The sequence below is a fragment of the Streptomyces sp. NBC_00029 genome (assembly GCF_045160505.1).
In the GTDB taxonomy this organism is placed as follows: domain Bacteria; phylum Actinomycetota; class Actinomycetes; order Streptomycetales; family Streptomycetaceae; genus Streptomyces.
On the sequence record NZ_CP108292.1, the window covers coordinates 6,255,242 to 6,422,500 of the forward strand.

General features: G+C 71.5%; 148 protein-coding genes, 5 tRNA genes, 1 pseudogene and 1 riboswitch (2 of these 155 only partly in view). Of the genes and pseudogenes, 111 read left to right on the plus strand and 43 right to left on the minus strand.

Annotated elements, in window-relative coordinates:
• A protein-coding gene (locus OG753_RS29345) for a nitrate- and nitrite sensing domain-containing protein (protein ID WP_405790770.1) crosses the window boundary here: on the minus strand, nucleotides 1-335 show its start. It extends 3,253 nt beyond the left edge of the window; the window shows 335 of its 3,588 coding nt (coding positions 1-335); its start codon is at nucleotides 333-335; its stop codon lies beyond the left edge, outside the window.
• Between the two features lie 579 nt (nucleotides 336-914).
• Here OG753_RS29345 and OG753_RS29350 point away from each other — a divergent pair.
• The 9 genes from OG753_RS29350 (at nucleotide 915) to OG753_RS29390 (ending at nucleotide 5,740) form a co-directional block, all read left to right on the plus strand.
• On the plus strand, nucleotides 915-1,103 hold the full coding sequence (locus OG753_RS29350) for a hypothetical protein (RefSeq protein ID WP_030009260.1): 189 nt from the start codon (nucleotides 915-917) through the stop codon (nucleotides 1,101-1,103).
• Between the two features lie 96 nt (nucleotides 1,104-1,199).
• Nucleotides 1,200-1,988 carry a fumarylacetoacetate hydrolase family protein gene (locus tag OG753_RS29355; RefSeq protein WP_327264625.1) on the plus strand — a complete coding sequence of 263 codons (789 nt, stop codon included), beginning with the start codon at nucleotides 1,200-1,202 and terminating at the stop codon, nucleotides 1,986-1,988.
• Nucleotides 1,981-3,456: a glutamate--tRNA ligase gene (gene gltX / locus OG753_RS29360; RefSeq protein WP_327264626.1), complete on the plus strand. Its 1,476-nt coding sequence runs from the start codon at nucleotides 1,981-1,983 to the stop codon at nucleotides 3,454-3,456. Before OG753_RS29355 ends, gltX begins: the two co-directional genes overlap by 8 nt.
• A 971-nt stretch (nucleotides 3,457-4,427) precedes the next feature.
• Nucleotides 4,428-5,156: an HAD family hydrolase gene (locus tag OG753_RS29365; RefSeq protein ID WP_405790773.1), complete on the plus strand. Its 729-nt coding sequence runs from the start codon at nucleotides 4,428-4,430 to the stop codon at nucleotides 5,154-5,156.
• An 86-nt stretch (nucleotides 5,157-5,242) separates the two neighbouring features.
• Nucleotides 5,243-5,314, plus strand: a tRNA-Gln gene (locus tag OG753_RS29370).
• A gap of 27 nt (nucleotides 5,315-5,341) precedes the next feature.
• Nucleotides 5,342-5,414, plus strand: a tRNA-Glu gene (locus OG753_RS29375).
• A 61-nt stretch (nucleotides 5,415-5,475) separates the two neighbouring features.
• Nucleotides 5,476-5,548, plus strand: a tRNA-Glu gene (locus tag OG753_RS29380).
• A 24-nt stretch (nucleotides 5,549-5,572) separates the two neighbouring features.
• Nucleotides 5,573-5,644 (plus strand) — tRNA-Gln (locus tag OG753_RS29385).
• A 23-nt stretch (nucleotides 5,645-5,667) separates the two neighbouring features.
• A tRNA-Glu gene (locus OG753_RS29390) sits at nucleotides 5,668-5,740 on the plus strand.
• Nucleotides 5,741-5,900: 160 nt separating this feature from the next.
• Here OG753_RS29390 and ndgR read toward each other — a convergent pair.
• Nucleotides 5,901-6,617 carry an IclR family transcriptional regulator NdgR gene (gene ndgR, locus OG753_RS29395; RefSeq protein ID WP_007266782.1) on the minus strand — a complete coding sequence of 239 codons (717 nt, stop codon included), beginning with the start codon at nucleotides 6,615-6,617 and terminating at the stop codon, nucleotides 5,901-5,903.
• Between the two features lie 184 nt (nucleotides 6,618-6,801).
• Between ndgR and leuC the strand changes: the two genes are divergently transcribed.
• From leuC to OG753_RS29415, 4 genes are all read left to right on the plus strand, one after another.
• Nucleotides 6,802-8,226, plus strand: coding sequence for a 3-isopropylmalate dehydratase large subunit (leuC, locus tag OG753_RS29400; protein ID WP_327264628.1), 1,425 nt, complete (start codon nucleotides 6,802-6,804; stop codon nucleotides 8,224-8,226).
• Nucleotides 8,227-8,229: 3 nt separating this feature from the next.
• Complete coding sequence (leuD, locus tag OG753_RS29405; protein ID WP_383199106.1) at nucleotides 8,230-8,823, plus strand: 3-isopropylmalate dehydratase small subunit; 594 nt, start codon at nucleotides 8,230-8,232, stop codon at nucleotides 8,821-8,823.
• Nucleotides 8,824-8,960: 137 nt separating this feature from the next.
• Nucleotides 8,961-9,188, plus strand: a complete 228-nt coding sequence (locus OG753_RS29410) for a hypothetical protein (RefSeq protein WP_030009267.1) — start codon at nucleotides 8,961-8,963, stop codon at nucleotides 9,186-9,188.
• 144 nt (nucleotides 9,189-9,332) lie between these two features.
• Nucleotides 9,333-10,013: an HU family DNA-binding protein gene (locus OG753_RS29415; RefSeq protein WP_327264630.1), complete on the plus strand. Its 681-nt coding sequence runs from the start codon at nucleotides 9,333-9,335 to the stop codon at nucleotides 10,011-10,013.
• A 290-nt stretch (nucleotides 10,014-10,303) separates the two neighbouring features.
• On the opposite strand, the pseudogene cofC reads toward OG753_RS29415, so the two are convergent.
• Nucleotides 10,304-10,978 (minus strand): annotated as a pseudogene (gene cofC / locus OG753_RS29420) (2-phospho-L-lactate guanylyltransferase); the annotation flags it as partial.
• A 166-nt stretch (nucleotides 10,979-11,144) separates the two neighbouring features.
• Here cofC and OG753_RS29425 point away from each other — a divergent pair.
• The 3 genes from OG753_RS29425 to OG753_RS29435 are packed head-to-tail and all read left to right on the plus strand — an operon-like array spanning nucleotide 11,145 to nucleotide 14,101.
• Nucleotides 11,145-11,897 (plus strand): lysophospholipid acyltransferase family protein, encoded by a 753-nt coding sequence (locus OG753_RS29425; protein WP_327264631.1) that lies wholly within the window; start codon nucleotides 11,145-11,147, stop codon nucleotides 11,895-11,897.
• The gene (locus OG753_RS29430) at nucleotides 11,894-12,904 is read left to right on the plus strand and encodes an NAD(P)H-dependent glycerol-3-phosphate dehydrogenase (protein ID WP_327264632.1); all 1,011 of its coding nucleotides are present in this window, start codon (nucleotides 11,894-11,896) and stop codon (nucleotides 12,902-12,904) included. Before OG753_RS29425 ends, OG753_RS29430 begins: the two co-directional genes overlap by 4 nt.
• A gap of 39 nt (nucleotides 12,905-12,943) precedes the next feature.
• A complete protein-coding gene (locus tag OG753_RS29435; RefSeq protein WP_383199100.1) occupies nucleotides 12,944-14,101 on the plus strand; it encodes a D-alanine--D-alanine ligase family protein in 1,158 nt (385 codons plus the stop codon).
• An 88-nt stretch (nucleotides 14,102-14,189) separates the two neighbouring features.
• Here the strand turns inward: OG753_RS29435 and OG753_RS29440 are convergent, their stop codons facing one another.
• Nucleotides 14,190-14,699 (minus strand): DUF3515 domain-containing protein, encoded by a 510-nt coding sequence (locus OG753_RS29440; RefSeq protein ID WP_327266949.1) that lies wholly within the window; start codon nucleotides 14,697-14,699, stop codon nucleotides 14,190-14,192.
• Between the two features lie 23 nt (nucleotides 14,700-14,722).
• Entirely contained in the window at nucleotides 14,723-14,956 is a 234-nt protein-coding gene (locus tag OG753_RS29445; RefSeq protein ID WP_030028650.1) for an Lrp/AsnC family transcriptional regulator, read from the minus strand.
• A 245-nt stretch (nucleotides 14,957-15,201) separates the two neighbouring features.
• Here OG753_RS29445 and OG753_RS29450 point away from each other — a divergent pair, with 245 nt between their 5' ends.
• Both OG753_RS29450 and thiD read left to right on the plus strand, forming a co-directional pair.
• Nucleotides 15,202-16,185 carry a thiamine-phosphate kinase gene (locus tag OG753_RS29450; protein WP_327264634.1) on the plus strand — a complete coding sequence of 328 codons (984 nt, stop codon included), beginning with the start codon at nucleotides 15,202-15,204 and terminating at the stop codon, nucleotides 16,183-16,185.
• Nucleotides 16,182-16,982, plus strand: coding sequence for a bifunctional hydroxymethylpyrimidine kinase/phosphomethylpyrimidine kinase (thiD, locus tag OG753_RS29455; RefSeq protein WP_405790777.1), 801 nt, complete (start codon nucleotides 16,182-16,184; stop codon nucleotides 16,980-16,982). The genes OG753_RS29450 and thiD overlap by 4 nt, the downstream gene beginning before the upstream one ends.
• 88 nt (nucleotides 16,983-17,070) lie before the next feature.
• Here thiD and rpmB read toward each other — a convergent pair whose 3' ends face one another.
• Nucleotides 17,071-17,256 carry a 50S ribosomal protein L28 gene (gene rpmB, locus OG753_RS29460; RefSeq protein WP_007266795.1) on the minus strand — a complete coding sequence of 62 codons (186 nt, stop codon included), beginning with the start codon at nucleotides 17,254-17,256 and terminating at the stop codon, nucleotides 17,071-17,073.
• 156 nt (nucleotides 17,257-17,412) lie between these two features.
• Between rpmB and OG753_RS29465 the strand changes: the two genes are divergently transcribed.
• From OG753_RS29465 to mutM, 9 genes are all read left to right on the plus strand, one after another.
• Nucleotides 17,413-19,149, plus strand: coding sequence for a DAK2 domain-containing protein (locus OG753_RS29465; RefSeq protein ID WP_327264636.1), 1,737 nt, complete (start codon nucleotides 17,413-17,415; stop codon nucleotides 19,147-19,149).
• A gap of 26 nt (nucleotides 19,150-19,175) precedes the next feature.
• Nucleotides 19,176-21,368, plus strand: a complete 2,193-nt coding sequence (gene recG, locus OG753_RS29470; protein WP_327264637.1) for an ATP-dependent DNA helicase RecG — start codon at nucleotides 19,176-19,178, stop codon at nucleotides 21,366-21,368.
• 74 nt (nucleotides 21,369-21,442) lie between these two features.
• The gene (rsmD, locus tag OG753_RS29475) at nucleotides 21,443-22,021 is read left to right on the plus strand and encodes a 16S rRNA (guanine(966)-N(2))-methyltransferase RsmD (protein WP_383199089.1); all 579 of its coding nucleotides are present in this window, start codon (nucleotides 21,443-21,445) and stop codon (nucleotides 22,019-22,021) included.
• Between the two features lie 14 nt (nucleotides 22,022-22,035).
• Nucleotides 22,036-22,515, plus strand: a complete 480-nt coding sequence (coaD, locus tag OG753_RS29480; protein WP_327266950.1) for a pantetheine-phosphate adenylyltransferase — start codon at nucleotides 22,036-22,038, stop codon at nucleotides 22,513-22,515.
• A 102-nt stretch (nucleotides 22,516-22,617) separates the two neighbouring features.
• Nucleotides 22,618-23,670 carry an ATP synthase F0 subunit B gene (locus OG753_RS29485; RefSeq protein WP_327264639.1) on the plus strand — a complete coding sequence of 351 codons (1,053 nt, stop codon included), beginning with the start codon at nucleotides 22,618-22,620 and terminating at the stop codon, nucleotides 23,668-23,670.
• 69 nt (nucleotides 23,671-23,739) lie between these two features.
• Nucleotides 23,740-24,450 carry a YceD family protein gene (locus OG753_RS29490; protein WP_405790778.1) on the plus strand — a complete coding sequence of 237 codons (711 nt, stop codon included), beginning with the start codon at nucleotides 23,740-23,742 and terminating at the stop codon, nucleotides 24,448-24,450.
• 2 nt (nucleotides 24,451-24,452) lie between these two features.
• Nucleotides 24,453-24,626 (plus strand): 50S ribosomal protein L32, encoded by a 174-nt coding sequence (gene rpmF, locus OG753_RS29495; RefSeq protein WP_003965982.1) that lies wholly within the window; start codon nucleotides 24,453-24,455, stop codon nucleotides 24,624-24,626.
• Nucleotides 24,627-24,645: 19 nt separating this feature from the next.
• On the plus strand, nucleotides 24,646-25,491 hold the full coding sequence (gene rnc / locus OG753_RS29500) for a ribonuclease III (RefSeq protein WP_327264641.1): 846 nt from the start codon (nucleotides 24,646-24,648) through the stop codon (nucleotides 25,489-25,491).
• A gap of 115 nt (nucleotides 25,492-25,606) precedes the next feature.
• Nucleotides 25,607-26,491: a bifunctional DNA-formamidopyrimidine glycosylase/DNA-(apurinic or apyrimidinic site) lyase gene (gene mutM / locus OG753_RS29505; protein WP_405790780.1), complete on the plus strand. Its 885-nt coding sequence runs from the start codon at nucleotides 25,607-25,609 to the stop codon at nucleotides 26,489-26,491.
• Here mutM and OG753_RS29510 read toward each other — a convergent pair.
• Nucleotides 26,464-26,868 carry a helix-turn-helix domain-containing protein gene (locus OG753_RS29510; RefSeq protein WP_327264643.1) on the minus strand — a complete coding sequence of 135 codons (405 nt, stop codon included), beginning with the start codon at nucleotides 26,866-26,868 and terminating at the stop codon, nucleotides 26,464-26,466. The genes mutM and OG753_RS29510 overlap by 28 nt on opposite strands.
• A 127-nt stretch (nucleotides 26,869-26,995) precedes the next feature.
• Between OG753_RS29510 and OG753_RS29515 the strand changes: the two genes are divergently transcribed.
• On the plus strand, nucleotides 26,996-27,607 hold the full coding sequence (locus tag OG753_RS29515) for a flavodoxin family protein (RefSeq protein WP_327264644.1): 612 nt from the start codon (nucleotides 26,996-26,998) through the stop codon (nucleotides 27,605-27,607).
• 61 nt (nucleotides 27,608-27,668) lie between these two features.
• Here the strand turns inward: OG753_RS29515 and OG753_RS29520 are convergent, their stop codons facing one another.
• Entirely contained in the window at nucleotides 27,669-28,634 is a 966-nt protein-coding gene (locus OG753_RS29520) for a CAP domain-containing protein (protein WP_405790781.1), read from the minus strand.
• A gap of 136 nt (nucleotides 28,635-28,770) precedes the next feature.
• Here OG753_RS29520 and OG753_RS29525 point away from each other — a divergent pair, with 136 nt between their 5' ends.
• The 4 genes from OG753_RS29525 to OG753_RS29540 all read left to right on the plus strand — a co-directional run bounded on the left by OG753_RS29525 (nucleotide 28,771) and on the right by OG753_RS29540 (nucleotide 35,222).
• The gene (locus OG753_RS29525) at nucleotides 28,771-29,052 is read left to right on the plus strand and encodes an acylphosphatase (RefSeq protein WP_150259703.1); all 282 of its coding nucleotides are present in this window, start codon (nucleotides 28,771-28,773) and stop codon (nucleotides 29,050-29,052) included.
• 348 nt (nucleotides 29,053-29,400) lie between these two features.
• Nucleotides 29,401-29,619 carry a hypothetical protein gene (locus OG753_RS29530; RefSeq protein WP_030012524.1) on the plus strand — a complete coding sequence of 73 codons (219 nt, stop codon included), beginning with the start codon at nucleotides 29,401-29,403 and terminating at the stop codon, nucleotides 29,617-29,619.
• Nucleotides 29,620-29,820: 201 nt separating this feature from the next.
• On the plus strand, nucleotides 29,821-33,603 hold the full coding sequence (locus tag OG753_RS29535; RefSeq protein WP_405790783.1) for an AAA family ATPase: 3,783 nt from the start codon (nucleotides 29,821-29,823) through the stop codon (nucleotides 33,601-33,603).
• Between the two features lie 185 nt (nucleotides 33,604-33,788).
• Nucleotides 33,789-35,222, plus strand: a complete 1,434-nt coding sequence (locus OG753_RS29540) for a sugar porter family MFS transporter (RefSeq protein WP_327264647.1) — start codon at nucleotides 33,789-33,791, stop codon at nucleotides 35,220-35,222.
• 41 nt (nucleotides 35,223-35,263) lie between these two features.
• On the opposite strand, the gene OG753_RS29545 is transcribed toward OG753_RS29540, so the two are convergent.
• Together OG753_RS29545 and OG753_RS29550 are read right to left on the minus strand one after the other, a co-directional pair.
• Nucleotides 35,264-36,250: an LLM class flavin-dependent oxidoreductase gene (locus tag OG753_RS29545; RefSeq protein WP_327264648.1), complete on the minus strand. Its 987-nt coding sequence runs from the start codon at nucleotides 36,248-36,250 to the stop codon at nucleotides 35,264-35,266.
• Between the two features lie 62 nt (nucleotides 36,251-36,312).
• On the minus strand, nucleotides 36,313-37,803 hold the full coding sequence (locus OG753_RS29550) for a purine-cytosine permease family protein (RefSeq protein WP_405790785.1): 1,491 nt from the start codon (nucleotides 37,801-37,803) through the stop codon (nucleotides 36,313-36,315).
• 142 nt (nucleotides 37,804-37,945) lie between these two features.
• On the opposite strand from OG753_RS29550, the gene ftsY reads away from it, so the two are divergent.
• Nucleotides 37,946-39,163 (plus strand): signal recognition particle-docking protein FtsY, encoded by a 1,218-nt coding sequence (gene ftsY / locus OG753_RS29555; RefSeq protein ID WP_327264650.1) that lies wholly within the window; start codon nucleotides 37,946-37,948, stop codon nucleotides 39,161-39,163.
• A 117-nt stretch (nucleotides 39,164-39,280) separates the two neighbouring features.
• On the opposite strand, the gene OG753_RS29560 is transcribed toward ftsY, so the two are convergent.
• Nucleotides 39,281-39,949 carry a bifunctional DNA primase/polymerase gene (locus OG753_RS29560; protein WP_405790787.1) on the minus strand — a complete coding sequence of 223 codons (669 nt, stop codon included), beginning with the start codon at nucleotides 39,947-39,949 and terminating at the stop codon, nucleotides 39,281-39,283.
• Between the two features lie 419 nt (nucleotides 39,950-40,368).
• Between OG753_RS29560 and OG753_RS29565 the strand changes: the two genes are divergently transcribed.
• The 6 genes from OG753_RS29565 (at nucleotide 40,369) to ftsH (ending at nucleotide 50,112) form a co-directional block, all read left to right on the plus strand.
• A complete protein-coding gene (locus tag OG753_RS29565; protein WP_383204502.1) occupies nucleotides 40,369-41,859 on the plus strand; it encodes a hypothetical protein in 1,491 nt (496 codons plus the stop codon).
• 311 nt (nucleotides 41,860-42,170) lie between these two features.
• Nucleotides 42,171-43,514 (plus strand): ammonium transporter, encoded by a 1,344-nt coding sequence (locus tag OG753_RS29570; RefSeq protein WP_327264652.1) that lies wholly within the window; start codon nucleotides 42,171-42,173, stop codon nucleotides 43,512-43,514.
• Nucleotides 43,511-43,849, plus strand: a complete 339-nt coding sequence (locus tag OG753_RS29575) for a P-II family nitrogen regulator (RefSeq protein ID WP_030009357.1) — start codon at nucleotides 43,511-43,513, stop codon at nucleotides 43,847-43,849. The genes OG753_RS29570 and OG753_RS29575 overlap by 4 nt, the downstream gene beginning before the upstream one ends.
• Nucleotides 43,850-43,866: 17 nt before the next feature.
• On the plus strand, nucleotides 43,867-46,293 hold the full coding sequence (locus tag OG753_RS29580; protein ID WP_405790789.1) for a [protein-PII] uridylyltransferase: 2,427 nt from the start codon (nucleotides 43,867-43,869) through the stop codon (nucleotides 46,291-46,293).
• A gap of 176 nt (nucleotides 46,294-46,469) precedes the next feature.
• Entirely contained in the window at nucleotides 46,470-48,041 is a 1,572-nt protein-coding gene (ffh, locus tag OG753_RS29585) for a signal recognition particle protein (protein WP_327264654.1), read from the plus strand.
• Between the two features lie 133 nt (nucleotides 48,042-48,174).
• Nucleotides 48,175-50,112 (plus strand): ATP-dependent zinc metalloprotease FtsH, encoded by a 1,938-nt coding sequence (ftsH, locus tag OG753_RS29590; RefSeq protein WP_405790790.1) that lies wholly within the window; start codon nucleotides 48,175-48,177, stop codon nucleotides 50,110-50,112.
• 22 nt (nucleotides 50,113-50,134) lie between these two features.
• Here ftsH and OG753_RS29595 read toward each other — a convergent pair whose 3' ends face one another.
• Nucleotides 50,135-50,821 (minus strand): methyltransferase type 11, encoded by a 687-nt coding sequence (locus OG753_RS29595; RefSeq protein ID WP_405790791.1) that lies wholly within the window; start codon nucleotides 50,819-50,821, stop codon nucleotides 50,135-50,137.
• Between the two features lie 131 nt (nucleotides 50,822-50,952).
• Here OG753_RS29595 and proS point away from each other — a divergent pair, with 131 nt between their 5' ends.
• From proS to OG753_RS29685, 18 genes are all read left to right on the plus strand, one after another.
• A complete protein-coding gene (gene proS / locus OG753_RS29600; protein WP_327264657.1) occupies nucleotides 50,953-52,365 on the plus strand; it encodes a proline--tRNA ligase in 1,413 nt (470 codons plus the stop codon).
• A 208-nt stretch (nucleotides 52,366-52,573) separates the two neighbouring features.
• Nucleotides 52,574-53,170 (plus strand): hypothetical protein, encoded by a 597-nt coding sequence (locus OG753_RS29605; protein WP_327264658.1) that lies wholly within the window; start codon nucleotides 52,574-52,576, stop codon nucleotides 53,168-53,170.
• Nucleotides 53,171-53,553: 383 nt separating this feature from the next.
• Nucleotides 53,554-53,994: a 30S ribosomal protein S16 gene (rpsP, locus tag OG753_RS29610; protein ID WP_030386406.1), complete on the plus strand. Its 441-nt coding sequence runs from the start codon at nucleotides 53,554-53,556 to the stop codon at nucleotides 53,992-53,994.
• 2 nt (nucleotides 53,995-53,996) lie between these two features.
• Complete coding sequence (locus tag OG753_RS29615; protein ID WP_030011889.1) at nucleotides 53,997-54,236, plus strand: RNA-binding protein; 240 nt, start codon at nucleotides 53,997-53,999, stop codon at nucleotides 54,234-54,236.
• A gap of 150 nt (nucleotides 54,237-54,386) precedes the next feature.
• Complete coding sequence (rimM, locus tag OG753_RS29620) at nucleotides 54,387-55,001, plus strand: ribosome maturation factor RimM (protein ID WP_327264659.1); 615 nt, start codon at nucleotides 54,387-54,389, stop codon at nucleotides 54,999-55,001.
• On the plus strand, nucleotides 55,001-55,822 hold the full coding sequence (trmD, locus tag OG753_RS29625) for a tRNA (guanosine(37)-N1)-methyltransferase TrmD (protein WP_327264660.1): 822 nt from the start codon (nucleotides 55,001-55,003) through the stop codon (nucleotides 55,820-55,822). The genes rimM and trmD overlap by 1 nt, the downstream gene beginning before the upstream one ends.
• A gap of 133 nt (nucleotides 55,823-55,955) precedes the next feature.
• Nucleotides 55,956-56,306 (plus strand): 50S ribosomal protein L19, encoded by a 351-nt coding sequence (gene rplS, locus OG753_RS29630; protein ID WP_030386403.1) that lies wholly within the window; start codon nucleotides 55,956-55,958, stop codon nucleotides 56,304-56,306.
• Between the two features lie 44 nt (nucleotides 56,307-56,350).
• Entirely contained in the window at nucleotides 56,351-57,088 is a 738-nt protein-coding gene (gene lepB, locus OG753_RS29635; protein WP_327264661.1) for a signal peptidase I, read from the plus strand.
• Nucleotides 57,081-57,965 (plus strand): signal peptidase I, encoded by an 885-nt coding sequence (gene lepB / locus OG753_RS29640; protein ID WP_327266952.1) that lies wholly within the window; start codon nucleotides 57,081-57,083, stop codon nucleotides 57,963-57,965. The genes lepB (OG753_RS29635) and lepB (OG753_RS29640) overlap by 8 nt, the downstream gene beginning before the upstream one ends.
• Nucleotides 57,966-58,076: 111 nt before the next feature.
• Nucleotides 58,077-58,976, plus strand: a complete 900-nt coding sequence (gene lepB, locus OG753_RS29645; RefSeq protein WP_327264662.1) for a signal peptidase I — start codon at nucleotides 58,077-58,079, stop codon at nucleotides 58,974-58,976.
• Between the two features lie 45 nt (nucleotides 58,977-59,021).
• Nucleotides 59,022-59,801: a signal peptidase I gene (lepB, locus tag OG753_RS29650; protein ID WP_405790796.1), complete on the plus strand. Its 780-nt coding sequence runs from the start codon at nucleotides 59,022-59,024 to the stop codon at nucleotides 59,799-59,801.
• Entirely contained in the window at nucleotides 59,791-60,297 is a 507-nt protein-coding gene (locus tag OG753_RS29655) for an NUDIX hydrolase (RefSeq protein ID WP_327264664.1), read from the plus strand. Before lepB (OG753_RS29650) ends, OG753_RS29655 begins: the two co-directional genes overlap by 11 nt.
• Nucleotides 60,298-60,352: 55 nt before the next feature.
• The gene (locus OG753_RS29660) at nucleotides 60,353-60,661 is read left to right on the plus strand and encodes a DUF2469 domain-containing protein (RefSeq protein ID WP_005311352.1); all 309 of its coding nucleotides are present in this window, start codon (nucleotides 60,353-60,355) and stop codon (nucleotides 60,659-60,661) included.
• A 126-nt stretch (nucleotides 60,662-60,787) separates the two neighbouring features.
• Nucleotides 60,788-61,159 carry a YraN family protein gene (locus OG753_RS29665; RefSeq protein ID WP_327264665.1) on the plus strand — a complete coding sequence of 124 codons (372 nt, stop codon included), beginning with the start codon at nucleotides 60,788-60,790 and terminating at the stop codon, nucleotides 61,157-61,159.
• Nucleotides 61,159-62,793, plus strand: a complete 1,635-nt coding sequence (locus tag OG753_RS29670; RefSeq protein ID WP_405790797.1) for a YifB family Mg chelatase-like AAA ATPase — start codon at nucleotides 61,159-61,161, stop codon at nucleotides 62,791-62,793. Before OG753_RS29665 ends, OG753_RS29670 begins: the two co-directional genes overlap by 1 nt.
• Nucleotides 62,790-63,965 (plus strand): DNA-processing protein DprA, encoded by a 1,176-nt coding sequence (dprA, locus tag OG753_RS29675; protein ID WP_327264667.1) that lies wholly within the window; start codon nucleotides 62,790-62,792, stop codon nucleotides 63,963-63,965. The genes OG753_RS29670 and dprA overlap by 4 nt, the downstream gene beginning before the upstream one ends.
• Nucleotides 63,966-64,174: 209 nt before the next feature.
• Nucleotides 64,175-65,011, plus strand: a complete 837-nt coding sequence (whiG, locus tag OG753_RS29680) for an RNA polymerase sigma factor WhiG (protein ID WP_327264668.1) — start codon at nucleotides 64,175-64,177, stop codon at nucleotides 65,009-65,011.
• A gap of 52 nt (nucleotides 65,012-65,063) precedes the next feature.
• Nucleotides 65,064-65,621, plus strand: a complete 558-nt coding sequence (locus OG753_RS29685; protein ID WP_327266953.1) for a helix-turn-helix domain-containing protein — start codon at nucleotides 65,064-65,066, stop codon at nucleotides 65,619-65,621.
• Between the two features lie 39 nt (nucleotides 65,622-65,660).
• Here OG753_RS29685 and OG753_RS29690 read toward each other — a convergent pair whose 3' ends face one another.
• A complete protein-coding gene (locus OG753_RS29690; RefSeq protein WP_327264669.1) occupies nucleotides 65,661-66,146 on the minus strand; it encodes a M23 family metallopeptidase in 486 nt (161 codons plus the stop codon).
• Nucleotides 66,147-66,396: 250 nt separating this feature from the next.
• Here OG753_RS29690 and rpsB point away from each other — a divergent pair, with 250 nt between their 5' ends.
• The 9 genes from rpsB to OG753_RS29735 all read left to right on the plus strand — a co-directional run bounded on the left by rpsB (nucleotide 66,397) and on the right by OG753_RS29735 (nucleotide 76,234).
• Nucleotides 66,397-67,287, plus strand: a complete 891-nt coding sequence (rpsB, locus tag OG753_RS29695; RefSeq protein WP_327264670.1) for a 30S ribosomal protein S2 — start codon at nucleotides 66,397-66,399, stop codon at nucleotides 67,285-67,287.
• Between the two features lie 135 nt (nucleotides 67,288-67,422).
• On the plus strand, nucleotides 67,423-68,259 hold the full coding sequence (gene tsf / locus OG753_RS29700) for a translation elongation factor Ts (protein ID WP_327264671.1): 837 nt from the start codon (nucleotides 67,423-67,425) through the stop codon (nucleotides 68,257-68,259).
• 162 nt (nucleotides 68,260-68,421) lie between these two features.
• The gene (gene pyrH, locus OG753_RS29705; protein WP_327264672.1) at nucleotides 68,422-69,201 is read left to right on the plus strand and encodes a UMP kinase; all 780 of its coding nucleotides are present in this window, start codon (nucleotides 68,422-68,424) and stop codon (nucleotides 69,199-69,201) included.
• A gap of 93 nt (nucleotides 69,202-69,294) precedes the next feature.
• Nucleotides 69,295-69,852 (plus strand): ribosome recycling factor, encoded by a 558-nt coding sequence (gene frr / locus OG753_RS29710; protein ID WP_030016386.1) that lies wholly within the window; start codon nucleotides 69,295-69,297, stop codon nucleotides 69,850-69,852.
• Nucleotides 69,852-70,928 carry a phosphatidate cytidylyltransferase gene (locus tag OG753_RS29715; protein ID WP_405790800.1) on the plus strand — a complete coding sequence of 359 codons (1,077 nt, stop codon included), beginning with the start codon at nucleotides 69,852-69,854 and terminating at the stop codon, nucleotides 70,926-70,928. The genes frr and OG753_RS29715 overlap by 1 nt, the downstream gene beginning before the upstream one ends.
• A gap of 93 nt (nucleotides 70,929-71,021) precedes the next feature.
• Complete coding sequence (gene rlmN / locus OG753_RS29720) at nucleotides 71,022-72,134, plus strand: 23S rRNA (adenine(2503)-C(2))-methyltransferase RlmN (protein WP_073911009.1); 1,113 nt, start codon at nucleotides 71,022-71,024, stop codon at nucleotides 72,132-72,134.
• Between the two features lie 58 nt (nucleotides 72,135-72,192).
• Nucleotides 72,193-72,302, plus strand: a riboswitch (TPP riboswitch).
• Nucleotides 72,303-72,387: 85 nt separating this feature from the next.
• Nucleotides 72,388-73,485 carry a thiamine ABC transporter substrate-binding protein gene (locus OG753_RS29725; RefSeq protein ID WP_327264674.1) on the plus strand — a complete coding sequence of 366 codons (1,098 nt, stop codon included), beginning with the start codon at nucleotides 72,388-72,390 and terminating at the stop codon, nucleotides 73,483-73,485.
• Between the two features lie 95 nt (nucleotides 73,486-73,580).
• Entirely contained in the window at nucleotides 73,581-75,197 is a 1,617-nt protein-coding gene (locus OG753_RS29730) for an iron ABC transporter permease (RefSeq protein WP_327266954.1), read from the plus strand.
• Complete coding sequence (locus OG753_RS29735) at nucleotides 75,197-76,234, plus strand: ABC transporter ATP-binding protein (protein WP_405790802.1); 1,038 nt, start codon at nucleotides 75,197-75,199, stop codon at nucleotides 76,232-76,234. The genes OG753_RS29730 and OG753_RS29735 overlap by 1 nt, the downstream gene beginning before the upstream one ends.
• On the opposite strand, the gene OG753_RS29740 is transcribed toward OG753_RS29735, so the two are convergent.
• The 10 genes from OG753_RS29740 to OG753_RS29785 form a co-directional block, all read right to left on the minus strand.
• Nucleotides 76,231-77,475 (minus strand): cytochrome P450, encoded by a 1,245-nt coding sequence (locus OG753_RS29740; protein ID WP_327264676.1) that lies wholly within the window; start codon nucleotides 77,473-77,475, stop codon nucleotides 76,231-76,233. The two genes, OG753_RS29735 and OG753_RS29740, sit on opposite strands and share 4 nt — an antisense overlap.
• A 67-nt stretch (nucleotides 77,476-77,542) precedes the next feature.
• Nucleotides 77,543-78,946: an NAD(P)/FAD-dependent oxidoreductase gene (locus tag OG753_RS29745; RefSeq protein WP_405790804.1), complete on the minus strand. Its 1,404-nt coding sequence runs from the start codon at nucleotides 78,944-78,946 to the stop codon at nucleotides 77,543-77,545.
• Nucleotides 78,943-79,206: a ferredoxin gene (locus tag OG753_RS29750; protein WP_405790806.1), complete on the minus strand. Its 264-nt coding sequence runs from the start codon at nucleotides 79,204-79,206 to the stop codon at nucleotides 78,943-78,945. The genes OG753_RS29745 and OG753_RS29750 overlap by 4 nt, the downstream gene beginning before the upstream one ends.
• A gap of 121 nt (nucleotides 79,207-79,327) precedes the next feature.
• Complete coding sequence (locus OG753_RS29755) at nucleotides 79,328-79,972, minus strand: hypothetical protein (protein ID WP_327264679.1); 645 nt, start codon at nucleotides 79,970-79,972, stop codon at nucleotides 79,328-79,330.
• Nucleotides 79,973-80,071: 99 nt separating this feature from the next.
• On the minus strand, nucleotides 80,072-80,977 hold the full coding sequence (locus OG753_RS29760) for a hypothetical protein (RefSeq protein WP_401273454.1): 906 nt from the start codon (nucleotides 80,975-80,977) through the stop codon (nucleotides 80,072-80,074).
• Between the two features lie 80 nt (nucleotides 80,978-81,057).
• Nucleotides 81,058-82,149, minus strand: coding sequence for an LOG family protein (locus tag OG753_RS29765; RefSeq protein WP_327264681.1), 1,092 nt, complete (start codon nucleotides 82,147-82,149; stop codon nucleotides 81,058-81,060).
• A gap of 26 nt (nucleotides 82,150-82,175) precedes the next feature.
• Nucleotides 82,176-83,249 carry a hypothetical protein gene (locus OG753_RS29770; protein ID WP_327264682.1) on the minus strand — a complete coding sequence of 358 codons (1,074 nt, stop codon included), beginning with the start codon at nucleotides 83,247-83,249 and terminating at the stop codon, nucleotides 82,176-82,178.
• Nucleotides 83,231-83,989 (minus strand): ATP-binding cassette domain-containing protein, encoded by a 759-nt coding sequence (locus OG753_RS29775; protein WP_327264683.1) that lies wholly within the window; start codon nucleotides 83,987-83,989, stop codon nucleotides 83,231-83,233. The genes OG753_RS29770 and OG753_RS29775 overlap by 19 nt, the downstream gene beginning before the upstream one ends.
• 185 nt (nucleotides 83,990-84,174) lie before the next feature.
• A complete protein-coding gene (locus tag OG753_RS29780; RefSeq protein ID WP_327264684.1) occupies nucleotides 84,175-85,554 on the minus strand; it encodes an aspartate aminotransferase family protein in 1,380 nt (459 codons plus the stop codon).
• On the minus strand, nucleotides 85,539-86,042 hold the full coding sequence (locus OG753_RS29785; RefSeq protein WP_327264685.1) for an Lrp/AsnC family transcriptional regulator: 504 nt from the start codon (nucleotides 86,040-86,042) through the stop codon (nucleotides 85,539-85,541). Before OG753_RS29785 ends, OG753_RS29780 begins: the two co-directional genes overlap by 16 nt.
• Before the next feature lie 168 nt (nucleotides 86,043-86,210).
• Between OG753_RS29785 and OG753_RS29790 the strand changes: the two genes are divergently transcribed.
• From OG753_RS29790 to OG753_RS29800, 3 genes are all read left to right on the plus strand, one after another.
• Nucleotides 86,211-87,650 (plus strand): gamma-aminobutyraldehyde dehydrogenase, encoded by a 1,440-nt coding sequence (locus OG753_RS29790; RefSeq protein WP_405790809.1) that lies wholly within the window; start codon nucleotides 86,211-86,213, stop codon nucleotides 87,648-87,650.
• A 92-nt stretch (nucleotides 87,651-87,742) separates the two neighbouring features.
• Nucleotides 87,743-88,921 (plus strand): spermidine/putrescine ABC transporter substrate-binding protein, encoded by a 1,179-nt coding sequence (locus OG753_RS29795; RefSeq protein ID WP_327264687.1) that lies wholly within the window; start codon nucleotides 87,743-87,745, stop codon nucleotides 88,919-88,921.
• A gap of 76 nt (nucleotides 88,922-88,997) precedes the next feature.
• Nucleotides 88,998-89,462 carry a hypothetical protein gene (locus OG753_RS29800; RefSeq protein WP_327264689.1) on the plus strand — a complete coding sequence of 155 codons (465 nt, stop codon included), beginning with the start codon at nucleotides 88,998-89,000 and terminating at the stop codon, nucleotides 89,460-89,462.
• Nucleotides 89,463-89,479: 17 nt separating this feature from the next.
• Here OG753_RS29800 and OG753_RS29805 read toward each other — a convergent pair whose 3' ends face one another.
• The 5 genes from OG753_RS29805 to OG753_RS29825 all read right to left on the minus strand — a co-directional run bounded on the left by OG753_RS29805 (nucleotide 89,480) and on the right by OG753_RS29825 (nucleotide 94,411).
• Nucleotides 89,480-90,667 (minus strand): serine hydrolase domain-containing protein, encoded by a 1,188-nt coding sequence (locus tag OG753_RS29805; protein ID WP_405790812.1) that lies wholly within the window; start codon nucleotides 90,665-90,667, stop codon nucleotides 89,480-89,482.
• A 145-nt stretch (nucleotides 90,668-90,812) separates the two neighbouring features.
• Nucleotides 90,813-91,487, minus strand: a complete 675-nt coding sequence (locus OG753_RS29810) for a response regulator (protein ID WP_405790813.1) — start codon at nucleotides 91,485-91,487, stop codon at nucleotides 90,813-90,815.
• A complete protein-coding gene (locus OG753_RS29815; RefSeq protein WP_405790814.1) occupies nucleotides 91,484-92,641 on the minus strand; it encodes a sensor histidine kinase in 1,158 nt (385 codons plus the stop codon). The genes OG753_RS29810 and OG753_RS29815 overlap by 4 nt, the downstream gene beginning before the upstream one ends.
• Nucleotides 92,642-92,661: 20 nt before the next feature.
• Entirely contained in the window at nucleotides 92,662-93,351 is a 690-nt protein-coding gene (locus tag OG753_RS29820; RefSeq protein WP_327264694.1) for a glycerophosphodiester phosphodiesterase, read from the minus strand.
• 34 nt (nucleotides 93,352-93,385) lie between these two features.
• A complete protein-coding gene (locus OG753_RS29825; protein WP_327264695.1) occupies nucleotides 93,386-94,411 on the minus strand; it encodes an adenosine deaminase in 1,026 nt (341 codons plus the stop codon).
• 111 nt (nucleotides 94,412-94,522) lie between these two features.
• Between OG753_RS29825 and OG753_RS29830 the strand changes: the two genes are divergently transcribed.
• Entirely contained in the window at nucleotides 94,523-95,227 is a 705-nt protein-coding gene (locus tag OG753_RS29830; RefSeq protein ID WP_405790815.1) for a DUF4190 domain-containing protein, read from the plus strand.
• 10 nt (nucleotides 95,228-95,237) lie between these two features.
• On the opposite strand, the gene OG753_RS29835 is transcribed toward OG753_RS29830, so the two are convergent.
• Entirely contained in the window at nucleotides 95,238-96,824 is a 1,587-nt protein-coding gene (locus OG753_RS29835; protein WP_405790817.1) for a TROVE domain-containing protein, read from the minus strand.
• Nucleotides 96,825-97,412: 588 nt separating this feature from the next.
• Nucleotides 97,413-97,967 carry an NADAR family protein gene (locus tag OG753_RS29840; RefSeq protein WP_327264698.1) on the minus strand — a complete coding sequence of 185 codons (555 nt, stop codon included), beginning with the start codon at nucleotides 97,965-97,967 and terminating at the stop codon, nucleotides 97,413-97,415.
• A gap of 194 nt (nucleotides 97,968-98,161) precedes the next feature.
• Between OG753_RS29840 and OG753_RS29845 the strand changes: the two genes are divergently transcribed.
• The 8 genes from OG753_RS29845 to OG753_RS29880 all read left to right on the plus strand — a co-directional run bounded on the left by OG753_RS29845 (nucleotide 98,162) and on the right by OG753_RS29880 (nucleotide 107,969).
• Nucleotides 98,162-99,679 carry a gamma-aminobutyraldehyde dehydrogenase gene (locus tag OG753_RS29845; protein WP_405792855.1) on the plus strand — a complete coding sequence of 506 codons (1,518 nt, stop codon included), beginning with the start codon at nucleotides 98,162-98,164 and terminating at the stop codon, nucleotides 99,677-99,679.
• A gap of 69 nt (nucleotides 99,680-99,748) precedes the next feature.
• Nucleotides 99,749-100,999 carry a spermidine/putrescine ABC transporter substrate-binding protein gene (locus OG753_RS29850; protein ID WP_405790819.1) on the plus strand — a complete coding sequence of 417 codons (1,251 nt, stop codon included), beginning with the start codon at nucleotides 99,749-99,751 and terminating at the stop codon, nucleotides 100,997-100,999.
• Nucleotides 101,000-101,123: 124 nt separating this feature from the next.
• Complete coding sequence (locus OG753_RS29855) at nucleotides 101,124-102,272, plus strand: ABC transporter ATP-binding protein (RefSeq protein ID WP_327264700.1); 1,149 nt, start codon at nucleotides 101,124-101,126, stop codon at nucleotides 102,270-102,272.
• Entirely contained in the window at nucleotides 102,269-103,198 is a 930-nt protein-coding gene (locus OG753_RS29860; RefSeq protein WP_405790820.1) for an ABC transporter permease, read from the plus strand. The genes OG753_RS29855 and OG753_RS29860 overlap by 4 nt, the downstream gene beginning before the upstream one ends.
• Nucleotides 103,198-104,004: an ABC transporter permease gene (locus tag OG753_RS29865; protein WP_030718627.1), complete on the plus strand. Its 807-nt coding sequence runs from the start codon at nucleotides 103,198-103,200 to the stop codon at nucleotides 104,002-104,004. Before OG753_RS29860 ends, OG753_RS29865 begins: the two co-directional genes overlap by 1 nt.
• Before the next feature lie 42 nt (nucleotides 104,005-104,046).
• Complete coding sequence (locus tag OG753_RS29870) at nucleotides 104,047-105,465, plus strand: FAD-dependent oxidoreductase (RefSeq protein WP_327264703.1); 1,419 nt, start codon at nucleotides 104,047-104,049, stop codon at nucleotides 105,463-105,465.
• Between the two features lie 162 nt (nucleotides 105,466-105,627).
• A complete protein-coding gene (locus OG753_RS29875; RefSeq protein ID WP_405790823.1) occupies nucleotides 105,628-106,092 on the plus strand; it encodes a hypothetical protein in 465 nt (154 codons plus the stop codon).
• A gap of 113 nt (nucleotides 106,093-106,205) precedes the next feature.
• The gene (locus OG753_RS29880; protein ID WP_405792857.1) at nucleotides 106,206-107,969 is read left to right on the plus strand and encodes a chitinase; all 1,764 of its coding nucleotides are present in this window, start codon (nucleotides 106,206-106,208) and stop codon (nucleotides 107,967-107,969) included.
• On the opposite strand, the gene OG753_RS29885 is transcribed toward OG753_RS29880, so the two are convergent.
• Nucleotides 107,935-108,741, minus strand: a complete 807-nt coding sequence (locus OG753_RS29885) for a phosphatase PAP2 family protein (RefSeq protein WP_405790825.1) — start codon at nucleotides 108,739-108,741, stop codon at nucleotides 107,935-107,937. The genes OG753_RS29880 and OG753_RS29885 overlap by 35 nt on opposite strands.
• 142 nt (nucleotides 108,742-108,883) lie before the next feature.
• Complete coding sequence (gene gabT, locus OG753_RS29890) at nucleotides 108,884-110,230, minus strand: 4-aminobutyrate--2-oxoglutarate transaminase (protein WP_327264706.1); 1,347 nt, start codon at nucleotides 110,228-110,230, stop codon at nucleotides 108,884-108,886.
• Nucleotides 110,231-110,482: 252 nt separating this feature from the next.
• Here gabT and OG753_RS29895 point away from each other — a divergent pair, with 252 nt between their 5' ends.
• The 11 genes from OG753_RS29895 to OG753_RS29945 all read left to right on the plus strand — a co-directional run bounded on the left by OG753_RS29895 (nucleotide 110,483) and on the right by OG753_RS29945 (nucleotide 126,843).
• Nucleotides 110,483-112,588, plus strand: coding sequence for an ATP-binding protein (locus OG753_RS29895; protein WP_405790827.1), 2,106 nt, complete (start codon nucleotides 110,483-110,485; stop codon nucleotides 112,586-112,588).
• A gap of 170 nt (nucleotides 112,589-112,758) precedes the next feature.
• On the plus strand, nucleotides 112,759-114,339 hold the full coding sequence (locus OG753_RS29900) for a PucR family transcriptional regulator (RefSeq protein ID WP_327264708.1): 1,581 nt from the start codon (nucleotides 112,759-112,761) through the stop codon (nucleotides 114,337-114,339).
• 165 nt (nucleotides 114,340-114,504) lie between these two features.
• Complete coding sequence (locus OG753_RS29905) at nucleotides 114,505-115,950, plus strand: aldehyde dehydrogenase family protein (RefSeq protein ID WP_327264709.1); 1,446 nt, start codon at nucleotides 114,505-114,507, stop codon at nucleotides 115,948-115,950.
• Nucleotides 115,951-116,169: 219 nt separating this feature from the next.
• Nucleotides 116,170-118,134: an acyl-CoA dehydrogenase family protein gene (locus tag OG753_RS29910; protein ID WP_405790829.1), complete on the plus strand. Its 1,965-nt coding sequence runs from the start codon at nucleotides 116,170-116,172 to the stop codon at nucleotides 118,132-118,134.
• Nucleotides 118,135-118,225: 91 nt separating this feature from the next.
• Complete coding sequence (locus tag OG753_RS29915; RefSeq protein WP_405790831.1) at nucleotides 118,226-119,554, plus strand: hypothetical protein; 1,329 nt, start codon at nucleotides 118,226-118,228, stop codon at nucleotides 119,552-119,554.
• Between the two features lie 21 nt (nucleotides 119,555-119,575).
• Complete coding sequence (dxr, locus tag OG753_RS29920) at nucleotides 119,576-120,829, plus strand: 1-deoxy-D-xylulose-5-phosphate reductoisomerase (protein WP_327264712.1); 1,254 nt, start codon at nucleotides 119,576-119,578, stop codon at nucleotides 120,827-120,829.
• The gene (locus tag OG753_RS29925) at nucleotides 120,826-122,127 is read left to right on the plus strand and encodes a site-2 protease family protein (protein ID WP_327264713.1); all 1,302 of its coding nucleotides are present in this window, start codon (nucleotides 120,826-120,828) and stop codon (nucleotides 122,125-122,127) included. Before dxr ends, OG753_RS29925 begins: the two co-directional genes overlap by 4 nt.
• Before the next feature lie 174 nt (nucleotides 122,128-122,301).
• Nucleotides 122,302-123,459, plus strand: coding sequence for a flavodoxin-dependent (E)-4-hydroxy-3-methylbut-2-enyl-diphosphate synthase (ispG, locus tag OG753_RS29930; protein ID WP_030386345.1), 1,158 nt, complete (start codon nucleotides 122,302-122,304; stop codon nucleotides 123,457-123,459).
• 160 nt (nucleotides 123,460-123,619) lie between these two features.
• Nucleotides 123,620-124,462: a GNAT family N-acetyltransferase gene (locus OG753_RS29935; protein ID WP_327264714.1), complete on the plus strand. Its 843-nt coding sequence runs from the start codon at nucleotides 123,620-123,622 to the stop codon at nucleotides 124,460-124,462.
• A 101-nt stretch (nucleotides 124,463-124,563) separates the two neighbouring features.
• Nucleotides 124,564-125,106: a GNAT family N-acetyltransferase gene (locus OG753_RS29940; RefSeq protein WP_327264715.1), complete on the plus strand. Its 543-nt coding sequence runs from the start codon at nucleotides 124,564-124,566 to the stop codon at nucleotides 125,104-125,106.
• Nucleotides 125,107-125,148: 42 nt separating this feature from the next.
• The gene (locus OG753_RS29945) at nucleotides 125,149-126,843 is read left to right on the plus strand and encodes a proline--tRNA ligase (RefSeq protein ID WP_327264716.1); all 1,695 of its coding nucleotides are present in this window, start codon (nucleotides 125,149-125,151) and stop codon (nucleotides 126,841-126,843) included.
• A 44-nt stretch (nucleotides 126,844-126,887) separates the two neighbouring features.
• On the opposite strand, the gene OG753_RS29950 is transcribed toward OG753_RS29945, so the two are convergent.
• The 4 genes from OG753_RS29950 to OG753_RS29965 all read right to left on the minus strand — a co-directional run bounded on the left by OG753_RS29950 (nucleotide 126,888) and on the right by OG753_RS29965 (nucleotide 129,954).
• Nucleotides 126,888-127,853: an SPFH domain-containing protein gene (locus OG753_RS29950; protein ID WP_327264717.1), complete on the minus strand. Its 966-nt coding sequence runs from the start codon at nucleotides 127,851-127,853 to the stop codon at nucleotides 126,888-126,890.
• A gap of 175 nt (nucleotides 127,854-128,028) precedes the next feature.
• Nucleotides 128,029-128,931 carry an aminoglycoside phosphotransferase family protein gene (locus OG753_RS29955; RefSeq protein WP_327264718.1) on the minus strand — a complete coding sequence of 301 codons (903 nt, stop codon included), beginning with the start codon at nucleotides 128,929-128,931 and terminating at the stop codon, nucleotides 128,029-128,031.
• Nucleotides 128,932-128,947: 16 nt separating this feature from the next.
• Nucleotides 128,948-129,415, minus strand: a complete 468-nt coding sequence (locus OG753_RS29960; RefSeq protein ID WP_327264719.1) for a ferritin-like domain-containing protein — start codon at nucleotides 129,413-129,415, stop codon at nucleotides 128,948-128,950.
• Nucleotides 129,412-129,954, minus strand: a complete 543-nt coding sequence (locus tag OG753_RS29965; protein WP_327264720.1) for a hypothetical protein — start codon at nucleotides 129,952-129,954, stop codon at nucleotides 129,412-129,414. Before OG753_RS29965 ends, OG753_RS29960 begins: the two co-directional genes overlap by 4 nt.
• A gap of 178 nt (nucleotides 129,955-130,132) precedes the next feature.
• Between OG753_RS29965 and rimP the strand changes: the two genes are divergently transcribed.
• The 9 genes from rimP (at nucleotide 130,133) to OG753_RS30010 (ending at nucleotide 142,316) form a co-directional block, all read left to right on the plus strand.
• Nucleotides 130,133-130,630: a ribosome maturation factor RimP gene (gene rimP / locus OG753_RS29970; RefSeq protein WP_405790834.1), complete on the plus strand. Its 498-nt coding sequence runs from the start codon at nucleotides 130,133-130,135 to the stop codon at nucleotides 130,628-130,630.
• A 2-nt stretch (nucleotides 130,631-130,632) separates the two neighbouring features.
• Complete coding sequence (gene nusA, locus OG753_RS29975) at nucleotides 130,633-131,691, plus strand: transcription termination factor NusA (RefSeq protein WP_405790836.1); 1,059 nt, start codon at nucleotides 130,633-130,635, stop codon at nucleotides 131,689-131,691.
• Nucleotides 131,692-131,837: 146 nt separating this feature from the next.
• Entirely contained in the window at nucleotides 131,838-132,131 is a 294-nt protein-coding gene (locus OG753_RS29980; protein WP_327264723.1) for a YlxR family protein, read from the plus strand.
• A 140-nt stretch (nucleotides 132,132-132,271) separates the two neighbouring features.
• Nucleotides 132,272-135,406: a translation initiation factor IF-2 gene (gene infB / locus OG753_RS29985; RefSeq protein WP_327264724.1), complete on the plus strand. Its 3,135-nt coding sequence runs from the start codon at nucleotides 132,272-132,274 to the stop codon at nucleotides 135,404-135,406.
• A 184-nt stretch (nucleotides 135,407-135,590) separates the two neighbouring features.
• Nucleotides 135,591-135,884 carry a DUF503 domain-containing protein gene (locus OG753_RS29990; protein ID WP_030651158.1) on the plus strand — a complete coding sequence of 98 codons (294 nt, stop codon included), beginning with the start codon at nucleotides 135,591-135,593 and terminating at the stop codon, nucleotides 135,882-135,884.
• 40 nt (nucleotides 135,885-135,924) lie between these two features.
• Nucleotides 135,925-136,377 carry a 30S ribosome-binding factor RbfA gene (rbfA, locus tag OG753_RS29995; protein ID WP_405790838.1) on the plus strand — a complete coding sequence of 151 codons (453 nt, stop codon included), beginning with the start codon at nucleotides 135,925-135,927 and terminating at the stop codon, nucleotides 136,375-136,377.
• Nucleotides 136,374-137,312: a tRNA pseudouridine(55) synthase TruB gene (truB, locus tag OG753_RS30000; protein ID WP_405790840.1), complete on the plus strand. Its 939-nt coding sequence runs from the start codon at nucleotides 136,374-136,376 to the stop codon at nucleotides 137,310-137,312. Before rbfA ends, truB begins: the two co-directional genes overlap by 4 nt.
• A 243-nt stretch (nucleotides 137,313-137,555) precedes the next feature.
• A complete protein-coding gene (locus OG753_RS30005) occupies nucleotides 137,556-141,233 on the plus strand; it encodes a serine protease (RefSeq protein WP_405790842.1) in 3,678 nt (1,225 codons plus the stop codon).
• A 126-nt stretch (nucleotides 141,234-141,359) separates the two neighbouring features.
• Nucleotides 141,360-142,316, plus strand: coding sequence for a bifunctional riboflavin kinase/FAD synthetase (locus OG753_RS30010; protein WP_401273532.1), 957 nt, complete (start codon nucleotides 141,360-141,362; stop codon nucleotides 142,314-142,316).
• Nucleotides 142,317-142,470: 154 nt separating this feature from the next.
• Here OG753_RS30010 and OG753_RS30015 read toward each other — a convergent pair whose 3' ends face one another.
• The 3 genes from OG753_RS30015 to eccE all read right to left on the minus strand — a co-directional run bounded on the left by OG753_RS30015 (nucleotide 142,471) and on the right by eccE (nucleotide 146,797).
• A complete protein-coding gene (locus OG753_RS30015) occupies nucleotides 142,471-144,717 on the minus strand; it encodes an SCO5717 family growth-regulating ATPase (protein ID WP_405790843.1) in 2,247 nt (748 codons plus the stop codon).
• 110 nt (nucleotides 144,718-144,827) lie between these two features.
• Entirely contained in the window at nucleotides 144,828-145,526 is a 699-nt protein-coding gene (locus OG753_RS30020; RefSeq protein WP_327264730.1) for a hypothetical protein, read from the minus strand.
• Nucleotides 145,523-146,797, minus strand: a complete 1,275-nt coding sequence (eccE, locus tag OG753_RS30025) for a type VII secretion protein EccE (RefSeq protein WP_327264731.1) — start codon at nucleotides 146,795-146,797, stop codon at nucleotides 145,523-145,525. The genes OG753_RS30020 and eccE overlap by 4 nt, the downstream gene beginning before the upstream one ends.
• A gap of 259 nt (nucleotides 146,798-147,056) precedes the next feature.
• On the opposite strand from eccE, the gene eccB reads away from it, so the two are divergent.
• From eccB to OG753_RS30045, 4 genes are all read left to right on the plus strand, one after another.
• Entirely contained in the window at nucleotides 147,057-148,634 is a 1,578-nt protein-coding gene (gene eccB / locus OG753_RS30030) for a type VII secretion protein EccB (RefSeq protein ID WP_327264732.1), read from the plus strand.
• Between the two features lie 11 nt (nucleotides 148,635-148,645).
• Nucleotides 148,646-149,938, plus strand: a complete 1,293-nt coding sequence (mycP, locus tag OG753_RS30035) for a type VII secretion-associated serine protease mycosin (RefSeq protein WP_405790846.1) — start codon at nucleotides 148,646-148,648, stop codon at nucleotides 149,936-149,938.
• A gap of 216 nt (nucleotides 149,939-150,154) precedes the next feature.
• On the plus strand, nucleotides 150,155-150,502 hold the full coding sequence (locus tag OG753_RS30040; protein ID WP_327264734.1) for a hypothetical protein: 348 nt from the start codon (nucleotides 150,155-150,157) through the stop codon (nucleotides 150,500-150,502).
• A 45-nt stretch (nucleotides 150,503-150,547) separates the two neighbouring features.
• Nucleotides 150,548-150,859: a WXG100 family type VII secretion target gene (locus OG753_RS30045; protein ID WP_401691688.1), complete on the plus strand. Its 312-nt coding sequence runs from the start codon at nucleotides 150,548-150,550 to the stop codon at nucleotides 150,857-150,859.
• Nucleotides 150,860-150,943: 84 nt separating this feature from the next.
• On the opposite strand, the gene OG753_RS30050 is transcribed toward OG753_RS30045, so the two are convergent.
• Nucleotides 150,944-151,189, minus strand: coding sequence for a DUF397 domain-containing protein (locus OG753_RS30050; RefSeq protein WP_327264736.1), 246 nt, complete (start codon nucleotides 151,187-151,189; stop codon nucleotides 150,944-150,946).
• Between the two features lie 123 nt (nucleotides 151,190-151,312).
• The gene (eccCa, locus tag OG753_RS30055; protein WP_405790848.1) at nucleotides 151,313-155,269 is read right to left on the minus strand and encodes a type VII secretion protein EccCa; all 3,957 of its coding nucleotides are present in this window, start codon (nucleotides 155,267-155,269) and stop codon (nucleotides 151,313-151,315) included.
• Nucleotides 155,270-155,465: 196 nt separating this feature from the next.
• Between eccCa and eccD the strand changes: the two genes are divergently transcribed.
• The 6 genes from eccD (at nucleotide 155,466) to OG753_RS30085 (ending at nucleotide 162,612) form a co-directional block, all read left to right on the plus strand.
• On the plus strand, nucleotides 155,466-156,986 hold the full coding sequence (gene eccD, locus OG753_RS30060; protein ID WP_405790849.1) for a type VII secretion integral membrane protein EccD: 1,521 nt from the start codon (nucleotides 155,466-155,468) through the stop codon (nucleotides 156,984-156,986).
• Between the two features lie 185 nt (nucleotides 156,987-157,171).
• Complete coding sequence (gene rpsO, locus OG753_RS30065; protein WP_030011220.1) at nucleotides 157,172-157,459, plus strand: 30S ribosomal protein S15; 288 nt, start codon at nucleotides 157,172-157,174, stop codon at nucleotides 157,457-157,459.
• Nucleotides 157,460-157,765: 306 nt separating this feature from the next.
• On the plus strand, nucleotides 157,766-159,988 hold the full coding sequence (locus OG753_RS30070) for a polyribonucleotide nucleotidyltransferase (RefSeq protein ID WP_033223039.1): 2,223 nt from the start codon (nucleotides 157,766-157,768) through the stop codon (nucleotides 159,986-159,988).
• Nucleotides 159,985-161,364: a pitrilysin family protein gene (locus tag OG753_RS30075; protein WP_327264739.1), complete on the plus strand. Its 1,380-nt coding sequence runs from the start codon at nucleotides 159,985-159,987 to the stop codon at nucleotides 161,362-161,364. The genes OG753_RS30070 and OG753_RS30075 overlap by 4 nt, the downstream gene beginning before the upstream one ends.
• 26 nt (nucleotides 161,365-161,390) lie before the next feature.
• Nucleotides 161,391-162,143 carry a 4-hydroxy-tetrahydrodipicolinate reductase gene (gene dapB, locus OG753_RS30080; RefSeq protein ID WP_405790851.1) on the plus strand — a complete coding sequence of 251 codons (753 nt, stop codon included), beginning with the start codon at nucleotides 161,391-161,393 and terminating at the stop codon, nucleotides 162,141-162,143.
• Between the two features lie 16 nt (nucleotides 162,144-162,159).
• On the plus strand, nucleotides 162,160-162,612 hold the full coding sequence (locus tag OG753_RS30085; RefSeq protein ID WP_327264741.1) for a hypothetical protein: 453 nt from the start codon (nucleotides 162,160-162,162) through the stop codon (nucleotides 162,610-162,612).
• A gap of 35 nt (nucleotides 162,613-162,647) precedes the next feature.
• Here the strand turns inward: OG753_RS30085 and OG753_RS30090 are convergent, their stop codons facing one another.
• Both OG753_RS30090 and OG753_RS30095 read right to left on the minus strand, forming a co-directional pair.
• Entirely contained in the window at nucleotides 162,648-163,208 is a 561-nt protein-coding gene (locus OG753_RS30090) for a hypothetical protein (protein ID WP_327264742.1), read from the minus strand.
• Between the two features lie 48 nt (nucleotides 163,209-163,256).
• Nucleotides 163,257-163,496, minus strand: a complete 240-nt coding sequence (locus OG753_RS30095) for a hypothetical protein (protein WP_327264743.1) — start codon at nucleotides 163,494-163,496, stop codon at nucleotides 163,257-163,259.
• Between the two features lie 223 nt (nucleotides 163,497-163,719).
• Here OG753_RS30095 and thyX point away from each other — a divergent pair, with 223 nt between their 5' ends.
• From thyX to OG753_RS30110, 3 genes are all read left to right on the plus strand, one after another.
• The gene (gene thyX, locus OG753_RS30100; protein WP_401691681.1) at nucleotides 163,720-164,460 is read left to right on the plus strand and encodes an FAD-dependent thymidylate synthase; all 741 of its coding nucleotides are present in this window, start codon (nucleotides 163,720-163,722) and stop codon (nucleotides 164,458-164,460) included.
• A 200-nt stretch (nucleotides 164,461-164,660) separates the two neighbouring features.
• Entirely contained in the window at nucleotides 164,661-165,560 is a 900-nt protein-coding gene (gene dapA, locus OG753_RS30105) for a 4-hydroxy-tetrahydrodipicolinate synthase (RefSeq protein ID WP_327264744.1), read from the plus strand.
• Between the two features lie 124 nt (nucleotides 165,561-165,684).
• Nucleotides 165,685-167,259, plus strand: the 5' portion of a protein-coding gene (locus tag OG753_RS30110) for a ribonuclease J (RefSeq protein ID WP_327264745.1). 111 nt of this gene lie beyond the right edge of the window; 1,575 of the gene's 1,686 nt are visible here — the first part of the coding sequence; its start codon is at nucleotides 165,685-165,687; its stop codon lies off the right edge, out of view.

The following is a 167,259-nucleotide window of genomic DNA, read 5'->3' on the forward strand; positions in this document are numbered from 1 at the left end:
GCGACGACCGGCAGGGTCAGCAGCGACACCAGTCGCGTGCTGATGCGCCAGTTCTGCATGGCGAGGCGAGAACCGGGCCCGTTGGGGGCCTTCGGTATCGCCACGTCCTGCTCAGCCGGTCCGGCAAGCGCGGCAGGTCCGGCTTTCGCCTTGACCCTGGCCTTGACGGACTTCCCACGGCCCTTCGCCTTCACCGCGGCGGAGGTGTCGGGGCCTGCGCCTTCGACAGCCGGCCCGCGGTTCTGGGCGTGCTGGGGCGAGGAGCCACGGTCGGTCCCGCCGCGCGGCTCCTGCTCCGCCGCAGCGCTGCCATCCCTCTTGAATCGTCCCTGCACTAGCGTCGCAACCTCTGGACCAGGCGTCCCGCCGGGCGACCGGTGGGACGGTGTCGAGTCGTGGGGCACTTGCCGCCCCATGGTGGTCGTCGGTGACCGGCGCGTCTTCCTCTCTTGGCCACCGCGCTCGGCGCTGAGTCGCGCCACCTGCGCGCCGGCTGATTCCCGCGGCGGTCCCGCGAATTCCAGCACAGTGGAGGATCTCCAACAAGGTGCGAGTACCGGCCCGGAGAGTCGGTTACTTCTCGTGATTGAAGCGCTACTCGATGTGCGACTGCATTCGGTAGAAACCGGACTTACGCCATCCAAACAACGCGGCTGCCAAGGTGTCCCAGTCGAGATGATCAGGAGCGGAATGGCGCATTCAGTGGCGCAATGTCCGTTTCGGGGGGTGGAGTTGCCTGTCCACTTTGACGGGAATGTCTGGTCACGGGTGAGCAAACTCACACAGCCATGGCCATTACTTCCTGGTTCGCCGGGGGATTCAGATGTTTAGCCTTGCCCCTTAAAGGGTTGGCGCCAGGGTTGGTGCATGCGACAGCCGACACTCACAGATCGAACCGAGGACCCCGAACTCCGATGAAGACGACGACGATGTTCCGCAACATAGCCAACCCCCGCCGCACGACCCTGGCGCACCTCAAGGACGCCGAGGACCTGCAGGCGGCCCCGGCCACCCCGGAGCACGCCGTCGAGCTGCCGACGCAGACCGCGAACCCGCGCCGCACCGTCCTGATGAACGTGCCGGTCGCCGCCGCCGCGGAGTAGCCACCCCGCAAAGGAACGTGAAGCGCCGCTGCCCGCCGCGTTAGCCTGGGGTCGCAGACTCCGGCAGGCGGAAATACAGAGGGGCAGACGCAACACGTGCGCATCGCCAGGTTCTCGATCGACGGCAACGTCGCGTTCGGCGCGGTCGAGGGCGACGGCGCCCCCGGCGACGATTCGACGCTCGTGCTCGACATCATCAAGGGCATCCCTTTCACGGACTTCGAGCTCTCGGGCACGAAGGTCCCGCTGAGCAAGGTCCGGCTGCTGCCGCCCGTGCTCCCGAACAAGGTCGTGGCCATCGGCCGCAACTACGCGGAGCACGCGGCGGAGCTGGGCAACGAGGTCCCGGACGCCCCGATCACCTTCTTCAAGCCCTCCACCTCCGTGGTGGGCCCGGGCGATCCGATCACCTACCCCTCCTTCTCCCAGGACCTCCACCACGAGGCGGAGCTCGCCGTGGTCATCGGCCGTATGTGCCGCGAGGTCCCCAAGGAGCGCGTCAAGGACGTCATCCTCGGCTACACCTGCGCCAACGACGTCACCGCCCGAGACGTCCAGCAGCGCGAGAAGCAGTGGGCCCGGGCCAAGGGCTTCGACAGCGCCTGCCCCCTCGGCCCCTGGATCGAGACCGACCTGGACCCGAGCGACCTGACCATCCAGTGCACGGTCAACGGCGAACAGCGCCAGCTCGGCCGCACCAGTGACATGGTCCGCTCCATCGAGGACCTGATCGTCCACATCTCCGAGGCCATGACGCTGCTGCCCGGCGACGTCATCCTCACGGGGACCCCGGCCGGAGTCGGCCCCCTCAACGTCGGCGACGAGGTCGCCGTCACCATCGAAGGCATCGGCACTCTCACCAACAAGGTGATCAAGCGTGGCTAACGCGAACGTCCGCGTACGTTTCTGTCCCTCCCCGACCGGCAACCCCCACGTGGGCCTGGTCAGGACCGCCCTCTTCAACTGGGCGTTCGCCCGCCACCACGGCGGTACGTTCGTCTTCCGCATCGAGGACACCGACGCGGCCCGCGACTCCGAGGAGTCGTACGACCAGCTGCTCGACTCGCTGCGCTGGCTCGGCTTCACCTGGGACGAGGGCCCCGAGGTCGGCGGCCCGCACGCCCCGTACCGGCAGTCCGAGCGCATGGACATCTACGCGGACGTCGCCCAGCGGCTGCGCGACGGCGGCTACGCGTACGACTGCTACTGCTCGACCGAGGAGCTGGACGCCCGCCGCGCCGCCGCCCGCGCCGCCGGCAAGCCCTCCGGCTACGACGGCCACTGCCGCGACCTGACCCAGGTCCAGCTGGAGGCGTTCCAGGGCGAGCACCGCCCCTCGATCGTGCGCTTCCGGATGCCCGACGAGCCGATCACCTTCACCGACCTGGTCCGCGGCGAGCTGACCTTCACCCCGGAGAACGTGCCGGACTTCGGCATCCTGCGGGCGAACGGCGCGCCGCTCTACACCCTGGTCAACCCGGTCGACGACGCGCTGATGCAGATCACGCACGTGCTGCGCGGCGAGGACCTGCTGTCCTCCACGCCCCGGCAGATCGCGCTCTACAAGGCGCTGATGGAGATCGGCGTCGCCACCGACATCCCCCGCTTCGGCCACCTGCCGTACGTGATGGGCGAGGGCAACAAGAAGCTCTCCAAGCGCGACCCCGAGTCCTCGCTCAACCTGTACCGCGAGCGCGGCTTCCTCCCCGAGGGCCTGCTGAACTACCTCTCGCTCCTCGGCTGGTCCTTCTCCAAGGACCAGGACGTCTTCTCGATCGAGGAGATGGTGTCGAAGTTCGACATCGACGGCGTGAACGCCAACCCGGCCCGCTTCGACCTGAAGAAGGCCGAGTCCATCAACGGCGACCACATCCGCCTGCTGGACCCGAAGGCCTTCGCGGACGCCTGCGCCCCGTGGCTGCAGGCCCCGCACGCCAACTGGGCCGCCGAGGACTTCGACGCCGAGGCCTGGGCGCGGATCGCCCCGTACGCCCAGACCCGCGTGACCGTCCTGTCGGACATCACGGCCAACGTCGACTTCCTGTTCCTCAAGGAGCCGGTGGAGGACCAGGCCTCGTGGGACAAGGCGATGAAGGGCGAGCCGGCCGCGCTGCTCACCACGGCGCGCGCCAACCTGGAGTCCGCGGACTGGTCGGACCCCGAGTCCCTCAAGCAGGCCGTCCTGACCGCCGGTGAGGCCCACGGCCTCAAGCTCGGCAAGGCCCAGGCGCCCGTCCGCGTGGCCGTCACCGGCCGCACCGTCGGCCTGCCGCTCTTCGAGTCCCTGGAGATCCTGGGCAAGGAGCGCTCGCTGGCCCGCATCGACGCCGCGCTGGCCAGGCTCGCCGCCTAGCCGCTCCCGTACGAGGACCAGGCCCGGACCCCGAGGCAGTCGCCAGGGGGTCCGGGCCTGAGTTCTGTGGCGGCGAGGACGAGGCGAGGGGGATCGGCCCTCCGTGAGGACGGCCCGGGCCGCGGCGATCCTCTTCCGGGGCAGCTCGCGCAGCTCATCGAGCACCGTGGCCTCCGCCGTGATCATCGACTGCCGGAAACACCGCCCGGTCCTGACAGCTCTGGGGAAATCAAGAATCGACCGGCCGAGGCGGCCTACTTTGGGGATCGACTCTCCGTCGTATTCGAGCGGCCCGTTTTTCCTTCCGATCCCCGCCTGCCGTACAGCACGGAAATCTCTTCCTTGCCGAGCTGCGCCTGTGCCGAGGCTGCGAAGGCGGGAGGCGATATCCGGAGGCGAGGCCGGAGTCCTGCTCCGGCGGTCGACCCTGGGGCCCGCGGCGGCGCGCTCGGGCGGCCGGTGGGCGAGCGAACAGCCGGCCGTGCACTTCTTCGCCAGCACGTGCTCGGCGGCCCGGGGCGGCCTCGCGCCGGCGCCGGCAGGTCGCGCTGCGGCGTCCCCGGGCGCTCCCTGCGCCGAGCATCCGGCCGGAACGAACGTGGCAAGCACGGCAGTTGCCACTCGTCTCGTCGTCATTCCTCCCGTGCGGGCCCCGCGCGCGGGGCTGTGGTGCGCTGGGGGAGTGACGGCTCGCGTCACAGGCACCGGAGAAGCCGCTGCTGAAGAAGGCCGTGGCTCTCTGCATGCTGCCGTTGCAGAAGGAGGCGGCGTTGTTCATGACCGGCTGGTCGTATCCGGCCTTACCGGGTTCCGGATACCTGTAGCCGGCGAGGCTGGCTATTCTCGCCCTCCCGGCCGTTCGTGCCGGTGAAGCCGGTGGCTGTTGCGCCGGATGCCATGGCAATGGAGCCTTGAATTCCGTTTTCCCTGTCCGGGGGACATGTTCCGCAGGCGTTTTGCATACTTGGGGCATGGTCATCCGAGCGGTTCTCTGGGACATCGACGACACCCTCTTCGACTACACAGGGGCCGATGCCGCCGGGCTGGCGCGGCAGCTGGAGGCCGAGCGTCTCGTCGACCGGTACGGGACCCCCGCGCAGGCGCTCGCGCTGTGGAGGCAGATCACCGACCGGCACTGGGCCCGCTTCGCGGCGGGCGAGGGCACCTTCCAGGGGCAGCGCCAGGAGCGGGTGCGGGAGTTCCTGGAGCGGCCCGGGATGACCGCGGACGAGGCGGACGCCTGGTTCGACAGTTACGTGGACCACTACAAGGCGGCCTGGACCGTCTTCCCCGACGTGGTGCCCGCCCTCGACGCCCTCGCGGCCGGCTACCGGCACGGGGTGCTCACCAACTCCTCCACCGCCAACCAGGACCCGAAGCTGCGCCACCTCGGGCTGCGCGACCGCTTCGAGGTGCTGGTCTGCGCCGTGGAGCTCGGGTTCAGCAAGCCCGCAGCGGAGGCCTTCCTCGCCGCGTGCGCGGCGATGGGGCTCGCCCCCGCCGAGGTGGCGTACGTGGGTGACCAGCCGGAGATCGACGCACGGGGAGCCCGCGACGCCGGGCTGCTGGCCGTCTGGCTCGACCGCGACGGAGACCGTGGCCCCGGTCCCGACGGCATACACCGCATCGAGGGCCTTGACCAGCTCCCCGAGCTGTTGGCGGGGGATACCCGTTTTGGAGCACGGTCAGGCATCCGGTAATGTTCTTTCTGCGCCGCCGGAGCGGGCCGAAAGGCCGGACGGAGGCGCCACCCGAAGAAAAGACCCCGTAAGGGGTTGACTTTTGGTGGGGTATAGTGTAATTGGCAACACGAGGGTTTCTGGTTCCCTTATTCTAGGTTCGAGTCCTGGTACCCCAGCGCAGTGCAGCAGTAACGCAGTGCTTTGCCCCCGTTGTGTAGCGGCCTAGCACGCCGCCCTCTCAAGGCGGTAGCGCCGGTTCGAATCCGGTCGGGGGTACAGATCCTTCCCGCGAGATCTCCAGGGTCGCACCCGGACGTCTTGATGCAGGATCGCTAGGGCCCCCGTTGTGTAGCGGCCTAGCACGCCGCCCTCTCAAGGCGGTAGCGCCGGTTCGAATCCGGTCGGGGGTACTGCTGGTCTGGTCTAGACCACTTTGGGCTATAGTGTAATTGGCAACACGAGGGTTTCTGGTTCCCTTATTCTAGGTTCGAGTCCTGGTAGCCCAGCGCAGTAACAGCAGCACCAGCTAGCCCCCGTTGTGTAGCGGCCTAGCACGCCGCCCTCTCAAGGCGGTAGCGCCGGTTCGAATCCGGTCGGGGGTACGCATCGAAGAGGCCCTCCGCGTTCATCGCGGAGGGCCTCTTCGCGTTGTACCGGCGTCGCGCCGGCGCGGAGACAAGTACGGGCCCGGAGGCGCGTGTTAGGACGTGTGCGGCGTCGTACGCGCCCCCGGACCCGGGGGTGAACAGATGGAGTGGGGCGTCAGCCAGAGCGGCGCAGCGCCTCCGTGAGCCGTGCGGCCGCGTCGATGACGGCCTGGGCGTGCATCCGCCCGGGGTGGCGGGTCAGCCGCTCGATCGGTCCGGAGACCGATACGGAGGCCACCACGCGGTTCGAGGGCCCGCGCACCGGCGCCGAGACGGAGGCCACACCGGGCTCCCGCTCGCCGATCGACTGCGCCCAGCCGCGGCGCCGTACGCCCGAGAGGGCCGTCGCCGTGAAGCGCGCGCCCTGAAGACCGCGGTGGAGCCGCTCGGGCTCCTCCCAGGCCATCAGGATCTGCGCTGCCGAACCGGCCTTCATCGGGAGCGTCGAGCCCACCGGGACGGTGTCCCGAAGACCCGACAGCCGCTCCGCGGCCGCCACGCAGATGCGCATGTCTCCCTGACGGCGGTAGAGCTGCGCGCTCTCTCCCGTCACGTCACGGAGGTGGGTGAGTACCGGTCCCGCCGTGGCCAGCAGACGGTCCTCGCCGGCCGCGGCGGCGAGCTCCGCCAGCCGCGGTCCGAGTATGAACCGGCCCTGCATGTCCCTCGCCACCATCCGGTGGTGTTCCAGTGCCACGGCAAGGCGATGTGCCGTGGGTCGTGCGAGCCCTGTCGCCGCGACCAGCCCGGCGAGGGTGGCCGGACCGGACTCCAGTGCGCTCAGTACCAGAGCTGCCTTGTCGAGAACGCCGACGCCGCTAGAGTTGTCCATGAAACGATATTCGCGTCTCACACTGTGAAACGCAAGTTCAATTTTTCCAAGAACCAGCGAGTCTGTATGTGCGGGTCCACGAACCACTGGGTCCGAGCCGTCGTCCGGGACGTGGGGTACGGACGATGCGGCGCACGAGATCTCTATGAAGCGCCGGCACAACCGGCCGGCCGGAGGGAAAGCGATGGGTAGGACACTCGCGGAGAAGGTCTGGGACGACCATGTCGTCCGGCGCGCCGAAGGCGAGCCCGACCTCCTCTTCATCGATCTGCACCTGCTGCACGAGGTGACCAGCCCGCAGGCCTTCGAAGGTCTGCGTCAGGCCGGCCGCAAGGTCCGACGCCTCGACCTCACCATCGCGACCGAGGACCACAACACCCCCACCCTCGACATCGACAAGCCGATCGCCGACCCGGTCTCCCGCGCCCAGCTGGAGACGCTGCGGGCGAACTGCGCCGAGTTCGGCGTCCGCCTGCACTCGCTGGGCGACGTCGAGCAGGGCGTCGTCCACGTCGTGGGACCGCAGCTGGGCCTGACCCAGCCCGGCACCACCGTGGTCTGCGGCGACTCGCACACCTCCACGCACGGCGCCTTCGGCGCGCTGGCCTTCGGCATCGGCACGAGCCAGGTCGAGCACGTACTGGCCACCCAGACCCTGCCGCTGGCCCGCCCGAAGACGATGGCCATCACCGTCACCGGCGAGCTGGCCGAGGGCGTCACGGCCAAGGACCTGATCCTGGCCATCATCGCCAAGATCGGCACCGGCGGCGGCCAGGGCTACATCCTGGAGTACCGGGGCGAGGCCGTCGAGAAGCTGTCGATGGAAGCCCGCATGACCATCTGCAACATGTCGATCGAGGCCGGTGCCCGTGCGGGCATGATCGCCCCCGACCGGACCACCTTCGACTACCTGCAGGGACGCGACCACGCCCCCACGGGCGAGGACTGGGACGCCGCGGTCGCCTACTGGCAGACCCTGCGCACCGACGACGACGCGGTCTTCGACGCCGAGGTCGTCATCGACGCCACCACGCTGTCCCCGTTCGTCACCTGGGGCACCAACCCGGGCCAGGGCGCGCCGCTGTCGGCCAACGTCCCCGACCCGGCTTCGTACGAGGACGCTTCGGAGCGCCACGCCGCCGAAAAGGCCCTGGAGTACATGGGGTTGACCGCCGGGCAGCCGCTGCGCGACATCAAGGTCGACACCGTCTTCGTAGGTTCCTGCACCAACGGCCGCATCGAGGACCTGCGCGCCGTCGCCGGCATCATCGAGGGCCGCAAAGTCGCCGACGGCGTACGGATGCTGGTCGTCCCGGGTTCGGTCCGCGTCGCCCTGCAGGCCGTGGAAGAGGGCCTGGACAAGGTCTTCAAGGAAGCCGGCGCCGAATGGCGGCACGCGGGCTGTTCGATGTGCCTGGGCATGAACCCCGACCAACTGGCGCCCGGTGAACGCTCCGCGTCCACCTCCAACCGCAACTTCGAGGGCCGGCAGGGCAAGGGCGGACGCACCCACCTGGTCTCCCCGCAGGTGGCCGCCGCCACCGCGGTACTGGGCCATCTGGCCTCGCCCGCCGACCTGTCCGACGCCCACGCGACCGCCGGAGTCTGAACCATGGAAGCCTTCACCACCCACACCGGCCGGGCCGTCCCGCTGCGCCGCAGCAACGTCGACACCGACCAGATCATCCCGGCCCACTGGCTGAAGAAGATCACCCGCGACGGGTTCGAGGACGGGCTCTTCGAGGCCTGGCGCAAGGACCCGGAGTTCGTCACGAACCGTCCGGAGCGCGCCGGCGCGACCGTCCTGGTCGCCGGCCCCGACTTCGGTACCGGCTCCTCGCGCGAGCACGCCGTCTGGGCCCTGCAGAACTTCGGCTTCAAGACGGTCATCTCCTCCCGCTTTGCCGACATCTTCCGCGGAAACTCCCTGAAGAACGGTCTGCTGACCGTCGTCCTCCCGCAGGAGACCGTCGAGCGACTGTGGAAGCTGACCGAGGCCGACCCGACCGCCGAGATCACGGTCGACCTGGTCGACCGCCAGGTGCGAGCGGAAGGCGTCGTCGCGGAGTTCGAACTCGACGACAACGCCCGCTGGCGTCTGCTGGAGGGCCTGGACGACATCTCGCTCACCCTTCAGAACGAAGCGGACATCGCTACGTACGAAAGCACCCGCCCGGCCTTCAAGCCGCGCACGATTCAGGTCTGATTCCAGCCTGATCAGCGCTTATTCACCCTCGGGTGATCACATCGACAACACTGTGCCCCCCGCCCTCCGGCGGGGGGCACAGCCGTTTGTTGAGGCCCCGTGAGGCGACAACTCGCCCCAGATGGCACAATCTGTGCATGGAACGCGACAGTCAACTCGAGCTCTACGAACTCGTCGCGGACCGGCTGAAAGAAGCACACACACGGGTGCGCTCACTGCAAGTCCCGGAGGGCGTAAGGATGGCGCTGTCCCGGAAGCTGTTGGTCGTCACGGCCGCGGCGAAGCATGATCTCGCCGATGCGGCAAGGCGCCTGGACAGGTTGATGAAGGACCTCGACGAGGGTCGATTCCCTGAAGGCGACTGATGCGAAGGAACTCCGTAACGGACTACAGCGTTGCGGCACTAGGGTGATTAGCCCGTTTCGTGTTTGATTTGCGGTATATATCCGCCTAACGTGCGAAATAAGCTTGAACACATTCGTTCTGGCGAAGTCTCCGAAGGGGAAGACGTGAACAAGGCGCAGCTCGTAGAAGCGATTGCCGACAAGCTGGGCGGCCGCCAGCAGGCCGCGGATGCTGTCGACGCGGTACTGGACGCGATCGTCCGCGCTACCGTCGCGGGCGACCGGGTCTCGGTCACGGGCTTCGGCTCGTTCGAGAAGGTCGACCGTCCGGCCCGTTACGCCCGCAACCCGCAGACGGGAGAGCGCGTCCGGGTCAAGAAGACCTCTGTCCCCCGTTTCCGCGCCGGTCAGGGCTTCAAGGACCTGGTCAGCGGCACCAAGAAGCTGCCCAAGGGCGGTGAGGTGTCCGTGAAGAAGGCGCCCAAGGGCAGCCTCACGGGTGGCGCCTCCGCGACGGTCAAGAAGGCCGTGGCGAAGAAGGCCACCACCGCCAAGAAGGCCGCGGCAAAGACCGCGGTCGCAAAGAAGGTCACGGCCAAGAAGACCACCGCGACCGCCAAGAAGGCCGCGGTCAAGAGCACCGCCACGGCGAAGAAGGCCACGGCCACCGCCAAGAAGGCCACCACGGCGGCCAAGAAGACCACCGCCGCCGCGAAGAAGGCCACCCCCGCGGCGAAGAAGACCGCGCCGGCGGCCAAGAAGGTCACCGCAGCGACGAAGGCGCCCGCCAAGAAGACGGCGACGCGCAAGGCCACCGCGAAGAAGACCACCGCCCGCAAGAAGTAGGGGCACGCGTCACACAGGCCGGGCCGGCTTTCCCCGTGCGGGGGAGCCGGCCCGCGGTGCGTCCGGCCGCCGCCGGCCGTTCCTCAGAAGGTCTGCAGCGTCACCAGGGTGATCCGCAGGCTCGCGCCCGCGCCGTCCGTCTCGATCCGCACCCGCTGCCCGGGGCGCAGCAGCCGCAGGCCGCCCGCGTCGAAGGCCGGGGCCTCGAAGGGCACCGGAGTGCCGTCGTCCAGCAGCACACTGCCGCTGCGGGTCTCGGAGTCGTACGTGTACGCGGTCGCCTGCATACGGGCACTGTATCGGGCGGTGTGACGCCCCACTCCGAGGGTGAGCGCGGTCCGCAGATCCGCCGCCGTGTCCACGTCCCGGCGCACGCTGTCGACGCCCGCGAGAACGATTTCCACCGCTCCGGAGGCCGAATGCCTGGCCCGTGACCGACCGCCGAAGGAGGGGGTCAATTCCACGTCCGGCGCGGCGGAAAGCAGGGTCGTCCCGATTCCGGCCGCATCCGCCAGAAATGCCCGCGGAAATACCGACGCGTTTTCGAGCACGCGTTGCAATTCCGGAGGCCGCAACGCGGGCAGGTCCGCGTTCAGCGCCGCCACCGGTGCGCCGGGCCGCCCCCGCCGCACCGCCCGCGCCCCGTGGGCCAGGGCCGCGTTGAGCCCGGCCGCCGGGGCGTCCGGGACGATCCGCGCCCCGAGCCGCGCCAGTTCCGCACCGGCCATGGCGTCGTCCGTGACGACCACCACATCCTCGACCGCGGCGCAGGCCAGGGCGCCTGCGACGGTGTCCTGCGCGAAGGCCAGGGCGAGGCCCGGACGAGAGGCGCCCACGGCCCTCGCGAGGCGGCTCTTCGCCACCGCCAGAGGCTTCAGCGGGACCACCAGACTCCAGACGGCTTTCGTGACGGACCCCTTCCCTCCGGTGCGCTCCGGCGCGTCCCCGGGCCATGGTCGGGTCATGGCCGGGTCATGTGTCGGCCCATTGTCGCCCCCGCCCAGGCGGCCCGGGAGTCCGGTGGCGTGAGCGGGGCGTACGGTGTTCTCGACAGAGACCGGGCGTGGGGTGACACTTGTCCGGCCCACGAGGTGCCCAAGCCGCGCACCGGTCCTAGAGGAAGGTGTCCGAGTGTCCCGCCGCAGAATCGGCTTCTGGTACCGCCTGGCGGCGGTCATCGCAAAACCGCCGCTGGTAGTGCTCTTCAAGCGGGACTGGCGGGGAATCGAGCACATTCCGGCCGAGGGCGGCTTTATCACCGCCGTCAATCACAACTCCTATCTGGACCCGCTCTCGTACGCGCACTTCCAGTACAACACCGGCCGGGTGCCGCGATTGCTCGCCAAGGCCGCCCTCTTCAAGGTCCCCATTGTCGGGTCGATCCTGCGCGGATCCGGGCAGATCCCCGTCTACCGGGAGAGCACCAACGCCCTGGACGCATTCCGGGCCGCGGTGGACGCCATCGAGAGCGGCGAATGCGTGGCCTTTTACCCGGAGGGCACCCTCACCCGCGACCCCGACATGTGGCCGATGGCCGGCAAGACCGGCGCCGCCCGCGTGGCGCTGATGACGCGGGCGCCCGTCATTCCGGTGGCCCAGTGGGGCGCGAACCTCGCGATGCCGCCCTACGCCAAGGAGAACAAGGTCCGGCTCTTCCCGCGCAAGACCCTCCAGGTGCTCGCCGGACCGCCGGTGGACCTCTCCGCCTTCTACGACCGGGAACCCACCCCGGAGATCCTGCGGGAGGTCACCGAGGTCATCATGGCGGCCATCACCGCGCTGCTGGAGGAGGTGCGCGGCGAGACCGCGCCCGAGCAGCCGTACGACCATCGCAACGCCAGGGCGGAACAGCGGCGCAAGGCCGCAGGGGAGGGCAACAAGTGACACGTCCCGTGAAGGCGACCGTCTTCGGAACAGGCTCCTGGGGCACGGCCTTCGCCATCGTGCTCGCCGACGCCGGCTGCGAGGTGACGCTGTGGGGCCGCCGCCAGGAGGTGGTCGACGCCATCAACACCGGCCGGACCAACCCGGACTACTTCCCCGGCGTCGAACTCCCCGGGAACCTGCGGGCCACCACCGACCCGGCCGAGGCCGCGGCCGGCGCCGACTTCACGGTCCTCGCCGTCCCGTCCCAGACCCTGCGCGACAACCTCGCCGCGTGGTCGCCCCTGCTGGCCCCCGACACCGTGCTCGTGTCCCTGATGAAGGGCATCGAACTCGGCACCGCCAAGCGGATGAGCGAGGTCATCGAGGAGGTGGCCAAGGTCCCCGCCGAGCGGATCGCCGTGGTCACGGGCCCCAACCTGGCCGCCGAGATCGCCGCGCGCCAGCCCGCCGCCTCCGTCGTCGCCTGCGTGGACGAGGGCGTGGCCCAGCGCCTCCAGGCCGCCTGCCACACCCCGTACTTCCGCCCGTACACGAGCACCGACGTCATCGGCTGCGAGCTCGGCGGCGCCGTCAAGAACGTCATCGGCCTCGCCGTCGGCATCGCGGACGGCATGGGCCTGGGCGACAACACCAAGGGCTCGCTCATCACCCGCGGCCTCGCCGAAGCCACCCGCCTCGGCGTGGCGATGGGGGCCGACCCGCTCACCTTCTCCGGACTCGCCGGCCTCGGCGACCTGGTCGCCACCTGCTCCTCGCCGCTCTCCCGGAACCACACCTTCGGCACCAACCTGGGCCGCGGGATGACCCTCGAGGAGACCATCGCGGTCACCAGGCAGACCGCCGAGGGAGTCAAGTCCTGCCAGTCGGTGGCCGATCTGGCCCGCCGCCACGGGGTGGACATGCCCATCACCGACACCGTGGTCGACATCGTCCACCACGGCAAGCCGACCCTGGTCGCGCTCAAGGAACTGATGGGACGCAGCGCCAAACCGGAACGTCGCTGACTCCATTCCGCACGTCTGAGCGGGTACTCTCGTGGCGATATGAGCAGCGAGAACCTCCCCCAGACCCCTGAGCAGCAGGGCCGCAAGCCCCGCGTGGCCGTCGTGTTCGGCGGCCGCAGCTCGGAACACGCCATCTCGGTCGTCACGGCGGGCGCCGTGCTGCGCTCCATCGACCGCTCCAAGTACGAGGTGCTGCCCATCGGCATCACCACGGACGGCCGATGGGCGCTGACCGCCGACGAGCCCGAGCGGATGGCCATTGCCGACCGCAAGCTCCCCAGCGTCGAGGAGCTCGCCGACTCCGAGGACGGCGCCGTCGTGCTCTCGGTCGACCCGGCCAGCCGCCAGGTCGTCTACACCGAACCGGGCGCCGTCCCCAAGGCCCTGGGCGAGGTGGACGTCGTCTTCCCCGTCCTGCACGGCCCCTACGGCGAGGACGGCACCCTCCAGGGCCTCCTGGAGCTCTCCGGCATCCCGTACGTCGGTTCCGGCGTCCTCGCCTCGGCCGTCGGCCAGGACAAGGACTACATGAAGCGGGTGTTCACGTCCTTCGGGCTGAGCGTCGGCCCGTACGTGACCATCCGCCCCCGCGAGTGGGAGGCCGACCGGGACGCCGCCCGCGGCCGGATCCTGGACTTCGCGGCCGAACACGGCTGGCCGCTGTTCGTGAAGCCCGCCCGGGCCGGCTCCTCCATCGGCATCACCAAGGTCGACGACGCCTCGGGCCTGGACGCCGCCGTCAAGGAGGCCCGGCGCCACGACCCGAAGATCATCGTGGAGGCGCTGCTGCGCGGCCGCGAGATCGAGTGCGGAGTCCTGGAGTTCGAGGACGGGCCGCGCGCGAGCGTCCCCGCCGAGATCCCGCCGGTCTCCAGCCACGACTTCTACGACTTCGAGGCGAAGTACATCGACTCCGCCTCCGGGATCGTGCCCGCCCCGCTCACCCCCGAGCAGACCGCAGAGGTGCAGCGGCTCGCGATCGAGGCCTTCGACGCCGCGTCCTGCGAGGGCCTGGTGCGCGCCGACTTCTTCCTCACCGAGGACGGCACCTTCGTCATCAACGAGATCAACACGATGCCGGGCTTCACGCCGATCTCCATGTACCCGCTGATGTGGCAGAAGACGGGCATCGAGTACCCGGAGCTGGTGGACCGACTGATCCAGGCGGCCCTGCGCCGCTCCACCGGCCTGCGCTGAGCGTCGTCCGCAACGCCCACCGCCCGCCGCCCGCCCCCGAGGGCGTGGCCGGCGGGCGGCGGTGTGCCCGGTACCCCGCGAGGGGTGCTCAGTAGGAGGCGATGCCCTCGGGCACGGTCGCGGAGACCGCCGTGGACAGGCCGACGAGCATCCCCGCGTCCGTGGCATGCTCCTTGTCGACCTGGACCTCCGTGTACGCCAGCCGCAGCCCGGAGGTGAACCGGAATCCCCCGCCGGACGCGGCGTCGCGTTCCTCCAGCAGCCAGGCCACTCCGTTCACATGGACGCCGTCCTGCTTCGGATCGGCCATCTTGGGGGGCTTGGGGATACCGCACCGCAGTACGATCGCCGAGCCGCCCCACGCGGCGGTCAGGTCGGACTCCGGTTCGGTTCTGGTCCGCGCCAGGCCGGCCACCGTCTCCGGAAGCTTCTCGTGCAGTGCCGCACAGAGCTTCGCGACGGCGGCGGGCGGCGTGGGCGGAGGGTCCACCCGGGCCTCGGATCCGCCCGGGGTACACGCCGCGACGGCCATGACGGCCATCGAGGCGGGCAGCGCGGACAGTGCGCGGACAGGGAGGGGCCGGCGGTGGAGTGACATCACCGGCCAAGAGTAGACGGGGGCTACAGATGGACCACCGGGCAGGTCAAGGTGCGGGTGATCCCCTCCACCTGCTGGACCTTGGCGACGACCATGCGGCCGAGCTCGTCCACGGTGTCGGCCTGGGCGCGCACGATCACGTCGTACGGGCCCGTCACGTCCTCGGCCTGGATCACCCCCGGGATCTGGCCGATGGACTCGGCGACGAACGACGCCTTGCCCACTTCGGTCTGGATAAGGATGTACGCCTGTACCACGGAACCTCCAGGGCGGCCACGAGGATCATTTCCCCTAATCTTCGGGTGGACCCCACACGATGGACAGGGCCGGGGGAAGAAGGGACGCCACGGTACCGCGTCGCCGTGCGCCGCGGGGAGACCTGCGGGCCCGGCGCCACGCACAGCGGGGCGTACGGAGAGCAGAAGTTGACGTATCTGTTGACGGTACCCAGAGCTGAGACGGCTCGCGACCGCAAGCGGACTGGGCAAGAAGGGGCACAGCGATGAAGGGCACTGTCGGCGAGCTGGGGGAGTTCGGGCTGATCAGGGAGCTCACCTCACGGCTCACCACCACCCCGGCCGTCCGGCTCGGACCGGGCGACGACGCCGCGGTGGTGTCCGCCCCCGACCGGCGGGTCGTGGCGAGCACCGACATCCTGCTGGAGGGACGGCACTTCCGGCGCGACTGGTCCACGGCCTACGACGTCGGCCGCAAGGCCGCCGCGCAGAACCTCGCCGACATCGCCGCCATGGGCGCGGTGCCGACCGCGCTGCTGCTCGGCCTCGTCGTCCCCGCCGAACTCCCGGTCACCTGGCCCACCGAGCTCATGGACGGGATCCGCGACGAGTGCCAGGTCGCCGGCGCGGCCGTGGTCGGCGGGGACGTCGTCCGCGGTGACGTCATCACCGTCGCCATCACCGCCCTCGGCGACCTGCGCAACCACGAACCGGTCCTGCGCTCCGGCGCCCAGCCCGGCGACGTCGTCGCCGTCACCGGCTGGCTCGGCTGGTCCGCGGCCGGCTTCGCCGTGCTCTCGCGCGGCTTCCGCTCCCCGCGTGCCTTCGTCGAGGCGCACCGGCGACCCGAACCGCCGTACCACGCGGGCCCCGCGGCCGCCGGACTCGGTGCCACCGCCATGACCGACGTCAGCGACGGCCTGATCGCCGACCTCGGGCACATCGCCGATGCCAGCAAGGTACGGATCGACCTGCGCTCGGCGGCCGTCGACATCCCGACCCAGATGCACGACATCGGGCAGGCCGTCGGCGTGGACCCGCTGCAGTGGGTGCTCACCGGGGGAGAGGACCACGCCATCGTGGCGACCTTCCCGCCCGACGTGAAGCTGCCCGCCCGCTGGAAGGTCATCGGCGAGGTGCTCAACCGCTCCGCGCTGCCCCAGGTGACCGTGGACGGCGCGCCCTGGACCAGTACCGGCGGCTGGGACCACTTCGGGGCCGACCCGGCCCCCCAGGACGGCACGCTGTGAGCGCCGCCCCGCCGCTGTGCCTGACCGTCGCCGGATCCGACTCCGGCGGCGGTGCGGGCATCCAGGCCGACCTCAAGACCATGCTGGCGCTCGGTGTGCACGGCATGAGCGTGGTGACCGCCGTGACGGCACAGAACTCGCTCGGGGTACGGGGAGCCTGGGAGCTGCCCGCCGAGGCCGTCACGGCCCAGTACCGGGCCGTCGTGGACGACATCGGCGTCCGGGCCGTGAAGACCGGGATGCTCTCGTCCGCCGTCCTGGTGGAGACCGTCGCCGCGCTGCTGGCCGACACCCGGGCCCCGGCCGTCGTGGACCCCGTCGGGGTCTCCAAGCACGGGGACGCGCTGCTCGCCGACTCGGCGCTGGACGCCGTACGCAAGGAGCTGCTGCCGCGGGCCACCGTGGCCACCCCCAACCTGGACGAGGTGGCCCGGCTCACGGGCGTGGTGGTGGAGAGCGAGGACGACATGCGGCGGGCCGCCGACGCGATCCTCGGTCACGGGCCCCGGTGGGCGCTGATCAAGGGCGGCCACCTCGCGGCGCACGCCCACGAGGCGGTGGACCTGCTCACCGACGGCACCGAGGAACGGTGGCTGCGCGCCCCCCGGTACGACAACCGGCACACCCACGGCACCGGCTGCACCCTCGCCAGCGCGATCGCGGCGGGCCTGGCCAAGGGACTGCCCGTCCCGGAGGCCGTCACCGCCGCCAAGGAGTACGTCACGGGCGCCATCGCCGCCGGCTTCGCGCTCGGCGGGGGCATCGGCCCGGTGGATCACGCCTGGCAGTGGCGCTGAGCCGCACCGGACAAGGCAAAAGGCCGGTTCACCAGAGGTGAACCGGCCTTTTTGGCAACCGGAAAGGGCTGCGCTACGACGGGAGGCGTCAGCGCGAGACCTTGCCGGCCTTGATGCACGAGGTGCAGGCGTTGAGGCGCTTCGGCGTCCCATTGACCACGGCACGGACGCGCTGGATGTTCGGGTTCCAGCGACGCGAGGTGCGGCGGTGCGAGTGGGAGATGTTGTTGCCGAAGCTCGGCCCCTTGGCGCAAACGTCGCAGTTGGCAGCCACAGGTCACTCCAAGACTTCAGATGCAATTACAGTGAAACCGGCGCACCGGATTCAGAGGTCTGAAGTGGTTTGCCGGGGGAATGGCCCGACTCTCGCCGGGCAACCGGAGCAGCATACAACGACTGCGTCCGTCCAAGAAAACTACCATGGCTGCCGATGCCCCCGCCCCGCGGTCCGGACGTCCGGGCAGTCCTTCGTTACCCTGCGGTGAACCCTGGCCCGCACAAGGAGGAACGCCCGGTGCCGCACGAGCAGCAGCCGCAGTCACCTGACGTGCTCGACGCCGAAGCGGTGCGCACCTGGAGCTCGCTTTCCCTGGCCGCACTGGGCCGGGCCCGCGAGGACATCGACGCGATCAACGTCTACCCGGTCGCCGACGCGGACACCGGAACCAACCTGTACCTCACCGCCGAATCGGCCGACCTCGCGCTGGCCGAGACCTTCGCGAAGGTGACCGAGGGCACAGCACGGACCTCCGTCGACCAGGCCGTACGGGCCTGGGCGCACGGTGCGCTCGTCGGCGCCCGCGGGAACTCCGGGACGATCCTGGCGCAGCTGCTGCGCGGAGTGGCCGACGTACTCGGAGCGCAGCCCGGGGAACCGGTGTCCGGCGGGCTGCTGGCCCGGGCGCTCACCCGGGCCGCGGAGGAGGCGTACGAGGCCGTCGCGCACCCGGTGGAGGGCACCATGCTCACCGTCGCCGGAGCCGCCGCCCGGGCCGGCGAGGCGGTCGCAGCCGCCGCCGGGACCGCGGTCGAGGTGGCCCGCGCCGCCTACGACGGGGCGCGCGCCGCCCTCGCCGAGACCCCCGGGCAGCTCGCCGCGCTGGGCCGGGCCGGGGTGGTCGACGCCGGGGGCTGCGGGCTGGTCGTCGTCTTCGGGGCCCTGTGGCAGGCACTGTCCGGCCAGGAGCCGGCCGCCGAACCGGTACGCGGCCGGGCCGTGCCCGTGCCGCAGACGCCCGAACCCTGTGCCCAGGAGGACGACGGACCCGCGTACGAGGTGATCTACCTGCTGGAGGCCTCCGAGGCGGCGGTCGGCGAACTGCGCGAACGGCTCGACGGGCTCGGCGACTCACTGGTCGTGGTCGGCGGCGACGGGCTGTGGAACGTCCACGTCCACGTCGACGATCCCGGCGCGGCCGTGGAGGCCGGAGTCGTGGCCGGGCGGCCGTACCGCATACGGATCACGCACTTCGGGGACGAACGGCGCCGGGCACGGGGCGAGCGCGCCCAGCGCGCCGTGGTCGCCGTCGTCCCCGGTGAGGGGCTGGCCGGACTGTGCGGGGAGGCGGGCGCGACCACCGTGCTCGTGCGCCCCGGGCAGGCACCCGCCGTCGCCGAACTCCTCGACGCCGTCCGCCGTGCGCACGCCCGCGAGGTGGTGCTCCTGCAGGGCGGCGCCGAGCTGCGCGCCGCCTCGGCCGCGGCGGCCGAACAGGCCCGCGCCGAGGGCGTGCGGGTGGCCGTGATCCCCACCCGCTCCGCTGTGCAGGGCCTGGCCGCCCTCGCCGTGCACGACCCGGAGGGCACCTTCGACGAGGACGTGGTCGCCATGACGGCGGCCGCGGGCGCCACCCGGTACGGGGAACTGGCCGTCGCCGAACGGCAGTCCTTCACCTCGGCCGGCATCTGCCAGGCCGGCGACGTGCTCGGCCTCATCGACGGGGACGTCGCGGTCATCGGCTCGGACCTGACCGAGACCGCCGAGGCCGTCCTGGACCGGATGCTGGGCTCCGGCGGCGAACTCGTCACCCTGGTCCTGGGACCCGACGTGCCGGACGCCGTGGCCGAGCGCCTGGAGGCGTACGTCCAGCACGGCCACCTCGCCGTGGACACCGTCACCTACCACGGCGGCCGGTACTCGGCGCCGCTCCTCATCGGGGTGGAATAGCGGGCTTGTCAGCGCCATGGTGTGCAATGGAACACGTGCCCGCGCTCGACGAAGACCTCAAGAAGACGCTCGGACCCGCCACCGCCAAGGTGCTGGCCGAGCAGCTCGGCCTGCACACGGCCCTGGACCTCCTCCACCACTACCCGAGAAGGTACGCGGAGCGCGGTGAACTGACCTCGCTGGCCGAGCTCGCCGATCAGATCGACGAGCACGTGACCGTCGTCGCGCAGGTCGCCGACGCCCGGATCCTGACCTTCAACGGGGGCCGCGGCAAGCGTCTGGAAGTGACCATCACCGACGGCAGCGGCCGGCTCCAGCTGGTCTTCTTCGGCGCCGGGGTCCACAAGCCGCACAAGGACCTGCTGCCGGGGACGCGCGCCATGTTCGCGGGCAAGGTCGGCATGTTCAACCGCAAGCTCCAGCTCTCCCACCCCGCCTACGAGCCGCTCGGCGCCGACGCCTCCGACCGGGACGCCGCGACCGCCTTCGCCCATCAGCTCATCCCGATCTACCCGGCCTGCGCGAAGCTGGAGTCCTGGAAGATCGCCAAGTGCGTGGACGCGGTGCTGCCCAGCGCCCAGGAGGCCGTGGACCCGCTGCCGCCCGCCCTGCGCGAGGGCCGCGGGCTGGTCCCGCTCACCGAGGCCCTCCTGAAGATCCACCGGCCGGGCACCAAGGCCGACATCGAGGACGCCCGCCAGCGCCTGAAGTGGGACGAGGCCTTCGTCCTCCAGGTCGCCCTGGCCCGCCGCCGCCACGCCGACTCCCAGCTCCCGGCCGTCCCCCGCCGCCCGGTCCCCGGCGGCCTGCTCGACTCGTTCGACGCCAAGCTGCCCTTCACCCTCACCGACGGCCAGCAGAAGGTCTCGAAGGAGATCTTCGACGACCTGGCCACCAGCCACCCCATGCACCGCCTCCTGCAGGGCGAAGTCGGAAGCGGGAAGACGATGGTGGCCCTGCGGGCCATGCTCGCCGTCGTCGACAGCGGCGGGCAGGCGGCCATGCTCGCGCCCACCGAGGTGCTCGCGCAGCAGCACCACCGCTCCATCACCGAGATGATGGGCGAGCTCGCCGAGGGGGGCATGCTCGGCGGCTCCGACCAGGGCACCAAGGTGGTGCTGCTCACCGGCTCCATGGGCGTGCCCGCCCGCCGCAGGGCACTGCTCGACCTGGTCACCGGTGAGGCCGGGATCGTGATCGGCACGCACGCGTTGATCGAGGACAAGGTGCAGTTCCACGACCTCGGCCTGGTGGTCGTGGACGAACAGCACCGCTTCGGGGTGGAGCAGCGCGACGCGCTGCGGTCCAAGGGGAAGCAGCCCCCGCACCTGCTGGTCATGACCGCGACCCCGATCCCGCGCACGGTCGCCATGACCGTCTTCGGCGACCTGGAGACCTCCGTCCTCGACCAGCTGCCGGCCGGACGCTCCCCGATCGCGACGCACGTGGTGCCCTCGAAGGACAAGCCGCACTTCCTCGCACGGGCCTGGGAACGGGTCCGCGAGGAGGTCGAGAAGGGGCACCAGGCGTATGTGGTCTGCCCCCGCATCGGCGACGGGGAGGACGACCCGAAGAAGAAGGCCGCCGAGGACGACGGCGACAGGCGGCCGCCGCTCGCGGTCGTGGAGATCGCCGAGCAGCTCACGCGCGGACCCCTGGCCGGGATGAGCGTCGAGGTGCTGCACGGCCGGATGGACCCCGCCGACAAGGACGACGTCATGCGCCGGTTCGCCGCCGGCGAGGTCAAGGTGCTGGTCGCCACCACCGTCATCGAGGTCGGGGTGAACGTCCCCAACTCCACCGCCATGGTCATCATGGACGCGGACCGGTTCGGCGTCTCCCAGCTCCACCAGCTGCGCGGCCGCGTCGGCCGCGGCTCCGCGCCCGGCCTGTGCCTGCTGGTCAGCGAGATGCACGAGGCCAGCCCCGCCCGGGCCCGGCTGGCCGCCGTCGCCGCCACCCTGGACGGCTTCGAGCTCTCCCGGATCGACCTGGAGCAGCGCCGCGAGGGAGACGTCCTCGGCCAGGCCCAGTCCGGGGTGCGCTCCTCGCTGCGCATGCTCGCCGTCATCGAGGACGAGGAGGTCATCGCCGAGGCACGGGAGGAGGCCACCCGCGTCGTCGCCGAGGACCCCGCCCTGGAGGGCCTGCCGGGCCTGCGGACCGCGCTGGACGCCCTGCTGGACACCGAGCGCGAGCAGTACCTGGAGAAGGGCTGAGCTGCACGACCTATCGTTGGAGTGCCGCGGCAGCGCCGGGGCACTCCACCCACCGCCGCACCGAAGGACCCCAGATGACCCGCGTGATCGCCGGCAGTGCCCGCGGGCGACGGCTGGCCGTGCCCCCCGGCACCGGCACCCGGCCGACCTCGGACCGGATGCGCGAAGGCCTCTTCTCGACCTGGGAGTCGCTGCACGGCGTCGAAGGGGCCCGGGTTCTCGACCTGTACGGCGGCTCCGGCGCCGTCGGCCTGGAATCCCTCTCCCGGGGCGCGGCCCACACCCTGCTCGTCGAGGCCGACGCCAAGGCCGCCAAGGCGATCCGGGACAACATCCGGACCCTGGGCCTGCCCGGTGCGGAGTTCCGCGCCGGCAAGGCCGAGCAGATCGTGGCGGCCCGGGCCGCCGGGGACCCGTACGACATCGTCTTCCTGGACCCGCCGTACGCCGCGGACAGCGCGGACCTGCAGGAGATCCTCCTCACACTCCGGTCCAATGGCTGGATCACGGACGATGCGCTCGTCACCGTGGAGCGCAGCACCAGGAGCGGTGCCTTCCCGTGGCCCGAGGGCTTCGAGCCGCTCCGGTCGCGCAAGTACGGTGAGGGCACCCTGTGGTACGGCCGCGCCGCTTTCACCGGCGAAGACTCATGAACGAGGGAGTTCAGTTGCGCCGCGCCGTCTGTCCGGGGTCCTTCGACCCCATCCACAACGGACACCTCGACATCATCGGACGCGCCTCGAGGCTCTACGACGTCGTCCACGTCGCCGTGGGGATCAACGAGACGAAGCAGGGCCTGTTCACCGTCGAGGAGCGGATGGAGCTGATCCGCGAGGCGACGGCCGACTACGGAAACATCCAGGTCGAGGCCTTCCGGGGCCTGCTCGTCGACTTCTGCAAGCAGCGGGACATCCCGGCCATCGTCAAGGGCCTGCGCGCGGTCAGCGATTTCGACTACGAGCTGCAGATGGCCCAGATGAACATGGGCCTGTCGGGCGTCGACACACTGTTCGTCCCGACCATTCCCACCTACAGCTTCCTGTCCTCCTCGCTGGTCAAGGAGGTCGCGACCTGGGGCGGCGACGTCGCCCACCTGCTGCCGGCGCACGTCCACGCGGCGCTCCTGGAGCGGCTGCGCAACCGCTGAGCAACTGACGGGCTGTCAGGCAGTGTCGGGGGCCCGCCCGGTGGCCTTACAGTCGTCCCGTCCGTCTCAGGAACCGCCTGAGGCCGAGAGAGTGCGAGCCCCATGGACGTGCAGAAGAAGCTCGACGAGATCGTCGCGGCCGTCGGCGGCGCCCGGTCCATGCCCATGTCGGCCTCCTGCGTGATCAACCGCGCCGAGCTGCTCGCGCAGCTCGAGGAGGTGCGCGAGGCGCTGCCCGGCTCGCTCGCGCAGGCCCAGGAGCTCATCGGCGGCCGCGAGCAGATGGTCGAGGAGGCCCGCCGGGAGGCGGAGCGGATCATCGACGCGGCCCACAACCAGCGCGGTTCGCTGATCTCCGACACCGAGATCGCGCGGCGCTCCCAGGCCGAGGCGGACCGGATCCTGGACGAGGCCCGCCGGGAGGCCGAGGAGATCAGGGCCGAGGCCGACGACTACGTCGACAGCAAGCTCGCGAACTTCGAGGTCGTGCTGAGCAAGACCATCGGGTCGGTGGACCGGGGCCGCGAGAAGCTCCTGGGCCGCGGCCCGGGCCTGGACGAGCACGGCTATCCGGACATGGACGCGCCCGAGCGCAGCGATGATCCGCAGACGCAGCGGCAGCAGGCCGACGCCTACGTGGACACCAAACTGGCGACCTTCGAGGCGGTGCTCTCCAAGACCCTGGAGGCCGTGGGCCGCGGCCGGCAGAAGCTCCTGGGCCGGGTCCCCTCGGACGACCTGGGCGTGCACATGGCCGCGCAGGACGCCGCGGGCGGACCGTCCTCCCGCTCGGCGAGCGACTCGGACTTCCTGGCGGGCCTGGCGGAGCCGGAGCCGCTGCACGTGCAGGCGCCCATCCCGGCGCAGCCGGAGCCCGTGTACGACACGTACGCCTACCAGCAGCCGGCGCAGCCCGCCGCCCAGCAGCAGGACGCGTACGCCTACCAGGACCCGTACGGCGGCTACCAGCAGCAGCCGGACCCGTACGCGGCCTACCAGCAGCAGCCCGACCCCTACGCGGCCTACCAGCAGCAGGGCCACCAGCAGGGCCAGCAGCAGGCACAGGCCGGGCAGCCCTCGCTCGACGAGACCAGCCTGTTCGACACCAGCATGATCAACCTGGACCAGCTGCGTCAGTACGAACAGGGGCGCTAGGCCCGGATTGGGCACTGGGCGCCGCTGCGGGTATCCTGGCTCTTCGGTCGCGCGTATGCACCGCGATCCATGCTGCCCTGGGGCGGCGGAATTTTTGATCTTCAGCGATCTGTGAAAGCAGGAACGGCCCTGAATACCCGCCTCGACCACCGCAACCCCCTCGTGTTCGACACGCACGAGCTGGGCCGGCGTCCTGGTGCCATGCAGCGGCTGTCCCGTGAGATCGCGGCACCGGCGGACTTCGGTCTCGTCGGCGTCATCGGAGTGCCGGAAGGCGCCCCGGTGAAGCTCAGGCTCCGCCTGGAGTCGGTCATGGAAGGGGTGCTTGTCACAGGCACCGCCCGTGCGTCGGCCGTAGGGGAGTGCGTAAGGTGTCTGGAGTCCGTCGAGCGCGAGCTCAAGGCGGACTTCCAGGAGATGTTCTCGTACCCTGACGCCGACGACCGGAGCCGCTCCAAGGCGGAACCGGCCGACGACGCCGAGGACGACGAGGACACGCTCTACCTCGAGGACGGCTTGTTCGACCTCGAACCCGTGCTGCGGGATGTGGTGGTGCTTGCACTGCCCATGCAGCCGGTGTGCCGGGAGGACTGTCTCGGACTGTGCCCCGATTGCGGGCTCAGCCTGAACGACGACCCGGACCACCACCATGACGCCGTCGACATCCGTTGGGCGGCATTGCAGGGACTCGTCGTGACCGATCAGGACGACGAGAAGGACAACATGAGCGGCACTGCCTCTGACGGAGTTCAGGGCGCCGCCGAGAAGCAGGAGAAGTAGCCGTGGCTGTTCCGAAGCGGAAGATGTCGCGCAGCAACACGCGCCACCGCCGGTCGCAGTGGAAGGCTGCGGTCCCCACCCTGGTTTCGTGCGAGCGTTGCCAGGAGCCGAAGCTCCAGCACATTGCGTGCCCGAGCTGCGGCACCTACAACAAGCGCCAGGTCCTCGAGGTCTGAGCGGCTGGTGAGAGGCGCAATGTCTGAGCTGTCCAACGCTGAGAAGCAGGCAGACAGTAACAACGCGGCCTCGTCCCACACGCTTCTGGAAGGGCGGCTCGGGTATCAACTCGAGTCCGCCCTTCTGGTGCGTGCACTGACCCACCGCTCGTACGCGTACGAGAACGGCGGTCTGCCCACCAACGAACGCCTGGAGTTCCTCGGGGACTCCGTGCTGGGACTGGTGGTCACGGACACGCTGTACACGACCCACCCGGATCTCCCCGAAGGCCAGCTGGCCAAGCTTCGGGCCGCGGTGGTCAACTCGCGCGCACTGGCGGAGGTCGGGCGCGGCCTCGAACTCGGCTCCTTCATCCGGCTCGGCCGGGGCGAAGAGGGCACGGGCGGCCGGGACAAGGCCTCCATCCTCGCCGACACCCTTGAAGCGGTGATCGGCGCGGTTTACCTCGATCAGGGCCTCGACGCGGCCTCGGAGCTGGTTCACCGGCTCTTCGACCCGCTCATCGAGAAGTCCTCGAACCTCGGGGCCGGCCTGGACTGGAAGACCAGTCTCCAGGAACTCACGGCGGCCGAAGGCCTTGGCGTGCCCGAGTACCTGGTCTCCGAGACAGGTCCGGACCACGAGAAGACCTTCACTGCTGCCGCTCGCGTCGGTGGTGTCTCGTACGGCACCGGCACCGGCCGCAGCAAGAAGGAAGCGGAACAGCAGGCTGCGGAGTCCGCATGGCGCGGAATCCGTGCCGCCGCGGACGAGCGGACCGCGGCGGCAGCCGTCGCCGCCGCCGCTCCGGCCGAGGTATCGGCTTCGGCCGAGGCCGTGGACGGCGGGGTGCCGACGCCCGCCGACTCGGCGCCGGACGCCTGACCCTTCCTTCGGGATCCACCCGCCCGCCCCTGCCTCGCAGGGGCGGGCGGTTCCGTTTTCCGGCGGCCGGTACGCTCGCCGGGAGCGTCAGATCCACTCCCACCGGAGGTGCCCCGTGCCCGAGTTGCCCGAAGTCGAAGTCGTGCGGCGGGGGCTCGAGCGCTGGGTGGCCGGACGGACCGTCGAGGCCGTCGAGGTCCTGCACCCGCGGGCGGTGCGGCGTCATCCGGGCGGCGGCGCCGACTTCGCGGCGCGGCTGCGCGGGGAGACCGTCGGAGTGCCGCAGCGGCGCGGGAAGTACCTGTGGCTGCCGCTGGAGGGCCGGGACCTGTCCGTGCTCGGGCATCTCGGGATGAGCGGGCAGCTGCTGGTGCAGCCCGAGGGCGCCCCCGACGAGAAGCACCTGCGGATCAGGGTGCGCTTCACTGATTCCGGCAGCGGCTCCGCCACGGGCGCCGCGGGGACGGAGCTGCGCTTCGTGGACCAGCGGACCTTCGGCGGGCTCTCCCTGCACGAGAACACGGCCGACGGGCTGCCCGACGTGATCGCGCACATCGCGCGGGACCCCCTGGACCCGCTGTTCGACGAGGTGGCCTACCACCTCGCACTGCGCGCCAGACGGACCACCGTCAAGCGGGCGCTGCTGGACCAGTCCCTGATCAGCGGGGTCGGCAACATCTACGCGGACGAGGCGCTGTGGCGCGCCCGGCTGCACTACGAGCGCCCCACCGCCAACCTCACGCGCCCCCGGAGCACGGAACTCCTCGGGCATGTCCGCGACGTCATGAACGCCGCGCTCGACGTCGGCGGCACCAGCTTCGACAGCCTCTACGTCAACGTGAACGGCGAGTCGGGCTACTTCGACCGTTCGCTCGACGCCTACGGGCGCGAGGACGAACCCTGCCGGCGCTGCGGCACCCCCATGCGCCGCCGCCCGTGGATGAACAGGTCGAGCTACTTCTGTCCGCGCTGTCAGCGGCCGCCGCGCGTGGCGTCGTAGGACTCCCGGGCGGTCAGCACCGCCGGCATGCTCCCCTCCAGGCAGTGGATGAGTGCGAGCAGCCGGTCCGCGACCTCGGCGCCGAGCGGGGTCAGTTCGTAGTCGACGCGCGGCGGGTTGGTCGGCTGCGCCTCGCGGTTGACTATGCCGTCGCGCTCCAGCGCGTGCAGGGTCTGCGAGAGCATCTTCTCGCTCACGCCCTCCACCCGGCGGCGCAGCTCGTTGAAGCGGCACGGGCCCTCGCGCAGGGCTCCCACAGTGAGGCTGCCCCAGCGGCCGGTGACGTGCTCCAGGGTTTCCCGGGACGGGCAGGCGCGCGCGAAGACGTCGAACGGTTGCCCGGTCTCCAGGGCATCGGTGCAGGCGGGGGTCTCCATGCGGACCAGCGTACGCCCCTACAGCGCTAACTCGTGGGTTGCGCTTTCTAAAAGTTAGTGATTCTCTTTCTCTCGTCGCACCACACCCCGTGCTGCGGCGAGAGTTCCCCCGAGGGAGAGATCAGCCTTGTCCGCAATCACGCACACCCCCGTCGTCTCGATCGCCTACCACTCCGGTTACGGCCACACCGCCGTCGTCGCCGAGGCAGTCCGCGCCGGCGCCGTGGACGCCGGGGCGACCGTCCACCTGATCAAGGTCGACGAGATCGACGACGCGCAGTGGGAGCTGCTCGACGCGTCCGACGCGATCGTCTTCGGCTCCCCGACCTACATGGGTACCGCCTCCGGCGCCTTCCACGTCTTCGCCGAGGCCAGCTCGAAGCGCTGGTTCGGTGACGCCTGGCAGGACAAGGTGGCGGCCGGCTTCACGAACTCGGCGTCCAAGAGCGGCGACAAGCTGCACACCCTGCAGTTCTTCCAGATCCTGGCCGCGCAGCACGGCATGAGCTGGGTCAACCTGGGCCTGAAGCCGGGCTGGAACTCCAGCACGGCCTCCGAGAACGACCTGAACCGTCTCGGCTTCTTCGCCGGCGCCGCCGCCCAGTCCAACTCCGACGAAGGTGCGGACGCCGTTCACAAGGCCGACATCGCGACCGCCGAGCACCTGGGCCGGCGCGTTGCCGAGCAGACCCGCATCGTCATCGCGGGCCGCGCGGCCCTGGCCGACGCGGCGGTCTGAGCCGCCGCGGTCTGAGCCGCAGCGGTCCGGGCCCTGTGCCCGGTCCCGACCGGGCTCGCCGTCAGAAGCCGAAGTCCTGCGTCCACCAGGGGCCGCCGGCGGCGAAGTGGGCGCCGACGCCCAGCGTGCGGAACTCGCAGTTGAGGATGTTCGCCTTATGGCCCGGGCTGTTCATCCAGGCCTTCATCACGGCCTCGGCGTCACCCTGGCCGCGGGCTATGTTCTCGCCGCCGAGGCCCGAGAGGCCGGCCTTGGCGGCTCGGTCCCAGGGCGTGTTGCCGTCGGGGTCGTCGTGGCCGAAGAAGCCGCGGTTCGCCATGTCCAGGCTGAAGGCCCCGGCCAGCGTCGCCAGCGGCGGATTGGCCCGCACCGGGCCGCAGCCGGCCAGTGCGCGCTCCTGGTTCACCAGCTCGACGACGGCGGCCTCCTCCGCGGAGTGGCCGTCCAGCGGCGGCCGGGGCGCCGGGGTGGCGGACACCGAAGGCGCCGGGCTCTTGGAGGGCGGCGCCGGGACGACCGGCGCGACCGGGGTGGCCGGCGCGGGCGGAGCGGCAGGGCGCGTGCGCGGGGCCTTGGTGGAAGGGGCCGGCGTGGGGGAGGCGCTCGGCGCGGCGGACGGGGAGGCCGCGGGGGAGCTGCTCGGGCTCGGGGAGGAGCTCGGCGAAGAGCTGGGCGAAGAGCTCGGGGACGCCGAAGGGGAGGCGGACGCGGAGGCGGGAGCGGACGGCTTCGGGGAGGCACTGCCCGCGCCGGTGCCCGCGGAGGCGCGGCCGGAGAGGTTCGCGAGACCGCCCTGCTGCTCCATTGCCGCATCGGGATCGGGCGAGGCCTTGGCCGCCGCGGTGGGGTCGTCCGTGGCGCTGACACCCACATAGGGGAAGGAGCCGCCGACCGGAACCATGCCGGTGGTGACGGCCGCCGTGCCGAGGGCCACGGCCACCGAGACGCCCAGCAGGCCGGTGCGCAGAACGGTGCCGCGCTTGCCGCCGCCGCCGTGCGGCGGGGCGGGGAGTCGGTGACGTCCCATCGGAGCGAGCCTTCCTTGCCGGATCAAGATCATCCCTTACCCACCCAAATGGGTGAGTTCATTGGTGCGCGACTGTACGCCATGGGGCCAGGGGGGCGATGTGTCCCGAAAGTGCCCGCCCGGTTAGCGTTCACGCATGAATGAAGATGTCCGCCTGATCGCCTGGGTGCGCGGTCGTGTGCAGGGAGTGGGCTTCCGCTGGTTCACCAGGGAGAACGCTCTGGAGATCGGCGGGGTCGTCGGCTTCGCGCTCAACCTCGACGACGGGCGGGTGCAGGTGGTCGCCGAAGGTCAACGTGAGAATTGCCACCGGCTGCTCGACTGGCTGCGGTCCTCCGACACGCCCGGCCGGGTGGACGGAGTGACAGAGATCTGGGGCACACCGCGCGGTGGCTACGACGGATTCGGGATGCGGTGACCGATCGCCTGATCATGCACTCATCACATCTCCGAGCGGCCGCACACGGTCGGAACTGGGCATTCGTCGTCGACGCGTTGCCGACGGGGGCGATCCGTGGAAGGCTCGGAGATGAGGATGATCTCCACATCCCTTGCGGGGGCCGGGGTGCCCGCCGATACGGGGCGTGATCGTGTTGACCGTCAAACTTTTTGGTGAGACGCTGGAAGCCCCGCGCACCTGAGCTGTTTGGCAGTGTTGGCAGTAGTAAGCGCAGTGACTGTCAGTCGCTGCCGGACATCCGCGGGTGCGATTCCCTCACGACCCACACCGCTTCGGTCGGTCACTCAGTGTGGAGGACCATCCATCATGGCAAAGGCGCTTCTCGGTTACGTCGGCGGTTCCGACCCGCGACTCCTCGCCGAGATGCGACGGCTTCAGCAGCGCGTCCAGGACCTCGAGTCCGAGCTCGTACGGATTCAGTCCGAAAATGACGCGCTGAACGCGGCCGCCGCTCAGCACGACGGAGACTCGCTGCTCGGCAGCATCGACATCGACGTACCCCAGGCGGAGCCTGCGCTCACCTGACCCGCGCTCACTCGTCGCTTGACTCCAGCCCCGCATGATCTGCAAGGGACGCTTCGGCGTCCCTTCTTTCTTTCCCGGGCCCCTCCCCTCCCCGTCACGCGATGGACCACAGGGCCAGGTGGGGGGCCTGATCCCATTGGCGTCAGTTGTGCCCAGCACCTTCATGGGTGAAACCGAACGCGAAAGGTAGAGTCCGGCGGCGTGCACCTCAAGTCCCTGACCCTGCGTGGCTTCAAATCCTTCGCGTCGGCCACCACCCTGCGCTTCGAGCCCGGTATCACCTGTGTCGTGGGCCCGAACGGCTCCGGCAAGTCCAATGTGGTGGACGCGCTGTCCTGGGTCATGGGGGAACAGGGGGCCAAGTCCCTGCGCGGCGGCAAGATGGAGGACGTCATCTTCGCCGGGACCACCGGGCGTCCGCCGCTCGGGCGCGCCGAAGTGTCGCTGACGATCGACAACTCCGACGGCGCGCTGCCCATCGACTACGCCGAAGTCACCATCACCCGGATCATGTTCCGCGGAGGCAGCAGCGAGTACCAGATCAACGGGGACACCTGCCGCCTGCTCGACATCCAGGAACTGCTCTCCGACTCCGGCATCGGCCGCGAGATGCACGTCATCGTCGGACAGGGCCAGCTGGACTCCGTACTGCACGCCGATCCCATGGGCCGGCGCGCCTTCATCGAGGAAGCGGCAGGCGTACTCAAGCACCGCAAGCGCAAGGAGAAGGCGCTGCGGAAGCTGGACGCGATGCAGGCCAACCTCGCGCGCGTCCAGGACCTGGGCGACGAGCTGCGACGCCAGCTCAAGCCCCTGGGACGGCAGGCGGCGGTCGCGCGGCGGGCGGCCGTGATCCAGGCGGACCTGCGCGACGCGCGGCTGCGGCTCCTCGCCGACGACCTGGTCACGCTGCGGCGCACGCTCGACGCGGAGATCGCGGACGAGGCGGCGCTCAAGGAACGCAAGGAGGCCGCCGAGGCCCAGCTCGCGGGTGCGCTGCGGCGCGAGGCGGAGCTGGAGGAGGCGGTACGGGAACTGGCGCCGCGGCTCACGAGGGCGCAGCAGACCTGGTACGAGCTGTCGCAGCTCGCCGAACGCGTCCGGGGGACCGCGTCCCTGGCCGACGCGCGGGTCAGGAGCGCGACGGCGCCGGCGGAGGAGGAGCGGCGCGGCGCGGATTCGAGGGACCCCGAGAGCATGGAGCGGGAGGCGGCGCGGATCCGCGAGCAGGAGGCGGAACTGACGGCCGCCCTGGAGGCGGCCTCGCGGGCGCTGGAGGACACCTCCGAGCACCGGGCCGAGCTGGAGCAGGCACTGGCCGAGGAGGAACGGCGCCTTCGGGACGCCGCGCGGGCCATCGCCGACCGGCGCGAGGGGCTGGCCCGGCTGACCGGCCGGCTCGGCGCGGCCCGCTCCCGCGCGGGGGCGGCGCAGGCCGAGATCGACCGGCTCGTCGCGGCGCGGGACGCGGCGCAGTCCCGGGCCGCCGCCGCGCAGGAGGAGTACGAGGCGCTCGCGGAGGAGGTCGGGGGGCTCGAGGACCCGTCGGCCGACACGGACCACGAGGCCGCGCGGGCGGAGCTGGCGGCGGCGGAGGCGGGCCTGTCGGCCGCGCGGGACGCCCTCTCCGGGGCGGAACGCTCACGGGCGGCCGTCTCGGCGCGGCGGGACGCGCTCGCGCTGGGGCTGCGCCGCAAGGACGGTACGGGCGCGCTGCTCGCAGCGCGGGAGCGGCTGGCCGGGCTGCTGGGACCGGCGGCCGAGCGGCTTTCGGTGACCCCCGGGTACGAGGTCGCGGTGGCCGCGGCGCTGGGCTCGGCCGCGGACGCGCTGGCGGTGGCCTCCCCGGGGGCGGCGGCCGGAGCGATCCGCCATCTGCGCGAGGCGGACGCGGGCCGCGCCACCCTGCTGATCGCCCCGGCGGCGCCCGCCCTCCCGGGCCAGGCCTCGGCCGGCCCCGGGAGCGGGGACGGCGGCGGTGACGGAGCCGAGGCCGGTTCCAAATCCGCGACCGGGACCGCGACCGGGCCCGCGACCGGGGGAGCCGTCCCCCGTCCGGCCCCCTCCCGGGACGGAGATCTGCCCGCCTTCGCGGCGCACCTGTCGGCGGGCCCGGGCGGGTCCGCCTCCGCTGCCCAGGTTCCTGCCCCTGCCCCGGCGCCCGGCAACGGGCCCGCGGGTGCGCCCGTACCTGCCGCCGGCCTGGTCGGCGGGGACGCGGAGCTGCTGCGGGCCGTCGGGTGGGTCCTGCGCGACCACGTCGTGGTCGCCTCACTGGACGAGGCCGAGGCACTCGTCGCGGAGCGGCCCGACGCGGTGGCCGTGACCCTCGACGGTGACGTGCTCGGGGCGCACCTCGCGCACGGCGGTTCCGCCGGGGCGCCCAGCCTGATCGAGGTACAGGCCGCCGTCGACGAGGCCGCGGCCGAACTGACGCTGCTGGGCGTGCGCTGCGAGGAGCTCGGCGAGGCGCAGGCCGCCGCCCGGGCCCGCGGCCAGGACGCGGCCGCCCTGGTCGACGAGCTCGCCGACCGGCGGCGCGCCGCGGAACAGGCCCGGGCCGGGGTCGCCCAGCAGCTCGGGCGGCTCGCCGGGCAGGCGAAGGGCGCCGCGGGCGAGGCAGAGCGCAGCGCCGCCGCCGCGGCGAAGGCACAGGACGCGCTGGAGCAGGCACTGGCCGAGGTGGCGGAGTGCGCGGAGCGGCTCGCCACCGCCGAGGAGATGCCCGTGGACGAGGAGCCGGACGGCTCCCGGCGGGACCGGCTCGCGGCCGACGGGGCCAATGCCCGGCAGACCGAGATGGAGGCCCGGCTCCAGCTGAGGACCCATGAGGAGCGGGTGAGGGCGCTGGCCGGACGGGCGGATTCGCTCGACCGCGGGGCCCGGGCGGAACGCGAGGCCCGGGCCCGTGCCGAGCGCCGCCGGGCGCGGCTGCGCCACGAGGCGGAAGTGGCCGGGGCGGTGGCCGACGGCTCCCGGCAGCTCCTCGCGCACGTGGAGGTCTCGCTCCGCCGGGCCGACGAGGAGCGCGAGCGGGCCGAACGGGCGAAGGGCCTCGCGGAGCGGGAGCTCGGCGAAGCGCGCAACCGCGGCCGGGAGCTGAAGGGGGAGCTGGACAAGCTCACCGACTCCGTCCACCGCGGCGAGGTCCTCGGGGCCGAGCAGCGGCTGCGCATCGAGGCACTGGAGGCCAAGGCGCTGGAGGAGTTCGGCACGGCGGCCGCCGCCCTGGTCGCCGAATACGGCCCCGACCAGCCGGTGCCCCCGTCCCCGGCCGCCGAGGGCGAGGCGCTGCCGGAGGATCCGGAGCACCCGCGCAACCGTCCCGGTCCCTTCGTCCGGGCCCAGCAGGAGAAGCGGCTCAAGGCGGCCGAGCGCGCCTACCAGCAGCTCGGCAAGGTCAACCCGCTCGCGCTGGAGGAGTTCGCGGCGCTGGAGGAGCGCCACCAGTTCCTCAGCGAGCAGCTGGAGGATCTCCGTAAGACGAGAGCCGATCTCCTTCAAGTGGTGAAGGAGGTCGACCAGCGCGTCGAGCAGGTGTTCACCGAGGCGTACCGGGACACGGCCCGGCAGTTCGAGGGGGTGTTCTCGCGCCTGTTCCCGGGCGGCGAGGGCCGGCTGATCCTGACCGATCCGGACAACATGCTCGCCACCGGCGTGGACGTGGAGGCCCGCCCGCCGGGCAAGAGGGTCAAGCGGCTGTCGCTGCTCTCCGGCGGCGAACGCTCGCTGACCGCCGTGGCGCTGCTGGTGTCCATCTTCAAGGCGCGCCCCAGCCCGTTCTACGTGATGGACGAGGTCGAGGCCGCGCTCGACGACACCAACCTGCAGCGGCTGATCCGGATCATGGAGGAGCTGCAGGAGAGCTCACAGCTGATCGTCATCACGCACCAGAAGCGGACGATGGAGGTCGCGGACGCGCTCTACGGCGTCTCGATGCAGGGGGACGGGGTGTCCAAGGTCATCAGTCAGCGGCTCCGTTGACTCGATTCACTTCAATAAGTGAATCCAATGTCCCGTATCTCCGGGGAACACGTGAACTTTACGCCAGGTATTGACTTCAGAAACTGAACGCATAGGCTCGCTCCGCTGTCTCCCGCCTTCGAGTGGTGCCCGATCTTGAACTGTGCGCCACTGTGAGGACGGACCAAACCCCCACGGAGCACACCTTGACCAGCAGCACATCGCGGGCCTCGGCACCGGGCGGCGGATCCTCCCCCCACCCCGAGCACCTCGGCCACGTCATCTTCATCGCCGCGGCCGCGGCCATGGGCGGCTTCCTCTTCGGGTACGACAGCTCCGTCATCAACGGAGCCGTCGTCGCGATCCGCGAACGGTTCGACGTCGGCTCGGCGGCGCTCGCCCAGGTGATCGCCGCGGCGCTGATCGGCTGCGCCATCGGCGCCGCCACCGCGGGCCGCCTCGCCGACCGGATCGGCCGCATCCGCTGCATGCAGATCGCGTCCGTCCTGTTCACCGCGAGCGCCATCGGTTCGGCCCTGCCGTTCGCCCTCTGGGACCTCGCCATGTGGCGTGTGATCGGCGGCTTCGGCATCGGCATGGCCTCCGTCATCGGCCCCGCCTACATCGCCGAGGTCTCCCCGCCCGCCTACCGCGGCCGGCTCGCCTCCTTCCAGCAGGCAGCCATCGTCATCGGCATCGCCGTCTCGCAGTTGGTCAACTGGGCCATCCTCAACCTCGCGGGCGGCGACCAGCGCGGTGAGATCGGCGGACTCGAGGCCTGGCAGTGGATGCTCGGTGTGATGGTCGTGCCGGCCGTGATCTACGGCCTGCTGTCCTTCGTCATCCCCGAGTCCCCGCGCTTCCTCGTCTCGGTCGGCCGCACGGAGAAGGCCAAGAAGGTCCTGAGCGAGGTCGAGGGCTCCGGCATCGACGTCGACGCCCGCATCCGCGAGATCGACCACTCCATGCGCTCCGAGGTGAAGTCCACCTTCAAGGACCTGCTCGGCGGCCGCTTCGGCTTCCTGCCCATCGTATGGATCGGCATCGGCCTCTCGGTCTTCCAGCAGCTGGTCGGCATCAACGTGATCTTCTACTACAGCTCCTCGCTGTGGCAGTCGGTCGGCATCGACGCGAGCTCCTCGTTCCTGTACTCCTTCGAGACCTCGGTCGTGAACATCATCGGTACGGTCATCGCGATGATCTTCGTGGACCGGCTGGGCCGCAAGCCCCTCGCCCTCATCGGCTCCGTGGGCATGGCGCTGTCGCTGGGCACGGCGGCCTGGGCCTTCTCGTTCAAGACCGGAACCGGCGACGACATCTCGCTGCCGCACGCGCAGGGCATCACCGCCCTGGTCGCGGCCAACCTCTTCGTCCTCTTCTTCGCCCTCTCCTGGGGCGTGGTGGTCTGGGTGCTGCTGGGTGAGATGTTCCCCGGCCGCATCCGCGCCGCCGCCCTCGGTGTGGCCGCCGCCGCCCAGTGGATCGCCAACTGGGTCATCACCGTCACGTTCCCGTCGCTCTCCGACTGGAACCTCTCGGGCGCCTACATGATCTACACGTTCTTCGCCCTGCTCTCGATCCCGTTCATCCTCAAGTGGGTGCCGGAGACCAAGGGCAAGGCGCTGGAGGAGATGGGGTAACCACCCCCGCCAATACCCCTTCTCCTCGCTACTGCCCCGGCTCAGTCCTTGAGCCGGGGCAGTACCTGTTCGCAGAGCAGGTGCAGGCTGCGCCAGCCCTCGTCCAGCGGCATCCCGCCGCACAGCGGGTGCAGGACCAGGTTCCCCGCCTCGCCCGCGGCCCGGCCGTACGCGACCGCCTCGTCCGGGGTGAGGATCCTGTACACGCCCTCCGCGCGCAGCTCCGCCACCGAGCGCGCGGCCGACCGTACGGCGCTGCGGATGTCCTTGGACTGCCAGGACGCGTACATGCCCGCCTCGTGCAGGAAGCGCTCACCGTGCTCCGCCCAGACCCGGTCCGGGTCCTCGGCGATGTGCAGCAGCGGGGTCTCGGCCGCCGGCATCATGCAGAAGCCCTCCGTGCCGTACTCCGCCAGCCGCGCGGTGTAGTACGCCTCCAGCTCCGGCAGGTGCGCGCTGGGGAAGAACGGCAGCCCCAGCCGGGCCGCGCGCCGGGCCGCCGCCTCGGAGCTGCCGCCCACCAGCAGCAGCGGATGCGGCCGGGTGAACGGCGTCGGGGTGACCCGTACCGTGCGGCCGCGGAACTCGAAGGGCTCGCCGGTCCACGCCTTGAGCAGGGTCTCCAGCAGCTCGTCCTGGAGCCGGCCGCGCCGGCCCCACTCCACGCCGTGCTGCTCGTACTCCTCGGGCCGGTAGCCGATGCCCGCGACCGTGACGAGGCGGCCGCCGCTCAGCAGGTCGAGGACGGCGATGTCCTCGGCCACCTTCAGCGGGTCGTACAGCGGGCCGATGATCGCCGAGACGGTGACGGCGATCCGGCGGGTGGCGCCGAAGACCGCCCCCGCGAAGGCGAAGGGGGACGGCAGCCAGTTGTTGTCGGTGCCGTGGTGCTCCTCGGTCTGGATGGTGTCGATCCCGCGGTCGTCCGCGTACCGGGCCATCTCCAGCGCCGCCCTGTAGCGGGCGGAGAGGGACTCGGGGGTGCCGTTCGGGTCGACGAGATTGAACCGGGCCACGGTGATGGGCATGGAGAAGTCCCCCTTCGCCGGATGTGGTGGGCGGGCGAAGGGGGACGTTAGCTGACGTGGCGTCAGTTGGACAGGGATCCGGCGGGCTCGGACTCGGGCTCGGGCCGGTGCCCGGCCGCCGGCTGCGGCGCCGCGGACGGGGCCGGGCCGGTGGCCGCCGTGCGCGGCAGGACGGCGTACAGCACGCCCGAGGTCACGATGCCCGCCACCCAGCCCAGACCGTTGCGGCCGATCCACGTGCCGGCGAGCGGCCCGCCGAACCAGTCCACCTCGGTGAACAGCAGCCCCATCAGCAGGGCCAGCGCCCACGCGGTCATGGCCTGCCAGGCGAAGCCGCCCTTGTACCAGTAGGCGCTGGTCCGTGTGGTGTCCAGCAGCGCGGGCCCGTCGTAGGCCGTGCGGCGCAGCATGTCCACGCCGAAGACTCCGATCCACGCGGAGAAGGCCACCGCCAGCAGCGTCAGGAAGGAGATGAACGAGCCGAAGAAGCTCGTCGCGACCACCATCAGCAGGAAACCGAAGACCAGGCTGATGATCGCGTTGACGCCGACCGCCCAGGCGCGCGGGACCTTGATCCCCAGGGTCTGTGCGGTGAAGCCGGCCGAGTACATGGACATCGAGTTGATCAGCAGCATGCCGATGAGCGCGATCAGCAGGTACGGGACGGCGATCCAGGTGGGGAGCAGCTCGCCGATGAAGGACACCGGGTCCTGCGCTCCGGCCAGGTCCGGGGTGCCGACCGCCATCACCGCACCCATCAGGACCATCGGGAGCACGACCACGCCGGCTCCGCCGATCGTCGCGCCGACCATGGCCCCGGAGGAGGCGGTGCGCGGCAGGTAACGGGTGAAGTCGGGGCCCGAGGGCACCCAGCTGATGCCGCCGGCCGCGATCGTGCCGATGCCCGCGATCATCATCGCGCTGGAGCCGGCCGGCTTGCCGAAGACGGCGGACCAGTCGGTGGTGAAGAGGAGGTACCCGAGGACGAGCACGCTGAAGGCGCCGAAGAGGTACGTCGACCACTTCGAGCAGACCCGCAGCGCGCTGATGCCCAGACCCGAGACCACGAAGGTGCAGCCCACGAAGAACAGCAGGGTGACGACGATGAGCGGGGTGCTGCTGCGGACCCCGAACAGCAGGTCGAGCACGGTCAGTACGGCGTAGGCGCCGCTGACCGCGTTGATCGTCTCCCAGCCCCACCGGGCCACCCAGATCAGGGCGCCCGGGAAGAGGTTGCCGCGCTGCCCGAACACCGCCCGCGACAGGGCCATGCCGGGAGCGCCGCCGCGCTTGCCCGCGATCGATATGAGGCCGACGAGCCCGTACGAGACGACCGGCGCCGCGACCGCGACGACGAGCACCTGCCAGATGTTCAGCTTGTTGAAGATCACCAGTCCCGCGCCCATGGTCAGCAGCAGCACGCTGATGTTGGCGGCGACCCAGGTGGGGACGAGCTCGCGGACCCGGCCGCCGCGCTCGCCGTCCGGGACGGGTTCCAGGCCGCGGGTCTCGATCGCGGTGTCGGCTGCGCCGTCGGCGTGCTCGGCAGGCATGCGGTTGCTCCGTGGGGAGGTTATGGGGGAAGTTGCCCATCATCATGGATTTGCCGCTAAAACCATAAACGGCGGCTTACCTCCTGGCCGGAACGCCCGGCTTCCCGGCTCCGGGGTGGCCGTGGCCGATACTGGTGGGGTTATGGACATCCTCATCCTTGCTGTAGTCATCGCCCTGGTCGCGGTCGGCGTGATCAGCGGGCTCGTGGTCAGCAGCCGCAAGAAGAAGCAGCTGCCGCCCCCGGCACCGCCGAGCACGCCGACCATCACTGCCCCGCCTGCCGAGCCGCAGGTGGGGGAGGACGCCGTAGAGACGGCGGAAGAGCCGCGCCGCACGATCGAGGAGGTCGGACTCCCGGAGGCCGCGGCTCCCGCCCCGGCGCCGGTAGCCGAACCCGAGCCCGAGGTCCCGGCCGCGCCCGCGATCGAGGTGCCCGAGCCCACCGCCGGTCGCCTGGTGCGGCTGCGCGCCCGTCTCGCCCGGTCGCAGAACTCGCTCGGCAAGGGGCTGCTCACGCTGCTCTCCCGCGAGCACCTCGACGAGGACACCTGGGAGGAGATCGAGGAGACCCTTCTCGTCGCCGACGTCGGTGTCGTACCGACCCAGGAGCTCGTGGACCGGCTCCGCGAGCGGGTCAAGGTGCTCGGCACCCGCACCCCGGCGGATCTGCGCGCCCTGCTCAAGGAGGAGCTGCTGACCCTGGTCGGCACCGACTTCGACCGCGTCGTGAAGACGGAGAGCGGCGAGGACACCCCCGGTGTGATCATGGTCGTCGGCGTCAACGGCACCGGCAAGACCACCACCACCGGCAAGCTGGCCCGGGTGCTCGTCGCCGACGGCCGCAGCGTCGTGCTCGGCGCGGCGGACACCTTCCGCGCCGCCGCCGCCGACCAGCTCCAGACCTGGGGCGAGCGCGTCGGCGCCCGTACCGTGCGCGGCCCCGAGGGCGGCGACCCGGCATCGATCGCCTACGACGCGGTCAAGGAGGGCATTGCCGAGGGCGCCGACGTGGTGCTCATCGACACCGCCGGCCGCCTGCACACCAAGACCGGCCTCATGGACGAGCTCGGCAAGGTCAAGCGCGTCGTGGAGAAGCACGGTCCGCTGGACGAGATCCTGCTGGTCCTGGACGCCACCACCGGTCAGAACGGCCTGACCCAGGCCCGGGTCTTCGCCGAGGTCGTGGACATCACCGGCATCGTGCTGACCAAGCTCGACGGCACGGCCAAGGGCGGCATCGTCGTCGCCGTCCAGCGCGAGCTGGGCGTCCCCGTCAAGCTCATCGGGCTCGGCGAGGGTCCGGACGACCTGGCGCCCTTCGAGCCCGAGGCGTTCGTCGACGCCCTGATCGGCGACTGAGCGAGGTCCTACGGGCACCTGCGCCCCCGGGTTCCGGCCGGAACCCGGGGGCGCCGTCATGTGCGGTGGGCCCGGGCCCGGGGCTCTGGGCCCGGGCCCGGGCCGCGACCGCCGCGACTACCGGCGGAAGCGGTGGCAGAGGTAGGCGAGGGTCCCCAGCAGCAGCCTGGCCTGCGGCGGCCCCCCGGCGGAGTCGAGCGCGGGCGGACGCAGCCAGCCGACCTGGCCCAGCCCGGCCCGGTCGGAGGGCGGGGCGGTCACGAAGGCACCCCGGCCCAAAGCCCGCAGATCGAGGTCGGCGTCGTCCCAGCCCATCCGGTACAGCAGCTGCGGCAGTTCGGCCGCGGCGCCCGGGGCCACGAAGAACTGCGCGCGGCCGTCGGCGGTGACGATGACCGGGCCGAGCGGCAGGCCCATCCGCTCCAGCCGTACCAGCGCACGCCGCCCGGCCTCCTCGGAGACCTCGATGACGTCGAAGACGCGGCCCACGGGGAGCAGGACGGCGGCGCCCGGGTACCCGCTCCAGGCCTCGGTCACCTCGTCCAGGGTGGCGCCGGCCGGGACCGTGGGAGCGAAGGCCAGAGGATGTGCCCCTGGCGCGGCGCACCGGGCGTCCCCGCAGGAGCAGTCGCGGGCGGGCGCCGCGGCCCGCGCGCCGGGGACCACGTCCCAGCCCCACAGCCCGGTGTACTCCGCCACCGCCGTGCACTCCGAGGTCCGGCCGCGGCGCCGGGTGCCGGAGCGGAACTCCTTGGTGCCGCGGCTGCTGCCGATCGTGAAGCCCATGCCCATGCCCCCTCCAACGGGTCGGACGTGCCGGTGGTTACGAAGCCGGTGGGGACGACCTCGGCGGGACCTCTGCCGGCAGTCCCGCCGCGGGTGCCTCCGATGCTGCCCGGCGCACTCCTCGCCGCGCGCGCCCCGAGCGCACTCCAGTCCAACCGATCCGCTTTCACCTCGGTGTCAAGTGAATCGCGCCTGGCGGGTGGCGGGTTCATTCGAAGGGGTGGCGAATGGTGGCGTTTCTGGAATCGACCTCGCCGCAGGGGTGATCGTAGGATTACTTTCGGTGCACGAAACCGAAGGTGACCCGTCCGTGGGTATGCCGGAGGCAATACGTGAAGGACCTGTGAAGGTCCGTGGTGGCGCACGGCGCCCACGCCAGGGTTTCGTGTGGAAGATGCTGAGCGGATGGGGGCGTTCCAGTGAGCGGCAACGGCGCAAGCGGAACGATCGAGGATGCTGCTGCGCGCAATGACCAGCTGACCTCGTGGTTCGTCCGCAGCGGCTGGTCCAAGGGCGAACTCGCCCGGCAGGTCAACCGCCGGGCCCGTCAGATGGGCGCCCACCACATCAGCACGGACACCTCCCGGGTGCGCCGCTGGCTCGACGGTGAACAGCCCCGCGAGCCCGTGCCGCGCATCCTGTCCGAGCTGTTCTCCGAGCGCTTCGGCTCCGTCGTCGCCATCGAACAGCTCGGCCTGCGCACCGCCCACCAGACCCCCTCCGTCTCCGGGGTCGACCTGCCCTGGGCCGGCCCGCAGACCGTCGAACTGCTCGGCGAGTTCTCCCGCAGCGACCTGATGCTCGCGCGCCGCGGCTTCCTCGGGACCTCGCTCGCGCTCTCCGCCGGCCCCGCCCTCATCGAGCCCATGCAGCGCTGGCTCGTACCGGTACCGGCCGCCGACCCGGGACCGCGCGGGGCGGGGCCGACGGGGGCCCTCGGCGGCCACCGGCCGCCGCGGCTCTCCGAACCGGAGCTGGACCTCCTCGACGCCACCACCGTCATGTTCCGCCAGTGGGACGCCCAGTGCGGCGGCGGACTGCGCCGCAAGGCCGTCGTGGGCCAGCTGCACGAGGTCACCGACCTGCTCCAGGAGAACCACCCGGCCCCGGTCATGAAGCGACTCTTCAAGGTCGCCGCCGAACTGGCCGAACTGGCCGGGTGGATGAGCTACGACATCGGCCTGCACCCCACCGCGCAGAAGTACTTCGTCCTTGCCCTGCACGCCGCGAAGGAGGCCGGGGACAAGCCGCTCGGCTCGTACATCCTCTCCGGGATGAGCCGCCAGATGATCCACCTGGGCCGCCCCGAGGACGCCCTGGAACTCGTCCACCTCGCGCAGTACGGCAGCCGCGACTGCGCCGGCCCGCGCACCCAGGCCATGCTGTATGCGATGGAGGCCCGCGCGTACGCCAACATGGGCCAGCCCAGCCGCTGCAAGCGGGCCGTGCGGATGGCCGAGGACACCTTCTCCGACGTCGGCTTCGCGGGCGAGCCCGAGCCCGACTGGATCCGCTTCTTCTCCGAGGCCGAGCTGAACGGCGAGAACTCCCACTCGTACCGGGACCTGGCCTACGTGGCCGGCCGCAGCCCCATGTACGCCTCCCTCGCCGAACCCGTCATGGAACGGGCCGTCGAGCTCTTCGAGAAGGACGAGGAGCACCAGCGCTCATACGCCCTCAACCTCATCGGCATGGCCACCGTCCACCTGCTGCAGCGCGAGCCCGAGCAGGCCGCGGCCCTCGTGGACCGCGCCCTCGACGTGGCGGGAAAGGTGCGGTCCGAACGGGTGAACACCCGACTGCGCAAGACCGTGGACACGGCCGCCCGTGAGTACGGCGACGTCGCCGAGGTGGTCCGGCTCACCGACCACCTCGCCTCCCGGCTGCCCGAAGCCGCGGAGGCCGTCTGACGGCCCACGCGGCCGCCCCCGAGGCCCCGGCCGCGGCAGTCACCCCGTGAAGCCCGATCAGGCTCCCCCAGCCAGGACATCCGGGTACTGCCGCGGCCGGCTCTTGTGATCCACCTGTTCATTGACGCGTAACACGCCCGCCCTCTTCGTCACGGGCGCGAAACACCGAGCGGCGCCGCCGGAAACCGGCCTGCGCGAATCTCGGGGTCATTAACCGGCCAGCCTCCCCAGCCCGGCCGGACACCCCTTTTACGCCGCTCAGGTTTTCACGATCGCCCGCACGCGAACGTACCGACGACGAGGAGACGCCGATGGCATCAGCCATCACGACCCTCGCGGCAGACGCCCCGACGCTGTCTGCCGCGAACACCGGGTTCATGCTCATCTGCTCCGCCCTGGTCATGCTGATGACCCCGGGACTCGCCTTCTTCTACGGAGGCATGGTCCGCGTCAAGAGCAGCCTCAACATGCTGATGATGAGCTTCATCAGCCTCGGGATCGTCACGATCCTGTGGGTCCTCTACGGCTTCAGCCTCGCCTTCGGCACCGACTCCGGCTCCCTCATCGGCTGGAACTCCGACTACGTCGGCCTCAGCGGCATCGGGATCACCGAGCTGTGGGACGGCTACACCATCCCGGTCTACGTCTTCGCCGTCTTCCAGCTGATGTTCGCCGTCATCACCCCCGCCCTGATCAGCGGTGCGCTGGCCGACCGCGTGAAGTTCGGCGCCTGGGTCCTGTTCACCGCCCTGTGGGTCACCGTCGTCTACTTCCCCGTCGCCCACTGGGTCTGGGGCGCCGGCGGCTGGCTCTTCGAGCTCGGCGTCATCGACTTCGCGGGCGGCACCGCCGTCCACATCAACGCCGGCGCCGCCGCCCTCGGCGTGATCCTGGTCATCGGCAAGCGCGTCGGCTTCAAGAAGGACCCGATGCGCCCGCACAGCCTCCCCCTGGTGATGCTCGGCGCCGGTCTCCTGTGGTTCGGCTGGTTCGGCTTCAACGCGGGCTCCTGGCTCGGCAACGACGACGGCGTCGGCGCGGTCATGTTCGTCAACACCCAGGTCGCCACCGCCGCCGCCATGCTCGCCTGGCTCGCCTACGAGAAGCTGCGCCACGGCTCCTTCACCACCCTCGGCGCGGCCTCCGGCGCGGTCGCCGGCCTCGTCGCCATCACCCCCGCGGGCGGTGCGGTCAGCCCGCTCGGCGCGATCGCCGTCGGCGCCATCGCCGGTCTGCTGTGCGCCATGGCCGTGGGCCTCAAGTACAAGTTCGGCTACGACGACTCCCTCGACGTGATCGGCGTCCACCTCGTCGGCGGTGTCGTCGGCTCCCTGCTCGTCGGCCTCTTCGCCACCGGCGGGGTCCAGTCCGACGTGGCCGGCCTCTTCTACGGCGGCGGCCTGGAACAGCTCGGCAAGCAGGCCATCGGCGTCTTCGCGGTCCTGGCCTACTCTCTGGTGGCGTCGGCGCTGCTCGCCTTCCTCCTCGACAAGACGATCGGGATGCGGGTGTCCGAGGACGACGAGGTCGCCGGTATCGACCAGGTCGAACACGCCGAAACGGCCTACGACTTCAGCGGAGCCGGCGGCGGAGCCGCCTCGCGGAGCACCGCCGCACCCACCCCCTCCGCCGCGAGCAAGAAGGTTGACGCATGAAGCTGATCACCGCGATCGTCAAGCCGCACAAGCTGGACGAGATCAAGGAAGCCCTCCAGGCCTTCGGAGTACAGGGACTCACCGTCACCGAGGCCAGCGGCTACGGCCGCCAGCGCGGCCACACCGAGGTCTACCGCGGTGCCGAGTACCAGGTCGACCTCGTACCCAAGATCCGCATCGAGGTACTGGTCGACGACTCCGACGCCGAGGAACTGATCCGGGTGATCGTGAGCGCCGCGGCCACCGGCAAGATCGGTGACGGCAAGGTGTGGAGCGTCCCCGTGGACTCGGTCGTACGGGTCCGCACCGGCGAGCGCGGCGCTGACGCGCTCTAGCTGACGGGAGCTTCTGGGTGACGAGCGTCGAAGAGAACACGGACCACACGGCCGACTCGGGACCCAGCGGATACGCCGCGGCCCGGCTGCGACTCCTCCAGGAGGAGTCGCAGTCCGGGCCTTCGCGCCGTTCCGCCCTGGCCGGGCTGACCGACGAATGGCTGAACGGCCTGTTCACGACCGCAGTACGGGAGACCGGCGTCCGCGGCGCCACCCTGGTGGCCGTCGGCGGCTACGGGCGGGCCGAACTCTCCCCGCGCAGCGACCTCGACCTGGTGCTGCTGCACGACGGCAAGGCGGAGCCGCAGGCGCTGAGCGCGCTGGCCGACCGCCTCTGGTACCCCGTGTGGGACCTCGGCCTCGCCCTCGACCACTCGGTACGGACCCCCGCCGAGGCGCGGAAGACCGCCGCCGAGGACCTGAAGGTGCACCTCGGCCTGCTGGACGCCCGTACCGTCGCCGGCGACGCCGGACTCCTCGCCGGCCTGCGCACCTCCGTACTGGCCGACTGGCGCAACCAGGCCGCCAAGCGGCTCCCGCAACTGCACTCCCTGTGCCGGGAACGGGCCGAGCGGGCCGGGGAACTGCGCTTCCTGCTCGAACCCGACCTCAAGGAGGCCCGCGGGGGCCTGCGCGACGCCACCGCGCTGCGGGCGGTCGCCGCGTCCTGGCTGGCCGACGCCCCGCGCGAGGGCCTCGCCGAGGCCCGGCGGCGGCTCCTGGACGCCCGGGACGCCCTGCACCTGGTGACCGGCCGGGCCACCGACCGGCTCTCGCTCCAGGAACAGGACCAGGTCGCTGACCGGCTCGGACTGCTCGACGCGGACGCGCTGCTGCGCGAGGTGTACGAGGCCGCGCGGGTCGTCGCGTACGCAGCGGACGTGACCTGGCGGGAGGTCGGGCGCGTCCTGCGGGCCCGCGCCGCCCGGCCCAGGCTCCGCGGGCTGCTGTCCGTCCGCGGCGACCGGGCGGCCGCGCGGGCACCCCTGGCCGAGGGCGTGGTGGAGTCCGACGGCGAGGCCGTACTGGCCCTGGCCGCGCGCCCGGACCGCGACCCCGTACTCGCCCTGCGGTTCGCCGCGGCCGCCGCGCAGGCGGGTCTGCCCGTCTCCCTGCACGCCGTGCGCCGGCTCGCGGCGCAGGGCAAACCGCTCCCCGTGCCCTGGCCGGCCGAGGCGCGGGAGCAGCTGCTGACCCTGCTGGGCGCGGGGGAGCCGACGGTGGTCGTGTGGGAGGCCCTGGAGGCGGAGGGCCTGATCACGCGGCTGCTCCCGGACTGGGAGCGGGTGCGCTGCCGCCCGCAGCGCAATCCCGTCCACACCTGGACGGTGGACCGGCACCTGATCGAGACGGCCGTGCGGGCCTCGGCACTGACCCGCCGGGTCGGCCGCCCCGACCTGCTGCTGATGGCCGCGCTCCTGCACGACATCGGCAAGGGCTGGCCCGGGGACCACTCGGTGGCCGGCGAGACCATCGCACGCGACGTCGCCGCCCGGATCGGTTTCGACGCCCAGGACGTCGACGTGCTGGGCGTGCTCGTACGGCACCACCTGTTGCTGATCGACACCGCGACCCGGCGCGACCTGGACGACCCGGCCACCGTCCGCGCGGTCGCCGACGCCGTGGGCTCGGTGGGCACGCTGGAGATACTGCACGCCCTGACCGAGGCGGACGCCCTGGCCACCGGGCCGGCCGCGTGGAGCGCGTGGCGGGGATCGCTCGTGGCGGACCTCGTCGTGCGGGTCGCCGCCGTACTGCGCGGCACGGCCCCCGCGGCCGGTGAACCGGAGATCCCGACCACCGAACAGGAACGCCTGGCGGTGGAGGCCCTGCGCACCGGGGAGCCGGTCCTCGCGCTCCAGGCCCGCCAGGAGGAGGACGCGGTCGGTGTGGAGCTTGTCGTCGCCGTCCCCGACCAGCCGGGGGTCCTCCCGGCGGCGGCCGGGGTGCTCGCCCTGCACCGGCTCACCGTACGGGCGGCCGACCTGCGTTCCATGGAGCTCCCGGACCGGCTGGGGGAGGTCCTGGTGCTGCGCTGGCGGGTGGCGGCGGAGTACGGCGCGCTGCCGCAGGCCGCCCGGCTCCGTACCGACCTGGTCCGCGCCCTGGACGGCTCGCTGGACGTCCCGGCGAAGCTGGCGGACCGCGAGGCGGCCTACCCGCGCCGCCGCGGGGTGGTCCCGCCGCCGCCCCGGGTCACGGTGGTCCCGGACGTGTCCTTGCTGGCCACCGTCCTGGAGGTGCGGGCCCCGGACGCGGTGGGACTGCTGCACCGGATCGGCCGGGCCCTGGAGTCGGCGGGCGTCAGGGTGCGCAGCGCCCACGTCTCCACGCTGGGCGCGAACGCCGTCGACACCCTGTACGTCACCACCCCCGAGGGCAAGCCGCTGGACCCCGCCGAGGCGGCGGACCTGGCCGCCTCGGTGACGGCCGCGCTGTCCTAGGTCGCGGCGCCGTTTCCGGGGGCCGGGCCCCCGGAAACGGCGAAAGGGCCGGGCGGGGAGGGAGCCCCGGACAGCGGCGGACCCGCACCGGGAGCGGGCAGGTCCCCGGATGGGGGAAGGGCCCGATACCCTGGGGGACGACCACACGCCCCCGAACCCGAGGAATCGCGACCACCGTGTTCGATACGCTCTCCGACCGCTTGGCGAATACCTTCAAGGGCCTGCGCGGCAAAGGCCGGCTGTCCGAGGCTGACATCGACGCAGCGGCCCGGGAAATCCGTATCGCGCTCCTCGAGGCCGACGTCGCCCTCCCGGTCGTCCGCTCCTTCATCGCGAACGTCAAGGAACGCGCGCGCGGTGAGGAGGTCAGCAAGGCCCTGAACCCGGGCCAGCAGGTCCTGAAGATCGTCAACGACGAGCTCGTCACCATCCTCGGCGGCGAGACCCGGCGGCTGCGCTTCGCCAAGACCGCCCCCACCGTGATCATGCTGGCCGGTCTCCAGGGTGCCGGTAAGACCACCCTCGCCGGAAAGCTCGGCCTGTGGCTGAAGGGGCAGGGTCACGCCCCGCTGCTGGTCGCGTGCGACCTCCAGCGCCCCAACGCCGTCAACCAGCTGAGCGTCGTCGCCGAGCGCGCGGGCGTCGCCGTGTACGCGCCCCAGCCCGGCAACGGCGTCGGCGACCCGGTCCAGGTCGCGAAGGACTCCGTCGAGTACGCGCGGACCAAGCAGTACGACATCGTCATCGTCGACACCGCCGGCCGCCTCGGCATCGACTCCGAGCTGATGCAGCAGGCCGCGGACATCCGCGATGCCGTCAGCCCCGACGAGATCCTCTTCGTCGTCGACGCGATGATCGGCCAGGACGCGGTCAACACCGCCGAGGCCTTCCGCGACGGCGTCGGCTTCGACGGCGTCGTGCTCTCCAAGCTCGACGGCGACGCCCGGGGCGGTGCCGCGCTCTCCATCGCGCACGTCACCGGCAAGCAGATCATGTTCGCCTCGAACGGCGAGAAGCTCGACGAGTTCGACGCGTTCCACCCCGACCGCATGGCGGGCCGGATCCTCGACATGGGTGACATGCTCACCCTCATCGAGCAGGCCGAGAAGACCTTCTCGCAGGCCGAGGCCGAGAAGATGGCGGCCAAGCTCGCCAAGGGCCCCAAGGAGTTCACGCTCGACGACTTCCTGGCCCAGATGGAGCAGGTCCGCAAGATGGGCTCCATCTCCAAGCTGCTCGGCATGCTGCCCGGCATGGGGCAGATCAAGGACCAGATCAACAACATCGACGAGCGCGACGTCGACCGCACCGCCGCGATCATCAAGTCGATGACCCCGGCCGAGCGCCAGGACCCGACGATCATCAACGGCTCGCGCCGTGCCCGTATCGCCAAGGGTTCCGGCAGCGAGGTCAGCGCCGTCAAGTCGCTGGTCGAGCGGTTCTTCGAGGCCCGCAAGATGATGTCCCGCATGGCCCAGGGCGGCGGAATGCCGGGCATGCCCGGCATCCCCGGGATGGGCGGCGGCCCCGGCCGGCAGAAGAAGCAGGTCAAGCAGGCCAAGGGCAAGCGCAAGAGCGGCAACCCGATGAAGCGCAAGGAAGAGGAGGCCGCAGCCGCGGCCCGCCGCGAGCAGGGCCCGCAGGCGATCGAGCCCGCGGCCGCCGGCAACCCCTTCGGTCTTCCGGCGGGCGGCCAGGACGGTCAGGACTTCGACCTTCCGGACGAGTTCAAGAAGTTCATGAAGTAGCACCCCCGCAGGTGCGCGAGGAGGGCCCCCACCGTGTGTGCACGGTGGGGGCCCTCCTGCTTCTTTCCCGCTGGGGCGACGGCCCGTTCTATCCCTTATGGTCGGCCGGGAGGATGGCAGAAGGAGGCGCCCCGTGCCCAGCCCCACCCCCGTACCTCCCCGAGACAGGGCCGACACGCCCTGGCGCTCGGAAGGCGCACCGCCCACCCCCGCGCCGAAGAAGAGAATGCCGGGCGGCTGGCGGGGGCTCATCCTGGCCGCTCTGATCGTCTACCTGGTGACCAACCTGGTGCTGTCCTTCTTCAACGAGGGCGACGAGCCGACGATCTCGTACACCGAGTTCAGCAAGCAGGTCGCCGCCGGAAACGTCTCCAAGATCTACTCCAAGGGCGACGCCATCCAGGGCCAGCTGAAGGCCGCGCAGCCCCTGCCCGGCGGGGACAAGGGCGACTACACCAAATTCGTCACCCAGCGCCCGGCCTTCGCCGACGACGCGCTGTGGGCCGACCTCACCCAGCAGAACGTGACCGTGACAGCCTCCCCGGTCGTCGTGCAGCGCAGCTTCCTCGCCAACCTGCTGATCTCGCTCGCCCCGATGCTCCTCCTGGTCCTGCTGTGGGTGGTCATCGCCCGCCGGATGGGCTCCGGAGCGGGAGGGATGGGCGCACTGGGCCGCAAGGCCCCGCCCAGGCCGGTGGAGCTGGAGACGGGCGACAGGCGCACCACCTTCGAGGACGTGGCCGGCATCGACGAGGTCGAGGGCGAGCTCAACGACGTCGTCGACTTCCTCAAGAACCCGCAGGAGTACCGGAAGATGGGCGCCCGGATGCCCGGCGGGGTCCTGCTCTCCGGCCCGCCCGGCACGGGCAAGACCCTGCTGGCGAGGGCGGTCGCGGGCGAGGCGGGGGTGCCCTTCTTCTCCGCCTCTGCCTCCGAGTTCATCGAGATGATCGTCGGAGTCGGCGCCTCCCGCGTGCGCGAACTGTTCACCGAGGCGCGCAAGGTGGCCCCCGCCATCATCTTCATCGACGAGATCGACACCATCGGCCGGGCCCGCGGCGGGGGCAGCGCCATGGGCGGGCACGACGAACGCGAACAGACCCTCAACCAGATCCTCACCGAGATGGACGGCTTCTCCGGCTCGGAGGGCGTGATCGTCCTCGCGGCCACCAACCGCGCCGACGTGCTGGACCCGGCGCTGACCCGCCCCGGCCGCTTCGACCGCATGGTGGTCGTCTCCCCGCCCGACCGGGCCGGCCGCGAGGCCATCCTGCGCATCCACACCCGGGACATCCCGCTCGCCGAGGGCGTGGACCTCGCGCAGGTGGCCCGCATCACGCCCGGCATGACCGGAGCGGACCTGGCCAACCTGGCCAACGAGGCCGCCCTGCTGGCCGTCAAGCGCCAGCAGACCCAGGTCACCCAGTCGGACCTGTCGGACGCCCTGGAGAAGGTCCAGCTGGGCGCCGAGCGACCGCTGGTCATGCCGGAGGAGGAGCGCCGGCGCACCGCCTACCACGAGAGCGGCCACGCACTGCTGGGCATGCTCCAGCCGGGCGCCGACCCGGTCCGCAAGATCACGATCGTTCCCCGCGGCCGCGCACTCGGCGTCACCCTCTCGACCCCGGACGCGGACCGGTACGCCTACACCGAGGAGTACCTGCGCGGCCGCATCATCGGCGCCCTCGGCGGCATGGCGGCCGAGCACGTCGTCTACGACCTCATCACCACCGGAGCCGAGAACGACCTGGAGCAGGTGACCAACATCGTCCGCGGCATGGTCGGCCGCTGGGGCATGAGCGAGCGGATCGGCCGCCTCACCGCGATCCCCTCCGACGGACAGAGCCCCTACGGCCTGTCCGCCGCCCCCGCCACCCTCGACGCCGTCGACCACGAGATGCGGCGCATCGTGGACGAGTGCTACATCGAGGCCTGCCGGCTGCTGCGCGAGCACCGCCCGCAGCTGGACGCCTTGGCGCAGGCCCTCCTCGCCAGCGAGACCCTGGACGAACCGGCCGCCTACGCCGCCGCGGGCATCACCCGGATGACGAAGGCGTACGGCGCCGACTGAGGTGCGGCCTCAGGTCCCGCCGTCAGTCCACCCTGGCGATCACATACCGGAAGATGTTCGGCAGCCACACGGCGCCGTCGGACCGCTCGAACGGGTGAAGCGCCTCGGCCAGTTCCTTCTCCGCCAGCACGGGATCGGCCGTGCGGTCGTAGAGCCCGGTCGACAGCAGTCCGCGTACCGCGCTGTCCACGTCCGCGTACCCGAACGGGCAGAACACCCGCCCGGAACCGTCCGGTCTCAGCCCGGCCCGCTCCACCAGGGCGTCCAGATCCCGCGGCGCGGGCCCGCCGCCCAGGACCGAGGGCACCGTGCAGCGCTCCGCGGGCCCCCAGTCGGCCAGCACCACCGCCCCGCCGCGGCGGACCGCGGGCAGGGCCGCCGCCAGGGCCGCGGGGGCCGGGGAGAAGGCGAGCAGGGCGTCGTACGGCCGGGGCGGCGAAGCAGGCTCCGGCGGGGCCGCCAGTACCTCCAGCAGCCGCTCACGGGCCAGTGCCCGCCGGGCCGGATCCGCCTCCACGCCCGTGGCCGCGGCTCCCCGCCCGGCCGCCAGCAGCAGGGCCAGGCCCGCCCCGCACTCCAGGCCGAGCAGCCGGTCACCCGGCCCGACCTCCAGCCGGTCGTAGACCGCCTCGTACAGCGGTACAAGCATCCGTTCCTGGATCTCCGCCCAGTCCCGGGCGACGAGCGTCGCCGTCGGCGTCGGTGTCATCGAAAGAGCGCTCCTGATTCCGTGTCGCCCCCGTGCCCCCGTTGCCAGAGAACTCCCCATTCGCGCCCGCGTCCAGAGGAGCGCGCCACCCGATTCACGTATCGCGTGCCGGGCGCCGTACGATTCGCGGCATGGCAAAGGCACCCGTTCTCACCCCGCAGGCGGAGGATTTCCCCCGCTGGTACCAGGATCTGATCAACAAGGCCGAGCTGGCCGACAATGGTCCGGTCCGCGGCACCATGGTCATCCGACCGTACGGCTACGGCCTGTGGGAGCGGATGCAGCAGGAGATGGACGCGCGCATCAAGGACGCTGGCGCCCAGAACGCGTACTTCCCGCTGTTCATCCCGCAGTCGTACCTGACGAAGGAAGCGGAGCACGTCGAGGGCTTCGCCCCCGAGCTCGCGGTCGTCACGCACGGCGGCGGCAAGGAGCTGGAAGAGCCGGTCGTCGTCCGGCCCACCTCCGAGACGATCATCAACGACTACTTCTCCAAGTGGGTCCAGAGCTACCGTGACCTGCCCCTGCTGATCAACCAGTGGGCCAACGTGGTCCGCTGGGAGATGCGCCCGCGCGTGTTCCTCCGTACGAGCGAGTTCCTCTGGCAGGAAGGCCACACGGCCCACGCCACCTACGAGGACGCCCGCGACTACGCGGCCCGCATCCACACGGACGTCTACGGCGACTTCATGACGAACGTGCTCGGCATCGACGTCGTGCTCGGCCGCAAGACCGCCAAGGAGCGCTTCGCCGGCGCCATCAACACCCTCACCCTCGAGGGCATGATGGGCGACGGCAAGGCCCTGCAGCTGGGCACGAGCCACGAGCTCGGCACCAACTTCGCCAAGGCCTTCAACACGCAGTACCTGTCGAAGGAAGGCAAGCAGGAGCTCGTCTGGCAGACCTCGTGGGGCGTCTCGACCCGCATGGTCGGCGGCCTGATCATGTCGCACGGCGACGACAACGGCCTGCGCGTCCCGCCGCGCCTCGCGCACGTCCAGGTCGTCGTCATGGCGATCAAGGGCGACGAGGCCGTGGCCAAGGTCCGCGAGCTGGGTGCCCAGCTCAAGGCGGCCGGCCTGCGCGTGTTCGTCGACGACCGCGTCGACACCCCCTTCGGCCGCCGCGCCGTGGACTGGGAGCTCAAGGGCGTACCGGTCCGCATCGAGATCGGCCCCCGCGACCTGGAGGCCGGCACCGCGATGCTGGCCCGCCGGATCCCGGGCGGGAAGACCCCGGTGCAGATCGACGCCCTCGCCGACCTGCTGCCCAAGGTGCTGGACGAGGACCAGGCGCAGCTGCTGCGCGAGTCCCGCGAGCGCCGCGAGGCCCGTACGTCCGACGTCGCGACCATCGGGGAGGCCGCCGAGGCCGCCATCGCCGGCGGCTGGGCGCGGATCCCGTGGGCCGACCTCGGTCCCGAGGGCGAGGCGAAGCTGGCGGAGCAGGCCGTCTCCGTGCGCTGCCTGATCGCCGAGGACGGGTCGGTCCCGGAGGCGGACGACGCCCCCGGTACGCTCGCGATCGTCGCGCGCTCGTACTGACCGGGCCGACAGGCTTCCCGGCCCCGGCGTGCGGCACGTGCCGCACGCCGGGGCCGGTTCACTTTGGTCGACGTTACGTACCGACTCCTCCTGAGATCGGCGCACCCGTCCTCGTCAGGACGCATGAGACTGAACTGACTGGTACGTGCAAAAAATTTGGAATGGCCCGGAATCGGAACACCCGGGCACCTCGGCTCGTTGTCACGACGTGAGCACGACACCACCTGTTCTCGCCGCAGAGCTGGCGCAGGCGTGGGCCGATATTCAGCGGTACCACCCCGAGCTGCCTGACCTTGCCGCGCCCGAGTCCCTGATCGGAGAGTCCTCGTCCGCCTGCGGCGGCGAGCTCTCCTTCGAGCGACTGCTGCACGAGGCAGTCCACGGCATCGCCGCAGCGCGCGGTGTCCGTGACACCTCGCGCGCCGGCCGCTACCACAACCGCAGATTCCTCGCGATCGCCGAGGAGATGGGGCTGGACCACTCCGAAGAACCGCACGCGAGCAGCGGCTTCTCGCTGGTCACCCTCAACCCGGAGGCGAAGCGCCGCTACCGGCCCACCATCGAGCGGCTTCAGCGCGCGCTGAAGGCCCACACGGCGGCCACGGCAGCCGACACCAAGCGCAGCTTCCGCGGACCGGCGGCCCGGCACGGGTCGTCCGGCGGCGGTGTGCGCGTCAAGGCGGTCTGCGACTGCGGGCGCAACGTGCGGGTGGTCCCCTCCGTGCTGGCTCAGGCGCCGATCGTCTGCGGTGGCTGCATGAAGCCCTTCCGCATCCCCGACGTGGCCATCGCGGCGGCCTCCTGACCGCCCTGTCGGCCGCCGCCGGGGCCACCGCCCCACGGCGAACCGGCCGCCGGGCTCCCGCCCCCACCGGGGCGGCCGCCGACGGCGCACACGCGGGCAGCCCGTACCGCCGAACCACCGGTGGGCCGCGCCCCGCGCCCCGTACGGCCGTCCCCGTGGAAGGCCGCGCCCGCACCGAGGCGGGAACGGGCCGCCGGCGGGAGCCGGTCCTGCCCGCCCGGCGGAGCGCGGCGCAGGCGTATGGCACAATGGCTAGCTGTACTCGACAGTCGCATAGGACCCCTCTCTCCTCCGGCTGACGCGTCCATCGGGCACCCGAGTACCGCAACCCCACGTGGCATCTCATGTGCCCAACCACGTCAAGTTCAGGAGACACCACTCCAGTGGCAGTCAAGATCAAGCTCAAGCGCCTCGGCAAGATTCGCCAGCCGCACTACCGCATCGTCGTCGCCGACGCCCGTACCCGTCGGGACGGTCGCGCGATCGAAGAGATCGGTATCTACCACCCGACCTACAACCCGTCGCGCATCGAGGTCAACGCCGAGCGTGCGCAGTACTGGCTGTCCGTCGGCGCCCAGCCCACCGAGGCTGTGCTCGCCATCCTGAAGCTGACCGGTGACTGGCAGGCCCACAAGGGTCTCCCCGCCCCCGCGCCGCTCCTGCAGCCGGAGACGAAGGAGAGCAAGCGTCGCTCCTTCGACGAGTTCGCCAAGGCCCTCGAGGGCATCGGCGAGGGCAAGGGCGAGGCCATCACGCAGAAGGCGAAGAAGGCCGACAAGAAGGCGGACGAGGCTGAGGCCGCCGCCGAGTCGACCGAGGCCTGATCATGCTCGAGGAGGCTCTTGAGCACCTCGTAAAGGGCATTGTGGACAACCCCGACGAAGTGCAGGTCGCCTCGCGCAACCTGCGTCGCGGGCAGGTGCTCGAGGTCCGGGTCCACCCCGACGACCTCGGCAAGGTGATCGGCCGCAACGGCCGCACCGCACGTGCTCTGCGCACCGTCGTGGGCGCCATCGGCGGCCGGGGGATCCGCGTCGACCTCGTCGACGTGGACCAGGTCCGCTGAGCAGTTGATTCACCGGCACGGGCCGGGGAGGGCGTATGTTGCCCGCCCCGGCCCGTGCTGTTTCTGCCCCCGGGCAGGAGCGATGTTTCTGCCCCCGGGCAGGAGCGACCAATGATGTGAGCAACCACGCCGCAGTAAGGGAAGAGCACAGTGGAGTTGGTAGTCGCGCGGATCGGCCGCGCCCACGGCATCAAGGGTGAGGTCACCGTCGAGGTGCGCACCGACGAGCCGGAACTGCGGCTCGGTCCCGGCGCCGTGCTCAGGACGGACCCCGCGACGGCGGGACCTCTGACGATCGAGACGGGCCGCGTGCACAGCGGGCGGCTGCTGCTCCGTTTCGCGGGGGTCAAGGACCGCACCGGCGCCGAGGCGCTGCGCAACATCCTCCTGATCGCCGAGGTCGACCCGGCAGAGCTGCCGGAGGAGCCCGACGAGTACTACGACCACCAGCTGATGGACCTGGACGTGGTGCTGGAGGACGGCACCGAGATCGGCCGGATCACCGAGATCTCCCACCTGCCCTCGCAGGACCTCTTCATCGTCGAGCGGCCGGACGGCACCGAGGTGATGATCCCCTTCGTGGAGGAGATCGTCGCCGAGATCGACCTGGACGAGCAGCGCTGTGTCATCACCCCGCCGCCCGGGCTGATCGACGAGCGCGACGCCATCGTCGTATCGACCCGTGACGAGGAAGCGGCGGACGCCGACAACTCCGAGGACGCCCCGGGTTCCAAGGGTTCCAAGGGCTCCGGGGACGACGCCTGATGCGTCTCGACGTCGTCACGATCTTCCCCGAGTACCTGGAGCCGCTGAACGTCTCCCTCGTCGGCAAGGCCCGCGCCCGCGGGCAGCTCGACGTGCACGTGCACGACCTGCGCGACTGGACGTACGACCGGCACAACACCGTGGACGACACGCCGTACGGCGGCGGTCCCGGCATGGTCATGAAGACCGAGCCGTGGGGCGAGGCGCTGGACTCCGCGCTGGCCGACGGCTACGAGGCCGGCGCGCACGGGCCCGTCGTCGTCGTTCCCACGCCCAGCGGCCGGCCCTTCACCCAGGAACTGGCCGTCGAGCTCTCCGAGCGGCCCTGGCTGATCTTCACGCCGGCCCGGTACGAGGGCATCGACCGCCGGGTCATGGACGAGTACGCCACCCGCATGCCGGTGTACGAGGTCTCCATCGGCGACTACGTCCTGGCGGGCGGCGAGGCCGCCGTACTGGTGGTCACCGAGGCCGTGGCCCGGCTGCTGCCCGGGGTGCTCGGCAACGCCGAATCGCACCGCGACGACTCCTTCGCGCCCGGCGAGATGGCGAACCTGCTGGAGGGGCCCGTCTACACCAAGCCCCCCGTGTGGCGGGGCCGGGACATCCCCGAGGTGCTGCTCAGCGGCCACCACGGGAAAATCGCCCGGTGGCGCCGGGACGAGGCCTTCCGCCGCACCGCGCAGAACCGGCCGGACCTGATCGAGCGCTGCGAGGCCGCGGGCTTCGACAAGAAGGACCGCGAGATCCTCTCCGTCCTGGGCTGGCAGCCGTCCGCAGACGGCCGATTTTGGCGCAGGCCGCAGGCCGTGGAAGAATAGGCGGCTGCTGTGTGCTCGCGGGCGCCCCTGCCACAGGGGGACCGTCGTCCGCCGGGTCCCACAGCTCCCGAATTCTCTACGGAAACCCGCACTGGCGACCTGTGGCGTCATGCGAAGAAAGCAGACGAAGAACATGTCTCACCTGCTCGATGGCGTCAACGCCGCCGCGCTCCGCTCGGACGTCCCGGCCTTCCGCCCGGGTGACACGATCAACGTGCACGTCCGCGTGATCGAGGGCAACCGCTCCCGTATCCAGCAGTTCAAGGGCGTAGTCATCCGCCGCCAGGGTGCCGGTGTCTCCGAGACCTTCACCGTGCGCAAGGTGTCCTTCAGCGTCGGCGTGGAGCGTACCTTCCCGGTCCACTCCCCGATCTTCGAGAAGATCGAGCTCGTCACCCGCGGTGACGTTCGCCGTGCGAAGCTGTACTACCTCCGTGAGCTCCGCGGCAAGGCCGCGAAGATCAAGGAGAAGCGCGACCGCTGAGGCCGCACCCGGAGTCCGGGGGCGGCCGGATAGGCTCGCCCCCGATGGACACCGAAGCACCTCACACGCAGCGCGGCCACTCTTCCCCCCGCGAGGGGGACGAGCGGCCGCGTTTTGCGTTGTCCCAGACGCGGCGGACCGCCGGCGGGCGGCCCCTGACCTGGCGCCGCGCCGGAGCGCTCGGTGTGATCTGCACCGTCCTCCTGCTGCTGTTCAGCAACTTCGTGATCCAGCCCTTCCTGATCCCGAGCCGCTCGATGGAGCCGACGCTGCAGGTCGGGGACCGGGTGCTGGTCAACAAGCTGGCGTACCGTTTCGGCGAGCAGCCGCGCCGCGGCGACCTCGTGGTCTTCGACGGCACGGGCTCCTTCGTACGGGAACGCCCGGCCGGCAATCCGGTCGGCGGCCTGCTGCACGGCGCGGCTTCGGCGCTCGGGCTGGCGGAGCCGTCGGACACCGACTTCGTGAAGCGGGTCGTGGGCGTCGGCGGCGACGACGTGGTGTGCTGTGACGCCGGCGGGCGGGTGGCCGTGAACGGTGTGCCGCTGGACGAGCCGTACCTGTACCCCGGTGACGCCCCCTCGGTGGTGCCGTTCCGGATCGTCGTACCGCTCGGGACCCTCTGGGTCATGGGCGATCATCGTTCCCAGTCCCGGGACTCCCGGGATCACCTGGGCGAGCCGGGTGGGGGGATGGTGCCGGTGGAGAAGGTGATCGGGCGGGCCGACTGGATCGGCTGGCCCCTGTCGCGCTGGGATTCCGTGGGCGGTGGCCATGGGTAGCCGCGGACGGTCGCGGGGCGGACGGCAGTGGGAACCCGAGCCGGAACCCGAGCCGGAGCCGGAGCCCGTACCGCCCCCGGTGGTCAAGAACGGCCGGGTGGAGGGCGGCCGGGCCGAACGGCGCCGGACGGCCCGCAAGGTGCGCCGCAGGCGCCGCACGCGCCGGGCCGGCGAGCTGCCGCTGCTGGTCGTCGTGGCGCTGTGCATAGCCCTGCTCCTGAAGACCTTCCTGGTGCAGGCCTTCTTCATTCCGTCGGGCTCCATGGAGCAGACCATCCGGATCGGCGACCGGGTCCTCGTGGACAAGCTGACCCCGTGGTTCGGCTCCAAGATCGAGCGCGGCGACGTCGTCGTGTTCAAGGACCCCGGCGGCTGGCTCAGGGGCGAGGCGGCCCGTCCGGCCAAGGACCCGATCGTGGTCAAGCAGATCAAGGAGGCGCTGACCTTCATCGGCCTGCTGCCCTCGGCCGACGAACAGGACCTGATCAAGCGGGTCATCGGGGTCGGCGGGGACACCGTCAAGTGCTGCGACGGCAGGGGCCGGGTCACCGTCAACGGCTCGCCGCTCGATGAGCCGTACGTGAACCCGGGCAACACCCCTTCGGACATTCCGTTCGACATCGTGGTGCCGGAGGGCCGGCTCTTCGTGATGGGTGACCACCGCGCGAATTCGGCCGATTCCCGTTTCCATCTCGACGAGGGCTTTCAGGGCACCATCGCCGAGAGCGGAGTGGTGGGGGAGGCCGTCGTGATCGCCTGGCCGTTCGGCCACTGGACCCGGCTGGAGCAGCCGGAGACCTTCCGCATGGTGCCCGATCAGGCACGGCGCGAGGGACGCGGCCGTCGGCGTGGCCGTCGGGGCGTGCCGTTCGCATAGTGTGTCCTCGGTCTCCCGAGCCTTAGGGAACTCCCGCTCGTTAAGGGAGGGGAGGGCCCGTGCGGTTTCGACGCGGGCGGCAATCGCGAGTGAGGAGTGGATGTGGGGGACGTGGCGGTAGGCGCACGGTCCGGGCGCGACGAGGGCGAGGAGCGGCCGGACGACGCCGTCGAGCGTGAGGCCGAGGAGGACGGCGACGCCAAGGAACATGCGCACCGGTCCTTCTGGAAGGAGCTCCCGCTCCTCATCGGCATCGCCCTGCTGCTTGCCCTGCTGATCAAGACCTTCCTGGTCCAGGCGTTCTCCATCCCGTCCGACTCGATGCAGAACACCCTGCAGCGCGGCGACCGGGTACTGGTGGACAAGCTGACCCCCTGGTTCGGATCCGAGCCCGAGCGGGGCGAGGTCGTGGTCTTCCACGACCCGGCGGACTGGCTGTCCGGAGAGCCCACCCCCGAGCCGAACCTCTTCCAGCAGGTGCTCAGCAAGATCGGCCTGATGCCGGACGCCGCCGAGAAGGACCTGATCAAGCGGACCATCGCCATCGGCGGGGACACGGTCGAGTGCAAGAAGGGGGGACCGGTCGTCGTCAACGGCAAGGCGCTGGACGAGCCGTACATCTTCCCCGGCAACACCGCGTGCGACGACGCCCCGTTCGGCCCGATCACCGTGCCCAAGGGCAAGATCTGGGTCATGGGCGACCACCGGCAGAACTCCCAGGACTCCCGCTACCACATGCAGGACTCCACCCAGGGCTTCGTGCCGGTCGACAAGGTCGTCGGCCGGGCCGTGGTGGTCGCGTGGCCGCTCACCCGCTGGTCGACCCTGCCGGTCCCGGACACCTTCGACCAGCCGGGCATCGGCAACCAGGCCGCGGCGACCGCGCTCGGCCTCGGGGCCGCAGGACTGGCCCCGGTCGGGCTCGGACCGGCCGCGCTGGGGCTCACGGGAGCCGTTCCGCTCGTCATGTGGCGCAGGCGGAAGCTGACCAGCGGCCGTACCGACGGGTAGGGTGCCGCCCAGGTCGACGATCCCGAAGTGTGTGGGGGCGCTGGAATGGGCGGAACACAAGCGATACGCAGTGGCAAGGATGGCCGCGGCGGTCTCGGCAACGTGCTGTCGGGACTCGCCGTGGCCATCGGCTTTGCGCTCTTCCTGGGCGGCTTCGTGTGGGGGGCGGTCGTCTACCGGCCCTACACGGTGCCCACCGACTCGATGATGCCCACCGTGCGGCCCGGGGACCGGGTGCTGGCGCAGCGCATCGACGGCGGCGAGGTGCGCCGCGGGGACGTGGTCATCTTCACTGATTCCATGTGGAGCGACTCGCCCATGGTCAAGCGGGTCGTCGGCATCGGCGGCGACACCGTCAAGTGCTGCGGCCCGGCCGGCGGGCTGACGGTGAACGGCGCCCCGCTGGACGAGCCCTACGCCGACACCAAGGGCCCCGATACCGGCCTGGCCATGCCGCCCGGACAGACCGCGCCCACCGGGACCCCCTTCGAGGTGACGGTCCCCGAGGGGAACCTCTTCCTGCTGGGCGACCGGCGGGCCGCCTCCCTGGACTCCCGTGCCCACCTGCAGGAGGCCGGACAGGGCACGGTGCCCCGGTCCGCCGTCAGCGCCCGCGTCGACGCCCTGGCCTGGCCCACCATGACGATGCTGGAGCGGCCGGCGTACGTCGCCCTGCCGGGCGGGGCCTCGCAGCCCGGGCCGCTGCTGCTCCAGGTGGCGGCGGTGCTGGCCGGGGCCGCCCTGGTGGTGCTGGGGGCCGCGTACGGGCCGCTCGCGCGGGTCCTGGGGCGCGGGCGGCGCAAGGAGCGGGCCGGTGTCAGCTGACCCGGCCGGGGAGCACGGCCACCGGAAGGTGTCGCGGGTGATCCTGCTGGACCCGGCGGACCGCATCCTGCTGCTGCACGGCTTCGAACCGGCCGACCCCTCGGACGACTGGTGGTTCACCCCCGGCGGCGGGCTGGAGGGGGCGGAGAGCCGGGAACAGGCCGCACTGCGGGAGCTGGCGGAGGAGACCGGGATCACCGAGGTGGAGCTGGGTCCGGTGCTGTGGCACCGGTACTGCTCCTTCCCCTTCGACGGACGGCGCTGGGACCAGGACGAGTGGTACTTCCTGGCCCGTACCACCCAGACCGCGACCGAGATGGGCGGCCTCACCGAACTCGAGCGGCGTAGTGTCACCGGAGCCAGGTGGTGGACCTCCGAGGAACTTCTGGCGGCCCGTGAGACGGTGTACCCGACCAGACTCGCCGAGCTGCTCCGTACGCTGCTCGACGACGGTCCTCCGGGTGAGCCGGTGGTCCTGGCCCCGGAAATCGTTTAGGGGCACATGGGCCTGGCGCACAATAGGGGGACGCACGGCTGAAGGGGAACATGCCATGAGTGCCGAGGACCTCGAAAAGTACGAGACCGAGATGGAGCTGAAGCTCTATCGGGAGTACCGCGACGTCGTCGGGCTGTTCAAGTATGTGATCGAGACGGAACGCCGTTTCTACCTCACGAACGACTACGAGATGCAGGTGCACTCGGTCCAGGGGGAGGTGTTCTTCGAGGTCTCGATGGCCGACGCCTGGGTCTGGGACATGTACAGGCCGGCCCGCTTCGTGAAGCAGGTGCGGGTGCTGACCTTCAAGGACGTGAACATCGAGGAGCTCAACAAGAGCGATCTCGAACTGCCCGGCAGCTGAGGGCAGGTGCCGGCAGCGCCGCCTCACCCGCAAGGGTGAGGCGGTTGTCCACAACGGCCGGTTTGTCCACCAAGATCCACACGGTGGGCGGGGGCGCGGGACCGTCGGTGCCGGAGGTGGTGCCGGATGAACGCGAAGGGCGTGGCACAGCAGGCATTGGGGCGGTACGGCGAGGACCTCGCGGCACGGCGGCTCACCGAAGCCGGGATGACCGTGATCGCACGGAACTGGCGGTGCCGCGGCGGGGAGATCGACATCGTCGCCCGGGACGGGGACGCCCTGGTCGTGTGCGAGGTCAAGACCCGCAGAACGGGCGGCTTCGAGCATCCGATGGCCGCGGTGCGGCCCGCGAAGGCCGAGCGCCTGCGCGGACTCGCCGGACGCTGGCTCGCCGACCACGGCGGACCACCACCGGGCGGGGTGCGCATCGACCTCGTCGGGGTGCTGCTGCCGCGGCGCGGGGCTCCCCTGGTGGAACACGTCAGGGGGGTGGCCTGATGGGGTTCGCGCGGGCCTGCTCGGTGGCCCTGGTGGGCGTCGACGGCGTGGTGGTCGAGGTACAGGCCGACCTGGAGCCCGGGGTCGCGGCCTTCACCCTGGTGGGACTGCCGGACAAGACCCTGGTCGAGAGCCGGGACCGGGTGCGGGCGGCCGTGGTCAACTCGGGAGCGGCCTGGCCGCAGAAGAAGCTCACCGTCGGGCTGAGCCCGGCCTCCGTACCGAAATCGGGCGCGGGATTCGATCTCGCCGTCGCGGCAGCTGTCCTCGGGGCCGCCGAGCTGGTCGACCCGGGCGCGATCGCGGACCTCGTCCTCATCGGGGAACTGGGACTGGACGGCCGGGTGCGCCCGGTCCGGGGGATCCTGCCCGCGGTCCTCGCCGCGGCCGAGGCCGGATACCGGCAGGTGGTGGTGCCGCAGCAGTGCGCGGCCGAGGCCGCGCTCGTCCCGGACGTCTCGGTCCTCGGCGTACGGAGCCTGCGCCAGCTCATCGCGGTCCTGACCGGTGGTGAGGTCCCGCAGGAGGAGCCCTGCGAACCGCCGGGCCGGCCGGACCCGATGCTGGCCGGACTGCTCGTCCCGGGGGCGGGACTGGGGACGGGCCTCGCCCGGGGCCGCCCCGGCGGGGAGGACACCGAGGGTTTCCCCGACCTCGCCGACGTGGCCGGGCAGCACACGGCGCGCCGCGCGCTGGAGGTGGCGGCCGCCGGAGGGCACCACCTCTTCCTCAGCGGGCCGCCCGGAGCGGGCAAGACCATGCTGGCCGAGCGGCTGCCCTGGCTCCTGCCGCCGCTCACCCGGCAGGACTCCGTGGAGGTCACGGCCGTCCACTCGGTCGCGGGAATCCTGCCGCCAGGCGAACCGCTGGTCGCGAGGCCCCCGTACTGCGCACCGCACCATTCGGCGACCATGCAGTCCCTGGTGGGCGGCGGAAACGGGATCCCGAGGCCCGGGGCGGTCTCCCTGGCGCACCGGGGCGTCCTCTTTCTGGACGAGGCCGCGGAGTTCCAGAGCAAAACGCTGGACGCGCTGCGACAGCCCCTCGAATCGGGGTACGTGGTCGTCGCCCGAGCCGCCGGGGTGGTGCGGCTGCCGGCGAGGTTCCTGATGGTGCTCGCCGCGAACCCGTGTCCGTGCGGACGCCACACCTTGCACGGGGCCGGGTGCGAATGCCCGCCCTCGGTGATCCGGCGTTACCAGGCACGGCTGTCAGGGCCGTTGCTCGACCGGGTCGACCTGCGGGTGGAGGCCGAGCCCGTGACCCGCTGCGACCTGCTGGGGCGGGGCGGCCGCGGGGAGTCCACCGCGGTCGTGGCCGAGCGGGTCAAGGAGGCCCGGGAGCGCGCCGCGGCCCGGCTCGCCGACACGCCGTGGCGGCTCAACTCGGAGGTGCCCGGGCCGGAATTGCGCACCCGGTGGCAGGCGGGGCCGGGCGCGCTGGCCTGCGCCGAACGCGACCTGGAGCGGGGGCTTCTCACCGCGCGCGGACTGGACCGGGTGCTGCGGGTCGCCTGGACCGTGGCAGACCTGCGCGGGCGGGACCGGCCCGAGGCGCTGGACGTGGCCGTGGCCCTGGAGCTGCGGACCGGGATCGCCCGCGGGGCGATGCCATTGCCGGGGGCCGGGACATGACCGGCGCCCGGGACGGGGAACTGGTGGCGCGGGCGGCGCTGACCCGTGTGCTGGAGCCCGGGGACGCGCACGGCGGGCGCTGGCTGCGGGAGTTCGGCGCGGTGGGGCTGATACGGCTGCTGACCGACCCGGGCGCGGAGCCGGACACGCCGTCCGGGGTGGGGCCGGAGCGACTCGCCGGGTACCGCAGACGGGCGGCGCTGGCCGACCCCGGGCGGGACCTCGCCCTGGCCGCCGAGTCGGGGGGCCGGTTCGTGTTCCCGGGATCGCCGGAGTGGCCGACCCAGCTCGACGACCTCGGCGACGAGAGGCCCGTCGGGCTGTGGCTGCGGGGGCGGCCGAACCTCCGTACCTGGGCGCTGCGTTCGGTATCCGTGGTCGGGGCCCGCGCCTGCACCCCGTACGGCGCGCACATGGCCCAGACCCTGGCCGCCGGGCTCGCCGAGCGGGGCTGGGTCGTGGTGTCCGGCGCCGCGTTCGGGATCGACGGCGCCGCCCACCGGGGGGCCCTCGCCTCGGGCGGAGCGACCGCGGCGGTGCTGGCCTGCGGCGCGGACGTCGCCTATCCGCGCGGACACGCCGGGCTGCTCGGCCGGATCGCGGGGCAGGGGCTGATCCTCGGGGAGCTGCCACCGGGCAGCCATCCGACTCCCAGCCGCTTCGTCCTGCGCAACCGGGTCATCGCGGCCCTGACCCGGGGCACGGTCGTCGTGGAGGCCGCGCACCGCAGCGGCTCCCTGGTCACGGCCCGGCGGGCGCAGCGTCTTGGGCGGTTCACGATGGGCGTCCCCGGTCCCGCGACCAGCACCCTCTCCGCCGGGGTGCACGAGCTGCTGCGGGGCGAGGCCGCGCTCGTCACCGATGCGGACGAGGTGATCGAGCTGGTCGGGGCCATGGGCGAGCTCGCTCCCGAGCGGCGCGGCCCGGTGCTCGCCCGGGACCTGCTGGACCGCGACACCGCGCGCGTTCTCGAGGCGCTGCCGGCCGGCCGGCCCGCGGACGTGGCCGAGCTGGCACTTGCCTCCGGCACCGGCGCCGATGAAGTCATCGGCAGACTGTACGAACTTCACTCTCTGGGGTTCGTCGAACGGCAGGGCGACGGCTGGCAGTTGAGCAGACAAACGGCTGGAGGAGGCACACAAACCGCAGCCCCCCGGCGAGGCGGTCGTTGACCTGGGGTGTTCCGGTGAAAGAGTGAAACCGATGAGAGACACGGTCTTGCCGGTGGCGGTCGCCGGGACCGAGCGCGAGGCGCCGGTCCCGGGTCGTCCGCGCGAGTCGGGGCGCCGCTGGGTCCCCGCGCCATCCCGTACTCTTCGCGCACCGCGACAATCTCGTCACGCTACGCTCCCAAGGAATCCGGCTCCGGCAAAGGCGAAGCATGCCCCAGCACACCTCAGGGTCCGACCGCGCTGCGGTGCCCCCCGCTGCCCGTGGCGGCGTGCGGTCCACCGCGCCCACGTCCCTGGAGGTGCTGTGGCGCTCGTACAAGGAATCGGGTGACGAGCGGTTGCGGGAGCAGCTGATCCTGCACTACTCGCCCCTGGTGAAGTACGTCGCCGGACGCGTCAGCGTGGGTCTGCCGCCCAATGTGGAGCAGGCCGACTTCGTCTCCTCCGGAGTCTTCGGGCTGATCGACGCCATCGAGAAGTTCGACATCGACCGGTCGATCAAGTTCGAGACGTACGCGATCACCCGGATCCGCGGCGCGATGATCGACGAGCTGCGGGCCCTGGACTGGATCCCCCGCTCGGTCCGGCAGAAGGCGCGCGCCGTGGAGCGGGCCTACGCCACGCTGGAGGCCCAGCTGCGGCGCACCCCGACGGAGATCGAGGTCGCCGGGGAGATGGGGATCGGTGTGGACGACCTCCACACCGTCTTCAGCCAGTTGTCGCTGGCGAACGTGGTCGCCCTGGAGGAGCTGCTGCACGTCGGCGGCGAGGGCGGCGACCGCCTCTCGCTGATGGACACCCTGGAGGACACCGCCGCCGACAACCCGGTGGCGGTGGCGGAGGACCGCGAGCTGCGGCGCCTGCTGGCGCGGGCCATCAACACGCTGCCCGAGCGGGAGAAGACCGTGGTGACCCTCTACTACTACGAGGGCCTCACCCTCGCCGAGATCGGCAACGTCCTGGGCGTCACCGAGAGCCGGGTCAGCCAGATCCACACCAAGTCCGTCCTGCAACTGCGCGCGAAGTTGGCCGATGTGGGGAGGTGAGCTTGCGGTACCTCCGTAGAGTGGATGCGTGCCCAGGATTCGAGCGGCCTCCGTGGCCGAGCACCGGTCGATGCAGCGCGGCGCCCTCTTGGACGCCGCGCGTTCCCTGCTGTCCGAAGGCGGGACGGAGGCGCTGACCTTCCCCGCCCTCGCGGAGCGGACCGGCCTCGCCCGGTCCTCCGTGTACGAGTACTTCCGCTCCCGCGCCGCAGTGGTCGAGGAACTGTGCGCCGTGGACTTCCCCGTGTGGGCCGCCGAGATCGAGGCGGCGATGGAGGAGGCCCCGTCGCCGGAGGAGAAGATCGAGGCCTACGTGCGCAGCCAGTTGGGGCTGGTGGGCGACCGGCGGCACCGGGCCGTGGTGGCCATCTCCGCCAGCGAGCTGGACGCGGGGGCCCGCGAGAAGATCCGCGCGGCCCACGGCGGGCTCGTGGCGATGATCGTCGAGGCGCTGAGCGCCCTGGGACAGGCCGAGCCGAGGCTGGCCGCCATGCTGCTGCAGGGTGTCGTGGACGCGGCGGTGCGGCGGATCGAGCTCGGCGCGGCGGAGGATCCCGCCGTCGTGACGGAGGCGGCCGTGGCCATGGCCCTGCGGGGCGTCCGGGGCTGAGGCCCTTCAGCAGCCGCCCAGGACGCCGGGTCCCGTGCCTCAGCCGCCGGCGGGTTGTGATCCGGCGGGCAGGAGGCGCGGCGTCGGGCGCGGGAGGAGGGCCAGGGGGTTGAGGTAGGTCTCGCCCGCCAGTAGGCCCCAGTGCAGACACGGCTCCGGGCAGTGCGAGCCCTCCGTCAGGACCGCCACCACCTGGCCCGCCGTGACCGGCTCGCCCTCCACGACCAGCGGCCGCACCGGCTCGTAGGTCGTGCGCAGCCCGTTCGGCAGGGCGATGGAGAGCACCCCGCGGCCGGCGACCGGGCCGGCGTGGTGGACCCGGCCGGCCGCGACCGCCCGGAGCTCCGCGCCCACCGGGGCGGACAGGTCCACGCCGCGGTGCCCGGCTGCGTACGGCGTGGGCGGCGGGTCCCACCAGCGGGCCACCGTCAGTGGGCCGGGCAGCGGGCGGACCCCGGGAAGGGCCGGCTGGGACAGGGCCGGCTGGGACAGGGCCAGGAGCAGGCTGAGCAGCAAGGTCGTCATGGACCACAGCGTCCCGCGCCCGCCGGAACGGACGTGCGGGCCTGTGGACGACCGCGGCACTGTGGACAACGGCGTCACCCGGCATACCGCCGGGTCCCGTACACTTCTTGTGGCGATCCGGGTCACCGGGTCGACTTCGCACGCCCCGGCGCCAGGCTGAAACAGCCAGGTGACAGCGTCTCTCGGTCCCTCATGGGGGCAGGGCGCGGTGGGGCGTCAGGAACCAAACCGAGAAACCAAGGAGATGGCCATGGCCGTCGTCACGATGCGGGAGCTGCTGGAAAGCGGCGTCCACTTCGGTCACCAGACCCGCCGTTGGAACCCGAAGATGAAGCGCTTCATCTTCACGGAGCGCAACGGCATCTACATCATCGACCTGCTGCAGTCGCTGTCGTACATCGACCGCGCCTACGAGTTCGTGAAGGAGACCGTCGCGCACGGTGGCTCCATCATGTTCGTCGGTACCAAGAAGCAGGCCCAGGAGGCCATCGCCGAGCAGGCGACGCGCGTTGGTATGCCGTACGTCAACCAGCGGTGGCTGGGTGGCATGCTCACCAACTTCTCCACCGTCTACAAGCGCCTTCAGCGTCTGAAGGAGCTTGAGGCGATCGACTTCGAGGACGTCGCCGCCTCGGGTCTCACCAAGAAGGAGCTCCTGGTCCTCTCCCGCGAGAAGACCAAGCTGGAGAAGACCCTCGGTGGTATCCGCGAGATGTCGAAGGTTCCCAGCGCCGTCTGGATCGTCGACACCAAGAAGGAGCACATCGCCGTCGGTGAGGCGCGCAAGCTCCACATCCCGGTCGTCGCGATCCTCGACACCAACTGCGACCCCGACGAGGTCGACTACAAGATCCCGGGCAACGACGACGCGATCCGTTCCGTCACCCTGCTCACCCGCGTGATCGCCGACGCCGTCGCCGAGGGCCTCATCGCCCGCTCCGGCGCTGCGACCGGTGACTCGAAGCCGGGCGAGAAGGCCGCCGCCGAGCCGCTCGCCGAGTGGGAGCGCGACCTGCTCGAGGGCGACAAGAAGGCCGACGAGCCCGCCGAGGCCGCTCCGGCCGAGGCTGCTGCCGAGGCCCCGGCCGCCGAGGCCCCCGCCGCCGAGGCCGCTCCGGCCGCGGACGCCGAGCAGGCCTGACCCACTGAGAGCGCCCGGCGTTCACTCGCCGGGCACTCCCAGCACGGACGATGACGGCGGGGGAGCCGCGCCAAAAGCGCGGCGCCTCCGCCGTTCACCCGTAGATCTACGACTTCGAGAGAGAATCCCAGACTCATGGCGAACTACACCGCCGCTGACGTCAAGAAGCTCCGCGAGCTCACCGGCGTCGGCATGATGGACTGCAAGAACGCGCTGGTCGAGTCCGACGGCGACGTCGACAAGGCCATCGAGGCCCTCCGCATCAAGGGTCAGAAGGGCGTCGCCAAGCGCGAGGGCCGTTCTGCCGAGAACGGTGCCGTCGCCTCCCTCATCTCCGACGACAACACCTCCGGTGTCCTCGTCGAGCTGAAGTGCGAGACGGACTTCGTCGCCAAGGGTGACAAGTTCCAGGCCGTCACCAACGAGATCGCCGCGCACATCGCCGCGACCTCCCCGGCCGACATCGAGGCGCTGCTCGCGTCCGAGATCGCGCCCGGCAAGACCGTCCAGGCGTTCGTGGACGAGGCCAACGCCAACCTCGGCGAGAAGATCGTCCTGGACCGCTTCGCGCAGTTCACCGGCGGTTACGTCTCGGCGTACATGCACCGCACCATGCCCGACCTGCCGTTCCAGATCGGCGTCCTGGTCGAGCTGGACAAGGAGAACGCCGAGGTCGCCCGCGGCATCGCGCAGCACATCGCCGCGTTCTCCCCGCAGTGGCTGTCCGCCGAGGACGTCCCGGCCGAGAAGGTCGAGTCCGAGCGTCGTGTGGCCGAAGAGGTCACCCGCGCCGAGGGCAAGCCCGAGGCCGCGATCGCGAAGATCGTCGAGGGTCGCGTCAACGGCTTCTTCAAGGAGAACACCCTCCTTGGCCAGGCCTACGCGCTGGACAACAAGAAGTCCGTCCAGAAGGTTCTGGACGAGGCCGGTGTCACCCTGGTGCGCTTCTCGCGCATCAAGGTCGGCATCTGAGTCCGTCCGTACGCGACGGACACCGGACCCCGGTAGGGTCTGAGGCAGTCGTCCGCGCTCGCGCGAGGCGACCGCAGATCTGACGAGGAGGCCATTGCCGTAGAGGGAACCGCAAGGACCCACCGGCAATGGCCTTCTTCGTATGTGCACGAGGAGATCTCCATGAATCAGGGCGTGGACCCCCACACCGCATCCGACGACAAGAGCGACCAGGACGAGAAGGGCCGCCGCTTCATGCTGAAGCTGTCGGGCGAGGCCTTCTCCGGTGGCGGAGGACTGGGCGTCGACCCCGACGTCGTCCACGCCATCGCGCGTGAGATCGCCGCGGTGGTCCGCGACGGCGCGGAGATCGCCGTCGTGATCGGCGGCGGCAACTTCTTCCGCGGCGCCGAACTCCAGCAGCGCGGCATGGACCGGGCCCGGTCCGACTACATGGGCATGCTCGGTACCGTCATGAACTGCCTCGCACTCCAGGACTTCCTGGAGAAGGAGGGCATCGACTCCCGCGTGCAGACCGCCATCACCATGGGCCAGGTCGCGGAGCCGTACATCCCGCTGCGTGCCGTGCGGCACCTGGAGAAGGGCCGCGTCGTCATCTTCGGCGCCGGCATGGGCATGCCCTACTTCTCCACCGACACCACGGCCGCCCAGCGCGCCCTGGAGATCGACGCCGAGGCCCTGCTCATGGGCAAGAACGGCGTCGACGGGGTCTACGACTCCGACCCGAAGAAGAACCCGGACGCGGTGAAGTTCGACGCGCTGGAGTACAGCGAGGTCCTCTCACGCGACCTCAAGGTCGCCGATGCCACCGCGATCACGCTCTGCCGCGACAACAAGCTGCCGATCCTCGTGTTCGAGCTGCTCGCCGAGGGCAATATCGCCCGGGCCGTCAAGGGTGAGAAGATCGGCACGCTCGTGAGCGACCAGGAAACCCGGGTCTGAGCCGTCCGCTGCCGGACCGAGCGGGCCCGGACCGGGCCCGCCAGACCCGCCCGCCCGCCTGAACCATCCATATCTGACATGCAGGAGCACGTGGTGACCGAAGAGATCCTCCTCGAGGCCGAGGAGAAGATGGAAAAGGCCGTCGTCGTCGCCAAGGAAGACTTCGCCGCGATTCGCACCGGCCGTGCGCACCCGGCGATGTTCAACAAGATCGTGGCGGAGTACTACGGCGCCATCACGCCCATCAACCAGCTCGCCTCCTTCTCGGTGCCCGAGCCGCGCATGGCGATCGTGACCCCGTTCGACAAGAGCGCCCTGCGCAACATCGAGCAGGCCATCCGCGACTCCGACCTCGGTGTCAACCCGAGCAACGACGGCAGCATCATCCGGGTGACCTTCCCCGAGCTGACGCAGGACCGCCGCAAGGAGTACATCAAGGTCGCGCGCACCAAGGCCGAGGACTCGAAGATCTCGCTGCGCGCCGTCCGCCGCAAGGCCAAGGACGCCCTTGACAAGCTGGTCAAGGACAAGGAGGCCGGCGAGGACGAGGTGCGCCGCGCGGAGAAGGAGCTCGACGACACCACCGCGAAGTACGTCGCGCAGGTGGACGAGCTCCTCAAGCACAAGGAAGCCGAGCTCCTCGAAGTCTGATGAACGACACTTCCTGGCAGCCGGAGCCGGTTCCGGCGGGTCCCGCATACGATGCGCAGGTGGGCCCGCACACTCGGCCCATGCCCATCGTGCCCGATGCCGCCGGCCGTGACTTCGACGACCGGGAAGCACGCGATCGGGGGGTCGTCGCCGACGGCGGCCCCCTCTTCCGCGCCGATACGCCGCCGCAGGAGCCCATGCCCAGCCCCCCGCCTCCGCATGCCCAGCAGCCGCAGGACTCCTCGCCCCCGCCGCAGAAGAAGCGCGCCGGGCGGGACCTGCGTGCGGCCATAGGGGTAGGCGTCGGTCTCGGCGCGGTGATCTTCGCCTCGCTGCTGATCGTCAAGGCCGTCTTCGTCGGCGTCATCGTCGTCGCGGTCGTCGTCGGCCTGTGGGAGCTCACCTCCCGGCTGCAGGAGAAGAAGGGCATCAAGGCCCCGCTCGTCCCGCTCGCGGTCGGCGGCGCAGCCATGGTCATCGCCGGATACGTCCGGGGGGCCGAGGGCGCCTGGGTCGCCATGGCCCTGACCGTGCTGGCGGTCCTGGTGTGGCGGATGACCGAACCGCCCGAGGACTACCTCAAGGACGTCACGGCGGGCGCCTTCGCGGCCTTCTACGTCCCCTTCCTGGCCACCTTCGTCGCGATGCTGCTCACCGCCGACGACGGTCCCCAGCGCGTGATCACCTTCCTGCTCCTGACGGTGGTCAGTGACACAGGGGCCTACGCGGTCGGCTGGCGCTTCGGCAAGACCAAGCTCGCGCCGCGCATCAGCCCCGGCAAGACCCGCGAGGGACTGTTCGGCGCGGTGGCCTTCGCCATGGCGGCCGGCGCGCTGTGCATGGAGTTCCTGATCGACGGCGGCGCCTGGTGGCAGGGCCTGCTGCTCGGCCTCGCGGTCGCGGTCAGCGCGACCCTGGGCGATCTGGGCGAGTCGATGATCAAGAGGGACCTCGGCATCAAGGACATGGGCACCCTGCTGCCGGGACACGGCGGCATCATGGACCGCCTCGACTCCCTGCTCCCGACGGCCCCCGTGGTGTGGCTGCTGCTGGCGGCCTTCGTAGGCACCGGCTGACCTGCGAAAAGGCGTCGCAGGACGCCGGGCGGTTACTCTTGGAAGGCGCGCTGCTTCTGCGGCGCGCCTTTCGTCTTACAAGGAGTACCTGCCATGGCCCGCCCCGTTCCGGGAGAGCTCACCTTCGTCGCCCCTCGCGGGGCCAAGAAGCCGCCCCGGCACCTCGCCGACATGACCCCGGCCGAGCGCCGTGAGGCGGTCGCCGCGATCGGCGAGAAGCCGTTCCGGGCCAAGCAGCTCTCCCAGCACTACTTCGCGCGGTACGCGCACGACCCGGCCGAGTGGACCGACATCCCGGCGGGCTCGCGGGAGAAGCTCCAGCAGGAGCTGCTGCCGGACCTGATGAACGTCATCCGGCACATCTCGTGCGACGACGACACCACCCGCAAGACCCTGTGGAAGCTGCACGACGGCACGCTCGTCGAGTCCGTGCTCATGCGCTACCCCGACCGGGTCACCATGTGCATCTCCTCGCAGGCCGGCTGCGGCATGAACTGCCCGTTCTGCGCGACCGGCCAGGCGGGCCTCGACCGCAACCTCTCCACCGCCGAGATCGTGCACCAGATCGTCGACGGCATGCGCGCGCTGCGCGACGGCGAGGTCCCCGGCGGCCCGGCGCGGCTGTCGAACATCGTCTTCATGGGCATGGGCGAGCCGCTGGCCAACTACAACCGCGTGGTGGGCGCCATCCGCCGGCTCACCGACCCGGAGCCCGACGGCCTGGGCCTGTCGCAGCGCGGTATCACCGTCTCCACCGTCGGTCTGGTTCCGGCCATGCTGCGCTTCGCCGACGAGGGCTTCAAGTGCCGTCTGGCCGTCTCGCTGCACGCGCCCGACGACGAGCTGCGCGACACCCTCGTCCCGGTCAACACCCGCTGGAACGTCCGCGAGGTGCTCGGTGCGGCCTGGGAGTACGCCGAGAAGTCCGGCCGCCGGATCTCGATCGAGTATGCCCTGATCCGCGACATCAACGACCAGGCCTGGCGCGGTGACCTCCTGGGCAAGCTGCTCAAGGGCAAGCGCGTGCACGTCAACCTGATCCCGCTGAACCCGACGCCGGGCTCCAAGTGGACCGCCTCGCGGCCGGAGGACGAGAAGGCCTTCGTGGAGGCCATCGCCCGGCACGGCGTGCCCGTGACCGTACGGGACACCCGCGGCCAGGAGATCGACGGCGCGTGCGGCCAGCTGGCCGCCTCGGAGCGCTAGATTCCGCTTCTGTTCGACGCGATTCGGCCACGGGGTACCCTGTGGCCGAACCAATTTCATATTCCGACAGGGGAGCGCCACAGCGCTGAGAGTGCGGTATCCGTCATCCGCAGACCCTCTGAACCTCGCCCCGGTCATTCGGGGTAGGAAGTTCGGTCACCACTCTTGCTGTTGCGCCCTGCCCGGCGTCCGCTCGCGAAGAGCGCCGGTCGGGGCCGCGTCTTCTCCTGGACATCCCAGGAGGAATTCACCAATGAGCACCACCAAGAAGATCGCGGGTGCCGCGCTCGCGGCCGCGCTCGGCGTCACCACGCTCAGCGCATGCGGCGGCGACGCCAAGGACAAGACCGCGGGCGCGAGCGACGCCCCGAAGTCCACAACCGTCACGCTGGTCTCCCACGACTCCTTCAACGTGACCGACGCGGTCCTCAAGGAGTTCGAGCAGCAGAGCGGCTACACCGTCAAGACGCTGAAGGCCGGGGACGCGGGCGCCGCGCTCAACCAGGAGATCCTCACCAAGGGCTCCCCGCGCGGTGACGTCTTCTTCGGCGTGGACAACACCCTCCTCTCGCGCGCCCTCGACAACGGCATCTTCACGCCGTACGAGGCCAAGGGCCTCGCCGGGGTGAAGCCCGAGTACGTGCTCGACAAGGAGCACCGGGTCACCCCGATCGACTCCGGTGACATCTGTGTCAACTACGACAAGGCCTACTTCGCCGAGAAGAAGATCGCCCCGCCGCAGACGCTGGACGACCTGGTCAAGCCGGAGTACAAGAACCTGCTGGTCACCGAGAACGCCGCGACCTCCTCGCCCGGCCTCGGCTTCCTGCTCGCCTCCGTCGGCAAGTACGGCGAGGAGGGCTGGAAGGACTACTGGAGCAAGCTGAAGGCCAACGGCGTCGAGGTCGTCGACGGCTGGGAGCAGGCCTACAACGAGCGCTTCTCCGGCTCCGCCGGCGGCAAGAAGGCCAAGGGCGACCGCCCGCTGGTCGTCTCCTACGCCTCCAGCCCTCCGGTCGAGGTGCTGTACGGCGAGCCGCAGCCGGCCGAGGCCCCCACGGGCGTCTCCACCGGCACCTGCTTCCGGCAGATCGAGTTCGCGGGCCTGCTCAAGGGCGCCAAGAACGAGGAGGGCGGCAAGGCCCTCGTGGACTTCCTGATCAGCAAGAAGTTCCAGGAGGACATGCCTCTCCAGATGTTCGTGAACCCCGTGACGAAGGACGCCGCCCTGCCGGAGCTGTTCACCAAGCACGGTGTGGTGATCGAGAAGCCCGAGAACGTGGCTCCCGAGACCATCGCCAAGAACCGTGAGCAGTGGGTCAAGGCATGGACCTCGCTCGTCGTGAAGTAGGCGGTACCAAGGAGCCGGGCGCGGCGTCGGGGGGCGCCGCGCCGGGCCCCGGCCCCCGCGAGGGGGCGCGGGCGACCGCCGTGCGGCTCGCCCTGATGGCCGTGCCGCTCGCGTTCTTCGGGCTGTTCTTCGCCTATCCGGTCGTCGCGATCGTCGGGCGCGGGCTCAAGACCGACGAGGGGTGGCAGTTCGGCCGGTTCGCCGAGGTGCTGGCCCGGCCCGACATCGCCGACGTGCTGTGGTTCACCACCTGGCAGGCGCTCGCCTCCACCGTGCTCACCCTGCTGATCGCGCTGCCGGCCGCCTACGTCTTCGCGCGCTTCGAGTTCCCCGGCAAACAACTGCTGCGGGCCGTGGTGACGGTTCCCTTCGTGCTGCCGACCGTGGTGGTCGGCACCGCCTTCCTCGCCCTGCTGGGGCGCGGCGGGCTCACCGACGAACTGCTCGGCGTCCGGCTCGACACCACCGTCTGGGCGATCCTGCTCGCGCACGTCTTCTTCAACTACGCCGTGGTCGTCCGCACGGTCGGCGGGCTGTGGGCCCAGCTCGATCCGCGCCAGGAGGAGGCCGCCCGGGTGCTGGGAGCCGGGCGGTTCACCGCCTGGCGGCGGGTGACCCTGCCCGCGCTGGCCCCTGCGGTGGCGGCCGCCTCGCTGATGGTGTTCCTGTTCACCTTCAGCTCCTTCGGCGTCGTCCTGATCCTCGGCGGGCCGTCGTACTCCACCCTGGAGGTGGAGGTCTACCGGCAGACCGCGCAGCTCCTGGACCTGCCGACGGCCGCCGTCCTGACGATGGTGCAGTTCGCCGCGATCGGCGGGATCCTCGCCGTGCACGCCCGGACCGTGCGCAAGCGCGAAACCGCGTTGCGGCTGGTGGACCCGGGCCGCACCACGCACCGGCCGCGCGGTTGGGCCCAGCGCACGCTGCTGGGCGGGGTGCTGCTGACCGTCGCGCTGCTGATCGTGCTGCCGCTGGGCGTACTGGTCGAGCGGTCCTTCGACGCCCCCGGCGGCTACGGTCTCGGCTACTACCGGGCCCTGCAGGACGCGGGCGCCGGCGGCGGGACCTTCCTGGTGGCGCCGCTGGAGGCGATCTGGAACTCCCTGCAGTACGCGCTCGCCGCCACCGCGATCGCGCTGGTCATCGGGGGACTCGCGGCCGCGGCCCTGACCCGGCGCGGAGGCCGCTTCGTACGCGGCTTCGACGCGCTCTTGATGCTCCCGCTCGGAGTGTCCGCCGTGACGGTGGGCTTCGGCTTCCTGATCACCCTGGACGAGCCGCCGCTCGACCTGCGGACCTCGTGGATCCTGGTGCCGCTGGCCCAGGCGCTGGTCGGCGTGCCCTTCGTCGTACGGACCATGCTGCCGGTGCTGCGCGCCGTGGACGGCCGGCTGCGGGAGGCAGCGGCGGTGCTCGGCGCCTCGCCGCTGCGGGCCTGGCGGGAGGTGGACCTGCCGCTGGTGCGGCGGGCGCTGCTGATCGCGGCCGGGTTCGCCTTCGCGGTGTCGCTGGGGGAGTTCGGCGCGACCGTGTTCATCGCGCGGGCGGACCGGCCGACGCTGCCGGTGGCCGTGGCGCGGCTGCTGGGGCGGGCCGGGGAGCTGAACTACGGCCAGGCGATGGCCCTGAGCACGATTCTGATGCTGGTGTGCGCGGTGTCCCTGCTGCTGCTGGAGCGACTGCGGCCCGACAAGACCTCCGGAGAGTTCTGATGACACTGCTTCAGCTGGAAGGGGTGTCGGTCCGCTTCGGTGAGCGCGCGGCCCAGCACGCCCTCGACCGCGTGGACCTCGCGGTCGCCGAGCACGAGGTCGTGTGTGTCCTCGGCCCGAGCGGAAGCGGCAAGTCCACGCTGCTGCGGGTCGTCGCCGGGCTCCAGCAGGTGTCCGGGGGCAGGGTGCTGCTGGGCGGGGCCGACCAGGCCGGGGTACCCGTGCACCGACGGGGCGTGGGCCTGATGTTCCAGGACCACCAGCTCTTCCCGCACCGCGACGTCGGCGCGAACGTCTCCTTCGGCCTGCGGATGCGGGGCGACGGGCGCGCCTCGTGCGCGGACCGGGTCACGCAGCTGCTGGACCTGGTCGGGCTGCCCGGTGCCCAGGGCCGGGCGGTGGCCTCCCTGTCGGGGGGCGAGCAGCAGCGGGTGGCGCTGGCCCGGGCGCTGGCGCCGTCGCCGCGGCTGCTGATGCTGGACGAACCGCTGGGGCAACTGGACCGCGGGCTGCGGGAGCGGCTCGTGGTGGAGCTGAGGGGTCTGTTCTCCCGCCTGGGCACGACCGTACTGGCCGTCACGCACGACCAGGGCGAGGCCTTCGCCCTGGCCGACCGGGTGGTGGTGATGCGGGACGGCCGGATCGCGCAGGCCGGCACCCCGCTGGAGGTGTGGCAGCGGCCCGCGTCGGAATTCGTGGCCCGCTTCCTCGGCTTCGAGAACGTGGTCCCGGCCGTGGTCTCGGGCACGGAGGCCGCCACCGCATGGGGCGGCGTCCCGGTACCGGCCGGATCCCCCGAAGGGGAGCAGCGGCTGCTGATCCGCCCGGCGGGGGTCGTGCTCTGCGCGGCGGGCCTGCGGTGCGAGGTGGTGTCCCGCACCTTCCGCGGCACGCACGTCGCGCTGCAGCTGCGGCCGGAGGCGGGACCGCTGCTGGAGGCCGAGTGCGAGCTGGCGGGGGCGCCGGCCGTGGGGGACCGGGTCGCGGTGACCTTCACCCCCGCCGAGGTGGTCGTACTTCCGCAGGACACGCCTTAGGGACGGATGCCGTCGCAGGCGATCTGCAGGTGGCGCGGGCCGCGCAGGACCGCGTTCTGGCGGTAGGGCGGCGGGTCCTCCAGCAGCCGCGGGTTCTCCAGCCGCCGGGCCAGCTCGCTCAGCGCCAGCTGGGCCTCCTGCCGGGCCAGCGGCGCCCCGAAGCAGCTGTGGATCCCGCTGCCGAGGCCGAGGTGCTGGATGTCCTTGCGGTCGGGGTCGAAGCGGTCGGGGTCCTCGAAGCGCTTCGGGTCGCGGTTCCCGGAGGCCAGCATCAGCCACAGGGAAGCGCCCTTGGGGATGGTGACACCGGCGACCTCGATGTCGGAGAGGGTGGTGCGCTGGGGCAGCAGCTGCACGGGCGGCTCGTACCGCAGGAGTTCCTCGACGATCGGGACCGCCAGGTCCGGGTCGTCGCGCAGCCGCCCGAGGGCCTCCGGGTGGCGCAGCAGGGTCAGCATGCCGTTGGTGATGAGGTTGACCGTGGTCTCGTGGCCCGCGATCAGCAGCAGCGCGGAGGTGCTGAGCGCCTCCATGGTGGTCATCGCACCGTCCGGGCCGTCCGCCGTCGCCAGCTGGGACAGCATGTCGTCGCCCGGCTTCTTGCGGCGCTCCTCGATCAGCCCGGCCAGGTACATGCCCAGTTCCATCCGGGCGTCCATGGAGCCCTTCCCGTGCTGCGTGGGGTCCGCGTCCGGGTCGGGGTCCAGGCTGGCGGCCAGGGTCTCCGCCCACACGTGGAAACGGGGCTCGTCCTCGCGGGGGATGCCGAGGAGCCGGCAGATGACGGTGACCGGGAAGGGGTACGCGAACTGGTCGACGAGGTCGATCCGGTCCAGCCGGCCCGTCTCCACGATGCCGTCGATGAGCCCGGAGACGAGGCCGCCGAGTTCGTCCCGCATGTCGTGCACCCGGTGCGGGGCGTGCGGCGGTCCGAACGGCCGGTTCGTCATCCGCCGCAGCCGGTCGTGGTCGGGCGGGTCGAGCTTGAGGAAGGAGGGCGGCAGGGTCGTCCCCTCCTCCTCGTCCTGGCCCAGCGGATCGTCCCCGGTGGCCTTGAGGTTCTTGGCGTCGGAGCTGATCCGCGGGTCGTGCAGAAGGCTGTGGATCTCGTAGTACGTGCTGATGACGTACGGTCCGTCCCCGTCGTGGGACACCGGGGTCTTGCGCAGTTCCTCGTACAGCGGGTACGGATTCGCGCGGTTCGCGTAGTCGATGATCTCCCGCAGCAGGGCTTGTGTCATGACAGGTCCTCGTGATCCTCGGGGGACGGCGCGGTGCCGCGCGGCCGGTGGTGCGCGGGGGCGAAGGTCATCTTCCGGGGGTGAAGGTCATCTTCCGGTCGGCCGGCGAATAGCCGCTCAGCGTGATGGTCGGCCCGTGGGTGGGGACCGAGGGGTCCGGGAAGTCGGCCGGCAGCGGCTTGATCCCGTCGGACCTGCGGTCCACCGTCGAGAACGGCGGCGGGAACGGCTCGGTGCCCTCGATCTGCTGCTCGTAGAACGGCAGCCACCGGCAGTTGTCGAAGGTGACGGCGGCGATCGTCCGCCCCTGGTAGCCGTACACGGCCGCGAAGCGGCGCTCGGCGAGCGAGCCCTGGGTGATGAGGATCTCGGTGCCCATCGGAGGTACCCCGACCGACTTGATGTTCACACCGAACTGCGAGGACCAGAACGCCGGAACCCACAGGTGGGGGCGGCGGTCGGCACTCTCGCTGAGCATGTTGTGCGCGGCGGTGTCCGCCTGGGCGACCGCGTTGCCCCAGTGCTCCAGCGACAGGAACTGGTAGCCGAACAGGGCGTGCGGGGAGCGGGCCACGTCACCCGCCACGTAGATGTCATCGGTGACGATGCCCCGCACGTCGAAGGCCCGGCAGCCCGCGTCGCAGGCGATGCCCCGCGGGCCCGCGCCCAGCCCGGAACCGGCGAGCCACTCGGTGTTGCGCTGCGCGCCCAGCGAGACGACCACGACGTCCGCCTCCACGGTGGAACCGTCGGAGAGGTGGGCGGCGCGGACCCGCCCGGAGGGGTCGCCCTCCAGTGAGGTCACCATGACACCGGTGCGCAGGTCGACGCCGTGCTCCCGGTGCATCTCGGCCGCCACCTCGCCGATGACGCCTCCCAGCGCACCGACCAGCGGCGCCGCGCCCCGTTCGGCGACGGTGACGTCCAGGCCGCGCTCCCGGCAGGCGGAGGCGATCTCCGACCCGGTGAACCCGGCGCCGATGACCAGGACCCGGCGGGGACCGGCGGCCAGCGCCCGTTGCAGCCCTTCGCCGTCGTCGCGGGTGCGCAGCACGAAGACACCCTGGAGGGCGCCTTCCTCGGCGTTGGGCCAGGGCCGGGCGCGCACTCCGGTGGCGATGAGCAGCCGGTCGTACTCGACCTCGTCGCCGTTGCCGAGCCGGACCCGGCGGCCGGCCATGTCCAGGCCCGTGGCCGGGACACCCAGGCGCCAGTCGGCGTCGATCGCCCGGCGGCGGGGGAGCGCCGTGTGGTCGGCGACCGCGTTGCCCAGCAGGACCTGCTTGGACAGCGGGGGCCGGTCGTACGGCTCGTACGGTTCGTCGCCGATCATCGTGAGCGAACCGGCGAAGCCCTTCTCGCGCATGGTCTCGGCTGCTCGCAGACCGGCCAGCGAAGCGCCGACGACGACGATGCGGCCCTCGCGCTTGAGGTGCTCCAGGGATCCGTCGCGTGTTCCTGCACCGGTCACCGTGCGCCTCCGGAACGAGATCCGGATCCGGCCACGGCGTCCGGGGCGGCCATCTTCGCCATGTCCTCGTCCGTGATCTCCAGGAGGATGGCCTGGACCGGACAGGCGGCCACGGCACGCAGGACGTTCTCGCGCTGCTCGGGATCGGCGTCCGGGTTGTACAGGAGCGACTCGTCGCCGTGCATGGCGAAGACGTCGGGAGCGAGGAATGCGCACTGGGCGTATCCCTGGCAGCGGTTGAGGTCGACGACAAGCCTCATGACGGTTCTGCCTTTCCCTCGGCCGTTCATCCCCGTCGCCCCCGGAACCCCCCGGTCCGCCCCTTCCCACCAGAATGCACGCGGCGCCCACAGGCCGCCTGCCGGAGTAAGGATCCCCAGGTCAGGGCGGGTCGGTGCGGTCCGGAGGGGTGCGCCTGGCGGTGCCGCGGCGGACCCGCAGGATGTACAGGCTGAGGACCAGCGCCCAGGCCGGGAACAGCAGCTCGGACCAGGGGACGCCGGAACCGATGACGAGCAGGAGCAGGCCGACGACGGTGCCCAGCATGGCCAGCGGCCGCGGGAAGACGCCGAGCATCCGCCCGATGGTCGAGGTCGCGAGGACGAAGACGGCCGCCATGCGCATCGCGTACGTCGCGAGGAGGGTGTAGGCGTAGTGGCGGCCGAAGTCGGAGGGCGTGCCCTCGGCCAGCACCGTGCCGGCCGCCGCGGCAGCGGCGAACAGGGTGGCCACGAAGACGAATCCGCTGCCGAGGAACACGGTGGCGATGAACCTGTCCTCGGCATCACCCGTGTGGGTGCGCAGGGCGCCCATGAACCAGAGGAAGAAGATGCCCGCGAAGGGCACGATCTCCAGCGCCGCCTGGACGGCCCAGCGCCGGTCCGGGTCGATGGGCACGTCGGCCGCGTCGCCCGACGGGATGGCGATCCGCATCAGGACGATCGCCGCCGCGAGCAGCAGGGCGAAGGCGACCCCGGCCATGCCGGCCGCGCGCGGAGTGTCGAGCCGATCGGTCGTGGGCGTCATGGACCCTCACTCTCTCCCCCGGTCCAGCAAGCGACAGCCGCTGCGGCGCCACCACCGGGGGGCGGCCGACCGGGTGAGGGCACCCGGCCGGCCGGAGGGTCAGCCGACCGGCTGCGGCACCGGGTCCCCGGCCTCCTCCTCGGCCCCCTCGTGCTTGCCGTACCAGGCCACGGCCACCGCTCCGGCGACGGCCAGGACGAAGCCGAGGACCGCCAGCCAGGCGAGGCCGGGGCGGGAGGCGTCGCCCAGCCACAGGACGCCGATCGCGCCCGGGAGGACCGTCTCGCCGACGACCAGGGCCGCCGTGGCGCCGTTCACGGAGCCGATCTGCAGGGCGACCGTGTGCAGGTACATGCCGCCGATGCCCGCCACCAGGATCGCGTAGAGGGCCGGGTCGGTCAGGAAGGTGCCCAGGTCGAACGGGTCCACGCCGTTCAGGATCCGGACGCCGACGCCGAGCGCGCCGAAGCCCAGGCCCGACAGCAGGCCCGCCAGGATCGCGGCGCCGCCGCCCATCAGGCGCACGACCACCGTGCCGCCCACCATCAGCACCAGGGTGATCCCCAGCAGCCACCAGTGCGTCGACATCGGCGCGTGGTGGCCGCCCTCGTGGCCCGCGGCCGTCGCCAGCAGCACGAGCGCGGTGCAGACCACACCGATCGAGGTCCATTCCTTGCGGCTCAGCCGGATGCCCAGCATCTTCACGCTCAGCACGGCCGTGATCACCAGGTTGGCGCTGATCACCGTCTGGGACAGGAAGAGGGGAAGGAGGCGGGCGGCCAGGGCCCCCAGCCCGAAGCCCACGAAGTCCAGGATCGTGCCGACGATGAATTCCCAGGTCATCGCCGCCTTTGCGGTGGACGACAGATTGGGGCCGCCGTGGGCGGTCACCCCGGCGGCGGTGGGGGACATCCGTGCGGCGCGGCGCGATCCGACGGCTTGCAGCACGGATCCCGTGCCGTAGCAGATGGACGCCGCGACAGCGGTCAGCAGGCCTATGAGCACCAAGGGCTCCGTTCACGTCTGGCAGGTTTTGCGGTACCTCTACCAGACGTGAGAACGGGCCGGGAAGTTGCTTCCGGGGCTCAGCTCATTGACGCGAGAACGTCCGGGACCTCGTCCACGGAGTCGACGAGAGCGATCCGGGACTCCATCGCGCGGCCGCGCGCCAGGGCCTGGAGCAGCGGCCAGGCCGGCAGGTGTTCGGTCCAGTGGGTGCGACCGACCAGGATCATCGGCACCGGCTCGCCCCGGGACTCGTAGTAGTTCGGCGTCCCGCTGTCGAATATCTCCTGGACCGTGCCCGCCGCGCCCGGCAGGAAGACCACGCCCGCGGTGGAGCGGGCCAGCAGCCCGTCCTCACGGGTGGCGTTCGCGAAGTACTTCGCGATGTGCCCGGCGAAGGCGTTCGGCGGCTCGTGCCCGTAGAACCAGGTGGGGATGCCCACCGAGTCCCCGCCGGCGGGGAAGCGCTCGCGCACGGCGAAGGCCGCGCGCGCCCACTCGGACACCGACGGCGTGAAGGAAGGGGCCTTGGCCAGCAGCTCCAGGGCCTCCGCGAGGGCGTCGTCCGGGGCCGGGGCCAGGTAGGCGCCCAGGTTGGCGGCCTCCATCGCGCCGGGGCCGCCGCCGGTGGCCACCGTCAGCCCGGACCGGGTCAGCGCCCGGCCGAGCTCCGCCGCACCGCGGTAGTCCGTACCGCCGCGGGCCAGGGCGTGGCCGCCCATCACGCCCACGACCGGGACGCCGGCGAGGTGCTCGTCGAGGGCGTCGGAGACGGCGTCGTCGTGGATGGAGCGGAGCATCGAGGAGAAGACGTCGCCGTCGGACTTCGTCTCCTGGAACCAGGCGTACGCCTCGGCGTCCGGGGTGACCTCGTACCCGTCGCGCAGCCCGGTGAAGAGCTCCTCCGGCGTGTAGAGCAGGCCCCGGTACGGGTTGAACGGCAGGTCCGGTACGGGCGGGAAGACCAGCGCGCCGTCGGCGCGGACCTTCACCGCCGCATCGGGCTCCATCGCGCAGCCCAGGAACACGGCCGTCGAGGTGTCGGCCGCCAGCAGCGCGAAGGTGCGCTCCAGCAGGTTGACCGACTGGATCCGGTAGCCGCTGAGCGAGCCGCGTGCCGCGACCCGGTCGAATTCGGCGAGCGTCTCGATCTCGATGTCTGGGTTGACCATTCGGCCCACCCTAAGGGCTGCTCGGCTCAGCGGGTCAGTGCCAGTGACGTCAGCTGCGCCACACCCCAGCACAGGGGTACGCACACTGCGAGGAGCGCGGTGGCCCGCAGACTCGCGGCGCTGCGAAGGACGTTGGAGGGGGCGCCGAGGTCGAGCAGGGCCGTGCGTCCGGGTTCCCGGCTCCGGCGGGCCTCCACCACCGATGTGAGAAGGGTCGCGGCGGCGCACAGGGTCACCAGGGCGGCGGCCGGCCCGGTCAGCGGGCCCAGCGGTACGGGCAGCCCGCCCCGGTCGCGCAGGGCGAGGGCGGTCAGTCCCCCTGCGGTCACCGAGCACAGCACCCCGAGCGAGGGGCCGATCCGGGAGGCTTCCTGCTGGAGGATCCGCCCGGCCAGCAGCCGCAGTGCGCCGGGGCGCACGGCCTGGACCAGGCTCCCGCAGGCGTAGGCGAGCCCCGGTCCGGCGAGGGCGAGCCCGATCGCGGTCAGCGACCAGCCGACGAGCATCCCGGAGCCGCTGCGGCCCGCGTAGGCCAGGGCCGCCAGGCCGCAGGCGGTCAGCGCGATGCCCCAGGGCAGTCCGCTCTGCGGGGCCAGCGGCGGGTGCGGGCGCAGCGCGAGGGCGGTGGCGGCCGAAGCGGTCACCGGGATCAGGCACAGCAGGGTGAGGGCGCCCGCCACCGGCACAGGCTGGTCGGCGTGGAGCAGTTTCGCCCCGGCCCCGTCGAACGGCAGCCCGGCCAGCTCCCCGCGCAGGTGGAGGAAGACGGCCAGGGCCAGGGCGCTGCCCAGGGCGCAGGCGACGGCGGTGGAGATGGCGGCGGCGAGCATGAGCCGTACGGGGCCCAGTCCCGCGGCGTCCATTCCCTCGCGGGGCTGGGTCGCGGGGTCGGCCCGGGCCACGACGACGGCGAAGTGGACGGTGACGGCCAGCGGGATCAGGGCCCACAGCAGGCGAGGGAACGATCCGGCAGGCTGGGCCACGGCCCCGGCGAGTACGTAGAGCAGCAGGAAGCCGGTGCCGGCCGAGGCGGCGGCGACGAGGAGCCGCCGCAGCTGGACGAGCGGCCGGGAACCGCGGGCTAGGCGGAGAGCGAGCACGCGGCCTGGTCCTCCGTGGTGTCGGCGACGGGGGAGGCGGCGGCCGCGGCCCCCGCGAGGCGGCCGTCGAGCAGCGCGATCCGGCGGTCCGCGACGGCGGCGGTGGCCTCGTCGTGGGTGGCCAGCAGGACGGTGATGTCGTGGGAGCGGGCCGCGGTGGTCAGCGTACGGAGCAGCAGGGCCCGCTCGGTCCGGTGCAGCGGGGCCGTGGGCTCGTCGGCGAAGATCACCGCGGGCTCGTTGACCAGGGCACGGGCCAGGGCGACCCGCTGGCACTCGGCGCGGCTGAGGGCCCCGGGGCGCTTGCGGGCGAAGCCGCCGATGTCGAGGCGGTCCAGCCATTCGCAGGCGGCGTTGCGGGCGCTGCGGTGGGAGGCCCCGGCGAGCAGCAGCGGCAGCGCCGCGTTCTCCCAGACCTTCAGCTCGGGCAGCAGCTGGGGCTCGTGGCCGATCCAGCCGAACCGGTCGCGGCGCAGGCGTTCGCGGATGAGCGTGCCCATGGTGTGAACGGGGACGCTGTTGAACCAGACCTCGCCCTGCTGGGGCCGCAGCTGCCCGGACAGGCAGCGGAGCAGGGTGGTCTTGCCGCTTCCGCGGGGGCCGGTAAGGGCGAGGATCTCGCCCTGGCGGACTCCGACGGAGACCTCGACGAGGGCGGGGGCCCCGTCGTGGGAGTAGTGAAGGGACCGAGCCCACAGGACGTCATTGTCAGGCGGGGCATTGTCCGGTGGAGCCACCATGGCGTACACCTCCGTCCGAGGGAACGAAGCGGAGCCGCTCGAAGTCACTGGCGCCGCAATGAGATGTAAAGAGATGAACCTCTTGGATGGTGACAGCACACGGCCCGGACCCCCGCGTTCTCACTCGAACGGAGGATCCGGGCCGTGTGGTTGGACTGTCGCGGCTCGGACGATCTACGGTCCGGCTACAGCTTGGTCCATGCCTCGGTGAGCACCGAGCGCAGGATGCCTTCGATCTCGTCGAAGGTGCCCTGGTCCGCGATCAGCGGCGGCGCGAGCTGGATGACCGGGTCACCGCGGTCGTCGGCCCGGCAGTACAGGCCGTTCTCGAAGAGCGCCTTGGAGAGGAAGCCGTAGAGCACGCGCTCCGTCTCCTCGTCCGTGAAGGACTCCTTGGTGCTCTTGTCCTTGACGAGCTCGATGCCGTAGAAGAAGCCGTTGCCGCGGACGTCGCCGACGATGGGCAGGTCGTGCAGCTTCTTCAGGGTCGAGAAGAAGGCGTCCTCGTGGTCCAGCACGTGCTGGTTGAGGCCTTCCTTGTCGAAGATGTCGAGGTTGGCCAGCGCCACCGCCGAGGAGACCGGGTGGCCGCCGAAGGTGTAGCCGTGCAGGAAGGTGTTGTCGCCCTTGTAGAAGGGCTCCGCGAGGCGGTCGGAGATGATGCAGGCGCCGATCGGGGAGTAGCCCGAGGTCATGCCCTTGGCGCAGGTGATCATGTCCGGCACGTAGTCGAACTTGTCGCAGGCGAACATCGTGCCGAGGCGGCCGAACGCGCAGATCGTCTCGTCGGAGACGAGCAGGACGTCGTACTCGTCGCAGATCTCGCGGACCCGCTGGAAGTACCCGGGCGGCGGCGGGAAGCAGCCGCCGGCGTTCTGCACCGGCTCCAGGAAGACGGCGGCGACGGTGTCGGCGCCCTCGAAGAGGATCTCCTGCTCGATCTGGTCGGCGCACCAGCGGCCGTAGGCCTCGGGGTCGTCGCCGTAGATCGGGGCACGGTAGATGTTGGTGTTCGGCACCTTGTGCGCACCGGGTACCAGCGGCTCGAAGGGGGCCTTCAGGGCCGGCAGGCCGGTGATCGACAGGGCGCCCTGCGGGGTGCCGTGGTAGGCGACCGCACGCGAGATGACCTTGTACTTGGTGTGCTTGCCCTGGAGCTTGAAGTACTGCTTGGCGAGCTTCCAGGCGGTCTCGACGGCCTCGCCGCCACCCGTGGTGAAGAAGACCTTGTTCAGGTCACCGGGGGCGTAGTGGGCGAGGCGCTCGGCGAGCTCGACGGCCTTGGGGTGCGCGTACGACCAGATGGGGAAGAACGCGAGTTCCTGAGCCTGCTTGTAAGCGACCTCGGCCAGCTCCTTGCGGCCGTGACCGGCGTTGACCACGAACAGGCCGGCGAGACCGTCGAGGTAGCGCTTGCCCTTGTCGTCCCAGATGTAGGTGCCCTCGCCCCGGACGATGGTGGGGACGGGGGAGTTCTCGTAGGACGACATGCGGGTGAAGTGCATCCACAGGTGGTCGTACGCGGTCTTGGAGAGGTCCTGGCTCACGGTTATCGGGTTCCCCACATGTAGGTCTGCTTCTTCAGCTTCAGGTAAACGAAGCTTTCGGTTGATCGCACGCCGGGGAGCGTGCGGATCTTCTTGTTGATCGTTTCGAGCAGATGGTCGTCGTCCTCGCAGACGATCTCCACCATCAGGTCGAACGAACCTGCGGTCATGACCACGTACTCGCACTCGGCCATGGCGGTCAGCGCATCGGCCACCGGGTCGAGGTCGCCCTCGACGTTGATGCCGACCATGGCCTGGCGTCGCAGGCCCACGGTGAGCGGGTCTGTGACGGCGACGATCTGCATGACGCCCTGGTCGAGCAGCTTCTGCACCCGCTGGCGCACCGCCGCTTCGGAAAGGCCCACGGCCTTGCCGATCGAGGCGTAGGGACGGCGACCGTCCTCCTGCAGTTGCTCGATGATCGCCAGGGACACAGCATCGACCGAAGGGGACGGTTGTCTGTTCCTGGAATCTGCGCTTCGACTGACCACGGCCTCACTCTGCACGAGGGTCGTCTGTTCCGCAAGGTGGAATCAATGAAATCCGTTGTTTGACGACCTGGATCTCACTGATTTCGTAGTTGGTGGCCTCCGGGTCTGTCGAAAGCCTCCGCCAAGAGGCTAGGCTTGGCTTTTGTCTCAATCGTTGGACATGTGATCAGGAGTGTGGCTGTAGTGACCACCGAACTGCGTCGTCTGCGCAACTACATCGGCGGGGAGTTCAAGGACGCCGCTGACGGGCGGACCACCGAGGTGGTCAACCCGGCCACCGGCGAGGCGTACGCCACCGCCCCGCTCTCGGGCCAGGCCGATGTCGACGCCGCCATGGCCGCCGCCGCGGCCGCCTTCCCGGGCTGGCGCGACACCACCCCCGCGGAGCGCCAGAAGGCACTGCTGAAGATCGCGGACGCCTTCGAGGCGCGCGCGGACGAGCTCGTCGCCGCCGAGTCGGAGAACACCGGCAAGCCGCTGGGCCTCACGGCCAGCGAGGAGCTGCCGCCGATGGTGGACCAGATCCGCTTCTTCGCGGGTGCCGCGCGACTCCTGGAGGGCCGCTCGGCCGGCGAGTACATGGAGGGGATGACCTCGATCATCCGCCGTGAGCCGGTCGGCGTCTGTGCCCAGGTCGCGCCGTGGAACTACCCGATGATGATGGCCGTGTGGAAGTTCGCCCCGGCCATCGCGGCGGGCAACACCGTCGTGCTCAAGCCCTCGGATACCACCCCGGCCTCCACCGTGCTGATGGCGGAGATCATCGACTCGGTGCTGCCCAAGGGCGTCTTCAACGTCATCTGCGGTGACCGCGAGACCGGCAAGGCCATGGTCGAGCACTCCACCCCGGCGATGGCCTCCATCACCGGCTCGGTGCGCGCGGGCATGCAGGTCGCCGAGAGCGCCTCCAAGGACGTCAAGCGCGTCCACCTGGAGCTCGGCGGCAAGGCCCCGGTCGTGGTCTTCGAGGACGCCGACATCGCCAAGGCCGTCGAGGACATCGCGGTCGCCGGCTACTTCAACGCCGGCCAGGACTGCACCGCCGCCACCCGCGTGCTCGTGCACGAGTCGATCCACGACGAGTTCGTGTCCGCGCTCGCCAAGGCGGCCGCGGACACCAAGACCGGTCAGCCGGACGACGAGGACGTGCTGTACGGCCCGCTGAACAACCCGAACCAGCTCAAGCAGGTCGCGGGCTTCATCGAGCGCCTCCCCGCCCACGCCAAGGTCGAGGCGGGCGGCCACCAGGTCGGCGAGAAGGGCTACTTCTACGCCCCGACCGTGGTCTCCGGCCTCAAGCAGGACGACGAGATCATCCAGAACGAGGTCTTCGGCCCCGTCATCACCGTCCAGTCCTTCGCGAGCGAGGGTCAGGCCCTGGAGTACGCGAACGGCGTCGAGTTCGCCCTCGCCTCCTCGGTGTGGACCAAGGACCACGGCCGCGCGATGCGGATGTCCAAGAACCTCGACTTCGGCTGCGTGTGGATCAACACCCACATCCCGCTCGTCGCCGAGATGCCGCACGGCGGCTTCAAGAAGTCCGGCTACGGCAAGGACCTCTCCGCCTACGGCTTCGAGGACTACACGCGCATCAAGCACGTGATGACCTCCCTCGACGGCTGATCGGCCGCATCGATCACAGCACAGCGTTGACGGGGCGGGCAGTAGACAACATGTCTATTGCCCGCCCCCTCGCGTTCGCCGAGGCTGAGCCCATGCCTGAACTCGCCTTCTCCCGCCGTTCTGCGCTGTACGGCCTCGGTGCCGCGGGCCTGACGGCCGCCCTCGCCGGCTGCGGCGTGCCCGCCGCCTACGTTCCCGAGGAGGGGCGCGGGGGTCCGGACCGTTCCGAGCGCGACCGCAGCGTCGTCTTCTCCAACTGGCCGCTCTACATCGACACCGACGAGGAGGACGAGGAGCGCCGCCCGACGCTGGAGGCCTTCTCGGAGCAGACCGGCATCGAGGTCCGGTACACCGAGGAGATCAACGACAACGACGAGTTCTTCGGCAAGGTCAGCCCGGCCCTGATGAACCGCCAGGAGACCGGCCACGACCTGATCGTGGTCAGCGACTGGATGGCCGCCCGCTTCGTCCACCTGGGCTGGGCCCAGAAGCTGGACCGGTCGGCGCAGCCCAACGTGACCCGCCACCTCGACCCGCAGCTGCGTTCCCCCGCCTTCGACGCGGGCCGGCTGCACACCGTCCCCTGGCAGTCGGGGATCACCGGGATCGCCTACAACCGCAAGGCCCTGGGCCGGGAGATCAAGTCGGTGAAGGACCTGTGGCAGCCGGACCTGGCGGGCAAGGTCACCCTTTTCTCCGGCCTCGACGAGTCCTTCGCCCTGCTGATGCAGGGCAACGGTGTGGATGTCACCCGCTGGACCGAGTCCGACTTCCACCGGATGTGCGACCAGGTCGAGAACATGGTGAAGAAGAAGCACATCCGCCGCTTCACCGGCAACGACTACACCTCCGATCTGAGCAAGGGGGATGTCCTGGCCTGTCAGGCCTACTCCGGTGACGCCATCCAGCTCCAGGCCGACAACCCGGACATCGAGTTCGTCGTCCCGGAGGAAGGGGCCGAACTCTGGGCGGAGAGCCTGCTCGTCCCCAACCTGGCCCGGCACAAGGCCAACGCCGAGGCCCTCATCGACCACTACTACGCCCCGGAGGTCGCCGCCTCGCTCGCGGCCTCCGTCAACTACGTCTGCCCCGTCCCAGCCGCCCGCGAGGTCCTGGCCGCCTCCGACGACCGGGAGACCGCCGAACTGGCCGAGAACCCGCTGATCTTCCCGGACGAGGACATGCGCAAGAGGCTGGTCGTGGCGCGGGACATCTCCTCGGCCGAACGCCGCTCCCTCGCCAAGCGCTGGAACGCGATCGTCGGGCTCTGACCAGCAGTCGGAGGCGAACTGAACACGTTCAGCAATCTGGCTGAACGTGTTCAGAAATAGGCGTAGGCTTCCTTCCATGAGCGAGAGAAGCGCCCTTCAGCGGCGGATCCGTGCCTGGTTGACCCTGTTCCTGATGTGCCTGGTGCTCAGCGGCCTCACGGCCTTCCCACTCGTCAGCGAGCTCCGCTGGGCCAATGCCCTGATCGACAACGAGTGGTTGCGACGCGTGGGCGACGGGCTGAACCAGGCCGACGCGGAGTACCCCTTCCTGCTCTACGGCACGGACTGGCTCGCCTTCGCCCACCTCGTCATCGCCGTCTTCTTCTACGGGGTCCACCGCGACCCGGTCCGCAACATCTGGATCATCGAAGCCGGGATGATCGCATGCGCCGGAGTGATACCCCTGGCCCTGATATGCGGCCCGATCCGCGGGATCCCCTTCTGGTGGAGCGTCATAGACATGTCGTTCGGCGTCTTCGGAGTGATACCCCTGCTGGTGCTCCACCGCATGATCAAGCGCCTTGAGGCGATGCCCGCCTAGTGCTGTGACCGCACTGGCTACTTGGCGAAGGCGGCCATCACGATGCCGAGCGCCACCGGGTTCGTGTCCTCTCCCTTCGCGTTGGTCGAGTTGACCGAGTAGACCAGCGTGCGGGAGAGGTCGCGCGTCGCGCCTATCGCGGTGTTGTAGCCATGCCGGCCACCCGTCTTGCCCCACGCCACCGTGCCGTCCGGCAGCACGAGCCTGGCCAGGCCTGCCGTCAGCGTCGCATCCTTCCCGTTGACGAAGTTCTTCACCGCGGGCACCGTGAACATCTCCTCCAGCTGTGCCCTCGGCACGATCCGGCCGCTGAACAGGGCCACGGTGAACCGCTCCAGATCAGCCGTGGTGGAGATGATGTCTCCCGCCGCCCACCGGTCCGAGGAGTTCCACTCGGTCACATCGCGCAGCTCGCGCGACCCGTCCGCCTTCGGTATCGCCTGGTAGCCCCGGTTGTGCGGTCCGTGGATCCTCGTCTGGGTCCGCTCGGGGAAGGAGGTCTGACGCAGACCCAGCGGCCGGAGGATCCGGCGGGCGACCGCCTCCTCGTACGGAATGCCCGTCACCTTCTCGATGAGCACCCCCAGCACCGTGTAGTTGATGTTCAGGTAGTGCTGGGCCGAGCCCGGGGCGAACTCGGGCTTCTTCGCGAAGGCGTCGGCCAGCTGATCGTGCGGGTCGGTCACATCGAAGCGGTGCTCCCACTGCGCCTCGAACGAGTCCCCCGGACCGTCCGCGGCCGGTATGCCGCTGGTGTAGTTGAGCAACTGCCGGACCGTGACCGTGCCGTAGGCGTCGGGAACCGTCCCGGGCAGGTACCGCCGGACCGGCCGGTCCAGGTCCACCCGGCCCTCGGCCGCCAGCTGGAGCACCACGGCGGAGGTGAAGGCCTTGGTCACCGATCCGGCCCGGAACCGCCCCTGCTCGACGGCTTCCCGCTCGGTGACGACGTCCGCGACACCGGAACTGCCGTGCCAGCCACCGCTCGTACCGCCCACCCGGACCAGCGCGGCCGTCGCGTCCCTGTGCTCCGCGCCGAGGCCGGCGATCGCCCGCTCCAGAGCCGCCGTGTTCGGCGGGGCCGAGACGACCCGCGTGGCGGCGCCCACCGGGCCGGGAGCCGGAGCAGCGTGGGCGACGACCGGTCCCGAAGCGATACCCAGGACCAGGGCGGTGGCGATCAGCATGCGCGTACGAGTGTTCATGGCGAAATCCCCCGTGAGTTCACCGGGCCACCGTGGCCCGATGACTCAATGCTCCTGCTCGCAGGGGTAGTTGCGGATCACCAGCGAGAGGGGTCTTCACCGGTACGACAACTCACCGGCGCGAGGGATGCGACACGCCGTCCTCTCACTCCCCGGAGGGAGTACCCGCCGTGATGAGGCCCGTCTCGTACGCGCAGATCACCGCCTGGATCCGGTCCCGCAGCCCCAGCTTCGCCAGCACGTTCCCCACATGCGACTTCACCGTGTGCTCGCTCACCACCAGCGCCGCCGCGATCTCCGCGTTCGACAGCCCCCGCCCCAGATGCAGCAGGGTCTCCCGCTCCCGCGCCGTCAGCCCCGCCAGCCGGTCCGCCGGGAGGACGGCCCGCGCCGCGCCCGTCACCGCCGTGTACTCCTCGATCAGCCGCCGTGCCACCGAGGGTGCCAGCAGGGAATCGCCCGCCGCCACCACCCGTACCGCGTGCACCAGATCGTCCCGCCGCACGTCCTTCAGCAGGAACCCGCTCGCCCCCGCGTGCAGCGCCTCGTACACGTACTCGTCCGAGTCGAAGGTCGTCAGCATCACCGTTCGGCACGCGCTCCCGGCGGAGATCTTCCGGCACGCCTCGATCCCGTCCAGCACCGGCATCCGGATGTCCAGCAGCGCCACGTCCGGCGCGAGCCGGGCCACGGCGTCGACCGCCGCCGCGCCGTCCCCGGCCTCCGCAACGACCTCGATGTCCTCCCGGGCGTCCAGGATCATCGCGAACCCGCTGCGCACCAGCTCCTGGTCGTCGGCCACCACCACACGGATCGTCAATTCCCCACCTCCAGCGGCGAGGTTACAAGGACCACCCGCACCGCGTACCCCCGTCCCTCCGGGCCCGGACCGGTCCACGCCGTCCCGCCGTGCGCCGCCGCCCGCTCGCGGATCCCGATCAGGCCGTGCCCGCCCGGAGCCCCGCCGGGCACCCCGCCGCCGGGACCCCGCCCGTCGTCCGTCACCTCCACCGTGAGCGATTCCGGTCCGTACGCGAGCATCACCCGGACCGTCGAAGCCCCCGCGTGCCTGACCACATTGGTCAGCGCCTCCTGCACCACCCGGTGCACCGTCGTACCCACCGCGGCCGGCAGTTCGCGCACCGTGCCGGTCCGCTCGTACGACACCCGAAGACCGCCGGCCCGGACCCGGTCCACCAGCTCCGGCAGCCCGGCGATCCCCGGCTGCGGGCTCCTGGGCGCCGTTTCGTCGGTGCGCAGGACGCCCAGCATCGCGCGCAGCTGCCCCATCGCGTCCCGGCCCGTCTCCGCGATCGCCTCGAAGGCCGCCTCGGCGCGCTCCGGGGCCCTGCGCACGGCCACCGGACCGGCCTCCGCCTGCACGATCATGATGCTGACGGCGTGCGAGAGGATGTCGTGCATCTCCCGCGCGATCCTGGCCCGTTCGCGCGCGGCCGCCTGCTCGGCCTCGATCCGGTTGGCCCGCTCCAGCTCGGCTGCGCGGGCCAGGAGGGCCTCGGTGTAGGCCTGCCGCGTGTGCTGGAGCCGCCCCAGGGCGTAGGCCGCCGCCGAGACGAAGAGGGTGAACAGCAGCTCCCGCGCCGTCCCCGTCTCCCAGCCCACCGACAGCGCGAGCGCCACCACCGTGGCCAGTCCCACGGCCGCGCGCACCCGAGGGGTGCACTGCAGGGCCACGGTGTAGAAGGCGATGAGGCCCGCGTACGGCAGCGGCTGGCCGGGACCGTCGAAGGCAACCTTGTAAACCCCTCCGAGGGTCACGATCGCGGCGAGCACGGTGACCGGCGCCCGGCGCCGCCAGACCAGCGGCAGCACGGCGGCCGTGGTCATGGCGTACGAGGACCAGGTCGCGGCCGGGAGCTCCGGGGCCCGGGGCACGACGAACGGCATCGTGACGGCCAGCTGCACCAGCAGGGTCAGGCCCAGGTCCTGCCACCGCGGATCCGCGCCGCGCATTCCTTCCCGGAAGGCCCGTATCACCGTCCGAGGCCGGCCCGCACGGCCGCCAGTGCGTCCAGCCGGTTCGTGGTGATCGAATCGACCCCCGCCGTGAGGAGGCCCTTCATCGTCCGCCTGGTGTCCGCGGTCCACGCCGACACCAGCAGGCCGTCCCGGTGGAGCGCGTCCACCAGCTCCCGGCTCACCAGCCCGAAGCGGTAGTTGAGCCAGCGCGGCGCCACGGCGTCGATCAGCACCCGCCGCGGCGGCGACAGCGTGGTCCAGGTCAGCGCGATCTCCGCGGCCGGGTCGGCGGCGCGGACCGCCAGCATCGTGTTCGGGCCCGCGCAGTAGAACGTCCGCTCGCGCGCCCCGCATTCGCGGACCTGGTCCACGACCGTGCGCACCGATTCGAAGGTGGCGCCAGGGAGATCGAGCATCAGCCGGCCCGGCCCGGCGGCCAGCAGGGCGTCGTGCAGCGTGGGAACCCCGCCCTGCGTGAGCTCCTTCAGCTGCGGGGCCGTCACGTCGCCGAGGCGTACGTCGTGGCCCCACAGCCGCAGGAGCGTTTCGTCGTGGAGCAGGACCGGCACTCCGTCACGGGTGAGCCGTACGTCGATCTCGACGGCGTCCGCCCCGCGCGCGAACGCGGAGCGGATCGAAGCCAGGGTGTTCTCACGGACACGGTAGGGATCGCCGCGGTGGCCGACGGCAGTCAGAGTGCTCATGTCCCCATTGTCGGGGGCGCGTTGCCGGCAGACGTCAGCGCGCGAGCCATTCGGCCGTGTACGTGTCGATCTCGGCGGTCAGCTTCGCCTTGCCGGCCGGGTCCAGGAAGGAGGCCTCGACGGCGTTCTTGGCGAGCTGCGCGAGCCCGCGCTCGTCGAGATCGAGGAGGCGTGCGGCCACCGCGTACTCGTTGTTGAGGTCGGAGCCGAACATCGGCGGGTCGTCGCTGTTGATGGTGACGAGCACGCCCGCCGCGACCATCTCCTTGACCGGGTGCTGGTCGAGGTCGGTCACCGCACGGGTGGCGATGTTGGAGGTCGGGCAGACCTCCAGCGCGATCCGGTGCTCGGCGAGGTACGCGAGCAGCTCCGGGTCCTGGGTGGCGCTGGTGCCGTGGCCGATGCGCTCGGCCCCCAGCTCGCGGATGGCGTCCCAGATCGTCTCCGGGCCGGTGGTCTCGCCGGCGTGCGGGACGCTGTGCAGGCCGGCGGCGCGGGCCGCGTCGAAGTACGGCTTGAACTGCGGGCGCGGCACGCCGATCTCGGGGCCGCCGAGACCGAAGGAGACCAGGCCCTCGGGGCGGTGGTCGACGGCGAGCCGGGCGGTCTCGGCGGCGGCCTCCAGGCCGGCCTCGCCGGGGATGTCGAAGCACCAGCGCAGGATGACGCCGAGTTCGGCCTCGGCGGCCCTGCGGGCGTCCTCGATGGCCTCCATGAAGGCCTTCTCGTCGATGCCGCGGCGGGTGGAGGAGTACGGGGTGATGGTCAGCTCGGCGTAGCGGATGTTCTGCCGGGCCATGTCGCGGGCGACTTCGAAGGTCAGGGTGCGGACGTCGTCCGGAGTGCGGACCAGGTCGACCACCGACAGGTAGACCTCGATGAAGTGGGCGAAGTCGGTGAAGGTGAAGTAGTCGGCAATGGCCTCGGGGTCGGTGGGGACCTTCGAGTCGGGGTGCCGCGAGGCGAGCTCGGCCACGATGCGAGGGGATGCCGAGCCGACGTGGTGGACGTGCAGTTCGGCCTTGGGCAGCCCCGCGATGAAGGGGTGCAGGTCGGTCATGGGGAGTGCCTCCGGGAGGACGCGGGTGCGTGCGGTTGGGGATTCATCGTAGGCACGCCCGTGACTGTCGGTGGCAGCGCTTAGCATGGCTGTACGAGAGGGGGGCTCCGTATGAACGACAGCAGTCCCGAGCCGCGCGATCCGTGGGCGCCGCCGGAGCGGCCGGCGGTCGAGCTGGGCAAGGCGCAGGGTCCGCAGGGCACACCGGGCGTGTCGGGCCCGCCGTCCGTGCACGACCAGCCGACGCTCGCCGGAATGCCGGGCGACCGGATCCCGCCGTCCGCACCGCCCCAGAACCCGATACCGACGCAGAATCCGATGCCGACGACGGCCCCGATACCGACGACGCCGACGACCGGGCAGCCCGCGTCGGCGGTGTACGGGTATCCGGCCCAGCCCGGCTACGGATACCCCGGCGACGCGGGATACCCCGGTCCTCCCGGCTATCCCGGGTACCAGGCATACCCCGGCCAGGGCGCCTACCCGCCCTACGGGGCCCGGCGCAGCAACGGCCAGGGCACCACCGCACTCGTCCTCGGGATCCTTTCGGTCGTCGGCTGCTTCACCAGCTTCTTCGCCATCGCCCTCGGCATAGCCGCGGTCGTCTTCGGCACCCTGGGCCGCGGCAAGGCGAGCCGCGGCGAGGCCGACAACGGCGGGATGGCGCTCGCCGGCATCATCCTGGGCTCGATCGGCATCGTGCTGGGCGCCCTGCTCCTCGTGGTCATGTTCGCCGGCCTCATGGACGAGGGGCCGGGCGAGGACTCGCGCTACGACAGCCCGTACGACAACTCGCAGGTGCGCGAGAAGGTCTGACGGGGCCGCCTCAGGAGGCCCACGGCCAGTCGGCGTCCAGGCCCGCCTCGATCAGGGACACCATCCGGAAGGCTCCGTCCGTGAGCCCGCCGAAGGTGTGCCGGTTCGCGGTGCCCGAGGGCGCGTGCCCCACCCGGTAGCCGGCCAGGTTCCAGGTGTAGACCGGGACCGTGGACGGCACCTCGGCCGTCGGGTCGCCGCCGTGACCGTAGGCGGCCTGCTCGTCGGTGACGATCAGCACCCGGTCGTGGCCCCGGTAGTGCTTCTTCACGGCCTCGGCCGTGTAGGTCCCGCCGAGATGCCCGAACCGCTCCAGCACCTTCAGCACGGACTCGCCCCGGCGGCACCGGACGGCCTCGCTGGTCGTGCCGAACTGCACCAGGTCGGCCTGCTCGGCCCGCAGTGCCAGAGCCGCGCCGAAGACGGCCGCGGCGTCCGCACGGTTGAGCTTGGAACGGTCCGACAGCGGAGTCCACATCGACCCGGACCGGTCGACGAGGACCAGTGTCCGCCCGGGCAGCGCCGGTACGTTGGCCAGTGAGTGGCCGAGCGCCTGCTCCAGGGGATACGCCCAGCGCAGCGAGGGCGTGTGCTGATAGGCCGCCAGGTAGCGGAAGGGGAACTGCCGGGACCGGGCGACGGCCTCCGGGGCGGAGATCTTCGCCGCGACCCGGGCGGCGACCGCGTCCGATACCCCGGCCTGGTCGAAGTTGCGCAGGTTGCGCAGCAGAGCCATCGCGCCCATGGACGGGATGACCGCCTCCCAGGCGGCCGCGTCCATCGGCCCCTGCAGCCAGCCGGCCAGCGCCTCCCAGGTCATGCCCGCCTCCGCGAGCCGCTCGGCGGAGTCCGGTGCGGTGACCACGGCGCGCCGCTGCTCCACCGGCAGCTCCATCAGCGCCCGGTGCGCGGCGAGGGTCCGGTTGCCCGCGGGGACCTCCGCGCTGTCCGGGTTGTGCCTGCGGTCGAGGGCGTGGCGGAACAACTCGCCCTGCCACGGCTTGGCCGGGTCGGGGGAGGCGTGCACGAGGTTGAGGACGTCGCCGAAGCGGTAGGCCTTGGAGTCGGTGTCGTACTTCAGCAGCGAGGTGCCGGAGTAGAGGCGGCGCACGGCGTCGGCGATGCCGCGCTTGACGGGCTTGGGCACGTTCCGCCCGTACGTCGCCGTCCAGTAGGCCAGCAGCTCACCGGGCTCGTCCGCGCGCCGCAGCACCGAGTCCACGACCCCGCGGTTCGAAGGCCCGTCGGTGGCGCCCGCGTCGAGCCGTGCCTTCACGTACTCGGCGGCGCCGACGAGCGAGGCGGTCCGCATGTTCGCGTCGCCGCGGAGCCAGCCCAGCAGACCGGCCGTCCACACGGGATCCTCGACGGCGAGGGTGCGTACGAGCGCCGCGAAGCGGTCGTCGCGCGCCTCGCCGCTCTCGTACGCGCTCTGCTGCGTCACGAAGTTGGCGACGGCGAGCAGGAAGAGCTCGGAGCGCGGGTCGCGCAGGTGGCCGGGGCCGCCCTGAGCGGTGCGGGCGCGCCCGGCCGAGCGGACGGGCGAGGTGGGCGCGACGGGCGCCGGCCTGGACGCGCGCAGGTTGAAACGAGCCATGTGAATCCCCCCGAATTCAAAGCGAACGGGGGAGGCGTGACGTGCGGGATGCCCGAGATCGGAAGTCGGCGACGGACTTGTGTCAGCTGCTCTGATCCATTGAGCTACCGGCCGTGGCCGGGCGGGACTTGAACCCGCAACCAGCTGATCCGAAGAAGTAACCGTTGCCTGCGCACCGGGCATCCCGCACGCGTGCCTCCCGAGGTCAAGGTGGCGGCGGCCTGGATTCTCTGAAAGGGAAGGAGCCGCAGCCCGCGCACCGGGAGGTGCGTGACGTCAAGTGTCCAGAGAACAAGGCCGGCGAAACCACAAGGTGCTCTACCAGCTGAGCTACACCGGCCCGAAGCCGGTGACGGGACTCGAACCCGCGGCCGCCCGATTATGAGTCGAAGTAGGTCTCGCCTTCGCACCTGGACGAGGAACACGTTAGGCGGCGGGCCCGGGATCCACCACGCAATTACTCAGCAGCGCGGGCACCATCACCGAGGCGCCGTCCGTACCGCGCGAGAGGGGATCCCGGACGAGTCCGACCGCCGTCCGGGGCAGCCGCACTCCGGACGACGACCGCGGCGACCCGGCGCCGCTCTGTCACGCGGCGTCCTCGCGCAGCCGCTCGCGGGCCTCCATCAGGGCGAAGCCCAGCAGGTTCAGCCCGCGCCAGCGCACCGGGTTCAGGGCGCGGTCGTCGTCGGCGGCCAGTCCGATGCCCCAGATCCGGTCCATCGGGCTCGCCTCCACCAGCACCCGGCTCCCCGTGCCCAGCAGGTACGCGCGCAGCGCCGGGTCGGAGCCGAACTTGTGCACGCTGCCCTCGACCACCAGGGCGAAGCGCTCCCGCTCCCATATCGCGTCGTCGAAGCCGCGCACGAGCCGGCCGACCTTCTTCGCGGCCGCCGGGCTCTTCGCGGCCACCGCGGCGCGCTCCGCCTCGGCGTCCCCGAACAGCCGGGCCTTGCCGGCCATCATCCAGTGTTCCGCGGTCGCATAACGGACGTCACCGACAGTGAAGGCAGAGGGCCACCACTGGCTCAGGCAGCTCGGGCCGAGCCTGCCGTCCGGCTGCGGCCGGTGCCCCCAGAACGGCAGGTACTTCACCCGCTCACCACGGCTGACCTGCTTGATCAGATTGTCGATCATCTCCATGCACGCGAGTCTGGCACCCGCCACTGACACTTCGTACGGGATTTCCGGCGTGCCTCGACACATGGTCGACCGATTCCGTCGCGTAATCAAAAGGCAACAACGGAATCACTTGGCCGAGGGCACCACCTCTGTCAGGATCGGCACTCAATTCGAGCTGTAGCTCGAACTGTAGCTACGGAGAGCGTGAGAGCGTGATGGGCAACCGCTTCCAGGTCAAAGACCGCTTCGCAGACGGCGCGCAGTACATCGACGGGCAGCTGAGGGCCGGCACCTCCGGTCGGTCACACACGGTGGTCGATCCGGCCACCGGCGACGAGGTCCTCACCTACGAGCTCGCGAGCACCGCGGACGTCGACGAAGCCGTCGCCGCCGCCAGGAGGGCCTTCCCGGGCTGGTCCGGCGCCACTCCCGGCGAGCGTTCGGACGCCCTGCACCGGCTGGCCGCCGTACTGGCCGAACAGGCGGAGGACTTCGCGTACGCCGAGTCCCTGCAGTGCGGCAAGCCGATCAAGCTGTCCACGGAGTTCGACGTGCCGGGGACCATCGACAACACGGCCTTCTTCGCGGGCGCGGCCCGCCACCTCCAGGGGCAGGCCGCCGCCGAGTACTCGGGCGACCACACCTCGTACGTACGCCGCGAGGCCATCGGGGTCGTCGGCTCGATCGCGCCCTGGAACTATCCGCTCCAGATGGCCGCCTGGAAGATCCTCCCGGCGATCGCAGCCGGCAACACCGTCGTCCTCAAGCCCGCCGAGCTCACCCCGCTGACCTCCCTGATGTTCGCGCAGGCGGCCAAGGACGCGGGCCTGCCCGACGGCGTGATCAACATCGTCACCGGCGCCGGCCGCGAGGCCGGAGAGCACCTGGTGGGCCACCCCGACGTGGTGATGACCTCCTTCACCGGCTCCACCGCCGTCGGCAAGCGCGTCGCCGAGATCGCCACCGCCACCGTCAAGCGGCTCCACCTGGAGCTCGGCGGCAAGGCCCCCTTCCTCGTCTTCGACGACGCCGACCTGGAGGCCGCCGCCCACGGCGCCGTCGCCGCCTCCCTCATCAACACCGGCCAGGACTGCACGGCCGCGACCCGTGCCTACGTCCAGCGCCCCCTGCACGACGCCTTCGTCGCCCGGGTGGCCGAGCTGATGGAGAGCGTCCGCCTCGGCGACCCCTTCGCGCCCACCACCGACCTGGGCCCGCTGGTCTCGCACGCCCAGCGGGACCGGGTCGCCGCCTTCGTCGAGCGCGCCCGGGCCTACGCCACCGTCGTCACGGGCGGCGAGAGCCCGGCGGGGGACCTGGCCGAGGGCGCCTACTACCGGCCCACCCTCATTGCCGGCGCCGCCCAGGACAGCGAGGTGGTCCAGTCCGAGATCTTCGGTCCGGTCCTGGTCGTCCTGCCCTTCGACACCGACGACGAGGGGATCGCGCTGGCCAACGACACACCGTACGGACTCGCGGCCTCCGCCTGGAGCCGTGACGTCTACCGGGCGGGCCGCGCCACCCGCGAGATCAAGGCGGGCTGCGTCTGGGTCAACGACCACATCCCGATCATCAGCGAGATGCCCCACGGGGGATACAAGGCCAGCGGCTTCGGAAAGGACATGTCTGCCTACTCCTTCGAGGAGTACACGCAGGTCAAGCACGTGATGTACGACAACACCGCGGTGGCCGAGAAGGACTGGCACCGCACGATCTTCGGGGACCGTCCGTAACCATCTGCGGCTATCGCCGCGTGGGCCCACCGCCTGACCAGCGGTATACCTCCCGAAAGGGCACAGCGCATGGAGCAGTTCGAGCCCGACCGCCTCTCGGCGGCGCAACTCGCCGCGATGCGGCGCAGCTTCACCGGCGGGCGCGGCGCCCTCACCCGCCGCTCACTGCTGCGCGCCTCCGGAGTCGGAGCGCTCACCCTCGCAGGGCTGTCCACCCTCGCCGGGTGCGGGATCCCGCCCGCCAAACGCGCGGGCGACGCGGCAGCGGCCTCCGACGACCACTCGGACCGGGAGAAGGAGATCAACTTCTCCAACTGGACCGAGTACATGGACACCAGCGAGGACGAGAAGTCCCGTCCCACACTGGAGGAGTTCACCAAGCGGACCGGCATCAAGGTCAAGTACACCGAGGACATCAACGACAACGTCGAGTTCTTCGGCAAGATCCGCCCCCAGCTCGCGGCCGGCCAGGACACCGGCCGCGACCTGATCGTGGTCACCGACTGGCTCGCCGCCCGCATGATCCGCCTGGGCTGGGCCCAGAAGCTGGACCCCACGCACCTGCCGCACGCCTTCGCCAACCTGTCGCCGCAGTTCCGCAGCCCCGACTGGGACCCGGGCCGCGCGTACAGCTACCCGTGGACCGGCATCTCCACCGTCATCGCCTACAACGAGAAGGCGACCGACGGCAAGAAGGTCGACTCCGTCACCCAGCTGCTCGACGACCCCACCCTCAAGGGCCGCGTCGGTTTCCTGACGGAGATGCGCGACAGCGTCGGCATGACCCTGCTCGACCAGGGCAAGGACCCCGCCTCCTTCACGAACGCCGACTTCGACGAGGCCGTCGGCCGGCTCCAGAAGGGCGTGGACAAGAAGCAGATCCGCCGCTTCACCGGCAACGACTACACCTCCGACCTCGACAAGGGCGACCTTGCCGCCTGTCTCGCCTGGGCCGGCGACATCATCCAGCTCCAGGCCGGGAACCCGGACATCAAGTTCGCCATCCCCGCCGCCGGATACATCACCTCCAGCGACAACCTGCTGGTCCCCGCCAACGCCCGGCACAAGGCCAACGCGGAGAAGCTCATCGACTACTACTACGAGCTTCCGGCCGCCGCGCAACTGGCCGCGTACATCAGCTACGTCTGCCCCGTCGAGGGCGTCAAGGACGAGCTCGCGAAGATCGATCCCGAACTCGCGGAGAACACCCTGATCGTTCCGGACAAGGCGATGACCGCCAAGTCCCACGCCTTCCGCTCCCTCAGCAGCGAGGAAGAGACGGCGTACGAGGAGAAGTTCGCCAAGCTCATCGGCGCCTGACGCACGCCTTGCGGCGTGCCCGCCGGAGCGGAGCGCCGACCGCCGCAGGACCCCGGCGGGGGCGCTGCCCCGCCGGACCCGCCGAGCCTTCGACCCCTTGCCCCACCCAACCCCGGGACCATCCATGACTGACAAGACCGCGGGCGGCGACGTCCGCCTCTCCGGGATCAGCAAGCACTACGGCACCTTCACCGCCGTGCACCCGCTGGATCTCACCATCCCCCAGGGCTCCTTCTTCGCCCTGCTCGGCGCATCCGGCTGCGGGAAGACCACCACCCTGCGCATGATCGCCGGCCTGGAGGAGCCGTCCACCGGAACGGTTCACCTCGGCGACCGGGAAGTCACCGACCTGCAGCCGTACAAGCGCCCGGTCAACACGGTCTTCCAGAGCTACGCGCTCTTCCCGCACCTGAGCATTTTCGAGAACGTCGCCTTCGGGCTGCGCCGCCGCGGCGTCAAGTCGGTCAAGAAGCAGGTCGACGACATGCTGGAGCTGGTCCAGCTCGGCCAGTTCGCCCAGCGCAAGCCGCACCAGCTCTCCGGCGGCCAGCAGCAGCGCGTCGCCGTCGCCCGCGCCCTGATCAACCACCCGCAGGTACTGCTCCTCGACGAGCCGCTCGGTGCCCTCGACCTCAAGCTCCGCCGCCAGATGCAGCTGGAGCTCAAGCGGATCCAGACCGAGGTCGGCATCACCTTCGTGCACGTCACGCACGACCAGGAGGAGGCCATGACCATGGCCGACACGGTCGCCGTGATGAACGGCGGCCGCGTCGAGCAGCTGGGCGCCCCCGCCGAGCTGTACGAGAACCCGGGCACCACCTTCGTCGCCAACTTCCTCGGCACCTCGAACCTCATCGAGGCGTCCGTGGAGTCCGCCGGCTCCGAGGTGGTCGTCTCGGCCTCCGGTGCGAAGCTCCGGCTGCCCGCCGCCCGATGTTCGACCACACCCCGCGCCGGCGGGAAGCTGCTGGTCGGTGTGCGCCCGGAGAAGGTGTCCCTGGTCCCGGCCGAGGAGGAGAACGCCATCGCGACGGGCCGGAACAGGATCACCGGCCGCATAGCCGCCTCCTCCTTCATCGGCGTCTCCACGCAGTTCGTCATCGACAGCCCCGTCTGCCCCGAGCTGGAGGTCTACGTCCAGAACATCGAGCGCGACAGCCGCCTGGTCCCGGGCGCCGAGGTCGTTCTGCACTGGAACCCGGAGCACACCTTCGGGCTCGACGCGGCCCAGGACATAGACGCGGGCATCGAGACGGTCGAGGAGAGCGCGTGACCGCCACCGCCGCGCCGCCCCAGGCGCCCGCCCCCACCGAACCCCCGGTGCACAAGGCGTCCCTGCGCAAGCGGCTGATCCCGTACTGGCTGCTGCTCCCCGGCATCCTGTGGCTGCTGGTCTTCTTCGTGCTGCCGATGGTCTACCAGGCCTCCACCTCGGTGCAGACCGGCTCCCTCGAAGAGGGCTTCAAGGTCACCTGGCACTTCGGGACCTACTGGGACGCCTTCACCGAGTACTACCCGCAGTTCCTGCGCTCCCTGCTCTACGCGGGCACCGCGACCGCGCTGTGCCTGCTGCTCGGGTACCCGCTGGCCTACCTGATCGCCTTCAAGGCGGGCCGCTGGCGCAACCTGCTCCTCGTACTGGTCATCGCCCCGTTCTTCACCAGCTTCCTGATCCGCACCCTGGCCTGGAAGACGATCCTGGCCGACGGCGGCCCGGTGGTCGACGTCCTCAACAACGTCGGCTTCCTCGACGTCACCAGCTGGCTCGGCATGACCGAGGGGGACCGGGTCCTGGCCACGCCGCTCGCGGTGGTCTGCGGCCTGACGTACAACTTCCTCCCCTTCATGATCCTGCCGCTGTACTCCTCGCTGGAGCGCATCGACACCCGCCTCCACGAGGCGGCCGGGGACCTCTACGCCCGCCCCGCCACGGTCTTCCGCAAGGTGACCTTCCCGCTCTCCATGCCGGGCGTGGTCTCCGGGACCCTGCTCACCTTCATCCCGGCGAGCGGCGACTACGTGAACGCCGAGCTGCTCGGGTCCACGGACACCCGGATGATCGGCAACGTCATCCAGTCGCAGTACCTGCGGATCCTCGACTACCCGACGGCGGCCGCGCTGTCCTTCATTCTCATGGCCATCGTGCTGATCATGGTGACCATCTACATCCGCCGAGCGGGGACGGAGGACCTGGTCTGATGCGCAATCCCCTCACCTGGCTGCGGCGCAACCTGGTCGTCATCGCGGGCCTCGGCACGCTCGCGTACATGATCCTGCCGAACGTCGTCGTCACCGTCTTCTCCTTCAACAACCCCACCGGGCGGTTCAACTACGCCTGGCAGGAGTTCTCCCTCGACGCGTGGAAGGACCCCTGTGGCGTCGCCGACATGTGCGGCTCGCTGTCCCTCTCGCTCCAGATCGCGCTCTGGTCCACCCTCGTCGCGACCGCGCTGGGCACCGCGATCGCCTTCGCGCTGGTGCGCTACCGGTTCCGGGCCCGCGGGGCGGTCAACTCGCTGATCTTCCTGCCCATGGCCATGCCCGAGATCGTGATGGCGGCCTCGCTGCTCGCGCTCTTCCTCAACATGGGCATCCAGCTGGGCTTCTGGACGATCCTGATCGCGCACATCATGTTCTGCCTCAGCTTCGTCGTCGCCGCCGTCAAGGCACGTGTCCTGTCGATGGACCCGCGGCTGGAGGAGGCCGCCCGCGACCTGTACGCCGGGCCGGTGCAGACCTTCGTACGGGTCACCCTGCCGATCGCGGCCCCCGGTATCGCAGCGGGCGCGCTGCTCTCCTTCGCGCTCTCCTTCGACGACTTCATCATCACCAACTTCAACTCGGGCAACACCGTCACCTTCCCCATGTTCGTGTGGGGCTCGGCCCAGCGCGGTACGCCCGTGCAGATCAACGTCATCGGTACGGCGATGTTCGTCATCGCGGTGCTGGTGGTCCTCGCCGGCCAGATGGTCGGCAACCGCCGCAAGAAGGCACAACCGAAGTAATTCGGGAAAGCACGTCATCAGTTCCGTAGGGAGTTGGAAGACATGGCCCCAGTCGCCATGCGTAGTGTTGCGAAATCCCTTTCCGAAGCGAAGCCGGTCTCGTACTGGCTGGACGACCCCGGCAAGCCGGCCCCCGAGCCGGCGCTCACCTCCGACGAGCGCTGCGACCTGCTGGTCGTCGGCGCCGGATACAGCGGACTGTGGACCGCGCTGCTCGCCAAGGAGCGCGACCCCGGGCGGGACGTCGTAGTGATCGAGAGCAAGGAGGCGGGCTGGGCCGCCTCCGGCCGGAACGGCGGATTCTGCGCAGCCTCCCTCACCCACGGCCTCAGCAACGGCCTGGCCCGCTGGCCCGGCGAGCTGGCGAAGCTGGAGGAGATGGGCGCCCGCAACCTCGACGCCATCGAGGAGGCCGTCGCCCGGTACGGCATCGACTGCGACTTCGAGCGGACCGGCGAGATCGACGTCGCCACGGAACCGCACCAGGTCGAGGAGCTGCGCGAACTGCACGAGGAGGCACTGCGGCTCGGCCTCGCCGACGGCTCCGAATGGCTGGACGGCGACGCGGTGCGCGCCGAGGTCGACTCCCCGACCTTCCTCGCGGGCCTGTGGGACCGCGACGGCGTCGCCATGCTCAACCCGGCGAAGCTGGCCTGGGGCCTCAAGCGGGCCTGCCTGGAGCTCGGGGTGCGGATCTACGAGAACACCCGCGGCCTGAAGATGGCCTCGGCGGGTGCCGGGATGACCGTGACGACCCCCTACGGCACGATCCTCGCGCGCCGGGTCGCCCTCGGCACCAACATCTTCCCCTCGCTGGTCCGGCGGGTCCGCCCGTTCACCGTCCCGGTCTACGACTACGCGCTGATGAGCGAGCCGCTCGACGAGGCCCAGCTGGCCGCGATCGGCTGGAAGAACCGGCAGGGCCTCGGCGACAGCGCCAACCAGTTCCACTACTTCCGGATCACCCGCGACCACCGGATCCTGTGGGGCGGCTACGACGCGATCTACCCCTACCGCGGGAAGCTCGACTCCGAGTACGACCACCGCCCCGAGACCTACCTCAAGCTCGCGGAGCACTTCTTCACCGCCTTCCCGCAGCTGGAGGGGCTGAAGTTCAGCCACGCCTGGGGCGGCGCGATCGACACCTGCTCCCGCTTCTCCGCCTTCTTCGGCACCGCGCACGCGGGGAAGGTGGCCTACGCGGCCGGTTACACCGGCCTCGGGGTGGGCGCCACCCGGTTCGGCGCGGACGTGATGCTGGACCTGCTGGACGGGCTCTCCACCGAGCGCACCCGGCTGGACATGGTGAAGTCCAAGCCGATGCCGTTCCCGCCGGAGCCCTTCGCCTGGACCGGGATCGCGCTCACCAAATGGTCGCTGGCCCGCGCGGACGCCCGCGGAGGTCACCGGAACCTGTGGCTGAAGGCGATGGACAAGCTCGGCCTCGGCTTCGACAGCTAGCGGCGGCCGGCCCGCCCGCCCGCCGTATGCCCCGGCGCCGGGAGCCCGTCACCGTGTGACCCGATTCACTACCATGGAGTAACGAAACCCGCGTCATAGCCGCGCCCGGCCCCGCTCTCTCCAGGTGAGAACCCTTCACCTACAGGGAACGGAGGCCGGGCGATGGCGATCCCGGGGGACAAGACGGCAGTGGAGTGGCTGGTGTCGGCGGCGCCGGATCCGGACGCCTGCCGGTGGCAGTGGGAGCGCAACCCCCTCGGGGTCGCCCTCCTGCCCGCCGGCCGGCGCTGGGACGTGCTGATCCTGCCCGGGGAGCTGGGGCGGCCCACCCTCGACGTGCTCCGCCTGCTCCTCGACCGGCCCGGCCCGGTGCTCGCCGATTTCGGCGACTCGCGGCTGGGCTTCTTCGTGCCCGCAGGCACGGCGTCCCGGTGGCTCGGCACGGGCGTACGGGGCGCCGGGCGCGGGGCATGGATCGTGGCCCCGTACCCCGGCCGGGCGACCGGCGGGGTGCGCTGGCTGGTGCTGCCGGACGGGGAGGGGACCCTCACCGACCCGGCCGTGCTGGAGCTCGCGATGCACGAGGCGGCCGCGCGTGCGCTGGCGAAGGAGGGACGGAGGTCTTGACAAGGGCATTGGTCTGGACCATCTTGGGCGCCGCTGACCCCCTCCATCCCCCCCATGCACCGGAGGCAGTTGTGCGCAGAGTCCTACCCTTCCTCACGGCCACTGCCCTCGCGGTGGCCGGATTCCTCGCCGCCGGCCCGCCGGCCGCGGCGGCCGACGCCGACCTGGTGCGCAACGGCGGCTTCGAGGCCGGCCTCGACGGCTGGAGCTGCCCCGGCGCCGGTGCGGCCGCCGTCACCACCCCCGTCCACAGCGGGAGTTCCGCCCTGAAGGCCACTCCGGCCGGACAGGACAACGCCCGCTGCTCCCAGACCGTCACCGTGAAGCCCGACTCGACGTACACGCTCGGCGCCTGGGTGCAGGGCGCGTACGTCTACCTCGGCGCGAGCGGCACCGGCACCACGGACGTGTCGACCTGGACGCAGACCCCGGGCGCGTGGAAACAGCTCACGACGAGCTTCCGTACCGGCCCCTCGACGACCTCCGTCACGGTCTACACGCACGGCTGGTACGGCCAGCCCGCCCACTTCACCGACGACCTCACCCTGGTCGGCCCCGACCCCGGCGGCCCCGGCCAGCCCCAGCCCCCGGCCGCCCCCACCGGCCTGACGGCGTCCGCCACCTCGTCGAGCTCGGTCGCGCTGTCCTGGTCGGCGGTGCCCGGAGCCACCTCGTACACCGTCCGCCGGGACGGCGCGGCGCCCCTGAGCGTCACCTCCGCCACGGCGGCCGTGACCGGCCTCGCCGCGTCCACCACGTACACCTTCCGGGTCAGCGCCGTGAACGCGGCGGGCGAGTCCCCGCAGAGCGCGCCCGTCTCCGCGACCACGCCCGGCGGCGGGGGAGGCGGTGGCGGCGGCCTTCCCGCGCACGCGTTGGTCGGCTACCTGCACGCGAGCTTCGCCAACGGCTCCGGATACGTCCGGATGGCCGACGTGCCCGCCTCCTGGGACGTCATCAACCTCGCCTTCGGCGAACCGACGTCGGTGACCTCGGGAGACATCCGCTTCCGGCTCTGCCCGGTCGCGGAATGCCCCGGCGTCGAATCCCCCGCGGAGTTCAAGGCGGCCATCAAGGCCAAGCAGGCGGCCGGCAAGAAGGTGCTGATCTCGATCGGCGGCCAGAACGGCCAGGTCCAGCTCGCGAGCACGGCCGCCCGCGACGCCTTCGTCTCCTCCGTCAGCAAGATCATCGACGAGTACGGCCTCAACGGCCTGGACATCGACTTCGAGGGCCACTCCCTGTCCCTGGCCACCGGTGACACCGACTTCCGGGCCCCCACCACCCCGGTCGTCGTCAACCTGATCTCCGCCGTGAAGACCCTGAAGGCCAGGTACGGCCCGGACTTCGTCCTGACCATGGCCCCCGAGACCTTCTTCGTGCAGCTCGGCCACCAGTTCTACGGTTCCGGCCCCTGGGGCGGCCAGGACCCGCGCGCCGGCGCGTACCTCCCGGTCATCCACGCCCTGCGCGACGACCTCACACTGCTGCACGTCCAGGACTACAACTCGGGCCCGATCATGGGCCTCGACAACCAGTACCACTCCATGGGGGGCGCGGACTTCCACATCGCCATGACCGACATGCTGCTCACCGGCTTCCCGGTCGCCGGAAACACCGCCCGGGTCTTCCCGGCCCTGCGCCCGGACCAGGTCGCCATCGGCCTGCCGGCCACGACCAACGCGGGCAACGGCCACACCTCGCCCGCGGAGGTGACCAAGGCCCTGAACTGCCTGACGAAGAAGACCGACTGCGGGACGTACCAGACCCACGGCACCTGGCCGGGCCTGCGCGGCCTGATGACCTGGTCGATCAACTGGGACCGCTTCGGCGGCTGGGAGTTCAGCCGGAACTTCGACGCCTACTTCGGCGGCTGAGCCGACCGGACCGGCCGACCCGGTCCGCCCACGCCACCCCGAGCAGCAGGGGAGTGCACAGCAGCAGGCTGGCCAGCACGTCGAGCGGCCAGTGCCAGCCCCGCAGGACCAGCCCGACGGCCGTCGCCCCCGTGAGGACCAGGGCGACGGCCGTCGGCCATGCCCGGCGGGTGTACGGGCGCACGAGCAGGGCCGCGCCGAGGTAGGCGACGGCCGCGGTGGCCGTGTGGCCCGAGGGGAAGTAGCCGGCGGCCCAGGGTTCCAGGGGGCCGGGCCGGGCGGTCCACTCCTTGAAGGGGATGACCAGGGCCGGCACCAGGGCCATCGCCAGGCCCGCGGCCCCGGCGGCGAGCACGCGCCCGCGCCGGGCGGCGTAGGCCACGGCCAGCGCGAGGACGGGGACGGCGACGGGGATGTTCCCGAGGTCCGAGAGGCGTTCGGTGACGGAGTCCGGGAGCGTGCGCACCAGGGCGCGGCTCAGCGCGTGGTCCGGGGTCAGCAGTGGGCCGGCGACCAGCACCTGCCAGGTGACCAGGGAGAAGAGGAGGCCGCAGACCGCGGCGATCAGGAGAGGAGTGGCCGGCCGTCCCGGAACAGGGGGGATGGTTCCGGGACGGCCGCCCGGATCGGGTTGCCGGGCGCCCCGGGGGGTTTGGGGCGAACGGCTGTCCGATCGGTGAGGAGTGTGCGCGAACGCATGCCCAGTACGGTGCTGGGGAAGCCCAGTACTGGTGTCGCCCCCGGTTTCCCGTGAGCGGGGTGTCTCACTCATCTGCAGAAACCGTACGGCAGTGGAAGGGGGACCGACAGCAGGATCGCGCTCCCGCCATCGGCCCCCCACAGCTTCTTCACAGCGTCCGCCCGTTACCGCCGGTAGAGGCCGGTCGCGGCGTGCGCACGTTCTAGACCTTCGATCAGATGGCCGTGCCGATGGCCGCGAACGCGGCCTCGATGAGGTCCAGGCCCTCGTTCAGCAGGTCCTCGCCGATGACGATCGGCGGGAGGAAGCGGAGCACGTTGCCGTAGGTGCCGCAGGTGAGGACGAGCAGGCCCTCGGCGTGGCAGGCCTTGGCGAGCGCGCCGGCCGCCTCCGGGAACGGGGTCTTGGACACCGGGTCCTTGACCAGCTCGATCGCGATCATGGCGCCGCGGCCGCGGATGTCGCCGATGATGTCGTACTTCTCCTGCATGGCCGTCAGGCGGGCCTTCATGACGGACTCGATCTTCTTCGCCGCGGCGTTGAGGTCGAGCTCCTTCATGGTCTCGATGGAGCCGAGCGCACCGGCGCAGGCCACCGGGTTACCGCCGTAGGTGCCACCCAGGCCACCCGCGTGCGCGGCGTCCATGATCTCGGCGCGGCCGGTCACGGCGGCGAGCGGCAGGCCGCCCGCGATGCCCTTGGCGGTGGTGATCAGGTCGGGGACGATGCCCTCGTCCTCGCACGCGAACCACTGGCCGGTGCGGCAGAAGCCGGACTGGATCTCGTCGGCGACGAAGACGATGCCGTTGTCGTTGGCGAACTTCACGATCTCGGGCAGGAAGCCCTTGGCCGGCTCGATGAAGCCGCCCTCGCCGAGGACCGGCTCGATGATGATCGCGGCGACGTTCTCGGCGCCGATCTGCTTGGTGATCGCGTCGATCGCCTGGGCGGCGGCCTCGGGGCCGCAGTTCTCGGCACCGGTGGGCCAGCGGTAGCCGTAGGCGACCGGGACGCGGTAGACCTCGGGGGCGAACGGACCGAAGCCCTGCTTGTACGGCATGTTCTTCGCGGTCAGCGCCATGGTGAGGTTCGTACGGCCGTGGTAGCCGTGGTCGAAGACGACGACCGCCTGGCGCTTGGTGTACGAACGGGCGATCTTGACGGCGTTCTCGACGGCCTCGGCGCCGGAGTTGAACAGGGCCGACTTCTTGGCGTGGGTGCCCGGGGTCAGCTCGGCGAGCGCCTCGCAGACCTCTACGTAGCCCTCGTACGGGGTGACCATGAAACAGGTGTGGGTGAAGTCGGCGAGCTGCGCGGAGGCGCGGCGCACGACGGCCTCGGCGGAGGCGCCGACCGAGGTCACGGCGATGCCGGAGCCGAAGTCGATCAGGCGGTTGCCGTCGACGTCCTCGATGATGCCGCCACCCGCGCGGGCCGTGAAGACGGGCAGCACGGAGCCCACGCCACCGGCCACGGTCTGCAGGCGGCGGGCCTGCAGCTCCTGCGACTTGGGGCCGGGGATCGCGGTGACGATCTTGCGCTCCTGCGGAACAGCGGTCATAGAGGGCTCCTGGGGGGTGTTTTCGGACGCACTTGTCTCTTTGTTCGCAGGCTAGGCCCGGGAGAGGGGGTCCTGCATGCTCCGTTCGGTAGTGATCTCCGCGTGTCCTTGTCCGTGACGGCCATAGGAAGGACGCGGACGGGCCTCCCGCGGGCGGCACGGCGAATCGGAGCGCGGGTACGGGCCCACGGCCGACGCCGGGCAACTACATTGAGCGACGCAGCGCAGGCACGGGCAGGGGGCAGGGGTTTCATGGACACCGACGGCACGCACGAGACGCGCCCGCCCCGGGTGGGGCACGTCCCGAGACCGGCCTCCCCGCCGCCACCGGGCCTCCCCCCGAAGCCCTCGCACGCGCCCACGGCCGGCCCGACGCTGGGCGACTGGCTGCGCTTCCCGCGCGCCTCGGACGGACCGGGCGTATGGACGTACGGGCACGTGCCGCGGGCCGCCGAGGAGCCCGAGGAGACCCCCACCCGCCAGCTGATCAGCGGGGCCCTGATCTCCCTGCTCGCGGGACTGCTGCTCTGGTCCCTGCTGTGGAACGGCTACCTCGGCGGATTCTGGCTCTGGCCCCTCTATATGTTCACGCCGGACTCCTGGGCCGGGACGCTGCCTTCCGTGGTGGCCTCCTACGCCTGGTACGCCATCGTCGCCGCCGTCCTGGTGATCGGCTTCGGGCGTCTGGGCCGCTGGCCCGAACTGGGCCGGCGCCTGCTCCGCAGCCGCCCCCTGCGAGCGGTGCAGCCCGCGCGCCCCGCCGACTCCGCCCACCTGGGCGCGGGCGGCCCCGAGGACCCCGTGCGGTGGCCGCAGTTGTGGGCCGCCGGGCTGGGGGAGGTGGCCGAGCGGTTGGAGGCCGAGGCCGGGGGCGGGCGGATGAACGACGTCGACTACGCCCGGATCCGGCGTGCGTGGGACTCCGTGCGCGTCGACCCCTCGCGCATGCGGGCCTTCGCCGACGCCGTCCGCGACAAGGGCGCAGGGGCTTGCGTGCACCCGTCCGGGGCGCGGGACCTGCCCGTGCGGGCAGCCCGGCACGATCTGCTGGCCCGGCAGGTGCTGCTCGGCACCGTCGAGGACGGCGCGCGCAACCCGTACTCCCGCCGCGGAACCTCGCTCGCCCTCGACCCCGACGTGCTCGGTACCTCCCTGCTCGCCGTCGGCCCCTCCGGCACCGGCAAGACCCGGCGGCTGGTTCGGCCCGTCGTCGAGTCGCTCTCGCTCCAGGCGCTCGCCGGCCAGGCCGCCGTCGTCGCCGTCGGCGCGGCCGGCACCCAGCTCGGACCGGACGCCGCCTTCGACGTCGTGGTCCGGGTCGGTGACCCCGCCTCCGTCTACGACCTCGACCTCTACGGCGGCGCGACCGACCCCGACGAGGCGGCCACCCTGCTCGCCGAGGCCTTCGTCGGGGACCTTCCCGGCATCGACGTCCGCCGGGCCGCGACCACCCTCGCCCAGCTCCTCGGGCCGTTCCGGGCGGCGTACGACCGCTTCCCCGCCGTGCCCGAGCTGCGCGAGCTGCTCGACCAGGTCCCCACCGCCTTCGACGCGCTGCGCCGCGACCTCGCCGGGCAGCACGCGATGCTGCGCGAGCTCGACGCCCGGGCCCGTCAGCACGGGGCGCACGCGGACCCCGGACCGGCCCTCGCCGACCGGGTGGCCCTGCTGGACCGGCCGGCCTTCGCAGGGTTCTTCGACACCACCGGCCAGGGGCGGCCGTTCTCGCTGCGCGCCCTGGAGCACCCGATCCGGGTCCGCGTGGACCTGCCCGAGCGCGGGCACGCCGACGCCTCCCGGATGCTGGCCCGGCTGCTGCTCACGCAGTTCAACGCCGCGGCGGCCGCCCGTACCGACCGTTCCCTCTTCGCCTTCCTCGCCCTCGACGACGCCTCCCACACCCTGACCGCCGGAACCGTACGCGGCGTCCAGCGGCTGCGCTCGGCGCACGCGGGCGTCCTGCTCACGCTGCGCACCATGGACGACGTACCGGAGGCGCTGCGGACCCCGCTGCTCGGGGCGGTCGGCTGCCGGATGGCCTTCTCCGGCGTCACCACCTGGGACGGCAAGCGGTTCGCCGAGGCCTGGGGCACCGAGTGGGTGGAGACGCGGGACGTCACCCACCGCACCGTCTTCGCCGATCAGCCGCTGACCCGCCTGATGCACTCCTTCCGCAAGCTCGTCACCGGCAAGGCGGTCACCACGGACGCGGTGACGGTGCGGCAGGTGGAGCGGGAGCGGTGGTCGGCGTCGGACCTGGCGCACGCCGTGCCGCCGGGGCACGCGGTGCTGTCGCTGACCTCGGTACGCGGGGAACGTGCGGCTCCGCTGCTGGTCCGCCTGGCCGGAACGTCCTGACCCGTATCCCGACCAGTACGAGGTGGCAGAATCGAGGGAGTCGTTCGTACGGCACGGCGAAAACTCCCTCGGCGGTCCACCCCCGGCCGACCGCCGGCCCACCCGCTGCCCCGGCCCCTGTCCGCTCCCGCCGCTCCGTCGCCCCCTCCCGCTAAGGCCACTGGTAACCGATGCCGCTCACCCTCGCCTCACTCGTCCAGCACTCGGCGCTCAAGCTCAGCGTCCGGGCGGGGGAGGGACGCCTCGACACCCCGGTGCGCTGGGCCCACGTCAGCGAGCTCGCCGACCCCGTCCCCTACATGGAGGGCGGGGAACTGCTCCTGATCACCGCGATGAAGCTGGACGCGGGGGACCCGGAGGAGATGCGGGCCTACGTACGCCGCCTCGCCGCGGCCGGGGTCGTCGGCATCGGCTTCGCGATCGGCGTCAACTACGAGGAGATCCCCGAGGCGCTGGTCGAGGCCGCGCGGACCGAGGACATGCCGCTGCTGGAGGTACCGCGGCGGACCCCCTTCCTGGCGATCAGCAAGGCCGTCTCCGCCGCCCTCGCGGCGGACCAGTACCGGGCCGTCACCGCCGGATTCGAGGCCCAGCGGGAGCTGACGCGCGCCGCGCTCTCCGTCGACGGGCCCGCCGAGCTGCTCGCGAAGCTGGCGGCGCACGTGCACGGCTGGGCCGCGCTGTACGACACCTCGGGCGCGGTCGTCGCGGCCGCCCCCGACTGGGCGGCCCGCCGCGCCGCGCGGCTGACCCCCGACGTGGAGCGGCTGCGGGAGCGCCCGGCGCCCGCGAGCGCCGTCGTCGGCGGCTCCGAGGACCGCGTGGAACTCCAGTCCCTGGGCACGGGCCGACGGGCGCGCGGTGCGCTCGCCGTCGGCACCGCCGCCCCGCTGGGCACGGCCGAGCGGTACGCCGTCCACTCCGCGGTCGCGCTGCTCACCCTCACCACCGAGCGCTCCCGCTCGCTGCACGACGCCGAGTCCCGGCTGGGCGCGGCGGTGCTGCGGATGCTGCTGGCGGGCGAGGCGGACCACGCGCGGGCCGTCGCCGGAGACCTGTACGGGGCCCTGCTGGAGGCACCGTTCCGGCTGATCGTGGCCGAGCCGGCGCTGGCCGGGACCGCCCAGCCGGAGGGGCTGGCGCAGCTCTCCGACACGGTGGAGTCGGCGGCCGCCCGAACCGGGGAGACGCTGCTGGTCGTCCCGGAGGCGGGCCGGCTCGTCGTCCTGGCCTCCGACGGGGGCCAGGCCGTACAGGCCTGCGTGGACCACGCGGAGGCGCTGGAGGCACGGCGCGGCCGGGACGCGGCCGGGCCCGAGCCGGACGAGCTGGTGGTCGGGCTCTCCGCTCCCGCCGGGCCGGGCGGTGTGGCGGCGGCCCTCAAGCAGGCCGACCAGGCCCTGGCCGTGGCCCGGCGGCGCGGCCGGCCGATGGTGGAGCACGAGGACATGGCGGCGGGCTCGGTCCTGCCGTTGCTGGCCGACGACGCCGTACGGGCCTTCGCCGACGGCACCCTGCGCGCCCTGCGCGAGCACGACGCGACCGGCCGCGGCGACCTGGTGGCCTCGCTCCAGGCCTGGCTCTCGCGCCACGGGCAGTGGGACGCGGCCGCCGCCGACCTGGGCGTGCACCGGCACACGCTGCGCTACCGGATGAAGCGGGTCGAGGAGATCCTCGGCCGCTCCCTGGAGGACCCGGACGTCCGCATGGAGCTGTGGCTCGCCCTGAAGGCGACCTCGACCCCGTCCTAGAGGGTGCCGGCACTCCGGCACTCCCATCCGGCCGGCCGGACAGTGACAAAGCGGCGAAGCGCGACGACCCGCCGCTCCATCAGGGACAAACGCCGAATCGCCGACGGAGTTCTACGGTGGAGGGGTCAGGACCCACCGCACACTTCTCGAAGGGCCGGGATTCGCATGACTTCCACCCACGCCTTCTGGCTCGCCGGCCGCCAGGCCACCGGCGAGGACAGCTTCGACGTCCACTCCCCGTGGGACGGCCGACTGGTAGGCACCGTCAGCGTGCCCTCCGACGAGCAGGTCGAAGAGGCCGTGGCCGCGGCGTACGCCGTGACGGCGGAGTTCTCCGCGACCCCCGCCCACGTACGGGCCGCCGCCCTGGACCACGTGTCCAAGCGGCTCGCGGAGCGCACCGAGGAGATCGCCCAGCTGATCTCCGCCGAGAACGGCAAGCCCGTCAAGTGGGCCCGCGGCGAGGTCGGCCGTGCGGTGTCCGTGTTCCGCTTCGCCGCCGAAGAGGCCCGCCGCTTCAACGGCGGTGAGGCCCAGCGCCTCGACACCGACGCCGGCGGTGTCGGCCGTCTCGCGCTGACCCGCCGCTTCGTCAAGGGTCCGGTCCTCGGCATCGCGCCGTTCAACTTCCCGCTGAACCTGTGCGCCCACAAGGTGGCCCCGGCCATAGCCGTCGGCGCGCCGATCATCCTCAAGCCCGCCCCGGCCACGCCCCTCTCCGGGCTGATCCTGGGTGAGCTGCTCGCCGAGACCGACCTCCCGGCCGGCTCCTGGTCGGTCCTGCCGGTCGCCAACGACAAGATGCCCGCCCTGGTCAAGGACGAGCGTCTGCCCGTCATCTCCTTCACCGGTTCGGACACCGTCGGCTACGCCATCCAGCAGTCGGTGCCCCACAAGCACTGCACCCTGGAGCTCGGCGGCAACGCCGCGGCCGTCGTCCTGGACGACTGGTCCTCCGAGGCCGACCTCGACTGGGCCGCGACCCGTATCGCGACCTTCTCGAACTACCAGGCCGGCCAGTCCTGCATCTCCGTGCAGCGCGTGATCGCCGACGCCTCCGTCTACGACCGCCTCGTCGAGAAGGTCGTCGCGAAGGTCCAGGCGCAGGTCACCGGCGACCCGAACGACGACGCCACCGACGTCGGCCCCCTGGTCTCCCAGGCCGCCGCCGAGCGCGTCGAGTCCTGGGTCGACGAGGCCGTGGCCGGCGGAGCCAAGCTGCTCACCGGTGGCAAGCGCGCGGGTGCCTCGTACGAGCCGACCGTCCTCGCCCACGTCCCGGACGGCGTCAAGCTCGCCACCGAGGAGGTCTTCGGACCGGTCCTGACGCTGAAGAAGGTCGAGAACACCGACGAGGCCTTCGCCGCCGTCAACGACTCGAAGTTCGGTCTGCAGACCGGGGTCTTCACGCGCAACGTCCAGACCGCGTTCCGCGCCCACCGGGAGCTCGAGGTCGGCGGTGTCATCATCGGCGACGCGCCGTCCTACCGCGCCGACCAGATGCCGTACGGCGGCGTCAAGCAGTCCGGTGTCGGCCGCGAGGGTGTCCGCTACGCGATGGACGACTACACGTACGAGCGAGTCCTGGTCCTGACCGGCCTCGACATCTGATCTCGTACGGCCCAAAAGCCGGCGGCCGGAGCCTACTGTGCGGGGGCTCCGGCCGTCCCCTTTTTCCCCCGCTGGGCGGGGGAAGAGGCGCCCCGGCGCCCCGGGTTCGCCCGACTGGACCGCCCCGGCTTTTCCGGCGGAGCCGGACGGGGTACGACTCACAAGTAGCACCGGCTGGTAATCCGGTGAACCGACTCCGGCGGCGAGGTGAGTCCCCGCATGTCCGCAACACAGCCCGTACAGCCCGCACAACCCAGCGGCACACAGCCCAAGGTGACCGAGCGCGAGGCACGGCAGGTCGCGGAAGCGGCCCGCGAACAGGACTGGCGCAAACCCAGTTTCGCGAAGGAACTGTTCCTGGGACGCTTCCGGCTCGACCTGATCCACCCCCACCCGCTCCCCGCCGACGAGGACGTCCGGCGGGGCGAGGCCTTCCTGGCCCGGCTGCGGGAGTTCTGCGAGACCTCGATCGACGGGGCCCGCATCGAGCGCGAGGCGAAGATCCCCGACGAGACCGTGCGCGGGCTCAAGGAGCTTGGCGCCCTCGGTATGAAGATCGACCCCAAGTACGGCGGTCTCGGTCTCACCCAGGTCTACTACAACAAGGCGCTGGCCCTCGTCGGGTCGGTGAGCCCTGCCATCGGGGCCCTGCTCTCCGCCCACCAGTCGATCGGCGTACCCCAGCCGCTGAAGATGTTCGGCACGCAGGAGCAGAAGGACGCCTACCTGCCCCGCTGCGCCACCACCGCCATCAGCGCCTTCCTGCTCACCGAGCCCGACGTGGGCTCCGACCCGGCACGCCTGGCCACCACGGCGGTCCCCGACGGGGACGACTACGTGCTCGACGGCGTGAAGCTGTGGACGACCAACGGGGTGGTGGCCGACCTGCTCGTCGTGATGGCCCGCGTCCCGAAGTCCGAGAACCACCGGGGCGGGATCACCGCCTTCGTCGTGGAGGCGGACTCGCCGGGGATCACCGTCGAGCACCGCAACGCCTTCATGGGCCTGCGCGGCCTGGAGAACGGCGTCACCCGCTTCCACCGGGTACGGGTGCCCGCCGGCCAGCGCATCGGCGCCGAGGGCGCCGGCCTCAAGATCGCCCTGACCACGCTCAACACCGGCCGGCTGTCCCTGCCCGCCATGTGCGTCGGCGCCGGCAAGTGGTGCCTGAAGATCGCCCGCGAGTGGTCCGGCGTACGCGAGCAGTGGGGCCGGCCCGTCGCGCAGCACGAGGCCGTCGGCGCCAAGATCTCCTTCATCGCCGCCACGACCTTCGCCCTCGAAGCGGTGGTCGACCTCGCCTCCCAGATGGCCGACGAGGACCGCAACGACATCCGCATCGAGGCAGCCCTCGCCAAGCTCTACGGCTCCGAGATGGCCTGCCTGATGGCCGACGAACTCGTCCAGATCCGCGGCGGACGCGGCTTCGAGACCGCCGATTCCCTGGCCGCCCGCGGCGAGCGCGCCGTCCCCGCCGAGCAGATGCTCCGCGACCTGCGCATCAACCGGATCTTCGAGGGATCGACGGAGATCATGCACCTGCTGATCGCCCGCGAGGCCGTCGACGCCCACCTGTCGGTCGCGGGCGACCTCATCGACCCGGACAAGGCACTCGGCGACAAGGCGAAGGCCACGGCCCGCGCCGCCGGGTTCTACGCGCGCTGGCTGCCCAAGCTCGCCACCGGTCCCGGTCAGGTGCCCGGCACCTACCGCGCCTTCCACCCGGGCGGCCACCCCGACCTCTCCACCCACCTGCGCTACGTGGAGCGCAGCGCCCGCAAACTCGCCCGCTCGACCTTCTACGCCATGTCCCGCTGGCAGGGCCGGATGGAGACCAAGCAGGGCTTCCTCGGCCGGATCGTCGACATCGGCGCCGAGCTCTTCGCGATGAGCGCGGCCTGCGTCCGCGCCGAGCACCTGCGCGCCACCGGCGCCCACGGCCGCGAGGCGTACCAGCTGGCCGACGCCTTCTGTGAACAGTCCCGGCTCCGCGTCGAGGAGCTCTTCGGCCGCCTCTGGTCCAACACCGACGACCTCGACCGCAAGGTGGTCGCCGGCGTCCTGTCCGGCACCTACGCCTGGCTGGAGGAGGGCGTCCTCGACCCGTCCGGCGAGGGCCCCTGGATCGCGGACGCGACGCCCGGACCCTCGACACAGAAAAACGTGCACCGCCCCATCCGCTGACCTGCGATCATCGCCGGACGTCGGACAGACGTACGAGGATGAGTACGAGTACTGGTACGCGTACGAGCACAGCGCGAGGCGGACGAGAACGATGCCGACGGCCGAGGAAGACCGCACCAGCCGACGGCTGGCCTGGTGCGTGGCGCACCTGCTGCGCCACGCACCGGACCACGTCGTCACCGACATGACCGGCCGGCTGGACGAGCCCACCCGCAAATACCTGTGCCGGGACGAGTGGCTGTCCGCCGCGACCGTCACCCTCCTGCTGCGCCACGGCGGCGCGGCCGACCGGACCTACATCGCGCGCAACCCCCGGGTCGTCGGCCGGCCGCTGCCCGGCCTGCCCGGACCCGCCCGGTACGCCCGCCGCCGCACCCCGGACGAACTCCTGCCCCTGCTCCGCGCCGAACTCGGCCGGGATCCCGCCGAGGGGCCGCTCGACGCCGACGAGCTGGCCGGCCTGCTGCGCCGGCACGGCAGGCGCGGGCCACGGGTCCCCCTGGACATCCTGGCGGCGGGCCACCGCCCGGACCCGGAGGCGCTGCTCGCCGAACACCTCCGCGATCCGCTGCCGGCCGGCGCGGTCGAAGCCCTGCTGCTCGTCGCGGACCTGCCCCTGGAGAGCGTCCTCGCCCTCCTGGCCACCGGCGGGGCGCAGCCGGACGAGCGCTCCTGGCACCGGCCCGCCGTCCGGGCCGTGCGGATGGGCCGCGTCACGCACGACGAGCTCGTCACCCATGTGGCCCCCGCGCACCGGAGCCTGCTGCTCGCCCGCCTCCCCGCCGTCGGCGGCCTGCGCTGGACCCTGCCCGAACAGGCCGGCATGCAGAGCGCCGTGCTGCGGGCCCTGCGCCCGCTGGGGGACGATCCCCGGCTGTGGGCGGAGCTGCTGAGGCACGCCCCCGGCCACCGGGGCACGCTGCCCGGGCTGGTCGCCGCCGTGGTCGACGGCACGGCGGCGGAGGCGGCCGAGGCGGCCGCGCCCGGCCCCGAGCTCGTGCGGGCGGTGCGCCACCTGGCGCCGACCGCAGCCGAACCCTTCGGGGGCGTGGAGCGCGAGCTGGCGCTGGCGAGCCTCGCCGTGCCCATGGACAGCGTCCAGGAGGACATCCGCTGGGTGCGCGACTGCCTCGACCGCGGCCTGCTCACCGGCGTCGATGTGATCCGGCACAAGCTGCCGGCCTGCTGGGCCCTCGACCAGGACCACTGGCTCGGCGACGTGAACCATCCCGACCGGCACGACCGTCCCGCGGCCGTCCTCGCCTCGCACGCCGAGGCGGACCGGCTGTTGTTCCTGGCGCTCGGCGAGGAGCCAGGGGCCTGGTGGCGGGTCGCCCGCACGCTCCCGGAGTTCGCCGGAACCCTGCCGCACCTGCTTCTGCGGGTAACGGAAGGGGGCTCCGTGTCCGGCCGCTCCTGACTTCCGGCAACAATGGGGGGCATGAGCGACCGCCCAGCCCCCCTCGCCGATCCGCACCTCCTCTTCGACCCCGCGGCCGGCCTCCGGGACATCGTCATCCTCGGGTCCACCGGGTCCATCGGGACCCAGGCCATCGACCTCGCCCTGCGCAACCCGGACCGGTTCAGGGTCACCGCACTGTCCGCCGCCGGCGGGCGGGTGGAGCTGCTGGCCGAGCAGGCCCGGCTGCTGCGGGTCAAGACGGTGGCCGTCGCCCGCGAGGACGTCGTACCGGCCCTGAAAGAGGCGCTGAGCGCCCGGTACGGCCCGTCCGAGCCGCTGCCCGAGATCCTGGCCGGTCCGGACGCCGCGGCCGAACTCGCCGCCTCCGAGTGCCACACCGTCCTCAACGGCATCACCGGCTCCATCGGCCTCGCGCCGACCCTCGCCGCCCTGCGCGCCGGCCGGACCCTGGCCCTGGCCAACAAGGAGTCGCTGATCGTCGGCGGCCCGCTGGTCAAGGCCCTGGCGAAGCCCGGCCAGATCATCCCGGTCGACTCCGAGCACGCGGCCCTCTTCCAGGCGCTCGCGGCCGGCACCCGGGCCGACGTCCGCAAGCTCGTGGTGACCGCCTCCGGCGGCCCCTTCCGCGGCCGCACCCGCGCCCAGCTGGCGGACGTCACCGTGCAGGACGCCCTCGCGCACCCCACCTGGGCCATGGGCCCGGTGATCACCGTGAACTCCTCGACCCTGGTCAACAAGGGGCTGGAGGTCATCGAGGCGCACCTGCTCTACGACATCCCCTTCGACCGCATCGAGGTCGTGGTCCACCCCCAGTCCTACGTGCACTCAATGGTGGAGTTCACGGACGGCTCCACGCTCGCCCAGGCCACTCCGCCGGACATGCGCGGCCCCATCGCGATCGGCCTCGGCTGGCCCGAGCGGATCCCGGACGCGGCCCCTGCCTTCGACTGGTCCAAGGCGTCCACGTGGGAGTTCTTCCCGCTGGACACCGAGGCCTTCCCGTCGGTGGGCCTCGCCCGGCACGTGGGTACGCTCGGGGGTACCGCCCCGGCCGTGTTCAATGCGGCCAACGAGGAGTGCGTCGAGGCATTCCTGGCAGGTCGGCTGCCGTTCACAGCAATCATGGATACGGTCTCTGCCGTGGTCGATGAGCACGGGACGCCTGAGTCGGGAACCTCCCTGACGGTCCAGGACGTCCTGGAAGCAGAGGCCTGGGCCAGGGCCCGGGCGCGGGAGATGGCGGCACGGGCCGCCGCGGAGGCGCGCGCATGACACTACTGATGACGGTGCTCGGGGTCGTGGTCTTCGCCGTCGGCCTGCTGGTCTCCATCGCCTGGCACGAGCTGGGGCACCTCTCCACGGCCAAGATCTTCGGCATTCGCGTGCCGCAGTACATGGTGGGCTTCGGGCCGACCGTCTGGTCGCGGCGCAAGGGCGAGACCGAGTACGGGATCAAGGCCATCCCGATGGGCGGCTACATCCGCATGATCGGGATGTTCCCGCCCGGCGAGGACGGCAAGGTCACCGCCCGCTCCACCTCGCCGTTCCGGTCGATGATCGAGGACGCGCGCTCGGCCGCGTACGAGGAGCTCCAGCCCGGGGACGAGAGCCGGCTCTTCTACACGCGCAAGCCGTGGAAGCGCGTGATCGTGATGTTCGCCGGGCCGTTCATGAACCTGATCCTGGCCGTGGCGATCTTCCTCACCACCCTGATGACCTTCGGGCTGAACACCCAGACCACCTCGGTCGCCACCGTCTCGGACTGCGTCATCCAGCAGAGCGAGAAGCGCGACAAGTGCGCCCCCGGCGATCCGGCCGCCCCCGCCAAGGCGGCGGGCCTGAAGGCGGGCGACAGGATCGTCGCCTTCAACGGCCGCCCGGTCGGCGACTGGTCCGCCCTGCAGAAGGACATCCGCGCCACCGTCGGCCCCGCCGAGATCACGGTGGAGCGGGCCGGTCAGCGCGTGGACCTCACGGCCAATCTGATCGAGAACAAGGTCGCCAAGACGGACGGCAACGGCCGGTACGTCAAGGACGAGTACGTCACGGCGGGCTTCCTCGGCTTCGCCCCCGCCTCCGGATACGTCCCGCAGTCCTTCGGCCAGTCCGTCGACCGCATGGGCGAGATGATGGTGGCCGGCGTGCAGTCGCTGATCGAGCTGCCGTCCAAGGTCCCGGACCTGTGGAACGCAGCCTTCAACGGGGCCGAGCGCGAGCAGGACAGCCCCATGGGCGTCGTCGGCGCCGCCCGGGTCAGCGGTGAGATCTTCACCCTCGACATCCCCGCCCAGCACCAGCTGGTCTTCTTCCTCAACCTGCTGGCCGGCTTCAACCTGTCGCTGTTCCTGTTCAACATGCTGCCGCTGCTCCCGCTCGACGGCGGTCACATCGCCGGCGCCCTGTGGGAGTCGGTCCGGCGGGGCGTGGCGCGGATCTTCCGGCGCCCCGACCCCGGCCCGTTCGACGTGGCGAAGCTGATGCCCGTCGCGTACGTGGTCGCGGGCCTGTTCATCTGCTTCACCCTGCTGGTGATGGTGGCGGACGTGGTCAACCCGATCAAGATCACCTAGTTTGCGGGGCTCCACCCCGCCGGTACCGGAGCCGGGCACGGATCGTGCCCGGCTCCCTACGTTCGGGTGGCGCACCCCCTCGGATGCAAGGGCCGCGCCGTGGTTGGCGTAATCTCGAAGCCTGGAGCCCGCCGATCTCGGGACCTTGATCCACACCTTGGGGTTGCACAGCAGATGACTGCCATCTCACTCGGAATGCCGGCCGTGCCGACGAAGCTTGCCGACCGCAGGGTCAGCCGCAAGATCCAGGTCGGCAAGGTGGCCGTCGGCGGCGACGCACAGATCTCCGTGCAGTCGATGACCACCACCAGGACCTCCGACATCGGGGCGACGCTCCAGCAGATCGCCGAGCTGACCGCCTCCGGCTGCGACATCGTCCGCGTCGCCTGCCCGACCCAGGACGACGCCGACGCGCTCGCCGTCATCGCCAAGAAGTCGCAGATCCCGGTCATCGCCGACATCCACTTCCAGCCCAAGTACGTGTTCGCCGCGATCGACGCCGGCTGCGCCGCCGTCCGCGTGAACCCGGGCAACATCAAGCAGTTCGACGACAAGGTCAAGGAGATCGCGAAGGCCGCGAACGAGACGCGCACCCCGATCCGCATCGGTGTGAACGCCGGCTCGCTCGACGCCCGACTGCTGAAGAAGTACGGCAAGGCCACCCCCGAGGCGCTGGTCGAGTCCGCGCTGTGGGAGGCCTCCCTCTTCGAGGAGCACGGCTTCGGCGACATCAAGATCTCGGTCAAGCACAACGACCCGGTCGTCATGGTCAACGCCTACCGCCAGCTCGCCGCGGCCTGCGACTACCCGCTGCACCTGGGCGTCACCGAGGCCGGCCCCGCCTTCCAGGGCACCATCAAGTCCGCCGTGGCCTTCGGCGCGCTGCTCTCCGAGGGCATCGGCGACACCATCCGCGTCTCCCTTTCCGCCCCGCCGGCGGAGGAGGTCAAGGTCGGCATCCAGATCCTGGAGTCGCTCAACCTCAAGCCGCGCCGCCTGGAGATCGTCTCCTGCCCGTCCTGCGGACGCGCCCAGGTCGACGTCTACAAGCTGGCCGAGGAGGTCACGGCGGGCCTGGAGGGCATGGAGGTCCCGCTGCGCGTCGCGGTCATGGGCTGCGTCGTCAACGGCCCGGGCGAGGCCCGCGAGGCCGACCTCGGCGTCGCCTCCGGCAACGGCAAGGGCCAGATCTTCGTGAAGGGCGAGGTCATCAAGACCGTCCCCGAGTCGAAGATCGTGGAGACCCTCATCGAAGAGGCGATGAAGATCGCCGAGCAGATGGAGAAGGACGGCGTGATGAGCGGCGAGCCCACCGTCGCCATCGGCGTCTGATTCCCGGGCCCCGGTCCGTCCGGGCCCAGTAGGCGGCCCCGGTGCCGTTCCCGCAGTTCGGGGGCGGTCCGGGGCTGTTTCATGACCTCGGACGCGCCATCCCGGGGCGCCGCCGGGTACAGTGCGGAGATCAGCAGACTTGCATGGTGAGGCCCCAGTGTTGACGCAGACCACCACCCGGGTCCTTGAGCCCAGTGATCTCGACGCCGCGATGGAAATCCTCGGACGCGAGCCGGTCGAGAACGCCTTCGTCACCTCCCGGGTCCAGGTCGCCGGCCTCGACCCCTGGCGACTGGGCGGCGAGATGTGGGGCTGGTACGCCGACGGCGAGCTCCGCTCGCTCTGCTACGCCGGAGCCAACCTGGTCCCCGTCTGCGCCGGACCCGACGCCGTACGCGCCTTCGCCGACCGGGCCCGCCGCACCGGCCGCCGCTGTTCCTCCATCGTCGGCCCCGCCGAGGCCACCCAGCTGCTGTGGCAGCTCCTGGAGCCCAGCTGGGGCCCGGCCCGGGACGTCCGCTCCCGCCAGCCGCTCATGGTCATCGAGCGCCCGTCCGCCACGGTCGAGGCCGACCCGCAGGTCCGCCGCATCCGCAAGGACGAGATGGAACTGATCATGCCCGCCTGCGTGGCCATGTTCACCGAGGAGGTCGGCATCTCACCGATGGCCGGCGACGGCGGGCTGCTCTACCAGGCCCGCGTCGCCGAACTCGTGGCCAGTGGCCGCTCCTTCGCCCGCGTCGAGGACGGCAAGGTCGTCTTCAAGGCCGAGATCGGCGCCGCCACCACCCGTGCCTGCCAGATCCAGGGCGTGTGGGTGGATCCCGCATTCCGCGGCCTCGGCCACTCGGAGACCGGGATGGCCGCCGTCGTCGCGTACGCACTGCGCGACGTGGCCCCCGTGGTCAGCCTGTACGTGAACGATTTCAACGCCGCCGCGCGGGCCGCGTACCGGCGCGTGGGCTTCCGCGAGGTCGGGGCGTTCATGAGCGTGCTCTTCTGACAGCACGCCCGCCCACCCCGCACCGGCCTGATCCAGAAGGCCGGCCACGGACCCCGCCGATGGCATTCCGGCGCCCCCGTACCGCGAAGTAAGGTCGCCGCATGCTGCCTTCCGGACTTCGAATCGGTCCCCTCGACCTCGCCGCCCGCGTGGACGAGGCCCTGCGCGTGCAGGCCGTCGCCTTCGGCCTCAGCGAGGAGGAGGTCGGCATCCGGCGCTACATCGTGCAGCGCCACATGACCTGCCGCGGCGCCCGCGCCCTCGGAGCCTTCGCCGAGGACGGGGCCCTCACCGGATTCGTGTACGGGATGCCGAACGACCGCACCCACTGGTGGTCCACCATCGTCGAGCCCTACCTGCGGGCCGGCGGGCACGAACACTGGCTCGACGGCTCCTTCGTGATCACCGAACTGCACGTCCACCCCGGCTTCCAGGGCCACGGCGTTGGCCGCGCCCTGATCACCGGCATCACCGACGACGCCGCCGAGCCCCGCTCGATCCTCTCCGCCATCGACACCGAGAGCCCCGCCCGCGGCCTCTACCGGGCTCTGGGCTACGCCGACCTCGCCCGCCAGGTCCACTTCCCGAGCGCGAGCCTCCCGTACGCGGTCATGGGCGCCACCCTGCCGCTGACCAGGCCCTGAAACCGGTACCGCGGGCGGCGAGCGCCCCGGTAATCTCCCGGCATGTCTACGCAACACGTGCAGCGCATGTCCCGCCTCATGGCCAAGACCCTCCGCGAGGACCCGGCCGACGCCGAGACCCTCAGCCACCGGCTCCTGGTCCGCGCCGGCTACGTCCGGCGCAGTTCGGCCGGGGTGTGGACGTGGCTGCCGCTCGGCAAGCGGGTCCTGGACAACGTCTCGCGCATCGTCCGTGAGGAGATGGACGCGATCGGGGCCCAGGAGGTGCTGCTCCCGGCCCTGCTGCCGAAGGAGCCGTACGAGGTCAGCGGACGCTGGTCGGAGTACGGGGACCTGCTGTTCCGGCTGAAGGACCGCAAGGGCGCCGACTACCTGCTCGGGCCGACGCACGAGGAGATCTTCACCCTGGTGGTGAAGGACCAGTGCACCTCCTACAAGGACCTGCCGGTCATGCTCTACCAGATCCAGACCAAGTACCGCGACGAGGCGCGGCCCCGCTCCGGGGTGCTGCGCGGGCGCGAGTTCCAGATGAAGGACTCGTACTCCTTCGACGTGTCCGACGAGGGCCTCGCGGAGTCCTACCGGCTCCACCGCGAGGCGTACGTCCGCATCTTCGAGCGGCTCGGCCTGGACCACCGGATCGTGTCCGCGGTCTCGGGCGCGATGGGCGGCTCGGCGTCGGAGGAGTTCCTGGCGCCGGCCGGTGCGGGCGAGGACACCTTCGTGGACTGCCCGTCCTGCGCCTACGCGGCGAACACGGAGGCCGTGACCTTCGCCCTCGCCCCCGCGTCCGCCGAGCACCCGCCGCTGGAGGAGGTGGACACCCCCGACACCCCGACGATCGAGACGCTGGCAGCGCACCTGGGGGTACCCGCCGCGGCGACGCTGAAGAACCTCCTGGTCAAGGTCGACGGCGAGATCGTGGCCGTCGGCGTGCCGGGGGACCGGGAGGTGGACCTCGGCAAGCTGGGCGAGCACCTGGCCCCGGCGGTGGTGGAGCTGGTGACGGCCGAGGACTTCATGGACCGTCCGGACCTGGTACGCGGCTACGTGGGCCCGCAGGGCCTGGAGAAGGTCCGCTACCTGGCCGACCCCCGTGTCGCGCCCGGCACTTCGTGGGTGACGGGGGCCAACCGGGCGGACACGCACGCCCGGAACGTGGTCTGCGGGCGGGACTTCGAGGTGGACCAGTACCTCGACGTGGTGGTCGTGGAGCCGGGCGACCCCTGCCCGTCCTGCGGTGCGGGGCTGCGGCTCGACCGGGCCATCGAGATCGGGCACATCTTCCAGCTGGGCCGCAAGTACGCGGACGCCTTCGGGCTGGACGTGCTCGGCCGCGAGGGCAAGCCGGTGCGGGTCACGATGGGGTCGTACGGCATCGGCGTCTCCCGCGCGGTGGCGGCGCTGGCCGAGCAGACGGCGGACGAGCGCGGCCTGTGCTGGCCCGCGGCGGTGGCCCCGGCCGACGTCCACGTGGTGGCGGCGGGCAAGGCCGTGCCGCTCGCGCTGGCGGAGGAGGCGGCGACGGCGCTGGCCGCGTCGGGCCTGCGGGTCCTGCTGGACGACCGGCCCGGCCTGTCGCCCGGCGTGAAGCTCACGGACGCGGAACTGATCGGCGTGCCCTGGATCCTGGTGGCGGGCCGCCGCTCGGCCGACGGCGTGGTCGAACTCCAGCACCGCGCGACGGGCACCCGCGAAGAACTCCCCCTGCAGGAGGCCCTCGCCCGCCTGACGTAATGGACGAAGGGGCGGGGCGGGCGGGGAAAGGCTCCGCGCAGCGGCTACTCGCGCAGCCCCTCCCGCTCCTGCTCCGGCGGGGGCGCATCCAGCATCAGGCCGTCCGCCGGCCCGCCGAGCGCGTCCGGAACCGGAGCCCCGTCGAGCGCGTCCGCGTCCACGCCGTCGACCTCGGCCGGCCCGGGGCCTTCGGAAGCCGGGCCGGCCGGGGCCGGGTCCTCGGGGGAGGGGGAGGCCGTCGCCGGAGGCGAAGGGGCCGCGCGTTCCAGGAACCGCAGGAGCTCCACCGGAAACGGCAGGACCAGCGTCGAGTTCTTCTCGGCGGCGACCGCGACCACCGTCTGCAGCAGCCTCAGCTGCAACGCCGCCGGCTGCTCCGACATGACCTCCGCCGCCTCGGCGAGCTTGTGCGAGGCCTGCAGCTCCGCGTCCGCGTTGATCACCCGAGCCCGCCGCTCACGGTCCGCCTCCGCCTGCCGGGCCATCGACCGCTTCATCGTCTCCGGCAGGGACACGTCCTTGATCTCGACCCGGTCGATCTGCACGCCCCAGCCCACCGCCGGACTGTCGATCATCAGTTCCAGACCCTGGTTGAGCATCTCCCGGTTGGACAGCAGATCATCCAGGTCGGACTTGCCGATGATCGACCTGAGCGAGGTCTGCGCCATCTGCGAGACGGCGAAGCGGTAGTCCTCCACCGCCACGATCGCGCTCGCCGGGTCGACGACCTTGAAGTACACGACCGCGTCCACCCGCACCGTGACGTTGTCCCGGGTGATGCCCTCCTGCGCGGGCACCGGCAGCGTCACGATCTGCATGTTCACCTTGCGCAGCCGCTCCACCAGGGGGACGACCGTCGTGAAGCCGGGACCGCGGATCTCCTCCCGCAGCCTGCCGAAGCGGAAGACCAGACCCCGCTCGTACTGCTTCACGACGCGGGCCGCGGCGCCCATGTACACCACGACGCCCACACCCGTGGCGATGGCCGCTGTCAGCAGTTCTTCGACCATGACGGCCCCCTGCCGGACATACCTTCCTACCTACGGTATGCCCAAGGGGGTGTCCGGTCGATCAGGCCGGATCAGGGAGCGGGGTCCGGTGCCGTGTATCGCACGCCGACCGAGGACAACGCGGCGAGGCGCGGTGCCAGGGCCCGCGAGGCCGGCCTGATCGACCAAACACCCCCTACAGCCAGGCCGCGAACTCCAGCAGCAGCTCCGCGTCCCGGCGCCGCCCGGCGGCCAGCGCACGGTTGCCCGACTCCACCGCCCGGAACAGCGTCCAGCCCCGCAGCCGCTCCCGGTCCACCTCCAGCGCGTCGGCCAGCTTGTTCACCCGGCGCCGGGCCCCCGCCGCCCCCGCCGAGGAGGCCACCTGGTCCTCCAGCCGGTCCCGGACCAGCCGCGCCAGGTCGTACGCCCGCTCGCCGACCAGCGGATCGGGGCCCACCGTCAGCCACGGAGCCCGCTCGCCCGCCAGCACCTTGCCCTGCCGGAAGTTCCCGTGCAGCAGCAGATCCTCATCCGACGCAGCCACCAGCTCCGCCCGCATCGCCAGCGCGGTGTCGGCCAGCGACCGGACCTCCGCCGGAGCCGCCCGCAGGGCCGCCGACTGCAGCCCGGTGCGCTCCGCCACCGTCTCCCACCCGTGCCCGGCCGGCGGCGCCACCCACAGCCTGCGCAGCGTGCCGCTGGCCTCCAGCAGGGCCTTCGCCTCGGGCAGCGACCGCAGCGACACCTCCGGGTGCAGCCGCTCCAGCAGCAGCGCCCCGTCGTCGTCGTGATGCCGGGTGTCGAGGACCCGTACGGCCCCGAAGCCGCCCCAGTGGGCCAGCGCGGCCAGCTCCCGGTCGGGCCGGGCGTGCGGGGGCGCCAGCTTCAGTGCGGCCGGGGTCCCGTCGGCGTACGCGACGAGGACCACCAGGCTGCTGCGGCCGCCCGGGGCCTGCACCCGCCGGGCCTGGACCCCGCGCCGGGACAGCGCGGCCTCGGTGAGTCGGGGCAGCTGCCCCAGCCAGTCCGTGTCCTGCGCCGTTTCCGGCATCTCGCCGAGCGCCCGTACAAGCCGCTGCGGCGGTTCGAAAGCCATGCGTGCGTGGTCCCTTTCAGCTGTGCTGGGCCCGTTGCGCCTCGTCAGCGCGTTCCGAGAGCCCAGGGAAGGCTACGCCGACACCGCGCCAGCGTGCCGCGCGCACTGCCGCCTCGCTCAGCGCGTCGGCCGCCTCGCGGCGCAGCGGGCCCTCCGCCGCGCGCACCAGATCGGAGTACGCGCCGGCCACCCGGTCCTCGATCCCGGCGGCCAGCCTCTCGGCATCGGCCGCGGTGCGCACCTCGAACGGAAGGGCGTACGCCGCCTCCGCCGGCCGGGGCGCGCCGCCCAGCTCCCGCACCGTCCGGGCCAGTGCGTCGCGGCGCGCGAGGTGGCCGCCGTACGCCTCCCGGGCCTGCGCGGCGCGGTCGCCGGCGGACCGCGCGCCGATCACCCCGTAGCCGTACGCGGCCGCGTGCTCGGCGGCGAGTGCGGCCTGGGCGGCCTCCAGGGGCCGGCCGGCAGGGGTGGGATCGGGCTTCACGACGTGGCTCCGGGGGTCGAGGTCAGCAGGTAGGCGTGTACGGCGCCGCAGGCGGCCACCGAGGCCAGCAGCCGGGCCAGCTCCCCGGGGGCCCCGGCCAGGTCGATCGTCCGGGACTCCGACAGGCTGCGCTCGGCGTCCGCGAGCGCGGTCAGGGCGTCCGCGGGCTTCGGCGGCACCGGCTCACCGCTCGCCGCGGGCGCCGCGGCCCCCGTACCGCCGGAGCCGGACGGGGAGGGGGACGGCGGGTCCGAAGGGGTGAGGGCCAGGGCCGTGGTGTGAGCGGCGACGGCGGCCCGCAGCGGAGCGAGCCGCGCGGCCAGGGCCGGATGGGCGGCCGCCGTGGCGTCGTAACGGTCCAGCAGTCGCGTACTGTCACGGACGGCCGCCTCCCGCATCCGCCGTTCGAGTGGAATCGTGACGTCGGCACGGGTCGGGTGGTCGTCGGAGCACCCGGTGAGCAGCGCGGCACCCGCCGCACCGGCCGCACCGGCGAGCAGGCTCCTGCGCGAGGGTCTCGAAGGCAGAGTCCAGGGCACGGCGACGTCCTCAGGGTGATGGCGGGGCTGAATGGCGGCTGATGGCGGGGCAGGGTGGGATCACGGTACCCGGGGCCCCGTCCACAGGACGGACGGCAACACCCTCCGACACCGGATACCCTTTGACCTGACACACGACGGAAATCACAACAGCACACGCGGCCGAGGAGTCACCCGGATGAGCACCACCCAGAGCGACAGGCTGCGCGTACTGCTGGAGCCGCTCGTCGCCGCCAAGGGCCTGGACCTCGAAGAGATCGAGATGTCCCGGGCGGGCAAGCGCCGGATGCTGCGGATCATCGTGGACTCCGACGAGGGCGTGGAGCTGGACGCGTGTGCCGAGCTGAGTCGCGAGGTCTCCGACAAGCTCGACGAAACCGATGTGATGGGTGAGGACGAGTACGTCCTCGAAGTGAGCTCGCCGGGCGCGGACCGCCCGCTGACCGAGCACCGTCACTACGTACGGGCGACCGGCCGCCTCGTGAAGTTCCAGCTGGCCGAGGGCGGGGAACTGATCGCCCGCATTCTCGAAGCCGACGACGAGGGCCTGGACCTCGAAGTCCCGGGCGTGAAGGGCCGCAAGGCGACCGCCCGCCGTATCGCGTTCACCGACATCGCCAAGGCGCGTGTCGAGATCGAGTTCAACCGCAAGGACAAGAAGGAAGAGGAGGCGTAGTCGTGGACATCGACATGAGTGCCCTGCGGGGTCTGGTCCGGGAGAAGGAGATCTCCTTCGACCTGCTCGTCGAGGCGATCGAGTCGGCCCTCCTCATCGCGTACCACCGGACCGAGGGGAGCTTCCGCCGCGCTCGCGTCGTGCTGGACCGCACCAACGGTCACGTGGTCGTGTGGGCGACGGAAGACCCGAGGGACCTCGAAGAGGGCCAGGAGCCCAAGGAGTTCGACGACACCCCGTCGGACTTCGGCCGGATCGCGGCGACCACCGCCAAGCAGGTGATCCTGCAGCGTCTGCGCGACGCGGAGGACGACCTGACCTTCGGCGAGTTCGCCGGCCGTGAGGGCGACGTCATCACCGGTGTCGTCCAGCAGGGCAAGGACCCCAAGAACGTCCTCGTCGACATCGGCAAGCTCGAGGCCATCCTGCCGGTGCAGGAGCAGGTCCCCGGCGAGGAGTACACGCACGGTCTGCGCCTGAAGGCGTACGTCGTGCGGGTGGCGAAGGGCGTCCGCGGTCCGTCCGTGACCCTGTCGCGCACCCACCCCAACCTGGTGAAGAAGCTCTTCTCGCTGGAGGTCCCGGAGATCGCCGACGGCAGCGTCGAGATCTCGGCGATCGCCCGCGAGGCCGGTCACCGCACCAAGATCGCCGTCCGGTCCACCCGTTCGGGCCTCAACCCGAAGGGCGCCTGCATCGGCCCGATGGGCAGCCGCGTGCGCAACGTGATGGCCGAGCTGCACGGCGAGAAGATCGACATCGTCGACTGGTCGGACGACCCGGCGGAGATGGTCGCGAACGCGCTGTCACCCGCCCGGGTGAGCAAGGTCGAGGTCGTCGACTGGGACTCCCGCTCCGCCCGGGTGACCGTGCCGGACTACCAGCTGTCGCTGGCCATCGGCAAGGAGGGCCAGAACGCCCGCCTCGCCGCGCGGCTCACCGGCTGGCGCATCGACATCCGTCCCGACACCGAGACGGCCCCCGACGCGGACCGGGACCAGGACCGCGACCGGGACCAGGACCGCGACCGGGACCGCGACCGGGACCGGGGCGGGGAATAAACCGGTACCGTCCGGGGCTACCCGGACGGTAGACAGGCTGCAGGACCGCTGCTCCGGCAGCGGATATCAAGACAACACGACTGCCGTTCGATCTTTCTCCCGCCACTTGTCGGGAGAGAGGTCGGTGCGGGGAGGTAGACTTAGGCGTGTCTGGCCGGACGCAAGCCCGCGCATGCCCCGAACGCACCTGTGTGGGGTGTCGGGAGCGAGCGGCCAAGGACGATCTGCTGCGCGTCGTGGCGGACGGGGACGCATGCGTCCCCGATCCACGCGGCACGAGGCCGGGTCGGGGTGCCTACGTGCACCCCGCCGTGGTCTGCCTCGACCAGGCGATTCGCCGCCGTGCGTTCCCCCGGGCCCTTCGGTCCGCCGGAGCGCTCGACACGGAGAACCTGCGCAAAGCCGTGGCCGGTGAGGCCGGGCACACCGTAAAGAAGTAGTACGGCACGGATAACCGTGCGGTCAGGTACCTCGCGAGTTGGAAGTAGGTCGAGATTGCGATGAGCACTCGATGAGTACGCGATGAGTACGCCCATGAAGTAGCGACGGTCCGGCGTAACCCGGACCTAAAAGGAGCGAAGTGGCTAAGGTCCGGGTATACGAACTCGCTAAGGAGTTCGGAGTTGAGAGCAAGGTCGTCATGGCCAAGCTCCAGGAACTCGGTGAGTTCGTCCGTTCGGCGTCCTCGACGATCGAGGCGCCGGTTGTACGCAAGTTGACCGACGCGCTGCAGGGCCCCGGCGGTAACGCCGGCAAGTCCGCCGCGAAGCCGGGTGCGCCCCGCAAGGCCGCCCCCGCCAAGCCCGGGGCTCCCACCCCGGGTGCCGCTGCACGTCCCGCTGCGCCGAAGCCCGGCGCACCGGCCCCCAAGCCGGTCGTCGCGGAGGCTCCGGCCGCCGCAGCGCCCGCACCGGTGACTCCGGCCGCCTCCGGCCCGCGTCCCGGCCCGAAGGCCCCGGCCGCCCCGAAGCCCGCTCCGGCGGCGCCCGTGGCGACCGAGTTCTCCGCGCCTCCGGCGGCCCCGGCCGCCCCGGCGCGCACCGAGCGTCCCGCCGCGGCTCCCGGCCCCCGTCCGGCGCAGCAGCGTCCGGCTCAGGGTCAGGGTGGCCAGGCCGGCGCCCGTCCCGGCGCCCCGCGTCCGGCCGGCGCCACCCCCGGCGCCCAGTCGCAGCGTCCCGCCGGAGCCCCCGGCTCCCAGGCGCCGCGTCCGCAGGGTGCCCGTCCGGCGGGTCCCCGTCCGGGCAACAACCCCTTCACCTCCGGCGGCTCCACCGGCATGGCGCGCCCGCAGGCGCCCCGTCCGGCCGGCGCGCCCCGTCCCGGTGCCCCCGGCGCCGGTGGCGGCCAGGGTGCTCCCCGCCCGCAGGGCGGCCCCGGCGGCGCTCCGCGTCCGCAGGGTCCCGGTGCAGGTCGTCCCACCCCGGGCGGCATGCCCCGTCCGCAGGGCGGCGCCCCGCGTCCCGGTGGTGCTCCCGGTGGTAACCGTCCGAACCCGGGCATGATGCCGCAGCGTCCCGCTGCCGGTGGTCCCGGTCCCCGTCCCGGTGGCGGCCCCGGTGGCCGTGGTCCCGGTGCGGGCGGCGCAGGTCGTCCCGGCGGTGCCGGTCGTCCCGCGGGCGGCGGCTTCGCCGGTCGTCCGGCCGGTCCGGGCTCGCGTCCCGGCGGCGGTGGCGGCTTCGGCGGCCCGCGTCCCGGTGGCGGCGGCTTCGGCGGCGGTCCGGCCGGTGCCGGTGGCGGCGGTCGTCCCGGCTTCGGTGGTCGTCCCGGTGGTCCCGGTGCCCGTGGTGGCACGCAGGGCGCCTTCGGCCGTCCCGGTGGTCCGGCCCGTCGTGGTCGCAAGTCCAAGCGTCAGAGGCGCCAGGAGTACGAGGCCATGCAGGCCCCGTCCGTCGGCGGCGTGATGCTGCCGCGCGGTGGCGGCGAGACCGTGCGCCTGTCGCGCGGTGCCTCCCTCACCGACTTCGCGGAGAAGATCAACGCCAACCCGGCGTCGCTCGTCGCCGTGATGATGAACCTCGGCGAGATGGTCACTGCCACGCAGTCCGTCTCCGACGAGACGCTCGAGATGCTGGCCGGCGAGATGAACTACGTCGTCCAGATCGTCAGCCCGGAGGAAGAGGACCGCGAGCTCCTCGAGGGCTTCGACATCGAGTTCGGCGAGGACGAGGGCGGCGAGGAATACCTCATGCCGCGTCCGCCGGTCGTGACCGTCATGGGTCACGTCGACCACGGTAAGACCCGACTGCTCGACGCCATCCGCAAGACGAACGTCGTTGCGGGCGAGGCCGGTGGCATCACGCAGCACATCGGTGCGTACCAGGTCTCCACCGAGGTCAACGAAGAAGAGCGCAAGATCACCTTCATCGACACCCCGGGTCACGAGGCGTTCACCGCCATGCGTGCCCGTGGTGCGAAGTCGACCGACATCGCGATCCTCGTGGTCGCGGCCAACGACGGCGTCATGCCGCAGACGATCGAGGCGCTCAACCACGCCAAGGCCGCCGGCGTCCCGATCGTCGTCGCGGTCAACAAGATCGACGTCGAGGGTGCCGACCCGGTCAAGGTGCGCGGTCAGCTCACCGAGTTCGGTCTGGTCGCCGAGGAGTACGGCGGCGACACGATGTTCGTCGACATCTCCGCCAAGCAGGGTCTGCACATCGACTCCCTGCTCGAGGCCGTCGTCCTCACCGCCGACGCCTCGCTCGACCTCCGCGCCAACCCGGAGCAGGACGCTCAGGGTATTGCGATCGAGTCCCACCTCGACCGCGGCCGCGGTGCCGTTGCCACCGTCCTCGTCCAGCGCGGTACCCTCCGCGTCGGCGACACGATGGTCGTGGGCGACGCCTACGGCCGCGTGCGCGCCATGCTCGACGACAAGGGCAACAACGTCGAGGAAGCGGGTCCGTCGACCCCCGTCCTGGTCCTGGGTCTCACCAACGTCCCCGGCGCCGGCGACAACTTCCTCGTCGTCGACGAGGACCGTACGGCCCGTCAGATCGCCGAGAAGCGTGCTGCGCGTGAGCGCAACGCCAACTTCGCCAAGCGCGTCCGTCGTGTGTCCCTCGAGGACCTCGACTCCGTGCTCAAGGCCGGTCTGGTCCAGGAACTCAACCTCATCATCAAGGGCGACGCGTCCGGTGCGGTCGAGGCTCTCGAGTCCTCGCTGCTCCAGCTCGACGTCGGTGAAGAGGTCGACATCCGGGTCCTGCACCGCGGTGTGGGTGCGGTCACCGAGTCCGACATCTCGCTGGCGATGGGCTCCGACGCCATCGTCATCGGTTACAACGTCCGTGCGGCCGGCCGTGCCGCGCAGATGGCGGACCGCGAGGGCGTCGACGTCCGCTACTACTCGGTGATCTACCAGGCCATCGAGGAGATCGAGGCGGCCCTGAAGGGTCTCCTCAAGCCGGAGTACGAAGAGGTCGAGCTCGGTACGGCGGAGGTCCGCGAGATCTTCCGCTCGTCCAAGCTGGGCAACATCGCCGGTGTCCTCATCCGGTCGGGCGAGGTCAAGCGCAACACCAAGGCGCGGCTCCTGCGCGACGGCAAGGTCGTCGCCGAGAACCTCACCATCTCCGGTCTGCGCCGCTTCAAGGACGACGTCACCGAGATCCGCGAGGGCTTCGAGGGTGGTATCAACCTCGGTTCCTTCAACGACATCAAGATCGACGACGTCATCGCGACGTACGAGATGCGCGAGAAGCCCCGCGCGTAAGCGCGAAGCACATCGCACGTGTCGTAGCTCGTAACACCGGGGCCGGTCGGCGGAATATCCGTCGATCGGCCCCGGCCGTTGCGTGTACGGTTCTGGTGACCCGGCCGCGCGAGCGCCGGGTGATCCTGCCGGGTGACGGCCCGGCAGGCCACCGAACCCGCACCGGCGGGATATCCGGAACTGCATGTACGTGGGGACTCTGTCCTTCGACCTGCTCCTCGGCGACGTCCACTCGCTGAAGGAGAAACGCTCCGTCGTCCGACCCATCGTCGCCGAGCTCCAGAGGAAGTTCTCCGTGAGCGCGGCCGAGGTGGGCGACCAGGACCTCCACCGCCGGGCGCGGATAGGAGTCGCCCTGGTCAGCGGGGACGCGGGGTTCCTCTCGGACGTACTGGACCGCTGCGAGCGGCTGGTCGCGGCACGTCCCGAGGTGGAGCTGCTGTCCGTACGACGGCGCCTCCACGGTGATGAAGACTGACTTATAGCTTGTCTGCAAGACAGAAGAAGGAGACGGACCAGTGGCCGACAATGCGCGGGCGAAGAAGCTGGCGGACCTCATCCGGGAGGTGGTGGCCGAGAAGCTCCTGCGCGGAGTCAAGGACCCCCGCCTCGGGACGCACGTGACCATCACGGACACCCGCGTCACCGGCGACCTGCGGGAGGCCACGGTCTTCTACACGGTCTACGGCGACGACGAGGACCGGGCCAGCGCGGCAGCGGGCCTGGAGAGCGCCAAGGGCGTGCTGCGCTCCGCGGTCGGCCGGGCGGCGGGCACCAAGTTCACGCCCACCCTGACCTTCGTCGCGGACGCCCTCCCGGAGAACGCCAAGACCATCGAGGACCTCCTCGACAAGGCGCGTTCCTCCGACGCCCAGGTGCGGGAGGTCTCCTCCGGTGCGAAGTACGCCGGCGACGCCGACCCGTACAAGAAGCCGGGCGAGGACGACGACGAGGACGCAGCCGCGGAATGAGCACCAACGCAGGACAGAAGACGCCTGGGGGCACCTCCCGGGCGGAGCCCGGGGGAGGCCTTGTCATCGTCGACAAGCCGTCAGGCTTCACTTCGCACGACGTGGTCGCCAAGATGCGCGGGATCGCCAAGACCCGTCGCGTCGGCCACGCCGGCACGCTCGACCCGATGGCGACGGGCGTGCTGGTCCTGGGCGTCGAGAAGGCCACCAAGCTCCTCGGCCACCTCGCGCTCACGGAGAAGGAGTACCTCGGCACGATCCGCCTGGGCCAGGACACCCTGACGGACGACGCCGAGGGCGAGATCACCTCGTCCACGGACGCCACCGGGGTCACCCGGGAGGCCGTGGACGCGGGCATCGCCAAGCTGTCCGGCGAGATCATGCAGGTCCCGTCCAAGGTCAGTGCCATCAAGATCAAGGGCGTGCGCTCCTACAAGCGCGCCCGCGACGGCGAGGAATTCGAGATCCCGGCCCGGCCGGTCACCATCTCGTCGTTCCAGGTGTACGACATGCGCGAGGCCGAGGCCGAGGACGGTACGAAGGTCGTCGACCTCGTCGTCTCCGTCGTCTGCTCCAGCGGTACGTACATCCGCGCACTCGCCCGTGACCTGGGCGCCGACCTCGGCGTCGGCGGGCACCTGACCGCGCTGCGACGCACGCGGGTGGGACCGTACAAGCTCGACAAGGCGCGCACCCTGGACCAGCTCCAGGAGGAGCTGACGGTCATGCCCATCGGCGAGGCGGCCGCCGCGGCCTTCCCGCGCTGGGACCTGGACGCCCGGCGGGCCTCGCTGCTCGCCAACGGCGTGCGGATCGATATGCCGCAGGAGTACGAGGCCGGCCGCACGGTCGCGGTCTTCGGCCCCGAGGGCCAACTGCTCGGGCTCGTCGAGAACAAGAACGGAAAGGCGAAGTCCCTCGCGGTCTTCGTCTGACGATCGGGTGTTGACGTGGAGCGGTGAGCGCACATGGACTGCCGCTCACCGCTCCACGACCCCCCTCGGGTAGGTCTCTATCCACCCGGACCCCTGTATTCACCCGTCCGAGCAGGCGCTCGGAGTGACCGAGGGAGCGTAAGGGGGCGCTTTCGCCACGCGTGCTTTTCCTGCTGATCTTCACCTGCCTACCTTCGTGAGCACGGAGCGTTGCGGGGGAGCGGTGCGGGGAGTGGTGCGGCCATGGCAGAACTCGTCACCATCTGCGATCCCGCCGGGCGGGCGCGCGGCAGCGGATTCGTCGCCGACGACCGCGGGACGGTGGTCACCAGTCACGAGGCCGTCGACGGCCTGCCCCGGGTGGTGCTGCACGCGCCGGGACCCGCCGGGCGGAGCTGGCTGGCCGAGGCCGCCGACGTGACCGCGCTGCCCGGCCTCGGGCTGGCCCTCGTGCGCACGGACGGGCTCGGAGTGCGGCCGCTGCCGGTGGCGCAGCGCGAGGCGATCGATCCGGGGACCTACGTACGGCTGCCCGCGCGGGGATGGCGGCAGGCGCGGGTGCTGGGCGGCGCCGCGGTCACGTACCCGGCGGTGGACCGGCACCACCCGGTGCCGGCGGGCGTGGCCGTGGAGCTGGCGATCGGCACCGACGGGCGGGACGCGCTGCGGCTGGGCGGGGAGGCCTGCGGCGGCCCCGTCCTCGACGCGGGGACCGGAGCGGTGCTCGCGGTCCTGGGCACCGCTCTGCGTGCGGAACACCGCTCCGGTGGCTTCGCGGTGGCCCTGCGCGCCGCGGCGGAAGCCGACCCCGACGGCCCGCTGGCCGCCCTCCTGGAGCGCAACGCCGCGACCGTCCCCGGCCACGGCTGCGACCTGAACCTCGCCGGAGCGCTGGAACTGACCGCGACCACGCTCGGCGCCCCCCTCTCGTCGGACGGCCCAGAACCCGTGGAGCGCCCGGGCATCGCCGCCGAACTCACCGCCTTCACCACCGGGGACCGCCCGGTCCTCGGCCTGGTCGGGGACCCGGGCACGGGCCGCACCACGGAACTGGCAGCCCTGGCCGTGCGCCGTGCGCGGGGCGCCTGCCCGGCGCCGACCCTGTGGCTGCGCGGCGCGGACCTGCACGGCACCGACACTTCCCTGGCCGACGCAGCCACGCGGGCCCTGACGGAAGCGGCGCGGATCGTCGAAGCCGCCGGGACGGCTTCGCGGGGTGCCGTCGGCCCGGCCGCCGGTTCCGACGGGGCCCGGAGCGTGGCAGGGCGGTCCCCGCAGGACGCCGAACGCCTCGCCGCCGCACCCTGCGACCCGCCGACACGTCCGGCGCCCGAGGAGACGCCCCGGAGCACGCCCGACCCCGGTGGAACCCCGCCCGACGCGCGGGGCGGCCGGCCGGAGCCGGGCCCCGGCGGTACCGGTCCCGCCGAGCGGCGCAGTCGGCCGGAGCCGGGCCTCGGTGTAACCCCGCCCGACGCGCGGGGCGGTGGGCCGGAGCCGGGCGCCGGCGGTACCGGTCCCGCCGAGGAAGCCGCTGCCCCGGCGGGAGCCGCGGCGCACCTTGCGCACGTCGTCGCCCGCGCCGGCCGCCGCCTGCTCGTCGTGCTCGACGCCCCCGAGGAGATGCCGCCGGAGCTCGCGCACCGCCTCGGCCCCTGGACCACCGCCACCGCCGAGTGGCTGCACGGCACCGGGGCCCGGCTGGTCGTCGCCGCCCGGCCCGAATACTGGGAGCGGGCCGGCGCCCTCTACCCGCCCGGAGCACTGCACACCCCGGCCCGCCCCGCCCGGCGCCTGCCGCCCGCCCTCCCGCTGGCGGACCTCACCGCCGCCGAGGCCGAGACCGCCCGGGCCCGCCTCGGCATCCCCGCCGACGCCGTCCGGGAGGCCGACTCCCGGCACCCGCTCACCCTGCGCCTGCTCGCCGGGATCCGTGCCGCCGAGGTCACCACGGGCCGCCCCGGCCGCGACGAGGTCTTCGCCGCGCACCTGGACCTGCTGTGCCTGCGCGCGGCCGTCCGCATCGCCGCGGCCTGCGCCGACGCCGGGGGCGCCCGGGTGCACGGCCCCGGGGTCAGGCGGCTCGCGGCGCGCGTGGCCGGCCGGGTGCACGAGGCCGCGCGGCGCGCCCTGGGACCGGGGCAGGGGCAGCTGGACCGGGCCTCTTTCGAGGAGCTGTTCCCGTGGCGCACCGGCTGGGCCTCCGCCGTGCTCACCGAGGGACTGCTGGTGCCCGCCGGGCCCGGCTACCGGTTCGCCCACGAGGAGCTGTCCGACTGGATCCAGGCCGGCCACCTGGACGTCCCGACAGCCCTCGGCCTCCTCGTCCACGGCCCCGCGGAACCGGGTCTGCCCGTGCCGCGGCACCGGATCGGACCGGTCCTCCAGGCCCTGCGCCGACTGGCCCCCGACCAGCTGCGCAAGGAGCTCACCGGGCTGGTCCACCGCCTCAACCGCCTCGCCGAGGAACCCGGGGCGGCCGGCCCGGACAACGCCTGGTGGGCCGCCCGGCTGCTGCGCGAGACCCTGCTGCGGGCCCCCGACGCCCGGCCCCACCTCCCCGTCCTGCACGCCCTCGCCGAGCACGTGACCCGCGCCGGCCCGGGGGAGTTCGGCGGCTGGTTCTGGAACCGGCTCCGGCTTCCCGAGCCCGACCGCCTCGACCTGCTGCGCCGTCTGCTGCCCGCCGACCCCGCCGAGGCGGTGCCCGGCGACCGCTACCTCGACGCGGCGGCCCGCCGCCTCGCCCGGGACCCGCAGCGCGCGCAGCCGCTGCTCTGCGCCTGGTTCACCGACGGCCGCCGGCTGCGCGGCCGTCCCGGAGCCACCGTCGCCACCGCCGCCCAGGCCCTGCTGCACACCCACCGCGGCCTCGCCGTGGACGACCTCACCGAGGCGCTCGTCACCGCCGCGCACCCGCGTGCCGACGAGCTGCTCGCCGTACTCGCCGAGGAGGAGCCCTCCGCGCTCTGCCGGGCCGTCGGCCGCTGGGCGCACGACGAACGGCCCGGGCGGCGGGTCGCGGCCGCCGCCTACGGACTCGCCACCGCCCCGCACGTGCGCACCCCCGCCGACCGCGAGCTGCTGCGCCACGCCGCGCAGGCGCTGCTCGCCCGCCCCGCCGATGCCACCCTGCACGGCAGCGCGCTGGCGATCCTGCTCCGCGACCCGCAGGTGCGCGGCCGCTACCTGCCCGACGCCCTCGCCTGCTTCCGCGATCCCGGGGCCGGCTCCCGGCTGCCCGCGGAGGCGCTGGTCGCGGCCCTGCCCGTGCTGCCCGACCCGGACGAGGTGTTCGCCGCCCTGCGGGCCCGGGCCGACGGGGAGGTGGTGCGGGCCCTGGCCGCGCTGACCACACCCGGACTGGCCCGCCGCGCGGCCGACCTCGTACGGGAGCACCTCGCGCGGCGCCCCGGGGACGCACCGCACGCCGCCTTCTTCGTGGACCGGCGGCTCGACCAGGGCCCGGCCGCCGCCTCGGTGGTGCGGCCGCTGGTCCTGGACCTGCTCCTGGGCGCCCCGGCCGTGGTGCGCGCCGAACTGGCCGTCGTCCTGGCCGCGCCGGGCGGGGAAGGCTCCCACCCGCTGCGCGGGGAGCTGGCCGACACCCTGCTGCGCGAGGAGGCCGATCCCCAGGTGCTCGACGTGTTCCTCGGGGCCGTCGCGGCCGGGACCTCCGGGCGCCCGGAGGACCGTACGAGGGAGCTGCTGCGGCGCACCGGGAGGCAGTTGCTGCGGGCCCCGGGCGGGCCGGCGGTCTTCGAGCGGCGGACGGTGGAGCTGGCCCGGGCGGAACCGGCCTTCGGGGCGCTGGTGGCCGGCTGGCTGGCGACCTCGGGCGCGGAGTCCGCGGCCCTGCTGGGGCCGAGCGCCCGGCGGACGGTGGAGACCCTCAGCAGGGCGGCCGCGGATGTGACGTGACGCCAGACACGGTGGCCGATCCAGTCAGATGCCGATGCGGGGCACCGGCCACGGGCATGGCAGTCTTAGACCTGCAATCGGCAATCAGTTCAAGGACTAAACGGGTTCGGGCGAGGAGCGGTCACAGTGCAGCGCTGGCGTGGCTTGGAGGACATCCCCCAGGACTGGGGACGCAGCGTCGTCACCATCGGCTCCTACGACGGCGTGCACCGGGGACATCAGCTGATCATCGGACGGGCGGTGGCCACGGCGCGTGAGCTCGGCATCCCGTCCGTCGTGGTCACCTTCGACCCCCACCCGAGCGAGGTGGTCCGCCCCGGCAGCCACCCGCCGATCCTGGCCCCCTACGACCGGCGCGCCGACCTGATGGCCGGGCTGGGCGTGGACGCGCTGCTGATCCTGCCGTTCACGGCGGAGTTCTCCCAGCTGTCCCCGGCCGACTTCATCGTGAAGGTCCTCGTCGACAAGCTGCACGCGAAGGCCGTCATCGAGGGCCCGAACTTCCGCTTCGGCCACCGAGCCGCCGGAAACGTCGACTTCCTGCGCGAGCTGGGCTCCACCTACGACTACGAGGTCGACGTCGTGGACCTGGTCGAGCGGGGCGAGGCGGGCGGCGGCGTGCCGTTCTCCTCGACGCTGGCGCGCCGGCTGGTCGCCGAGGGCGACATGGACGGCGCCGCGGAGATCCTGGGGCGTCCGCACCGGGTCGAGGGCGTGGTGGTGCGCGGTGCGCAGCGCGGGCGCGAACTCGGCTACCCGACCGCGAACGTGGAGACGCAGCCGCACACCGCGATCCCGGCCGACGGGGTCTATGCGGGCTGGCTGACGGCAGACGGCGAGCGGATGCCCGCGGCCATCTCGGTGGGGACGAACGTGCAGTTCGACGCGACCGAGCGGACCGTGGAGGCGTACGCGATCGACCGCGTGGGGCTGGACCTGTACGGGATGCACGTGGCCGTCGACTTCCTCGCGTACGTGCGGGGCATGGCGAAGTTCGAATCGCTGGACGGGCTGCTGGAAGCGATCGCCGACGATGTGAAGCGGGCGCGGGTGCTGACGGACGCGTACGACGCGAAGCGCTAGGTCGTCTCTTACGGATCTTGCCGGGCAGCGCGGGCCCGGGGGCACCTCCCGGCGGTAGCTGGGGGAGCAAGTCCCGTAAGAGCCGGCCTGGAGGGACGAACAAGAAGGGCCCGTACCACCCCGGGGTGGTACGGGCCCTTCCTCGTTGCCGGCGTCAGCCCAGGCGCGGGTCGCGCGGGGGCTGCTGGGGCTGGGGCGGCTGCTGCTGCGGGGCCTGGGGCTGCTGCCAGGGCTGGCCGGGCTGCGGGTACGGCTGCCCGTAGGGCTGCGGCGGCTGCTGGTACGGGGGCTGGCCCTGGGGCTGTCCGTACGGCGGCTGCTGCTGGGGCGGCTGCTGCTGGTAGGGCGGCTGGGGACCCTGGGGCTGCTGGGGCGCGCCCCAGTGACCCTGCGGGGCCTGCTGCTGGGCCCGGAGGAAGTCCTCGGCCACGAGGGCGGAGAGGTTGAAGTACGCCTCGCGGGTCTTGGGGCGCATCATGTCGAGGTCGACCTCGGCGCCGGCCGCCAGGTGCTCGTCGAAGGGCACCACGACGACACCGCGGCAGCGGGTCTCGAAGTGCTGCACGATGTCCTCGATCTTGATCATCTTGGCGGTCTCGCGAACACCCGAGATGACGGTGAGCGAGCGCGAGACCAGGTCCGCGTACCCGTGGGCGGAGAGCCAGTCGAGGGTGGTGCTGGCGCTGCTGGCGCCGTCCACGGACGGGGTCGAGATGATGATCAGCTGATCGGCCAGGTCCAGGACGCCGCGCATGGCGGAGTAGAGGAGACCGGTGCCGGAGTCGGTGAGGATGATCGGGTACTGGCGGCCCAGCGTCTCGATGACGCGGCGGTAGTCCTCGTCGTTGAAGGTCGTCGAGACGGCCGGGTCCACGTCGTTGGCGATGATCTCCAGACCGGAGGGCGCCTGGGAGGTGAACCGGCGGATGTCCATGTACGAGTGCAGGTACGGGATCGCCTGGACCAGGTCCCGGATGGTGGCACCGGTCTCGCGGCGGACACGGCGGCCGAGGGTACCGGCGTCGGGGTTCGCGTCGATGGCCAGGATCTTGTCCTGACGCTCGGTGGCGAGGGTGGCGCCGAGGGCGGTGGTGGTCGTGGTCTTGCCGACGCCGCCCTTGAGGCTGATGACGGCGATGCGGTAGCAGGACATGACCGGGGTGCGGATCAGCTCCAGCTTGCGCTGGCGCTCCGCTTCGGCCGCCTTGCCGCCGAAGCGGAACAGGCCGCCGCCGCCGTTGTTGTTGTTCTTCGGCTTCTGCTTGTTGCGCAGCAGGCGGTCGGACGACAGCTCGACGGCCGCCGTGTAGCCGAGGGGTGCCCCGCCGCCGGTCTGGCCGGCCGAGTAGCGCGGGTCGTGCGGCTGGGGCGCCTGCGGCTGGTGCTGAGGCTGGTGTTGCTGCTGCGGGGGCTGCTGCCCGGGCCCGGCGGACCACTGCCCGGCGGCGCGGGGGTCGTACTGCTGCGGCTGGGGCGCCTGCGGCTGCTGCGGCATGGACTGCTGAGCCTGCGGCTGCTGCGGCTGCTGCGGCTGCTGCGGCGGCGCGGGAGCCGGCGGCGGGAAGGAGTAGTCGTCCGGAGTCCCGAACGCGGGCTGCGGCGCGGGCAGTTCACCGGCAGGTCCCCCGAACGGGGGCTCCGGGAACGCCGGCGGCGCGTCCGCCGGGCCGACCGGCGTTGCCGGGGCCTGCTCGGCGGGCGGCAGCGCGGGAACTCCCTCGGCAGGAGTGTCCTGCGGTCCGGCCCGGAGCGCGGGCGCAGCCTCCGCTACGGGCGCCGACGGCAGGGCCGGGTACGGCGTGACCTCGTCGACGGGCGGCAGGGCCGGGAACGACGTTGCGGGCGGGGCATCGGCCGGGGCCGGCTCCGGGGCGGTGGCTTCCTCGACCGGGGCCGCGGGCGCGGGCACGTCGGCGACCGGGACGGACACCGGGACCGAGAACGGCGCGGGCGGCGCGTCCTCGACCGGAGCCGGAGCCGAGATCAGCGCCGGTACCTCGATCGGTGCCGGTGCCGGTGCCGGTGCCTCGGACTCGACCGGGGCAGGGGCCGGGTACGGCAGCGCGGGGGCCTGGTAGGCCGCCGGGGCCGCTTCGGCAGGAGCCTCGGGAGCGGGCGACAGCGGAGCCGGCAGGCCCGCACCGTCGGACGGCGTCCGCGGAGCGGGCGGAGCGATCCGCATCGTCGAGGGCGATTCCAGCTCCGAAGGCCGGTGCGGCTCGAAGCCGCTGCCCTCGGGAAGTCCCGGCACCTGCGCAGCCGGGGTCCCGCCCTGCATGTACCACGCGGGCGGGGTGTAGTCGATGGTGAACTCGCCCGTCATCTCGGGCTCCGCGTCGGACTGATCGTCCGTCGGGACGTCCCACGTCCCGCCGCGCCTCTCGTTCCGATCGCCGCTCACTGGTCCTCCTGATCTGTCGAACACTGGTCCGGCGCCCACCTCGCCGCGCCCGGACACCAGCCTAATCGCGCCTCTGCAACACTGTCCGCCCCCCTCAGGGGGCCACCGGGTCAGTCGATGCGCCGGGGCCCGCCCAGCAGGCCCGTCTCGGCGTCCGTCCCCTGGGTCATCACGAACTGCCGGTCCCGCGGCGTGCACCACAGGGTCACCCCGTCGCCCAGCGTCGGCAGCGAATCCACCGCCTGCCGGGGGAGCCGCATCAGGCGGCCGATCTGCTGCGCCTCGTCCGGGGACACGCGCTGCACTCCCACCAGCGACGCCTGCTGCAACAACCGCGGCGCCGTCGGGCTCAGGTACGGCAGCAGGGTCAGCACCGACTGCCACGGCCCGGCCACCACGCGCCCGCGCGGCGGCCGCATCCCGCAGTCGCGGATCACCAGCACCGGGCTGCCCGCCGAAGCGCCCTGCGGCGGGATCCGGCCCACCTCGTGCAGGGTTACGCACTGCTGCCCGCCGCCCGCGGCCTGGGCCAGCCCGGACCACACCTGCCCGCGCCCGGTCTCCACCGCCACGCGCGCACCCGTGGCCGCCGTGCGCAGCGCCAGTACCTGGGCCGTCCACAGGCCGCCGATCAGCGTCACCTCGTACGGTGTCGGCCGGTTGATGCCGAGCACCGCCGACCGTCCCTCGGCGTCCACGCCTATGACGACGCCGTCGTCCCCGACGGGCAGCGCCAGCAGGTCCAGGTCCGCGGCGGGAACCACGTGCCGCTCCCGGCGCGGGCCGACCAGCCCGAAACCGCCCCTCATCGCGCCCCTCCCAGCGGCAGCGAAGCCAGCAGTCCCGGCACCTGTTCACGGTCGAGCCGGACCAGCCCGGTCTTCACACCCCGTGCCGTCCTCTCCAACTCACGCCGTGCCGACACGAGTTCCTCGTCGCTGCGCCCCGTCACCCGTACGTGTCCGGTCAGCGTGACACCCTGACGCTCCGCCGGGGCCATCGTCAGACTGAAGTTCGTCGCGAGCGCGGGCAGCGAGGTCAGCAGCGCCACGAACTGCGGCAGCGCCGCCGCCCCGGCGCCGCCCAGCTGGGGCCAACGGCCTATCCAGTACGTCGTGTGGCGCCGGTCGTCGCAGCGCCAGGTCCGCGGGGTCTCCTCGGTCCGGCGCCCGGTGCTGGTCGAGCGCCCGGCCTGGGTGATCGCCATCGGGTTGGCGCACGAGGACGTGGCGAGCGCGGCCGTGAGCTCCTGCTCGGTCAGCACGGTGGCCGTGAAGCCGGCCCCGGCCAGCCGGCTCGCCAGCTGGTCGGCCGCACGCACCAGGCACCGCTGCGCACCGGCCAGCCCGCCACCGCGTGCGGTGACCGCCTCCGGGCACAGTTCCGGGTCGAGCTTGAGCGCGATCCACGTCAGTCGGACCGCCGGGGTGCCCGTGCGGGCCTGCAGCGGCGCGTAGTTGCGCGTCGCCATCGACCGGGCGGGAAGGTGCGGGGCGGGCGCCGGCTGGGTGTGCTGCACGAGCTGCGCGGACTCCAGCCGGATGCCGTCCACCTCGAGGATGTCCCGTACGACGGCCAACGGCAGCGGGCGCGCGGCCCGGTCGGGCCGCAGCGCGGTGGCGTCCGTGTCCACCTGGACGACCGTGGTCAGGAAGGTCCCGTCACCGATCATCCCGACCGGACGCCGGTCACGGTCGCTGAAGGTGAGGGTGCGCAGCGCCGGATCGGCCTCGACCAGCGGGGCGAGCCCCGGCTCGGTACCGGCGGGAACGGCGAAGGAAGCGGCCCGGCGCCGGCGGGCACGCAGCGCGAGCGCGCCGGCGATCCACTCCGGCAGGGAGCGCTGGTGGCGGCGTACGACGGCGAGCACCACGAGGACGAGCGCGAGGACACCGGCGGGAACCAGCAGCAGCGGTTCGACCACCCAGGCCACCAGCAGTGCGGCCGCGGCGACTTGGAGCAGCACGAGCTGTTGCAGTCGGAACGGACCGAAACGCCCGGGGCTCGACTTCGGATGCGGCGTCACCCCGCCGCGCGCCGGTGCGGGCACGCCGGTGTGCTGTTCCGCCGCGGTGGCCATCACTCGCGCACTTCCCCTTCCCGGGGCCCGACCCCATGCGTCCCGGTGCTGCGCGACACCTGCCGCATGCCCGCCGGAACCTCCCCAATACACCTCAACAAGCCCTGATTGACCCGGTGGGGAAGGGGCTGAGCGGCAGCCTCACCCTACCCGGCCCCTGCATACCGTCCGTCAAGAGGCATAGTAGGTGCCCGGTCCGACAATCGAGGCCCGGGGACCGTACTCACCGGCCGGGCCGTGCGGGGAGAAGCAGGCGGTCATGGCATCACGACGTGATGAGCTCAACGCGTACACCTTTGCGAAGCGGCGCACGGTGGCCGCGTTCCTCCAGCCGTCCGCCACCGGTACCGAGGAGGGCGCTCCGCGCCCGCTGCGCGCCGTCCTTCCCGGGCTGATCGCGGGGGCCCTGGTGCTCGCCGGATTCGGCGCCTGGGGCATGTTCAAGCCGACCGCGCCCAAGGGCTGGGCGGAACCGGGGACCCGGGTCATCGTCGGCAAGGACTCGACGACCCGCTACGTGGTCCTGACGACGAAGGTGGGCGGCAAGGACCAGACCCGGCTGCACCCCGTGCTGAACCTCGCCTCCGCCCGACTCCTGCTGGATCCCAAGAAGTTCAAGGTGATCCAGGTCGAGGACAAGGTCCTCGACGCGGGCAGGCCGCCGCGCGGCCCCATCATCGGCATCCCGTACGCCCCCGACCGGCTCCCCTCCAAGGACGACGCGGGCAGGGCCAAGCGCTGGGCCGTCTGCCAGCAGCCGGGCGGCAACGGCCGCGGCGTGCAGACCGCCACCTTCGTCCTCGCCGACCGCGAGGCGGCCAGGACGGACGACGCCCGCAGGCTCACCGACACCCAGGCGCTGTACGTGCAGAGCACCGGCACGGGCCAGGAGCGCTACCTGGTCGACGCGGCCGGGACGAAGTACAGGTTCCCGGAGGGCACCCCGGAGGCCGGGACGATGACCAATGCGATGGTCGGCACCGGCGCCACGCCCCAGCCGGTCTCCCCGGAATGGCTGGGGACCCTCAACTCCGGCGACGACCTGTCCTTCCCGCCGCTCCCCGGCAAGGTCGGCGCCGACGCCGGGGTGGGCGGGCTGACCACCGCCGACAACAAGGTCGGGATGGTGCTCACGGCGCAGACCGGCTCCGGCGCACAGCACTACGTGGTGCTGCCCGGGAAGGTGGCGCCGGTCTCCGACTTCGTCGCCTGGCTGCTGATCTCGGCGCCCGCGACGGACGGCCTCAACATGCACGGCAAGGCCCGCGAGATCGACCTCCAGTCGCTCAACCCCGACGCCTCCCCGTTCGCGAGCGCGGTGAAGTGGCCGCAGAAGAGAACCGAACGGATCAACCGGACGACCCCGCCCGCCGGCACACGCACTGACGGGGCCGACGACCGCGACACCGTGTGCAGCGTCCTTCGCTCGGTCGACGGCCAGGGCAACCAGACCCTGAGCACCTGGGCGGGTACCGGCTTCCCCGTCGACATCACCGCCAGCGGCACGAGCGCGTACGTCACCCCGGGATCGGGCCTGCTCTACACCCAGGTCCAGGGCAAGCAGACCACGGCCGGCGGCTCCCTCTTCCTGGTCACCGACACCGGCCTGCGGTACGCCGTCCAGGCCAACGGCGACAGCGACGCCGAACAGTCGAAGATCGGCGCCCCCGACCAGTCGAAGGCCGGTGCGGACGCGCGGCCCGAGGCCAGCCAGGCGCAGGTCCGGCTCGGCTACGGCGGCGTCAACCCGGCCATGGTGCCGATCGCGTGGTCGGAGTTCCTCTCCAAGGGGCCGCGTCTGGACACCAACTCCGCCCGTCAGCCGCAGGGTTCGTGAGGACGCCGCCGATGATCCGGACCCACGCGCCCGGGCGGACGCCCCTGGCCGCAGCCCTCGCCGCCGGCCTCGCCCTGGCGTTCGTCGGCGCGGGAGCGGCCGCCGCGGCCGAAGCAGGCGCGCCGCAGAGCCCGTACGCGCAGACCCCGTACCGGCACGCCCCGGACGAGCTGAGCCTCGACGGCGCGGGGGAGTGCACCTTCCCGATGAAGAAGCAGATCGCGGACCGCCCCTGGGCCCTCCAGCGGCTGCTCCTCGACGAGCTCTGGGCGCAGACCAGGGGCAAGGACAAGAACGGCAGGAGCATCCGCGTCGCCGTCATCGACACCGGCGTGGACCGGGCGAACCCGCAGCTCAGCGCGGCCATCGACACGGGAGCCGGCAAGGACTTCGTCGACCCCAAGGGCGGCGACGGCACGATCGACACCGTCGGCCACGGCACCAAGGTCGCCGGGCTGATCGCGGCGCGCCCCCAGGAGGGCACCGGCTTCGTCGGCCTGGCCCCCGACGCCACGATCATCCCGATCCGGCAGAACGACGGGCAGGGCAAGGGCAACGCCCTGTCCCTGAGCCAGGCCATCGACCACGCGGTGGCCAAGGGCGCCCAGGTGATCAACATTTCCCAGGACACCGACGCACAGCTGACCGCCGACTCCGAGCTCGGCAAGTCCGTCCAGAAGGCCCTCGCCGCCAACATCGTGGTGGTGGCCTCGGCGGGCAACGACGGCACGAGCGGCGAGAAGCGCAAGACCTACCCGGCGGCCTTCCCCGGAGTGCTCGCCGTGGGCGCCTCGGACCGCAACAACGAGCGGGCCGTGTTCTCCCAGCCCGGCGACTTCATCGGGGTCGCGGCGCCCGGTGTCGACATGGTCTCCACCGTCCCGGGCTTCGGCCAGTGCATCGACAACGGCACCAGCTTCTCCGCGCCGTACGTCGCCGGCGTCGCCGCCCTGCTGCGCGCCGAGCACGGTGACTGGTCCGCGCAGCAGATCGTCTGGCAGATCCAGAACACGGCCGAACGTGCCGTCAACGGGCGTGACGACTACGTCGGTTGGGGTGTCGTCGACCCGGTGCGGGCACTCACCCACGACCAGCAGGCCCCCAGGGCCCCGGTCCCCGACCCCGGCCCGCCCCCGGCGGCCGCACCCGAGGCGGCGGCCCTGCACCTCACCGAGACCGCCCAGGAGCGCGAGGAGAGGTTCGGCACGTACGCTCTCGGCATCGGCGCGGTCCTGATCGCCGTCATCGCGGGTACGGCGACGGTCGTTCGGGACTCCCGCAACCGTCGGGGCCGTTTGCAGTGAACGGTCACAGTTCATCAACGGAAGCGTCCCGCCAGTGTTGGGGCCCTGCAGTGAACTGGCTAGAGTGACACCAGGCTTCACGAGTGTGATCGGGGGATCGCGTGAAGCGGAGGGGGGCGACCCGGGTCGCGCGGCTCACGACCGCGCCGGCACGTCCATCCGCTCCGCCACGCAATCCGCCGGTTCTGCCGGCGATTTGAGAAGTGAGGAGCTTCGATGAGCACGAACACCTTCGGACTTGCAGACGATCCGGTCGTCCAGGCGAAGAACAAGATCGAGACGACGGCCGACGCCGTCACCAAGCAGGCTCGCGAGCTGGCCGACATCCTCGCCACCGTGAGCGCCGGCTGGACCGGTGTGGGTGCCGGCGGCTTCAGTGCCGCCCAGCTGACCCTCAACGACAGCCACGACGAGATCCGCCGGCTGCTCGGGGTCCTGTACAACGCGGTCGCGCAGACCAAGAACCTCAGCAACGCCCAGGACCAAGAGGTGTTCGACGCCTTCAAGGCGGTCCAGCCGACCCCCGCCGCCACCACCCCCCGCTCGGGCCTCGAGCACGTCTGACAACGCGCCGCCATTCCAGCCGGCCGCAGCGAGTAAGGAGAGAACATGTCGGGCAACAACGACGGGCACACCCGGGTACGGTACGAGACCGTTCAGCAGATGGCGGACCGCATCCGCATCGTCTCCAAGAACATCCTCAAGGACCTTGCCGATATGGAGCAGGCCCTGAAGGTCGTCACGGACACCTGGGACGGTGAGGCGCACACCGAGTACGTCAACCTCCAGACCAAGTACAAGGCCAAGGCCGACGTGATGAACGCCGAGCTGGAGAAGATGGCCAAGCTCATCGAGCGCGGCAAGGGCGACTACCGCGCCACCGACATCAAGGCCTCGCGCCTGTTCACCGAGGCCTACTGAGACCGGGGACACCACGCAGGTCCGCACACGCCGAAGGGGCGCGCCCGCACCGGGCGCGCCCCTTCGGCGTGTGCTCCGGCCCGTTCAGGGCTCGTGCCGGTCGAGGTCGAACTCGCCGTCCCTGGCTCCGAGTACGAACGCCTCCCACTCGGCCGCGGTGTAGCGCAGCACCGTGTCCCGGTCGAGCGAGGACCGCATGGCCACCGCGCCCTCGGGGAGCCGGGCGATCTCGACCCGCTCCTCGTCCGGGCTGGTCCCGGGCGGCCCTTCCCACTCCACACCGCTGATGTCGAGCGCGTACAGCTCGTCCTTCTCCTGCTGGGTGCCCATGGGCGGCCTTTCCCTCGGTGGCGCGGTCTTCACCACCGATTATCGGGGCTGCGGCGACGGCCGGGACGGCTTTCCACCCGATCCCCCGGAGCCGGGCGGCGCCGCCGGCCCCGGGGGAGGGGATCACATGCCGCCCGGCATCCGGCCGAGCTGGACCAGCGACGTACCGCGCTTGCGGGAGGCGAAGTAGGCCCGGCCCGGCGGCATCGGGCGCGGCCGCACGTTGCCGACCAGATCGCCCTCGGAGGGGTCGCCGGACAGCACGATGCCCTGAGCGCCGAGCTCCTTGAACCGCTGCATGAACGGCTCGTACAGCGAGCGCGAGGCACCCGCAGAGTTGCGCGCGATGATGAAGCGGACACCCGTGTCCCGGGCGAAGGGCAGGTACTCCACCAGCGGCCCCAGCGGATTGCCCTGGCTGGTCGACACCAGGTCGTAGTCGTCGATGATGATGAACACGTCCGGGCCCGTCCACCAGCTGCGGTCCCGCAGCTGCTGCGGCGTGACGTCGTCCGGCGGCTGGCGCCGCGAGAACACCCCGCCCAGTGCCTCCATGTGCATCTGCAGGGAACTCACCATCGGCGCGTACTCCAGCAGGTGCTCCTCCGGCAGCGCCCCGAGCAGGCCGCGCCGGTAGTCGCCCACCACCAGGCGCGCCTGGTCCGGTGTGTAGCGCTCCGCGATCTGCTTGGCGATGAGCCGCAGCAGGTTCGTCTTGCCCGATTCGCTCTCGCCGAAGACGAGGAGGAAGGGGTCGGACTCGAAGTCGATGAACACCGGCTCCAGATCGGTCTCGTCGATGCCGATCGCGATCCCGCGGCCCGGGTACTCCCCGCCCTTGGGCAGCTGGTCGGAGCGCAGCAGCCGCGGCAGCAGCCGTACGCCGGGAGCCGCCGGCCCCGTCCAGTTCTGCTTCACGGACTCCACGAAGGCCGCCGTGGCCTCGGACAGGTCGCCCGCCTCGTGCGAGCCGTCGATCCGCGGCAGCGCGCCCAGGAAGTGCAGCCTCTCCGGCACCTGGCCGCGTCCCGGCATCCCCGTGGGGACGTTCGCCGCGACCTTGCGGTCGAACTCGGAGTCCATGGTGTCGCCGAGCCGCAGCTCCAGCCGGCTGAGCATCTGGTCCTTGAGCGCGGCCCGCACCTCCATGTAGCGGGCCGCGGTGATCACCACGTGGATGCCGTAGCCCAGACCGCGGGAGGCGATGTCCGTGACGATCTGCTCCAGGCCGTCGTACTCGCCCCGGAAGTTGCCCCAGCCGTCGACGATCAGGAACACGTCGCCCCACGGCTCGCCCGGCAGGTCACCGGCCGCCCGCCGGCGCCGGTACGTGCCGATCGAGTCGATGTTGTTCGAGCGGAAGAACTCCTCGCGGCGGTTGAGGATGCCCCCCACCTCCGCGACCGTGCGCCGGACCCGTTCCGGGTCCAGGCGCGAGGCGATCCCGCCCACATGCGGCAGCTCGGCGACCGACGACAGACTGCCGCCACCGAAGTCCAGCCCGTAGAACTGCACCTCGCGCGGGGTGTGCGTGAGGGCGAACGAGGAGATCAGCGTCCGCATCAGCGTCGACTTGCCCGACTGGGGCCCGCCGACCACCATCAGGTGGCCCGCCGCACCCGAGAAGTCCCGGTACAGCACCTCGCGCCGCTGCTCGAACGGCTTGTCGATGAGGCCGAGCGGCACGACGAGCCCGCCGGGCCGCGTGTACCCGTCCGCGTGCAGACCGCGCTCCGCGCTCGGCGCCAGCGCCGGCAGCAGCTGGTCCAGCGGCGGAGCCTGGTCCAGCGGCGGCAGCCACACCTGGTGCGCCGGCACCCCCTGACCCTCCAGCCGGCTCACGATCACGTCCAGCACCGTGTCCGCGAGCGCATCGTCCCCGCGCGCCGACTGCTCCGCCAGGTACGCCGGGTCCGGAGCCGCGTACACCACCGGCACCGGGGCCGCCGTGAACAGCGCGGGCCGCCGCTCCACCGGGAACTGCCCCACCGACAGGTCCGGCCCGCCCGAGCGGTAGGTGCCCGAGACGTACGCCGCCTTGAAGCGGGTCATCTCGTCCGTGCCGAACTTCAGATAGCCCGAACCGGGCACCGACGGCAGGTGGTAGGCGTCCGGCACACCGATCGCGGTACGCGACTCCGCCGCCGAGAAGGTCCGCAGACCGATCCGGTACGACAGGTACGTGTCCAGCCCGCGCAGCTTGCCCTCCTCCAGGCGCTGCGAGGCCAGCAGCAGGTGCACACCCAGCGATCGGCCGATGCGGCCGATCTGGATGAACATGTCGATGAAGTCGGGCTTCGCCGTCAGCAGCTCGCTGAACTCGTCGATGACCAGCACCAGCGAGGCCAGCGGCTCCAGCGGGGCACCGGCCGCGCGGGCCTTCTCGTAGTCGTGGATGTTCGCGTAGTTGCCGGCCGAACGCAGCAGCTCCTGACGGCGCTGCAGCTCACCGCGGATCGAGTCGCCCATGCGGTCCACGAGCGTGAGGTCGTCCGCCAGGTTGGTGATGACCGCCGCGACGTGCGGCATCTGCCCCATGCCCGTGAAGGTCGCACCGCCCTTGAAGTCGGCGAGTACGAAGTTCAGGGTCTCCGAGGTGTGCGTCACCGCCAGCCCCAGCACCAGCGTGCGCAGCAGCTCCGACTTGCCGGAACCGGTCGCACCCACGCACAGACCGTGCGGGCCCATGCCCTCCTGCGCGGCCTCCTTCAGGTCCAGCATGACCGGCGCGCCGTCCTCGCCCACACCGATCGGCACGCGCAGCCGCTCACCGGCCGACCTCGGCCGCCAGGTCCGCGCGACGTCCACCGCGGCGGCGTCGCCCAGGTTCAGCAGGTCGGTGAAGTCCAGATTGGCCAGCAGCGGCTCGTCGTCGTCCCCGCCGCCGGTGCGCATCGGCGCCAACTGACGGGCCAGCGCCTCCGCCGCGGGCAGCGACAACGCGTCCGGGACGCCCTCGTACGCGACGCCCGCGCCCGATTCCAGACGCAGCCGGCCCGGCCGCACCACGACCGACAGCCCGCCGCGCGGCTCGTCCAGCTCGCCCGCGACCACCTCCACGATCGTGACGCCCTGCAAACCCTCGGCGGCCGCGAACACCGAGTCCGGCGGCACCATGCCACCGTCCAGCACGACCACCAGGTGAGGCTGGTCCAGCACCGGGGACACCTCCCGGCTGAACCGCGGCCGCCCCTCCAGCCGGTTCGCCAGCAGCCCCTCCAGCTCGGCGAGGTCATCGCCGAACAGGCGCTTCGTACCCGCCCCGTCGACCTGACCGGGGACCTGCGTGTGCGGCAGCCACTTCGTCCAGTCCCACGAGGGCACCGCACCCGGCGCGGCCACCACGGCCACCACCAGGTCCTCGGGGGAGTGCAGCGTCGCCAGCTGCGCCACCATCGCCCGGGCGGTACTGCGCGCCGAATCCGGCTCCCCGGACACCGTGACGTGGTAGAACGCCCGGATCGACAGCGCCACCGGCAGCCCGTCCAGCGAGGAGTGCACCTTCAGGAACCGCTGCATCGCGCCCGCGGTCAGCGGCTCCAGCTCGTCCACCGGCGCGGTCTCCGGCGCCACCAGCGGCGTCGCCAGGCGCTGCACGCCCAGCCCCAGCCGCGCCTGCCCGAAGTCCTGGTCGCCGACCCGCCGCTCCCACAGCCGCGAACCCTCCGCCACCACCGACCACAACTGCTCCGGGGCCGGGTGCAGATACAGCTGCGCGTCCCGCTGCGCCCGCGCGGTCCTGCGTACCTGGCGACGCGTCTGCGCGAGGTACTTGAGGTAGTCCCGGCGCACATCGGCCATTTGCCCCTGCGTACCACGCCGGTGGCGCACCAGCTGCGCGACCACCATGGCCACCGTCGACACCAGCATCAGCACACCCATGATGCGCATGAACGGAGCCGCGCCCGGCATGAAGAAGAAGACGACGGAGGAACCCATGCCGAGCATCGGCAGGAGCTGCATCAGCATGCCCTCCTGCTGCCCGCGCGGAAGTTCGGGCGGAGCCTCCAGTCGCAGCTCCTCCGCCGGAACCTCCGGCGGCAGGGACCGCGGCGGGCGTTTGACGACGATCTGGCTCACCGGAGCATCAATCCCTCGAAAACGGACGGGACGTCGCAACCGGCGCCCCCAAGTCCCGGGCGCGAAGGGGGTATCCCCCACGCGACGGTGATCCTACTTGCCGACAGTCGCTCATAAGCCCGGTAGGGTGACGCGCGCAGCATGCGCATCCGCGAATCGTCCGCCGGTGCGGGCGCCGAATTGGGGGGTCACACAGGTGAGTACGGCCGGCACGACGGGTTTCTGCAGGGTCACCGTCGTGGCCCCCGACAGCCGCATCGACGTCGCCCTCCCCGAGGACATCGCCGTCGCCGACGTCTACCCCGAGCTGCTGCGCCTCACCGGCCAGACCCAGCCCGTCGGCGCCCCGACCGGTTTCCACCTCGTACGACGCTCCGGCACCGTCCTCGACGGCGCCCGCACGCTCGCCGGCCAGCAGGTCCTCGACGGTGAGGTGCTGAGCCTGCGCCCCTTCGCCGAGTCCCTCCCGCCCGCCGTGTTCGACGACGTCTCCGACGCCGTGGCCTCCGCCGTCGTCCGCGACCGGCACCGCTGGAGCGACGACATGCTGCGCGGCGCGGGCCTGGCCGGCGCCGCGCTGCTGCTCGTCATGCTCGGCTTCGTCCTCTGGTACGCCGACCCGCTGCGCCACGACATGCACGGTCTGCCCGGTGTCATCGCGGGCGCCGTCGGCGTCCTGCTCACCGCCGTCGCCGGGGTGCGCGCCCGTGTCTACCGCGACCGCCTCTCCGCCGTCGCGCTCGGCCTCGGCGCCCTCCCGCACCTGATGATCGCCGGCTCCGGGATCGTCGGACCGGCCCTCGGGCACGGCCCCGGCCGCCTCCAGTTCCTGCTCGGCTGCGTCTGCGCCCTGATCGCCTCCGTCGCCCTGGTCGCGCTCACTCCCAGCGGTGACGCCCCCTTCGTCGCGGCCACCTTCGTCGCCGCCACCGGAACGATCGCCACCTTCGTGGCCATCGCCACCGAGGCCTCCGCCACCTACACCGCCGCCGTCTGCGCCCCCGTGGCCATCGGCCTCGTCGCCTTCCTCCCCGGCCTCTCCGCCCGCTTCGCCCGCCTGCCCATCGGCTACGCCGCCCCGCAGAGCGCCACGGACGAGTACGTCGACTACGCAGGGACCCCCGACCGGTACGAGACCGAGCCCTACGGAGAGCACTCCGGCTCCGACCACAACGATCCGGCAGCCGCCCCGCTCGACGCCGAGGCCATCGCCGCCCAGGCCCGCCGCGGCCACGAGATGCTCCTCGGCCTGGTCGGCGGCTGCGCCGCGGTCACCGTCGCAGCCGCCGCCGTCCTCGGTTTCTCCGACAACACCTGGGCCCGCCTGCTGGCGCTGACCGCCGGCCTCGCCATGCTGCTGCGCGCCCGCCTCTTCCGGTACACCTCCCAGGTGGTCTGCGCCCTGGCCGCGGGCCTCGCGGCCATCGCGCTGCTGATCCTGGGCCTGTCCCTGCACCCGCCGACCGGCCTGCTCGAGGCCCTCCTCCTGGAGAACGACCGCAGCGGCCTGGACCTCCGTACGATCTGGCTGACGGCCGCCGTCGCGGCCGGCGCGGCCCTCCTCGCGGGAATTGCGCTTGTCATCCCCCGCAAGGGCCTGTCACCCTTCTGGGGAAGGCTGCTCGACCTCACCGAGGCGGCGGTCCTGCTCGGCCTGGTGCCGCTCACCCTGGCCGTTCTGGACGTATACGCCCGCGCCAGGGCTCTCACCAGCTGAGACGCGACGGAGCGGCAGCCTGGTACGCTGTGTGACGGCCGTTTGTGTACGCGTCCCCCGGATTCCTCGCCAAGAGGGTCTGTGGACTGCGCTCAGCGGACCCCGCCTCCCGAGTAACGGAAGCTCCCCAGAGACTCAGACCTGGGGCACTCGGTGGCAACGAAGACCTAAAACGAGGAGTACGCGTGCCGCTCGACGCCGCTACGAAGAAGCAGATCATCACCGAGTTCGGTGCCAAGGAGGGCGACACCGGCTCCCCCGAGGTCCAGGTTGCGATGCTCTCCCGCCGCATCTCGGACCTGACCGAGCACCTCAAGACGCACAAGCACGACCACCACTCCCGTCGTGGTCTGCTGATCCTGGTCGGCCAGCGTCGCCGCCTGCTGCAGTACCTGGCCAAGAAGGACATCCAGCGCTTCCGTACGCTGGTCGAGCGCCTCGGCATCCGCCGCGGTGCGGCCGGCGCCAAGTAAGACGTGTGAAGGGAGCGGTTCCCACATCCGGGGGCCGCTCCCTTTGCTGTACGTGCGGGACGGACCGGACCCTTTGTAGTCTGGAACGGACGCACGTGTACGTCCGACGACGAGACGTGCACAACTGAAGAGGAGGAGCGCCCTCCCACGCCGCCGGTCCTCGGTAGTGGCACCCGGAATGCCCCCAGGGGGCAACGAACCGGGTGCTTCGATCGAAGACCGGCCCGCACGCCAGGAGCGCTTCTCCGCAACCGTCCACCGCCACACGGGCGACGGACGGAGACGACGAAAATGGAGAAAACGCTAGTGGAGAACGAGACCCACTACGCCGAGGCCGTCATTGACAACGGTTCCTTCGGCACCCGCACCATCCGCTTCGAGACGGGCCGTCTGGCCCGCCAGGCCGCCGGCTCCGCCGTTGCCTACCTGGACGACGACACGATGGTGCTGTCCGCCACCACCGCGTCGAAGAAGCCCAAGGACCAGCTCGACTTCTTCCCCCTGACGGTGGACGTCGAGGAGCGGCAGTACGCGGCCGGCAAGATCCCCGGCTCCTTCTTCCGCCGTGAGGGCCGCCCCTCCGAGGACGCGATCCTCACCTGCCGCCTGATCGACCGCCCGCTGCGCCCGTCCTTCAAGAAGGGCCTGCGCAACGAGATCCAGGTCGTCGCCACGATCATGGCGCTCAACCCCGACCACCTGTACGACGTCGTGGCGATCAACGCCGCCTCCGCGTCCACGCAGCTGGCCGGTCTGCCCTTCTCCGGCCCGATCGGCGGCGTCCGCGTCGCGCTGATCCGCGGCCAGTGGGTCGCGTTCCCGACGCACACCGAGCTCGAGGACGCCGTCTTCGACATGGTCGTCGCGGGTCGCGTCCTGGAGGACGGCGACGTCGCGATCATGATGGTCGAGGCCGAGGCCACCGAGAAGACCATCGCCCTCGTCAAGGGCGGCGCCGAGGCGCCGACCGAGGAGGTCGTGGCCGCCGGTCTCGACGCCGCGAAGCCCTTCATCAAGGTCCTCTGCAAGGCCCAGTCGGACCTGGCCGCCAAGGCCGCCAAGCCCGAGGGCGAGTTCCCGGTCTTCCTGGACTACCAGGACGACGTGTACGAGGCCCTCGCGGCCGCCGTCAAGGGCGAGCTCTCCCAGGCGCTGACCATCGCGGGCAAGCAGGACCGCGAGGCCGAGCTGGACCGCGTCAAGGAGATCGCCGCCGAGAAGCTCCTCCCGGCCTTCGAAGGCCGCGAGAAGGAGATCTCCGCCGCCTACCGCAGCCTGACCAAGGCCCTGGTGCGCGAGCGCGTCATCAAGGACAAGGTCCGCATCGACGGCCGCGGGATCACGGACATCCGTACCCTCGCCGCCGAGGTCGAGGCCATCCCGCGCGTGCACGGCTCGGCGCTGTTCGAGCGTGGCGAGACCCAGATCCTGGGCGTCACCACCCTCAACATGCTCCGCATGGAGCAGCAGCTGGACACCCTCTCCCCGGTGACCCGCAAGCGCTACATGCACAACTACAACTTCCCGCCGTACTCGGTCGGCGAGACCGGCCGCGTCGGTTCGCCGAAGCGCCGCGAGATCGGCCACGGCGCGCTCGCCGAGCGCGCGATCGTGCCGGTCCTCCCGACCCGCGAGGAGTTCCCCTACGCGATCCGTCAGGTGTCCGAGGCCCTCGGCTCCAACGGTTCGACGTCCATGGGCTCGGTCTGCGCCTCCACCATGTCGCTGCTGAACGCCGGTGTGCCCCTCAAGGCCCCCGTCGCCGGTATCGCCATGGGCCTGATCTCCCAGGAGATCGACGGCAAGACGCACTACGTCGCCCTCACCGACATCCTCGGTGCGGAGGACGCCTTCGGCGACATGGACTTCAAGGTCGCCGGCACCAAGGAGTTCGTCACCGCCCTCCAGCTGGACACCAAGCTGGACGGCATCCCGGCCTCCGTCCTGGCCGCGGCCCTCAAGCAGGCCCGCGACGCCCGCCTCCACATCCTCGACGTGATGATGGAAGCGATCGACACGCCGGACGCCATGTCCCCCTTCGCCCCGCGGATCATCACCGTCAAGATCCCGGTGGACAAGATCGGTGAGGTCATCGGGCCCAAGGGCAAGATGATCAACCAGATCCAGGAGGACACCGGCGCCGAGATCACGATCGAGGACGACGGCACCATCTACATCGGTGCCTCCGACGGTCCGGCCGCCGAGGCCGCCCGTGCCACGATCAACTCGATCGCCAACCCGACCATGCCCGAGGTCGGCGAGCGCTACCTGGGTACGGTCGTCAAGACCACCACCTTCGGTGCCTTCGTCTCCCTCATGCCCGGCAAGGACGGCCTGCTGCACATCTCGCAGATCCGCAAGCTCGCCGGTGGCAAGCGCGTGGAGAACGTCGAGGACGTGCTCGCGGTCGGTACCAAGGTCCAGGTCGAGATCGCCGAGATCGACCAGCGCGGCAAGCTCTCGCTGGTCCCCGTGATCGACGGCGAGACCGCCGGTGACGACGCTGACAAGGACGACTCCGACAAGTGATGTCGCGTAGTTCCCGTGTGACGGCCCGCCCCTCTTCGGAGGGGCGGGCCGTCGCCCGTACCCAAACCCTCCTAAAGGGCAGCAACGGCATCGGCACCGTCCGGCGCACGGTCCTGCCCGGCGGGCTGCGCATCGTCACCGAGACGCTGCCCTCCGTCCGCTCCGCCACCTTCGGCATCTGGGCGCACGTCGGCTCCCGTGACGAGACGCCCACGCTGAACGGCGCCACGCACTACCTGGAGCACCTCCTCTTCAAGGGCACCCACAAGCGCAGTGCCCTCGACATCTCCTCCGCGATCGACGCGGTCGGCGGAGAGATGAACGCCTTCACGGCGAAGGAGTACACCTGCTACTACGCCCGGGTGCTCGACACCGACCTGCCGCTGGCCATCGACGTGGTCTGCGACATGCTCACCGGCTCGCTGATCCGCGAGGAGGACGTCGACGCCGAGCGCGGGGTCATCCTCGAAGAGATCGCGATGACCGAGGACGACCCGGGCGACGTCGTGCACGACCTGTTCGCGGAGACCATGTACGGGGACACCCCGCTGGGGCGCCCGGTCCTCGGCACCGTCGATACGATCAACGCGCTGGGCGCCGAGCGGATCCGCCGCTTCTACAAGAAGCACTACGACCCGACGCACCTGGTCGTGGCCGCCGCCGGCAACGTCGACCACAACAAGGTCGTCCGCCAGGTCCGCGCCGCCTTCGAGAAGGCCGGTGCGCTGACCCGCACCGACGCCGAACCGATCGGCCCGCGCACCGGCACCAAGCGCATCCGCACCTCCGGCCGCGTCGAGCTGGTGAACCGCAAGACCGAGCAGGCCCACGTGGTCCTCGGCATGCCGGGCCTCGCCCGTACCGACGAACGCCGCTGGGCGCTCGGCGTACTGAACACCGCCCTCGGCGGCGGCATGTCCTCGCGCCTCTTCCAGGAGGTCCGGGAGAAGCGCGGCCTCGCCTACAGCGTGTACTCGTACACCTCGGGCTTCGCAGACACCGGCCTGTTCGGCGTGTACGCGGGCTGCCGCCCCAACCAGGTGCACGACGTGCTCCGGATCTGCCGCGACGAGCTCGACAAGGTCGCGACCGACGGACTGGCCGACGACGAGATCAAGCGGGCCATCGGCCAGCTCTCCGGGTCCACCGTCCTCGGCCTGGAGGACACCGGCGCGATCATGAACCGCATCGGCAAGAGCGAGCTGTGCTGGGGCGACCAGATGTCGGTCGACGACATGCTGGCCCGGATCGCGGCCGTGACCCCGGACGACGTCCGCTCGGTCGCACAGGATGTACTCGCCCAGCGGCCCTCGCTCGCGGTGATCGGCCCGCTGAAGGAGAAGCAGGCCGCCCGTCTCGACGAAGCGGTCGCCTAGTTCCGTACGGCAAGTAAGGAAGCAAGATGAGCAAGCTGCGCGTGGCAGTCCTCGGAGCCAAGGGCCGGATCGGCGCCGAGGCGGTCAAGGCGGTCGAGGCCGCCGAGGACATGGAACTGGTCGCGGCGCTCGGCCGCGACGACAAGCTGGAGACGCTGGCCGAGGCCGGCGCCCAGGTCGCGGTCGAGCTGACCACCCCGGCGTCGGTGATGGGGAACCTGGACTTCCTCATCCGCCACGGCATCCACGGAGTGGTCGGTACCACCGGCTGGACCGAGGACCGCCTCGCCCAGCTGAACACCTGGCTCGCCGGCTCGCCGCAGACCGGTGTGCTCATCGCCCCGAACTTCTCCATCGGTGCCGTCCTCACCATGAAGTTCGCCGCCCAGGCAGCCCGCTACTTCGAGTCCGTCGAGGTCGTCGAGCTGCACCACCCGAACAAGGTCGACGCCCCCTCCGGCACGGCGACCCGTACGGCGCAGCTCATCGCGGCCGCCCGCGCCGAGGCCGGCCTCGGAGCCCAGCCCGACGCCACCGCCACCGCCCTCGACGGCGCGCGCGGCGCGGACGTCGACGGCGTCCCGGTGCACGCCATCCGCCTGCGCGGCCTGCTGGCCCACCAGGAGGTGCTCCTCGGCGGCGAGGGCGAGACCCTGACCATCCGTCACGATTCCCTGCACCACAGCAGCTTCATGCCGGGCATCCTGCTCGGTGCGCGCCGAGTGACGCTGACCCCGGGCCTCACCTTCGGCCTGGAACACTTCCTCGACCTGGGCTGACCGGACTGATTTCACGATGCGCGCGAAGATCACGTACTTCATCACGGCCGCCGTCCTGGTGGTCTACTTCGTCCTGGTCGGCAGCCGGGGCCTGATGCTGATCCGGCACGGCACCCTGCTCACCGTCACCTTCGGGGTGGCCGTGCTGATCCTGCCGGTCATCGGTGTCTGGTTCCTCTGGCAGAACACCCGGTTCGTCACGCGGGCCAACCTCCTCGCGACCGAGCTGGAGGCCGAGGGCGGACTGCCCGTGGACGAGCTGGAGCGGGACAAGTACGGGAGGATCCTGCGGGATTCCGCCGACGAGGTCTTCGCGCGCCGCAAGGCCGAGACCGAGGACGCGCCGGGGGACTGGCGCAGCTGGTTCCGGCTCGCCGTCGCCTACCACGACGCCCGGGACACCCCGCGGGCGCGCAAGGCGATGCAGCGGGCGATCTCCCTGCACGACAAGAAGCCCGTACAGGTCTGATCCCTGCACGGGCTTCCGGTGGCGGTTCGGGCCGGTCAGGCGGCCACGGGCCGGTACTCGTCGGCCCACGCCCCCACCGTGTCGGCGGCCCGGTCGAAGGCCTCGGTCCGCGACAGGAAGTCGGCGTTGTGGTCGGTCAGCAGCACGGGCGGCTCCGCGCCGTCCGGCGCCGACATCGTCAGTGCCTGCCCCTGCACGGTCCTCGGCAGCCCGAGCCAGCGCACCGGCTGCTGCACCGTACGGAGCTCACCGATCTCGCTCCAGGCGGTGGTGCGGGTCACGAAGAACCCCACCCGCCGCAGCCCCGCCGGGCTCACCCATACGCCGACGCGCAGGGTCTGCACCGCCGAGCCGACGACTGCGAGGGCGGCGATCAGGCAGATGACGGCCCCGCCCGAACCGCCCGCGAAGGCGACGATCATCGTGGCCAGCAGCATGAAGGCGGACAGCAGGAGCAGCAGCGCGCCGATGCCCACGCGCCAGGGGCCGGGCCGGTAGGGCCGACGCCAGCGGTCCTGGTCGGCATGGGCCAGGATTTCGTCGCCGTCGTCGTCCGCATCGGATACGCCGTCGGCCGTCAGGAAAGGCAGGGGCACGGCTGGACCTCACTCACATGCACGTTCGGTTGGGCTGTGCCCGTGAGGCTACCGCCCCTGGGACGCCTCCGACTGCTGCGACTTCTCTGGCACCTTGCTCGGCTGCAGCGCGGGCATACCGAAGAGCAGTGAGCCGGCGAGCCCCGCAACCACGGTCAGTCCGACCAGGGTACGGGCGGCCAGCTGCGTCCTGCCCAGCCGCTCGCGGGGCGGCGGAGTGACGTTGCTTCGGAAACGGTCGGCCTCGGAGACGAAGGCGAACGGGACGGGTTCGCGCCGGAGGAACATCAGGGTGAATCTCCTCGGGGTGGGTGGATGCGGGTTCTTCTAGTGAGGACGTACGAGCCGTCCAATCCGTGCCGGATTTCGGGACATTAGGAAAAATTCATGGCGGTGCGTCAGCTGTGCGACGCCCCTCGCACACTCCGTGCACCGCGTGCGTCGGCATGGGCCCCGCGAGGGGCGCCGTAGAGTGGGCGCGCCCCAGGACGCACGTTTGGAAGGACCCCCGGTGAGCGAAACCGCCGCTTCAGATCTGAAACCCAGCTTCCGCAGTGACGTGACGGTGGAGCTGGTGAAGCACTCCGCCGCCGACTCCGACGTGCTGTGGGCCGCTCGCGTCTCCACGGCCGGCGAGCAGTCCCTGGAGGAGCTGCAGAAGGACCCGGAGCGTTCCAAGGGCCTCATCAACTACCTGATGCGCGACCGCCACGGCAGCCCGTTCGAGCACAACTCCATGACCTTCTTCATCAGTGCCCCGATCTTCGTCTTCCGCGAGTTCATGCGTCACCGCGTGGGCTGGTCGTACAACGAGGAATCGGGCCGCTACAGGGAGCTCGAGCCGGTCTTCTACGTCCCGGACGCCGAGCGCAAGCTGGTCCAGGAGGGCCGCCCGGGCAAGTACGTCTTCGTCGAGGGCACCCGGGCGCAGCAGGAGCTGACCGGTCGCGTCATGGAGGACTCCTACGTGCAGGCCTACGAGGCCTACCAGGAGATGCTCGCGGCGGGCGTGGCCCGGGAGGTTGCCCGTTCGGTCCTGCCGGTCGGTCTTTTCTCCTCGATGTACGCCACCTGCAACGCGCGCTCGCTGATGCACTTCCTCGGTCTGCGCACGCAGCACGAGCTCGCAGCCGTTCCGTCCTTCCCGCAGCGGGAGATCGAGATGGTCGGCGAGAAGATGGAGCAGCACTGGGCGAAGCTCATGCCGCTGACGTACGCCGCCTACAACGGCAACGGTCGCGTTGCCCCGTAAGGGCCGGTACACCTACGGCGTACAGATGTGCGGCGTTAAGTCCCAAGTGTCCGTATTGCGACGTTTCGTAAACTTCATCTAGGCTGATCAAACGGACCCGGCACTGCTTGAACCCCCGAGCAGGCAGTGCCGGCGTCCAACACCCTGTTGACGTCCCCCGAGGGGACACCGCGAGCATGGCAGCGAGTAGCGTGTTACCCATGGCTCCGATCTCGACTCCGCAGACCCCCTTCGGGCGGGTCCTCACCGCCATGATCACGCCGTTTACGGCGGATGGCGCACTCGACCTCGACGGCGCGCAGCAGCTCGCCGTCCACCTGGTGGACGCAGGCAACGACGGCCTGATCATCAACGGCACCACCGGTGAGTCGCCGACCACCACCGACGCGGAGAAAAACGACCTCGTACGAGCCGTACTCGAAGCCGTCGGAGACCGCGCCCACGTGGTCGCCGGCATCGGCACCAACGACACCCGCCACACCCTCGAGCTGGCCCGCCAGGCCGAGCGCACCGGGGCCCACGGCCTGCTCGCCGTCACCCCGTACTACAGCAAGCCGCCGCAGGAAGGCCTCTTCCGGCACTTCACGGCGATCGCCGACGCCACCGGGCTGCCGGTCATGCTCTACGACATCCCCGGCCGCAGCGGTGTCCCGATCGACACCGAAACCCTGGTACGACTGGCCGAGCACCCCCGTATCGTTGCCAACAAGGACGCCAAGGGCGACCTCGGCCGGGCAAGCTGGGCCATCGCGCAGAGCGGCCTGGCCTGGTACTCGGGCGATGACATGCTGAACCTGCCGCTCCTGTCGGTCGGCGCGGTCGGCTTCGTCTCCGTCGTCGGCCACGTGGTCACCCCGGACCTGCGCGCCATGCTGGAGGCCCACCTGGGCGGAGACGTCCAGAAGGCGACCGAGATCCACCAGAAGCTGCTCCCGGTCTTCACCGGCATGTTCCGCACCCAGGGCGTCATGACCACCAAGGGCGCGCTGAACCTGCAGGGTCTGCCCGCGGGCCCGCTGCGGCTCCCGCTGATCGAGCTGACCGCCGAAGAGACGGCCCAGCTCAAGATCGACCTTGCCGCCGGCGGGGTACAGCTCTGACAACAGACTTCACAACCGAATACGCGCGAACAATCGAATACGGAACAGACAACAGCAAGTGCACGAATGACATGCGCGCCACGTGCCTTCCGGGGTACGTGGCGTGCGTGGTGAGGAGACACTTTTGAGCCATCCGCATCCGGAACTCGGTCCGCCGCCGAAGCTGCCCAAGGGCGGCCTCAGAGTCACCCCCCTGGGTGGTCTCGGCGAGATCGGCCGCAACATGACCGTCTTCGAGTACGACGGCCGTCTGCTGATCGTCGACTGCGGCGTCCTCTTCCCCGAGGAGGAGCAGCCGGGCATCGACCTGATCCTGCCGGACTTCACGTCCATCAGGGACCGCCTCGACGACATCGACGGCATCGTCCTCACGCACGGCCACGAGGACCACATCGGCGCCGTCCCCTACCTCCTCCGGGAGAAGGCGGACATCCCGCTGATCGGCTCCAAGCTGACGCTGGCCCTCATCGAGGCGAAGCTCCAGGAGCACCGCATCCGCCCCTACACCCTCGAGGTGAAGGAAGGCGAGCGGGAGGCCCTCGGCCCCTTCGACTGCGAGTTCATCGCGGTCAACCACTCCATCCCGGACGCCCTGGCCGTGGCCATCCGCACCGGCGCCGGCCTGGTCGTGGCCACCGGCGACTTCAAGATGGACCAGCTCCCGCTGGACAACCGCCTCACCGACCTGCACGCCTTCGCACGTCTGAGTGAAGAGGGCATCGACCTCCTTCTCTCCGACTCCACGAACGCCGAGGTCCCGGGCTTCGTCCCGCCCGAGCGCGACATCTCCAACGCCATTCGCGGAGTTTTCGCGAGTGCCCAGAAGCGGATCATCGTGGCGTCGTTCGCCAGCCACGTGCACCGCATCCAGCAGATCCTCGACGCCGCTCACGAGTTCGACCGCAGGGTCGCCTTCGTCGGCCGCTCGATGGTCCGGAACATGGGCATCGCCCGTGACCTCGGCTACCTGAAGGTCCCGGCCGGTCTCGTCGTCGACGTCAAGACTCTCGACGACCTCCCGGACGACGAGGTCGTGCTGGTCTGTACGGGTTCGCAGGGCGAGCCGATGGCCGCCCTGTCCCGCATGGCCAACCGCGACCACCAGATCCGGATCGTCCCCGGCGACACCGTGATCCTGGCGTCGTCGCTGATCCCGGGCAACGAGAACGCGGTCTACCGCGTGATCAACGGCCTGACCCGCTGGGGCGCCAACGTCGTCCACAAGGGCAACGCCAAGGTGCACGTCTCGGGCCACGCCTCGGCCGGCGAGCTGCTGTACTTCTACAACATCTGCAAGCCGCGGAACCTGATGCCGGTCCACGGCGAGTGGCGCCACCTGCGCGCCAACGCCGAGCTCGGTGCCATGACGGGCGTCCCGAAGGACCGCATCGTCATCGCCGAGGACGGCGTGGTCGTCGACCTGATCGACGGCAAGGCCCGGATCTCCGGCAAGGTCCAGGCCGGCTACGTGTACGTGGACGGCCTCTCGGTCGGCGACGTCACGGAGGCTTCGCTCAAGGACCGCCGGATCCTCGGCGACGAGGGCATCATCTCGGTCTACGTCGTGGTGGACAGCACCACCGGCAAGGTCGTCACCGGCCCGAACATCCAGGCCCGCGGCTCCGGCATCGACGACTCCGCCTTCTCCTCGGTCATCCCGAAGATCGAGGAAGCCATCGCCCGCGCCGCGGCCGACGGC

Coding starts and splice junctions, on each gene's coding strand:
- OG753_RS29350 (WP_030009260.1), top strand. CDS start 915: ATGAAGACGACGACGATGTTCCGCAACATAGCCAACCCCCGCCGCACG.
- OG753_RS29365 (WP_405790773.1), top strand. CDS start 4,428: ATGGTCATCCGAGCGGTTCTCTGGGACATCGACGACACCCTCTTCGAC.
- ndgR (WP_007266782.1), bottom strand. CDS start 6,617: ATGGACAACTCTAGCGGCGTCGGCGTTCTCGACAAGGCAGCTCTGGTA.
- leuC (WP_327264628.1), top strand. CDS start 6,802: ATGGGTAGGACACTCGCGGAGAAGGTCTGGGACGACCATGTCGTCCGG.
- leuD (WP_383199106.1), top strand. CDS start 8,230: ATGGAAGCCTTCACCACCCACACCGGCCGGGCCGTCCCGCTGCGCCGC.
- OG753_RS29410 (WP_030009267.1), top strand. CDS start 8,961: ATGGAACGCGACAGTCAACTCGAGCTCTACGAACTCGTCGCGGACCGG.
- OG753_RS29435 (WP_383199100.1), top strand. CDS start 12,944: ATGAGCAGCGAGAACCTCCCCCAGACCCCTGAGCAGCAGGGCCGCAAG.
- OG753_RS29440 (WP_327266949.1), bottom strand. CDS start 14,699: ATGTCACTCCACCGCCGGCCCCTCCCTGTCCGCGCACTGTCCGCGCTG.
- OG753_RS29450 (WP_327264634.1), top strand. CDS start 15,202: ATGAAGGGCACTGTCGGCGAGCTGGGGGAGTTCGGGCTGATCAGGGAG.
- OG753_RS29465 (WP_327264636.1), top strand. CDS start 17,413: ATGCCCCCGCCCCGCGGTCCGGACGTCCGGGCAGTCCTTCGTTACCCT.
- recG (WP_327264637.1), top strand. CDS start 19,176: ATGGAACACGTGCCCGCGCTCGACGAAGACCTCAAGAAGACGCTCGGA.
- rsmD (WP_383199089.1), top strand. CDS start 21,443: ATGACCCGCGTGATCGCCGGCAGTGCCCGCGGGCGACGGCTGGCCGTG.
- OG753_RS29485 (WP_327264639.1), top strand. CDS start 22,618: ATGGACGTGCAGAAGAAGCTCGACGAGATCGTCGCGGCCGTCGGCGGC.
- OG753_RS29490 (WP_405790778.1), top strand. CDS start 23,740: ATGCTGCCCTGGGGCGGCGGAATTTTTGATCTTCAGCGATCTGTGAAA.
- rnc (WP_327264641.1), top strand. CDS start 24,646: ATGTCTGAGCTGTCCAACGCTGAGAAGCAGGCAGACAGTAACAACGCG.
- OG753_RS29510 (WP_327264643.1), bottom strand. CDS start 26,868: ATGGAGACCCCCGCCTGCACCGATGCCCTGGAGACCGGGCAACCGTTC.
- OG753_RS29520 (WP_405790781.1), bottom strand. CDS start 28,634: ATGGGACGTCACCGACTCCCCGCCCCGCCGCACGGCGGCGGCGGCAAG.
- OG753_RS29525 (WP_150259703.1), top strand. CDS start 28,771: ATGAATGAAGATGTCCGCCTGATCGCCTGGGTGCGCGGTCGTGTGCAG.
- OG753_RS29530 (WP_030012524.1), top strand. CDS start 29,401: ATGGCAAAGGCGCTTCTCGGTTACGTCGGCGGTTCCGACCCGCGACTC.
- OG753_RS29545 (WP_327264648.1), bottom strand. CDS start 36,250: ATGCCCATCACCGTGGCCCGGTTCAATCTCGTCGACCCGAACGGCACC.
- OG753_RS29550 (WP_405790785.1), bottom strand. CDS start 37,803: ATGCCTGCCGAGCACGCCGACGGCGCAGCCGACACCGCGATCGAGACC.
- ftsY (WP_327264650.1), top strand. CDS start 37,946: ATGGACATCCTCATCCTTGCTGTAGTCATCGCCCTGGTCGCGGTCGGC.
- OG753_RS29560 (WP_405790787.1), bottom strand. CDS start 39,949: ATGGGCTTCACGATCGGCAGCAGCCGCGGCACCAAGGAGTTCCGCTCC.
- OG753_RS29570 (WP_327264652.1), top strand. CDS start 42,171: ATGGCATCAGCCATCACGACCCTCGCGGCAGACGCCCCGACGCTGTCT.
- OG753_RS29575 (WP_030009357.1), top strand. CDS start 43,511: ATGAAGCTGATCACCGCGATCGTCAAGCCGCACAAGCTGGACGAGATC.
- OG753_RS29595 (WP_405790791.1), bottom strand. CDS start 50,821: ATGACACCGACGCCGACGGCGACGCTCGTCGCCCGGGACTGGGCGGAG.
- proS (WP_327264657.1), top strand. CDS start 50,953: ATGGCAAAGGCACCCGTTCTCACCCCGCAGGCGGAGGATTTCCCCCGC.
- OG753_RS29615 (WP_030011889.1), top strand. CDS start 53,997: ATGCTCGAGGAGGCTCTTGAGCACCTCGTAAAGGGCATTGTGGACAAC.
- trmD (WP_327264660.1), top strand. CDS start 55,001: ATGCGTCTCGACGTCGTCACGATCTTCCCCGAGTACCTGGAGCCGCTG.
- rplS (WP_030386403.1), top strand. CDS start 55,956: ATGTCTCACCTGCTCGATGGCGTCAACGCCGCCGCGCTCCGCTCGGAC.
- lepB (WP_327264661.1), top strand. CDS start 56,351: ATGGACACCGAAGCACCTCACACGCAGCGCGGCCACTCTTCCCCCCGC.
- lepB (WP_327266952.1), top strand. CDS start 57,081: ATGGGTAGCCGCGGACGGTCGCGGGGCGGACGGCAGTGGGAACCCGAG.
- lepB (WP_405790796.1), top strand. CDS start 59,022: ATGGGCGGAACACAAGCGATACGCAGTGGCAAGGATGGCCGCGGCGGT.
- OG753_RS29660 (WP_005311352.1), top strand. CDS start 60,353: ATGAGTGCCGAGGACCTCGAAAAGTACGAGACCGAGATGGAGCTGAAG.
- OG753_RS29665 (WP_327264665.1), top strand. CDS start 60,788: ATGAACGCGAAGGGCGTGGCACAGCAGGCATTGGGGCGGTACGGCGAG.
- OG753_RS29670 (WP_405790797.1), top strand. CDS start 61,159: ATGGGGTTCGCGCGGGCCTGCTCGGTGGCCCTGGTGGGCGTCGACGGC.
- dprA (WP_327264667.1), top strand. CDS start 62,790: ATGACCGGCGCCCGGGACGGGGAACTGGTGGCGCGGGCGGCGCTGACC.
- whiG (WP_327264668.1), top strand. CDS start 64,175: ATGCCCCAGCACACCTCAGGGTCCGACCGCGCTGCGGTGCCCCCCGCT.
- OG753_RS29690 (WP_327264669.1), bottom strand. CDS start 66,146: ATGACGACCTTGCTGCTCAGCCTGCTCCTGGCCCTGTCCCAGCCGGCC.
- rpsB (WP_327264670.1), top strand. CDS start 66,397: ATGGCCGTCGTCACGATGCGGGAGCTGCTGGAAAGCGGCGTCCACTTC.
- tsf (WP_327264671.1), top strand. CDS start 67,423: ATGGCGAACTACACCGCCGCTGACGTCAAGAAGCTCCGCGAGCTCACC.
- pyrH (WP_327264672.1), top strand. CDS start 68,422: ATGAATCAGGGCGTGGACCCCCACACCGCATCCGACGACAAGAGCGAC.
- OG753_RS29715 (WP_405790800.1), top strand. CDS start 69,852: ATGAACGACACTTCCTGGCAGCCGGAGCCGGTTCCGGCGGGTCCCGCA.
- rlmN (WP_073911009.1), top strand. CDS start 71,022: ATGGCCCGCCCCGTTCCGGGAGAGCTCACCTTCGTCGCCCCTCGCGGG.
- OG753_RS29725 (WP_327264674.1), top strand. CDS start 72,388: ATGAGCACCACCAAGAAGATCGCGGGTGCCGCGCTCGCGGCCGCGCTC.
- OG753_RS29730 (WP_327266954.1), top strand. CDS start 73,581: ATGGCCGTGCCGCTCGCGTTCTTCGGGCTGTTCTTCGCCTATCCGGTC.
- OG753_RS29735 (WP_405790802.1), top strand. CDS start 75,197: ATGACACTGCTTCAGCTGGAAGGGGTGTCGGTCCGCTTCGGTGAGCGC.
- OG753_RS29740 (WP_327264676.1), bottom strand. CDS start 77,475: ATGACACAAGCCCTGCTGCGGGAGATCATCGACTACGCGAACCGCGCG.
- OG753_RS29750 (WP_405790806.1), bottom strand. CDS start 79,206: ATGAGGCTTGTCGTCGACCTCAACCGCTGCCAGGGATACGCCCAGTGC.
- OG753_RS29755 (WP_327264679.1), bottom strand. CDS start 79,972: ATGACGCCCACGACCGATCGGCTCGACACTCCGCGCGCGGCCGGCATG.
- OG753_RS29765 (WP_327264681.1), bottom strand. CDS start 82,149: ATGGTCAACCCAGACATCGAGATCGAGACGCTCGCCGAATTCGACCGG.
- OG753_RS29775 (WP_327264683.1), bottom strand. CDS start 83,989: ATGGTGGCTCCACCGGACAATGCCCCGCCTGACAATGACGTCCTGTGG.
- OG753_RS29795 (WP_327264687.1), top strand. CDS start 87,743: ATGCCTGAACTCGCCTTCTCCCGCCGTTCTGCGCTGTACGGCCTCGGT.
- OG753_RS29800 (WP_327264689.1), top strand. CDS start 88,998: ATGAGCGAGAGAAGCGCCCTTCAGCGGCGGATCCGTGCCTGGTTGACC.
- OG753_RS29805 (WP_405790812.1), bottom strand. CDS start 90,667: ATGAACACTCGTACGCGCATGCTGATCGCCACCGCCCTGGTCCTGGGT.
- OG753_RS29815 (WP_405790814.1), bottom strand. CDS start 92,641: ATGCGCGGCGCGGATCCGCGGTGGCAGGACCTGGGCCTGACCCTGCTG.
- OG753_RS29820 (WP_327264694.1), bottom strand. CDS start 93,351: ATGAGCACTCTGACTGCCGTCGGCCACCGCGGCGATCCCTACCGTGTC.
- OG753_RS29825 (WP_327264695.1), bottom strand. CDS start 94,411: ATGACCGACCTGCACCCCTTCATCGCGGGGCTGCCCAAGGCCGAACTG.
- OG753_RS29830 (WP_405790815.1), top strand. CDS start 94,523: ATGAACGACAGCAGTCCCGAGCCGCGCGATCCGTGGGCGCCGCCGGAG.
- OG753_RS29835 (WP_405790817.1), bottom strand. CDS start 96,824: ATGGCTCGTTTCAACCTGCGCGCGTCCAGGCCGGCGCCCGTCGCGCCC.
- OG753_RS29840 (WP_327264698.1), bottom strand. CDS start 97,967: ATGGAGATGATCGACAATCTGATCAAGCAGGTCAGCCGTGGTGAGCGG.
- OG753_RS29845 (WP_405792855.1), top strand. CDS start 98,162: ATGGGCAACCGCTTCCAGGTCAAAGACCGCTTCGCAGACGGCGCGCAG.
- OG753_RS29850 (WP_405790819.1), top strand. CDS start 99,749: ATGGAGCAGTTCGAGCCCGACCGCCTCTCGGCGGCGCAACTCGCCGCG.
- OG753_RS29855 (WP_327264700.1), top strand. CDS start 101,124: ATGACTGACAAGACCGCGGGCGGCGACGTCCGCCTCTCCGGGATCAGC.
- OG753_RS29865 (WP_030718627.1), top strand. CDS start 103,198: ATGCGCAATCCCCTCACCTGGCTGCGGCGCAACCTGGTCGTCATCGCG.
- OG753_RS29870 (WP_327264703.1), top strand. CDS start 104,047: ATGGCCCCAGTCGCCATGCGTAGTGTTGCGAAATCCCTTTCCGAAGCG.
- OG753_RS29875 (WP_405790823.1), top strand. CDS start 105,628: ATGGCGATCCCGGGGGACAAGACGGCAGTGGAGTGGCTGGTGTCGGCG.
- OG753_RS29885 (WP_405790825.1), bottom strand. CDS start 108,741: ATGAGTGAGACACCCCGCTCACGGGAAACCGGGGGCGACACCAGTACT.
- gabT (WP_327264706.1), bottom strand. CDS start 110,230: ATGACCGCTGTTCCGCAGGAGCGCAAGATCGTCACCGCGATCCCCGGC.
- OG753_RS29895 (WP_405790827.1), top strand. CDS start 110,483: ATGGACACCGACGGCACGCACGAGACGCGCCCGCCCCGGGTGGGGCAC.
- OG753_RS29900 (WP_327264708.1), top strand. CDS start 112,759: ATGCCGCTCACCCTCGCCTCACTCGTCCAGCACTCGGCGCTCAAGCTC.
- OG753_RS29905 (WP_327264709.1), top strand. CDS start 114,505: ATGACTTCCACCCACGCCTTCTGGCTCGCCGGCCGCCAGGCCACCGGC.
- OG753_RS29910 (WP_405790829.1), top strand. CDS start 116,170: ATGTCCGCAACACAGCCCGTACAGCCCGCACAACCCAGCGGCACACAG.
- OG753_RS29915 (WP_405790831.1), top strand. CDS start 118,226: ATGCCGACGGCCGAGGAAGACCGCACCAGCCGACGGCTGGCCTGGTGC.
- dxr (WP_327264712.1), top strand. CDS start 119,576: ATGAGCGACCGCCCAGCCCCCCTCGCCGATCCGCACCTCCTCTTCGAC.
- OG753_RS29925 (WP_327264713.1), top strand. CDS start 120,826: ATGACACTACTGATGACGGTGCTCGGGGTCGTGGTCTTCGCCGTCGGC.
- ispG (WP_030386345.1), top strand. CDS start 122,302: ATGACTGCCATCTCACTCGGAATGCCGGCCGTGCCGACGAAGCTTGCC.
- OG753_RS29940 (WP_327264715.1), top strand. CDS start 124,564: ATGCTGCCTTCCGGACTTCGAATCGGTCCCCTCGACCTCGCCGCCCGC.
- OG753_RS29945 (WP_327264716.1), top strand. CDS start 125,149: ATGTCTACGCAACACGTGCAGCGCATGTCCCGCCTCATGGCCAAGACC.
- OG753_RS29950 (WP_327264717.1), bottom strand. CDS start 127,853: ATGGTCGAAGAACTGCTGACAGCGGCCATCGCCACGGGTGTGGGCGTC.
- OG753_RS29955 (WP_327264718.1), bottom strand. CDS start 128,931: ATGGCTTTCGAACCGCCGCAGCGGCTTGTACGGGCGCTCGGCGAGATG.
- rimP (WP_405790834.1), top strand. CDS start 130,133: ATGAGCACCACCCAGAGCGACAGGCTGCGCGTACTGCTGGAGCCGCTC.
- OG753_RS29990 (WP_030651158.1), top strand. CDS start 135,591: ATGTACGTGGGGACTCTGTCCTTCGACCTGCTCCTCGGCGACGTCCAC.
- truB (WP_405790840.1), top strand. CDS start 136,374: ATGAGCACCAACGCAGGACAGAAGACGCCTGGGGGCACCTCCCGGGCG.
- OG753_RS30005 (WP_405790842.1), top strand. CDS start 137,556: ATGGCAGAACTCGTCACCATCTGCGATCCCGCCGGGCGGGCGCGCGGC.
- OG753_RS30020 (WP_327264730.1), bottom strand. CDS start 145,526: ATGAGGGGCGGTTTCGGGCTGGTCGGCCCGCGCCGGGAGCGGCACGTG.
- eccE (WP_327264731.1), bottom strand. CDS start 146,797: ATGGCCACCGCGGCGGAACAGCACACCGGCGTGCCCGCACCGGCGCGC.
- eccB (WP_327264732.1), top strand. CDS start 147,057: ATGGCATCACGACGTGATGAGCTCAACGCGTACACCTTTGCGAAGCGG.
- mycP (WP_405790846.1), top strand. CDS start 148,646: ATGATCCGGACCCACGCGCCCGGGCGGACGCCCCTGGCCGCAGCCCTC.
- OG753_RS30040 (WP_327264734.1), top strand. CDS start 150,155: ATGAGCACGAACACCTTCGGACTTGCAGACGATCCGGTCGTCCAGGCG.
- OG753_RS30045 (WP_401691688.1), top strand. CDS start 150,548: ATGTCGGGCAACAACGACGGGCACACCCGGGTACGGTACGAGACCGTT.
- OG753_RS30050 (WP_327264736.1), bottom strand. CDS start 151,189: ATGGGCACCCAGCAGGAGAAGGACGAGCTGTACGCGCTCGACATCAGC.
- dapB (WP_405790851.1), top strand. CDS start 161,391: ATGAGCAAGCTGCGCGTGGCAGTCCTCGGAGCCAAGGGCCGGATCGGC.
- OG753_RS30085 (WP_327264741.1), top strand. CDS start 162,160: ATGCGCGCGAAGATCACGTACTTCATCACGGCCGCCGTCCTGGTGGTC.
- OG753_RS30095 (WP_327264743.1), bottom strand. CDS start 163,496: ATGTTCCTCCGGCGCGAACCCGTCCCGTTCGCCTTCGTCTCCGAGGCC.
- dapA (WP_327264744.1), top strand. CDS start 164,661: ATGGCTCCGATCTCGACTCCGCAGACCCCCTTCGGGCGGGTCCTCACC.